Source organism: Escherichia sp. WS3063 (assembly GCF_046486595.1).
Classification (GTDB): Bacteria; Pseudomonadota; Gammaproteobacteria; order Enterobacterales; family Enterobacteriaceae; genus Escherichia; species Escherichia coli.
This window is the reverse complement of sequence record NZ_JBJQKY010000007.1, coordinates 1-230,686: the sequence shown is the minus strand read 5'-3', so window position 1 is coordinate 230,686 and position 230,686 is coordinate 1. Positions and strand designations below refer to the sequence as shown.

Annotated in this window: 215 protein-coding genes, 5 tRNA genes and 1 pseudogene (1 of these 221 cut by a window edge); 141 read left to right on the top strand and 80 right to left on the bottom strand. The window is 52.0% G+C overall.

Going from position 1 to position 230,686, the window contains the following annotated elements:
- The 10 genes from rseB to shoB form a co-directional block, all read left to right on the top strand.
- Positions 1-42, top strand: the end of a protein-coding gene (rseB, locus tag ACJHYW_RS10005) for a sigma-E factor regulatory protein RseB (protein WP_000812044.1). 915 nt of this gene lie to the left of the window's left edge; only the last 42 of its 957 coding nucleotides appear in the window; its start codon lies beyond the left edge, outside the window; its stop codon occupies positions 40-42.
- Complete coding sequence (rseC, locus tag ACJHYW_RS10000) at positions 39-518, top strand: SoxR-reducing system protein RseC (RefSeq protein ID WP_000589054.1); 480 nt, start codon at positions 39-41, stop codon at positions 516-518. Before rseB ends, rseC begins: the two co-directional genes overlap by 4 nt.
- 197 nt (positions 519-715) lie before the next feature.
- Positions 716-2,515, top strand: coding sequence for a translation elongation factor 4 (lepA, locus tag ACJHYW_RS09995; RefSeq protein ID WP_000790168.1), 1,800 nt, complete (start codon positions 716-718; stop codon positions 2,513-2,515).
- 15 nt (positions 2,516-2,530) lie between these two features.
- The gene (gene lepB, locus ACJHYW_RS09990; RefSeq protein ID WP_000002529.1) at positions 2,531-3,505 is read left to right on the top strand and encodes a signal peptidase I; all 975 of its coding nucleotides are present in this window, start codon (positions 2,531-2,533) and stop codon (positions 3,503-3,505) included.
- A 272-nt stretch (positions 3,506-3,777) separates the two neighbouring features.
- A complete protein-coding gene (rnc, locus tag ACJHYW_RS09985; RefSeq protein WP_001068343.1) occupies positions 3,778-4,458 on the top strand; it encodes a ribonuclease III in 681 nt (226 codons plus the stop codon).
- On the top strand, positions 4,455-5,360 hold the full coding sequence (gene era / locus ACJHYW_RS09980; RefSeq protein ID WP_000020737.1) for a GTPase Era: 906 nt from the start codon (positions 4,455-4,457) through the stop codon (positions 5,358-5,360). Before rnc ends, era begins: the two co-directional genes overlap by 4 nt.
- Positions 5,361-5,371: 11 nt before the next feature.
- Complete coding sequence (recO, locus tag ACJHYW_RS09975; protein ID WP_000399393.1) at positions 5,372-6,100, top strand: DNA repair protein RecO; 729 nt, start codon at positions 5,372-5,374, stop codon at positions 6,098-6,100.
- 11 nt (positions 6,101-6,111) lie between these two features.
- Positions 6,112-6,843: a pyridoxine 5'-phosphate synthase gene (gene pdxJ, locus ACJHYW_RS09970; RefSeq protein ID WP_001309669.1), complete on the top strand. Its 732-nt coding sequence runs from the start codon at positions 6,112-6,114 to the stop codon at positions 6,841-6,843.
- Entirely contained in the window at positions 6,843-7,223 is a 381-nt protein-coding gene (gene acpS, locus ACJHYW_RS09965) for a holo-ACP synthase (RefSeq protein ID WP_000986048.1), read from the top strand. The genes pdxJ and acpS overlap by 1 nt, the downstream gene beginning before the upstream one ends.
- A 420-nt stretch (positions 7,224-7,643) precedes the next feature.
- Complete coding sequence (gene shoB / locus ACJHYW_RS09960) at positions 7,644-7,724, top strand: type I toxin-antitoxin system toxin ShoB (RefSeq protein ID WP_000128776.1); 81 nt, start codon at positions 7,644-7,646, stop codon at positions 7,722-7,724.
- Positions 7,725-7,917: 193 nt separating this feature from the next.
- Here shoB and yfhL read toward each other — a convergent pair whose 3' ends face one another.
- Positions 7,918-8,178, bottom strand: a complete 261-nt coding sequence (gene yfhL / locus ACJHYW_RS09955; protein WP_001196294.1) for a 4Fe-4S dicluster ferredoxin YfhL — start codon at positions 8,176-8,178, stop codon at positions 7,918-7,920.
- 55 nt (positions 8,179-8,233) lie between these two features.
- Positions 8,234-9,082, bottom strand: a complete 849-nt coding sequence (locus ACJHYW_RS09950; protein ID WP_001296301.1) for a MurR/RpiR family transcriptional regulator — start codon at positions 9,080-9,082, stop codon at positions 8,234-8,236.
- A 208-nt stretch (positions 9,083-9,290) separates the two neighbouring features.
- Between ACJHYW_RS09950 and yfhb the strand changes: the two genes are divergently transcribed.
- Positions 9,291-9,926, top strand: a complete 636-nt coding sequence (gene yfhb, locus ACJHYW_RS09945; protein WP_000190644.1) for a phosphatidylglycerophosphatase C — start codon at positions 9,291-9,293, stop codon at positions 9,924-9,926.
- 57 nt (positions 9,927-9,983) lie between these two features.
- The gene (gene tadA, locus ACJHYW_RS09940; RefSeq protein WP_001301544.1) at positions 9,984-10,487 is read left to right on the top strand and encodes a tRNA adenosine(34) deaminase TadA; all 504 of its coding nucleotides are present in this window, start codon (positions 9,984-9,986) and stop codon (positions 10,485-10,487) included.
- Here tadA and mltF read toward each other — a convergent pair.
- The gene (gene mltF, locus ACJHYW_RS09935) at positions 10,484-12,040 is read right to left on the bottom strand and encodes a membrane-bound lytic murein transglycosylase MltF (RefSeq protein WP_410233358.1); all 1,557 of its coding nucleotides are present in this window, start codon (positions 12,038-12,040) and stop codon (positions 10,484-10,486) included. The two genes, tadA and mltF, sit on opposite strands and share 4 nt — an antisense overlap.
- 256 nt (positions 12,041-12,296) lie before the next feature.
- Between mltF and purL the strand changes: the two genes are divergently transcribed.
- The 5 genes from purL to glnB all read left to right on the top strand — a co-directional run bounded on the left by purL (position 12,297) and on the right by glnB (position 20,787).
- A complete protein-coding gene (gene purL / locus ACJHYW_RS09930; protein ID WP_000970176.1) occupies positions 12,297-16,184 on the top strand; it encodes a phosphoribosylformylglycinamidine synthase in 3,888 nt (1,295 codons plus the stop codon).
- 574 nt (positions 16,185-16,758) lie between these two features.
- The gene (qseE, locus tag ACJHYW_RS09925; protein ID WP_024179492.1) at positions 16,759-18,186 is read left to right on the top strand and encodes a two component system sensor histidine kinase QseE/GlrK; all 1,428 of its coding nucleotides are present in this window, start codon (positions 16,759-16,761) and stop codon (positions 18,184-18,186) included.
- Positions 18,187-18,350: 164 nt separating this feature from the next.
- On the top strand, positions 18,351-19,064 hold the full coding sequence (qseG, locus tag ACJHYW_RS09920; RefSeq protein ID WP_001215892.1) for a two-component system QseEF-associated lipoprotein QseG: 714 nt from the start codon (positions 18,351-18,353) through the stop codon (positions 19,062-19,064).
- Positions 19,054-20,388, top strand: a complete 1,335-nt coding sequence (glrR, locus tag ACJHYW_RS09915; protein WP_001298983.1) for a two-component system response regulator GlrR — start codon at positions 19,054-19,056, stop codon at positions 20,386-20,388. Before qseG ends, glrR begins: the two co-directional genes overlap by 11 nt.
- Positions 20,389-20,448: 60 nt before the next feature.
- Complete coding sequence (glnB, locus tag ACJHYW_RS09910) at positions 20,449-20,787, top strand: nitrogen regulatory protein P-II (RefSeq protein ID WP_000717694.1); 339 nt, start codon at positions 20,449-20,451, stop codon at positions 20,785-20,787.
- 44 nt (positions 20,788-20,831) lie between these two features.
- On the opposite strand, the gene hmpA is transcribed toward glnB, so the two are convergent.
- Complete coding sequence (hmpA, locus tag ACJHYW_RS09905; protein ID WP_000883114.1) at positions 20,832-22,022, bottom strand: NO-inducible flavohemoprotein; 1,191 nt, start codon at positions 22,020-22,022, stop codon at positions 20,832-20,834.
- Positions 22,023-22,349: 327 nt separating this feature from the next.
- On the opposite strand from hmpA, the gene glyA reads away from it, so the two are divergent.
- Positions 22,350-23,603, top strand: coding sequence for a serine hydroxymethyltransferase (gene glyA / locus ACJHYW_RS09900; protein ID WP_000919159.1), 1,254 nt, complete (start codon positions 22,350-22,352; stop codon positions 23,601-23,603).
- A 63-nt stretch (positions 23,604-23,666) separates the two neighbouring features.
- On the opposite strand, the gene ACJHYW_RS09895 is transcribed toward glyA, so the two are convergent.
- Positions 23,667-24,860, bottom strand: coding sequence for an ROK family protein (locus tag ACJHYW_RS09895; RefSeq protein WP_001299519.1), 1,194 nt, complete (start codon positions 24,858-24,860; stop codon positions 23,667-23,669).
- 117 nt (positions 24,861-24,977) lie between these two features.
- Between ACJHYW_RS09895 and ACJHYW_RS09890 the strand changes: the two genes are divergently transcribed.
- The 6 genes from ACJHYW_RS09890 to ACJHYW_RS09865 all read left to right on the top strand — a co-directional run bounded on the left by ACJHYW_RS09890 (position 24,978) and on the right by ACJHYW_RS09865 (position 33,907).
- Positions 24,978-28,259 (top strand): DUF5107 domain-containing protein, encoded by a 3,282-nt coding sequence (locus tag ACJHYW_RS09890; RefSeq protein WP_001361602.1) that lies wholly within the window; start codon positions 24,978-24,980, stop codon positions 28,257-28,259.
- Between the two features lie 96 nt (positions 28,260-28,355).
- Positions 28,356-29,339, top strand: coding sequence for a substrate-binding domain-containing protein (locus ACJHYW_RS09885; protein WP_001124875.1), 984 nt, complete (start codon positions 28,356-28,358; stop codon positions 29,337-29,339).
- A gap of 22 nt (positions 29,340-29,361) precedes the next feature.
- Complete coding sequence (locus ACJHYW_RS09880) at positions 29,362-30,873, top strand: sugar ABC transporter ATP-binding protein (RefSeq protein ID WP_000493451.1); 1,512 nt, start codon at positions 29,362-29,364, stop codon at positions 30,871-30,873.
- 24 nt (positions 30,874-30,897) lie between these two features.
- Positions 30,898-31,896, top strand: coding sequence for an ABC transporter permease (locus ACJHYW_RS09875; RefSeq protein WP_001276657.1), 999 nt, complete (start codon positions 30,898-30,900; stop codon positions 31,894-31,896).
- Positions 31,897-31,928: 32 nt separating this feature from the next.
- Positions 31,929-33,023: a zinc-dependent alcohol dehydrogenase family protein gene (locus ACJHYW_RS09870; protein ID WP_000700792.1), complete on the top strand. Its 1,095-nt coding sequence runs from the start codon at positions 31,929-31,931 to the stop codon at positions 33,021-33,023.
- 11 nt (positions 33,024-33,034) lie between these two features.
- The gene (locus ACJHYW_RS09865) at positions 33,035-33,907 is read left to right on the top strand and encodes an aldose 1-epimerase (protein WP_000158508.1); all 873 of its coding nucleotides are present in this window, start codon (positions 33,035-33,037) and stop codon (positions 33,905-33,907) included.
- Positions 33,908-33,954: 47 nt separating this feature from the next.
- On the opposite strand, the gene ACJHYW_RS09860 is transcribed toward ACJHYW_RS09865, so the two are convergent.
- The 6 genes from ACJHYW_RS09860 to hcaE form a co-directional block, all read right to left on the bottom strand.
- A complete protein-coding gene (locus tag ACJHYW_RS09860; protein ID WP_001087250.1) occupies positions 33,955-34,377 on the bottom strand; it encodes a DoxX family protein in 423 nt (140 codons plus the stop codon).
- A gap of 96 nt (positions 34,378-34,473) precedes the next feature.
- A complete protein-coding gene (gene hcaD, locus ACJHYW_RS09855; RefSeq protein WP_000660776.1) occupies positions 34,474-35,676 on the bottom strand; it encodes a phenylpropionate dioxygenase ferredoxin reductase subunit in 1,203 nt (400 codons plus the stop codon).
- A 9-nt stretch (positions 35,677-35,685) separates the two neighbouring features.
- Positions 35,686-36,498, bottom strand: coding sequence for a 3-phenylpropionate-dihydrodiol/cinnamic acid-dihydrodiol dehydrogenase (gene hcaB / locus ACJHYW_RS09850; protein ID WP_001281377.1), 813 nt, complete (start codon positions 36,496-36,498; stop codon positions 35,686-35,688).
- Complete coding sequence (locus tag ACJHYW_RS09845; RefSeq protein WP_001080102.1) at positions 36,495-36,815, bottom strand: bifunctional 3-phenylpropionate/cinnamic acid dioxygenase ferredoxin subunit; 321 nt, start codon at positions 36,813-36,815, stop codon at positions 36,495-36,497. Before ACJHYW_RS09845 ends, hcaB begins: the two co-directional genes overlap by 4 nt.
- Positions 36,815-37,333, bottom strand: a complete 519-nt coding sequence (hcaF, locus tag ACJHYW_RS09840; protein WP_001276075.1) for a 3-phenylpropionate/cinnamic acid dioxygenase subunit beta — start codon at positions 37,331-37,333, stop codon at positions 36,815-36,817. Before hcaF ends, ACJHYW_RS09845 begins: the two co-directional genes overlap by 1 nt.
- Positions 37,330-38,691 carry a 3-phenylpropionate/cinnamic acid dioxygenase subunit alpha gene (gene hcaE / locus ACJHYW_RS09835; RefSeq protein ID WP_000211190.1) on the bottom strand — a complete coding sequence of 454 codons (1,362 nt, stop codon included), beginning with the start codon at positions 38,689-38,691 and terminating at the stop codon, positions 37,330-37,332. Before hcaE ends, hcaF begins: the two co-directional genes overlap by 4 nt.
- 135 nt (positions 38,692-38,826) lie before the next feature.
- Here hcaE and hcaR point away from each other — a divergent pair, with 135 nt between their 5' ends.
- Complete coding sequence (hcaR, locus tag ACJHYW_RS09830) at positions 38,827-39,717, top strand: DNA-binding transcriptional regulator HcaR (RefSeq protein WP_000423249.1); 891 nt, start codon at positions 38,827-38,829, stop codon at positions 39,715-39,717.
- 159 nt (positions 39,718-39,876) lie between these two features.
- A complete protein-coding gene (locus tag ACJHYW_RS09825; protein ID WP_000244185.1) occupies positions 39,877-41,016 on the top strand; it encodes a 3-phenylpropionate MFS transporter in 1,140 nt (379 codons plus the stop codon).
- Here ACJHYW_RS09825 and csiE read toward each other — a convergent pair.
- The 3 genes from csiE to suhB form a co-directional block, all read right to left on the bottom strand.
- Positions 41,008-42,288, bottom strand: coding sequence for a stationary phase inducible protein CsiE (csiE, locus tag ACJHYW_RS09820; protein WP_000983021.1), 1,281 nt, complete (start codon positions 42,286-42,288; stop codon positions 41,008-41,010). The two genes, ACJHYW_RS09825 and csiE, sit on opposite strands and share 9 nt — an antisense overlap.
- 190 nt (positions 42,289-42,478) lie before the next feature.
- On the bottom strand, positions 42,479-43,333 hold the full coding sequence (locus ACJHYW_RS09815; RefSeq protein WP_001357291.1) for an alpha/beta hydrolase: 855 nt from the start codon (positions 43,331-43,333) through the stop codon (positions 42,479-42,481).
- A gap of 144 nt (positions 43,334-43,477) precedes the next feature.
- Positions 43,478-44,281, bottom strand: coding sequence for an inositol-1-monophosphatase (suhB, locus tag ACJHYW_RS09810; protein WP_000553451.1), 804 nt, complete (start codon positions 44,279-44,281; stop codon positions 43,478-43,480).
- 118 nt (positions 44,282-44,399) lie between these two features.
- On the opposite strand from suhB, the gene trmJ reads away from it, so the two are divergent.
- From trmJ to sseB, 11 genes are all read left to right on the top strand, one after another.
- Complete coding sequence (gene trmJ / locus ACJHYW_RS09805) at positions 44,400-45,140, top strand: tRNA (cytosine(32)/uridine(32)-2'-O)-methyltransferase TrmJ (protein ID WP_000940019.1); 741 nt, start codon at positions 44,400-44,402, stop codon at positions 45,138-45,140.
- Positions 45,141-45,410: 270 nt separating this feature from the next.
- Positions 45,411-45,899 carry a Fe-S cluster assembly transcriptional regulator IscR gene (gene iscR, locus ACJHYW_RS09800; protein ID WP_001241357.1) on the top strand — a complete coding sequence of 163 codons (489 nt, stop codon included), beginning with the start codon at positions 45,411-45,413 and terminating at the stop codon, positions 45,897-45,899.
- Between the two features lie 111 nt (positions 45,900-46,010).
- Entirely contained in the window at positions 46,011-47,225 is a 1,215-nt protein-coding gene (iscS, locus tag ACJHYW_RS09795) for a cysteine desulfurase (protein ID WP_001295373.1), read from the top strand.
- 27 nt (positions 47,226-47,252) lie between these two features.
- Positions 47,253-47,639, top strand: coding sequence for a Fe-S cluster assembly scaffold IscU (gene iscU / locus ACJHYW_RS09790; RefSeq protein ID WP_000331707.1), 387 nt, complete (start codon positions 47,253-47,255; stop codon positions 47,637-47,639).
- Between the two features lie 16 nt (positions 47,640-47,655).
- On the top strand, positions 47,656-47,979 hold the full coding sequence (gene iscA, locus ACJHYW_RS09785) for an iron-sulfur cluster assembly protein IscA (protein WP_000028953.1): 324 nt from the start codon (positions 47,656-47,658) through the stop codon (positions 47,977-47,979).
- A gap of 95 nt (positions 47,980-48,074) precedes the next feature.
- Positions 48,075-48,590, top strand: coding sequence for a co-chaperone HscB (gene hscB, locus ACJHYW_RS09780; protein ID WP_000384413.1), 516 nt, complete (start codon positions 48,075-48,077; stop codon positions 48,588-48,590).
- 16 nt (positions 48,591-48,606) lie between these two features.
- Positions 48,607-50,457: a Fe-S protein assembly chaperone HscA gene (gene hscA / locus ACJHYW_RS09775; protein ID WP_001196628.1), complete on the top strand. Its 1,851-nt coding sequence runs from the start codon at positions 48,607-48,609 to the stop codon at positions 50,455-50,457.
- A gap of 1 nt (position 50,458) precedes the next feature.
- Positions 50,459-50,794 carry an ISC system 2Fe-2S type ferredoxin gene (fdx, locus tag ACJHYW_RS09770; protein WP_001124469.1) on the top strand — a complete coding sequence of 112 codons (336 nt, stop codon included), beginning with the start codon at positions 50,459-50,461 and terminating at the stop codon, positions 50,792-50,794.
- A gap of 11 nt (positions 50,795-50,805) precedes the next feature.
- On the top strand, positions 50,806-51,006 hold the full coding sequence (gene iscX / locus ACJHYW_RS09765; protein WP_000523616.1) for a Fe-S cluster assembly protein IscX: 201 nt from the start codon (positions 50,806-50,808) through the stop codon (positions 51,004-51,006).
- A gap of 58 nt (positions 51,007-51,064) precedes the next feature.
- The gene (pepB, locus tag ACJHYW_RS09760; RefSeq protein ID WP_000133570.1) at positions 51,065-52,348 is read left to right on the top strand and encodes an aminopeptidase PepB; all 1,284 of its coding nucleotides are present in this window, start codon (positions 51,065-51,067) and stop codon (positions 52,346-52,348) included.
- Between the two features lie 159 nt (positions 52,349-52,507).
- On the top strand, positions 52,508-53,284 hold the full coding sequence (sseB, locus tag ACJHYW_RS09755; RefSeq protein ID WP_001361597.1) for an enhanced serine sensitivity protein SseB: 777 nt from the start codon (positions 52,508-52,510) through the stop codon (positions 53,282-53,284).
- A gap of 31 nt (positions 53,285-53,315) precedes the next feature.
- Here sseB and timP read toward each other — a convergent pair whose 3' ends face one another.
- Both timP and sseA read right to left on the bottom strand, forming a co-directional pair.
- A complete protein-coding gene (timP, locus tag ACJHYW_RS09750; protein ID WP_004974226.1) occupies positions 53,316-53,441 on the bottom strand; it encodes a small toxic inner membrane protein TimP in 126 nt (41 codons plus the stop codon).
- 339 nt (positions 53,442-53,780) lie between these two features.
- Positions 53,781-54,626, bottom strand: a complete 846-nt coding sequence (sseA, locus tag ACJHYW_RS09745) for a 3-mercaptopyruvate sulfurtransferase (protein WP_000108610.1) — start codon at positions 54,624-54,626, stop codon at positions 53,781-53,783.
- A gap of 206 nt (positions 54,627-54,832) precedes the next feature.
- Here sseA and yfhM point away from each other — a divergent pair, with 206 nt between their 5' ends.
- The 14 genes from yfhM (at position 54,833) to ACJHYW_RS09675 (ending at position 83,140) form a co-directional block, all read left to right on the top strand.
- Positions 54,833-59,791, top strand: coding sequence for an alpha2-macroglobulin (gene yfhM, locus ACJHYW_RS09740; protein ID WP_000736357.1), 4,959 nt, complete (start codon positions 54,833-54,835; stop codon positions 59,789-59,791).
- Positions 59,792-62,104, top strand: coding sequence for a peptidoglycan glycosyltransferase PbpC (pbpC, locus tag ACJHYW_RS09735; RefSeq protein WP_001137704.1), 2,313 nt, complete (start codon positions 59,792-59,794; stop codon positions 62,102-62,104).
- Between the two features lie 148 nt (positions 62,105-62,252).
- Positions 62,253-62,684, top strand: coding sequence for a nucleoside-diphosphate kinase (gene ndk / locus ACJHYW_RS09730; protein WP_000963841.1), 432 nt, complete (start codon positions 62,253-62,255; stop codon positions 62,682-62,684).
- Positions 62,685-62,833: 149 nt separating this feature from the next.
- A complete protein-coding gene (locus ACJHYW_RS09725; RefSeq protein WP_000003317.1) occupies positions 62,834-63,988 on the top strand; it encodes a bifunctional tRNA (adenosine(37)-C2)-methyltransferase TrmG/ribosomal RNA large subunit methyltransferase RlmN in 1,155 nt (384 codons plus the stop codon).
- Positions 63,989-64,272: 284 nt separating this feature from the next.
- Positions 64,273-65,283 (top strand): cytoskeleton protein RodZ, encoded by a 1,011-nt coding sequence (rodZ, locus tag ACJHYW_RS09720; protein WP_001090831.1) that lies wholly within the window; start codon positions 64,273-64,275, stop codon positions 65,281-65,283.
- Between the two features lie 26 nt (positions 65,284-65,309).
- Complete coding sequence (gene ispG / locus ACJHYW_RS09715) at positions 65,310-66,428, top strand: flavodoxin-dependent (E)-4-hydroxy-3-methylbut-2-enyl-diphosphate synthase (RefSeq protein ID WP_000551807.1); 1,119 nt, start codon at positions 65,310-65,312, stop codon at positions 66,426-66,428.
- 110 nt (positions 66,429-66,538) lie between these two features.
- Positions 66,539-67,828: a histidine--tRNA ligase gene (gene hisS / locus ACJHYW_RS09710; RefSeq protein ID WP_000037894.1), complete on the top strand. Its 1,290-nt coding sequence runs from the start codon at positions 66,539-66,541 to the stop codon at positions 67,826-67,828.
- A gap of 17 nt (positions 67,829-67,845) precedes the next feature.
- Positions 67,846-68,466: an ancillary SecYEG translocon subunit YfgM gene (yfgM, locus tag ACJHYW_RS09705; RefSeq protein ID WP_000409205.1), complete on the top strand. Its 621-nt coding sequence runs from the start codon at positions 67,846-67,848 to the stop codon at positions 68,464-68,466.
- A gap of 10 nt (positions 68,467-68,476) precedes the next feature.
- Positions 68,477-69,655, top strand: a complete 1,179-nt coding sequence (bamB, locus tag ACJHYW_RS09700; RefSeq protein WP_001177032.1) for an outer membrane protein assembly factor BamB — start codon at positions 68,477-68,479, stop codon at positions 69,653-69,655.
- A 117-nt stretch (positions 69,656-69,772) separates the two neighbouring features.
- A complete protein-coding gene (der, locus tag ACJHYW_RS09695; RefSeq protein ID WP_001309661.1) occupies positions 69,773-71,245 on the top strand; it encodes a ribosome biogenesis GTPase Der in 1,473 nt (490 codons plus the stop codon).
- A 62-nt stretch (positions 71,246-71,307) separates the two neighbouring features.
- On the top strand, positions 71,308-71,523 hold the full coding sequence (locus ACJHYW_RS09690; RefSeq protein WP_001196900.1) for a zinc ribbon domain-containing protein: 216 nt from the start codon (positions 71,308-71,310) through the stop codon (positions 71,521-71,523).
- A 209-nt stretch (positions 71,524-71,732) separates the two neighbouring features.
- On the top strand, positions 71,733-73,907 hold the full coding sequence (gene sinH / locus ACJHYW_RS09685) for an intimin-like inverse autotransporter SinH (RefSeq protein WP_001361596.1): 2,175 nt from the start codon (positions 71,733-71,735) through the stop codon (positions 73,905-73,907).
- 55 nt (positions 73,908-73,962) lie between these two features.
- Entirely contained in the window at positions 73,963-74,955 is a 993-nt protein-coding gene (locus ACJHYW_RS09680) for a SinI family autotransporter-associated protein (protein WP_000802334.1), read from the top strand.
- A 109-nt stretch (positions 74,956-75,064) separates the two neighbouring features.
- Entirely contained in the window at positions 75,065-83,140 is an 8,076-nt protein-coding gene (locus tag ACJHYW_RS09675) for an adhesion domain-containing protein (RefSeq protein ID WP_000109692.1), read from the top strand.
- 53 nt (positions 83,141-83,193) lie between these two features.
- Here ACJHYW_RS09675 and xseA read toward each other — a convergent pair whose 3' ends face one another.
- Positions 83,194-84,561: an exodeoxyribonuclease VII large subunit gene (gene xseA / locus ACJHYW_RS09670; RefSeq protein WP_000937903.1), complete on the bottom strand. Its 1,368-nt coding sequence runs from the start codon at positions 84,559-84,561 to the stop codon at positions 83,194-83,196.
- Between the two features lie 161 nt (positions 84,562-84,722).
- Between xseA and guaB the strand changes: the two genes are divergently transcribed.
- From guaB to ACJHYW_RS09655, 3 genes are all read left to right on the top strand, one after another.
- Entirely contained in the window at positions 84,723-86,189 is a 1,467-nt protein-coding gene (gene guaB, locus ACJHYW_RS09665; RefSeq protein WP_001299507.1) for an IMP dehydrogenase, read from the top strand.
- A 68-nt stretch (positions 86,190-86,257) separates the two neighbouring features.
- Positions 86,258-87,835 (top strand): glutamine-hydrolyzing GMP synthase, encoded by a 1,578-nt coding sequence (guaA, locus tag ACJHYW_RS09660; RefSeq protein ID WP_000138270.1) that lies wholly within the window; start codon positions 86,258-86,260, stop codon positions 87,833-87,835.
- Between the two features lie 192 nt (positions 87,836-88,027).
- The gene (locus tag ACJHYW_RS09655) at positions 88,028-89,284 is read left to right on the top strand and encodes a tyrosine-type recombinase/integrase (RefSeq protein WP_410233357.1); all 1,257 of its coding nucleotides are present in this window, start codon (positions 88,028-88,030) and stop codon (positions 89,282-89,284) included.
- 2 nt (positions 89,285-89,286) lie between these two features.
- On the opposite strand, the gene ACJHYW_RS09650 is transcribed toward ACJHYW_RS09655, so the two are convergent.
- The 9 genes from ACJHYW_RS09650 to ACJHYW_RS09610 all read right to left on the bottom strand — a co-directional run bounded on the left by ACJHYW_RS09650 (position 89,287) and on the right by ACJHYW_RS09610 (position 94,181).
- The gene (locus ACJHYW_RS09650) at positions 89,287-89,946 is read right to left on the bottom strand and encodes a serine/threonine protein phosphatase (protein ID WP_001055436.1); all 660 of its coding nucleotides are present in this window, start codon (positions 89,944-89,946) and stop codon (positions 89,287-89,289) included.
- Positions 89,943-90,593 carry an MT-A70 family methyltransferase gene (locus ACJHYW_RS09645; protein ID WP_023152120.1) on the bottom strand — a complete coding sequence of 217 codons (651 nt, stop codon included), beginning with the start codon at positions 90,591-90,593 and terminating at the stop codon, positions 89,943-89,945. Before ACJHYW_RS09645 ends, ACJHYW_RS09650 begins: the two co-directional genes overlap by 4 nt.
- Entirely contained in the window at positions 90,586-90,885 is a 300-nt protein-coding gene (locus ACJHYW_RS09640; protein WP_001228937.1) for a PerC family transcriptional regulator, read from the bottom strand. Before ACJHYW_RS09640 ends, ACJHYW_RS09645 begins: the two co-directional genes overlap by 8 nt.
- A gap of 109 nt (positions 90,886-90,994) precedes the next feature.
- On the bottom strand, positions 90,995-91,243 hold the full coding sequence (locus tag ACJHYW_RS09635) for a helix-turn-helix transcriptional regulator (RefSeq protein WP_087598114.1): 249 nt from the start codon (positions 91,241-91,243) through the stop codon (positions 90,995-90,997).
- A gap of 49 nt (positions 91,244-91,292) precedes the next feature.
- Positions 91,293-92,174, bottom strand: coding sequence for a RecT family recombinase (locus ACJHYW_RS09630; RefSeq protein ID WP_047629882.1), 882 nt, complete (start codon positions 92,172-92,174; stop codon positions 91,293-91,295).
- The gene (locus tag ACJHYW_RS09625) at positions 92,171-92,992 is read right to left on the bottom strand and encodes a PD-(D/E)XK nuclease-like domain-containing protein (protein WP_089696447.1); all 822 of its coding nucleotides are present in this window, start codon (positions 92,990-92,992) and stop codon (positions 92,171-92,173) included. The genes ACJHYW_RS09630 and ACJHYW_RS09625 overlap by 4 nt, the downstream gene beginning before the upstream one ends.
- Positions 92,989-93,288, bottom strand: a complete 300-nt coding sequence (locus ACJHYW_RS09620) for a hypothetical protein (protein ID WP_001102253.1) — start codon at positions 93,286-93,288, stop codon at positions 92,989-92,991. Before ACJHYW_RS09620 ends, ACJHYW_RS09625 begins: the two co-directional genes overlap by 4 nt.
- 2 nt (positions 93,289-93,290) lie before the next feature.
- Positions 93,291-93,443 carry a hypothetical protein gene (locus ACJHYW_RS09615; RefSeq protein ID WP_001198620.1) on the bottom strand — a complete coding sequence of 51 codons (153 nt, stop codon included), beginning with the start codon at positions 93,441-93,443 and terminating at the stop codon, positions 93,291-93,293.
- 153 nt (positions 93,444-93,596) lie between these two features.
- On the bottom strand, positions 93,597-94,181 hold the full coding sequence (locus ACJHYW_RS09610) for a helix-turn-helix domain-containing protein (protein ID WP_000836290.1): 585 nt from the start codon (positions 94,179-94,181) through the stop codon (positions 93,597-93,599).
- A gap of 154 nt (positions 94,182-94,335) precedes the next feature.
- Here ACJHYW_RS09610 and ACJHYW_RS09605 point away from each other — a divergent pair, with 154 nt between their 5' ends.
- The 11 genes from ACJHYW_RS09605 to ACJHYW_RS09555 all read left to right on the top strand — a co-directional run bounded on the left by ACJHYW_RS09605 (position 94,336) and on the right by ACJHYW_RS09555 (position 101,707).
- Positions 94,336-94,566, top strand: coding sequence for a hypothetical protein (locus tag ACJHYW_RS09605; RefSeq protein WP_001282457.1), 231 nt, complete (start codon positions 94,336-94,338; stop codon positions 94,564-94,566).
- 150 nt (positions 94,567-94,716) lie between these two features.
- Positions 94,717-94,917: a hypothetical protein gene (locus ACJHYW_RS09600; RefSeq protein ID WP_000402896.1), complete on the top strand. Its 201-nt coding sequence runs from the start codon at positions 94,717-94,719 to the stop codon at positions 94,915-94,917.
- Positions 94,918-94,932: 15 nt separating this feature from the next.
- Entirely contained in the window at positions 94,933-95,748 is an 816-nt protein-coding gene (locus ACJHYW_RS09595; protein WP_001559621.1) for a DnaT-like ssDNA-binding domain-containing protein, read from the top strand.
- On the top strand, positions 95,745-96,530 hold the full coding sequence (locus tag ACJHYW_RS09590) for a replication protein P (protein ID WP_112917497.1): 786 nt from the start codon (positions 95,745-95,747) through the stop codon (positions 96,528-96,530). Before ACJHYW_RS09595 ends, ACJHYW_RS09590 begins: the two co-directional genes overlap by 4 nt.
- Before the next feature lie 117 nt (positions 96,531-96,647).
- Positions 96,648-96,992 (top strand): DUF1064 domain-containing protein, encoded by a 345-nt coding sequence (locus ACJHYW_RS09585; protein WP_001231252.1) that lies wholly within the window; start codon positions 96,648-96,650, stop codon positions 96,990-96,992.
- Positions 96,993-97,053: 61 nt separating this feature from the next.
- Entirely contained in the window at positions 97,054-97,527 is a 474-nt protein-coding gene (locus ACJHYW_RS09580) for an eae-like domain protein (protein WP_112917498.1), read from the top strand.
- On the top strand, positions 97,524-98,123 hold the full coding sequence (locus ACJHYW_RS09575; RefSeq protein ID WP_001609235.1) for an ead/Ea22-like family protein: 600 nt from the start codon (positions 97,524-97,526) through the stop codon (positions 98,121-98,123). Before ACJHYW_RS09580 ends, ACJHYW_RS09575 begins: the two co-directional genes overlap by 4 nt.
- Position 98,124: 1 nt before the next feature.
- Positions 98,125-99,060 (top strand): DUF551 domain-containing protein, encoded by a 936-nt coding sequence (locus ACJHYW_RS09570; protein WP_410233356.1) that lies wholly within the window; start codon positions 98,125-98,127, stop codon positions 99,058-99,060.
- An 85-nt stretch (positions 99,061-99,145) separates the two neighbouring features.
- Positions 99,146-99,484: a hypothetical protein gene (locus tag ACJHYW_RS09565; RefSeq protein ID WP_101918773.1), complete on the top strand. Its 339-nt coding sequence runs from the start codon at positions 99,146-99,148 to the stop codon at positions 99,482-99,484.
- 40 nt (positions 99,485-99,524) lie between these two features.
- Entirely contained in the window at positions 99,525-100,235 is a 711-nt protein-coding gene (locus ACJHYW_RS09560; RefSeq protein WP_101918774.1) for a terminase small subunit, read from the top strand.
- Complete coding sequence (locus tag ACJHYW_RS09555; RefSeq protein ID WP_000132535.1) at positions 100,232-101,707, top strand: hypothetical protein; 1,476 nt, start codon at positions 100,232-100,234, stop codon at positions 101,705-101,707. The genes ACJHYW_RS09560 and ACJHYW_RS09555 overlap by 4 nt, the downstream gene beginning before the upstream one ends.
- On the opposite strand, the gene ACJHYW_RS09550 is transcribed toward ACJHYW_RS09555, so the two are convergent.
- Together ACJHYW_RS09550 and ACJHYW_RS09545 are read right to left on the bottom strand one after the other, a co-directional pair.
- Positions 101,704-102,522, bottom strand: a complete 819-nt coding sequence (locus ACJHYW_RS09550; RefSeq protein WP_000787773.1) for a hypothetical protein — start codon at positions 102,520-102,522, stop codon at positions 101,704-101,706. The genes ACJHYW_RS09555 and ACJHYW_RS09550 overlap by 4 nt on opposite strands.
- Positions 102,523-102,744: 222 nt before the next feature.
- Positions 102,745-102,821 (bottom strand) — tRNA-Arg (locus ACJHYW_RS09545).
- Between the two features lie 427 nt (positions 102,822-103,248).
- Here ACJHYW_RS09545 and ACJHYW_RS09540 point away from each other — a divergent pair.
- The 16 genes from ACJHYW_RS09540 (at position 103,249) to ACJHYW_RS09465 (ending at position 119,720) form a co-directional block, all read left to right on the top strand.
- On the top strand, positions 103,249-103,455 hold the full coding sequence (locus ACJHYW_RS09540; protein WP_000335899.1) for a hypothetical protein: 207 nt from the start codon (positions 103,249-103,251) through the stop codon (positions 103,453-103,455).
- Positions 103,456-103,469: 14 nt separating this feature from the next.
- Positions 103,470-105,149, top strand: coding sequence for a portal protein (locus tag ACJHYW_RS09535; protein ID WP_000852414.1), 1,680 nt, complete (start codon positions 103,470-103,472; stop codon positions 105,147-105,149).
- Positions 105,146-105,442: a hypothetical protein gene (locus ACJHYW_RS09530; protein ID WP_000133160.1), complete on the top strand. Its 297-nt coding sequence runs from the start codon at positions 105,146-105,148 to the stop codon at positions 105,440-105,442. The genes ACJHYW_RS09535 and ACJHYW_RS09530 overlap by 4 nt, the downstream gene beginning before the upstream one ends.
- Before the next feature lie 2 nt (positions 105,443-105,444).
- On the top strand, positions 105,445-106,140 hold the full coding sequence (locus ACJHYW_RS09525; protein WP_343460923.1) for a peptidase: 696 nt from the start codon (positions 105,445-105,447) through the stop codon (positions 106,138-106,140).
- Positions 106,141-106,154: 14 nt separating this feature from the next.
- Complete coding sequence (locus ACJHYW_RS09520) at positions 106,155-107,141, top strand: major capsid protein (RefSeq protein WP_000111619.1); 987 nt, start codon at positions 106,155-106,157, stop codon at positions 107,139-107,141.
- A 51-nt stretch (positions 107,142-107,192) separates the two neighbouring features.
- Positions 107,193-107,630 carry a Bbp16 family capsid cement protein gene (locus ACJHYW_RS09515; RefSeq protein WP_001550151.1) on the top strand — a complete coding sequence of 146 codons (438 nt, stop codon included), beginning with the start codon at positions 107,193-107,195 and terminating at the stop codon, positions 107,628-107,630.
- A gap of 10 nt (positions 107,631-107,640) precedes the next feature.
- Positions 107,641-107,976, top strand: a complete 336-nt coding sequence (locus tag ACJHYW_RS09510; RefSeq protein WP_000012377.1) for a hypothetical protein — start codon at positions 107,641-107,643, stop codon at positions 107,974-107,976.
- Positions 107,977-108,026: 50 nt separating this feature from the next.
- On the top strand, positions 108,027-108,350 hold the full coding sequence (gp10, locus tag ACJHYW_RS09505) for a capsid staple protein (protein WP_052905322.1): 324 nt from the start codon (positions 108,027-108,029) through the stop codon (positions 108,348-108,350).
- Positions 108,350-108,955, top strand: a complete 606-nt coding sequence (locus ACJHYW_RS09500) for a hypothetical protein (protein ID WP_089588954.1) — start codon at positions 108,350-108,352, stop codon at positions 108,953-108,955. Before gp10 ends, ACJHYW_RS09500 begins: the two co-directional genes overlap by 1 nt.
- The gene (locus ACJHYW_RS09495; protein WP_101918775.1) at positions 108,955-111,426 is read left to right on the top strand and encodes a hypothetical protein; all 2,472 of its coding nucleotides are present in this window, start codon (positions 108,955-108,957) and stop codon (positions 111,424-111,426) included. Before ACJHYW_RS09500 ends, ACJHYW_RS09495 begins: the two co-directional genes overlap by 1 nt.
- On the top strand, positions 111,426-111,890 hold the full coding sequence (locus tag ACJHYW_RS09490) for a hypothetical protein (protein ID WP_101918776.1): 465 nt from the start codon (positions 111,426-111,428) through the stop codon (positions 111,888-111,890). The genes ACJHYW_RS09495 and ACJHYW_RS09490 overlap by 1 nt, the downstream gene beginning before the upstream one ends.
- Complete coding sequence (locus ACJHYW_RS09485; RefSeq protein WP_000332878.1) at positions 111,890-112,435, top strand: hypothetical protein; 546 nt, start codon at positions 111,890-111,892, stop codon at positions 112,433-112,435. The genes ACJHYW_RS09490 and ACJHYW_RS09485 overlap by 1 nt, the downstream gene beginning before the upstream one ends.
- Positions 112,435-114,948 carry a hypothetical protein gene (locus tag ACJHYW_RS09480; RefSeq protein ID WP_262191344.1) on the top strand — a complete coding sequence of 838 codons (2,514 nt, stop codon included), beginning with the start codon at positions 112,435-112,437 and terminating at the stop codon, positions 114,946-114,948. The genes ACJHYW_RS09485 and ACJHYW_RS09480 overlap by 1 nt, the downstream gene beginning before the upstream one ends.
- Entirely contained in the window at positions 114,945-116,747 is a 1,803-nt protein-coding gene (locus ACJHYW_RS09475) for a hypothetical protein (protein ID WP_101918778.1), read from the top strand. The genes ACJHYW_RS09480 and ACJHYW_RS09475 overlap by 4 nt, the downstream gene beginning before the upstream one ends.
- Positions 116,748-116,752: 5 nt before the next feature.
- Positions 116,753-119,227 (top strand): hypothetical protein, encoded by a 2,475-nt coding sequence (locus ACJHYW_RS09470; RefSeq protein WP_343460925.1) that lies wholly within the window; start codon positions 116,753-116,755, stop codon positions 119,225-119,227.
- Positions 119,228-119,423: 196 nt separating this feature from the next.
- Positions 119,424-119,720: a hypothetical protein gene (locus ACJHYW_RS09465; protein WP_001147904.1), complete on the top strand. Its 297-nt coding sequence runs from the start codon at positions 119,424-119,426 to the stop codon at positions 119,718-119,720.
- A 31-nt stretch (positions 119,721-119,751) separates the two neighbouring features.
- Here the strand turns inward: ACJHYW_RS09465 and ACJHYW_RS09460 are convergent, their stop codons facing one another.
- The 4 genes from ACJHYW_RS09460 to ACJHYW_RS09445 all read right to left on the bottom strand — a co-directional run bounded on the left by ACJHYW_RS09460 (position 119,752) and on the right by ACJHYW_RS09445 (position 121,987).
- Positions 119,752-119,913: a transmembrane anchored protein gene (locus tag ACJHYW_RS09460; protein ID WP_343460926.1), complete on the bottom strand. Its 162-nt coding sequence runs from the start codon at positions 119,911-119,913 to the stop codon at positions 119,752-119,754.
- 93 nt (positions 119,914-120,006) lie between these two features.
- Positions 120,007-120,546, bottom strand: coding sequence for a DUF4760 domain-containing protein (locus ACJHYW_RS09455; RefSeq protein WP_000947646.1), 540 nt, complete (start codon positions 120,544-120,546; stop codon positions 120,007-120,009).
- A 209-nt stretch (positions 120,547-120,755) separates the two neighbouring features.
- Positions 120,756-121,412 carry an antA/AntB antirepressor family protein gene (locus tag ACJHYW_RS09450; RefSeq protein ID WP_101918780.1) on the bottom strand — a complete coding sequence of 219 codons (657 nt, stop codon included), beginning with the start codon at positions 121,410-121,412 and terminating at the stop codon, positions 120,756-120,758.
- A gap of 317 nt (positions 121,413-121,729) precedes the next feature.
- The gene (locus ACJHYW_RS09445) at positions 121,730-121,987 is read right to left on the bottom strand and encodes a hypothetical protein (protein ID WP_001188252.1); all 258 of its coding nucleotides are present in this window, start codon (positions 121,985-121,987) and stop codon (positions 121,730-121,732) included.
- A gap of 195 nt (positions 121,988-122,182) precedes the next feature.
- Here ACJHYW_RS09445 and ACJHYW_RS09440 point away from each other — a divergent pair.
- The 5 genes and pseudogenes from ACJHYW_RS09440 to ACJHYW_RS09420 all read left to right on the top strand — a co-directional run.
- Positions 122,183-124,657, top strand: a pseudogene (locus ACJHYW_RS09440) (tail fiber domain-containing protein); the annotation flags it as partial.
- Positions 124,658-125,168: 511 nt separating this feature from the next.
- A complete protein-coding gene (locus tag ACJHYW_RS09435) occupies positions 125,169-125,573 on the top strand; it encodes a putative holin (protein WP_001531863.1) in 405 nt (134 codons plus the stop codon).
- Positions 125,560-125,868 (top strand): phage holin family protein, encoded by a 309-nt coding sequence (locus ACJHYW_RS09430; RefSeq protein ID WP_001546697.1) that lies wholly within the window; start codon positions 125,560-125,562, stop codon positions 125,866-125,868. Before ACJHYW_RS09435 ends, ACJHYW_RS09430 begins: the two co-directional genes overlap by 14 nt.
- Complete coding sequence (locus ACJHYW_RS09425) at positions 125,858-126,487, top strand: glycoside hydrolase family 19 protein (protein ID WP_001531861.1); 630 nt, start codon at positions 125,858-125,860, stop codon at positions 126,485-126,487. Before ACJHYW_RS09430 ends, ACJHYW_RS09425 begins: the two co-directional genes overlap by 11 nt.
- Complete coding sequence (locus ACJHYW_RS09420) at positions 126,484-126,966, top strand: DUF2514 domain-containing protein (protein WP_021573208.1); 483 nt, start codon at positions 126,484-126,486, stop codon at positions 126,964-126,966. Before ACJHYW_RS09425 ends, ACJHYW_RS09420 begins: the two co-directional genes overlap by 4 nt.
- 219 nt (positions 126,967-127,185) lie before the next feature.
- Here ACJHYW_RS09420 and ACJHYW_RS09415 read toward each other — a convergent pair whose 3' ends face one another.
- The 3 genes from ACJHYW_RS09415 to ACJHYW_RS09405 form a co-directional block, all read right to left on the bottom strand.
- Positions 127,186-127,725 carry a DUF5384 family protein gene (locus ACJHYW_RS09415; protein WP_000755178.1) on the bottom strand — a complete coding sequence of 180 codons (540 nt, stop codon included), beginning with the start codon at positions 127,723-127,725 and terminating at the stop codon, positions 127,186-127,188.
- Positions 127,726-127,740: 15 nt separating this feature from the next.
- Positions 127,741-128,259, bottom strand: a complete 519-nt coding sequence (locus ACJHYW_RS09410; protein WP_001295476.1) for a glycine zipper 2TM domain-containing protein — start codon at positions 128,257-128,259, stop codon at positions 127,741-127,743.
- Positions 128,260-128,569: 310 nt separating this feature from the next.
- Positions 128,570-128,761 (bottom strand): YfgG family protein, encoded by a 192-nt coding sequence (locus tag ACJHYW_RS09405; protein ID WP_000075991.1) that lies wholly within the window; start codon positions 128,759-128,761, stop codon positions 128,570-128,572.
- Between the two features lie 17 nt (positions 128,762-128,778).
- Here ACJHYW_RS09405 and ACJHYW_RS09400 point away from each other — a divergent pair, with 17 nt between their 5' ends.
- Positions 128,779-128,931 carry a hypothetical protein gene (locus ACJHYW_RS09400; RefSeq protein ID WP_000017552.1) on the top strand — a complete coding sequence of 51 codons (153 nt, stop codon included), beginning with the start codon at positions 128,779-128,781 and terminating at the stop codon, positions 128,929-128,931.
- Positions 128,932-129,112: 181 nt separating this feature from the next.
- Positions 129,113-131,356, top strand: a complete 2,244-nt coding sequence (pdeF, locus tag ACJHYW_RS09395; RefSeq protein ID WP_000772782.1) for a cyclic-guanylate-specific phosphodiesterase PdeF — start codon at positions 129,113-129,115, stop codon at positions 131,354-131,356.
- A gap of 38 nt (positions 131,357-131,394) precedes the next feature.
- Here the strand turns inward: pdeF and ppx are convergent, their stop codons facing one another.
- The 4 genes from ppx to purM all read right to left on the bottom strand — a co-directional run bounded on the left by ppx (position 131,395) and on the right by purM (position 136,854).
- A complete protein-coding gene (gene ppx / locus ACJHYW_RS09390; RefSeq protein ID WP_001121363.1) occupies positions 131,395-132,936 on the bottom strand; it encodes an exopolyphosphatase in 1,542 nt (513 codons plus the stop codon).
- Positions 132,937-132,940: 4 nt separating this feature from the next.
- Positions 132,941-135,007 carry a polyphosphate kinase 1 gene (ppk1, locus tag ACJHYW_RS09385; RefSeq protein WP_000529576.1) on the bottom strand — a complete coding sequence of 689 codons (2,067 nt, stop codon included), beginning with the start codon at positions 135,005-135,007 and terminating at the stop codon, positions 132,941-132,943.
- A 171-nt stretch (positions 135,008-135,178) separates the two neighbouring features.
- Positions 135,179-135,817 carry a phosphoribosylglycinamide formyltransferase gene (purN, locus tag ACJHYW_RS09380; RefSeq protein WP_001028623.1) on the bottom strand — a complete coding sequence of 213 codons (639 nt, stop codon included), beginning with the start codon at positions 135,815-135,817 and terminating at the stop codon, positions 135,179-135,181.
- A complete protein-coding gene (purM, locus tag ACJHYW_RS09375) occupies positions 135,817-136,854 on the bottom strand; it encodes a phosphoribosylformylglycinamidine cyclo-ligase (protein ID WP_001296287.1) in 1,038 nt (345 codons plus the stop codon). The genes purN and purM overlap by 1 nt, the downstream gene beginning before the upstream one ends.
- 324 nt (positions 136,855-137,178) lie before the next feature.
- Between purM and upp the strand changes: the two genes are divergently transcribed.
- The 3 genes from upp to ACJHYW_RS09360 all read left to right on the top strand — a co-directional run bounded on the left by upp (position 137,179) and on the right by ACJHYW_RS09360 (position 139,976).
- Entirely contained in the window at positions 137,179-137,805 is a 627-nt protein-coding gene (gene upp, locus ACJHYW_RS09370) for a uracil phosphoribosyltransferase (RefSeq protein ID WP_001295473.1), read from the top strand.
- Between the two features lie 85 nt (positions 137,806-137,890).
- Positions 137,891-139,180 (top strand): uracil permease, encoded by a 1,290-nt coding sequence (gene uraA / locus ACJHYW_RS09365; protein ID WP_000198327.1) that lies wholly within the window; start codon positions 137,891-137,893, stop codon positions 139,178-139,180.
- Between the two features lie 94 nt (positions 139,181-139,274).
- Positions 139,275-139,976 carry a DnaA inactivator Hda gene (locus ACJHYW_RS09360; RefSeq protein WP_001307333.1) on the top strand — a complete coding sequence of 234 codons (702 nt, stop codon included), beginning with the start codon at positions 139,275-139,277 and terminating at the stop codon, positions 139,974-139,976.
- A gap of 105 nt (positions 139,977-140,081) precedes the next feature.
- Here the strand turns inward: ACJHYW_RS09360 and arsC are convergent, their stop codons facing one another.
- Both arsC and bepA read right to left on the bottom strand, forming a co-directional pair.
- Positions 140,082-140,441 (bottom strand): arsenate reductase (glutaredoxin), encoded by a 360-nt coding sequence (gene arsC, locus ACJHYW_RS09355; RefSeq protein ID WP_000166449.1) that lies wholly within the window; start codon positions 140,439-140,441, stop codon positions 140,082-140,084.
- Between the two features lie 20 nt (positions 140,442-140,461).
- A complete protein-coding gene (gene bepA / locus ACJHYW_RS09350) occupies positions 140,462-141,925 on the bottom strand; it encodes a beta-barrel assembly-enhancing protease (RefSeq protein ID WP_000489677.1) in 1,464 nt (487 codons plus the stop codon).
- A gap of 212 nt (positions 141,926-142,137) precedes the next feature.
- On the opposite strand from bepA, the gene ACJHYW_RS09345 reads away from it, so the two are divergent.
- Positions 142,138-143,199 (top strand): AI-2E family transporter, encoded by a 1,062-nt coding sequence (locus tag ACJHYW_RS09345; protein WP_000892044.1) that lies wholly within the window; start codon positions 142,138-142,140, stop codon positions 143,197-143,199.
- 36 nt (positions 143,200-143,235) lie between these two features.
- Here the strand turns inward: ACJHYW_RS09345 and focB are convergent, their stop codons facing one another.
- The 14 genes from focB to ACJHYW_RS09275 form a co-directional block, all read right to left on the bottom strand.
- Positions 143,236-144,084: a formate transporter FocB gene (focB, locus tag ACJHYW_RS09340; protein WP_061092814.1), complete on the bottom strand. Its 849-nt coding sequence runs from the start codon at positions 144,082-144,084 to the stop codon at positions 143,236-143,238.
- Positions 144,085-144,105: 21 nt separating this feature from the next.
- Positions 144,106-146,118: a DNA-binding transcriptional regulator HyfR gene (hyfR, locus tag ACJHYW_RS09335; protein ID WP_001251524.1), complete on the bottom strand. Its 2,013-nt coding sequence runs from the start codon at positions 146,116-146,118 to the stop codon at positions 144,106-144,108.
- Positions 146,119-146,147: 29 nt separating this feature from the next.
- The gene (gene hyfJ / locus ACJHYW_RS09330; protein WP_001361595.1) at positions 146,148-146,561 is read right to left on the bottom strand and encodes a hydrogenase 4 assembly chaperone HyfJ; all 414 of its coding nucleotides are present in this window, start codon (positions 146,559-146,561) and stop codon (positions 146,148-146,150) included.
- Entirely contained in the window at positions 146,554-147,312 is a 759-nt protein-coding gene (hyfI, locus tag ACJHYW_RS09325; RefSeq protein ID WP_000075546.1) for a hydrogenase 4 catalytic subunit HyfI, read from the bottom strand. Before hyfI ends, hyfJ begins: the two co-directional genes overlap by 8 nt.
- On the bottom strand, positions 147,309-147,854 hold the full coding sequence (hyfH, locus tag ACJHYW_RS09320; protein ID WP_000916073.1) for a hydrogenase 4 subunit H: 546 nt from the start codon (positions 147,852-147,854) through the stop codon (positions 147,309-147,311). The genes hyfI and hyfH overlap by 4 nt, the downstream gene beginning before the upstream one ends.
- A 9-nt stretch (positions 147,855-147,863) precedes the next feature.
- A complete protein-coding gene (hyfG, locus tag ACJHYW_RS09315; protein WP_001102312.1) occupies positions 147,864-149,579 on the bottom strand; it encodes a hydrogenase 4 catalytic subunit HyfG in 1,716 nt (571 codons plus the stop codon).
- Positions 149,569-151,149: a hydrogenase 4 subunit F gene (gene hyfF / locus ACJHYW_RS09310; protein WP_000122512.1), complete on the bottom strand. Its 1,581-nt coding sequence runs from the start codon at positions 151,147-151,149 to the stop codon at positions 149,569-149,571. Before hyfF ends, hyfG begins: the two co-directional genes overlap by 11 nt.
- A 4-nt stretch (positions 151,150-151,153) precedes the next feature.
- Complete coding sequence (hyfE, locus tag ACJHYW_RS09305; RefSeq protein ID WP_000148001.1) at positions 151,154-151,804, bottom strand: hydrogenase 4 membrane subunit; 651 nt, start codon at positions 151,802-151,804, stop codon at positions 151,154-151,156.
- Between the two features lie 11 nt (positions 151,805-151,815).
- Complete coding sequence (gene hyfD, locus ACJHYW_RS09300; protein WP_000429085.1) at positions 151,816-153,255, bottom strand: hydrogenase 4 subunit HyfD; 1,440 nt, start codon at positions 153,253-153,255, stop codon at positions 151,816-151,818.
- A 16-nt stretch (positions 153,256-153,271) separates the two neighbouring features.
- Entirely contained in the window at positions 153,272-154,219 is a 948-nt protein-coding gene (hyfC, locus tag ACJHYW_RS09295; protein ID WP_001361594.1) for a hydrogenase 4 subunit HyfC, read from the bottom strand.
- A gap of 10 nt (positions 154,220-154,229) precedes the next feature.
- The gene (gene hyfB / locus ACJHYW_RS09290) at positions 154,230-156,248 is read right to left on the bottom strand and encodes a hydrogenase 4 subunit B (RefSeq protein WP_061092813.1); all 2,019 of its coding nucleotides are present in this window, start codon (positions 156,246-156,248) and stop codon (positions 154,230-154,232) included.
- Positions 156,248-156,865 carry a hydrogenase 4 subunit HyfA gene (gene hyfA / locus ACJHYW_RS09285; protein ID WP_001351419.1) on the bottom strand — a complete coding sequence of 206 codons (618 nt, stop codon included), beginning with the start codon at positions 156,863-156,865 and terminating at the stop codon, positions 156,248-156,250. Before hyfA ends, hyfB begins: the two co-directional genes overlap by 1 nt.
- A 252-nt stretch (positions 156,866-157,117) precedes the next feature.
- Entirely contained in the window at positions 157,118-157,588 is a 471-nt protein-coding gene (gene bcp, locus ACJHYW_RS09280; RefSeq protein WP_001068682.1) for a thioredoxin-dependent thiol peroxidase, read from the bottom strand.
- Positions 157,588-158,160, bottom strand: coding sequence for a glycine cleavage system transcriptional repressor (locus tag ACJHYW_RS09275; RefSeq protein WP_000176187.1), 573 nt, complete (start codon positions 158,158-158,160; stop codon positions 157,588-157,590). Before ACJHYW_RS09275 ends, bcp begins: the two co-directional genes overlap by 1 nt.
- 145 nt (positions 158,161-158,305) lie before the next feature.
- On the opposite strand from ACJHYW_RS09275, the gene dapA reads away from it, so the two are divergent.
- The 6 genes from dapA (at position 158,306) to ypfH (ending at position 164,994) form a co-directional block, all read left to right on the top strand.
- Complete coding sequence (gene dapA, locus ACJHYW_RS09270; protein WP_001295469.1) at positions 158,306-159,184, top strand: 4-hydroxy-tetrahydrodipicolinate synthase; 879 nt, start codon at positions 158,306-158,308, stop codon at positions 159,182-159,184.
- A gap of 16 nt (positions 159,185-159,200) precedes the next feature.
- Positions 159,201-160,235: an outer membrane protein assembly factor BamC gene (bamC, locus tag ACJHYW_RS09265; RefSeq protein WP_001297320.1), complete on the top strand. Its 1,035-nt coding sequence runs from the start codon at positions 159,201-159,203 to the stop codon at positions 160,233-160,235.
- A gap of 212 nt (positions 160,236-160,447) precedes the next feature.
- Positions 160,448-161,161: a phosphoribosylaminoimidazolesuccinocarboxamide synthase gene (purC, locus tag ACJHYW_RS09260; protein WP_001295467.1), complete on the top strand. Its 714-nt coding sequence runs from the start codon at positions 160,448-160,450 to the stop codon at positions 161,159-161,161.
- A 167-nt stretch (positions 161,162-161,328) separates the two neighbouring features.
- Positions 161,329-162,192, top strand: coding sequence for a neutral zinc metallopeptidase (locus ACJHYW_RS09255; protein ID WP_001267498.1), 864 nt, complete (start codon positions 161,329-161,331; stop codon positions 162,190-162,192).
- A 14-nt stretch (positions 162,193-162,206) separates the two neighbouring features.
- Positions 162,207-164,222, top strand: coding sequence for a tRNA cytosine(34) acetyltransferase TmcA (gene tmcA, locus ACJHYW_RS09250; RefSeq protein WP_061092812.1), 2,016 nt, complete (start codon positions 162,207-162,209; stop codon positions 164,220-164,222).
- Positions 164,223-164,295: 73 nt separating this feature from the next.
- Positions 164,296-164,994, top strand: a complete 699-nt coding sequence (gene ypfH / locus ACJHYW_RS09245; RefSeq protein WP_000679812.1) for an esterase — start codon at positions 164,296-164,298, stop codon at positions 164,992-164,994.
- 80 nt (positions 164,995-165,074) lie between these two features.
- Here ypfH and ACJHYW_RS09240 read toward each other — a convergent pair whose 3' ends face one another.
- Genes ACJHYW_RS09240 through ACJHYW_RS09230 form a run of 3 tightly spaced genes read right to left on the bottom strand, consistent with a single transcriptional unit; the run spans position 165,075 to position 166,790 of the window.
- Entirely contained in the window at positions 165,075-165,275 is a 201-nt protein-coding gene (locus ACJHYW_RS09240; RefSeq protein ID WP_000383836.1) for a YpfN family protein, read from the bottom strand.
- Positions 165,276-165,302: 27 nt separating this feature from the next.
- Entirely contained in the window at positions 165,303-166,430 is a 1,128-nt protein-coding gene (dapE, locus tag ACJHYW_RS09235; RefSeq protein WP_001277801.1) for a succinyl-diaminopimelate desuccinylase, read from the bottom strand.
- Between the two features lie 3 nt (positions 166,431-166,433).
- Entirely contained in the window at positions 166,434-166,790 is a 357-nt protein-coding gene (locus ACJHYW_RS09230; protein WP_000258253.1) for an ArsC family reductase, read from the bottom strand.
- Positions 166,791-167,170: 380 nt separating this feature from the next.
- Between ACJHYW_RS09230 and ypfM the strand changes: the two genes are divergently transcribed.
- Positions 167,171-167,230, top strand: a complete 60-nt coding sequence (gene ypfM, locus ACJHYW_RS09225) for a protein YpfM (protein ID WP_001386977.1) — start codon at positions 167,171-167,173, stop codon at positions 167,228-167,230.
- A gap of 98 nt (positions 167,231-167,328) precedes the next feature.
- Here ypfM and acrD read toward each other — a convergent pair whose 3' ends face one another.
- Together acrD and narQ are read right to left on the bottom strand one after the other, a co-directional pair.
- Positions 167,329-170,442, bottom strand: coding sequence for a multidrug efflux RND transporter permease AcrD (gene acrD, locus ACJHYW_RS09220; protein WP_001273119.1), 3,114 nt, complete (start codon positions 170,440-170,442; stop codon positions 167,329-167,331).
- Positions 170,443-170,605: 163 nt separating this feature from the next.
- Positions 170,606-172,306: a nitrate/nitrite two-component system sensor histidine kinase NarQ gene (narQ, locus tag ACJHYW_RS09215; protein WP_001296285.1), complete on the bottom strand. Its 1,701-nt coding sequence runs from the start codon at positions 172,304-172,306 to the stop codon at positions 170,606-170,608.
- 205 nt (positions 172,307-172,511) lie between these two features.
- Between narQ and aegA the strand changes: the two genes are divergently transcribed.
- From aegA to ACJHYW_RS09200, 3 genes are all read left to right on the top strand, one after another.
- Positions 172,512-174,491 (top strand): formate-dependent uric acid utilization protein AegA, encoded by a 1,980-nt coding sequence (gene aegA, locus ACJHYW_RS09210; RefSeq protein WP_001078909.1) that lies wholly within the window; start codon positions 172,512-172,514, stop codon positions 174,489-174,491.
- A gap of 67 nt (positions 174,492-174,558) precedes the next feature.
- A complete protein-coding gene (gene nudK / locus ACJHYW_RS09205; protein ID WP_001330582.1) occupies positions 174,559-175,134 on the top strand; it encodes a GDP-mannose pyrophosphatase NudK in 576 nt (191 codons plus the stop codon).
- Between the two features lie 125 nt (positions 175,135-175,259).
- Positions 175,260-176,303, top strand: a complete 1,044-nt coding sequence (locus ACJHYW_RS09200) for a DUF1176 domain-containing protein (protein ID WP_410233354.1) — start codon at positions 175,260-175,262, stop codon at positions 176,301-176,303.
- 102 nt (positions 176,304-176,405) lie between these two features.
- Here ACJHYW_RS09200 and tkt read toward each other — a convergent pair whose 3' ends face one another.
- Positions 176,406-178,409: a transketolase gene (gene tkt, locus ACJHYW_RS09195; RefSeq protein WP_000087284.1), complete on the bottom strand. Its 2,004-nt coding sequence runs from the start codon at positions 178,407-178,409 to the stop codon at positions 176,406-176,408.
- Positions 178,410-178,428: 19 nt separating this feature from the next.
- Positions 178,429-179,379 (bottom strand): transaldolase, encoded by a 951-nt coding sequence (gene tal / locus ACJHYW_RS09190; protein ID WP_022645961.1) that lies wholly within the window; start codon positions 179,377-179,379, stop codon positions 178,429-178,431.
- Between the two features lie 288 nt (positions 179,380-179,667).
- On the opposite strand from tal, the gene maeB reads away from it, so the two are divergent.
- From maeB to eutR, 18 genes are all read left to right on the top strand, one after another.
- Positions 179,668-181,947, top strand: a complete 2,280-nt coding sequence (gene maeB, locus ACJHYW_RS09185) for an NADP-dependent oxaloacetate-decarboxylating malate dehydrogenase (RefSeq protein WP_000342643.1) — start codon at positions 179,668-179,670, stop codon at positions 181,945-181,947.
- Between the two features lie 292 nt (positions 181,948-182,239).
- A complete protein-coding gene (gene eutS, locus ACJHYW_RS09180; protein ID WP_000356956.1) occupies positions 182,240-182,575 on the top strand; it encodes an ethanolamine utilization microcompartment protein EutS in 336 nt (111 codons plus the stop codon).
- A gap of 12 nt (positions 182,576-182,587) precedes the next feature.
- Positions 182,588-183,067 carry an ethanolamine utilization acetate kinase EutP gene (gene eutP, locus ACJHYW_RS09175; protein ID WP_000820782.1) on the top strand — a complete coding sequence of 160 codons (480 nt, stop codon included), beginning with the start codon at positions 182,588-182,590 and terminating at the stop codon, positions 183,065-183,067.
- The gene (gene eutQ / locus ACJHYW_RS09170; RefSeq protein WP_000733921.1) at positions 183,042-183,743 is read left to right on the top strand and encodes an ethanolamine utilization acetate kinase EutQ; all 702 of its coding nucleotides are present in this window, start codon (positions 183,042-183,044) and stop codon (positions 183,741-183,743) included. Before eutP ends, eutQ begins: the two co-directional genes overlap by 26 nt.
- Positions 183,740-184,543: an ethanolamine utilization cob(I)yrinic acid a,c-diamide adenosyltransferase EutT gene (eutT, locus tag ACJHYW_RS09165; RefSeq protein WP_000651281.1), complete on the top strand. Its 804-nt coding sequence runs from the start codon at positions 183,740-183,742 to the stop codon at positions 184,541-184,543. Before eutQ ends, eutT begins: the two co-directional genes overlap by 4 nt.
- Positions 184,540-185,556: a phosphate acetyltransferase gene (pta, locus tag ACJHYW_RS09160; RefSeq protein ID WP_000583006.1), complete on the top strand. Its 1,017-nt coding sequence runs from the start codon at positions 184,540-184,542 to the stop codon at positions 185,554-185,556. Before eutT ends, pta begins: the two co-directional genes overlap by 4 nt.
- Before the next feature lie 38 nt (positions 185,557-185,594).
- Positions 185,595-185,888: an ethanolamine utilization microcompartment protein EutM gene (gene eutM / locus ACJHYW_RS09155; RefSeq protein ID WP_000387713.1), complete on the top strand. Its 294-nt coding sequence runs from the start codon at positions 185,595-185,597 to the stop codon at positions 185,886-185,888.
- Between the two features lie 106 nt (positions 185,889-185,994).
- Positions 185,995-186,282, top strand: a complete 288-nt coding sequence (gene eutN / locus ACJHYW_RS09150) for an ethanolamine utilization microcompartment protein EutN (protein WP_000762196.1) — start codon at positions 185,995-185,997, stop codon at positions 186,280-186,282.
- 11 nt (positions 186,283-186,293) lie between these two features.
- A complete protein-coding gene (locus ACJHYW_RS09145; RefSeq protein WP_001075681.1) occupies positions 186,294-187,697 on the top strand; it encodes an aldehyde dehydrogenase family protein in 1,404 nt (467 codons plus the stop codon).
- A 10-nt stretch (positions 187,698-187,707) separates the two neighbouring features.
- Positions 187,708-188,544 (top strand): ethanolamine utilization protein EutJ, encoded by an 837-nt coding sequence (eutJ, locus tag ACJHYW_RS09140; RefSeq protein WP_000929728.1) that lies wholly within the window; start codon positions 187,708-187,710, stop codon positions 188,542-188,544.
- On the top strand, positions 188,534-189,721 hold the full coding sequence (gene eutG, locus ACJHYW_RS09135; protein ID WP_001178774.1) for an ethanolamine utilization ethanol dehydrogenase EutG: 1,188 nt from the start codon (positions 188,534-188,536) through the stop codon (positions 189,719-189,721). The genes eutJ and eutG overlap by 11 nt, the downstream gene beginning before the upstream one ends.
- A gap of 116 nt (positions 189,722-189,837) precedes the next feature.
- Positions 189,838-191,064 carry an ethanolamine utilization protein EutH gene (gene eutH / locus ACJHYW_RS09130; protein WP_000512389.1) on the top strand — a complete coding sequence of 409 codons (1,227 nt, stop codon included), beginning with the start codon at positions 189,838-189,840 and terminating at the stop codon, positions 191,062-191,064.
- Positions 191,061-192,464, top strand: a complete 1,404-nt coding sequence (gene eutA / locus ACJHYW_RS09125; protein ID WP_001097495.1) for an ethanolamine ammonia-lyase reactivating factor EutA — start codon at positions 191,061-191,063, stop codon at positions 192,462-192,464. The genes eutH and eutA overlap by 4 nt, the downstream gene beginning before the upstream one ends.
- Positions 192,465-192,475: 11 nt before the next feature.
- Positions 192,476-193,837 carry an ethanolamine ammonia-lyase subunit alpha gene (eutB, locus tag ACJHYW_RS09120; protein ID WP_000769961.1) on the top strand — a complete coding sequence of 454 codons (1,362 nt, stop codon included), beginning with the start codon at positions 192,476-192,478 and terminating at the stop codon, positions 193,835-193,837.
- 20 nt (positions 193,838-193,857) lie between these two features.
- The gene (gene eutC / locus ACJHYW_RS09115) at positions 193,858-194,745 is read left to right on the top strand and encodes an ethanolamine ammonia-lyase subunit beta (RefSeq protein ID WP_000372321.1); all 888 of its coding nucleotides are present in this window, start codon (positions 193,858-193,860) and stop codon (positions 194,743-194,745) included.
- A gap of 9 nt (positions 194,746-194,754) precedes the next feature.
- A complete protein-coding gene (eutL, locus tag ACJHYW_RS09110; protein ID WP_001111038.1) occupies positions 194,755-195,414 on the top strand; it encodes an ethanolamine utilization microcompartment protein EutL in 660 nt (219 codons plus the stop codon).
- Positions 195,415-195,426: 12 nt separating this feature from the next.
- Positions 195,427-195,927, top strand: a complete 501-nt coding sequence (gene eutK, locus ACJHYW_RS09105; protein WP_001314924.1) for an ethanolamine utilization microcompartment protein EutK — start codon at positions 195,427-195,429, stop codon at positions 195,925-195,927.
- 45 nt (positions 195,928-195,972) lie between these two features.
- Positions 195,973-197,025, top strand: a complete 1,053-nt coding sequence (gene eutR, locus ACJHYW_RS09100) for an HTH-type transcriptional regulator EutR (protein WP_000753708.1) — start codon at positions 195,973-195,975, stop codon at positions 197,023-197,025.
- Between the two features lie 5 nt (positions 197,026-197,030).
- Here the strand turns inward: eutR and hemF are convergent, their stop codons facing one another.
- Positions 197,031-197,930, bottom strand: a complete 900-nt coding sequence (gene hemF / locus ACJHYW_RS09095; RefSeq protein WP_024179507.1) for an oxygen-dependent coproporphyrinogen oxidase — start codon at positions 197,928-197,930, stop codon at positions 197,031-197,033.
- A 3-nt stretch (positions 197,931-197,933) separates the two neighbouring features.
- Complete coding sequence (gene amiA, locus ACJHYW_RS09090; RefSeq protein ID WP_000102892.1) at positions 197,934-198,803, bottom strand: N-acetylmuramoyl-L-alanine amidase AmiA; 870 nt, start codon at positions 198,801-198,803, stop codon at positions 197,934-197,936.
- A 213-nt stretch (positions 198,804-199,016) separates the two neighbouring features.
- Here amiA and ACJHYW_RS09085 point away from each other — a divergent pair, with 213 nt between their 5' ends.
- The 4 genes from ACJHYW_RS09085 (at position 199,017) to yfeX (ending at position 201,509) form a co-directional block, all read left to right on the top strand.
- Positions 199,017-199,442, top strand: a complete 426-nt coding sequence (locus ACJHYW_RS09085; RefSeq protein WP_000406000.1) for a GNAT family acetyltransferase — start codon at positions 199,017-199,019, stop codon at positions 199,440-199,442.
- Positions 199,429-199,878, top strand: a complete 450-nt coding sequence (locus tag ACJHYW_RS09080; protein WP_001361766.1) for a DUF2919 domain-containing protein — start codon at positions 199,429-199,431, stop codon at positions 199,876-199,878. Before ACJHYW_RS09085 ends, ACJHYW_RS09080 begins: the two co-directional genes overlap by 14 nt.
- A 60-nt stretch (positions 199,879-199,938) precedes the next feature.
- The gene (locus tag ACJHYW_RS09075; RefSeq protein WP_000838948.1) at positions 199,939-200,514 is read left to right on the top strand and encodes an RpoE-regulated lipoprotein; all 576 of its coding nucleotides are present in this window, start codon (positions 199,939-199,941) and stop codon (positions 200,512-200,514) included.
- Between the two features lie 95 nt (positions 200,515-200,609).
- Positions 200,610-201,509 (top strand): porphyrinogen peroxidase, encoded by a 900-nt coding sequence (gene yfeX / locus ACJHYW_RS09070; protein ID WP_000084590.1) that lies wholly within the window; start codon positions 200,610-200,612, stop codon positions 201,507-201,509.
- A gap of 57 nt (positions 201,510-201,566) precedes the next feature.
- Here yfeX and pbp4b read toward each other — a convergent pair whose 3' ends face one another.
- Genes pbp4b through murQ form a run of 3 tightly spaced genes read right to left on the bottom strand, consistent with a single transcriptional unit; the run spans position 201,567 to position 205,197 of the window.
- Entirely contained in the window at positions 201,567-202,868 is a 1,302-nt protein-coding gene (gene pbp4b / locus ACJHYW_RS09065; RefSeq protein WP_061092810.1) for a penicillin binding protein PBP4B, read from the bottom strand.
- Between the two features lie 4 nt (positions 202,869-202,872).
- Positions 202,873-204,297: a PTS N-acetylmuramic acid transporter subunit IIBC gene (gene murP, locus ACJHYW_RS09060; protein WP_001040452.1), complete on the bottom strand. Its 1,425-nt coding sequence runs from the start codon at positions 204,295-204,297 to the stop codon at positions 202,873-202,875.
- A 3-nt stretch (positions 204,298-204,300) separates the two neighbouring features.
- On the bottom strand, positions 204,301-205,197 hold the full coding sequence (gene murQ, locus ACJHYW_RS09055) for an N-acetylmuramic acid 6-phosphate etherase (protein ID WP_001175617.1): 897 nt from the start codon (positions 205,195-205,197) through the stop codon (positions 204,301-204,303).
- A gap of 163 nt (positions 205,198-205,360) precedes the next feature.
- Here murQ and murR point away from each other — a divergent pair, with 163 nt between their 5' ends.
- The 7 genes from murR to cysM all read left to right on the top strand — a co-directional run bounded on the left by murR (position 205,361) and on the right by cysM (position 212,152).
- Positions 205,361-206,218: an HTH-type transcriptional regulator MurR gene (murR, locus tag ACJHYW_RS09050; RefSeq protein WP_000966455.1), complete on the top strand. Its 858-nt coding sequence runs from the start codon at positions 205,361-205,363 to the stop codon at positions 206,216-206,218.
- A gap of 128 nt (positions 206,219-206,346) precedes the next feature.
- The gene (ucpA, locus tag ACJHYW_RS09045) at positions 206,347-207,138 is read left to right on the top strand and encodes an SDR family oxidoreductase UcpA (protein ID WP_000517443.1); all 792 of its coding nucleotides are present in this window, start codon (positions 206,347-206,349) and stop codon (positions 207,136-207,138) included.
- A gap of 157 nt (positions 207,139-207,295) precedes the next feature.
- Positions 207,296-208,312 carry a thiosulfate/sulfate ABC transporter substrate-binding protein CysP gene (gene cysP / locus ACJHYW_RS09040; RefSeq protein WP_000290224.1) on the top strand — a complete coding sequence of 339 codons (1,017 nt, stop codon included), beginning with the start codon at positions 207,296-207,298 and terminating at the stop codon, positions 208,310-208,312.
- On the top strand, positions 208,312-209,145 hold the full coding sequence (gene cysT / locus ACJHYW_RS09035; RefSeq protein ID WP_000458420.1) for a sulfate/thiosulfate ABC transporter permease CysT: 834 nt from the start codon (positions 208,312-208,314) through the stop codon (positions 209,143-209,145). The genes cysP and cysT overlap by 1 nt, the downstream gene beginning before the upstream one ends.
- Positions 209,145-210,020 (top strand): sulfate/thiosulfate ABC transporter permease CysW, encoded by an 876-nt coding sequence (gene cysW, locus ACJHYW_RS09030; RefSeq protein WP_000852686.1) that lies wholly within the window; start codon positions 209,145-209,147, stop codon positions 210,018-210,020. The genes cysT and cysW overlap by 1 nt, the downstream gene beginning before the upstream one ends.
- The gene (cysA, locus tag ACJHYW_RS09025; RefSeq protein WP_000021031.1) at positions 210,010-211,107 is read left to right on the top strand and encodes a sulfate/thiosulfate ABC transporter ATP-binding protein CysA; all 1,098 of its coding nucleotides are present in this window, start codon (positions 210,010-210,012) and stop codon (positions 211,105-211,107) included. The genes cysW and cysA overlap by 11 nt, the downstream gene beginning before the upstream one ends.
- A gap of 133 nt (positions 211,108-211,240) precedes the next feature.
- Positions 211,241-212,152, top strand: a complete 912-nt coding sequence (gene cysM / locus ACJHYW_RS09020; RefSeq protein ID WP_001361768.1) for a cysteine synthase B — start codon at positions 211,241-211,243, stop codon at positions 212,150-212,152.
- A gap of 2 nt (positions 212,153-212,154) precedes the next feature.
- Here the strand turns inward: cysM and ACJHYW_RS09015 are convergent, their stop codons facing one another.
- Positions 212,155-212,523, bottom strand: a complete 369-nt coding sequence (locus ACJHYW_RS09015) for a YfeK family protein (protein WP_000719965.1) — start codon at positions 212,521-212,523, stop codon at positions 212,155-212,157.
- Positions 212,524-212,627: 104 nt separating this feature from the next.
- Between ACJHYW_RS09015 and pdxK the strand changes: the two genes are divergently transcribed.
- A complete protein-coding gene (gene pdxK, locus ACJHYW_RS09010) occupies positions 212,628-213,479 on the top strand; it encodes a pyridoxine/pyridoxal/pyridoxamine kinase (RefSeq protein ID WP_000096643.1) in 852 nt (283 codons plus the stop codon).
- Between the two features lie 42 nt (positions 213,480-213,521).
- Here pdxK and crr read toward each other — a convergent pair whose 3' ends face one another.
- The 5 genes from crr to cysZ all read right to left on the bottom strand — a co-directional run bounded on the left by crr (position 213,522) and on the right by cysZ (position 218,402).
- Positions 213,522-214,031, bottom strand: a complete 510-nt coding sequence (gene crr, locus ACJHYW_RS09005; RefSeq protein WP_000522247.1) for a PTS glucose transporter subunit IIA — start codon at positions 214,029-214,031, stop codon at positions 213,522-213,524.
- Between the two features lie 40 nt (positions 214,032-214,071).
- Positions 214,072-215,799, bottom strand: a complete 1,728-nt coding sequence (gene ptsI / locus ACJHYW_RS09000; RefSeq protein ID WP_000623136.1) for a phosphoenolpyruvate-protein phosphotransferase PtsI — start codon at positions 215,797-215,799, stop codon at positions 214,072-214,074.
- 44 nt (positions 215,800-215,843) lie between these two features.
- Entirely contained in the window at positions 215,844-216,101 is a 258-nt protein-coding gene (gene ptsH / locus ACJHYW_RS08995) for a phosphocarrier protein Hpr (RefSeq protein WP_000487600.1), read from the bottom strand.
- 383 nt (positions 216,102-216,484) lie between these two features.
- Positions 216,485-217,456, bottom strand: coding sequence for a cysteine synthase A (gene cysK / locus ACJHYW_RS08990; protein ID WP_000034402.1), 972 nt, complete (start codon positions 217,454-217,456; stop codon positions 216,485-216,487).
- Between the two features lie 184 nt (positions 217,457-217,640).
- A complete protein-coding gene (gene cysZ, locus ACJHYW_RS08985; RefSeq protein WP_000254839.1) occupies positions 217,641-218,402 on the bottom strand; it encodes a sulfate transporter CysZ in 762 nt (253 codons plus the stop codon).
- A 229-nt stretch (positions 218,403-218,631) separates the two neighbouring features.
- Here cysZ and zipA point away from each other — a divergent pair, with 229 nt between their 5' ends.
- From zipA to ACJHYW_RS08970, 3 genes are all read left to right on the top strand, one after another.
- Positions 218,632-219,630: a cell division protein ZipA gene (gene zipA / locus ACJHYW_RS08980; RefSeq protein ID WP_001317975.1), complete on the top strand. Its 999-nt coding sequence runs from the start codon at positions 218,632-218,634 to the stop codon at positions 219,628-219,630.
- Positions 219,631-219,700: 70 nt separating this feature from the next.
- Positions 219,701-221,716 (top strand): NAD-dependent DNA ligase LigA, encoded by a 2,016-nt coding sequence (gene ligA / locus ACJHYW_RS08975; protein WP_000443682.1) that lies wholly within the window; start codon positions 219,701-219,703, stop codon positions 221,714-221,716.
- A gap of 1 nt (position 221,717) precedes the next feature.
- A complete protein-coding gene (locus tag ACJHYW_RS08970; RefSeq protein WP_000410202.1) occupies positions 221,718-221,936 on the top strand; it encodes a DUF3820 family protein in 219 nt (72 codons plus the stop codon).
- Here ACJHYW_RS08970 and ACJHYW_RS08965 read toward each other — a convergent pair.
- A complete protein-coding gene (locus ACJHYW_RS08965) occupies positions 221,933-222,931 on the bottom strand; it encodes a bile acid:sodium symporter family protein (protein ID WP_000765604.1) in 999 nt (332 codons plus the stop codon). The genes ACJHYW_RS08970 and ACJHYW_RS08965 overlap by 4 nt on opposite strands.
- An 89-nt stretch (positions 222,932-223,020) precedes the next feature.
- Here ACJHYW_RS08965 and ACJHYW_RS08960 point away from each other — a divergent pair, with 89 nt between their 5' ends.
- Positions 223,021-223,947 carry a LysR family transcriptional regulator gene (locus ACJHYW_RS08960; protein ID WP_001109797.1) on the top strand — a complete coding sequence of 309 codons (927 nt, stop codon included), beginning with the start codon at positions 223,021-223,023 and terminating at the stop codon, positions 223,945-223,947.
- Between the two features lie 37 nt (positions 223,948-223,984).
- Here ACJHYW_RS08960 and ACJHYW_RS08955 read toward each other — a convergent pair whose 3' ends face one another.
- The gene (locus ACJHYW_RS08955; RefSeq protein WP_000716368.1) at positions 223,985-224,749 is read right to left on the bottom strand and encodes an outer membrane protein OmpK; all 765 of its coding nucleotides are present in this window, start codon (positions 224,747-224,749) and stop codon (positions 223,985-223,987) included.
- A 248-nt stretch (positions 224,750-224,997) separates the two neighbouring features.
- Between ACJHYW_RS08955 and xapA the strand changes: the two genes are divergently transcribed.
- From xapA to xapR, 4 genes are read left to right on the top strand one after another with little or no spacing between them, the layout of a single operon-like run.
- Entirely contained in the window at positions 224,998-225,831 is an 834-nt protein-coding gene (gene xapA, locus ACJHYW_RS08950) for a xanthosine phosphorylase (protein WP_000283878.1), read from the top strand.
- A 60-nt stretch (positions 225,832-225,891) separates the two neighbouring features.
- Entirely contained in the window at positions 225,892-227,148 is a 1,257-nt protein-coding gene (gene xapB / locus ACJHYW_RS08945) for a xanthosine/proton symporter XapB (protein WP_000020390.1), read from the top strand.
- Positions 227,149-227,200: 52 nt separating this feature from the next.
- Complete coding sequence (locus ACJHYW_RS08940; RefSeq protein WP_000651752.1) at positions 227,201-227,359, top strand: DUF1427 family protein; 159 nt, start codon at positions 227,201-227,203, stop codon at positions 227,357-227,359.
- A 41-nt stretch (positions 227,360-227,400) separates the two neighbouring features.
- On the top strand, positions 227,401-228,285 hold the full coding sequence (gene xapR, locus ACJHYW_RS08935) for a DNA-binding transcriptional regulator XapR (RefSeq protein ID WP_000442954.1): 885 nt from the start codon (positions 227,401-227,403) through the stop codon (positions 228,283-228,285).
- Positions 228,286-228,395: 110 nt separating this feature from the next.
- On the opposite strand, the gene ACJHYW_RS08930 is transcribed toward xapR, so the two are convergent.
- The 4 genes from ACJHYW_RS08930 to ACJHYW_RS08915 form a co-directional block, all read right to left on the bottom strand.
- Positions 228,396-228,471, bottom strand: a tRNA-Lys gene (locus ACJHYW_RS08930).
- Positions 228,472-228,475: 4 nt separating this feature from the next.
- Positions 228,476-228,551, bottom strand: a tRNA-Val gene (locus tag ACJHYW_RS08925).
- Positions 228,552-228,597: 46 nt separating this feature from the next.
- Positions 228,598-228,673, bottom strand: a tRNA-Val gene (locus tag ACJHYW_RS08920).
- A 44-nt stretch (positions 228,674-228,717) separates the two neighbouring features.
- A tRNA-Val gene (locus ACJHYW_RS08915) sits at positions 228,718-228,793 on the bottom strand.
- A gap of 258 nt (positions 228,794-229,051) precedes the next feature.
- On the opposite strand from ACJHYW_RS08915, the gene gltX reads away from it, so the two are divergent.
- Positions 229,052-230,467: a glutamate--tRNA ligase gene (gltX, locus tag ACJHYW_RS08910; protein ID WP_000695653.1), complete on the top strand. Its 1,416-nt coding sequence runs from the start codon at positions 229,052-229,054 to the stop codon at positions 230,465-230,467.
- On the opposite strand, the gene ACJHYW_RS08905 is transcribed toward gltX, so the two are convergent.
- On the bottom strand, positions 230,468-230,686 hold a 219-nt coding region (locus ACJHYW_RS08905; protein ID WP_001458536.1), incomplete at its 5' end, for a transposase.

Sequence of the window (230,686 nt, the reverse complement as noted above, 5' to 3'; positions counted from 1 at the left end):
AAACGCATTGCCGAGAATATTAAGTTCGGGGCAGCGCAATGATCAAAGAGTGGGCTACCGTCGTCTCCTGGGAAAACGGGCAGGCGCTGGTTAGTTGTGATGTTAAAGCCTCATGCAGCAGCTGCGCTTCACGCGCCGGTTGCGGTAGCCGCGTGTTGAATAAACTTGGCCCGCAAACCACGCATACCATTGTCGTACCCTGTGATGAACCGTTAGTGCCGGGGCAAAAAGTAGAATTAGGAATCGCCGAAGGCAGCCTGCTTAGCTCCGCATTACTGGTTTATATGTCGCCGTTGGTGGGACTATTCCTCATCGCTTCACTATTTCAGCTACTCTTTGCTTCAGATATTGCAGCATTATGCGGTGCGATTCTCGGTGGCGTTGGTGGATTCCTGATTGCACGTGGCTGCTCTCGAAAGTTTGCTGCCCGGTCTGAATGGCAACCGATCATCTTAAGCGTGGCATTGCCGCCTGGCCTTGTGCGATTTGAAACATCTTCGGAAGACGCGAGCCAGTGATTTCACTGGCTTTGTTGCATTTTGCATAACAAATGCGAGGACGTTTCCAGATACCACAATCCATACGGTATGAACATTTCCTCGCCTCAATGTTGTAGTGTAGAATGCGGCGTTTCTATTAATACAGACGTTAAGCTCAGAACAGCGACTTCTAAAAGCCTGGTTAACCGGGCATTAAGGCACAATAATCATACTTTATGAAGAATATACGTAACTTTTCGATCATAGCTCACATTGACCACGGTAAATCGACGCTGTCTGACCGTATTATCCAGATCTGCGGTGGCCTGTCTGACCGTGAAATGGAGGCGCAGGTTCTCGATTCCATGGATCTTGAGCGTGAGCGTGGCATTACCATCAAAGCGCAAAGCGTGACGCTGGACTACAAAGCGTCTGACGGCGAAACCTATCAGCTTAACTTTATCGACACCCCGGGCCACGTAGACTTCTCCTATGAAGTTTCTCGTTCGCTGGCTGCCTGTGAAGGTGCATTGCTGGTGGTCGACGCCGGGCAGGGCGTAGAAGCGCAAACCCTGGCAAACTGCTACACCGCCATGGAAATGGATCTCGAAGTGGTGCCGGTACTGAACAAGATTGACCTGCCGGCAGCCGATCCTGAACGCGTGGCGGAAGAAATTGAAGATATCGTCGGCATCGACGCCACCGACGCGGTGCGCTGTTCAGCGAAAACCGGCGTTGGCGTGCAGGACGTTCTCGAACGTCTGGTGCGCGACATTCCGCCGCCGGAAGGCGATCCGGAAGGCCCGTTGCAGGCACTCATTATCGACTCCTGGTTCGACAACTACCTGGGCGTTGTTTCACTTATCCGTATTAAAAACGGCACCCTTCGTAAGGGCGATAAAGTGAAAGTCATGAGTACCGGGCAGACCTATAACGCCGACCGTCTGGGCATCTTCACGCCGAAGCAGGTTGACCGCACTGAACTGAAATGTGGCGAAGTAGGCTGGCTGGTATGTGCTATTAAAGATATCCACGGCGCTCCAGTAGGCGATACCTTAACGTTGGCGCGTAATCCGGCAGAAAAGGCGCTGCCTGGCTTTAAGAAAGTCAAACCGCAGGTATACGCCGGTCTGTTCCCGGTAAGTTCCGACGACTATGAAGCCTTCCGTGACGCGCTGGGCAAACTCAGCCTGAACGATGCTTCACTGTTCTATGAGCCGGAAAGCTCCAGCGCGCTGGGCTTTGGTTTCCGCTGCGGCTTCCTCGGCCTGCTGCACATGGAGATCATCCAGGAACGTCTGGAACGTGAATACGATCTGGATCTGATTACCACTGCGCCGACCGTAGTGTATGAAGTTGAAACCACGTCAAGAGAAGTTATCTACGTTGACAGCCCATCCAAGCTGCCTGCGGTAAATAACATTTACGAACTGCGCGAGCCGATTGCAGAGTGTCACATGCTGCTGCCGCAGGCATATCTCGGCAACGTTATTACGCTGTGCGTAGAAAAACGCGGCGTGCAGACCAATATGGTTTACCACGGTAATCAGGTGGCGCTGACGTACGAGATCCCGATGGCGGAAGTGGTGCTCGACTTCTTCGATCGCCTGAAATCTACCTCGCGTGGTTATGCGTCTCTGGATTACAACTTCAAACGCTTCCAGGCGTCCGACATGGTACGTGTAGACGTATTAATCAACGGTGAACGTGTTGATGCGCTGGCGTTGATCACCCACCGTGATAATTCGCAAAACCGCGGTCGCGAGCTGGTGGAGAAGATGAAAGATCTGATCCCACGCCAGCAGTTTGATATCGCCATTCAGGCAGCGATTGGTACGCACATTATTGCGCGATCCACCGTGAAACAGCTGCGTAAAAACGTACTGGCTAAATGTTATGGCGGCGATATCAGCCGTAAGAAAAAGCTGCTGCAGAAGCAGAAAGAAGGTAAGAAACGCATGAAGCAGATCGGTAACGTCGAGCTGCCGCAGGAAGCGTTCCTCGCCATTCTGCACGTCGGCAAAGACAACAAATAACCCTTAGGAGTTGGCATGGCGAATATGTTTGCCCTGATTCTGGTGATTGCCACACTAGTGACGGGCATTTTATGGTGCGTGGATAAATTCTTTTTCGCACCTAAACGGCGGGAACGTCAGGCAGCGGCGCAGGCGGCTGCCGGTGACTCACTGGATAAAGCAACGTTGAAAAAGGTTGCGCCGAAGCCTGGCTGGCTGGAAACCGGTGCTTCTGTTTTTCCGGTACTGGCTATCGTATTGATTGTGCGTTCGTTTATTTATGAACCGTTCCAGATCCCGTCAGGTTCGATGATGCCGACTCTGTTAATCGGTGATTTTATTCTGGTAGAGAAGTTTGCTTATGGCATTAAAGATCCTATCTACCAGAAAACGCTGATCGAAACCGGTCATCCGAAACGCGGCGATATCGTGGTCTTTAAATATCCGGAAGATCCAAAGCTTGATTACATCAAGCGCGCGGTGGGTTTACCGGGCGATAAAGTCACTTATGATCCGATCTCGAAAGAGCTGACGATTCAACCGGGATGCAGTTCCGGCCAGGCATGTGAAAACGCGCTGCCGGTCACCTACTCCAACGTGGAACCGAGCGATTTCGTTCAGACCTTCTCACGCCGTAATGGTGGGGAAGCGACCAGCGGATTCTTTGAAGTGCCGAAAAACGAAACCAAAGAAAATGGAATTCGTCTTTCCGAGCGTAAAGAGACACTGGGTGATGTGACGCACCGCATTCTGACAGTGCCGATTGCGCAGGACCAGGTGGGGATGTATTACCAGCAGCCAGGGCAACAACTGGCAACCTGGATTGTTCCGCCGGGACAATACTTCATGATGGGTGACAACCGCGACAACAGCGCGGACAGCCGTTACTGGGGCTTTGTGCCGGAAGCGAATCTGGTCGGTCGGGCAACGGCTATCTGGATGAGCTTCGATAAGCAAGAAGGCGAATGGCCGACAGGTGTGCGCTTAAGCCGCATTGGCGGCATCCATTAATAGCCCATCTTCGTTCACGTTGTCGCCGTTATGGCGACAACGTGAATTATTTATGAGATAAATCTCCCGTGGCTAACGACATCCCCCGTCGTTGTGTATAGAATATTCCCCCGAAGTTTAAGGTTGGCACCTCCAGGTTGCCACGGCACACGAAACAGCGTTGGTCCCCATATACCGGTAAACTGAAACTGCAGCGAAGCAGTTAGCAGAACCATGTATATCAGGTCTGTTTCGTGTGCTGAATTGTTGACGCATTTATTTATTGGTATCGCATGAACCCCATCGTAATTAATCGGCTTCAACGGAAGCTGGGCTACACTTTTAATCATCAGGAACTGTTGCAGCAGGCATTAACCCATCGTAGTGCCAGCAGCAAACATAACGAGCGTTTAGAATTTTTAGGCGACTCTATTCTGAGCTACGTTATCGCCAATGCGCTTTATCACCGTTTCCCTCGTGTGGATGAAGGCGATATGAGCCGGATGCGCGCCACGCTGGTCCGTGGCAATACGCTGGCGGAACTGGCGCGCGAATTTGAGTTAGGCGAGTGCTTACGTTTAGGGCCAGGTGAACTTAAAAGCGGTGGATTTCGTCGTGAGTCAATTCTCGCCGACACCGTCGAAGCATTAATTGGTGGCGTATTCCTCGACAGTGATATTCAAACCGTCGAGAAATTAATCCTCAACTGGTATCAAACCCGTCTGGACGAAATTAGCCCAGGCGATAAACAAAAAGATCCGAAAACGCGCTTGCAAGAATATTTGCAGGGTCGCCATCTGCCGCTGCCGACTTATCTGGTAGTCCAGGTACGTGGCGAAGCGCACGATCAGGAATTTACTATCCACTGCCAGGTCAGCGGCCTGAGTGAACCGGTGGTTGGCACAGGTTCAAGCCGTCGTAAGGCTGAGCAGGCTGCCGCCGAACAGGCGTTGAAAAAACTGGAGCTGGAATGAGCATCGATAAAAGTTACTGCGGATTTATTGCTATCGTCGGACGTCCGAACGTTGGCAAATCCACATTGTTGAATAAACTGCTGGGGCAGAAGATCTCCATCACCTCCCGCAAGGCGCAAACAACTCGTCACCGCATTGTGGGGATCCATACTGAAGGCGCGTATCAGGCGATCTACGTTGATACCCCTGGCCTGCATATGGAAGAAAAACGCGCCATTAACCGCCTGATGAACAAAGCGGCGAGCAGCTCTATCGGCGACGTTGAGCTGGTGATTTTTGTCGTAGAAGGCACCCGCTGGACGCCGGACGATGAAATGGTGCTCAACAAACTGCGCGATGGCAAAGCGCCGGTAATCCTCGCGGTGAACAAAGTGGATAACGTGCAGGAAAAAGCCGATCTGCTGCCACACTTACAGTTCCTGGCAAGCCAGATGAACTTCCTCGATATCGTGCCGATCTCTGCCGAAACCGGGTTGAATGTTGATACTATTGCGGCAATTGTGCGTAAGCATCTGCCTGAAGCGACTCATCACTTCCCGGAAGATTACATCACCGATCGCTCACAGCGTTTTATGGCGTCTGAAATCATCCGCGAAAAACTGATGCGTTTCCTCGGCGCTGAACTGCCGTACTCCGTGACCGTGGAGATCGAACGTTTCGTCTCTAACGAACGCGGCGGTTATGACATCAACGGTTTGATTCTCGTTGAGCGTGAAGGGCAGAAGAAGATGGTTATTGGCAACAAAGGGGCCAAGATCAAAACCATCGGGATTGAAGCGCGTAAAGACATGCAGGAAATGTTCGAAGCGCCTGTTCACCTTGAGCTGTGGGTAAAAGTGAAATCCGGTTGGGCCGACGACGAACGCGCACTGCGCAGTCTCGGTTACGTTGACGATCTTTAAGAGTAACTCCGATGGAAGGCTGGCAGCGCGCATTTGTCCTGCATAGTCGCCCGTGGAGCGAAACCAGCTTGATGCTGGACGTCTTCACGGAGGAATCGGGTCGCGTGCGTCTGGTTGCCAAAGGCGCACGCTCTAAACGCTCTACTCTGAAAGGTGCATTACAGCCTTTCACCCCTCTCTTGCTACGTTTCGGCGGGCGTGGCGAAGTAAAAACGCTGCGCAGTGCTGAAGCCGTCTCGCTGGCGCTGCCATTAAGCGGTATCACGCTTTACAGCGGTCTGTACATCAACGAACTTCTCTCCCGCGTACTGGAATACGAGACGCGCTTCTCTGAACTCTTTTTCGATTACTTGCACTGCATTCAGTCACTTGCAGGTGCCACTGGTACGCCAGAACCCGCGCTGCGCCGCTTTGAACTGGCACTGCTCGGGCATCTGGGCTATGGCGTCAATTTTACCCATTGTGCGGGTAGCGGCGAGCCGGTAGATGACACCATGACGTATCGTTATCGCGAAGAAAAAGGGTTTATCGCAAGCGTCGTTATCGACAATAAAACGTTCACCGGAAGGCAGTTAAAAGCGTTAAACGCGCGGGAATTTCCTGACGCAGACACACTGCGCGCCGCGAAACGCTTTACCCGCATGGCGCTTAAGCCGTATCTTGGCGGTAAACCATTAAAGAGCAGGGAACTGTTCCGGCAGTTTATGCCTAAGCGAACGGTGAAAACACATTATGAATGATGAGGATTGTCATGGCTGAATTACTGTTAGGCGTCAACATTGACCATATTGCAACGCTGCGTAACGCACGCGGTACTGCTTACCCGGATCCGGTGCAGGCGGCGTTTATTGCCGAGCAGGCGGGAGCAGACGGCATTACCGTGCATTTACGTGAAGATCGCCGCCACATTACCGACCGCGATGTGCGCATCCTGCGTCAGACGCTGGATACCCGCATGAATCTGGAGATGGCGGTGACCGAAGAGATGCTGGCGATCGCCGTTGAGACGAAGCCACATTTTTGCTGTCTGGTACCGGAAAAGCGTCAGGAAGTAACAACCGAAGGCGGCCTGGACGTCGCAGGGCAGCGTGACAAAATGCGCGATGCCTGTAAACGTCTGGCGGAGGCCGGGATCCAGGTTTCTCTGTTTATCGACGCCGATGAAGAGCAGATCAAAGCTGCGGCAGAGGTTGGCGCACCGTTTATCGAGATCCACACAGGTTGCTATGCTGATGCCAAAACTGACGCCGAACAGGCGCAAGAGCTGGCGCGTATCGCCAAAGCCGCGACCTTTGCCGCTAGTCTCGGTCTGAAAGTTAACGCTGGTCACGGTCTGACCTATCACAACGTGAAAGCCATTGCCGCCATCCCTGAGATGCATGAACTGAATATCGGTCATGCCATTATTGGTCGTGCAGTGATGACCGGACTGAAAGATGCGGTGGCAGAAATGAAGCGTTTGATGCTGGAAGCGCGTGGCTAATGGCAATATTAGGTTTAGGTACGGATATTGTGGAGATCGCTCGCATTGAATCGGTGATCGCCCGATCCGGTGAGCGCCTGGCACGCCGCGTATTAAGCGATAACGAATGGGAAATCTGGAAAACGCACCACCAGCCAGTGCGTTTTCTGGCGAAGCGTTTTGCTGTGAAAGAAGCGGCGGCAAAAGCGTTTGGCACAGGGATCCGCAATGGTCTGGCGTTTAATCAGTTTGAAGTATTCAACGATGAGCTCGGCAAACCACGGCTACGTCTATGGGGTGAGGCATTAAAACTGGCGGAAAAGCTCGGCGTTGTAAATATGCATGTAACGCTTGCCGATGAGCGCCACTATGCTTGTGCCACGGTAATTATTGAAAGTTAAAAAAATACCGTTCTCTTTATAAAGTAAAACCCCCGAACTGGTAAGGAACGGGGGTTTTACTTTTTAACTTTAATTTTGTGCAGCACACGATTCCAACGAAAATGATTATGGATCAATTTAGTTGACCTGTACAAGCAACTTGCAATCTCTGACATAAAAAACGCGAGCCTTTACGAAGAAATCGACATTGATGAAAAGATTAACGTGACCGCTTTTTGATAAGTACATTAAAATCGGTTTCGTTATTGGCAATTTTGCTGTGCTTTACACCATGCCACTGAATTCCCCCATTGAAACGAGTGGTGTCGTCAAAGCTCTGGTGTGGAGTGCAGCACTCGATTCCAATAACTCGCACGTTCAGTTTTGGGGTGATGTAAGGACTAATCTGAACGGCTGCATTCCTTGTTTAAGGAAAAACGAATGACTGATTGCCGATACCTGATTAAACGGGTCATCAAAATCATCATTGCTGTTTTACAGCTGATCCTTCTGTTCTTATAACATAAGGAAACGTACTTAAGGCGCGTCAGGTTAACCAGCCAGGCGCGCCTTTAATAATTAAACGTAAGTGTCGGCGTATATATTATCGGAATTCATTTAATGAATATATTCATTAATGATATCATGGAAATTAATATATAACTTTCGCTTTTATACGAGCAAATAAGTAATATCCTGCTCATAGATCAAAATATTAAATCTTATCCGCGTGGTGCATCAGCACAAATTTATCCCACAACTGCTCTTCTGTCTCGACATGCGCCGGATCTTTCACAATGGTATTGGGGATCGGGCACACCTTCTGGCAGGTGGGCGTCTCGTAGTGACCTACGCATTCGGTACACTTATCGCTGTTAATCTCGTAGATATGTTCACCCATCGAAATCGCCTCATTCGGGCATTCGGGTTCACACATATCACAATTGATGCATTTTTTAGTGATTAACAGCGCCATAAGGAAACTCTCAAAACAACACAAACCGGGCGGGCATTATACGCGCATTCTTTACTCAGACCAGTTTTTTCACCAGCGCTTCGCTATGACGAATACGTTCTGGTGCCAGTTCCAGATCCTGCTGAATCAGCGCAATGAACAGCAAATCCGTTAACATTCCCTGCGCGTGACAAGCAGAGATTGAAGCACTGTTTGTCGCTTGTTCTTCGGCAATGGTATACAGGCAATGAGAAGCACGCTGTTGCAGGGCATTGGGAGTAAAGCCGGTAATCGCCAGCACTTTTCCGCCCACTCGCAGCATCTCATCTGCCGCCAGGTTTAACTCGCGCCGTACACCGGTGTAGGAAATGGCTAATAACAGATCGTCAGGGGACGACGCCTGTACTGTAGCGAGTAGCGCATGCATATCGCGCACTGCGGCAGCATTGAAGCCAATCTTCATCAGCTTCCAGGCAAAGTTTTGCGCCACCAGACCCGAAGCGCCAATACCGGTCAGAATTATCCGCCGCGCAGAGCGCAACATTGCTACGCATTCATGCAGTTTCTCTTCACTATTAACGTTTAACGTTGCGTACATTGCGGCAGTATTTTCTTTAATCAGTTTTTCGCCGACCAGCCGTAACGGATCATCACCGCGGATTTGGTTATGAATGGGCACGGAGGGAGATTCCGGCTGGCTTGCCAGCGCTTCACTCAACGCCAACTTTAGTGCCGGAAAACCTTTATAGCCGAGTTTTTGCGCGAACTTCACGACGCTGGACTGACTGACTCCGGCTTCGTTGGCCAGTTGCTGAGAGCTTAAATGGCGCGCCGTATCAGGTTGTAGCAGCAGATAATCCGCCAGTTTTTTATCACTCTGGGCAAGCCCCTGGTAACGCTGACGGATACGAAGTAAGCCGTTCATATCTTTCCTCGCGATGAAATAGTGGCGACAACAGGCAATATGAGACACACGCGAGTGAATTTTATATTCCATTGCCGCTAATTGCCATGAATTAAAAATTCCAGTTAGCCATGATGCGGTCGATTGTTGCCGGAAAAGTGATGATCTATCTGTTAGGCTATGTAGTAGCGAAAATTAATCAGGATGTTTCAGTCCAGAGGAGTATGGTTTGGCAACTCACGAGCGTCGTGTGGTGTTTTTTGACTTAGATGGAACATTGCATCAGCAGGATATGTTCGGTAGTTTTTTACGTTATTTACTGCGTCGCCAACCGCTGAATGCGTTACTTGTTCTGCCGTTGTTGCCGATCATAGCCATTGCGTTATTGATAAAAGGTCGTGCGGCACGCTGGCCGATGAGTCTGCTTCTGTGGGGATGCACTTTTGGTCACAATGAAGCACGTTTACAGGCGTTGCAGGCCGATTTCGTACGCTGGTTTCGTGACAATGTTACCGCCTTTCCGCTGGTTCAGGAGCGATTAACCACCTACCTGTTAAGTTCCGATGCTGATATCTGGTTGATTACCGGCTCTCCGCAGCCGCTGGTTGAAGCGGTTTATTTCGATACGCCCTGGCTGCCGCGGGTTAATCTTATCGCCAGTCAGATTCAGCGTGGCTATGGTGGTTGGGTATTGACGATGCGTTGCCTCGGGCATGAGAAGGTCGCGCAACTGGAGCGCAAAATCGGCACGCCGCTGCGGCTGTACAGTGGCTATAGCGACAGTAATCAGGACAACCCGCTGCTTTATTTCTGTCAGCATCGTTGGCGAGTAACCCCGCGCGGTGAACTCCAGCAACTGGAATAGAGTAAAGCATAGCGTCCGTGTATAATGCGCCGCGCTTTTATAACCGGAGTTTTCTTTTTGTCTGAAGTCGAATTTAGCCACGAATACTGGATGCGTCATGCAATGACGCTGGCGAAGCGTGCCTGGGATGAGCGGGAAGTACCGGTCGGCGCGGTATTAGTGCATAACAATCGTGTTATTGGCGAAGGCTGGAACCGTCCGATTGGTCGACATGATCCCACCGCACATGCAGAAATCATGGCCCTGCGGCAGGGCGGTCTGGTGATGCAAAATTATCGACTGATCGACGCCACGTTGTATGTCACGCTTGAACCCTGTGTAATGTGTGCCGGAGCGATGATCCACAGTCGCATTGGTCGCGTGGTCTTTGGTGCGCGTGACGCGAAAACTGGCGCTGCGGGATCTTTAATGGATGTGCTGCATCATCCGGGTATGAATCACCGGGTGGAAATTACCGAAGGAATACTGGCGGATGAGTGCGCGGCGTTGCTCAGTGACTTCTTTCGCATGCGCCGCCAGGAAATTAAAGCGCAGAAAAAAGCGCAATCCTCGACGGATTAATTTTGTTTCTCTTCACTCCCTTTCCTGGAAAACAGCAGAGAGGGAGAGTGGGTCAAATAGTTTGATGACGACTGGGAAAGAAACGAGAGAAAAGGAAATTTCTCTTTGCCCAACTCCGTAGGCGATACCGCCGGATAATCCTGCGCCAGTTGCATCGCCGCTTCTGTAGCCTGCTTCTCTTTCTCTTGCAGATAACCCACCAGGCTAATCTGATACTTACGAATATTTTCGACATAAGCGTAGGCTTCATGCCCACGAGCGTAGCCGTAAGTCAGCTTGCTGTAATAGGGTTTCTGGCTAAGTAAAGGCAGACGCTGTTTTACGTCAGCCCAACTGTCAGGATTCCCTTTGGTTTTTGCCGTCAGAGCGCGGGCATCCAGCATATGCGCATAGCCCATATTGTACGCGGCGAGGGCAAACCAAATCCGTTCGTTCTCCGGCACACTTTCCGGCACTTTACTCATCATATCCTGCAAATAACGCACGCCGCCGCTGATGCTCTGTTCGGCATCGGTACGATCCGTAATGCCGAGGCTTTGCGCGGTGTTTTTGGTTAACATCATCATGCCGCGCACACCCGTCGGTGAAGTGGCCTGCGCATCCCAGTGCGATTCCTGATAAGCAATAGCGGCCAGCAAACGCCAGTCAATTTCTTCGGCGTATTTCTCAAACAGGGGCTTTAACTGCGGCAGTACCGCATCGACGGCGCGTAAAAATGTGCGCGTATCGACGTAATCAAAATCATCGCCATGCCCCAGGTATTTCTCTTCAATGCGTGCCAGTGTACCGTCTTCATTCATTTCGTTGAAGAAGTCGAGCAGGGCGGCGGAAAGGGTATTATCGCCATCTAACGGGCTAAACCAGGTCATCGGTTGTTCATCGGTGATATCGAGCGCTACGGCGAGTTCCGGGTGAACGCGCTGAAACAGGCTGATGGCGACAGAATCAGCAATGGTGTAATCGAGTTTTCCTTCGATGACATCTTCCATTAATTCCGCAGAGCCTTTTTTGTCGTCTACCTTCCAGCTTAATTCCGGGAATTTTGTGTCTTTCAGGGTCTGGAGATCGTTAACCACCACGTGACCCGGTGCAACGGTGAGTTGCTCCGCCGTCAGGTTGCCCAGCGTACGTGGGCGATACTGACCCACTTTATAAACCAGTTGTTGTGACACGGAATAATAGGTAGGACCAGGCTGATAATTTTTTACCCGCTCACTGTTATAGACCAGTCCTGCCGCCAGCAGGTCGGCGTTACCATTATCGAGGTCGTCAAACAGCTGGCTGATATTCTGCCGCACGGTCACTTTCAGTTTTACACCGAGGTAATCGGCAAACTGTTTCGCCAGTTCGTAATCCAGGCCAAAAGGTTTCCCGTTGATTTCGTTATAAGTCAGGGGAGTATGAATGGTGCTCACACGCAACTCTCCCCGCGCTTGAATGGCGGCGATACGGTTGTCGGCTTTACCAAACCAGGGAATGGATGGCCAGAGAGCGACCGCGAGCAGCAGTGCCAGAATGCCGATGAACAGATAATTAATCTTTAATTTTTTCAATTAGTTAATTCTCTGTGTCGTGCGCGTCCCAGCTTGAAAAAACGTAATAATAGTGAAAGGTTTACTCATAAATGAGCGGCATTTTGCGTAAACCTGCGCCAGATGGCAACTTATTACAGCCATTGGCGGCACGCGTTGCTAATTCACGATGGTGATTTTATTTCCACGCAAACGGTTTCGTCAGCGCATCAGATTCTTTATAATGACGCCCGTTTCCCCCCTTGGGTACACCGAAAGCTTAGAAGACGAGAGACTTATGATGGAAATTCTGCGTGGTTCGCCTGCATTGTCGGCATTCCGAATCAACAAACTGCTGGCACGTTTTCAGGCTGCCAGGCTCCCGGTTCACACTATTTACGCCGAGTATGTCCATTTTGCTGACCTCAATGCGCCGTTAAACGATGATGAGCACGCACAACTTGAACGCCTGCTGAAATATGGCCCGGCACTCCCCAGCCACGCCCCGCAAGGCAAACTCCTGCTGGTGACCCCGCGTCCTGGCACCATCTCTCCCTGGTCTTCGAAAGCGACCGATATCGCCCATAATTGCGGTCTACAACAGGTAAACCGCCTTGAGCGCGGCGTGGCTTACTATATAGAAGCCGGTACGCTGACCAATGAACAATGGCAGCAGGTGACCGCTGAACTGCACGACCGCATGATGGAAACGGTCTTTTTTGCTTTAGATGATGCAGAGCAGTTGTTTGCTCATCATCAGCCAACCCCGGTCACCAGCATTGATTTGCTGGGGCAGGGCCGTCAGGCGCTAATCGACGCTAACCTGCGTCTTGGTCTGGCGCTGGCGGAAGATGAGATTGACTATCTGCAGGATGCGTTCACAAAGCTTGGTCGTAACCCGAACGACATCGAGCTGTATATGTTCGCGCAGGCGAACTCCGAGCACTGCCGTCACAAAATTTTTAACGCCGACTGGATTATCGACGGTGAACAGCAGCCGAAATCGCTGTTCAAGATGATCAAAAACACCTTCGAAACCACGCCAGACCACGTTCTCTCTGCTTATAAAGATAACGCCGCCGTCATGGAAGGGTCTGAAGTGGGCCGCTACTTTGCTGACCACGAAACGGGCCGCTACGATTTCCATCAGGAACCGGCGCATATTCTGATGAAAGTCGAAACTCACAACCACCCGACGGCGATTTCTCCGTGGCCGGGCGCAGCTACCGGTTCCGGCGGTGAAATCCGCGATGAAGGTGCCACCGGCCGCGGCGCGAAGCCGAAAGCTGGCCTGGTCGGTTTCTCCGTATCCAACCTGCGAATTCCTGGCTTCGAACAGCCGTGGGAAGAAGATTTCGGTAAACCTGAGCGCATTGTTACCGCGCTGGACATCATGACCGAAGGCCCGCTGGGCGGTGCGGCGTTTAACAACGAATTTGGTCGTCCGGCACTGAATGGCTACTTCCGTACTTATGAAGAAAAAGTGAACAGCCACAATGGCGAAGAGCTGCGCGGTTATCACAAACCGATCATGCTGGCGGGCGGGATCGGCAACATTCGTGCCGATCACGTACAAAAAGGCGAGATCAACGTTGGTGCGAAGCTGGTCGTTCTCGGCGGCCCGGCAATGAACATCGGCCTTGGCGGCGGCGCGGCGTCTTCTATGGCATCTGGTCAGTCTGATGCGGACCTCGACTTTGCTTCCGTACAGCGCGACAACCCGGAGATGGAGCGTCGCTGCCAGGAAGTGATCGATCGCTGCTGGCAGCTTGGCGACGCGAACCCGATTCTGTTTATCCACGACGTCGGCGCGGGTGGTCTTTCTAATGCTATGCCGGAGCTGGTGAGCGACGGCGGGCGAGGCGGTAAATTTGAACTGCGCGATATCCTGAGCGACGAACCGGGCATGAGCCCGCTGGAAATCTGGTGTAACGAATCCCAGGAACGCTACGTGCTGGCGGTTGCTGCCGATCAGTTACCGCTGTTTGACGAACTGTGTAAGCGTGAGCGCGCGCCATACGCGGTGATTGGTGAAGCGACCGAAGAACTGCATCTTTCTCTGCACGATCGTCATTTTGATAATCAGCCGATTGATCTACCGCTGGACGTACTGCTTGGCAAAACGCCGAAGATGACCCGCGATGTGCAAACGCTGAAAGCGAAGGGTGATGCGCTGGTTCGTGAAGGGATTACCATTGCTGACGCGGTGAAACGTGTGTTACATCTGCCGACTGTGGCGGAGAAAACCTTTCTGGTGACCATCGGCGATCGCAGCGTAACCGGCATGGTGGCGCGCGATCAGATGGTGGGTCCGTGGCAGGTGCCGGTCGCTAACTGCGCGGTCACTACCGCCAGCCTCGATAGCTACTACGGCGAAGCGATGGCGATTGGCGAGCGTGCGCCGGTTGCGCTGCTGGATTTCGCCGCCTCTGCCCGTCTGGCGGTCGGTGAAGCGTTAACCAATATTGCCGCAACACAGATTGGCGATATCAAACGCATTAAACTTTCCGCCAACTGGATGGCGGCGGCAGGCCACCCTGGTGAAGATGCGGGCCTGTATGAAGCCGTTAAAGCTGTGGGCGAAGAACTTTGTCCGGCGCTGGGCCTGACGATCCCGGTGGGTAAAGACTCTATGTCGATGAAAACCCGCTGGCAGGAAGGTAACGAAGAGCGCGAAATGACGTCGCCGCTGTCGCTGGTGATTTCTGCATTTGCCCGTGTGGAAGATGTGCGTCACACCATCACGCCGCAGCTTTCTACCGAAGATAACGCATTACTGCTGATTGATCTGGGCAAAGGCAATAACGCGCTGGGCGCAACGGCGCTGGCGCAGGTTTATCGTCAGCTTGGCGACAAACCGGCAGATGTACGTGACGTTGCCCAACTGAAAGGCTTCTATGACGCGATTCAGGCGCTGGTTGCACAACGTAAGCTGCTGGCATATCACGACCGCTCTGATGGCGGCCTGCTGGTAACGCTGGCGGAAATGGCCTTTGCTGGTCATTGTGGCATTGACGCAGATATCGCCTCTCTGGGTGACGATCGCCTGGCGGCGTTGTTTAACGAAGAACTGGGTGCGGTGATTCAGGTTCGTGCCGCTGATCGTGAAGCGGTCGAGTCCGTACTGGCGCAGCATGGGCTTGCGGATTGCGTCCATTATGTAGGGCAGGCGGTTTCCGGTGACCATTTTGTGATTACTGCCAACGGGCAGACTGTATTTAGCGAAAGCCGCACCACGTTGCGTGTCTGGTGGGCAGAAACTACCTGGCAGATGCAGCGTCTGCGTGACAACCCGGAGTGTGCTGACCAGGAGCACCAGGCGAAATCAAACGACGCCGATCCGGGCCTGAATGTGAAACTGTCGTTCGATATCAACGAAGATGTGGCAGCACCGTATATTGCCACTGGCGCACGTCCGAAAGTTGCCGTACTGCGTGAGCAGGGCGTGAACTCGCATGTTGAAATGGCGGCAGCTTTCCACCGTGCAGGCTTCGATGCAATCGATGTGCATATGAGCGACCTGCTGGCTGGACGCACGGGCCTGGAGGATTTCCACGCCCTGGTCGCGTGCGGTGGTTTCTCCTACGGTGATGTGCTGGGTGCCGGTGAAGGTTGGGCGAAGTCTATCCTGTTCAATGACCGTGTACGCGATGAGTTTGCAACCTTCTTCCACCGTCCGCAAACGCTGGCGCTGGGGGTATGTAACGGTTGCCAGATGATGTCTAATCTGCGCGAACTGATCCCAGGTAGTGAGTTGTGGCCACGTTTTGTGCGCAATACCTCCGATCGCTTTGAAGCGCGTTTCAGCCTGGTTGAAGTAACCCAAAGCCCGTCTCTGCTGTTGCAGGGGATGGTGGGCTCGCAAATGCCGATTGCTGTCTCTCACGGTGAAGGGCGCGTGGAAGTGCGTGATGCGGCGCATCTGGCGGCACTGGAAAGCAAAGGGCTGGTGGCACTGCGCTATGTCGATAACTTCGGCAAAGTCACTGAAACCTACCCGGCTAACCCGAACGGTTCTCCGAATGGTATTACGGCGGTCACGACTGAAAGTGGTCGAGTCACTATTATGATGCCGCACCCGGAACGTGTTTTCCGTACTGTCAGCAACTCCTGGCATCCGGAAAACTGGGGCGAGGATGGGCCGTGGATGCGTATTTTCCGCAATGCACGTAAGCAATTGGGATAAGCCGTCAACCCATTGGTTTTGCAGCCGGATGAGGCATTCACGCCGCATCCGGCATTAAGCACCAACCGCTATTATAAGCTCCCAACTTCGGGAGCTTTTTTGTGTCTGTAAATCACGACAATGGGTGGTTTACCGTGTCGCTTTCTGGCGACACTTAACTGATTGATTTTAATATTATCTAATAAGTTTATCTTAAGTTGTCTCTTTTTAGCGACACGGTGGCTGATTTACAGCCAAATAGCGGAGAAGCCATAAACCCCTCAAAGCAGCGTATAATCAGTACGTTACCAAACTATTTTCTTTATTGGCACAGTTACTGCATAATAGTAACCAGTGGCTCATTCACCGACTTATGTCAGCCCCTTCGGGACGTGCTACATAAAATTCGAATGACGCACAACAAGGTGCCTGCCGTCCAACTTCTGATATCAGCGTAGCTATATCAACCCTCGGGCGAAACGTCGAGTTAGGCACCGCCTTATTCCATAACAAAGCCGGGTCATTCCCGGCTTTGTTGTATCTGAACTTCCCCTCGGTTAGCATCAGGCTATTCGCGTCTGACGAGAGTAACACCTTGAAACGCTGGCCCGTTTTTCCCCGCTCATTACGACAACTGGTAATGCTGGCATTTTTGCTGATTCTGCTACCCCTGTTGGTGCTGGCATGGCAAGCCTGGCAAAGCCTGAATGCGCTTAGCGATCAGGCGGCGCTGGTTAACCGCACTACGCTTATTGATGCCCGGCGTAGTGAAGCGATGACCAACGCGGCGCTGGAGATGGAGCGTAGCTACCGTCAGTATTGCGTGCTGGACGACCCTACGCTTGCGAAGGTTTATCAAAGCCAGCGCAAGCGTTACAGCGAAATGCTCGATGCCCACGCAGGCGTGCTGCCGGACGATAAACTCTACCAGGCATTACGTCAGGATTTGAATAATCTGGCTCAACTTCAGTGTAACAACAGCGGTCCCGATGCTGCCGCCGCCGCGCGTCTGGAAGCCTTTGCCAGTGCCAATACCGAAATGGTGCAGGCCACGCGCACAGTGGTGTTCTCTCGTGGGCAGCAACTTCAGCGTGAAATCGCCGAACGTGGGCAATATTTTGGTTGGCAATCGCTGGTGCTATTTCTGGTGAGTCTGGTGATGGTACTGCTTTTCACGAGGATGATTATCGGTCCGGTGAAAAATATCGAGCGCATGATCAACCGGCTGGGGGAAGGGCGTTCTCTGGGCAATAGCGTTTCGTTCAGTGGACCGAGCGAGTTACGCTCGGTTGGGCAACGTATTCTTTGGTTAAGTGAGCGCCTGTCATGGCTGGAATCCCAACGCCATCAATTTTTAAGACATTTATCTCATGAATTAAAAACGCCACTGGCGAGTATGCGCGAGGGCACTGAATTACTGGCTGACCAGGTTGTCGGGCCGCTTACGCCAGAGCAAAAAGAGGTGGTGAGCATTCTTGATAGCAGCAGCCGCAATTTGCAAAAACTGATCGAACAACTGCTTGATTACAACCGTAAACAGGCGGACAGTGCGGTGGAACTGGAGAATGTTGAATTAGCACCGCTGGTGGAGACAGTAGTTTCTGCTCATAGCCTGCCCGCACGGGCTAAAATGATGCATACCGACGTCGATCTCAAAGCAACAGCTTGCCTGGCGGAGCCAATGCTGCTGATGAGCGTACTGGATAATCTTTACTCCAATGCGGTGCACTACGGGGCTGAATCCGGTAACATTTGCCTTCGCAGCAGCTTACATGGTGCGCGGGTTTATATTGATGTCATCAATACAGGCATACCCATTCCGCAAGAGGAACGCGCCATGATCTTCGAACCCTTTTTTCAAGGAAGCCACCAGCGAAAAGGGGCGGTGAAGGGCAGCGGTCTGGGATTAAGCATTGCCAGGGATTGTATTCGCCGTATGCAAGGGGAACTGTATCTGGTCGACGAGAGCGGGCAAGATGTTTGTTTCCGCATTGAATTACCGTCGTCGAAAAACACGAAATAATGCTAACAGCCTATCCCATCAGGCTATTTTATTTGCCAGTTTGGCCCCGGGCAGTGCTCGAAATCTTCACGTACGACATGTACGCTCCGGTTTCTCCGCGCTGTCCATGTCCAAACTGCCTGCAACAATTACGCCCACTGGGATAGGCTTTAAGTCTGGTGAATATGCGACACATTTTTCAACGATTATTGCCCCGACGGCTGTGGCTGGCAGGGCTGCCATGTCTGGCATTGCTGGGTTGCGTGCAGAGTCACAATAAGCCAGCCATTGATACGCCAGCAGAAGAAAAAATTCCGGTTTATCAACTGGCTGACTATCTTTCTACTGAATGTAGCGACATCTGGGCGCTGCAAGGTAAATCAACCGAAACCAATCCGCTTTACTGGCTGCGGGCGATGGATTGTGCTGATCGTTTAATGCCTGCGCAGTCGCGTCAGCAAGCCCGCCAATATGACGACGGCAGCTGGCAAAATACCTTTAAACAAGGGATTTTGCTCGCCGACGCCAAAATTACGCCGTATGAGCGCCGCCAGCTGGTCGCGCGCATTGATGCGCTAAGTACCGAGATCCCGGCACAGGTTCGCCCTCTGTATCAACTTTGGCGCGACGGTCAGGCGCTGCAACTGCAACTGGCGGAAGAGCGCCAACGCTACAGTAAACTCCAGCAGTCCAGCGACAGCGAGCTGGATACTTTGCGCCAGCAATATCACGTTCTACAGCAGCAACTGGAACTCACCACCCGCAAGCTGGAAAACCTGACCGATATTGAACGCCAGCTCTCGACCCGCAAACCGGCTGGAAATTTCTCGCCGGATACGCCACACGAGAGTGAAAAGCCCGCGCCATCCACCGATGAGGTCACTCCTGATGAGCCATAAACCTGCGCATTTATTATTGGTCGATGACGATCCGGGATTGCTGAAACTGCTTGGCCTGCGTCTGACCAGCGAAGGCTACAGCGTGGTCACAGCGGAAAGTGGCGCTGAAGGATTACGGGTACTGAATCGCGAAAAAGTAGATTTAGTCATCAGCGACCTGCGAATGGATGAAATGGATGGTATGCAGCTATTTGCTGAAATCCAGAAAGTGCAGCCTGGAATGCCGGTAATTATTCTTACCGCGCATGGTTCTATTCCCGATGCCGTTGCAGCAACACAGCAGGGCGTTTTTAGTTTCCTCACCAAGCCTGTCGATAAAGACGCGCTATATCAGGCAATTGACGATGCGCTGGAACAATCCGCGCCAGCCACCGACGAACGCTGGCGCGAGGCGATTGTCACCCGCAGCCCGCTGATGCTGCGCTTGCTGGAACAGGCGCGGCTGGTGGCACAATCAGACGTTAGCGTTTTGATTAACGGCCAGAGCGGCACCGGGAAAGAGATTTTCGCCCAGGCTATCCACAACGCCAGCCCGCGCAACAGCAAACCATTTATTGCTATTAACTGTGGCGCATTGCCCGAGCAGTTGCTGGAGTCGGAGCTGTTTGGTCATGCACGTGGCGCGTTTACTGGCGCTGTCAGCAATCGCGAAGGTTTATTCCAGGCGGCGGAAGGCGGTACGCTATTTCTTGATGAGATTGGCGATATGCCTGCACCGTTGCAGGTCAAACTGCTGCGTGTGTTGCAGGAGCGTAAAGTGCGCCCGCTGGGCAGTAACCGCGATATTGATATTGACGTGCGGATTATTTCCGCCACTCACCGCGACCTGCCAAAAGCGATGGCGCGTGGGGAATTCCGCGAAGATCTCTATTACCGCCTCAACGTTGTCAGCCTGAAAATTCCGGCACTGGCGGAGCGCACAGAAGACATTCCGCTACTGGCAAATCACCTGTTGCGCCAGGCGGCAGAGCGACATAAACCGTTTGTCCGCGCGTTCTCCACCGATGCGATGAAACGCCTGATGACCGCGAGCTGGCCGGGTAATGTGCGCCAGTTGGTCAACGTGATTGAACAGTGCGTGGCGCTGACATCATCTCCGGTGATTAGCGATGCATTAGTAGAGCAGGCGCTGGAGGGTGAAAATACGGCGCTGCCAACCTTTGTTGAGGCACGTAATCAGTTTGAACTCAACTATTTGCGTAAGCTGCTGCAAATTACCAAAGGCAACGTCACCCACGCGGCGAGAATGGCGGGGCGCAACCGGACAGAATTTTATAAACTGCTATCCCGACACGAGCTGGATGCAAACGATTTCAAGGAATGAATTGGCGTTATGTGTTACGTTTAGCAGATCAAAAGACAGGCGACCTTTTCAAGGAATAGCATGAAAAAGATTGATGCGATTATTAAACCCTTCAAGCTGGACGATGTTCGCGAAGCACTGGCTGAAGTCGGCATTACCGGCATGACGGTCACTGAGGTGAAAGGTTTTGGCCGCCAGAAAGGCCATACCGAGCTGTACCGCGGCGCGGAGTATATGGTGGATTTTCTGCCGAAAGTGAAAATTGAGATTGTCGTACCGGACGACATTGTCGATACCTGTGTTGATACCATTATTCGCACGGCGCAAACCGGCAAAATCGGTGACGGTAAAATCTTCGTCTTCGACGTGGCACGGGTCATTCGCATCCGTACCGGTGAAGAGGACGACGCGGCAATTTAAACCGCGTCAAGGGTTGCCGGATGTTTCCATCCGGCAACATCAAATCACAGCACCTTATGCGGACCAAAGCATTCGTAATGAATGTTTTCCTGTTTCACGCCCAGGTCCACTAATTGTTTCGCGGCAAACTGCATGAAGCCAACCGGGCCGCAGAGATAGAACTGCATTGTCGGATCGCTGAACGCACCTTCCAGTTTGCTCAAATCCATCAGACCTTCGCTATCAAACTGACATTTAGCGCGATCGGCTTCGCTTGGCTGACGATACCAGGTGTGCGCGGTAAAGCGCGGCAGTGCTTGCCCCAGTTCCTTAACTTCATCGGCAAAGGCGTGAACATCGCCATTTTCTGCCGCATGGAACCAGTTCACTTGTGCTGTGTGGCCAGCTTTTGCCAGCGTGTCGAGCATTGCCAGCATTGGCGTTTGACCGACACCGGCAGAGATTAGCGTCACTGGTGTGTCATCTGCGACAGCCATAAAGAAATCACCTGCCGGAGCGACCAGTTTCACGACATCGCCAACATTGGCGTGATTGTGCAGCCAGTTGGATACCTGCCCACCCTCTTCGCGTTTCACCGCAATACGATAGCCTTTGCCATCCGGTTTGCGAGTCAAAGAGTACTGACGAATTTCCTGATGCGGGAAACCTTCCGGCTTCAGCCAGACGCCGAGATATTGCCCCGGACGGTATTCTGCCACTGCGCCACCGTCGACCGGCTCCAGTTCGAAGCTGGTGATAAGCGCGCTGCGCGGTGTTTTAGCCACAATGCGGAAATCGCGAGTACCTTCCCAGCCACCGGCTTTGCTGGCGTTTTCGTTATAGATTTCCGCCTCGCGATTGATAAATACATTAGCCAGTACGCCATAGGCTTTACCCCACGCGTCCAGCACTTCCTGGCCCGGGCTGAACATTTCGTCCAGCGTCGCCAACAGGTGTTCACCGACAATGTTGTACTGTTCCGGTTTGATCTGGAAACTGGTGTGCTTCTGCGCGATTTTTTCTACCGCTGGCAGCAGCGCAGGCAGGTTTTCAATATTACTGGCGTAGGCGGCAATAGCGTTAAACAGGGCTTCACGTTGATCGCCATTGCGCTGGTTACTCATGTTAAAAATTTCTTTGAGTTCTGGGTTATGAGTAAACATACGGTCGTAGAAATGGGCGGTTAACTTTGGCCCCGTTTCCACCAGTAAAGGGATGGTGGCTTTTACTGTAGCGATGGTTTGAGCGTCAAGCATATGGTCTTCCTTTTTTTGCATCTTAATTGATGTATCTCAAATGCATCTTATAAAAAATAGCCCTGCAATGTAAATGGTTCTTTGGTGTTTTTCAGAAAGAATGTGATGAAGTGAAAAATTTGCATCACAAACCTGAAAAGAAATCCGTTTCCGGTTGCAAGCTCTTTATTCTCCAAAGCCTTGCGCAGCCTGAAGGTAATCGTTTGCGTAAATTCCTTTGTCAAGACCTGTTATCGCACAATGATTCGGTTATACTGTTCGCCGTTGTCCAACAGGACCGCCTATAAAGGCCAAAAATTTTATTGTTAGCTGAGTCAGGAGATGCGGATGTTAAAGCGTGAAATGAACATTGCCGATTATGATGCCGAACTGTGGCAGGCTATGGAGCAGGAAAAAGTACGTCAGGAAGAGCACATCGAACTGATCGCCTCCGAAAACTACACCAGCCCTCGCGTAATGCAGGCGCAGGGTTCTCAGCTGACCAACAAATATGCTGAAGGTTATCCGGGCAAACGCTACTACGGCGGTTGCGAGTATGTTGATATCGTTGAACAACTGGCGATCGATCGTGCGAAAGAACTGTTCGGCGCTGACTACGCTAACGTCCAGCCGCACTCCGGCTCCCAGGCTAACTTTGCGGTCTACACCGCGCTGCTGGAACCAGGCGATACCGTTCTGGGTATGAACCTGGCGCATGGCGGTCACCTGACTCACGGTTCTCCGGTTAACTTCTCCGGTAAACTGTACAACATCGTTCCTTACGGTATCGATGCTACCGGTCATATCGACTACGCCGATCTGGAAAAACAAGCCAAAGAACACAAGCCGAAAATGATTATCGGTGGTTTCTCTGCATATTCCGGCGTGGTTGACTGGGCGAAAATGCGTGAAATCGCTGACAGCATCGGTGCTTACCTGTTCGTTGATATGGCGCACGTTGCGGGCCTGGTTGCTGCTGGCGTCTACCCGAACCCGGTTCCTCATGCTCACGTTGTTACTACCACCACTCACAAAACCCTGGCGGGTCCGCGCGGCGGCCTGATCCTGGCGAAAGGTGGTAGCGAAGAGCTGTATAAAAAACTGAACTCTGCCGTTTTCCCTGGTGGTCAGGGCGGTCCGTTGATGCACGTAATCGCCGGTAAAGCGGTTGCTCTGAAAGAAGCGATGGAACCTGAGTTCAAAACTTACCAGCAGCAGGTCGCGAAAAACGCCAAAGCGATGGTAGAAGTGTTCCTCGAACGCGGCTACAAAGTGGTTTCCGGCGGTACTGATAACCACCTGTTCCTGGTTGATCTGGTTGATAAAAACCTGACCGGTAAAGAAGCAGACGCCGCTCTGGGCCGTGCTAACATCACTGTCAACAAAAACAGCGTACCGAACGATCCGAAGAGCCCATTTGTGACTTCCGGTATTCGTGTAGGTACTCCGGCGATTACCCGTCGTGGCTTTAAAGAAGCCGAAGCGAAAGAACTGGCTGGCTGGATGTGTGACGTGCTGGACAGCATCAATGATGAAGCTGTTATCGAGCGCATCAAAGGTAAAGTTCTCGACATCTGCGCACGTTATCCGGTTTACGCATAAGCGAAACGGTTAATCTGTTGAAAAAAGGCTTCCTTCGGGAAGCCTTTCTACGTTATTGCGCCATCAAATCTGCCGTAACTGCGCCTCAACATACAAATAGCCAATTCCCAGCACCTGTTGGGCGCGGCTTAATTGCCCAAAGCCAATTTGCGTCGCTTTCACGCTCGGTCCTTCGTCGCGGTCGAACGGGTTAAATCCCGTCTGGCGAATAATGGTATTAAGCCAGTTCTCACCAAAGGCACAACTGCGACCGTACAACCAAATCTGATTAATATTGAGGATGTTGAGGAAGTTATACAGACTCAAACCAATGGCGTTGGCAGAGCGATCAACCCAACTGGTGATCCACGGTTCTCCACTCTGCCAGGCAGCGATTAACTGCGCTGTTGTCAGTTTTTCAGGATCAAGCTGAGTATTAACCGGTTGTGATTTTAGCCATACCCGCGCCTGTTTTTTTAATGCGCTTAACGAGGCGACGGTTTCCAGGCAGCCGTAACGTCCGCAGTCGCAGACGACACCATCCGGATTAACGATGGTGTGACCAATCTGTCCGCTACCATACAAACTGCCGCGATAAATTTGCTCGTTAATCACGAACGACGAGCCAATACCGTAATCAACGTTGATCACGCAGAAATCCCGTTCCTGCGAATTATTTTGCCATTTCTCCGCCAGCGCCAGCATCACGCAGTCATTATCGACCATCACCCGAATGCCGAGCTTCTCTTCCAGCAGATACTTTACCTCAACCGGCGTTGTCCACGGCGCTTGCGGCATGGTTTGCGACACGCCAGTCACCGGATCAACCTGACCGTGGATTGCCAGCGCCAGGTTGATGGTACGGTCCGGCCACAATTTACGGTGGCGATGCCAGCATTTTTCGATTTCGGACAGCAGCGCCTGCGGCGTCGGTGCATCAATCTGTAAATACTCAAATTCGCCTTTCGGACTTAAACAGGCATTAGCGACCTGACACTCAATGCTGGTGGGCGTCACGTTCAGACACAGCGTCCAGTCACCTTCCGGCGCAATCAGCCATGTACCGCTACTATGTCCGCGCGTCTGACTTTCATCGTCGATATTCACCACCCGTTTTTCGCTTTCCAGTTCCTGCAAAATATTACTGACCGCCGGAATCGAAATTTGCGCCAGCCGGGCCAGCGTTGATTTATTGGCGCGCTTTTGCCGGTACAGCAGTTCCAGAATCACGCATTTGTTATGGTGGCGAATCTGTTGATTGTTAATGCAGGCTCTCATCTTCACTAAACCTTGTTTAGTTAATTGCGTGATTATTCCGCGAAAACATTGCCAGATTGTTCAATACACTGCCACAAATCTTTTAATTCAGTATGTCTTGTTAATATTGAGGGCACCATGACTCCAGTAAAAGTGTGGCAAGAGCGCGTTGAGATCCCGACCTATGAAACCGGGCCGCAGGATATACATCCCATGTTCCTGGAAAATCGCGTTTATCAGGGATCGTCCGGCGCGGTTTATCCCTACGGCGTGACCGATACGCTGAGCGAGCAGAAAACCCTGAAATCCTGGCAGACGGTGTGGCTGGAAAACGACTACATCAAAGTGATGATCCTGCCGGAACTGGGCGGTCGGGTGCATCGCGCATGGGATAAAGTGAAACAGCGCGATTTTGTCTATCACAATGAAGTCATTAAACCTGCGCTGGTGGGGCTGCTGGGACCGTGGATCTCCGGCGGGATTGAGTTTAACTGGCCGCAACACCATCGCCCGACCACCTTTATGCCCGTTGATTTCACCCTCGAAGCCCATGAAGACGGCGCACAGACGGTGTGGGTAGGCGAAACGGAGCCGATGCATGGTTTACAGGTGATGACAGGTTTCACCCTGCGCCCTGACCGGGCGGCGCTGGAAATCGCCAGCCGCGTCTATAACGGCAACGCCACGCCGCGTCATTTCTTGTGGTGGGCCAACCCGGCAGTGAAAGGGGGTGAAGGGCATCAGAGCGTCTTCCCGCCGGATGTAACGGCGGTGTTTGATCACGGCAAACGGGCCGTCTCTGCTTTCCCCATCGCCACCGGCACTTACTACAAAGTGGACTACTCCGCTGGAGTGGATATTTCTCGCTATAAAAATGTGCCAGTGCCGACTTCGTATATGGCCGAAAAATCGCAGTACGATTTTGTTGGCGCATGGTGTCACGATGAAGATGGCGGTTTGCTACACGTTGCCAACCACCACATCGCGCCAGGTAAAAAACAGTGGAGCTGGGGACACAGTGAATTCGGCCAGGCGTGGGATAAGAGCCTGACCGACAATAACGGCCCGTATATCGAACTGATGACCGGTATTTTTGCCGATAACCAGCCCGATTTTACCTGGCTTGATGCTTACGAAGAGAAGCGTTTCGAGCAGTATTTCCTGCCTTATCATTCTCTGGGCATGGTGCAAAACGCCTCCCGCGATGCGGTGATTAAACTCCAGCGTAGCGAGCGGGGGATTGAGTGGGGGCTGTATGCCATCTCTCCGTTGAACGGATACCGCCTGGCGATCCGCGAAATCGGCAAATGCAACGCGTTACTTGATGATGCCGTGGCACTGATGCCAGCGACCGCCATCCAGGGCGTGTTGCACGTTATCAATCCTGAAAGACTGACCATTGAGCTCTCTGATGCCGACGGCAATATTGTACTGAGTTATCAGGAACATCAGCCGCAAGAGTTGCCGTTGCCGGACGTCGCCAAAGCGCCACTGTCAGCACAAGACATTACCAGTACAGATGAAGCCTGGTTTATCGGTCAGCATCTGGAGCAATATCATCACGCCAGCCGTTCACCGTTCGATTACTACCTGCGCGGCGTGGCGCTGGATCCGCTGGATTATCGCTGTAACCTGGCGCTGGCGATGCTGGAATATAACCGCGCCGATTTCCCGCAAGCGGTGGCGTATGCCACTCAGGCGCTGAAACGCGCACATGCGCTGAACAAAAATCCGCAGTGCGGACAGGCCAGTTTGATTCGCGCCAGTGCTTACGAACGTCAGGGACAATATCAACAAGCCGAAGAGGATTTCTGGCGTGCGGTCTGGAGCGGCAATAGTAAAGCAGGCGGCTATTATGGTCTGGCACGGCTGGCGGCGCGTAATGGTCACTTCGATGCTGGTCTGGATTTTTGCCAACAAAGTCTTCGCGCCTGCCCAACCAATCAGGAAGTGCTTTGCCTGCATAATCTGCTGCTGGTGTTAAGTGGTCGTCAGGACAACGCGCGTTTGCAGCGCGAGAAACTGCTGCGCGATTATCCGCTGAACGCCACTCTGTGGTGGCTGAACTGGTTCGATGGTCGTAGCGAATCAGCCCTCGCGCAGTGGCGCGGTCTGTGTCAGGGACGCGACGTTAACGCCCTGATGACCGCCGGGCAACTGATTAACTGGGGCATGCCCGCCCTGGCGGCAGAGATGCTGAACGCACTGGACTGCCAGCGCACGCTGCCGCTTTATCTGCAGGCGAGTTTATTGCCGAAAGCTGAACGCGGCGAACTGGTCGCAAAAGCCATTGATGTCTTCCCACAGTTTGTCCGTTTCCCGAATACGCTGGAAGAAGTGGCGGCGCTGGAGAGTATTGAAGAGTGCTGGTTTGCCCGTCATTTACTGGCCTGCTTCTACTACAACAAGCGCAGCTACAACAAAGCCATTACTTTATGGCAACGTTGCGTAGAGATGTCGCCGGAGTTTGCCGACGGCTGGCGCGGGTTAGCGATCCATGCGTGGAATAAGCAGCACGATTATGAGCTGGCCGCGCGTTATCTTGATAATGCTTATCAGCTTGCGCCGCAGGATGCACGTCTGCTTTTCGAACGGGATTTGCTGGATAAGTTAAGTGGAGCCACACCGGAGAAACGACTGGCGCGTCTGGAAAATAATCTGGAAATTGCGCTGAAACGCGACGACATGACCGCAGAACTGCTCAATTTGTGGCATCTCACGGGGCAGGCAGACAAAGCGGCGGACATTCTCGCCACGCGCAAATTCCACCCGTGGGAAGGCGGGGAAGGGAAGATCACCAGTCAGTTTATCCTCAACCAGTTATTACGCGCCTGGCAGCATCTTGATGCCAGAGAGCCGCAGCAGGCCAGCGAGCTGCTTCATGCCGCGCTGCATTATCCGGAGAATTTAAGCGAAGGCCGTTTACCGGGGCAAACTGATAACGACATCTGGTTCTGGCAGGCGATATGCGCCAACGCGCAGGGCGATCAAACTGAAGCGATGCGTTGTTTACGTCTGGCGGCGACTGGCGATCGCACCATTAACATTCACAGTTATTACAATGATCAGCCGGTTGATTATCTCTTCTGGCAAGGAATGGCGCTGCGACTGCTGGGTGAACAGCAAACCGCACAGCAACTGTTTAGTGAAATGAAACAGTGGGCGCAAGAGATGGCGAAAACCAGTATTGAGGCGGATTTCTTTGCTGTTTCACAACCTGACCTGTTGTCGCTGTATGGCGATTTACAACAGCAGCATAAAGAAAAATGCCTGATGGTGGCGATGCTGGCGTCCGCGGGACTCGGGGAGGTTGCGCACTATGAATCTGCTCGCGCTGAATTGACGGCGATTAATCCGGCCTGGCCGAAAGCGGCATTATTCACCACTGTGATGCCTTTTATTTTTAACTACGTTCACTAAACCCTATTAACTGTAATATTTGAGCGGCACGCGCTGCCGCTCACGCTCAAATAATTAAAATGAGCCGTTGTAAATAAAAACCCTACAGGAGGCACTATGCCTAAAAAAATGAGAATAACCCGTAATCTATTATTAATGGCTACGCTATTAGGTAGCGCACTATTTGCCAGGGCTGCGGATAAAGAAATGACCATTGGCGCAATATACCTTGATACCCAGGGATATTACGCTGGCGTGCGTCAGGGTGTTCAGGATGCGGCAAAAGATTCTTCAGTACAGGTACAGTTAATTGAAACTAACGCCCAGGGTGATATTTCGAAAGAAAGTACCTTTGTTGATACCCTCGTGGCGCGTAATGTCGATGCCATTATTTTATCGGCAGTGTCTGAAAATGGCAGTAGCCGTACCGTTCGTCGCGCCAGTGAAGCGGGTATTCCGGTGATTTGCTACAACACCTGTATTAATCAAAAAGGCGTCGATAAATATGTCTCGGCGTATCTGGTCGGCGATCCGCTGGAATTTGGTAAAAAACTGGGTAATGCTGCCGCCGATTATTTTATTGCCAACAAAATTGACCAGCCGAAAATTGCCGTCATCAATTGCGAAGCCTTTGAAGTTTGTGTGCAGCGACGTAAAGGATTTGAAGAAGTATTAAAATCCCGCGTTCCCGGCGCGCAAATAGTCGCTAATCAGGAAGGGACTGTTTTAGATAAAGCGATTTCCGTTGGTGAAAAACTGATTATCTCCACGCCGGATCTCAACGCCATTATGGGGGAATCGGGCGGAGCGACACTCGGCGCGGTAAAAGCGGTACGTAATCAAAATCAGGCCGGAAAAATTGCTGTTTTCGGTTCGGATATGACCACTGAAATTGCTCAGGAGCTGGAAAACAATCAGGTGTTGAAAGCGGTGGTGGATATTTCCGGTAAGAAAATGGGCAATGCTGTTTTCGCGCAAACTTTGAAGGTTATCAATAAACAAGCCGACGGTGAAAAAGTGATTCAGGTGCCTATCGATCTCTATACCAAAACGGAAGACGGTAAACAGTGGCTGGCAACGCACGTTGATGGTCTGCCCTAATCGCTGATTCGCAGAGGTCCCTATGTTCACGGCAACAGAAGCAGTCCCGGTAGCAAAAGTGGTGGCAGGAAATAAGCGTTATCCCGGCGTCGTTGCGTTGGATAACGTTAACTTCACGCTCAATAAAGGCGAAGTTCGTGCGCTGTTAGGCAAAAACGGCGCGGGCAAATCGACCCTCATTCGAATGCTTACCGGCAGTGAACGTCCGGATAGCGGTGATATCTGGATTGGCGAGACGCGACTGGAAGGTGACGAAGCTACGCTGACTCGCCGTGCCGCTGAACTGGGGGTTCGTGCGGTTTATCAGGAGTTAAGTCTGGTGGAAGGGCTGACAGTGGCGGAAAACCTCTGCCTTGGTCAGTGGCCCCGCCGCAACGGCATGATTGATTACCTGCAAATGGCGCAGGATGCCCAACGTTGCTTACAGGCGCTGGGCGTTGACGTTAGCCCTGAACAATTTGTTTCAACGCTAAGCCCGGCGCAAAAGCAACTGGTGGAAATTGCGCGGGTGATGAAGGGCGAGCCGCGCGTGGTCATTCTTGATGAACCCACCAGCTCGCTTGCCAGTGCGGAAGTTGAACTGGTGATCAGCGCGGTGAAAAAGATGTCGGCACTGGGCGTGGCGGTGATTTATGTCAGCCACCGGATGGAAGAAATTCGCCGCATTGCCTCCTGTGCCACCGTTATGCGCGATGGTCAGGTGGCGGGCGATGTGATGCTCGAAAACACCTCTACGCATCATATTGTGTCGCTAATGCTCGGGCGCGATCACGTTGATATTGCGCCGGTTGCCCCTCAGGAAATTATGGATCAAACCGTGCTGGAAGTCCGTGCGTTACGCCATAAGCCCAAGCTGGAGGATATCAGTTTTACGCTCCGTCGTGGCGAAGTGCTCGGCATTGCTGGCCTGCTGGGGGCAGGGCGCAGTGAATTGTTGAAAGCCATAGTTGGGCTGGAGACGTATGAACAGGGCGAAATTGTTATCAACGGCGAGAAAATCACGCGCCCCGATTACGGCGACATGCTGAAACGCGGCATTGGCTATACGCCAGAAAACCGCAAAGAAGCGGGGATCATTCCCTGGCTGGGCGTTGACGAAAATACAGTGCTGACCAATCGGCAAAAAATCAGCGCCAACGGTGTGCTGCAATGGTCCACCATCCGCCGCCTGACCGAAGAGGTGATGCAGCGGATGACGGTCAAGGCCGCCAGTAGCGAAACGCCCATCGGCACGCTTTCTGGCGGCAATCAGCAAAAAGTGGTGATCGGTCGTTGGGTCTATGCCGCCAGCCAGATTTTGTTGCTCGACGAGCCAACGCGTGGCGTCGATATCGAAGCCAAACAGCAGATTTACCGTATTGTCCGCGAGCTGGCTGCCGAAGGAAAAAGCGTGGTGTTTATCTCCAGTGAAGTGGAGGAGTTGCCGCTGGTGTGTGACCGCATCCTGTTATTACAGCACGGTACGTTCTCGCAGGAGTTTCACTCGCCGGTCAATGTGGATGAGCTGATGTCCGCCATTCTGTCTGTGCACTGATGAATTTTACCGAGGAACCTGAAGATGTCTGCTTCGTCATTACCATTGCCGCAGGGCAAGAGCGTCTCGCTCAAACAATTTGTCAGTCGCCATATTAATGAGATCGGTTTGCTGGTGGTGATTGCCATTTTGTATCTGGTCTTCTCCCTGAACGCGCCGGGTTTTATCTCATTGAATAACCAGATGAACGTGCTGCGTGATGCCGCCACCATTGGGATCGCCGCCTGGGCGATGACGCTGATTATTATCTCCGGGGAAATTGATGTCAGCGTTGGGCCGATGGTGGCTTTTGTCTCGGTGTGCCTGGCATTTTTGCTGCAATTTGACGTTCCGCTGGCGATTGCTTGTCTGCTGGTGTTGCTGTTAGGTGCGCTGATGGGAACGCTCGCCGGGGTGCTGCGCGGCGTGTTTAACGTGCCAAGTTTTGTTGCCACGCTGGGTTTATGGAGCGCCCTGCGCGGAATGGGGCTGTTTATGACGAACGCCTTGCCAGTGCCAATTAACGAAAACGAAGTGCTGGACTGGCTGGGCGGACAATTTCTCGGTGTGCCGGTATCCGCGCTGATCATGATGGTGTTATTTGCGCTGTTTGTGTTCATTAGCCGCAAAACCGCTTTCGGGCGCTCGGTTTTTGCTGTTGGCGGTAATGCCACTGCAGCGCAGTTGTGCGGTATTAACGTTCGTCGGGTACGCATTCTTATTTTTACCCTTTCGGGATTATTAGCGGCGGTGACCGGCATTTTGTTGGCGGCGCGCCTCGGTTCCGGTAACGCAGGTGCCGCAAACGGTCTGGAGTTTGACGTCATCGCCGCGGTCGTGGTCGGCGGTACGGCGCTTTCCGGCGGTCGCGGCTCGTTGTTCGGTACGCTGCTTGGCGTACTGGTGATTACGCTAATCGGTAACGGTCTGGTGCTGCTAGGGATTAACTCCTTTTTCCAGCAGGTGGTGCGCGGCGTCATCATCGTGGTGGCGGTGCTGGCGAATATCTTGCTGACTCAGCGAAGCAGTAAAGCGAAACGCTAAACCTAAACGCCCCTGGCGCGGGTGCGGCAGGGATGAAAATTAATCGTATTGTTAATGAGGGATTTATGAAAACGATGCTGGCAGCTTATTTACCAGGAAATTCGACCGTCGATCTGCGGGAAGTTGCGGTGCCGACGCCGGGTATTAACCAGGTACTGATCAAAATGAAATCCTCCGGAATTTGCGGAAGCGATGTCCACTATATCTACCACCAGCACCGCGCTACGGCGGCGGCACCCGATAAACCGTTATACCAGGGATTTATCAACGGTCATGAACCGTGCGGGCAAATTGTGGCGATGGGGCAAGGCTGCCGCCATTTTAAAGAGGGCGACCGTGTGCTGGTGTATCACATTTCTGGCTGTGGTTTTTGCCCGAACTGCCGTCGTGGTTTTCCTATCTCTTGTACTGGCGAAGGAAAAGCGGCTTACGGCTGGCAGCGTGACGGCGGCCATGCTGAATACCTGCTGGCGGAAGAAAAAGATCTGATCCTCCTGCCGGATGCACTGAGTTACGAAGATGGTGCGTTTATCAGTTGCGGCGTTGGTACAGCGTATGAAGGGATTTTGCGCGGCGAAGTTTCCGGCAGTGATAACGTGCTGGTGGTCGGTCTGGGGCCGGTCGGCATGATGGCGATGATGCTGGCAAAAGGTCGCGGTGCAAAAAGGATCATCGGCGTTGATATGCTGCCGGAACGTCTGGCGATGGCGAAACAGTTAGGGGTGATGGATCACGGCTATTTAGCAACGACCGAAGGTCTGTCGCAGATTATCGCCGAACTCACCCACGGCGGCGCGGATGTTGCGCTCGATTGTTCCGGTAATGCCGCAGGTCGCTTGCTGGCACTGCAATCCACTGCTGACTGGGGACGCGTGGTTTACATTGGTGAAACCGGAAAAGTCGAGTTCGAGGTTAGCGCCGACCTGATGCACCATCAACGGCGGATTATCGGCTCCTGGGTGACCAGTCTGTTCCATATGGAAAAATGCGCCCACGATTTAACGGACTGGAAACTGTGGCCGCGTAACGCCATTACCCACCGTTTCTCGCTGGAACAGGCGGGAGATGCTTATGCACTGATGGCAAGTGGCAAATGTGGGAAAGTTGTGATTAATTTCCCGGATTAAGGAGTCTGCGGATGACCATCTATACCTTATCTCACGGGCCGCTAAAGCTGGACGTTTCTGATCAGGGCGGCGTAATCGAAGGCTTCTGGCGCGATACGACGCCGCTGCTACGTCCTGGTAAAAAAAGCGGTGTGGCAACCGATGCCTCTTGTTTTCCGCTGGTACCATTTGCAAACCGGGTGAGCGGCAACCGTTTTGTCTGGCAGGGGCGTGAGTATCAACTGCAACCGAATGTTGAGTGGGATGCGCATTATCTACACGGCGATGGCTGGTTGGGCGAGTGGCAATGTGTCTCGCGCAGCGATGATAGATTGTGTCTGGTGTATGAACATCTCAGCGGTGTTTATCACTATCGGGTAAGTCAGGCGTTTCATTTAACGGCGGATACGCTGACGGTGACGCTCGCTGTTACCAATCAAGGGGCAGAGACGCTGCCATTTGGTACCGGCTGGCATCCTTATTTTCCGTTGTCGCCGCAAACGCGGATTCAGGCACAGGCGAGCGGTTACTGGCTGGAGCGGGAGCAGTGGCTGGCGGGTGAGTTTTGCGAGCAGCTACCGCAGGAACTGGATTTTAACCAGCTCACGCCGTTGCCGCGCCAGTGGGTAAACAATGGTTTTGCCGGATGGAATGGTAAGGCCCGCATCGAGCAGCCGCAGGAGGGTTATGCCATCATCATGGAAACGACGACACCTGCACCGTGTTATTTCATCTTTGTTTCAGACCCGGCGTTTGATAAAGGATATGCGTTTGATTTCTTCTGTCTGGAACCGATGAGCCATGCGCCGGATGACCATCATCGCCCGGAAGGTGGTGACCTCATTGCGCTTGCACCAGGGGAATCAACAACTTCAGAGATGTCGTTGCGGGTTGCGTTACTGTAATTTATAAAATGCCGGATAAGGCGTTCACGCCGCATCCGGCATCTTTCCTAACGCCGATCGAGAGAAATCGCTCCCGGCCCGGTAATTGCCAACAGCAGGAATGCGCCAGCGATACTGACATTCTTCCAGAAATTAATCATATTTGGCCCAACCGCATCGCCGGTCATATCCCAGTAATGGTGACCAATTACCGCTGTACCCAGCGTGTAGAAAATAAACAGCACCGCCAGCGGACGGGTGAAAAAGCCAAGCACGATTAATATCGCGGCGGGCACTTCCATAACTACCGCAATAATCGCTGCCAGCATCGGCATTGGCGCGCCCAGCGAGGCCATATATTGGACCGTACCGTCAAAGCCCATCATTTTGGGAAAACCAAAAATAATGAAAATTAAGACCACGGCGATACGGGCAATTAATAACAAAACGGGGCGTGCAGCACCAAAATCAAAATAACGTAGTGAGTTCATAACCAATCCCTTTGCAAGATAATGTGATTTAAACGTAATACACACTCTGGCACCTCGCCACGCCCCAGGAGTTGAGATATTCGCTAATTATCCTGGTTACAGTGATTTAAGCGCGATGTCCTCATCTGTCAGCAGTTTCGCATCAAACGTTTTGTCGCTCTGGATCCATTTGCGGATTGGGCGAATCTCACGGCCCTGATTCAGCGTGACTGCACCGATAAGCACGCCGTTTTGCAGATTAAACCAAATCGCCTTCTGAGTTTCCGGGTTGCCACGACAAAGCCAGTCATCGCCATGCATATCGCCAATAAACTGTAAGTTATCACTGTACTGATCGCTCCAGAACCACGGCGGCGGCAGTCGCGGAAGCGGTAGCCCCAACATTGCGGAAGCGGCAATTTGCGCCTGGTTATTGGCGTTTTCCCAGCTTTCGCAGCGGTGTAGTGCACCATTATCAAGACGGGTGATTGCCACATCGCCACCGGCAAAGATCGCGGGATCGCAGGTGCGGCAAGCCTCATCAATGACAATGCCATTGGCAGTATCAAGGTTGGCCTCGCGAGCCAGTTGGTCGTTGGCGCTGATACCAATACCGTAAATCACCACATCGGCCTGAAGCGTTTCGCCACTTTGCAGCGTCAGTTCTACGTTTTCACCATCGACCACATGTTCAATGGCATTATTGAGCAGAATGTGCACACCAGCCTGCTGATGGCGCTGTAAAAGATAGCGTTGCACGGGCGGTGGTGCATTACGGCCCATGACGGTTGCCGCCAGTTCAATCACTGTCACCTTACATCCGCGCTGCGTGGCGCTGGCAGCCAGTTCCAGACCAATAGTTCCGGCACCGACAATCACGACTGACCGTTCGGGCTGCAGAACTTCTCGCAGTCTGGCGGCATCGCCGGCATGGCGCAGAGTAAAGCAGCGTTCTCCCAGTGCATCAAGCAACGGCAGCGGTCGGGCTGCCGCGCCGGTTGCTATAAAAAGCTGATCCCAGTGCCAGCTTTCGCCGTTGGTTAACACTAACTCTCGTGTGTCGCGGCCCAATGTTTTGATGGTTACACCGGAATGCAGATGAACATTGTTTTCCTGCCACCAGTGAGCGGGTAACACAGACTGCAACTGTGGGGAATCTTCCTGCAACATGGATTTCGAGAGCGGGGGGCGTTCATAAGGAAGATGTTGCTCATCGGAAAACAGATGCAGCTCACCGGTGAACCCTTGCTGGCGTAGCGAGGCCGCAGCCATTGCCGCCGCTTGCCCGCCACCGACAATAATGATCGTTTTTTCTTTCATCGTGCTTCCTTAAAGATCCAGCCCAGCCGCTACGTGGCGAATGCCGCGAATCGCTAAACCCGCATCAGCGTTGATCATCACACCGCTTAATGCGCGATTATTGCGCCGCGATGCCAACATCACATACGGACCCGTAAAATCCGCCGGTTGCGGGAAAAATTGCAGCGGTAATATGGCGGCAATTTTCTCCGGCGTCAGAGACTGCATTATCGAGGTTTCACTTTGCCCGAGCGCCTGTGGGCCGCGCAGGTCGCTGGCCATACCACACGGGCCGACGCCATTCACCCGCACTTTCGGTGCCAGTTCATAAGCCAGTTGGCGAATAAGTCCGGTTGCGGCATGTTTACTGGCGGTGTACAGCGGGCCACCGCCGCCAGGATACCAGGCGGCATTTGACAGTGTGAAAATCATGCTGCCTTCACTGGCGATTAACGCCGGAGCGCAGGCTTTTGCGCCCAGCAGGTAACCGAGTACGTTGACATTAAACAGCTCGTGGAAGCCGGTTTCGAGCGTCTCTGCGGGAGTATTAACCAGTGAGGCATTGTGATCCCAGATGCCCGCATTGCCGATAAAACAATCCAGTTTGCCAGAACGAGTCAGGATCTGATCGACCGCGCGTTGATAATCGGCATAGCAGGTCACGTTACCTTCCACCGCCAGAATATGTTCGCCAAATCGCTGACGCAGACTGGCGACTTTTGCCGCCGACAGTTCCAGCGTGGCAACCTGCGCGCCTTCTTCGATAAATCTCTCGACCAGCGCCAGGCCTAATCCCGATCCGCCGCCGGTAATAAAGATGGACTCGTTATGCAGATCGCTCATGGCTGCGCCTCCGGTAAGTCGATGAAGATGTCACCACCTTCAACGTGTACTGGATAAGTGGTTAGCGGATCGGTGGCGGGCAGGCATAATGCTTTCCCCGTTTTCAGGCAAAAACTGGCGGCGTGCAGCGGGCACTCCACCGTGGCGTCATCTTCCAGATACCCTTCTGACATCGACGCATTACCATGGCTGCAACGATCGTTAATGGCATAAAACTCGCCGCCTACGTTGAACAGGGCGATGACGGGCGAGGTATCGATCCGGAGAGCCTCACCCTCCGGCACATCCGCAACGGGACACGCATAAATTCGATTCATCAGAACAGTACACTCAGGTTATGGGAAGTGATCACCGCTTGATCCAGGACGATATCCCGTTCCAGCAAGCGCCAGTTGTCATCTTCCAGACGGCGAACTTTGTCAAAACGAGTCCCGACATAGAACGCTTCATCGCGCTCTTTTTGTGCCCGATAAAGCAGATAATTTACCCGCACAGCAAATACGTTTGGGATGTCGGTTTCACTTACCTGGCAGTTGCTGATTAAGTGACGGGTGCGTGACGGCGGTTCTTCTGCCCAGGCCATACCCGTTTCCAGACGGGCGATTCGCCGTTCCAGCTGGTCTTTGGTGTCATTGAAAATCCAGGTCGTCGGCGGCTGGACGCCTTTGCGGCGGTCGCGTGTTTGCGCGTTAACTGTGGTGCGCATGGTGTAACGAATCTCTTCGTCGAGCTGTGCCAGCCAGTCACGAAATTTCCAGTCATCCAGCAGACTGGCTTCGTGAAAGAGAAACTGGCTAATGCGGTGATGTAACTCCAGTGAAACTTGCGCACTCATTTCATCACCTCCTGCTGGTAAGCGGCGGTTTTATCGAGCACTTCCTGCCAGCTTTCGCTACTCAGAAGATCGGCCCAGCGTTGGTACATTCCACGAGCGGCCGTTTCTGAAAAGATATAGTTAGTAATGCCAGGAATGCCGTCGTCGCGGTGCTTTTCCTGACCAAGCCCCATTTCCAGACACAGTTTGCTGTTGCGGGCGCGGTGGCCTTTAAGCAATTTCTGGATTTCACACCAGTTCTCCGAGTCATCCTGCTCGAGAAAACCAGCAGGACCAAAAGCACGAGTGGCGCTGTTTTCAAAAGCGGCTTTAACTTCATCGGAGGCAGCTTTGTCAGTAATACAGAACGCCCACACTTCGACTTGATCAGGGCCGCGCGGATGCCAGACGCGGAGCGTGGCAGTGCCGTTGAGCCATGAAAGCGTGGGGAAAATATTGTTATGACCCGCCAGGCGCAGGGCGCGAACTTCACCTAAACGTTGTTCTGCTTCGGCATAGGTTTCGCGGTAATAGCTGGAAACTGCGCCATCGACCCAGACATTAGCATCCGGTTTTTCAGTAAAGAAGAAACCGCTGCCGTGACCGTCCTGACCAAACTGCAGCGCATCTTTGGCGGTTTCCCACACCGGGCGGGCAGTTTGTCCATCACCGAGACGCTTATCGCTGCCATCATCTTTCGCCCCTAATACCTGAACGGCAGAAGCATGGCTGAACAGAGCATGATACTGGTCACTGGCGAACTGCTCTGCCGGGAATTTCCAGTTGCAGTTGATCACCCACTTTTGTACGCCGCCGACAATTTCGGTGCCGCCTTCGCGACGATCCAGCATGCCATCCAGATACCAGGCAATGTCACCAAGGTAATCACGCAGGCCCGGTGCGCTGGTATCCCAGTTGCCAAAAATCAGCCCTTTATAACTCTCCACACAAGGAACTTCGTTTAGTCCCCAGTGGGATTTACACAACCCTTGTGGGTAGGCGCGAGGTTCCAGCGGTACATCGATCAACTCGCCGTTAATGCCATAAGACCAGCCGTGATACGGGCAGGTAAAGGCGCGCGTGTTGCCGCAATCTGCATAACTCACACGCATGGCCCGGTGGCGGCATTGGTTGAGAAACGCCTTGATGCTGCCGTCTTTCTGGCGCACCACGACAACCGCATCTTCTCCCATGTAGGTGTTAAAGAAATCACCGGTTTTTGGGATCTGGCTTTCGTGGGCGAGAAATAGCCAGCAACGACCGAAAATGCGCTCAAGCTCCAGTTGGTAAATGTCCGGGTCGGTATAAATACGCGGAGTGACCCGACCGTTTTGGGTGTCAATCAGTTGGTAAATGTTCAAATCTGAGGGTGTGGTCATATTTTTTAATCCTGAAAGATAAGATGTATTGACCTTCTATTTTTGTGCCATAAGGATGTTGCTGGTTGGTTGCTAATATGTGAAATAGTTAATTTCTACCAGCTGAGACGTTTTTTCGATAACAAGGGGAAGGTGATGGAACTACGGCATTTACGCTATTTCGTCGCAGTGGCGCAGGCACTGAACTTTACCCGTGCGGCGGAAAAACTGCATACCTCACAGCCTTCGTTAAGCAGCCAGATCCGCGATCTTGAAAACTGTGTCGGTGTTCCGTTACTGGTGAGGGATAAGCGCAAAGTCGCGTTGACGGCGGCGGGAGAATGTTTTCTCCAGGACGCGCTGGCAATCCTCGAACAAGCGGAAAATGCCAAATTACGGGCGCGGAAAATTGTTCAGGAAGACAGACAATTAACCATTGGCTTTGTGCCATCGGCGGAAGTGAATTTACTGCCAAAAGTATTACCGATGTTTCGTCTCAGACAGCCAGACACCTTAATTGAGCTGGTGAGTTTAATCACCACGGAACAGGAAGAAAAAATTCGCCGTGGTGAACTCGACGTCGGCTTAATGCGCCATCCCGTTTATAGCCCGGAGATTGATTATCTGGAGCTTTTTGACGAACCATTAGTGGTGGTGTTACCGGTTGATCACCCTTTAGCACATGAAAAAGAGATCACTGCCGCGCAACTGGATGGCGTGAATTTCGTCAGTACTGATCCAGCGTATTCCGGTTCGCTTGCGCCGATCGTTAAAGCGTGGTTTGCGCAAGAAAACAGCCAGCCAAATATCGTCCAGGTGGCAACGAATATTCTGGTGACCATGAATCTGGTGGGGATGGGGCTGGGCGTCACTTTGATACCCGGTTATATGAATAATTTTAATACCGGCCAGGTGGTATTTCGACCCATTGCCGGAAATGTGCCTGCCATTGCTTTACTGATGGCGTGGAAGAAAGGGGAGATGAAGCCGGCATTACGCGATTTCATCGCCATTGTGCAGGAACGTTTGGCATGCGTAACGGCATAATTACGCATTATTTTTGCAACATGCGTCGCGGCTCGCAGTTTTTTAGTGCTTGTGAACTGGCGTTACAGACATCAGGAAGCAGGCTCGAATATTCTTATTTTTCAACTTGCACCAACATTCGATTAACCCCAGACTAACGCCTCCTGACGGGAGGGACTCATGGTTTTGCAATCCACGCGCTGGTTGGCGCTCGGCTATTTCACATACTTTTTTAGTTACGGCATTTTTCTACCTTTCTGGAGCGTCTGGCTTAAAGGGATTGGTTTAACGCCAGAAACCATCGGCCTGTTATTGGGGGCGGGTCTGGTTGCCCGTTTCCTCGGGAGTTTGCTCATCGCGCCCCGCGTCAGCGATCCTTCCCGCCTGATTTCCGCCTTGCGCGTGCTGGCACTGCTGACACTTCTCTTTGCTGTCGCCTTCTGGGCGGGGGCGCACGTAGCGTGGCTGATGCTGGTGATGATTGGCTTTAACCTCTTTTTCTCACCGCTGGTACCGTTGACCGATGCACTGGCGAATACGTGGCAAAAGCAGTTCCCGCTTGATTACGGCAAAGTGAGACTGTGGGGCTCGGTGGCGTTTGTCATTGGCTCGGCGCTGACGGGCAAACTGGTCAGTATGTTTGATTATCGGGTGATCCTCGCGCTGTTAACGTTGGGCGTGGCATCCATGCTGCTCGGCTTTCTCATCCGTCCGACGATTCAGCCACAAGGGGCAAGCCGCCAGCAGGAGAGCACCGGTTGGTCTGCGTGGTTGGCGCTGGTTCGCCAGAACTGGCGCTTTCTGGCCTGCGTTTGTTTATTGCAGGGGGCGCATGCGGCCTATTACGGTTTTAGCGCCATTTACTGGCAGGCTGCTGGCTACTCGGCCTCGGCGGTGGGCTATTTGTGGTCGCTGGGCGTGGTGGCGGAAGTCATTATCTTTGCGCTGAGTAATAAACTTTTCCGCCGTTGTAGTGCACGCGATATGCTGTTGATCTCGGCGATTTGCGGCGTAGTGCGCTGGGGCATTATGGGAGCAACTACGGCGTTGCCGTGGTTGATAGTGGTGCAAATTCTGCATTGCGGCACCTTCACGGTCTGCCACCTGGCCGCCATGCGCTATATTGCCGCTCGCCAGGGTAGCGAAGTCATCCGTTTACAGGCGGTTTACTCTGCCGTCGCGATGGGCGGCAGTATTGCGATCATGACCGTTTTCGCCGGTTTCCTGTATCAATATCTGGGGCACGGCGTGTTCTGGGTGATGGCGCTGGTGGCGTTTCCGGCAATATTTTTGCGCCCGAAAGTTGTTCCCTCATGCTGATTCGAGCATTTTGCGGATCTGCTCCTGTTGATGTGTTGTCAACGTCAGGTCCGTATAGATCAGCGGTGGTGAAAAGAGCGGTAACGGCATGGTATAAGGCGCAATAATCAGTGCCGCACCGCGCGGAGCGCCTGTCTGCAAAAATGCCTTTACCGACATATGTTTAATGTTGAGCGGCAGTAACGTTAGTTCGCGTAGCTGTTGCTCAATCTGCGCTTCTCGCTCGCTATCATTACCGGTCAGTAGAATAATCTGTTTCTCATGCAGGTCGTTTTCCTGCATTAGCCAGGCACCGAAAATCACCGCGACCAGACCGCTTTCCTCATCAGAAAGATGGACGCCGTATTCACTTTCAAATCCGACCAGCGCCGCGCGGGTGGTACGCACCAGGCGTGGATACAGGCGGGCGAACTCTTCCGGCAGGGTGTTATCAATACCGATGGCAAACAAACTGCGATTTAACGCCTGGGCGAGGTGGGTATAAAGCTGATCGCATAACCCCTGTTCATCATAAAAACGAACATTTCCCAGCTCACGAAAATGGTTAACCAGACGTTTGATAGACTTACGCAGTTGTCTGTCCCGCTGATGCGCATCCCGCAGTGGATCGGGAACCCGCAACATGGAAAAAAGTAATGCCATGAACAGTGGCTCATCAGGCGGTACAGGCTGGAGCGCCCGACGCTGCCAGTGGCGTCCAATTTCCTGCGCTACCTGAAATTCAAGGCAGGATTCCGCCCAGCGACGTTGGAGCGGATTAAACTGAGGCGTAATTCCAGCGTGGTGTTGCAGCAAACAATATTGCAGATACAGACACAGGAAATGAATATCGCGCGTTTCAAAGCGTTTTTGCAGCCGTCGGGAGCAGAGATTCACTAACGCTTGTAGATTGGTATCGTCGTAAAAGTTACGCGCAATTCCGCGCCGCTTCAGTTCACTCTTCAGGGCGGGGGTGAAATGGCTGGTAATAAATGACGGACACAGACGGAAACCACGTCGTAGCCAGTGAAATAAACACAAACGTTGGTTAAGCACTGTACCTTCAACCCGGTAGCTACCGTCATAACCAGTAGTCAGTGTGAGTTGATGATAGCGCAGGATCTCCCGTCCTGTTTCGCTGATATCAAGACTGGCAATATCATCATCCACACCATTAAGCTCGCTGAAAGTTGCCGTGGTGGCGGTCAACCCCGGCTGAAAGAGTGTCAGCAAGATCTGGCAGCGGCGCTGGGGAGCCGAAAGGACAGATGGTGGAGCAAGCGTAGGCATCATCTGTAGATCTCCCATAAGCATAATTGATAAGAATAGCTAAAGTTTGCTCAGGGAAATGGCGAAGGGAATGCTAATCATCAGAAATGTTGGCAAGCGTCACAGAATTTTTCTCATCTTAAACTGTTCTGACCAGTGGATTAGCATGTCTTAAGGTGGTTTTGTGAATGATTATCGTGCTAGCGATCATGGGTTAGTTCTGCGGATTCAACGCGCTAAGGATAAAATCCACCATCTGTTCGCGATAAACATCGCCGTGACGATCGGAAAAAGCATCAATGTGTTCGCCATCCGGGATTAGGATCAACCGTTTTGGCTCTTTTGCCAGGCTATACAACTTTTCGCTGTGCTGCCATGGGATAACGTGATCAGCTTTACCGTGAATGAGTAAAAGCGGGATCGGGCTGACGCTGGCGATGTAATTTTCGCCGCTGTAACTCTCATCAAGTAAGTAGCCACTGCCGGGGATCATCTGGTTGGCGATGGTCGCATAAGAGGCAAATGTGGAGTCGAGGATCACCGCACGTATGCCTTCACGATCACCCTGACCAATAACATCAAGAATATTCGCCCCGCCAATACTCTGCCCGAACAGCACCAGCCGTTGTGGGTTTACATCACTGCGATGGCGCACCACATTGATGGCACTTTGCGTATCGTCCAGCAATCCGGCCTGGGACGGCGTACCTTTTGATTTACCAAACCCGCGATAATCAAACATAAAAACGTTGAAATTACGCTCGGGTAACCAACTGACCAGCGGCCAGTGGGCGGACATATTTCCGGCATTGCCGTGAGCATGAATAATGGTAGCAATGGCGTTATCAGCAGGGCCCGTCGAAGAAGGGATAAACCAGCCTTGCAGATGAGTACCGTCCTTAGCCGTAAATTCGACGGATTCCGCCGACCAGGGTTCGGGACCGTAGATTTTGTCGTCAGGGTAATAGAAAAAATTGATGGCGATGCGCGGTATTAAATAAATGCAGAAGGCAACAACAAAGAGAATAAACAGAATTTTGAGAACGCGTTTGTTCACTGGCAGCGCCATAACCTTTCCTTGCGACTTCTTTATCATCCATTAATCGGGGAAAGATGGTGGGAGAGTGACGAAAGAAAGTAAAGCGGTGAGGAAGTATTTCGGAATAGCGCCTGAAAGGCGAGGGCGGGTGAGTGACATCACCCGCCTGAGTCATTAACGCTTCAGAGCGTCGCTTAACTCGTCACGCATGTTCGCCAGCATGGCTTTCACAACGCGCGGGTTACCAGCAACGATGTTACCGGTCAGCATGTAGTTATGACCACCGGTGAAGTCGCTGACGATGCCGCCCGCTTCACGAACCAGCAGCTCGCCTGCGGCGAAATCCCACGGACGCAGACCGATTTCAAAGAAACCGTCAACACGACCCGCAGCGACGTAAGCCAGATCCAGCGCCGCAGAACCGGTACGACGGAAGTCTGCACATTCGTTGAACAGTTTGCCGACGATGTTTATGTAGGTGGTGGCGTACTGTTTTGCTTTGAACGGGAAGCCGGTCGCCAGAATAGTACCGTCGAGATCGCGAGCGGTGCTGCCGCGCAGACGGTAGCCGTTCAGCTGTGCGCCCTGACCGCGAGTGGCGGTGAACAGTTCGTTACGCATAGGATCGTATACCACAGCAACTTCGGTGCGGCCTTTGATACGAACGGCGATAGATACCGCGAAGTGCGGCAGACGTTTGATAAAGTTGGTAGTGCCATCCAGTGGATCGATAACCCATTGAACATCCTGATCGGTACCTTCAAGTTCACCGCTTTCTTCGGTGATGATGGTGTGCTGTGGGTAAGATTTACGAATCGTGTCGATAATCACCGCTTCGGCAGCTTTATCTACGTTGGTCACGAAATCGTTACTGCCTTTCTGGCTCGCTTCTACAGCGTCCGGGGTTTCATAGTTTTTGGCAATTAAATTACCCGCCTTGCGCGCTGCGCGCACGGCGATGTTCAGCATCGGATGCATCGGTCTCTCTCACTGGATGTTAAAGAACGGGAAAACGGCGCAGAGTATAGCAGCGAGATCGGCATCTGTCTTCGTTTTATGATAAGATGCGTGAATAATCTTTAGATGAAGAAAGACAATGCTGCAAAATATTCGAATTGTGCTGGTGGAGACGTCACACACCGGCAATATGGGTTCTGTTGCCCGTGCCATGAAAACAATGGGATTAACCAATCTGTGGCTGGTTAATCCACTGGTGAAACCCGACTCCCAGGCGATTGCCCTGGCAGCAGGGGCCAGCGATGTGATTGGTAATGCGCACATCGTCGATACGCTCGACGAAGCGTTGGCTGGTTGTAGCCTGGTGGTGGGCACCAGCGCACGTTCCCGCACGCTGCCGTGGCCGATGCTCGACCCGCGCGAATGCGGTCTGAAAAGCGTCGCTGAAGCGGCAAATACCCCGGTGGCGCTGGTGTTTGGTCGCGAGCGCGTCGGCTTGACCAATGAAGAGCTGCAGAAATGCCATTATCATGTCGCGATTGCGGCTAACCCGGAATACAGTTCGCTGAACCTGGCGATGGCGGTTCAGGTTATTGCCTATGAAGTGCGCATGGCCTGGCTGGCAACTCAGGAAAATGGCGAGCAGGTCGAGCATGAAGAGACGCCGTATCCGCTGGTCGATGATCTGGAGCGTTTTTATGGTCATCTGGAGCAAACGCTGCTGGCAACCGGTTTTATCCGTGAAAACCATCCGGGGCAGGTGATGAATAAATTGCGCCGTCTGTTTACCCGTGCACGCCCGGAAAGCCAGGAATTGAATATCCTGCGCGGGATTCTGGCTTCTATTGAGCAGCAGAATAAAGGTAACAAGGCCGAATAACAGTGGTTGCCTGATGCGATGCTTAACGCGTCTTATCAGGCCTGTAAGTGCACGGAATCTCAGGTTGGATAAGGTGTTCACACCGCATCCGACAACAGGTACAAACGCCACGATAAAAAAATGGCACTGAAGGTTAAATACCCGACTAAATCAGTCAAGTAAATAGTTGACCAATTTACTCGGGAATGTCAGACTTGACCCTGCTATGCAATACCCCCACTTTTACAATAAAAAACCCCGGGCAGGGGCGAGTTTGAGGTGAAGTAAGACATGAGACTGACATCTAAAGGGCGCTATGCCGTGACCGCAATGCTTGACGTTGCGCTCAACTCTGAAGCGGGCCCGGTACCGTTGGCTGATATTTCCGAACGTCAGGGAATTTCCCTTTCTTATCTGGAACAACTGTTTTCCCGTCTGCGTAAAAATGGTCTGGTTTCCAGCGTACGTGGACCAGGCGGTGGTTATCTGTTAGGCAAAGATGCCAGCAGCATCGCCGTTGGCGAAGTGATTAGCGCCGTTGACGAATCTGTAGATGCCACCCGTTGTCAGGGTAAAGGCGGCTGCCAGGGCGGCGATAAATGCCTGACCCACGCGCTGTGGCGTGATTTGAGCGACCGTCTTACCGGTTTTCTCAATAACATTACTTTAGGCGAACTGGTTAATAACCAGGAAGTGCTGGATGTGTCTGGTCGTCAGCATACTCACGACGCGCCACGCACCCGCACACAAGACGCGATCGACGTTAAGTTACGCGCTTAATAAAAAGAATTCAGAATCAGGCCGGAGTGCTAAACACTCCGTAAACACGGTCGTACATCCAGCCGGTAGCCTGGTTCCTTGCATTGAGTGATGTACGGAGTTTATAGAGCAATGAAATTACCGATTTATCTCGACTACTCCGCAACCACGCCGGTGGACCCGCGTGTTGCCGAGAAAATGATGCAGTTTATGACGATGGACGGAACCTTTGGTAACCCGGCCTCCCGTTCTCACCGTTTCGGCTGGCAGGCTGAAGAAGCGGTAGATATCGCCCGTAATCAGATTGCCGATCTGGTCGGCGCTGACCCGCGTGAAATCGTCTTTACCTCTGGTGCAACCGAATCTGACAACCTGGCGATCAAAGGTGCAGCCAACTTTTATCAGAAAAAAGGCAAGCACATCATCACCAGCAAAACCGAACATAAAGCGGTACTGGATACCTGCCGTCAGCTGGAGCGCGAAGGTTTCGAAGTCACCTACCTGGCACCGCAGCGTAACGGCATTATCGACCTGAAAGAACTTGAAGCAGCGATGCGTGACGACACCATCCTCGTTTCTATCATGCACGTGAATAACGAAATCGGCGTGGTGCAGGATATCGCGGCTATCGGCGAAATGTGCCGTGCTCGCGGCATTATCTATCACGTTGATGCAACCCAGAGCGTGGGCAAACTGCCTATCGATCTGAGCCAGTTGAAAGTTGACCTGATGTCTTTCTCCGGCCACAAGATTTATGGCCCGAAAGGTATCGGTGCGCTGTATGTGCGTCGTAAACCGCGCGTACGCATCGAAGCGCAAATGCACGGCGGCGGTCACGAGCGCGGTATGCGTTCCGGCACTCTGCCTGTTCACCAGATCGTCGGTATGGGCGAAGCCTATCGCATCGCAAAAGAAGAGATGGCGACCGAGATGGAACGTCTGCGCGGCCTGCGTAACCGTCTGTGGAACGGCATCAAAGATATCGAAGAAGTTTACCTGAACGGTGACCTGGAACACGGTGCGCCGAACATTCTCAACGTCAGCTTCAACTACGTTGAAGGTGAGTCGCTGATTATGGCGCTGAAAGACCTCGCGGTTTCTTCCGGTTCCGCCTGTACGTCAGCAAGCCTCGAACCGTCCTACGTGCTGCGCGCGCTGGGGCTGAACGACGAGCTGGCACATAGCTCTATCCGTTTCTCTTTAGGTCGTTTTACTACTGAAGAAGAGATCGACTACACCATCGAGTTAGTTCGTAAATCCATCGGTCGTCTGCGTGACCTTTCTCCGCTGTGGGAAATGTACAAGCAGGGCGTGGATCTGAACAGCATCGAATGGGCTCATCATTAATCGGTATCGGAATCAGGAGAATTTATAATGGCTTACAGCGAAAAAGTTATCGACCATTACGAGAATCCGCGTAACGTGGGTTCCTTTGACAACAACGACGAGAACGTCGGCAGCGGCATGGTGGGTGCACCGGCCTGTGGCGACGTGATGAAGTTGCAGATTAAAGTCAACGATGAAGGTATCATTGAAGACGCGCGTTTTAAAACTTACGGCTGCGGTTCTGCTATCGCTTCCAGCTCCCTGGTCACCGAATGGGTGAAAGGGAAGTCTCTCGACGAAGCGCAGGCGATCAAAAACACCGATATTGCTGAAGAACTTGAACTGCCGCCGGTGAAAATTCACTGTTCTATTCTGGCAGAAGACGCGATCAAAGCCGCCATTGCGGACTATAAAAGCAAACGTGAAGCAAAATAAGAGTTGAGGTTTGGTTATGTCGATTACACTGAGCGACAGTGCAGCAGCGCGAGTAAATACCTTTCTGGCTAACCGCGGCAAAGGGTTTGGCCTGCGTCTGGGCGTGAGAACCTCCGGATGTTCAGGTATGGCTTATGTACTGGAATTTGTTGACGAACCGACGCCGGAAGACATCGTGTTTGAAGACAAAGGCGTGAAAGTCGTGGTCGATGGCAAAAGCCTGCAATTTCTGGACGGTACGCAACTGGATTTCGTAAAAGAAGGCCTAAACGAAGGGTTTAAATTTACCAACCCGAACGTCAAAGATGAGTGTGGTTGCGGCGAAAGCTTCCACGTTTGATGCGCATACCGATAACCCCACCGTGGTCGCCTGCGCGTGGGGTTTGTTTTACCTGATTCGCCGTTATCGCGGCGGATCGCAGCCCTGAGAATGTTATGGATTACTTCACCCTCTTTGGCTTGCCTGCCCGTTATCAACTCGATACCCAGGCACTGAGCCTGCGTTTTCAGGATCTACAACGTCAGTATCATCCTGATAAATTCGCCAGCGGAAGCCAGGCGGAACAACTCGCCGCCGTACAGCAATCTGCAACCATTAACCAGGCCTGGCAAACGCTGCGTCATCCGTTAATGCGCGCGGAATATTTGCTTTCTTTGCACGGCTTTGATCTCGCCAGCGAGCAGCATACTGTGCGCGACACCGCGTTCCTGATGGAACAGCTGGAGCTGCGCGAAGAACTGGACGAGATCGAACAGGCGAAAGATGAAGCGCGGCTGGAAAGCTTTATCAAACGTGTGAAAAAGATGTTTGATACCCGCCATCAGTTGATGGTTGAACAGTTAGATAACGAGACGTGGGACGCGGCGGCGGATACCGTGCGTAAGCTGCGTTTTCTCGATAAACTGCGAAGCAGTGCCGAACAACTCGAAGAAAAACTGCTCGATTTTTAATTTCTGGAAGCTAAACATGGCCTTATTACAAATTAGTGAACCTGGTTTGAGTGCTGCGCCGCATCAGCGTCGTCTGGCGGCCGGTATCGACCTGGGCACAACCAACTCGCTGGTGGCGACGGTGCGCAGCGGTCAGGCCGAAACGTTAGCCGACCATGAAGGCCGTCACCTGCTGCCATCTGTTGTTCACTATCAACAGCAAGGGCATTCGGTGGGTTATGACGCGCGTACTAACGCAGCGCTTGACACCGCCAACACCATTAGTTCTGTTAAACGTCTGATGGGGCGCTCGCTGGCTGATATCCAGCAACGCTATCCGCATCTGCCTTATCAATTCCAGGCCAGCGAAAATGGCCTGCCGATGATTGAAACGGCGGCGGGGCTGCTGAACCCGGTGCGCGTTTCTGCGGACATCCTCAAAGCACTGGCGGCGCGGGCAACTGAAGCCCTGGCAGGCGAGCTGGATGGTGTCGTTATCACCGTTCCGGCGTACTTTGACGATGCCCAGCGTCAGGGCACCAAAGACGCGGCGCGTCTGGCGGGCCTTCACGTCCTGCGCTTACTTAACGAACCGACCGCTGCGGCTATCGCCTACGGGCTGGATTCCGGTCAGGAAGGCGTGATCGCTGTTTATGACCTCGGCGGCGGGACGTTTGATATTTCCATTCTGCGCTTAAGTCGCGGCGTGTTTGAAGTGCTGGCAACCGGCGGTGATTCCGCGCTCGGCGGCGATGATTTCGACCATCTGCTTGCGGATTACATTCGCGAGCAGGCGGGCATTCCTGATCGTAGCGATAACCGCGTTCAGCGTGAACTGCTGGATGCTGCCATTGCGGCCAAAATCGCGCTGAGCGATGCGGTCTCCGTGACCGTTAACGTTGCGGGCTGGCAGGGCGAAATCAGCCGTGAACAATTCAATGAACTGATCGCGCCACTGGTAAAACGAACCTTACTGGCTTGTCGTCGCGCGCTGAAAGATGCGGGCGTAGAAGCTGATGAAGTGCTGGAAGTGGTGATGGTGGGCGGTTCTACTCGCGTGCCGCTGGTGCGTGAACGAGTAGGCGAATTTTTCGGTCGTCCACCGCTGACTTCTATCGACCCGGATAAAGTCGTCGCTATTGGCGCGGCGATTCAGGCGGATATTCTGGTGGGTAACAAGCCAGACAGCGAAATGCTGCTGCTTGATGTGATCCCACTGTCGCTGGGCCTCGAAACGATGGGCGGCCTGGTGGAGAAAGTGATTCCGCGTAATACCACGATTCCGGTGGCTCGCGCCCAGGATTTCACCACCTTTAAAGATGGTCAGACGGCGATGTCTATCCATGTAATGCAGGGTGAGCGTGAACTGGTGCAGGACTGCCGCTCGCTGGCGCGTTTTGCGCTGCGTGGTATCCCGGCGCTACCGGCTGGCGGCGCGCATATTCGCGTGACGTTCCAGGTCGATGCTGACGGTCTTTTGAGCGTGACGGCGATGGAAAAATCCACCGGCGTTGAGGCGTCTATCCAGGTCAAACCGTCTTACGGCCTGACCGACAGCGAAATCGCCTCGATGATTAAAGACTCAATGAGCTATGCCGAGCAGGACGTAAAAGCCCGTATGCTGGCAGAACAAAAAGTAGAAGCGGCGCGTGTGCTGGAAAGTCTGCACGGCGCGCTGGCTGCTGATGCCGCGCTGTTAAGCGCCGCAGAGCGTCAGGTCATTGACAATGCTGCCGCTCACCTGAGTGAAGTGGCGCAGGGCGATGATGTTGACGCCATCGAACAAGCGATTAAAAACGTAGACAAACAAACCCAGGATTTCGCCGCTCGCCGCATGGACCAGTCGGTTCGTCGTGCGCTGAAAGGCCATTCCGTGGACGAGGTTTAATATGCCAAAGATTGTTATTTTGCCTCATCAGGATCTCTGTCCTGATGGCGCTGTTCTGGAAGCTAATAGCGGTGAAACCATTCTCGACGCAGCTCTGCGTAACGGTATCGAGATTGAACACGCCTGTGAAAAATCCTGTGCTTGTACCACCTGCCACTGCATCGTTCGTGAAGGTTTTGACTCACTGCCGGAAAGCTCAGAGCAGGAAGACGACATGCTGGACAAAGCCTGGGGACTGGAGCCGGAAAGCCGTTTAAGCTGCCAGGCGCGCGTCACCGACGAAGATTTAGTGGTCGAAATCCCGCGTTACACTATCAACCATGCGCGTGAGCATTAACAGAGGTTACTATGGGACTTAAGTGGACCGATAGCCGCGAAATTGGCGAAGCACTGTACGATGCGTATCCCGATCTTGATCCGAAAACGGTTCGATTCACCGATATGCATCAGTGGATTTGCGATCTGGAAGATTTCGACGACGACCCGCAGGCATCCAACGAAAAAATCCTCGAAGCGATTTTGTTGGTCTGGCTGGACGAAGCCGAGTAAATGAACGGGCTGCCTGGGGGTAGCCCGTTTTGCTGTTAAACGAATAAGGATAACTAAAATGACAGAAGCGATGAAAATTACCCTCTCTACCCAACCTGCCGATGCGCGCTGGGGAGAAAAAGCAACTTACAGCATTAATAATGATGGCATTACCCTGCATTTGAACGGGGCAGACGATCTGGGGCTGATCCAGCGTGCGGCGCGCAAGATTGATGGTCTGGGCATCAAACATGTTCAGCTAAGCGGTGAAGGCTGGGATGCGGATCGTTGCTGGGCATTCTGGCAAGGTTACAAAGCTCCGAAAGGCACACGTAAAGTGGAGTGGCCGGATCTGGACGATGCCCAGCGTCAGGAACTGGATAACCGCCTGATGATCATCGACTGGGTGCGTGACACCATTAACGCACCGGCGGAAGAGCTGGGGCCATCGCAACTGGCACAGCGTGCTGTTGATCTGATCAGCAACGTCGCAGGCGATCGTGTGACTTATCGGATCACCAAAGGTGAAGATCTGCGTGATCAAGGTTATATGGGGCTGCACACGGTCGGGCGCGGTTCAGAACGTTCCCCGGTATTGCTGGCGCTGGATTACAACCCAACTGGCGATAAAGAAGCGCCAGTGTACGCGTGCCTGGTAGGTAAAGGTATCACTTTTGACTCCGGCGGCTACAGCATCAAACAGACTGCGTTTATGGACTCGATGAAGTCGGACATGGGCGGCGCGGCAACGGTTACCGGAGCGCTGGCGTTTGCCATTACGCGCGGACTGAATAAGCGCGTGAAGCTGTTCCTCTGCTGTGCGGATAACCTGATCAGCGGCAACGCGTTCAAACTGGGCGATATTATTACCTATCGCAACGGTAAAAAAGTTGAAGTGATGAACACTGATGCGGAAGGGCGTCTGGTGCTGGCCGATGGCCTGATTGATGCCAGTGCGCAGAAACCGGAACTGATCATTGATGCGGCGACCCTCACCGGGGCGGCGAAAACCGCGCTGGGTAATGATTATCACGCGCTGTTCAGTTTTGACGATGCGCTTGCCGGTCGCTTGCTGGCGAGTGCCGCGCAGGAGAATGAACCGTTCTGGCGTCTGCCGCTGGCGGAGTTCCACCGCAGCCAGCTGCCGTCTAACTTTGCCGAACTGAACAATACCGGAAGCGCGGCGTATCCGGCAGGTGCAAGTACGGCTGCGGGCTTCCTGTCGCACTTTGTTGAGAACTATCAGCAAGGCTGGCTGCATATCGACTGCTCGGCGACTTACCGTAAAGCGCCGGTTGAACAGTGGTCTGCGGGTGCTACGGGACTTGGTGTGCGCACGATTGCTAATCTGTTAACGGCGTAAACTAATATGCCGGATGCGGCGTAAACGCCTTATCCGGCCTACAAATTGCGAAAATCCAATAGATTGCGACTCCCTTGTAGATTGCGACTCCCTTGTAGGCCTGATAAGCGTGGCGCATCAGGCACTTGCTCCCCGAACGTTGAATGAATTGTGGTTCTTATGTCCGAAACAAAAAACGAACTTGAAGACCTGCTGGAAAAAGCAGCAACCGAACCGGCTCACCGCCCGGCCTTTTTCCGTACTCTACTGGAATCCACCGTCTGGGTGCCTGGTACGGCGGCGCAGGGCGAGGCAGTAGTTGAAGATAGCGCGCTTGATTTACAGCACTGGGAAAAAGAAGACGGCACCAGCGTCATTCCTTTTTTTACCTCGTTAGAAGCACTTCAACAGGCGGTTGAAGACGAACAGGCATTTGTCGTAATGCCCGTTCGCACATTGTTTGAGATGACCCTTGGCGAAACGCTCTTCCTTAATGCCAAACTGCCAACCGGTAAAGAGTTTATGCCGCGTGAAATCAGTTTGTTGATTGGTGAAGAAGGGAATCCGCTGAGTAGCCAGGAAGTACTGGAAGGCGGTGAATCGCTGATATTATCGGAAGTCGCAGAGCCGCCAGTACAAATGATTGATTCACTCACCACCTTATTTAAAACCATTAAGCCAGTGAAGCGTGCTTTTATTTGTTTAATTAAAGAGAGCGAAGAGGCACAGCCTAATTTACTTATTGGCATTGAAGCCGATGGTGATATCGAAGAAATTATTCAGGCGGCGGGAAGTGTAGCGACCGATACATTACCTGGCGATGAACCCATCGATATTTGTCAGGTGAAAAAAGGGGAAAAAGGAATTAGCCACTTTATTACCGAACATATTGCGCCATTCTATGAACGTCGCTGGGGTGGTTTTTTGCGTGACTTTAAACAGAACCGGATAATCTAAAATATGCCGCCCCAAAGGGCGGCATTCGGGCTTACCTGCTGTTCTGAAGGTTGTTAACCACCAATAAATTGTTACCGGAGAGACTCCGGTTATTATTTACCTCGGTTAACAGCGCACCAGAAACAATAAGTACGATACAAAAGCACCGTATCTTCATTGTGCGGTCCATGCGAAGACCGCATCACGACAGCACCACTGGCGATATTGCCGCGATAGCAAGCGCTGTGAAACACCTGCATTTACGGCCATGGAACATCCTTTCCTTAAGCCAGCGCCCGTTTGCGAGACGGCGGAAAGGGCCGGTGTCGATAATACGCTAAATAAACAATGATTACTCTCTTTCGCTTGACAAAAAGAGAGTTACTGGCGAGTATTGCTTTGCTGTGAAGCACCTGCGTTGCTCATGCAACACAAGCCAATCTGCTGGAAAGGCCGCGAACCAGACCAGCAATAAAAAACCGCCAAATTCGGCGGTTTTTTATTGCCTGTTAAAAGCTTATTTCTCTGGCTCAACCGGTAAATCTGCTCGTGCGCCCCATTCACTCCATGCGCCGTCGTACAGTTTCACGTTTGGCACATCAAGTGTCGCGAGTGCCAACAAAACCACGGCTGCCGTTACACCAGAGCCGCAGCTGACGATAATCGGTTTGTCATAGCTGACGCCGCGACCAAAAAATATCGCATCCAGTTCATCGGTCGTTTTTAGTTCGCCTTCGCGCACCAGTTCCGTCCACGGAACGTTCAATGCACCGGGAATATGTCCGCGACGTAAACCTGGGCGAGGTTCATCAACTTCTGCGTTAAAACGTGCAGCCGGGCGGGCATCAATAATTTGCGCCGTATTTTCATGGCTTGCCAATAACACATCGGTGACTTTCACCACGGCTTCAGGATTAAACGTGGCGTTAAACTCTCCTTCCGGCAGCTCTACTGCACCTTCTTCTAACAGCAGATCATCGCGCTGCCAGCCTGCAAGTCCACCCCCCAGAATCGACACTTTCTCTACACCAAAGGTGCGCAGCATCCACCATGCTCGTGGGGCTGAGAAAAGATTACCTTCGTCATAGATAATCAGGTGCTTATCCTGGTTAACGCCTAATTCACGCATCGCCACGGCGAACGTTTCCGGGCGCGGCAGCATGTGCGGAAGCGGGGAAGTGTGATCAGAAAGCGCTTCGATATCAAAAAACACTGCGCCGGGAATATGTCCATTCAGATACTCCTGAGCAACGTTACGATCTTCCTGTCCAGGCGACGCCATGCGGGCATCGATAATCTGAATTTCCGGGTCATCAATATGTTCGGCGAGCCAGTCGGCTCCTACAAACCATGTCGTGGACATAGGCATCTCCATTTTTGCCGGGGTTAGGCTAAATTGTCGGATGTTTAGTGAAAAGCGACAAGCAAAAGAGGCTGATTTGGCTGTCTGAGCCACAATTCTCACTAAAATTCGGATTGTATGGGCGTGATACTGAATTACATAACGTAAATTCTCACGCATAATAATTATTCGACGTTGCTAACGGGCCATTGTGGCAGGGATGAAAAATGAAAAAGTTACGCGTAGCCGCCTGCATGCTAATGCTGGCGCTGGCAGGGTGCGACAACAACGATAACGCGCCAACAGCGGTGAAAAAAGATGCGCCTTCTGAAGTTACTAAAGCGGCCTCTTCAGAAAACGTGAGTTCAGCAAAACTTTCCGCGCCGGAGCGACAAAAACTGGCCCAACAGAGTGCCGGTAAGGCGCTGACATTGCTGGATCTCTCTGAAGTTCAACTTGATGGCGCAGCCACGCTGGTGCTGACGTTCTCCATTCCTCTCGACCCGGATCAGGATTTCTCACGCGTTATCCATGTCGTCGATAAGAAAAGCGGCAAAGTGGATGGTGCCTGGGAGCTGTCAGATAATCTTAAAGAGTTGCGTTTACGCCACCTCGAACCGAAACGTGATTTGATCGTCACTATTGGCAAGGAGGTCAAAGCACTCAACAACGCAACCTTCAGTAAAGATTACGAAAAAACTATAACTACCCGTGATATCCAACCCAGCGTCGGTTTTGCCAGCCGTGGTTCGTTGTTACCTGGTAAAGTTATTGAAGGGCTGCCGGTAATGGCGCTCAACGTTAACAATGTCGATGTTAACTTCTTCCGTGTGAAACCAGAATCACTGCCCGCTTTCATTAGCCAATGGGAATACCGCAATTCGCTGGCGAACTGGCAGTCAGACAAACTGCTGCAGATGGCGGATCTGGTCTACACCGGACGGTTTGATCTCAATCCTGCGCGTAACACCCGTGAAAAATTATTGCTGCCGCTGGGCGATATCAAACCGCTTCAGCAGGCGGGCGTGTATCTGGCTGTGATGAATCAGGCTGGACGTTACGATTACAGTAATCCCGCGACGCTGTTTACGTTAAGTGATATTGGCGTTTCAGCTCACCGTTATCACAATCGTCTGGATATCTTTACCCAAAGTCTGGAAAACGGCGCGGCCCAGCAAGGAATAGAAGTCTCTTTATTAAATGAGAAAGGGCAGACTCTGACTCAGGCAACCAGTGATGCTCAGGGGTATGTGCAGCTGGAAAATGATAAAAACGCGGCATTACTGCTGGCGCGTAAAGACGGTCAGACAACGCTACTCGATTTAAAACTTCCGGCGCTGGACTTAGCAGAATTTAACATTGCTGGCGCACCGGGCTATAGCAAACAGTTTTTCATGTTTGGCCCGCGCGATCTTTATCGCCCGGGTGAAACAGTCATCCTCAATGGTTTATTGCGTGATGCAGATGGTAAAGCATTGCCCGATCAACCCATCAAGTTAGACGTGATTAAACCCGACGGGCAGGTACTCAGGAGCGTCGTTAGTCAGCCGGAGAATGGCCTCTACCACTTTACCTGGTCACTCGATAGCAATGCGGCAACCGGTATGTGGCATATTCGCGCTAACACGGGCGATAACCAGTATCGGATGTGGGATTTCCACGTCGAAGATTTTATGCCAGAGCGTATGGCGCTGAATCTGACCGGTGAGAAAACCCCGCTAACGCCGAAAGATGACGTGAAATTCTCCGTGGTGGGGTACTACCTGTATGGTGCACCTGCTAATGGTAATACTTTGCAAGGGCAACTTTTCCTGCGCCCACTGCGTGAAGCTGTGTCAGCCTTACCTGGTTTTGAATTCGGCGATATAGCTGCCGAAAATCTTTCCCGCACGCTGGATGAAGTTCAGTTGACGCTGGATGATAAAGGGCGTGGCGAAGTTTCTACAGAAAGCCAGTGGAAGGAAACGCATTCCCCATTACAGGTTATTTTCCAGGGTAGTTTGTTGGAATCGGGCGGTCGCCCGGTGACGCGCCGCGCTGAGCAGGCTATCTGGCCTGCCGATGCATTGCCGGGGATCCGTCCGCAGTTCGCCTCGAAATCGGTTTACGATTATCGCACTGACAGCACGGTGAAACAGCCCATTGTTGATGAAGGCAGTAACGCCGCTTTTGACATCGTTTATAGCGATGCGCAAGGCGTAAAAAAAGCCGTGTCGGGCTTGCAGGTGCGCCTGATTCGCGAACGCCGCGATTACTACTGGAACTGGTCAGAAGATGAAGGCTGGCAGTCACAGTTTGATCAAAAAGATCTGATTGAAAATGAACAAACTCTGGATCTTCAGGCGGATGAAACCGGTAAGGTCAGTTTCCCGGTTGAGTGGGGCGCTTATCGTCTGGAAGTCAAAGCGCCGAATGAAGCGGTCAGTAGTGTGCGTTTCTGGGCTGGCTATAGCTGGCAGGACAACAGCGACGGGGGTGGTGCAGTGCGACCCGACCGTGTCACGCTGAAACTGGATAAAGCCAGTTATCGCCCTGGCGATACCATTAAGTTGCATATTGCCGCGCCAACGGCGGGTAAAGGTTATGCGATGGTCGAGTCCAGTGAAGGGCCGCTGTGGTGGCAAGAGATTGATGTTCCGGCTCAAGGGCTGGATCTGACGATTCCGGTCAATAAAACCTGGAATCGTCATGATCTTTATTTGAGTACGCTGGTGGTGCGTCCTGGCGATAAATCTCGCTCTGCGACGCCAAAACGCGCGGTTGGTGTGTTGCATCTGCCGCTTGGTGATGAAAACCGTCGCCTCGATCTGGCGCTGGAAACCCCCACCAAAATGCGCCCCAATCAGCCATTAACCGTGAAAATTAAAGCCAGCACTAAAAATGGTGAGATGCCAAAACAGGTGAATGTGCTGGTGTCTGCCGTTGATAGCGGTGTGCTGAATATTACTGACTACGTTACGCCAGATCCGTGGCAGGCGTTCTTTGGTCAGAAACGCTATGGCGCAGACATTTACGATATTTACGGTCAGGTTATTGAAGGTCAGGGGCGTCTGGCAGCCCTGCGTTTCGGTGGCGATGGTGATGAGCTGAAACGTGGTGGTAAACCGCCGGTCAATCACGTCAATATTGTCGCGCAGCAGGCGCTGCCGGTAACGCTCAACGAACAGGGCGAAGGCTCGGTTACACTGCCGATTGGCGATTTTAACGGTGAATTGCGCGTCATGGCGCAAGCCTGGACGGCAGATGACTTCGGAAGCAACGAAAGCAAAGTGATAGTTGCCGCACCGGTGATTGCTGAACTGAACATGCCGCGCTTTATGGCGAGTGGCGATACCTCGCGTCTGACGCTGGATATCACTAATCTTACCGATAAACCGCAAAAACTGAACGTTGCCCTGACCGCCAGTGGTTTGCTTGAACTGGTCAGCGATTCACCCGCAGCCGTTGAATTAGCGCCAGGTGTGCGTACTACGCTGTTTATCCCGGTGCGAGCATTGCCGGGTTATGGCGATGGAGAAATTCAGGCCACCATTAGCGGGTTAGCATTACCGGGTGAAACCGTTGCCGATCAGCATAAGCAGTGGAAAATCGGCGTCCGTCCGGCGTTCCCGGCACAAACGGTTAATTACGGTACGGCGTTACAGCCTGGTGAGACATGGGCGATTCCGGCGGATGGATTGCAAAACTTCTCGCCTGTTACGCTGGAAGGGCAATTGTTGTTGAGCGGCAAACCACCGCTGAACATCGCACGTTATATCAAAGAGTTAAAAGCGTATCCGTACGGCTGTCTTGAGCAAACCGCCAGCGGCCTGTTCCCGTCACTTTATACCAACGCAGCCCAACTGCAGGCGTTGGGCATCAAAGGCGACAGTGATGAGAAACGCCGTGCATCGGTCGATATCGGCATTTCCCGTTTGCTGCAAATGCAACGTGATAACGGCGGCTTTGCGCTGTGGGATAAAAACGGTGATGAAGAGTACTGGCTGACGGCTTACGTGATGGATTTCCTGGTCCGCGCAGGTGAGCAGGGTTACAGCGTGCCGACAGACGCCATTAACCGGGGGAATGAGCGTCTACTGCGCTATTTACAAGATCCGGGCATGATGTCGATTCCGTATGCGGATAATCTCAAAGCCAGTAAATTCGCCGTACAGTCTTACGCTGCGCTGGTGCTGGCCCGTCAGCAAAAAGCTCCACTGGGTGCGCTGCGTGAAATCTGGGAGCATCGTGCAGATGCCGCTTCTGGTTTACCGCTGCTGCAACTTGGCGTTGCGCAGAAAACCATGGGTGATGCGACGCGTGGTGAAGAAGCAATTGCGCTGGCGCTGAAAACGCCGCGTAATGATGAGCGGAAATGGCTGGGTGATTACGGTAGCCCACTGCGCGACAACGCGTTAATGCTCTCCTTGCTGGAAGAAAATAAACTGCTACCCGATGAGCAGAACACTTTGCTGAATACGCTTTCGCAGCAGGCGTTTGGTGAACGCTGGCTATCGACGCAGGAAAGTAACGCGTTGTTCCTGGCTGCCCGTACGGTTCAGGATTTACCGGGTAAATGGCAGGCGCAAACCTCTTTCTCAGCTGAGCCGCTGACAGGCGAGAAAACGCTAAACAGCAATCTGAATAGTGATCAACTTGCCACCTTGCAGGTGACCAACAGTGGCGATCAGCCGTTATGGCTGCGTGTGGATGCCAGCGGTTATCCGCAATCCGCACCTTTACCGGCGAACAATGTGCTGCAAATCGAGCGTCATATTCTTGGTACTGATGGTAAGAGCAAATCGCTGGACTCGTTACGTAGCGGCGATCTGGTGCTGGTCTGGTTGCAGGTAAAAGCCAGTAACAGCGTGCCGGATGCGTTAGTCGTGGATCTGCTGCCTGCGGGTCTGGAACTGGAAAACCAGAATCTGGCGAACGGTAGCGCCAGCCTGGAGCAAAGTGGTGGCGAAGTGCAAAACTTACTGAACCAGATGCAGCAGGCGAGCATTAAGCACATTGAGTTCCGTGACGATCGCTTTGTGGCGGCGGTTGCCGTTGATGAATACCAACCGGTAACGCTGGTGTATCTGGCGCGGGCGGTGACGCCGGGAACGTATCAGGTACCGCAACCGATGGTGGAATCAATGTATGTTCCCCAATGGCGGGCGACCGGCGCGGCTGAAGATTTGCTGATTGTCAGACCGTAAATGCCTCGCTTGTTAACCAAACGCGGCTGCTGGATAACGCTGGCAGCTGCGCCATTTCTCCTTTTTCTTGCAGCGTGGGGAGCAGATAAACTCTGGCCTCTACCGCTGCATGAAGTCAATCCCGCACGAGTGGTTGTGGCGCAGGATGGGACGCCGCTCTGGCGCTTTGCCGATGCGGAAGGCATCTGGCGTTATCCGGTAACAATCGAAGATGTTTCTCCACGTTACCTTGAAGCGCTGATCAATTATGAAGATCGCTGGTTCTGGAAGCATCCGGGGGTGAATCCATTCTCGGTGGCGCGCGCAGCATGGCAAGATCTCACTTCGGGAAGGGTTATTTCCGGTGGCAGCACGCTCACTATGCAGGTTGCTCGTCTGCTTGATCCTCACCCCAAAACATTTGGCGGCAAAATTCGCCAGCTCTGGCGCGCGTTGCAACTGGAGTGGCATCTGTCTAAGCGTGAAATTCTGACCTTGTATCTTAACCGCGCTCCATTTGGCGGTACGTTGCAGGGGATCGGTGCGGCAAGTTGGGCTTATCTCGGAAAATCGCCTGCGAATTTAAGCTATTCCGAGGCGGCAATGCTGGCGGTGTTGCCGCAAGCGCCCAGCCGACTGCGCCCGGATCGCTGGCCGGAACGTGCCGAAGCCGCGCGTAATAAAGTGCTCGAACGGATGGCTGCGCAAGGTGTGTGGTCCCGTGAGCAGGTAAAAGAATCAAGGGAAGAACCCATCTGGCTGGCACCCCGACAAATGCCGCAACTGGCACCGCTGTTTTCGCGCATGATGCTCGGTAAAAGCAAAAGCGACAAAATCGTTACTACGCTGGATGCCGGTCTTCAACGACGTCTGGAAGAACTGGCGCAAAACTGGAAAGGACGATTACCACCGCGCAGCTCACTGGCGATGATCGTGGTTGATCATACCGATATGCGTGTTCGCGGCTGGGTGGGTTCGGTTGATCTCAACGATGATTCACGCTTTGGTCATGTTGATATGGTCAATGCGATCCGATCGCCAGGATCGGTGCTCAAACCGTTTGTTTACGGTCTGGCGCTGGATGAAGGATTGATCCACCCGGCATCACTGCTGCAAGACGTCCCCCGGCGTACCGGTGACTACCGACCTGGCAACTTTGACAGCGGTTTTCATGGCCCGATCAGCATGAGTGAGGCGCTGGTGCGATCGCTGAACTTACCTGCTGTGCAGGTGCTGGAAGCCTATGGACCGAAACGGTTTGCGGCAAAGTTACGCAATGTTGGATTGCCGTTATATTTGCCCAACGGTGCTGCACCGAATCTTTCGCTCATTCTCGGCGGCGCTGGCGCAAAACTGGAAGATATGGTGGCAGCGTATACCGCGTTTGCTCGCCACGGCAAGGCAGGCAAATTGCGCTTACAGCCTGACGATCCGCTGCTTGAACGGCCTTTAATGTCGTCGGGGGCTGCGTGGATCATTCGCCGGATTATGGCTGATGAAGCGCAACCCTTGCCGGATGGTGCCTTGCCGCGCGTCGCCCCACTGGCATGGAAAACGGGCACCAGCTATGGCTATCGTGATGCCTGGGCGATTGGGGTTAACGCTCGCTATGTCATTGGGATCTGGACTGGCAGACCGGACGGCACGCCCGTTGTTGGTCAGTTTGGCTTTGCCAGCGCCGTACCATTGTTGAATCAGGTCAATAATATCTTACTGTCGCGCAGTGCGAATCTGCCGGAAGACCCACGTCCTGACTCTGTAAGTCGTGGCGTTATCTGCTGGCCGGGCGGACAGTCTTTGCCGGAAGGTGACGGTAACTGTCGCCGCCGCCTGGCAACCTGGCTGCTGGACGGGAGTCAGCCGCCAACTCTATTACTGCCGGAGCAGGAAGGCATTAATGGCATTCGTTTCCCCATCTGGCTGGATGAAAACGGCAAACGTGTTGCCGCTGATTGCCCTCAGGCGCGACAAGAAATGATAAATGTCTGGCCGCTACCGCTGGAACCCTGGTTGCCCGCATCAGAACGCCGCGCTGTGCGCTTACCACCGGCCTCGACAATTTGCCCGCCATACGGTCACGATGCACAACTCCCACTGCAGCTGACAGGTGTTCGCGATGGCGCGATTATTAAACGTTTACCGGGCGCAGCGGAAGCGACTTTGCCGTTGCAATCAAGTGGAGGGGCAGGTGAACGCTGGTGGTTTCTGAATGGCGAACCGTTAACTGAACGCGGGCACAACGTGACCCTGCATTTGATGGATAAAGGCGATTATCAATTGCTGGTGATGGATGAGGTGGGGCAAATCGCGACAGTGAAATTTGTCATGCAATAGTCTGTTTTGTCCCTGATTGTTGCTTAAACTAGGTTTATTTTAAAAAAATGTTACCTTCATCAATAGTCAACGGCTCTGTTGCTCATTATAATCCGCGCCATCTCGTACGCTGGTACAGACAACAACAGAACAATTTACAGAGGTAAAAATGGCTATTGAACGTACTTTTTCCATCATCAAACCGAACGCGGTAGCAAAAAACGTGATTGGTAGTATCTTTGCGCGCTTTGAAGCTGCAGGGTTCAAAATTGTCGGCACCAAAATGCTGCACCTGACCGTTGAACAGGCTCGTGGCTTTTATGCTGAACACGATGGAAAACCGTTCTTTGATGGTCTGGTTGAATTCATGACTTCTGGCCCGATCGTTGTTTCCGTGCTGGAAGGTGAAAATGCTGTTCAGCGTCACCGCGATCTGCTGGGCGCGACCAATCCGGCAAACGCACTGGCCGGTACTCTGCGTGCTGATTACGCTGACAGCCTGACCGAAAATGGTACCCACGGTTCTGATTCCGTCGAATCTGCCGCTCGCGAAATCGCTTATTTCTTCGGCGAAGGCGAAGTGTGCCCGCGCACCCGTTAATAATTTCGTAAATGCTACGTGCAAACGTGGCATCCGTGCGCCAGAATTTGTACAATGCAGCGCCCCCGGACGAGCAGCCGCTCACCGGGGCGTTTCTTTTTTCAACCCTCCAGGGGCCATAACGTGTAATAACGAGGCCGGAATAGCATATGTCTGAACAATTAGTCACACCTGAAAACGTCACCACTAAAGATGGAAAAATCAACCTGCTGGATCTCAACCGTCAGCAGATGCGGGAGTTTTTTAAAGATTTAGGTGAAAAACCCTTCCGCGCCGATCAGGTGATGAAGTGGATGTATCACTATTGCTGCGACAACTTTGATGAGATGACCGACATCAATAAAGTGTTGCGCGGCAAACTGAAAGAGGTGGCGGAAATCCGTGCACCGGAAGTGGTTGAAGAACAGCGTTCATCTGACGGCACCATTAAATGGGCAATTGCCGTTGGCGATCAGCGCGTTGAAACGGTGTATATCCCGGAAGACGACCGTGCCACGCTCTGCGTCTCTTCGCAGGTGGGGTGTGCGCTGGAGTGTAAATTCTGTTCCACCGCCCAGCAGGGCTTTAACCGCAACCTGCGGGTATCGGAAATTATCGGCCAGGTGTGGCGTGCGGCGAAAATTGTCGGCGCAGCAAAAGTCACCGGTCAGCGCCCAATCACTAACGTAGTGATGATGGGTATGGGCGAGCCGCTGCTCAACCTGAACAACGTCGTTCCGGCGATGGAAATCATGCTTGATGATTTCGGTTTTGGCCTGTCAAAACGTCGCGTCACGCTTTCCACTTCCGGTGTGGTTCCGGCGCTGGATAAACTTGGCGATATGATCGACGTTGCGCTGGCTATCTCCCTGCACGCGCCGAACGACGAAATTCGTGACGAAATTGTGCCGATCAACAAAAAGTACAATATCGAAACGTTCCTTGCTGCGGTGCGCCGTTATCTGGAGAAATCCAACGCCAATCAGGGCCGAGTCACTATTGAATACGTGATGCTTGACCACGTTAACGACGGCACTGAACACGCGCACCAACTGGCGGAGCTACTGAAAGATACGCCGTGTAAGATCAACCTGATCCCGTGGAACCCGTTCCCTGGCGCGCCGTATGGACGCAGTTCGAACAGCCGTATCGACCGTTTCTCAAAAGTGCTGATGAGCTACGGTTTCACCACTATTGTGCGTAAAACTCGTGGTGATGATATCGATGCTGCCTGTGGTCAGTTGGCGGGCGATGTTATCGACCGTACGAAACGTACCCTGCGTAAACGGATGCAGGGTGAAGCCATCGACATTAAAGCGGTCTGATAGCCATTACGCCACGGTTACTTTATGTACCGTGGCGTAATCTTTTATGAATGAAGTATTAAGTTGCAATTGTCTGGTCAATATTAACGGTGCGTTTTTGCTGACTTTAAGGCAGTATGTAACGATGCAACAGTAAGTTAGCCTTAGTGAATGTGGGCTTTGTCACGAGCACACAGACGGTCTTATACTGTATGATAACGGTTAACTTAACGGATGTTTCGCGGTGTGGGTGAGCATGATGGTTCACCGGCATCTCAATTCTCATTTAAACGTACCTGCAGCGAATGAATACTGAAGCCACGCACGACCAAAATGAAGCACTTACTACCGGCGCTCGCCTGCGTAATGCTCGCGAACAACTAGGACTTAGTCAGCAGGCCGTTGCTGAGCGACTTTGCCTGAAGGTTTCCACGGTACGCGACATTGAAGAAGATAAGGCACCCGCCGATCTTGCTTCAACATTCCTGCGCGGATATATCCGCTCTTATGCGCGTCTGGTACATATTCCAGAAGAAGAACTGCTGCCAGGGCTGGAAAAGCAGGCTCCACTACGGGCTGCAAAAGTTGCGCCGATGCAGAGTTTTTCCCTCGGTAAACGCCGTAAAAAACGCGACGGCTGGCTGATGACCTTCACCTGGCTGGTGTTGTTTGTGGTTATCGGCCTGAGCGGTGCCTGGTGGTGGCAAGACCACAAAGCTCAGCAGGAAGAGATCACCACTATGGCCGATCAATCTTCTGCGGAACTGAATAATAATCAAAGCCAGAGTGTACCGTTAGATACGTCGACAACCACAGATCAGGCTATGGCGACCACGCCGACATCACCTGTGGATACCACCGCAACTAACACGCAAACACCTGCCGCGACGACGGCTCCATCGCCAACCGTCGATTCACAACAGAATGCGGTTGTTCCACCTTCGCAGGCAAATGTTGATACCGCTGCGACTCCGGCACCAGCGGCAACAACAACACCAGATGGCGCTGCGCTGTTGCCAACCGATCAGGCTGGCGTGACCACGCCGGCGGTTGACCCGAATGCGCTGGTGATGAACTTTACTGCCGATTGCTGGCTGGAAGTCACCGATGCTACCGGTAAAAAACTGTTTAGCGGTATGCAGCGTAAAGACGGTAATTTGAACTTAACCGGCCAGGCACCGTACAAACTGAAAATTGGTGCGCCAGCCGCAGTACAGATCCAGTATCAAGGGAAACCTGTCGATCTGAGTCGTTTTATCAGAACTAACCAGGTTGCGCGTCTGACCCTCAATGCCGAACAATCACCGGCGCAGTAACAGACGGGTAACGCGGGAGATTTTTCATGCATAACCAGGCTCCAATTCAACGTAGAAAATCAACACGTATTTACGTTGGGAATGTGCCGATTGGCGATGGTGCTCCCATCGCCGTACAGTCCATGACCAATACGCGCACGACAGACGTCGAAGCAACGGTCAATCAAATCAAGGCGCTGGAACGTGTTGGCGCTGATATCGTCCGTGTCTCCGTACCGACGATGGACGCGGCAGAAGCGTTCAAACTCATCAAACAGCAGGTTAACGTGCCGCTGGTGGCTGACATCCACTTCGACTATCGCATTGCGCTGAAAGTAGCGGAATACGGCGTCGATTGTCTGCGTATTAACCCTGGCAATATCGGTAATGAAGAGCGTATTCGCATGGTGGTTGACTGTGCGCGCGATAAAAACATTCCGATCCGTATTGGCGTTAACGCCGGATCGCTGGAAAAAGATCTGCAAGAAAAGTATGGCGAACCGACGCCGCAGGCGTTGCTGGAATCCGCCATGCGTCATGTTGATCATCTCGATCGCCTGAACTTCGATCAGTTCAAAGTCAGCGTGAAAGCGTCAGACGTCTTCCTCGCTGTTGAGTCTTATCGTTTGCTGGCAAAACAGATCGATCAGCCGCTGCATCTGGGGATCACCGAAGCCGGTGGTGCGCGCAGCGGGGCAGTAAAATCCGCCATTGGTTTAGGTCTGCTGCTGTCTGAAGGCATCGGCGACACGCTGCGCGTATCGCTGGCGGCCGATCCGGTCGAAGAGATCAAAGTCGGTTTCGATATTTTGAAATCGCTGCGTATCCGTTCGCGCGGGATCAACTTCATCGCCTGCCCGACCTGTTCGCGTCAGGAATTTGATGTTATCGGTACGGTTAACGCGCTGGAGCAACGCCTGGAAGATATCATCACTCCGATGGACGTTTCGATTATCGGCTGTGTGGTGAATGGCCCAGGTGAGGCGCTGGTTTCTACACTCGGCGTCACCGGCGGCAACAAGAAAAGCGGCCTCTATGAAGACGGCGTGCGCAAAGACCGTCTGGACAACAACGATATGATCGACCAGCTGGAAGCACGCATTCGTGCGAAAGCCAGTCAGCTGGACGAAGCGCGTCGAATTGACGTTCAGCAGGTTGAAAAATAATAACGTGATGGGAAGCACCTCGCTTCCCGTGTATGATTGAACCCGCATGGCTCCCGAAACATTGAGGGAAGCGTTGAGGGTTCATTTTTATATTCAGAAAGAGAATAAACGTGTCGAAGAAAATTCAGTCTGTACGCGGTATGAATGATTATTTGCCAGTGGAAACCGCTGTATGGCAACGCGTTGAGCGCATAATTAAAAGCGTCGTTGAGTCTTACGGATACAGTGAGATTCGCACACCTATTCTTGAGCAAACGCCACTGTTTAAGCGCGCTATCGGTGAAGTTACTGATGTTGTTGAAAAGGAGATGTACACCTTCAACGATCGTGAGCGTGATGCGAAAGAGGTTGTTTCGTTAACTCTTCGCCCTGAAGGTACAGCAGGATGTGTACGCGCCGGCATCGAGCATGGCCTTCTGTACAATCAGGAACAGCGTTTGTGGTATATGGGACCGATGTTCCGCCACGAGCGCCCGCAAAAAGGTCGTTATCGTCAGTTCCACCAAATCGGTCTGGAAGTTTTCGGTCTGCAAGGTCCGGATATCGACGCTGAATTGATTATGCTCACCGCCCGCTGGTGGCGCGCGCTGGGTATCTCCGAGCACGTAACTCTTGAGCTGAACTCTATCGGTTCGCTGGAAGCACGCGCCAATTACCGCGATGCGCTGGTGGCATTCCTTGAGCAGCATAAAGAAAAGCTGGACGAAGACTGCAAACGCCGCATGTACACTAACCCGCTGCGCGTGCTGGATTCAAAAAATCCGGAAGTGCAGGCGCTTCTCAACGACGCTCCGGCATTAGGCGATTATCTGGACGAGGAATCTCGTGAGCATTTTGCCGGTCTGTGCAAACTGCTTGAGAGCGCGGGGATCGCTTACACCGTCAACCAGCGTCTGGTGCGTGGTCTGGATTACTATAACCGTACCGTTTTCGAGTGGGTGACTAACAGCCTCGGTTCCCAGGGCACCGTGTGTGCAGGCGGTCGTTATGACGGTCTGGTGGAACAACTGGGCGGTCGTGCAACACCGGCTGTCGGTTTTGCGATGGGCCTCGAACGTCTTGTATTGTTAGTACAGGCCGTTAATCCGGAATTTAAAGCCGATCCTGTTGTCGATATATACCTGGTGGCTTCAGGTGCTGATACACAATCTGCGGCTATGGCATTAGCTGAGCGTCTGCGTGATGAATTACCGGGCGTGAAATTGATGACCAACCACGGCGGCGGCAACTTTAAGAAACAGTTTGCCCGTGCTGATAAATGGGGTGCCCGCGTTGCTGTGGTGCTGGGTGAGTCTGAAGTGGCTAACGGCACAGCAGTAGTGAAGGATTTGCGCTCTGGTGAGCAAACGGCAGTTGCGCAGGATAGCGTAGCCGCGCATTTGCGCACGTTACTGGGTTAAGGAAGGAGAAGGACAGCGTGGAAATTTACGAGAACGAAAACGACCAGGTTGAAGCGGTTAAACGCTTTTTTGCTGAAAATGGCAAAGCACTGGCTGTTGGGGTGATTTTGGGCGTTGGCGCACTGATTGGCTGGCGCTACTGGAACAGCCATCAGGTTGATTCTGCACGCTCCGCTTCTCTTGCCTATCAAAATGCGGTTACCGCAGTGAGCGAAGGCAAACCGGATAGCATCCCGGCGGCGGAAAAATTTGCTGCTGAAAATAAAAATACTTATGGTGCGCTGGCTTCTTTGGAACTTGCGCAGCAATTTGTTGACAAAAATGAACTAGAGAAAGCTGCCGCCCAGTTACAACAGGGGCTGGCAGACACGAGCGATGAAAATCTCAAAGCCGTGATAAATCTGCGTCTTGCTCGCGTTCAGGTACAGCTCAAGCAGGCTGATGCCGCGCTGAAAACCCTTGATACCATCAAAGGTGAAGGGTGGGCTGCCATTGTTGCCGACCTGCGTGGTGAAGCATTGCTGAGCAAAGGTGATAAGCAAGGTGCGCGTAGTGCATGGGAAGCAGGCGTGAAAAGCGATGTTACCCCGGCACTGAGCGAAATGATGCAGATGAAAATTAATAATTTGTCCATCTGAGAGGGACCCGATGCAATTGCGTAAATTACTGCTGCCAGGACTGCTTTCCGTTACCCTTTTAAGCGGCTGTTCGCTGTTTAACAGCGAAGAAGATGTGGTAAAGATGTCCCCATTGCCAACCGTTGAAAACCAGTTTACGCCGTCTACTGCGTGGAGCACTTCCGTTGGTAGCGGCATTGGCAACTTCTATTCCAATCTTCATCCGGCACTGGCGGACAACGTTGTCTATGCTGCGGACCGCGCTGGTTTAGTAAAAGCGCTGAATGCGGATGACGGCAAAGAAATCTGGTCTGTCAACCTGGCCGAGAAAGATGGCTGGTTCTCTAAAGATCCTGCATTACTTTCTGGCGGCGTGACCGTGTCTGGTGGGCATGTCTACATTGGCACCGAAAAGGCGCAGGTTTACGCGCTGAATACCAGCGATGGTACTGTGGCATGGCAAACTAAAGTCGCGGGTGAAGCACTTTCGCGCCCGGTGGTCAGCGACGGTCTGGTGTTAATCCACACCAGTAACGGTCAGTTACAAGCGCTGAACGAAGCTGACGGCGCTGTCAAATGGACAGTTAACCTCGATATGCCTTCGCTCTCTTTGCGTGGCGAGTCTGCGCCGGCAACGGCTTTTGGTGCGGCCGTCGTGGGTGGCGATAATGGTCGCGTCAGCGCAGTGCTGATGGAACAGGGCCAGATGATTTGGCAGCAGCGTATTTCCCAGGCGACCGGTTCTACCGAAATTGACCGTCTGAGCGATGTTGACACGACTCCCGTCGTTGTTAACGGCGTTGTTTTCGCGCTGGCCTATAATGGTAACCTGACGGCGCTTGATCTGCGCAGTGGTCAGATTATGTGGAAACGCGAACTGGGTTCGGTGAATGATTTCATCGTCGACGGCAACCGCATCTATCTGGTCGATCAAAATGACCGGGTGATGGCGTTGACCATTGATGGCGGCGTTACGCTGTGGACACAAAGCGATCTGTTGCATCGCCTGCTGACTTCTCCGGTGCTATATAATGGCAACCTGGTGGTAGGTGACAGTGAAGGTTATCTGCACTGGATTAACGTCGAAGATGGTCGTTTCGTTGCCCAGCAAAAAGTTGATAGTTCCGGTTTCCAGACTGAACCGGTTGCCGCTGACGGCAAACTGCTGATCCAGGCAAAAGACGGAACCGTGTACTCTATTACACGTTAATCGTCTCTGTCGTTCACTTTGAAAACGGCTCCTGGACAGGGGCCGTTTTCCTGTTTTTAACAACGACACGAATATAGCGTGCGTTGTCTGATGATTTATAAAAATGAGGCTTTAAACATGGTACCTGTGGTCGCGCTTGTCGGGCGCCCTAACGTAGGAAAATCCACGTTATTTAACCGTCTAACTCGCACCCGAGATGCGCTGGTTGCGGATTTCCCGGGTCTGACTCGTGACCGTAAGTACGGTCGTGCGGAAATTGAAGGCCGTGAGTTTATCTGCATTGATACCGGCGGGATTGATGGCACAGAAGACGGTGTAGAGACACGTATGGCGGAACAATCGCTGCTGGCGATTGAAGAAGCGGACGTCGTACTGTTTATGGTGGATGCGCGCGCGGGCCTGATGCCGGCGGATGAAGCGATTGCTAAACATCTGCGCTCCCGTGAAAAACCGACCTTCCTGGTGGCAAACAAAACTGACGGTCTGGATCCCGATCAGGCAGTGGTTGATTTCTACTCGCTTGGTTTAGGTGAAATCTACCCGATCGCCGCGTCTCACGGTCGTGGCGTATTAAGTCTGCTGGAGCACGTGCTGCTGCCGTGGATGGAAGATCTCGCACCGCAAGAAGAAGTCGACGAAGACGCCGAATACTGGGCGCAATTTGAAGCGGAAGAGAACGGCGAAGAAGAAGAGGAAGACGACTTCGACCCGCAAAGTCTGCCGATCAAACTGGCGATTGTGGGTCGTCCGAACGTCGGTAAGTCTACGCTCACTAACCGTATTCTCGGTGAAGAACGCGTTGTTGTTTACGACATGCCTGGCACGACGCGTGACAGTATCTACATTCCAATGGAACGCGACGGACGTGAGTATGTGCTCATTGACACCGCTGGCGTACGTAAACGCGGCAAAATCACCGATGCGGTAGAGAAGTTCTCGGTAATCAAAACGTTGCAGGCCATTGAAGATGCCAACGTGGTGATGTTGGTGATTGATGCGCGTGAAGGTATTTCCGATCAGGATCTCTCCTTGCTGGGCTTTATTCTCAATAGTGGGCGCTCACTTGTGATTGTAGTGAACAAGTGGGACGGCCTGAGCCAGGAAGTGAAAGAGCAGGTGAAAGAGACGCTGGACTTCCGTCTGGGCTTTATCGATTTTGCTCGTGTGCACTTTATCTCTGCCTTGCACGGCAGTGGTGTTGGTAACTTGTTTGAATCAGTACGTGAAGCGTATGACAGCTCCACCCGTCGTGTGGGGACCTCTATGCTGACGCGCATCATGACGATGGCTGTTGAAGATCACCAACCGCCGCTGGTACGCGGTCGTCGAGTGAAGCTGAAATATGCCCACGCCGGGGGTTATAACCCGCCGATTGTGGTGATTCACGGTAATCAGGTGAAAGACCTGCCTGATTCCTACAAGCGTTACCTGATGAACTACTTCCGCAAATCGCTGGACGTAATGGGATCGCCGATTCGTATTCAGTTCAAAGAAGGGGAAAACCCGTATGCGAACAAGCGTAATACCCTGACGCCGACTCAGATGCGCAAGCGTAAGCGTCTGATGAAGCACATCAAGAAAAGTAAGTAATCACTTATCTGGTTTCCCTTTCCACACGGAGAGGGAAACCGAATAACACGCGAGGAGTATTTATGGCACTCAACTGTCCAACCTGCAAAACCCCTCTCGAACGCAATGGCGGGACTGCTCACTGTGCAACTTGTGCCAAAGATTTCACCATTCAGGCTCTTTGTCCTGACTGCCACCAGCCATTGCAGGTATTAAAAGCATGCGGTGCGGTGGATTATTTCTGCCAATATGGGCACGGTTTAATTTCTAAAACACGCGTTGAATTTGTTATTGTGTAATATCATTTAAATATATGATTTTATCATTCATATTTATAATATGGATGATTATGCCATTTTTGTATTAGTTGAATTACTAATATGAGTGGAAAAAATCACTTATTTAAAAAATAATGATATATTTATCCTTTCTGGCATGCCTTTCTGAATAATCAGGGATACAATATTAAAGCTTATTTTTGACTTTATCATTGTCACAGGAAAAGTGCATGCTGCGATGGACACGCTGTATTATGCTAACATTTATCTCTGGGGCTGCTTTTGCGGCTCCAGAGATAAATGTTGAGCATAAAGAATCATTACCTGATTTAGGTAGTCAGGCCGCACAACAAGAAGAACAAACCAACAAGGGGAAATCGCTAAAAGAGCGTGGTGCCGATTACGTCATTAACTCCGCTACGCAAGGGTTTGAAAACCTGACACCCGAGGCGCTGGAGTCCCAGGCCAGAAGCTATCTGCAAAGTCAAATTACCTCTACGACACAATCTTATATTGAGGATACACTCTCCCCCTACGGTAAGGTTCGAACGAATCTTTCTCTTGGCCAGGGCGGCGATCTGGATGGCAGTTCCATCGACTATTTTGTTCCCTGGTATGATAATCAAACTACTGTTTATTTCAGCCAATTTTCTGCACAACGAAAAGAAGATCGTACGATCGGGAATATTGGGCTTGGTGTAAGACATAATTTTGATAAATGGTTGTTGGGTGGAAATATATTTTATGATTATGATTTTACCCGTGGGCATCGCCGTTTAGGTTTAGGTGCCGAAGCGTGGACTGATTATTTAAAATTCTCTGGCAACTATTATCACCCGCTTTCTGACTGGAAAGACTCCGAAGATTTCGATTTTTATGAGGAGCGTCCTGCGCGCGGCTGGGATATTCGCGCCGAAGCCTGGCTTCCCGCTTATCCGCAGCTTGGTGGTAAAATTGTTTTCGAACAGTATTACGGTAATGAAGTCGCGCTTTTTGGCACTGATAATCTGGAGAAAGATCCCTTCGCTGTCACGCTGGGTGTGAAATACCAGCCCGTTCCGCTCATTGCTGTCGGTACAGATTTCAAAGCTGGCACTGGCGATAATACCGATCTTTCTGTTAACGCAACGCTTAATTATCAGTTTGGCGTCCCGCTCAAAGACCAGCTTGATCCTGACAAAGTGAGCGCTGCTCACTCGCTTATGGGCAGCCGTCATGACTTTGTTGAACGTAACAACTTTATTGTTCTGGAATACAAAGAAAAAGATCCCCTCGACGTCACTTTGTGGCTGAAAGCCGACGCCACGAATGAACATCCCGAGTGCGTGATTAAAGATACGCCTGAAGAAGCTATCGGGCTGGAAAAATGTAAATGGACCATTAACGCGCTCATTAACCATCACTACAAAATCGTCGCTGCCTCCTGGCAGGCGAAAAACAATGCTGCACGTACGCTGGTGATGCCGGTTATCAAAGAAAACACGCTTACCGAAGGTAACAACAACCACTGGAATCTGGTGCTGCCTGCCTGGCAGTACAGTTCTGATAAAGCCGAACAAGAAAAACTCAATACCTGGCGGGTTCGTCTGGCGCTGGAAGATGAAAAAGGTAATCGACAGAATTCCGGCGTGGTGGAAATCACCGTTCAGCAGGATCGCAAAATTGAGCTCATCGTTAACAACATCGCCGATGTACCAGATGAGAACAATCACAGTCATGAAGCCAGCGCACAGGCCGATGGTGTAGATGGTGTGGTGATGGATCTCGATATTACTGATAGCTTTGGCGACAACACTGACCGCAACGGTAATGTCTTGCCGCAGGATAATCTCAACCCGCAGTTGTTTGACGCCAACGATAAAAAAGTGACGCTGACGAATAAACCCTGCACTACCGAGACTCCCTGTGTCTTTATCGCCAAACAAGATAAAGAAAAGGGGACCGTTACGCTCTCCAGTACATTGCCTGGCACCTTCCGTTGGAAGGCGAAAGCCGCTCCCTATGATGACAGTAACTATGTTGACGTAACGTTCCTGGGTTCTGACATCGGCGGGCTGAATGCCTTTATCTATCGTGTTGGTGCGGCTAAGCCCGTGAATCTTATCGGCAATAAAGAGCCGTTGCCTCTCAATAGCAGCTATCGCTTTGTGTTGTGGCGTGACGCTAACAAAGACGGCGTGTTCCAGCTATCAGAGAAACTCACTGAAGAGGAGATGAAACAGTATGACTATCAGTGGGAATTCACGGGACATAGCGTGAATGGCAATACCGGTGCGCAAGCCAATACCACTAACGCCGATATAGAGATCCCGGCAACGAACAAGGAAGCGGCAACGAAGTTTAGTGCCCAGGTAACCGATGGCGTGCAGGGATACGGTTTGCAGGTCAATTACAGCAAGAAATAGGATCAGCGCCATGGCTGATCGGGCCACCGCTGAATGTTAACCAAGGAGAGTGTTTATGAAACCTCATATGAAACGTGGCCTGACAAGAGTCGCGCTGGCACTGATGCTGGCTGGATACTGTGCCGTGCCAGCCGCTATGGCGGAAGATGCCGCCTGGGTAGCCAGTGGGACGACCGCTGAATTCGAAGGGACCATACCCTGGCTTTATCGCGAGGGTGGGAATGCCACGATTAACTCGGATGATGCGGATCACATCAAAGTAACGTCTGATGGTAAAGGTACTCGTCCTTCAGGTAGCGAGACGGATAAACGCCTTTACTCAGGAGATACCATCACGTTGGGGTGGGATATCGGCGATACCGAAGGGGATATCGACGATGGTCCAGACGGTATTGATGCGAAAACGACGGCGACTATCAAATGGTACAGCTACAGCGATAATGCGGGTGGCGGTAAAACGGAGCTGACCGCAGCGGCGGGCAAGACCAGTTATAAACTCACCAATGACGAACGTGGGCGTTATATCGGTGTTGAAATCCAGCCCATCACCCAGACCGGTAATCCCTTCCAGGGAACGTCGCTGACTCTGCTGGATATTTCTACGGCCAGCGGTGGCGGCAGCGATACGGATAATGTCGATCCTGGTCCAGTTGTAAACCAGAATCTGAAAGTGGCTATCTTTGAGAAAGGCACGAACACCAACCTTATCGGTGGTAATACAGCCATTGCGCTTAACAAAACGTATGTGGCCAAACTGTACTCGGATGAAAACCAGAATGGTAAGTACGATGCGGGTACGGATGTGGACGTTACCGCTAACTACGACTTTGCGTGGGTCTTTAACGGTAACAGTAAACAACTTGCGGCGGCGGGCGGTATTGCCAACGCCAGCTTCGATAACAATGACATTGTTATTCCGCAAACTAACGAACAAGCAAGAACCAGCCTTAACGGTAGTGACCGTAATGGTAAGACCGGCCTTGCAATCCCGGCAAACGGCGACGGCGTTCAGGGCTATACGCTGTCTATCATTTACAAACACCACTAATGCGCACAACAGCATTCCCGTATGGGAATGCTGTTTTCCGCCTGTTTTGCTTAGCGACGCGTTAAGCAAAACGGGTTGACGTTTTGTTTATCATGCTGGAGTTTTCTACATGTCGGTATGTCTGAAACCAGGAAAAATCATTGTGCTTCTGGGCATGTTGGCAGCCTTTATGCTGTCTGACTTTGCACGGGCAGGAGTGGAATGGCAGACATATCCTGGTTCTACAGGCGAGTTTAACGGTACAGTTCCTATTGCCGATAGCGCTAGCGTACCCGTTTATCAGGGAAGCGTTCAGCTTGATCCTGCTGCATCTCATGATGTGGCGTTTTCTGCTAAACCGAATGAATTTAGCGTTGACGATGACGCTGCTAACCTGATAGTCGCTAATCCTCAGGACAGTGAAGGCGACCAGTTTTCCACACCACCTGCGCTGCGCTGGGAAAACCAGACGCCGCCGACCGTCAGTCTGGTGTGGGCCGATGCCGCTACGCCGGATACGCCGCTCAACCCGCAGCCCATCGCCAACCGCAGCTTTTGTGCTCAAGGGCTGGCCGGGCGTTCGCTGGTGGCCTGGCCGCAGATAGATACACAGCAGACCATTCCACTGCTTTATCTGCTGACCTCGACCGGTTATCCCTATGAGGGGACGGTGGCGCTGGCTGACCAGAAAGTGACGCTGAATATCGCGCCCGCGCAGGGCGATTTAATCTCGGTGAGCGCCAGTGGTTATAACGAAACGATCGCGGCGGCAAAAACCACCGTTGGCGGGACTATCACGCTGACCGTCACCACCAAAGATTGTCAGGGTAACGTCGCGGGTAATATTCCGTTTATTATCAAGCGTAAAGATGCCCAAAACCGTCAGGGCGCGGTGAATAATACCGCGCCGGTGGTGCTGGGGAGTACCGAGTTAACGACGACGGCAACCGAGTATCGTGGCACATCGGATGCCAACGGTACGGCAACCATCACGGTGACCCAACCTAACGGCCCCGGCGTCAAAACGCCGCTGGTGGCGAGTATTTCCGGCATTGCGCAAACCAGCGAAACGGCGGTGATTTTTACCGTACTTACCAGCCCGGACGTGGCGCAGGCCACGATGTGGGGCCATATGGCGGAAACGGTTGAGGCACACGGCTACACGTTCAGCAGGCCAAAACTGGCGGCGGAAGTCAGCAATGAAAATGCCACGGTCGTCGATCACAACGAAACCTGGTCCACTTTCACCTGGAGCGGGGCAGACAGCCATTGCACCGTGCTGCCGGGCATGCGCCATTTCGGCGCACTGGCGACCGTTATTCCCACCACGGTACAGACTGTCCTTGGCTGGCCGATGCAGGATGATTATTACTGGACATCGCTGGTGGGCACTACCGGGCAGCACCATGCAGCGGATGTCTCTAACCGTGCTGAAGCGCAAAAGCCGGATAGCACCACGTTTCTTGTAAGCTGCGTGGACAAACCCGCGCCTGACGTCGAACCGAAAATCGTCCTTACGCCAGAAAACTATGATGATACGGCACAGGCGATGAAAGCGAAGGTGGGTGAGGACGCCACGATGCGTCTGACGATCACCGACAATAAAAACAACGATCAACCGCTGGCGTATTACTACTTCTCGCTGCATCTGGATGACGGCGTTAACCGCAAAAATCAAACCGATCCTGCCTGGGAAACCCATCCGGTACAGATTGCTGGTGGCTCGAATTTACAACAGGTTGATGCTCACACCTATGAAGGCATGACCGATGTCAACGGTCAGGCTTCGCTAACCCTGAGCCAGCCCGGCGGCGCGGGCGTTAAAACCCATATCACGGCAAGAATGCGCAGCGATTTTAACGCCACAGATGCCAAAGATGTGATTTTTACCGTGATCACTAGCCCGGACAGCGACAAAGCGCGGATGTGGGGCCATATGCGCGGCATTATTGAGTCCGGCAGTCTGTATAAACGCCCATTACTGGCGGATGAAACCGAGCATGAACTGGGATCGGTGCGGGAAAATAACGAAGACTGGGCGCTGTACGATCAAAACACCAGTATGCAGGCGGAATGCGGAGTGGGTCATATACCGCGCCAGAGCTCACTGGAAAGCCTGTTCTCCGCCCATCCCGGTAACGCGATTGGCACTGAGTATGGCTGGCCCACCGCACAACAGAGCTACCTAAGCGCGGTGGAGCAAGAAACGCATTCATCGGTGAATCTGGCGAACGGGAGCGTCGACAGCTACTCCGGCTTTAAGCAGAATTATCTCTCCTGTTCGGGCAATGAGATGGTAGCGAAGGTTGAAGTGAGCACCGATCACGATGTCACCCCTGGCACCAAAGCGCAGGCCAAAGTGGGGGACACCATCGTGATGACCGTGCGTACGATTAACGCGCTCAATAATACCCCCGTTCCCTTTACTGCCTTCACCATCACTAAAGGCATGGGGTATAACCGAGCGGGGCTGGTGAGCGGGTTTGATGACCCGAGCAGCGGCGCAATCACGATGAATGGCACGCAATACGGCACATCGCAGCCGTCGATGGTTTATACGGGTACGACAGATGCACAAGGCGTGGCGACGGTAGAGATTGAGCAACCGCAGGGCGTCGGGCTAAGAACGGTGCTGGGCGTAACGCCGGTAAATTCCTACCTGCCGAATACCGTTAATTACAGCGTTATTTTCACCACCCCAACCAGCCCGGACGTTATTGGCGCGCAGATGTGGGGCCATATGGATGAAACGATTACTGTTGATTCATTAACCTTTACCCGGCCTAAGCTGGCAGCAGAAATTGCCAGTCCGGATGGCACACTAACGGAAAAAAACGAAGTCTGGGCGCGCGTTAGCCAGGCCAGTACGGCCATTACCAGTAAAGGCGGTTGCGGAACCAATATGCTGCCGCGCCGCTCCCAGCTCAGTGCGCTCTATGACGCTAATAACGGTAATGCGGTGCAAACCACACACGGCTGGCCGACGCAGCGTCAGCCCTACTGGAGCAGTTCCCCCGCGGATGTAACGCCGCACAATTACACCATTGCCCTGGATAACGGCGCACAAGCTATCGGCGGCAATACGCCGGTTTACGTCAGTTGCCTGACGACGGCGAACAAGCCTGCCAGCAGCATTACGCTGGAGGTGGTTGATAAAGCGCAATGGAATGCCGGGAATAACGCGGCAACGCTGAAAAAAGGCGAAACGCTACAGGTTAAGGTGACGGTAAAAGATGCACAGGGCAACGCGTTAGCGGATATGCCATTTACCCTCAGTCGCGGTGATGGCTATACCCGTAGCGGCGAAAAACATATTGCCGGTAGCGGCGATGCGCTGGTGGCGCCGGTGGTGGTCAATGGCGGGCTGGCCGATGAAACAACGTTGAATGACACCGCAACGGTGTATACCGCCATGACCGGCAGTGACGGCAGCAAAATCCTTAATATTACCCGCCCGGATACCCACGGCACCAAAACGGCGCTGACGGCAACGCTTTACTCTGATGCGACGAAAAAATCCAGCATCGACACAATCTTTACGGTGGTCACCAGCCCGGATAGCAGCCAGGCGAAAATGTGGGGGCATATGCCGGAAACGGTGACGGCTGAGGACGGTACGGTCTTTAAACGCCCGCGGTTGATGAAGGAACTGGCCAGTCAGACTGGGCGAACATCAACGCTTGAAGACAACGAAAACTGGGCGTTGTTTAACATTAATTATGCGAGTTCTTCCACGACGTATAGTGGCTGTGGAACCAACTATATTCCGACTCAGGCCGGTCTGACGTCGCTGTTTGCTAATAATGCGGGCAACACCATGAAAACCGTGCAGGGCTGGCCGGTGGCAACGCGCTATTTGTCCAACACGTCCGACAATGGCAGCATGGAGCAGCGTAACTACAAGGCGGTCGATCTCAGCAATGGCACGAGTGCGGCAGTGTCATCAACGGCGCTGCAACTGCTGACCTGCCAGACCACGCCGGTAACCACGGTGAGCCAAATTCTGCTGGAAGCGGCAGATCCGGCGACGCTGGATACCACCTATAACGTGGTAAAAGCGAAAAAAGGCGAAGAATCCGTGGTGCGCGTCACCACCAAAGATGCGCAAGGCAACCTGGTGGGCAATACGGCATTTATCCTGACGCGTGCCAACAGCGTGAGTCGGGCTAATGCATCAGCGACGATGAGCGTGGGCTCGTTGACGGTGACGGATGCCTGGGGCAATACGCGAAATAATTTCCAGTCGACAAGTGAAACCATTTACGGCGTGACCGGTGCTGATGGGTCAACGACATTGACCCTGAAACAGGATAACAGTACCGGGTTAAGAACCGATCTCACGGCAAAACTGGATACGTCCAGCAGCGTCAAGGCAACGCTACCGGTGGTCTTTACCGTCGTGACCAGCCCGGATTCGCCAAAAGCGAATTTTTGGGGACATATGGCTGAAACGGTGGCGGCCTCCGATGGTTCAGTCTATAAACGCCCACTGTTGCTGGCAGAGCTGGCCAACACTGGCGGGCGACAAATCAGTTCAGAGAACGGGGAAAGCTGGGTACGATTCACCTGGAATCAGTCGACAGATCCTTCTGTAAGCGGCTGCGGCGTTGCGTATATGCCAACGTTGGCAGGCCTGCAAGCGTTGTATGACGCTAATAGTGGTAATGCAATGAGTACGGTACAGGGATGGCCGGTAAAAGCGACCTATCTCACCAATACCCCAAGTGACACGCAAACGGGGAGCCGTTACTACAATGTGGTGCAACTGGACTCTGGCGCAGCCTCGCAAATCACGACGAACACGGGTGTACTGCAAACCTGCCGCACAACGCCGTTGACGGCTGCCAGCCAGATTACGCTGGAGGCCGCGGAGCCTGCGCAATTTGTCAGCATTGACAGCACGCTTAGCGCTGTCAAAGTGCAGAAAGGCGATAGCGTGCCGATCCGCATTTCGACTAAAGATGCGCAGGGAAATTTCGTCGGCAATACGCCGTTTGCCCTGAAACACGCGAACTCGATCAATCGTCAAAATGTGTCGTCATCGCAGAAAGTGTCGGTCACGACGGAGGCGGGTACGACGGTGGATACCAGTGCAACGACCACCCTGTATGGCGTAACCGGGCCAGACGGAACCACCACGATGACGCTCCGACAGGATGCGTCCACCGGGTTAAGAACCGACTTTTATGCCCTGTTGAACGATACCGGCGTGTCGTCGGACACCTTGCCGGTGATCTTTACCGTCATCACCAGCCCGGATACACCGCTGGCGGCCAACTGGGGCCATATGGCGGAAACCTTTACCAGCAGCGAAGGCGTTACCTTCAAGCGGCCTTTCCTCAAAGCCGAACTCTCTGGCGGTACGGCCATAACGGTCAATAATGAAGTCTGGTCGCGCCTGACAGCGACTGAGAAAGCGGATGCCAGCAAGGCCGGGTGTGATGTGGCGTATCAACCGCTGGTGAATGACATGCAGGGGTTGTATGCAGATTACCCTAACGGCCAGTTAGGATCGGTGCTCGGCTTGCCGACGTCTGCCGGGTATTGGTGGGCCTACGACATGATGATGGTTTCTGGCAACTGGTCTAATCAGGCATTTTCACCTGTTAATGGTCAGTTGATGCAGGCATCGTCCAGCTATACAGCGGTAGTGATGTGTCTGGTAAAACCACATACGGAAGCGGCCACAATAACGCTCACCTCAACGGCGCAGGACGCAGCAAAATCAGCCAGCAATGGTGGTCGACCGAGCGCCGTAGCGAAGAAAGGCGAGACGATTCCGCTGACGGTAACCGTGCGTGATAGTACCGGGAATCCGGTGCCATACGCTGAGTTTACCCTCACGCGTGAAACGACGCTGGATCGCTCGAAAGCACCTGCTAACTCGAGTGCGGGCGACCTTTCCGTGACGGCATTGGTACCGGCAAATACAAATGGTGTGTTGACGACAAGTGGAGCAAAACTGATCGGCACGACGGATAGCGATGGCAAAGCGACTTTTGAGGTGAGTCAGAATACGACGACCGGACTGGCGACGCCGTTAACCGTAACGCTGGCGCGTGATACGACGAAAGCCGCCACGCTGGATGTTATCTATACGGTGATTACCAGCCCGGACTCACCGAGTGCGAAATTCTGGGGGCACATGCCGGACACCTTTACCAGTTCGGCGGGCGTCACCTTCAAACGACCACTGCTGAAAGCCGAAACCAGCTCAGGCTCATCGATCAGCTCTAACGGCGAAGTTTGGTCATATATGAGCAACGCGCAAAATTTAACATCGACAGATTGCCCGCTTGAAAATCAACCGCGTAGTAATGAGCTGTTGGATTTGTATAGCGATCACCCGAACGGCACGCTAATGACCGACCTGGGGTTACCCGTATATGCAGGTAACTGGTGGGCCTATGATATGGTCATGCTGAGTGGAACGTCGTGGACTTATCAACTCATCAGCCTGAAAGACGGAACCATTACGCAGAAGGGGACAACCAGTGCGTTGATGCTTTGCCTGGCACAGCCGCATCCGGCCGGCGTCAGCGTAACATTGACGTCATCCGCACAGGATGACGCCAGAACCACCAGCAATGGCGGCCGTCCCAGCGCGTCAGCGAAAAAAGGTAACTCAATACCGATTGTGGTAACGGTAAAAGATCGTGATGGCAACCCGTTGGCGGGCGAAGCGGTGACGCTCAAACGTGATTCAGCGTTGAGCCGTTCAGGAACAATCGTGGGGACGCCAGCGAATGAAATAAAGTTAACGGAACTGACGCCCGTGTCGGCGACATTCCCGCTGGTTTCAAATGGTACACAATGGCTTGGTTTCACCGGTAGCGATGGTACGGCGACATTCAATGTTGAACAGCCTGATACTGTCGGCCTGGCAATCCCCTTTAACGCCATCCTGGCCCGTGACACGGCAAAGGTATCTACTCTGGATCTGATTTTTACCGTCCTCACCAGCCCGGATGCCGCATTAGCAACTTACTGGGGCCATATGCCGGATACCGTCACGGCGGAAAACGGTGCTGTCTTTGAGCGCCCTAAACTGTGGAAAGAGCTGCCGTCGACATCCGGGGTAAGTCAGATAACGAATAGCAATGAAGCCTGGCCCGTGTTTAACCCAACGCAGAGAGCAGACAGCAGTTACAGCCCTTGTGAGGAAGCGCGCCGGCCATTGAGCGGTGATTTAGAGGCGCTCTATACACGTTATCCAGGAAACACGATTACCGCGCAAATTGGCTGGCCTACGCAGTATGCATGGTGGGCGGTGGATAACTGGGAAGGGGGCAGTAATCCGCAGGCCGTCAGCCTGGTAAATGGTTCGAGAGGCCAATATAATCCCGCTCATCAGGCCTGCCTGGTTAACCCGCGTGCGAGCGTTTCCAGCGTCACGCTGACATCAACGGCGCTGGATGACGCCACACAGGCGGCGACGGTGAAAAAAGGCGACGCCGCGCCCATTGTCGTTACCGTAAAAGACAGCGCCGGGAAGCCGGTGCCGAATATCGCTTTTATCCTAAAACGCGGTGAGGCCGTGCCGCGTAACAGCGGGGCGACGCTGTATGGCGATGTGGATGCGATGGACGATTTGACTGTGCAACCTTCATCCGGTGCGGCAGTCACGTTGGCTGACAGTGGAAATACCATCGACGGAGTCACGGGAGCGGACGGTACGGCAAGCTTTACCGTTCGTCAGGATAATACGCCAGGATATAAAACGCCGTTGACGGTGACGCTGACGGATAACGCCACCATAACGGCGACGCTGGACACGATTTTCACCGTGCCGACCAGCCCGAATGTCGCTACGGCGTATTTCTGGGGTCATATGGCGGATACCGCCACGGTAAGCGGCAAGACGTTGCATCGCCCGCTATTAAAATCGGAGTTGCCGTCAGGCGCTACCGCAGCAGCCTCGCCTGATGTGAATAATGAAACCTGGGCGCTGGCGCATGTTATGGATTCCTCTAAATGGGATGTCGCGCAGCAGTGCGGCAGTATGAATAACGTGCCGAGCAGTGCCGAATTACAAACATTACACTCCGGCTTTAGCACATTGGGATGGCCGTCCTCGATAAGCTTCCCGTATTTATCTACTGATAAGGCTGGGTCGTTCTATTGTGGTGTTGATGAAGGCTCTGGCAGTCTCAACTGTGGCATTCAGCCTGCGAAAACGCCGGGGTTTGCAACCTGTTTCCAATAACCTTATCCACCTTGTCAATATGAGGTTCTGAAAGCCTGATACGCAACGCGCTATCAGGCTTTTTTACGTGGCTTGCGGCTTTTCGTCACCGCACTCACTTCACTGATCACTACGCCATCGCCCAGGCGAGTGGTCAGTGTCTCACCCACTTTCACCTGCTTAACCTGTTTTAACACCGCGCCATCAGCGGCGCTGGTAACGCTATAACCGCGAGCGAGTGTGGACAGCGGACTCACCGCTTCGAGATGCGTTACTGCATTACCGAAACGTTCACGCGTGGCGCTAAGCTGTGCGCGCAGGGTTTCTGCTAAACGATATTCCAGTTGCTGAATGCGCGTTTGCGCGCGATGAATCTTCGGCTGTGGATTTTGCTGATTCAGCCGCTGTGTTAATCGCTGCTGCTGTTGCCCGGCACGCTTAAGCTGATTTTCCAGCGCAAAGCTCATCCGTTTTTGCAGGCGTTCAAGCATGGTTTGTTGGCGTGCCAGCCGGAGCTGTGGATGCTGCTGCTGCAAGCGATGATGGATCTGCGTAAAACGACGCGTGCGGTTGGCGAGATAATAATCCATCGCCATCTCCAGCCGTTGACGGGCCGATTGCACCTGGCGCAGTAATTCTTGCTGATTGCGGCTCACTACTTCAGCGGCGGCAGACGGCGTTGGCGCACGCAGATCAGCAACAAAGTCGGCAATCGTCACATCCGTCTCATGCCCGACGGCGCTGACCACCGGAATGCGACTGGCAAAGATCGCCCGCGCTACACGTTCGTCGTTAAAACTCCACAAATCTTCCAGCGAACCGCCGCCGCGCCCGACGATCAGCACATCACATTCGTTACGCTGATTCGCCAGTTCAATGGCGCGAACAATTTGCCCTGGCGCGTCATCCCCCTGTACGGCGGTGGGATAAATAATCACTGGCAGAGAAGGATCGCGACGTTTTAACACATGCAAAATATCATGTAGCGCAGCACCGGTTTTTGAGGTGATCACACCAACGCAATGCGCAGGGGAGGGGAGTGAATTTTTGTATTGCAGATCGAACAAACCTTCAGCCTGCAACTTCGCTTTAAGCTGTTCGTACTTCTGTTGCAGCAACCCTTCACCGGCAGGCTGCATACTCTCGACGATAATCTGATAATCGCCGCGCGGTTCATAGAGTGTAATATTGGCGCGCACTAAAACTTGTTGTCCGTGCTGCGGGCGAAAGGTCACCCGACGGTTGCTGTTGCGGAACATCGCACAGCGCACCTGGGCGGTGTCGTCTTTGAGCGTAAAATACCAGTGACCGGAAGCTGGTTGTGTGAAATTAGAGATTTCGCCGCTGATCCACACCTGTCCCATCTCATGCTCAAGCAGCAGACGAACCGTTTGATTCAGGCGACTAACGGTAAAAATTGCAGGGGATTGAGAAGGTAACATGTGAGCGAGATCAAATTCTAAATCAGCAGGTTATTCAGTCGATAGTAACCCGCCCTCCGGGGATAGCAAGCATTTTTTGCAAAAAGGGGTAGATGCAATCGGTTACGCTCTGTATAATGCCGCGGCAATATTTATTAACCACTCTGGTCGAGATATTGCCCATGCTACGTATCGCTAAAGAAGCTCTGACGTTTGACGACGTTCTCCTCGTTCCTGCTCATTCTACCGTTCTGCCGAATACTGCTGACCTCAGCACCCAGCTGACGAAAACTATTCGTCTGAATATCCCTATGCTTTCCGCAGCAATGGATACCGTAACGGAAGCGCGCCTGGCTATTGCTCTGGCTCAGGAAGGCGGTATCGGCTTTATCCACAAAAACATGTCCATTGAACGCCAGGCAGAAGAAGTTCGCCGTGTGAAAAAACACGAATCTGGCGTGGTAACTGATCCGCAGACCGTGCTGCCGACAACCACCCTGCGTGAAGTGAAAGAACTGACCGAGCGTAACGGCTTTGCGGGCTACCCGGTGGTTACCGAAGAAAACGAACTGGTCGGCATCATCACCGGTCGTGACGTGCGTTTTGTGACCGATCTGAATCAACCGGTTAGCGTTTACATGACGCCGAAAGAGCGTCTGGTAACCGTGCGTGAAGGCGAAGCCCGTGAAGTGGTGCTGGCAAAAATGCACGAAAAACGCGTTGAAAAGGCGCTGGTGGTTGATGACGAATTCCACCTGATCGGCATGATCACCGTGAAAGACTTCCAGAAAGCGGAACGTAAACCGAACGCCTGTAAAGACGAGCAAGGCCGTCTGCGTGTTGGTGCAGCGGTTGGCGCTGGCGCTGGTAACGAAGAGCGTGTCGACGCGCTGGTTGCCGCAGGCGTTGACGTTCTGCTGATCGACTCCTCTCACGGTCACTCTGAAGGCGTTCTGCAGCGTATCCGTGAAACTCGTGCTAAATATCCGGATCTGCAAATCATCGGCGGCAACGTGGCAACAGCTGCGGGGGCACGCGCTCTGGCAGAAGCTGGTTGCAGCGCGGTTAAAGTCGGTATCGGCCCTGGCTCTATCTGTACGACGCGTATCGTGACTGGCGTAGGTGTTCCGCAGATCACCGCCGTTGCTGACGCAGTAGAAGCCCTGGAAGGCACCGGGATTCCGGTTATCGCTGACGGTGGTATTCGTTTCTCTGGCGATATCGCCAAAGCTATCGCTGCTGGTGCAAGCGCGGTGATGGTAGGTTCCATGCTGGCGGGTACTGAAGAATCCCCTGGTGAAATCGAGCTCTACCAGGGCCGTTCTTACAAGTCTTACCGTGGGATGGGCTCTCTGGGCGCGATGTCCAAAGGTTCTTCTGACCGTTACTTCCAGAGCGACAACGCTGCCGACAAACTGGTGCCGGAAGGTATCGAAGGTCGCGTGGCCTATAAAGGTCGCCTGAAAGAGATCATTCACCAGCAGATGGGCGGCCTGCGCTCCTGTATGGGCCTGACCGGCTGTGGTACTATCGACGAACTGCGTACTAAAGCGGAGTTTGTACGTATCAGCGGTGCGGGCATTCAGGAAAGCCACGTTCACGACGTGACCATTACTAAAGAGTCCCCGAACTACCGTCTGGGCTCCTGATTCTCTTCGCCCGACTTCATGTCGGGCGATTTATATTATCTGTTTCACTTGCCTCGGAATAAGCGTCAATGACGGAAAACATTCATAAGCATCGCATCCTCATTCTGGACTTCGGTTCTCAGTACACCCAACTGGTTGCGCGCCGCGTGCGTGAACTGGGTGTTTACTGCGAACTGTGGGCGTGGGATGTGACAGAAGCACAAATTCGTGACTTCAATCCAAGCGGCATTATTCTTTCCGGCGGCCCGGAAAGCACCACCGAAGAAAACAGCCCGCGTGCGCCGCAGTATGTCTTTGAAGCAGGCGTACCGGTATTCGGCGTTTGCTATGGTATGCAGACCATGGCAATGCAGTTGGGTGGTCATGTTGAAGCCTCTAACGAACGTGAATTTGGCTATGCGCAGGTTGAAGTCGTAAACGACAGCGCACTGGTTCGCGGTATCGAAGATGCTCTGACAGCAGACGGTAAACCTCTGCTCGATGTCTGGATGAGCCACGGCGATAAAGTTACCGCTATCCCGTCCGACTTCATCACCGTAGCCAGCACCGAAAGCTGCCCGTTTGCCATTATGGCTAACGAAGAAAAACGCTTCTATGGCGTACAGTTCCACCCGGAAGTGACTCACACCCGCCAGGGTATGCGCATGCTGGAGCGCTTTGTGCGAGATATCTGCCAGTGTGAAGCCCTGTGGACGCCGGCGAAAATTATCGACGATGCTGTAGCCCGTATCCGTGAGCAGGTAGGCGACGATAAAGTGATCCTCGGCCTCTCTGGTGGCGTGGATTCCTCCGTGACTGCAATGCTGCTGCACCGCGCTATCGGTAAAAACCTGACTTGCGTATTCGTCGACAACGGCCTGCTGCGTCTCAACGAAGCAGAGCAGGTTCTGGATATGTTTGGCGATCACTTTGGTCTGAACATTGTTCACGTACCGGCAGAAGATCGCTTCCTGTCAGCGCTGGCTGGCGAAAACGATCCGGAAGCAAAACGTAAAATCATCGGTCGCGTTTTCGTTGAAGTATTCGATGAAGAAGCGCTGAAACTGGAAGACGTGAAGTGGCTGGCACAGGGTACTATCTACCCTGACGTTATCGAATCTGCTGCTTCTGCAACCGGTAAAGCACATGTCATCAAATCTCACCACAACGTGGGCGGCCTGCCGAAAGAGATGAAGATGGGCCTGGTTGAACCGCTGAAAGAGCTGTTCAAAGACGAAGTGCGTAAGATTGGTCTGGAGCTGGGCCTGCCGTACGACATGCTGTACCGTCACCCGTTCCCGGGACCAGGCCTTGGCGTTCGTGTTCTGGGTGAAGTGAAGAAAGAGTATTGTGACCTGCTGCGCCGTGCTGACGCCATCTTCATTGAAGAACTGCGTAAAGCGGACCTGTACGACAAAGTCAGCCAGGCGTTCACCGTCTTCCTGCCGGTACGTTCCGTTGGCGTAATGGGCGATGGTCGTAAGTATGACTGGGTTGTCTCTCTGCGTGCTGTCGAAACCATCGACTTTATGACCGCACACTGGGCGCATCTGCCGTACGATTTCCTCGGTCGCGTTTCCAACCGCATTATCAATGAAGTGAACGGTATTTCCCGCGTGGTGTATGACATCAGCGGCAAGCCGCCAGCTACCATTGAGTGGGAATGATTAACAGCTAACTCATAGCAAATCATTCCTATTCATATACTAACTCAACCCTCTGTTTTTACAGAGGGTTTTTGTTTTTATGTATTCATTTCTATTCACTCTACACCATATTTTTCGGCGGTACAGGTGACGGTATTACCTTAAAGGTATACTCTCATACCGTCATGAAAATGGTTTCTATACGGGTGAATTGTGCTTACCGATACAAAATTAAAAAACCTCAAGCCGCAGGAAAAACTGTACAAGGTCTCCGATCGTGACGGGCTGTATGTAGCTGTGCTTACGTCAGGCACGGTCTCGTTTCGTTATGACTACCGTATCAACGGTCGCCGCGAAACACTGGTAATCGGGCAGTATGGGCGTGACGGTATCAGCCTGGCAGAAGCGCGAGAAGAACTGATTGCTGCAAAGAAGCTGCTTAAAGCAGGCCAGTCGCCGGCTGCGGCTAAACGTGACGGTATCAAAAAGATTCGTGGTGCCGAGACGTTTGCGGTACATACCGACAGTTATATGAAACACGTCATCCTGGCTGACAGTACCCGCGCAATGAAGCAGGCGGTGATCGACCGTGACATACTTCCGGTTCTTGGCAACAAAATGATGGCTGAAATTACCACATCGATGGTTCGTGATTTGTGTGACCGCATTGTCGAACGCGGTGGTCGGGCAACAGCAGTGCAGGCCAGGGAGATCATCAGCAGCGTATACCGTCACGCCAATGACCGTGGTCATGGTTTGTTTAATCCTGCGGCTGACATTAAACCTTCGTCTATCGCCATATTTAAACCACGAGAGCGAACACTGACGCCAGAAGAAATTGGCCTGTTCTTCCGCACGCTGGATGCCATTGGTGCTATGGGCACTATGAAAATGGCCTTAAAGTTGGTGCTTATCACTATGGTTCGTAAAGGCGAATTCACCAATGCAACGTGGGATGAAATAGATTTTAAAAAATGGACATGGACAATTCCTTCAGACCGCATGAAAGGAAGCCGGGCGCACGTTATTTACCTGCCTAAACAGGCACAGGATATATTGGTCGGGTTGCAGATGTGCGCTGGTGGAAGTGAATACCTGGTTCCTGGTCGTTACAATTTCCGTAAGCCATTATCTAATGCCGCGTTGAACTCTCTGATCGACAGAACGGTGAAAATAATAAATGAAGATGGTGAGCATATTCAGGACTTCACCGTACACGATATGCGCCGTACAGCCAGTACGTTGTTGCATGAGGCTGGTTATCCTTCAGACTGGATTGAAAAGGCTCTGGCACATGATCAGAAAGGTGTGCGCGCCGTATATAACAAAGCGGAATACGCCAGACAGCGCGCCTACATGTTGCAGCAGTGGGCAGATATGATTGATTCCTGGATTGACGGGGAGCATACGGATCTGATTCCGTTCTCCCCGTCGAAGTTTGAGAAGTGGATGGAAGACAGTAATAAATAATTCTATCCTTCCTGGACTTTGGTAAGCGTCAGATTTCCGCAGAACACTGCGCCGGTGTCGATGTACATTTGGTTTGCATACACCAGTGGGTGATGTGCTGGCGTATGACCGAAGATGAACAAATCGGCACCGGTTATCTCCGAGACAATACCGTCCTGCGCGTCGCTAACCCGCTCACGATTCCATATCACCATTTCTTCCGGTACTGGCTTATCGAATGCGTATTCGTTGTGCGGGTAGTCTGCGTGGCAGATGACGACCTTCTTATTGCCGGTAACCAGTTCGATAATCATCGGGAGGTTGGTAACCTTTGGCAGAAGGTATTTGAGTTGCACATCCTGCTCAGAATCAAGTTGGTGCCACCATCCACCGCCGTTTGACATCCAATGTCCGAAACTTCCGCCGTTGACCAGTGCATCCAGCATCATCTGCTCATGGTTGCCACGAACAGCTCGGAACCACGGCATAGTAATCAAATCCAGGCATTCGACGTTTTCAGCGCCGCGGTCAACAAGGTCACCAACGGAAATAAGCAAATCGCGCGCCGGGTCGAATGAAACTTTGTCGAGTTCGTTCATCAGCAGCGTGTAGCACCCATGCAGATCGCCGACGACGAAGATATTGCACCAGTCAGCGCCATTGATGCGTTGATATAGGTTCATGCTGCACGCTCCCGCCCCTGGTTGTCTGTTGGTGACAGCGGAGCATTGCTGAATGCATTTGTTAATCCGCCAATATCCAACGCGTATCCAGGGTGTAGTTGCACTGCCGGGTCTTCGCACTGATTACCCCAAACATCGAAGCCATGAGACGTCTGGCGGGCGAACAGTTCAATGCGAGAAACATCGCCTAACAATTGCACAAGTTTTTCACGAACGACATCTGGTTTTCTTGAATGCTCAAGCCGCGGTGCGGTAAATGACTGAACGATCCCTGCATTAATGCGTGGAGGTAGTTTTCCCTTTACTGCAAACAGGCAATCTTCACTATTGGCGCGAGTCATGTGTCCCATACCCATAACCAGTTTATCTGGTTGTCGACTACCACATTTTATCCACGTGAAGCCCTTCATGGTCATCAGACGGAATCCCCAGGCTTCAACAACTTTTAGTGCTTCGAGTGGTTGTGTTGGCACCCACCACATGGCCAACAGACAGTTTTCATCGGCCAAATCCCACACAGGAAGGCGGCAGATATCCAGCACACTCATAACCGGATATTTAAAACCGGCACCGCGATTACCATCTGCTGCTTTGTCCCGGTATACCCAGGGTGGATCTGCATAGATTAGTGTGTATTTCTTAGTCATAAACCACCCCACAACATCCTATGCCGCTATAGTCGCCACGGCGAAGGCCGTTACCTTTTGTGATACATTGGTCCCTGCGAACCGCGATCCTTGCACGCTCAACATCACCAGAAGCAACATCCATACACTGAAGCCAAAGGTGGGCGGCAATGCGGAACTGCCCTTTTTTCTCTCTTTCAATTGCGCGTTTTTCGATCTCTATCGCTGCAGGAGTAACGGCAACAACCTTTGAAGGGCTGCGCATTGAAACCTTGTTCATGTGATATTTTTCAAGTCGGCTTAACTTTCTCACTTAATCCAACCCTCTCTGAAAATTAATGCCAGCAGATAAAGCCATGCTGAAACAGAGGCCAGGAATAAGTACCATCCTGACCATTTGCTCCAGTGCCTTAGCAGCGCACTCATGCAGCGTTGCTCACAGGACGATATACACGTTGCTGAACAGGAGGTTTTTTACCCTGGAACTCTGCCGTGCTTGCTGCCTGACGTTCATCAAGCCAACGCTCAACTTCATCACGGTTCCATGCGCAGCGTTTATCGGTGATATACCAGCGTTTAGGAAATTCCCCTGCGCGCTCCATACGGTCGATAGTGCTCCATGACAGTGGCACCACCGCCAGGAGTTCCTTCTTACCTAATGCACCTTTCATAAATACCTCTCTTGGTTGCAGTGCGGCGCGTATGGCGCCGCGGTGGTGGTTACATAGATGTTTCGTTTAATTCTTCCCGACGAACGCTGTAAACGTCGGTGGCTTTTGCCAGCAGTTCGTCATCATCTGAAAGTTTTTGTGCAATGTATTTGTAAGCCTTATCCAGTTCGGAGACAGTGCTGTAATTCATCGCTGCGCTGGTAAAGGCCATCAGCATTTCTTCTGGATCACGGCTATCCGCTTTACGCGTTTGCTCATCAGGCTTTTTCGCTGGTTTAGCGTTGATCAGACTGTTCATTCCCGCAGCAGTGGTCGTTTGCGGAGTAATGTCTCGCTCAACGCGCGGTGCCGTTTCCTGTAATTCGTCTGGGGTGTAAACACCGAGAAGTACATCAGGAGCGTGCAGGCGAGCCCATCGTTTCGTGCAAAGATAGGCAAGTTGCTGGCGCGGATCCTGTTCCCACAATGGAGAGTTACGCACTCCTGCTTGCGCCATACTGATGGTAAGCTCACGGGGTTCTGCTTCTCCTTTAAGAACTGCTGACACAGTTACCGTCAGATTCGGTGATTTATCTGTTTTGCCGTTAACATTCGACCAGTCACCGCTCCAGCGATAATTCAGGCGTGTCGCCAGCAGGCTGGAAGAGGATACGACCGCGTTTACCAACTGTGCTTCGTAGCCTAACGTTCCGTTTACCACATGCGTTTTCTGCGCCACGGCGAAAGGGTTCATTCCCCACTGTGCCGCCTGCATGGTCACCGCCAGGCAATCGGCAGTTTTGCCTTCAAGATGTTTCGGTACAGTCGCTTTGCTTTGTGACATCAACTCCGCGAAACGCACCAGTTGATTCATGCCCTCGGGGCTGAAGATTGCCGCAGCAGTGCCTACAGTTGCGCCTGGTTGTGATGTGATTGCGATATCATTGCTCATACGTACATATCCTGTTTACGTGCCCAGTCAGGGCGTTTAATAATTTCCACTCCGCCCCATTCATCGTTGATGCGGCATTCGTGATAGGTATTCAGATCCCGGCGGAACAGAGCGTGCCCAGCATCGACATCTGGCGCATCCAGCTCGAACACGCGTACCGGATACCGACCACAATCAATGCTTTCGCTCACGGCAAGAAAGAAAAAACCATGCGGCTGACCAGTAACCCTCATTGCGCCTTCGCGGTACATTGCGTCCTGCACGTGGTAGCGGAATTCCTCGATGTGGCGTGCAAAACGGTCCATATCTGCAACCTTTTTCACGTCGACGATCACGTTGTGCTCGTTCAGCCATTTGTCTGGACGAATTCGGCACAACTCACCCGTCTCTTCATCGTTCCAGTACATTGATGCTTCGCAGTAACCAGGTGCTTCCAACATCCAGCGTGCCGCCGGGTGAGCCATTGCGCTATCACGCATCAGCTCCAGTTTTCGCCACTGCTCTGCATCAAGTACCGAAATCCCCATATCCGCTACATCACGAATAAATGCCTCTTCGTCAGCTTTACCTTGTTTTGTCCGACGATCGAATTTCGGTGAAACGATGAAGCGTTTGTCAAACTCTCCAGGTTCCAGAAGCAGACAGTGCAGAGCAGTACCCATGTCCAGTGCAGACTTCTTCTCTTCGTCTTCCGGAGCAGCCTTCACCCATTTCAGAAGGGCAGGATTCTTAGCCACCATATCTAGCTGCGACTTACTCACGCCGTCACCGGCGTGGTAGTCCTCGTTGCTGATATCGAAATAAATTCCCGGATTCATGCCGCGTCCCTCTGCCCATCAATCTGATCAGCCAGATCCCAGCGGGCGATAATTGCCATTGCCTCGCGCCGGTAGGCATCCATTAGTTCTTCGAACTCAGGGCTGTCTTTAGCGGCCTCCAGTACTTCCTGGCGAACGCCTTTAACTGTTACAACGTCAAAAGTTGATGCCAGTTGATGAAGCCGGATACTCTCAATCAGTTCAACTTGTCGGTCATATAGCTGTTCTGACAGGCGGTAGTCCTTGTCGAATGCCAGCATGATTTTTTGAAGATTTTTCTGCTGATTAACGTTCATTATCAGCCCTCCCATATCTCGTTATCGTTGGCCACATCGCGAGCTTCTTTGCTGACGAAAGCCCACTTAATGCCTTCCTGTAATGTGCGGAACTTCCAGCTCATGAATCCGCATGCAGTAACGCAGTACCAACCGTTGATGATTTTCCACTGCATAACTTGTTACCTCGGTCTGTTACCGTTGAGGTAATAATTATGCGTATCTGGTTTGATGTCAATAGATATGAGTTAAAAAAATTACCCGTTAGGTAATCGAGTAGGCAATAAAAAAGCCGCCAGAAGGCGGCTTACTTACTGAAAAATATGATTTTATTGTTTGTTTTTTTCGTTCTGGTTGATGACAAATTCAATGTAACTTTCGATCTTTGCTTTCTCGGTTTCGGGTAACAATGCGTAGCGCGAGCGGTCATAGTTGATAGTCGCAGGGTCGTGCGGGTGAATCAGTAATTCATAGCCATGACGCCCGAATGCGGATGCAACATTCTCCAGGGTGGAAATGGAAACGCTGACCTCATTGTTTAACAGGCGGCTGATTGTCACCTGGGCGACGCCGGATGCGCGGTGTAGTTTTCCCTGCGTTGAAAGGTCGCGGCTTTCGCTCATCCAGCGTTCCAGGTTGTGAGCAGCCAGCTGACCTATATCACTCGGGCCGACAGGCTGAAAACCTTCCTGAGAAAGCGAGCGATCGATATCAAGCCAGTTACGGGGTTTATTGGCGGCAGCTTCAATTTTTCGCGCAACCTGGTCGCCGATAACCTTCTTGCCAAGAGCCCAGCGGTTTACCAGATTTGCCTGAGTTCCAAGTTTTTCAGCCATCCGCGTCTGAACACCATTGAATTCACGGTCGATCAAGTCGTTGAGATTTTGCCTGCGGACGTCCTGGATACTTTTCATTTTCTGGAAAATCGCCTCATATCTGAATCAGAAGATGATTCAATTTAAAGCAATATTACCCAACAGGTAAATGCACCTCATAGGTAACTATCCTTGATTTTTGTTACCTTATAGGTGAATATTTATTATCTGAAATAAATATCAGGCAATAGCTATGAGCGATAACGGACATTTCGATTTCAAAAAGCACTGGCTTGCACTTACTCCGGATGAGCGTGAAGCCTTCGCACAGGAAGCCGGAACGACGAGTCACTATATCCAGACTCACTTAACAGGTAAGCGCAAAATGCCAGGTAAGGTATTGATGGATGGGCTTTTTAAAGCCTGTAAATCAAGACAATGGCTGCGCTCAAAAGCAGAACTGGCATACTTCTTCTACTCATGATATCCAGCCACAACCCTCTGTAGACCGCCATCCGGCGGTCTTTTCATATCTATTCGTACCTCAAAGGTAATAAAAAACCAAATGTGGTTGATCTTTTTTTTGTGTCAGCACAAAATAACCGTAATCCCAATACTAATAACAGGGCTTACCATGGAAATCATTACACGTATTGATGCCGCAAAGCGCGGACTTAAACGCTACTACACCGGAAAAACATGTAAGCACGGACATGACAGTGAACGCTGGGTTTACAACGGACACTGTGTTGAGTGCACCATGGAATCAAACCGTCGTATCAGGGCAGAGATTAAGCAGATCATGATTAATTCCTCCCCACAACATTCAAGCTGATAGCGGAGATTAATCATGAGCAGACATGCAACAGATTGGGCCTGGGAGACAGATCCAGGTAGCTCGTCATTAAAGCTCATACTGCTCTCGATGGCTGACAGAGCCGATGAATATAACCTCTGCTACCCCAGCATAGAACGCCTCGTTAAAGACACTTGCCTGAATAAAAAAACCGTGCAGGCCGGACTTATATCGCTCATGAAAATGGGGCTTATTTCAGATACCGGGGAGAGAAAGGGAGCGACAAAAAGAGTGCGGGTTTTCTCTCTTAATATAACCAAAAACGGGAACATTAAAGGCAACCGAGAGGGGGGCAATGAACCCGAAAACGGTAATGTTACCGAAAACGGGAATATACCCAAAAACGGGATGTTGAATGATCCCAAAAACGGGATGTTGAATGATCCCAAAAACGGGATCCAGAACCAGTCATATAACCAGTCATTTAACCAAGAGAGGGAGAGCAGGACAAAAAACGGGGATTCTGTGCATCATGACCCCGGCGCAAACAACGCCGTGATGAATAACTTTGTTCCTCCTGGTGGGCCAGGGCAATTAGGCAAATTTGTCATGCATGAACAATGGCAGCCATCAGATGACTTTCTTCGGAAAAGCTCATTGCAGGGGATCTACCTGGACAGTCTGCCAACGGCACAGGAACTTGCAGAGTTCAGAATTTACTGGATGGCTGAGGGTAAGGCATACCATCAGGCACAGTGGGAGCAGAAGCTGGCAAGGCGGCTGCAGATTAGCAGACAGAAGCAATCAACATTACCTGATAACAACGTTCCGCACTGGAACAGCCCTGAAGCGTGGGAGGATTTCTTGTGAACAACGTTTTTACCGCAATACAAAACCGTGACGGAGAAGCCCTTTCTCGCATGTCAGGTTATGAGCATCAGTACACCAACAATGACAACGTAGTGAACATGTCAGCAGAGAGGCTTGTTGATGCCCTTTTCAAACAGCTGAAACAACTGTTTCCGGCGGCAGTGGTAACCAACCTGAAGACGCCAGAGCAGGAAGTTGCTGCAAAACAGCAGTGGATTGCTGCGTTTGCCGAAGGGGGGATCCGAACCCGTGAACAGGTTTCTGCTGGTATGCGCCACGCCCGCGCCAGTGATTCTCCGTTCTGGCCGTCGCCAGGGCAATTCATCAAGTGGTGTAAAGACAGCAAGATGGTTCTTGGCGTCACCATTGACGATGTGATGGCGGAGTTTCACCGGTACAGCAAGGAAAAAAGTTTATATCCTGGTGGTCCCGAAAGATTCCCGTGGCGACATCAGGTTATGTACTGGGTCGTATGTGATACCCGCCGTGCAATGTATCAGCGCCAGCTTAGCGAGATTGAGGTTGAGAAACACGCGCGCAGGCTGCTCGATGATTGGGCGAAAAAGGTGGCTTCCGGACAGCAGATACCCGATCCGGTGATCAGCATACAGGCAAAGCCAGAGCCCATGAGTACACCTCCGGACACAGGGAGAGACGTTTACCATCCACCAGGGCGAAGTTTCGGGTGCATGCCTAACGCCGCCACCCTTGGGGGAATAACACCGGCGCAGTGGCTGATGGAGGAATACAGGCGGGGAAAGGCGGCAGGATTTATCAAGTAATACCAGCGCGATAGCGCATTTTTTTACGCCTCGATAATTACCTGTTAGGTAACAAAATATTATAAACTCTATTGATTTCATGTCTTATGTGGTTTTTAATTACCTCAGAGGTAAATCATGAGAAAACAGATACAGGCTCTTGGTCGACTCAAAACAGGCCAGATGAACAAAACTGAATCTGCGTATTGCCAGCACCTTGAGCTGCGTAAACGTGCAGGGGAAATCGCCTGGTATCGATTCGAGGGTATCAAGCTGCGGTTAGCTGACAACACGTTCTATACGCCAGATTTCGCTGTGATGCTCGCCACCGGAGAGATGGAACTGCACGAAGTGAAAGGTTTCTGGACCGACGACGCCAGGGTGAAAACCAAAGTCGCCGCAGATCAGTATCCGTTCCGAATCATCGGGGTAACGGTTAAACCAAAGAAAGCAGGTGGTGGCTGGAACATCGAAGAGTTCTGAATCGACGATCTTTTTAGTTATCAATGTAATCAATAAGTTATGTGGATAAGCGAGGGTAAAGATGGAAAGTAATATCAAAGGGTTAGTTGCCGCCGGGCATGAGATGGCTTCGGAACTGAAAGCAGAATGTGGTGCCGTTGATATGCGCAGTGTGGCAAAGCTGCTCAGCGATTTGGCAACGCAACTGGAAGTGCAACTGGTGCGTGCTAATGCGCTGGCAGCGGAGAGTGCGGCGCTTAAACAGTCGGAGAAGGAATTTAATAACTTCTGTCGTCAGGAGTACTACGGTTGGGAGGACAACTTCACGGAAACCCCAGCCACCGATGCTTTCCTGGCTGAAGTACGGGCGCAGGGGGTGGATGCTGCTATAGAAGCTGCAAAAAATCTGGTGGTCCAAGAATATGAGTATAAGGATTTCAAAGCGGCGCAGAGTGATTGCTGTATGCACCCTGGTTCAGACCTGGTAGGGAAGGTTGAAATGACTGAGTGGTTAGTTGACTTTGCTGCCCAGCTTCGCAAAGGAGGCAACCAGTGAGCAAGATTGACTATCAGACGCTACGGGAACGTTATTCACCTAAGCCAGTACCTGAATGCTCTGTTTGTGGCGAGGAAATGTCAATACAGCGTATATCTGGAGCACATGTCGTTTATGCCTGCTCCGGTTATGGTGGTGATGGAGATTTCAAAATTGGTCGAACACTTGCCGACGAACATTATGAAAAATCACGCGTAACAGTAGTTGATGACAGTGACCCTGATGTGATTGCACTACTGGACGAACTGGAGGCAGCAAAATCAAAACTCAACGAGCAGCGTGAATATTACGAAGGTGTTATCTCTGATGGGAGTAAGCGTATTGCTGAACTGGAAGCACGGGAAATAAAACCAGCCAAAGGTGAAGTTCTTGTCGTTGTATCTGGTTTTACTGGTTGCGGAAAAAGCGCCATTGCCGGGGAAATAGAAATCGCGATGAAAGCTATTGGTGTACCGGTTAAGTGGACTAATGGCGATGCGGAAAAGCGCATGACAGGAGCTGACTGGCTGACAGCGATTGAGATGTACAAACCAACAGTGCGCATCGTGGAAGTTAATGTGCCACGCGCCGCTGGCATTCGCATCAAAGGAGAGTGATATGACTACTATTACCAGAGAACAGGCACAGAAAATTATTGAAGCAGCCGATGAGGTTATTAGTGCGCTGGCCGGAACTAACGAGGATGTTAACCCTGATAGCGATAACATGCTACGGCTGTGGGATGACCTGAATGACCGTCACGCGCCCCCTGAAGTTGTGCGTGAGCTGGCACGAATTGTGCTGGCATCGCTGGAATCAGAGCCTGTTCTGTTTCAGTCCTGCACTCGCCCCACCTGGAATAGCGGTGTTCCGTGGACGGAATGGAAAGAACGAAGTCGTGAGTGCTACGAAGACGATTTGCGCTTTACAGACACGCCTGACCATGCCGGTTGGATATACAAATGTCGAAAACTATATACCACTCCGCCAGCGCCGGTAGTGCCGGAAGAAGCAACTCCGGAAAACGTAGAAATGCTCTCTGGCTATGTTTCCACGTACAAATTAACCGATAGCGAGCGCGATATTGCTGCCGAAATATGGAACGCCTGCCGCACCGCCATGCTTCATAGTGCCGAACCTGCAAGTAATCATGAAGAGTTGCCGCTTGATTATCTCCAAGGTCAAAAAGATGGTCTTGAATGGGCTGCGCAGCTTGCAGAAGCAAATCACCCACAAACTGGCGACTGGCTTTACGATGACCCGCTGGAGCTGGCTAAAGCTATCAGAAAAGGTCCTGACATGCCCGAATTCGATGGACCAACTCCGGTAACTCCGGATGGTTGGATAAGCTGTAGTGAGCGAATGCCTGAGAACATTCCCGGAAGTTGTAAAGAGTATCTGGTGTTTGATGGGCTTAATAATAAAGTTCATCACGATTACTGGGTTGTCCCTGATGGAGACAGTGCGCCAGTTGCGTCGTTCTGGAATCATTACGGGGCACATGTAACTCACTGGATGCCACTACCAGAACCGCCGGAGCAGGATGGTGAATAATGCCGCCAGTTAAAGTTGTGATTATCACTTTGGTGATGATAGTGATTGCGAGAATCATGTCTGGTGAAATTGGGTGGATATGGTAATGGCTAAATCAGCAGCAGAGCGCAAAGCCGATCAGAGAGCCAGACAAGCTGCATCCGGTGTACGTAAGCTGGAGATTGTGCTTGATGCTCAGGAAATTGAAATGCTGGAGCGGAACTGCGCCACGCGTCGCCCCGGGCGTGCGCCTTACGAATTTGGTGAGTATATAGCGTTACTGATCCTCCAGGATGATGCACGCGTGCGCGGGCGTATAAAATCGATCAGCAGAAAACGTTGCGGTAAGTGCGGCGAGAGAGTTCCAGTTAATTCATGCCCGTGCAATGGTGACTCGCAATGCTGGGTGACTAAAGGATGGCATGAAACGAAATTAATAGTGTGACATGTCACGAGTAGATTATGCATGATGAATTTGATGTGTTTTGAATACTGCCGCCAACTATGGCGGCTTTATTTTGCATGGTACTATTACCACAACGGTAACAATTACCACGGTGGTTATGATGCCTGCTGAACCTAAAACCTATAAACGCAAATCAACGCAATTTAAGCCACTAACAGCAATGCAGGAGGCTTATTGCCAGTCATACATCCAAACGCCTGAAAACCAGACTCAGGCAGCGATTAACGCAGGATTCTCCCCAAATACAGCGGCAGTTAAAGCCAGTGTCATGATGCGCGATGAACGCATTCAAAAACGGATTGCCGAGTTGATGGAGGAGCGCAACAAACGAATGCGCGTCAGTGCTGATTACGTTCTCATGCGCCTGGTGGAGATCGACCAGATGGACGTGCTGGATATACTGAACGATGACGGCGGGATGAAGCCGATCGCTGAATGGCCGAAGGTCTGGCGTACCTCTCTCAGTGCTATGGATATCGCTACCATCAAGACAACCCAGGCTTCCCTGCAAAAAGAGAATGGCGAGGCGGATCTCTCTGTTGAGGATGTCGAGCATATCCTGAAGAAGGTGAAATGGCCCGACAAGGTGAAAAACCTCGAGCTCATCGGTAAGCACGTCGACGTTAACGCGTTCAAAGAACGTCTGGATGTTAATGTGAATGTGACAATTGCTGATCGCATAGCAGCAGCCAGGAAGCGACTCAAAGAACGTCAGGATGGTAATCAGTGACAGATACAGCGTTATCTCCTGAAGAGCAGTTGATCGAGGATATTGCAGGGTTCACTCACGATCCGCTTGGCTATGCCCTCTATGCGTTCCCGTGGGGGGAAGAGGGGACTGAACTGGCACATGCCACCGGCCCACGTCAGTGGCAGGCTGATGCGTTCCGAGAGATACGTGATCACCTGCAGAATCCAGAGACGCGCTATCAGCCGCTTATGCTGGCACGCGCTTCTGGTCACGGTATTGGTAAATCCGCATTCATCTCAATGCTGATCAACTGGGGCATGTCCACTTGCGAGGATTGTAAGGTCGTGGTGACCGCCAACACCGACAACCAGCTACGAACTAAGACCTGGCCGGAAATTATCAAGTGGTCGAACCTTGCTATCACGAAAGACTGGTTTACCTGTACCGCTACCGCGATGTACAGCAATGATCCTGGGCACGACAAGCGGTGGCGAGCTGACGCAATCCCTTGGTCTGAGCACAACACTGAGGCATTCGCCGGACTACACAACGAGCGTAAACGCATCATCGTGGTATTTGATGAAGCGTCGAACATTGCGGATCTGGTGTGGGAAGTTGCCGAGGGTGCGCTAACGGACGAAGACACTGAGATTATCTGGGTGGCGTTCGGAAACCCTACACGTAACACCGGACGTTTCCGCGAATGTTTCCGCAAATATAAACACCGCTGGAAAACTGCGCAGATTGACAGCCGAACGGTGGAAGGCACTAACAAACAGCAGTTGCAGAAATGGGTTGATGACTACGGGGAAGACAGCGACTTCGTTAAAATCCGTGTGCGCGGCATATTCCCTGATGCATCTGAATTGCAGTTTATCCCTACCGGTCTTACTGATGAGGCAATGAAACGGGTGGTGACCGCTGCGCAGGTGGCGCATGCTCCGGTGATAATCGGTGTTGACCCGGCATATTCAGGCGTTGATGACGCGGTGATATACCTGCGGCAGGGGCTACACAGTAAGGTGCTGTGGACTGGCAACAAGACTACCGACGATCTGATTATGGCGAAGCGTATCGCTGACTTTGAAGACCAGTATCAGGCTGACGCGGTGTTCATCGACTTCGGTTACGGAACCGGTTTGAAGTCAATCGGTGACGGCTGGGGTCGTACATGGCAACTTGTTCCGTTCGGTGGCGCGTCTACTGACCCGCAGATGCTCAACAAGCGTGGGGAGATGTTCAACTCATGCAAGACATGGCTGAGGCTCGGCGGCATGCTGGATGACCAGGAAACTGCAGACGACCTGTCGGCGGCAGAGTACAAAGTTCGTGTGGACGGTAAAATCGTTATCGAACCGAAGGAAGATATCAAAGAGCGGCTTGGGCGTTCGCCTGGTAAAGGCGATGCGCTACTGCTGACGTTTGCTTTCCCGGTGTCAAAGCGCCTGCGACTTCCCGGGCAGCAGAACCAGCAAGGCAAGGCGCTTACCGAGTACGATCCATATGCTTAGTCTTTATTTTTATCCTCGAAACCTGATAATCCAGATAGAACACCAAAGTTATTAAAAACGTTTGGCTTACCAGATTTTAATCCGGATAAGTTGTGTTGCTCCAAAAAGTTGCTAATTGTTTGGCCGTTGCCAAGTGCAAGGCTTTTTATTTGAGATTTTTCAGGGTATTTGAGTTTGTATTCGTCGAAATCATTTTGGAGGGTCTTATATGCCTCATTCATTCTTCCAAGAGTTTCCGATATCTCTTTTAATGAATGATTTAGAGCTGCTAACTGAGCACTGGCGGATCTCAATTCGTCATCTTTAGCTTTCAACTCAGCAGTCAATTCCCCCATACTATTCTTTGATCGAATAATCTCTTCTTTCATCTCTTGGATGTCTTTTTCCGCGCCAGTCTTAACTTTGTCGTATGTAACATCTTTTTTAGCCAATAACCTCTGCAGTCTGGTTTCACGCTGGATTTTTCTTGCCTTCAGGTGATTTTCGATTGAGTCATTATTATCAAGAGGCTTTGCTTGCCATACGTTAATGATATTGTTTACCCATGGTAATAGGCAGCAGATAGCAATTACAGATAAGCATGGATAAAACATAACAGTTTTCCATGTGCTGTTATCTGAGATATATGAAATTTTATCTATTATGTTTGATTTGCTAAAAAATAGATAAAGAATTGATTTCCAGTTGAAGGCGCACCAGGACATAACAAAAGCACCAAGCACAGGGTTTTTGGCTCGATTCACGGCAGTATTGGCAGTAGATAAAAACAGCTCTTTAAACGATTCAAACATGCTAATTACCTTGAAGTTTTTCATGATTATACCTTTAAGGTAATTTGCGGTCATCAAGCAAAAAAATGCCCGGCGAACCGGGCGAACTGGAAGCAATGAGTTATGCCTTCCGTGGCTGTACGGGTTTACAGCATGAAGTCATCGCAATGGCGTCCTGCTGTAAAAAGGGCGGTGATAGTCCTTCAAGGGAAACCATCACCGCCAAGCACCTGGAACTTCTGGCATCACGGTCCTTAGGCGTGATTCTGGCGTGGCATGCAGGATTCGAACCTGCGACCAACCGCTTAGAAGGCGGTTGCTCTGTCCAACTGAGCTAATGCCACAACGCTGAGAGCACTTAGCCTGTTAAGGCGCCACACTTTGTCGCGGCTCCATAAATGCTCTCATCGTTGTACCCTCGTCTCTTCCGAGGCGTCACACCGAATCGCCGGGATGGTGAATCCCCGTGCGCGGAATAAAACCGCTCGACTTGCACATTCCGGCTACCTGGTTCGTTTGCCCGAGCAAGGGAGGGTGCCCCTTAAACGTATCCAGACCGCTATCGGCGCATGTGCCATACGCCGTACTGCTCAAAATAAAAGCTCACTCCACCTGTTTAATTTAACGACAAGCCAGTCAGGTTAGTAACCAGAATGAGCTCTTTGGTTACCTGAAAGGTAATAATTCACGCGTCAAATGTCAACCTTCTACGATAAATAAATCATATGTGGTTAAATTGGTAATAATTTAATTGCGTACGGAGTCATTGATATGTGCATGGGTAGCTCACCATCAGTGCCTGCAACACCAGAAGTTCAGGCAGCACCACAGGAGCAGGATGCCGCCGTTGTTGATGCCCGCGACGAAGAAACACGTCGCCGTCGCGCTGCTGCTGGTCGTAGTTCTACGCTGCTTACCGGTTCTCAGGGCGACACATCAACCGCTAATACCAGCGGTAAAACGCTGCTTGGTCAGTAACCGGAGTCATTGAAATGGCGGAAACAACTAAAGAGCGATTGAACAAACAGTTCGCACAACTTGAAAGCGAGCGTCAGTCGTTCGAGCCGCACTGGCGCGAGTTGAGTGATTACATCAACCCGCGTGGTTCCCGCTTTCTGACTTCTGAAGTCAACCGTAACGATCGACGCAATACACGCATTATTGATTCGACCGGGACTATGGCGGCGCGCACTCTCGCCAGCGGCATGATGTCAGGCATCACAAGCCCTGCGCGTCCGTGGTTTCGCCTGGCTACGCCAGATCCTGAAATGATGGATTATGGTCCTGTTAAGTTGTGGCTCGAGGCGGTGCAGAACCGCATGAACGATATGTTCAATAAGTCGAATCTCTACCAGTCTCTTCCGCAGTTATACGGAAGCCTCGGCACATACAGCACTGGTGCAATGGCGGTGCTGGAGGATGACGAGGACATCATTCGCACAATGCCATTCCCGATAGGCAGTTACTACCTGGCTAACTCACCTCGTGGCAGTGTGGACACCTGTTTTCGCAAGTTCTCTATGACTGTTCGTCAGCTTGTTCAGGAGTTCGGGCTAAATAACGTCAGCGAATCCGTAAAAAGCATGTGGGAAAGCGGCACCTACGAGAAGTGGATTGACGTGATGCATTCGGTTTACCCGAACATTGACCGCGATACATCGAAGCTGGATAGCAAGAACAAGCCATTCAAATCGGTTTATTACGAGGTTGGTGGCGATAACGACAAGTTGTTGCGTGAGTCCGGATTTGATGAGTTTCCAATTATGGCTCCGCGCTGGGAAGTTAATGGCGAAGATGTTTATGGATCATCATGCCCGGGTATGCTGGCGCTTGGACCTGTTAAGGCATTGCAGCTTCTCCAGAAGCGCAAGTCGCAGTTGATTGATAAAGCCACCAATCCGCCGATGGTTGCTCCGACTTCCCTCAAGAATCAGCGCGCCTCCCTTCTTCCTGGCGACATCACGTATATCGATCAGATTACTGGTCAGGATGGTTTCAGGCCTGCTTATCTGGTTAACCCCAGTACAGCAGATCTGGTAGCAGACATTCAGGACACTCGTCAAATCATTAACAGCGCCTACTTTGTCGATCTGTTCATGATGTTGCAGAACATCAATACCCGCTCGATGCCTGTTGAAGCGGTGATCGAAATGAAAGAAGAAAAACTTCTGATGTTGGGGCCGGTTCTGGAGCGTCTGAACGACGAATGTCTTAACCCTCTCATTGACCGCGCTTTCTCGATGATGGTGCGTAAAAACATGCTGCCGCCACCGCCTGACGCGATGGAAGGTATGCCCCTGAAGGTCGAATACATTTCCGTCATGGCTCAGGCGCAGAAGTCTATCGGCCTGTCCAGTCTGGCGTCCACGGTTAACTTCATTGGTCAACTTGCGCAAGCGAAACCAGAAGCTCTCGACAAACTCAACGTTGATCAGGCGATCGATGCATTCGCTGATATGTCCGGAGTGTCTCCAACCGTCATTGTTCCGCAGGAACAGGTTGAGCAGGCTCGCCAGCAACGGGCACAGCAACAACAGCAGCAACAAATGATGGCGATGGGGATGGCGGCGGCACAGGGTGCCAAGACGCTAAGCGAAGCTAAAACTTCGGATCCGAGTGTTTTGTCAGCTATGGCGAATGCAGTTAGTGGTCAGGGTGGGCAATCACAATGACAGATTACGAAGATGATCAACTGAAAGAAGAAAACGCTCGTAAGCAACGTGACATGGCACAGCGTGAAATTGATGACATTCGCTTTGTCATGAGCAGTGAACAGGGGCGTCGCGTTGTCTGGTCGGTGCTGGAGAAAGGCCGTGTGTTTTCCGCTATCTCACCGATGGACGCTATGGCAATGGCATTTAATGAGGGGCAACGCAATCTGGCGCTGGAACTGTTTCAGCGCGTTATGGCGCATTGCCCTGAACAGTATTTGAAGATGGCCAAAGAGGCCAGTGAACAGGAGTGATCATGAATTTATTTGAGCGTTTGCTGTATCGCCGTCTTTGCAATGAGCAACCAGTCGATGGTGGAGCAGCTCCGGCTGCGTCAGAACCGTCAGCGCCTGCAGGTGATAACCCTGCTCCAGTTGGTGATCCATCACAACAAGAAGGTGATAAGCCGCAACCTGTTGCTGATGGCGATAAACCTGCTGATGACAAAAAGCCTGAAAGCGATAAGCAGGGTGAAAAAAAGGACTGCGATAAACCGGATGGTGCGCCGGAGAAGTACGAGTTTCAGGCTGCCGAAGGCGTAGAACTGGATACAGAAGCGTTAAAGGAATTCGAGCCGGTGGCGCGAGAACTAAACCTGACCAACGAGCAAGCGCAAAAGCTGGTTGATGCTTATCCGAAGATTCTGGCAGGTGTTCAGCAGCGCCAGGCAGAAGCCTGGCAGAAAACAACCGAGCAGTGGGCTGCGGATGTAAAAGCTGACAAAGAAATCGGTGGCGACAAGTTGATTTCTAACCTTAGCTCCGCACAGCGTGCGCTTGACCAGTTCGGGACACCTGAACTCAAAGAATATCTGAACACCACCGGGCTGGGTAATCACCCTGATCTGGTCAAAACGTTCGTGAAAATCGGAAAGGCGATGTCTGAAGATGGCATGGTCACCGGTGGTAATGAAGGCCAGCGTAGTGCGGCCGAAGTGCTCTATGGCAAATAAGAGAGGAAATGACAATGTCTGTTAAAGGCTTAACTGCGCTAACGCTGGCTGACTGGGGTAAGCGCGTCGATCCAAACGGGAAAGTCGATAAGATTATCGAGCTTCTCGGTCAAACTAACCCGATCCTTCAGGATATGCCTTTTGTCGAAGGGAACCTTCCTACCGGACACCGAACCACCATTCGTTCTGGTTTACCTTCAGCTACCTGGCGTTTGCTGAACTATGGCGTACAGCCAAGCAAATCAACCACAGTGCAGGTAACCGATTCCGTTGGCATGCTGGAAACCTATGCTGAAGTCGATAAGTCACTGGCTGATCTGAACGGCAATACCGCCGAATTCCGCCTGTCTGAAGACCGCGCATTTATTGAAGCGATGAATCAGCAGATGGCGCAGACGCTGTTTTATGGTGATTCCAGCGTTAACCCTCAGCAGTTTATGGGACTGTCCTCCCGCTATTCCAGCCTGTCTGCAGGTAATGCTCAGAACATCATTGATGCTGGTGGCACGGGCACAGATAACACCTCAATCTGGTTAGTGGTGTGGGGCGAAAACACCGTGCATGGCATCTTCCCGAAAGGGCAGAAGGCTGGCATTCAGATGGAAGATAAAGGCCAGGTGACACTGGAAGATGCTAATGGCGGCAAGTACGAAGGCTACCGTACCCATTACAAATGGGACAACGGACTTGCTCTGCGTGACTGGCGTTATGTTGTTCGCATTGCAAACATCGACGTCAGCAATCTTTCAGAACCTTCCTCTGCCGCAAATATTGCGAAGTTGATGGTTAAAGCACTGCATCGCATTCCAAACCGTGGCATGGGTCGCCCGGTGTTCTACATGAACCGCACTGTAGGCCAGGCTCTTGATCTGCAGTCTCTGGAGAAAACATCTCTGGCGATTAGCGTAAAAGAGACTGAAGGCGAGTGGTGGACGTCATTCCGTGGTGTACCAATCCGTGAAACTGATGCGCTTCTGGAAACAGAAGCCCGCGTGGTGTAACGCCTGTTATTAACCTGTGGGTCGTAACAGACCCACTAATGGAGAAAGAAGATGATCACCGACAAACTGTTGATGTTCTCCGAAGCACAGGCGGTAACTGATACCGCGGCTTCTACTGACGTAATCGATCTCGGTCCAATTGATGGAAACCGTCGCGATATCGGTGTGGGTTACCCGCTTGAGTTTTGGGGGCTGGTTAACGAAGCCGCCACGGCAAGTGGTGAGGCAACTGTAAACATCCAGTTGCAGACGAGTGAGAATAACAGCTCTTGGACCACTATTTATGATAGTGGTGCGTTGGCAAAGGCCACCCTGACAGCAGGTAAGCGAGTTGTTTCTGCAAAGGTGCCAGCCGGTGTTCAGCGATATCTGCGTGTTAACTACTCCGTCGCAACTGGCCCACTAACGGCCGGCAAATTCACTGCGGGTATCAGTCTGGATGTTGATGCCAATACGCCGTACCCGATCCGCTCAAAAGTAACTGGTTAAGGTGATATCGATGTCAGGTGAGAAACCAAGATACCGCGTTCTGCGCCTCTCTCATATCCATAACACTCTGTGGCCGGAGGGGGCAGAAATCGAATACGAAGGTGAGCCTGGTAGCGCACTGGAACCTGTTAACGATGCAGCCAGACAGGCAAAAGCAAAGGTAGCGGGAAAGGTGTCAATGGCAGCAACCAGCACCAAAATCATCAACGATGTGTCAGATGATGGTGAACTGGATAAGCTCCGTGAAGAGTACGAATTGCTCTTTAACGAGAAGCCACACCATAACGCCAAAGCAGAAACGCTTCGCGAGAAGATCGCAGATAAGCGTAAAGAACTGGGCGTGTAAGCCTCGCGAATCAGACAAGGGGCTTCGGCCCCTTTATTGCAGGAGTGTATATGGAACTCGTAAACCTCAAAACAGGCACTGACAGCTACCAGGATGAGAGCGGAGAAACCAGAACTCGCGATGAATACCCGTGGGGGCTGTGCATCACGCTGAATAACGACACATTGAATAAGCTGAAGGCGCAACCTCAGGGCGTCGGAACAGAAGTGATGATAACTGCAAAGGCTGTTATTCGAGGGCTGTCTGCCAGAGAAACTGACGATGGTGTTAATCGCAGCGCCGATCTGCAGATCACTGATATGGCTATCGCTCCTGTTTCCGGTGATGTAGGAAAATCAGCGGCTGAAACTCTGTACGGCAATGGGGGGGAGTAATGGCCTCTGTAGTAGAGATCTGCAATCGCGCGCTGTCCAATATTGGCAATAGCCGCAGCATTAACAGCCTGACGGAAGCTAGCAAGGAAGCGGGGGAATGTTCGCTGCACTTTGAGGCCTGCCGTGATGCTGTGCTTTCTGATTTTGACTGGAACTTTGCTACCAAACGCGAGGCGCTTGCAGATACGAGCAATCCACCGCCTGACTGGGAATATGCGTACCAGTACCCGTCCGATTGTCTGCGCATTACTGAAATTATGCTTCCTGGTGTACGCAATCCAACAGCAGCAATGCGCGTTCAGTACGAAGTTGGTGCAGACACCAACGGAACAGGAAAGTTGATCTACACAGACCAGCCGCAGGCATGGCTCAAGTATGTCTCTCGCGTTTCAGATGTGAACATGTTTGATGCCATTTTTATGGAGGCGTTGGCCTGGCGTCTTGCGGCAGCTATTAACATGGCGCTGACTGGGAATGCAGACCTCGGTACGTTTGCCCTCAATATGTACAATCGCGTGATTCTTAGTGCTGGCTCGCATAGCCAGAATGAATCACAGGAACCACAGCCACCGGTTGACGAGTTTACCATTGCGAGGTTGTCCTGATGGCTATCAGTTGGATCCAGCCCAGCTTTGCCGGTGGTGAGATTGGACCGTCGTTGTACGGTCGTATTGACATGGCGAAGTACCAGGTGGCATTGCGCAAGTGCGATAACTTTATCGTGCGGCAGTATGGTGGCGTTGAGAATCGACCTGGTACGCGTTTTGTCGGTGCCGCCAAATACCCAAATCGGAAATGCCGCCTGATCCCGTTCCAGTTCTCGACGGTTCAGACTTATGCTCTGGAATTCGGACACCAGTACATGCGCGTTATCAAAGATGGTGCGTTGGTGCTGAACAGCAGCAATGTTATTTATGAAATTGCCACGCCATATACTGAAGCCGATCTGTTCCGAATTAAATTCACGCAAAGCGCCGACGTGCTTACGTTGGTTCACCCGGCATACCCGCCGAAAGAGCTGCGCCGCTATGCGCATGACAACTGGCAACTGGTTGATGTGGTAACGAAGAACGGGCCATTTGAAGATATCAATATTGACGAGTCAGTGACGGTTTATGCCAGCGCCAGCACCGGGACAATTACGTTAACGGCAAGCGCCTCTATTTTTGGCGCGGAGCAGGTAGGCAAATTGTTCTATCTGGAACAGCCTGCAGTGGATTCTGTGCCGGTATGGGAAACCAGTAAGAGTACGTCGATTGGCGATATTCGCCGTGCAGACAGTAACTACTATCGCGCCGTTACAGCAGGCAAAACAGGCACTTTGCGCCCTTCGCATACAGAAGGCACATCATGGGATGGCTGGGGCGGATCCGGTGATGATGATACTGGCATTGAGTGGGAGTATCTGCACAGTGGTTTTGGCATTGCCCGTATAACTGCTGTAAATGGCACTACTGCAACTGCTGAGGTGATTTCCTATATCCCTTCGCAGGTCGTTGGCGAGGATAATGCCAGCTATAAATGGGCTAAATATGCCTGGAACAGTGTTAATGGTTATCCTGGCACTGTTGTTTATTATCAACAACGTCTTTACTTCGCCGCATCGACTGCGTTCCCTCAGACTATCTGGGCCAGCCGTACTGGGGATTATAAGGATTTTGGCAAAAGCAATCCTACGCAGGATGACGACAGAATTATCTACACCTATGCCGGGCGTCAGGTTAATGAGATCCGCCACCTGATTGATGTTGGTTCGCTGGTGGCGCTGACTTCCGGAGGTGAGTACGTCATCACCGGCGACCAGAACAAAGTGTTAACCCCATCATCATTTGCATTCAGCTCTCAGGGATCAAATGGCTCAAGCAACGTCCCACCAATTGCCGTGGCGAATATTGCTCTGTTCGTCCAGGAGAAAGGCAGTGTTGTCCGTGATCTGGCCTACTCATTCGATGTTGACGGCTATCAGGGGAACGACCTGACCATCCTTGCCAATCATCTTTTTCAGAAGCACAGCATTGTTGACTGGTGCTTCTCTATTGTCCCTTACTCCAGCGCCTTCTGCATTCGTGATGACGGTAAATTACTGGTGATGACCTATTTGCGTGATCAGCAGGTTTTTGCATGGGCACCACAATCCAGTACCGGAAAATATGAAAGCACATGCAGTATCAGCGAAGGCAATGAAGATGCGGTGTATTTCGTCGTTAACCGAACCGTTAACGGGCAAACAGTGAGATACATCGAGCGGCTGTCCAGCCGTTTATTTACCAGCGATGAAGATGCTTTCTTTGTTGATTCTGGCCTTAGCTATGATGGAAGAAATACGTCTGACAGAACGATGACCATCACTGGTGGTTCTGGCGAATGGGATTACCGCGCGGAATATACAATCAGTATTTCTGGTGGTGCGTACTTCACCAGTAGTGATGTCGGTGCTCAACTACAGTTCCCTTATACCGGAACTGATCCTGATACTGGCGATGAAGTGTCAAAAGAATTACGTTGCGACATTATTTCTGTAACCAGCAATACCGCTGTAGTGGTTCGTGCTAACAGGAACGTCCCGCCATCCCTCAGGAATGTGGCCACCACGAACTGGCAGATGGCGCGCCGGACATTTGGAGGCCTGTCTCATCTTGAAGGCCAGACCGTAAACATTCTCTCTGATGCGAATGTGGAACCACAGAAAGTGGTTTCCGGAGGTGCCGTCACGCTGGAATCTCCGGGGGCTGTAGTGCACATCGGCCTGCCAATAACTGCTGAATTCGAAACACTGGATATCAACATTAACGGACAGGAAACGCTGCTGGACAAAAAACAGGTGATCCCCTCCGTTACTCTGGTTGTGAATGCCAGTCGCGGCATCTGGGCGACTACGCCCGGCGGTAAATGGTACGAATATCCACAGCGTGAATTCGAGTTCTACGATGATCCTGTTGATGATGCTACCGGAAAAGTAGAAGTGAAACTGGACAGTAACTGGGGCAAAAACGGACGTGTAAAAATCCGTCAGCTTGATCCGTTGCCGCTGTCTGTTCTTGCCGTTATTCCTCGCCTTACTGTTGGGGGATTCTGATGATCGATGTTCAAGTTACTCCCGCTACCGAAGAGCATCTTCAGATGATTTTGCCGGATGTTCGTCAGGCTGATATTGACGAACTGTATGCGGTATCGCTGATGACTACCGAAGATGCGCTGCGCGTTGGTCTTCGCACTGCGACTATGGCCTGGTCAGGGTTCGCGAACGGAGAACTGGTAACCATGTTTGGTGTATCTCCGGCGTCAATGATCGGTGGCAATGGTACGCCCTGGCTGGTAGGAACCAGCCGTATTGAAAAATATCAGAAGACATTTCTGCGCCACTGCCGCCCTGTATTGCAGCAGATGCTGGCAGTTTATCCGCGCCTGGAAAACTACGTCGACGAGCGAAACCATGTTGCCAAAGCATGGCTGCACTGGCTTGGATTCAGGCTTGAAGAAGCCGCGCCTTATGGTGCTCTTGGTCTTAATTTCCACAGATTTCACATGGAGAGAAAATAATGTGCGATCCGGTTATTGCTGGTGGCGCAATGCTCGCCATGAGTGGCATTCAGGCATACACCCAGTACCAACAGGGAAAGTATGCCTCGAAGGTTGCAGAAGCGAACGCAGATATAGCCACAGCTCAGGCAAATGATGCAATAAACAGAGGTAACGCTGAAGCTGAGCAACGACGCAGAGAGACCCGACAGCGGCTTGGTACACAGGCGGCGACAATGGGGGCTACCGGCGCTGATTTATCTACAGGTAACGCGCTGGATATATTTGGCGACACTGCCCAGTTTGGCGCTCTTGATTCGCTGACGACGGTGAATAACGCGCAACGCGAGGCTTACGGTTATCAGGTTCAGGCTGCCAACTATAAAGCAGAAGCCAGTTCAGCCCGTAAACAGGGGAATGTGGGAGCAGCAACAACATTGCTCACTGCGCCTCTGAAGGCATACGGTGCGTACCAGATGTTTGGTGGGACGTGGAGTCCGTTTACTCAAAGCACTCCTGCGCCAATCGGGGCAGCAGCAGGAACCAGATTACCCGGAGGATTATAATGCCAGTCGTACCAACAGTATCCGGACGTCAGGTTGAGAGTCGTGGAGTTCAGTCAGCAGGCTTGCAGACGTTTTCTCAGCAAGGTATTGGTGATGCTTTTGTTCGGGCAGGGACAGAGGCAATTGATGTTTTGGGGCAGGCAAAACAGCGTGCCAATATCGCTCTGGCTCAGGAGGCATCTCTTAACCTCAGTCAGATAAGCAGCGATCTGCTGAATAATCCTGAAACAGGATTGCTTAACCTGAAAGGGAAAAATGCTATTGGAAAAGGCCATGAGTATACGCAGCAGTTTGATGCTCAGGTCGAACAACTGGCTATGTCGCTGCCGGATGAACAGGCTCGTAATGCTTTCATGCAGCAGGCGCAGCAGCAGCGCATTCAGTTCACTACGCAGGCCGGGCGACACGAGATAGGGCAAATTAATGCCTACGAAGAAGGCCAGTTTCAGGCGACACTGCTGAACAATGGTAAAAATGCCGCAGCATTGTATGGCGACAACGCCGCATACGTATTGGCTAACAAACAAACTTTCCAGCAAATTGAGGAGTACGGTGTTGCACATGGCTGGAGCAACGAGCAAATCCAGGCCAAGAAAATCGAGTTTAAAGAGAAGGTTGCTGATGCTGCATTGTCCCAGTGGTCGGCAAACAATGCGACCGCATTCATCCAAAGTAATGGCGAGTTAAGTGATACTGCTGCTGGAGCTCGCCGTGCTGTAGCAGATAGTGACTCTTCCGAGCGTGCCCGTGGCATACGCAACAATAACCCAGGAAATCTCGAATACAGCAAAACTAATCCGTGGGTAGGCCAGACCGGTGATGATGGTCGATTTGCTAAATTCGAAACACCTGAACACGGGATTCGTGCATTAGGGCGGAACCTGATGTCGTATCAGAGGCAGGGTATTGATACCGTCAGCGAGATAATTAATCGCTGGGCACCGCCTGCTGATAAAAATGACACTATGTCGTATATCAAAGCAGTGTGCGAACAACTTGGCGTTTCTGCTGATGAGCCTCTCGATGCATCTAATCCTGATACCCTGAAGGCGCTTTGTGCAGCCATTATCCATCATGAGAACGGTAGCCAGCCATACAGTGATCAGCAGTTAACTGCTGGTGTCAGTGCAGCACTTGGTTTATTAACAATTCCAACCAACACTAAACGCTATACCGGTAATGCAGCATTCGATGCGGCATCTCCTGAGGCGCAGGCAAGTTTTATGCGACAGGCGGATCAACTTCGTCGGCAGCAGCAGGCTGAATATAAAACGATGATTGACAGCCAGGTTCGCGATGCGACGGCTGCGTATATGCGTGGCGTTGAATTTCCTAACCCACCTGGTGAGGCTGATTTTATTGCAGCTTATGGCGTCAGAGAAGGAAACCTGCGATATACCGAGTTCAGAAATACGCAGATCGCCGGACAGTATATAGGCTCTTTCCGCAATATGCCGACAAGCAGCATTACAGCATATGTTGAGCAATTACGCCCGGATACTGGTGAGACAGGGGAGGGGTATGCGGCACGCGCAGCTCTTTATGACAACGTTGTTTCGGCTGCAAATCAGGTGATAAAGCAGCGGCAATCGGATCCTGTGCAGTTCTCTCTTGCCGCCGGACAGGCAAAGCCTATCGACATGAGCAATAAGGATAACTTTGGACAGAGCGTTGCCTTGCGTGCCGCTCAGGTCAGTGACCTTGCTAAGTCATATGGCACTCCACTGACGTTCTTTTCCAAAGACGAGGCCAATCAGATCGGTGTTTTCTTTCGTGATGCGCCAGTTTCCCAACAGGCAGCATATCTCGATACCATCAGGCAGAGCACTGGTGGTGGGCAGGTGTATATGTCAGCACTACAGCAGATCAGTGCCAACGCTCCATCTGCTGCCGTTGCCGGGATACTGATGGATAAGCCTGGTGGTATTTTGGCAGAAAAAAACTGGTTTAATCCTGATGTTTCCGTGTCTCCTGAAACCGCAGCGCAGACAATTCTTGCTGGTGCGGCGGCTCGTAAGGGTACTGATGACGCGAAAGGTATTCCGATGCCTAAAGATGCTGATCTTCGCCTTGAGTTTTCTGACATGGTGAAGGATGCATTTGCTGGTGATGCTCAGGGGGCATCAATGGCATACGAGATCGCAAAGGACTATTACGCTGGTGTGATGGCGAAAAAAGGCGTGGTATCAGGCGAAATTGACAATGATATCTGGAAACAGGCTGTTAACGTAGCTACAGGTGGCTTGCATGACTATAACGGAATGGGGAATGTTCTTTTGCCGTGGGGAATGTCTGCAGAGCAATTCGATAAGCAGGTTAATCAGGCTTGGAATGAACAAGTTGTCGGCACAGGGATAAAAACACCGCCTGGTCAGTATGGTTTGCAAAGTTACGGCGATAGTCAGTACCTGGTAAAACTTGGGACTGGATATCTGCTGAAGGATGATGGTTCTCCTGTTGTTCTTGATCTGACACAGAAGCGTCAGAGATTCTCCGGAGATATTCCGCAATGAGTTACTTTGGCCTTAATCCAGTAAACCAGAATCAGCAGCTTGACGAAGCAGCATCAAATCCAGCTGGCTTTAACAGCGATGTTGGTTTTTTCGACAATGCTGTAGGGGCGGCATTGTCTGGTTTGTACTCCGGGCTGGTGGCAAAGCCAGATCAGTTGCTATGGGCAGGGATGGATAAAATCGTATCCCCGATTGCCCAGTTTGTTAACGAAAACACCTCGCTCAATGACACTTCAGTTTCATACATTGCCGAGCAGAGAAAACTAGCAGAGCAGCAGGTTAAGCGTCTGACGCCTGATGCCGCGACAACCGGAACCGCAGGGCAGGTTCTTTATGGGTTGTTCGATATGGGCGGGCAGGCTGTTGTAGGTACAACGCTCGGTGGTCCGGTCGGAGGTGCTGCGGCGGTAACTTCGCTACAGGGTTTTTCTGAGTTTGAACGACTGACAGCGCAGGGGGTTGATTTCAGGACGGCGCAGGAAGCGGGATTAGTGCAGGGTATTACTGCTGGTGCCGGAACACTGATCCCTATGAGTCTCGGGTTACGTGCTGGTGGTGCGCTAGCGGAAGGTGTGGCGGCTCAGCTTGCGCGGACGGGTGAAAGTTCAGTGCGACGCGCCGCGGCAACAGCAGTACGTGCAACGCCAGATATTGCCTATGCCGCAGGTACAAATATTGCGTTCGGTATGGCACAGCGCGGGCTTACTGCAAAAACGCTTCGTGATGGTGGCTATAGCGAAATGGCTAACCAGTATGATGTGTTGGATCGACAGGCAATTGCTATTGATGCTGTTCTTGGGGTGGCTTTTGGTGGAGTCGGCAGATTTATTAACTCTCGCGGCGAGTCTACAAGCGCACCAAATTTTTCACCAGTTGATGTTGATGCTGCACTGGCGGCGAATGCCGCTCATCATGCTGAAATTGATATTGCGCCCGGCGTGCCGATCAACGTGCTTTCGCGCAATTCTCACATTCAGGCTCTGCGAAAAGCTATGTCTGATGTTAGCCAGGGGAGACCTGTAGACGTTGCCAGCATTGTTGAGTCTGCATCTTTCAGTGAAATTCCTGGGCGCAAGAGTCTGCTGTCTCAGGCAGTTAATGAGGCTCTGTCATCTGTAGATGATGGAGTAACGGCGCGCGCTATAGAAAATCGGTTGCTTGAAGAACAGGCCGCGCAGCTTTTGCCGCGTGGCGATAGACAGGTTTACCAGTCTGAAATCGCTAATAGCCAACGAATTATTGAAAATCTCACTGAACAGCGCGCACAAATTCTTGCAGAAGAGCCAACCGGTAGCGGTAAATCTTTGTCTCGTGCTCGATCAGATAAACAGGTCAGACTTCGCGATATTGACCAACGAATCCGGCAGGCACAAGAACGCCTGGAATTTTCCCGTAACGCGTTGGCGCCGCACGAGCCTGGAGGTCAGTTTTTTGAAGCTCGAGCAGAACTGGCACGGCGACAGCAGGCAGAAAGTGAACTTAATGCTCAGGCTGTTTCATTCTATAAAACAGCAGAGGTCAGGACGCCAGACGAAGTAGCTCCTTTTGAGCCCGGTAATATATTGCAACAGACAGAACAAAAAATGATGGCAGATCCGGCAGGAGATATTGATCTGCGTATAGCTGAAGACTCGCTGCTTGAATCTCCGGACATGATAATCACCGTGCTGGATGATGATGGTAATCCACAATCGCGCAGTGCGCGTGAAGTACTGGATGAAGCGAACAGGGAAAGTGAGCAGGCAATACAGGATTCCAGCCTGTTTGATGTTGCTGTGGCGTGTTTCTTGAGAGGTTAAATTAAATGAGACAGGAATGTATACAAGCGGTCCAGCAGGCGGCGCAGCGCACGTTAACGGCGCGAGAAATACAGAACATTGAAGACCGCATTTATCGAAATATGCGCTCCATTGCTCGTGATGACCCGATGTCGTGGCGACAACTTTCCGAATCAGAACGGTTGTATCGTGCAGCACAATTGGCATCTGAAGAATTACAGCGAGAAGCGGCATTAAAGAAACGTCGTGTGGCCCTCACTATAGCCGCACGTCAGAGATTGGATAAATTTATCAATAACTATCAAGGGGCTGATGGGAAACTTGGCGCTCTTAACCGTACTATTGCTTTTAATGCAGACGGTAAATCGAATTTCCTCTCTGTTGAATCCAGAACAAAAGCCACTCGTGATTATGCATTGAGTCAATTGCAGGAGGCATTTGAAGCAGTTGATCCTCGCTTTTTTGGCCTGTTTGAAGATGAAGCGGGCGTGCGTGACCTGGTATATGAAATGCGAGGGCAAAATACTGGCAATGCTAAAGCAAGAAAAGGTGCTAAGGCGTGGAGAGAAGTGACAGATCTACTTCGCCGCCGGTTTAATGATGCTGGTGGGGACATTGGCTATCTCGAAAACTGGGGGATCCCTCAACATCATTCTATGGAAAAGGTTGGGGCGGTATCAAAAGATAAATGGGTTAGCGATGTTATAGGTAAGCTGGATCGCAAATATTATACCCGAGCCGATGGACAACTGATGAACGATGCCGAGTTGTCTGCATTTCTTGGAGAGGCTTATAACACGATCGCTACTGGTGGGCTGAATAAGCTTACTGACACCGGAATGCGAATTTCCGGAGCACGTGCTAACCGTGGTAATGCATCACGACAGATACATTTCAAAGATGCAGATTCCTATCTGCAATATCAGCAACTTTATGGCGATCGCTCTCTATGGGAAATCATGGTCGGTCACCTGGAAGGTATCAGTAAAGATATTGCACTGGTGGAAACATATGGCCCAAACCCCGATCATGTTTTCCGCTCTCTTCTTGATCAGGTGAAGGCAGAAACGGCAACAGCTAACCCGAGTAAAACCGGTAAAGTCGAGCGGCTGGCGAACAACACAGAGAATCTGTACAACTTTATTTCCGGAAAGACACAGCCTGTAGCGAATCCGCACATCGCGCGATGGTCTGACAATATCCGCAACTGGCTGGTTGCCAGCAGACTCGGATCCGCGTTGCTGTCATCGTTCTCTGATCTTGGAACCATGTATCTGTCTGCGAAGGTTACCAACCTTCCAATGAACCAGTTATTCCGCAACCAGCTTGAAGCTATGGACCCAACGAACCGTACTGAGCTTGCGCGGGCGCGCCGCGCTGGTCTGGCGATGGAATCTCTACTTGGCAGTGTTAACCGCTGGGCGATGGATAATATGGGGCCGTCTGTGCCTCGTTGGGCGGCAACGGCGGTAATGCGTGCCAGTGGGCTTACAGCATGGTCAGATGCGCACAAGCGCGCCTATGGCGTAACCATGATGGGAAGCCTGGGAGAAGTAGTGTCACGGACACCAGACCTTCGTAGCCTCGATGACTCTGATTTTCGTATCCTGAAAAGCAAAGGGATTACTGACACAGACTGGAGCGTATGGAAGCTGGCGCAACAGGAGGACTGGGGGAACGGTAATAATACGATGCTGACACCGGAAAGCATTATGCGTATCCCTGATTCAGCAGTTAAACATCTTGGTGAGCCTGAACGCGTGAAATTTGAGGCAATGCGTAAACTGCTCGGTGCCGTAACTGAAGAAGTTGATATGGCTGTTATTACACCGGGTGCACGTGAGCAACTGATAACCGGTTCTGGTATTCAGCGTGGAACATGGAAAGGTGAATTAACGAGAAGTGTTTTCCTGTTTAAATCGTTCCCTATCTCGGTGGTTATGCGTCACTGGTCACGCGCTATGGGTATGCCGTCGGCTGGCGGGCGTGCGGCATATATTGCGACGTTTATTGCCAGTACGACCATTCTTGGCGCTTTGTCGCAGCAACTTAACGACCTTGCGTCTGGTCGTAATCCTCGCGAGATGACAGGAGAAGATGCTGCTAAATTTTGGCTTGGTGCTCTACTGAAAGGTGGTGGTCTTGGCCTTTACGGTGACTTTTTATTGTCAGATCACACTAGGTACGGAAGCGGCGCGCTGGCGTCGATGCTTGGACCGGTAGCTGGTCTGGTTGATGACGTAGTGAAGATTGCTCAGGGCATACCGTTAAATGCTGTGGAAGGGAAGAATGAGCAGACTGGTGGTGATCTGGTTAAGCTGGGGAAAGGTCTGATGCCAGGTGCGAATCTCTGGTACTTAAAGGCGGCTCTCGATCACATGATCTTTAACCAGATGCAGGAGTATTTTTCACCAGGTTATTTGCGTAAAATGGAGCAACGTTCGAAGAAAGAGTTTAACCAGACATACTGGTGGCGACCACAGGATGTCACTCCGCAATAAGGAAGTGTTGTGTTTTTAATTATTTTGAGTGTGATAATTTCTGGTGGATTGTTATTTATTGACCGCTACAAATATTTTCTTAACCCTCAGACTCAAGCTATTTGCTGGTTCATCTTTGTTGTGCAGGGAGTAGTTCTTGTTGCAAGCCTTATTGAGGGGAGGCCTCTTATTTTTACTGGGTAAATTAGGTGACTACATGCAAGCTATAGGATTCATTGTTTATATCGTCGTTGGTCTTTTTCAGTTGGCAGCAATTATGGCTGGGCTTGAATCATGGTGGGGATTGCACTGGATAATTGCAGCCCCCATTGCTTTCATCGTGAGCTATATTCCATTTGTTGGAGCGATTGTTGGTATGGTTGGCGCTGTGGATGTATGGCGGTGGGAGTGGTGGCAGGCTGGCCTTCTCTTCTTTGGTGGGATCATCTTTGCTATTGTCTGCGGTGGAATGTCATCATTTTTCGAATGGCTATCATTCAGAAAAGGGACGTGACATGTCACAGGCCGCTTTCGCGGCCTTGTTTTTAACGAATGCCACCGCCACCCGGGCGGGAATCCGCAGAACGCCCACCGCAGCGGGAGCCGTCAGCGGCAGTATCGCTGTCGTGCTGACAACGACCGGCAAAGGCCTGAGTTGAAGCTACCAGAGACAACAAAATGAACAGTGCAGCAAATGCTTTTTTCATTGTGAAATTTCCATCTATAAGCCACCTCAATGTGGCGTCAATGAGTGTAGCACTGACTTTTGTTTCGTCCACAAAAAAGCCCGCGCTGCGGGCTTACCAAAACTTGTACCACGGGGATTTATCCTTCAATGGACAATCCTTCCATCGTGTGGCCAACCATTCATATTCTTTAAAATATGTGTTTATGTTTTCTTTTTCTCTAATGGCTTGTATAAGAGGTAGCGCAATCTGATAGTTATTTACAACGGAGCTGTAAAATACTTCCTTAATCATGGTCTCATCATAAGTTTTCCGCTTCACGCTCACAGCCATGCGTTCGTAGAAACCTAGACAGTAAATTATTTCTCTCTTCTCTGTCTTTTCTTCATCCGTAAGATCAGCCTGTCCATTGCTTGGATACATATAAGAGCGGAATGATTTGTTCGATTCGTGAATGCGGCGCATAGTAGATAGGCCTTTCTTATAATCTACATCAAACCTGCTTTCACCAAGGAATACTGAAGTGTGTACTTTTCTCGCTGTATTTACATTATAAATAATAGTAGCGATAGCTATGAACAAGCCAAGCGAAACCGCGACTGCACTTACGATTTGAGCCACAGCCATGGCAAATTGCATTTCTTCACTTAACACAAACTGTCTCCAGACATGAAAACGGGGCCTAATGGCCCCGTCATTAAACTATCCGAATGTTAAACGCCTTCGTACTCGTCAAATTTTCTCATGTGGGCTCCTCCTGTATCGGTGCCTAATCGCTATGGATCACCCGTGAGGTAATAGTAAGCTATTCACCTGCAATCTGTACAGAATTATTTAAAGGCACATCCCTGTGCCGCCGCCCGTCAGAAGAACCCTGCTTTGTCGTTGATGTACTCCGCGTGCGTCTGGATATCACGCAGGCATTTGCTCACACCGACGATGTAGCAGAACATGGTGGTCAGCTCCGCTGCCGCGCTCGATACATCGTGCCCGTCGTCCTGTAACTGGTTCAGCAGATTCATCAGCAGTGAGTTCTCCGTCAGGCCGAGAACACCAGACGGCGAATGAATCAGGCTGCGGTAGCCGGGCTTCAGTGGGGCGCTGTATTCTTTTTTGTCTTCCAGCTTGATCGCCTCCATTATGGCGGGCATGAAGCCTGACAAGACCTTCTCCACTTTTGTTTCTTGTTGTCTTAAACGTTTCTCGCATTCAATGAAGTAGCGTCGCACCTGGCGACCTTTTTCGTTACGCTCGACCATCGCCAGCTCTTTGGCTGTATCAAGGGTGAGGTGGTACTCTTTGCGGTTGTGGCCGCCTCTACCAGATGTTTGCTTTCCCAAATTGGAAAGCAAAATATAGTCTTGATTTTCAATGAATTCGTATTCTGATATGCGATTTGTAATCCATGCTGCAAACACCTTTTTAACACCTAAAAAAGCGTGCAGATCGCGGGCATTACAAAGTAGGGCTGTTTCGTTAGATATAGTGCCGTTGAATACGGGGATGAGTTGAGCGTTCATGATGGTGTCTCCACTTAGCGAATTACATCACCACCGCTGAGACCAATCAGATGGTGGTGAACTGAACGGAGTTGGTCTTACCGGCCTAAGTGGTACCGGCGTCCTTTCGGACCCCCATTCAGCCCACCATAATTCTGGCATGACTGTGCTATACGCATAAAAAAACCACGTCTGGCGTGGTATGCGCCACTTAGTAATCCGGGAGACCAATCCCGGCACTGGATTTTGCCAGTGCCCGATTACTATGGCACAAGAGGAGTGCGATGTAAATTTACCTCAAAGGTAAACATAAGCACTCCACTTGGTAATTGCAAACCTTATCTGGTTTGTTTTCGTAATTGTTCGGCACAATAGTCGAGATGTGTTTGCAGATCCTGCATAGACATCTGTGAGCTGGTGACGTAGTTAATCAGTGCAGTCAGTTCGGCAAGTGGGCCATCGACATTAAATCCATCCTTATCGAGATCCCGGAGTAATTTCATCAAGTGCGATCCCTCCACCAGTGACCTGACGCCTCCCGGCGTGTGAATCCTTTCGGTAAATCCGTCTTCCAGTGGATAGTGATACTGCTGCATCTTATCTTCTCCATGCAATAACTGTATATTTATACAGTATCAAATAATTTGTTTGCTATCCAGCACGTTTTGCAAATTACCCGAAAGGTAATATCTATTGGTATTTATAGTCTTTCTATCCATATGTGGTTTTTAAGGTAATAGAATAACCAGATATGCGGCGCAACGGGTGCTGCGACTATCTGGAGATTTAACATGACGGTCTCAACCGAAGTTGACCACAACGAATACACCGGTAACGGAGCTACGACATCATTTCCGTATACCTTCCGTATTTTCAAAAAATCCGACCTGGTTGTTCAGGTGTCTGACCTGAACGGGAACGTAACAGAATTGGTTCTGGATACCGGTTATACGGTAACAGGGGCGGGCACTTATAGTGGCGGTTATGTGGTTCTTCCGTCGCCGCTTGCTGCTGGCTGGAGAATCACGATAGAGCGTGTGCTTGATGTGGTGCAGGAGACTGATCTTCGCAATCAGGGAAATTTTTTCCCCGAAGTTCATGAGGATGCATTTGACTACCTGACGATGCTGATCCAGCGATGTTTTGGGTGGTTCAGACGTGCATTGATGAAGCCCTCTCTGCTTGCAAAATATTACGATGCAAAGCAAAACAAAATTTCTAACCTTGCAGATCCATCACTTGAGCAGGATGCTGTAAATAATCGATCAATGCGCAATTATGTTGATGCTGCAATCGCCGGAGTTGTTGGTGGTTTTGGTTGGTTTATTCAGTATGGTTCTGGAGCAGTATACCGAACGTTCCAGGATAAGATGCGGGATAACGTTAACGCTCTTGATTTTGTTCCGTTTGAGCAAAGATATGCTGCATTAAATTTTGAAGTTGATGCGTCTGAATGGTTAATTAATGCGATAAATTCTGGTGCAAGTGTCGTTAGAATACCTGCAGGTAAATGGATGATTTCTAAGAACATAGATGTGCCTCCTGGAGTGTCATTAATTGGTGATGGCATTGATTATTGGGACACATATAGACCAGCGCCTGAAAGATTATTAAAAAGTTGGAGTAAAGGAACCCATCTTGTATTTACTGGTGATGGAGAAAAAAACAAATATTTTTTTAACATCTCTAATGAAAGGCCAGTTAAAATTGTTGAAGGGATATCTTGTAAGTTCACTGAGTTTACGAATGAAGATTCTGTAGGTGTTACTCCTGCTACACCAAAAGCCATGAGCGTAGCTGTTAGTATCAACAGGGCATCACAGTTACGCAATCTGAGAATAATGGTAAGTAAAAATGGTATTGAAGGATACAATAACCCTGATTCTTATTCATTGGGTGATAACTGGGATATAGGGTTGCATGTATACGATAGCTGTGATTCAGTTATTGATAACGTACAGATTGTCGGCTATTGGAGGGTAAAAGGACTACTACTGACAGAAAATGACGGGAGCCTTTCAATGAAGGGAAATCCTGAAAAAACGCACTTTAATAACGTTTATGTCCAGTCAGGAATCGCGATAAGGAATAGCCCTCAGATTGATCTTGTAAGTAATACTGAAAGCTCAGTGACATTTAAACATAAAAAGTCGATGAGAATAACTTCAGTTAAACAGTTTAAAATTGCTGGCAGTGAATCAGTATATACGTATTCAGATGCATCATTTGATGGAACTAACATCACACTATCTGGTATTTCTCCTGAAATACAAGGTACAATAAGTGTAATCAGGTTTCCGTCAATTGGTAATAATTTTAGCGGGACTGTTTTTGAGAATACAGTAGCCACTACTCTTGATCATACATCAGGTAAGCCATCAGAATACTTTGGCCTTCCTGCATCCTTTGCATTAGAGGTTGATGGTTTCCCTGTTCGTAATTTAAGGTTTGATAAATTCAAAGCTCAAACAACATTTGATAAAGGAAATTGCATTTTTGGTGATTGCCGTGATGTTAAAATAACATCATCTGAGTTTGAAAATGGAATTATGATTGCGTATAACCTGACCGAGACTCAGGGTTATACAGGAAATCTTAGATTTTTTGCTTCTGATCTTCAGAGCAGAGTTAACACAAGTGAGTTTAAACCAAGAGACGCATTTGTAGACAATAGACAAATAAAAACGGAGTTTACTGATGGTTCGTTCATTATAAAGAACTGGAGGCCTACAGATACAAAAATACAATGGTCGTCTGGAGCAGATGCTATTGTTCTTAGAGAGTCACCTGACGAACAATCAGACGGAAATATTTACGGGTATCACATTGATGGTAAAAGATGGATTAGTGTTAGTGGATATAACAAAGATATAAATATTTCATCAAGAAACTTAAGCGTAAAAAACCATGGTGATGACTCTGCAGTTATTAATATATTCGGCGACTCTGGAAATATTGCCATTAAAGGTAATTTTTCACCAATTATTGATAACAGCAAATCTCTTGGTGCACCATCATTTAGATGGGCACAGGTTTATTCTGCGAACGGTTCGATAAACACATCAGATGGTAGAGAAAAAAGTGAACCGATTAGTACAAGTGAGCTCAGCTTGTATATGTCTCGTGGTTATGAAGGTGATGCAATTCTGGATGCATGGGGAGATATCAGGATTGTAGCTTTTCGCTGGCTTGATGCCGTCAGGGAAAAGGGAGATGGTGCCCGCTGGCATTTTGGTGTTATAGCACAACAAGTGAGAGACACTTTCCTCGCGCATGGGATTGATGGAACCAGATTTGGCCTTCTCTGTTACGATGAATGGGATGATAAATACGCGCCAGTGATGGCGGTAAGGATGATCACTAAAGTTGTGGATGGCGTCGAAATTGAGATGGAAGAAGAATACGAAACAGAAGAGCTAACTCTGGTTTGCAAGGCTGGAAATAGGTGGGGTATCCGTACTGACCAGTGTTTATGGCTTGAGTCAGCTTATTTGCGTAGAAGAATCGAAAAAATAGAATCACGTCTTGCAATGCTTGAAAGTAGCTAAATATTGAGGATTAATCTTAGTAGCCGGCTTGCTTATTACGAAGTAAGTTCGGCTTCTTTCTTCTTTAATTGTGACTGAGAGGTACACTAGACCATTTTCTGAACGAAATTTTCATTGCCGTAGAAGGTAGAAATACAGCGTTTTGAGGTAACTATTATCCTTAAATGGTTTATTATGTGTGAATCTTCAATAGTAAGGAGATTGTTATGCGTAATAAACGGTGTTCATTATGTCAGCCCATCTAACTACTGATTCTTTAAATCAATGGCTTAGTGTGAGCTCTCTTGCTGCAGTTATCGTAGGCGTTCCGCCAGAGGTGGCGCTCGGTGCTCTTGCTGGTGCGGTAATTTTTGTTACCTCTGCGGTAGAGTACCCAATTCATCGTCGCGTACTCTTATCGATGCTTAGCTTTCTCTGTGGACTTCTTTTCTACAAACCAGCAGCATCAATTCTTATCGGCATAGCCAGCCTGATCCCTACCATCACGCAGGACTCTTTTGAAAAAGGGATTGTTTTCTCTGCTGGCGCATTCGTGTCAGCAATTGTCGCTGTGCGTATTGGTATATGGCTCTACCACCGTTCAGACAATCCACGCGATTTAATTCCGGGGAGAAAAGACGATGGTAACGCATGAGTTTTTTTTGCTTATCACCAATGCAGTTATTTGTACTGGCATAGCAATTCGCGTTGTCACATTCCGGCGTAACGGCTCTCAACATCGAAGATGGGGAGGGTGGCTTGCTTATTTCCTTATTGTTGCTGCGGCCAGTATTCCTGTTCGTGTCGTCTATGCAATCTGGTTACGCACGCCAATGGCTGTGGATTTATCTGAGGTCATTATCAACGCTGTCATGCTTGCCGCGGTTATTAAAACACGCGGTAACGTTGTTCAGATTTTCAAAATATCGAGGTCTAAACATGGAGATTAAACAATTCCAGCGAGCTGCTGGTATTAGCGAGGCGCTGGCCGCACGCTGGTTCTCGCATATAACTTCTGCGATGAAAGAGTTTGGTATCAGCAAAGCAGAAGATCAGGCAATGTTTATTGCTCAAGTCGGGCATGAGTCTGGGGGCTTCACCAGGTTGCAGGAGAATTTCAACTACAGTGTCAGCGGACTGGCTAACTTCGTTCGGGCTGGGCGTCTCACTCAGGGGCAGGCTAATGCGCTGGGTCGCCATGCTGGTGAACCACCATTGCCACTCGAGCGCCAGCGAGCGATTGCCAATCTGGTGTACAGCAAACGCATGGGGAACAATGCCCCAGGCGATGGCTGGAATTACCGTGGCCGCGGACTTATCCAGATTACCGGTTTGAATAACTATCGTGATTGCGGAAACGGCCTGAAAGTGGACCTGCTGGAGAATCCTGAACTGTTGGCGCAGGACGAATACGCGGCTCGTAGCGCGGCGTGGTTCTTCTCCAGCAAAGGTTGCATGAAGTATACCGGCGATATTGCACGTGTAACTCTGATTATCAATGGTGGCAGGAATGGCATCGACGACCGGCGCGCGCGGTACGTCACTGCCAGTAAGGTGCTGGCTGTATGATCTGGTCATTCGTAAAAGCATACCGTAAACAGTTGATTATCATGGCGGTGCTTGCTGTTCTGGTCATATCAGGAGTTGTTGCCTGGAATGTGCACGGCAGTCGTCAGTACGACGCTGGGTATGCACAGGCGAAAGAAGACCGCAAAACCGAAGATGAGAGAATTCGTCAGCACTACGAACAGGAGAAATCGATCAATGAACGTGAAGCGCAGCAGAGGATCGACCAGGCGCGCAATGATGCTCTTGATGCTGCCGCTCGCGCTGGCCGGTTGCAGCAACAGCTCGTTGCCATCCGTGAGCAGCTCAGGCACTATAACGCCATTGTCGGCGCTGGGTCGTCAGCCGCAGACACCGGAGTTTTGCTTGCCGACGTGTTCAGCAAATCTCTCGAGAGAAATAGACAACTGGCAGAGTATGCTGACCGGGCAGCCGAAGCCGGAAGAGTCTGCGAAAAACAGTACGACACCCTGACCAGATAGCATGGCATTTTTCATGGTACTGATTTCCGGTGACGGTATATAAAACGGTACGAGAAAAATTCATCTTTGGAAAAATGTTATCACTCAATTGGTTATGGTATCCGTAAATAATTGAGTGGGAATGATTTTGAACCCTGCACTATGAATGAACAAAACCCTCTGTTACTACAGAGGGTTTTTTATCTTCAAGAATTATAGGCTTGAAGTTACTTACATCGATTAATTAAACCAGCTGTCCGATTTGTTCTCTTCTGCTTTGCCCACGCTTTTCATCAGATCGCGACCGCCTTCAGTCATATTTCTGTTTGCGTCAGCTTCAGATTGCACCACATCGGTTTGCGCAGCTTTGTGCTTCAGTTCCTGATCGATAAATTCGTTTTCTCGCTTAACGCGGGCTTCTTCTTTCGCCAGCGCCAGTTTTTGTTTCTGAATCTCTAAGCTGCGTAGCTCATCTTCATAACTTTGATCGCGTTTTTTGTCCGCAGTGGCTTCGGCGTCCAGTTTATCCTGACGAGCTTTCTTATTCGCTGCTGCCGTTGCCGCTCTTTTATTAGCCGCGGCCTGGGCGTTTGCGCGACGTTGCTTCTCTTGCTGGATTTCCCTGTTGCGCTCCGCGACCCATTCGTCATGCTGCCTTTGCTCTTCATTTTTACCTTGCTGTTCCGCTTCTGCGACAGCAGAGAGTTGATCCTGCAATGATGAGGCGATAGCCGGATAGCTTAAGGAGGCTAAGATGGCGCAAAGAAAAACTTTCTTCATGACTCCTCCTGATTATTAGCTCTTTTCAGGACATTTGGTATTTGGCTGAATACGCGTTTCGTTATACGTCGTGGTAATAACAACGGCTAAACCTGTCGTAAACTGGCACTCTTTACCCACCTGGGTGGAGGTATACACTTTGGTGCCTTCCTTATACGTTAGAGAAACACCTTCCACTAAGGTTTTATCATTCACCATAGAACCCGCTGCCGCGCCAACAGCTCCGCCGCCAACTGCACCTGCCGTCGTTCCGGAATTGCTGCCAGACCCCACGTTGTGGCCGATTACACCGCCAGCGACTGCACCAATAAGCGCGCCGAAGGCTTGTGCGTTTCGTTTATTTTGGGAGTTGTCTACGGCAACTTTTGCGGGAAGAATGGAAATAATATTAACGGTTTTAGTTTCTTGTTTGGTATTCAGTTGATCGGTTTGATAAACATCGGCGGCATGATCATCAGCATTTGACTGGCATCCTGCCAGAGTGAATGACGCTAACATTGCCACAGGCAGAAGACATTTTTTAAATTTCATCACTATTCCTTGTTATACACATTACGAAAAATAAGACATTTAAGATCATCAAAAGAGGAAAGTAAATGTATTGCGTATAAAGGAATAGATTAAATTTATTAAAATTCACGTGGAAAATAATTTATAAAAATACATCATTAAAACATATGTATTAATTTTATATTTATTTCGCAGCCAAACAGGATAAACATCAGTCAGGACAAAGACGTAAAATTTAAGATGAAAGAATATCTGCCGCTTTGATAATCCCAAAGAGCAAAAGCATCCGACAGCGAGGTGCCGTTATGTTCTGTGAAAGTGGAGAAGGTAACCGCTAACGTTGTACCGGTGATTCGACGGAGAGTGTGGATTGCTGAGCTTCTTTTTTGCTCTGATGGTGCTGCCATGCACCGACGGACGAGTAGATAAAACGGCCAAAGAAGAAGATAAAGCTGATGAGCAGTACGATACGGGTCATGCGACTGTTAAATCGGTGTCGTTTTCGCATACAGGTTGCCTGACTCACAAAAGGTTCCTTGAAGTATGTCCCACGCTGTGGACGGTACTTACATTAAGGCACAACAGGACAAAATGGTCAATTCTTCGTTATGTAAAAAAGCGTCAGTGGATACATATTTTAATGTTATGGAAGTTAATTTAATTATTTACAATGATGATGTAATAATGATGAATTAACATGATAAACGTAATAATTCATTAATCAGGGTTATTTTGTTTGATATATATCAATTGGAACTTTCATATGACACTTAGAATCAATGCTCTCTATAGTGATGAATAATCATCATTCGAAGTCAGGTGGGATGCCTGTCTGAATACACCTCCTTCAGGATGTGGGGGATTCTGCTGAGCATCTATGAAACTGAATGCAACTTATATAAAAATACGTGATAAATGGTGGGGGCTTCCGCTGTTCCTGCCTTCTTTAATCTTGCCCATTTTCGGCCACATCAATACTTTCGCGCATATTTCTTCCGGTGAGGTTTTTCTCTTTTATCTGCCTCTGGCACTGATGATCAGCATGATGATGTTTTTCAGCTGGGCGGCATTGCCAGGGATCGCCTTAGGGATTTTTGTCCGCAAATATGCAGAGCTGGGTTTCTACGAAACGCTCTCATTAACGGCTAATTTTATTATCATTATCATTCTCTGTTGGGGCGGTTACAGGGTCTTTACTCCCCGGCGTAACAACGTTTCACATGGTGATACCCGTTTAATTTCCCAGCGTATATTCTGGCAGATTGTGTTTCCTGCAACGCTGTTTCTGATACTTTTCCAGTTTGCTGCGTTTGTAGGATTACTGGCGAGTAGAGAAAATCTGGTCGGCGTCATGCCTTTTAACCTCGGGACATTAATCAATTATCAGGCCTTACTGGTGGGTAATCTGATCGGTGTCCCGCTGTGCTACTTCATCATTCGAGTGGTGCGAAATCCGTGTTATTTACGCAGCTATTATTCGCAATTAAAACAGCAGGTTGATGTCAAAGTCACCAAAAAAGAGTTCGCGCTCTGGCTACTGGCATTAGGTGCGTTGTTGTTGCTGTTATGCATGCCGTTAAATGAAAAAAGCACAATTTTTAGCACCAACTATACCTTGTCATTATTGCTGCCCCTGATGATGTGGGGAGCGATGCGCTATGGTTATAAGCTGATTTCATTGCTCTGGGCGGTCGTGTTGATGATCAGCATCCACAGCTATCAAAATTACATTCCCATTTATCCTGGCTATACCACGCAGCTGACCATAACCTCCTCCAGTTATCTGGTATTCTCTTTTATTGTCAATTATATGGCTGTACTGGCAACCCGTCAGCGAGCGGTAGTCAGACGCATTCAGCGGCTTGCGTATGTGGACCCGGTGGTTCATCTGCCAAATGTTCGCGCCCTGAATCGCGCGTTGCGTGATGCCCCCTGGTCTGCGCTTTGTTATTTACGCATCCCTGGCATGGAAATGCTGGTTAAGAACTATGGCATCATGCTACGGATTCAATACAAGCAAAAACTTTCTCACTGGCTGTCACCCTTGCTGGAACCGGGTGAAGATGTTTATCAGCTTTCGGGTAACGATCTCGCGCTGCGACTGAATACAGAATCGCACCAGGAGCGCATTACCGAACTGGATAGCCATCTCAAGCAATTTCGTTTCTTTTGGGATGGAATGCCGATGCAACCGCAGATTGGCGTCAGTTACTGCTATGTGCGCTCGCCAGTGAATCATATCTACCTGCTGCTGGGAGAGCTAAATACGGTCGCCGAGCTTTCCATCGTGACCAACGCCCCGGAAAATATGCAGCGTCGCGGGGCAATGTATTTGCAACGCGAATTGAAAGATAAAGTCGCGATGATGAATCGGCTACAGCAGGCGCTGGAACACAACCATTTTTTCCTGATGGCCCAGCCGATTACCGGTATGCGTGGTGATGTCTACCATGAAATTCTTCTGCGCATGAAAGGTGAGAATGATGAACTGATCAGCCCCGACAGCTTCTTGCCGGTCGCGCACGAATTTGGTTTATCGTCGAGTATCGACATGTGGGTCATTGAGCATACGCTGCAATTTATGGCTGAAAACAGAGCGAAGATGCCCGCTCACCGTTTTGCGATTAATCTGTCGCCAACCTCGGTATGTCAGGCGCGTTTTCCCGTTGAAGTCAGTCAGCTGCTGGCTAAATATCAAATTGAAGCGTGGCAACTTATTTTTGAAGTCACCGAAAGTAATGCTCTGACCAATGTTAAGCAGGCGCAAATCACCTTGCAGCATCTTCAGGAATTAGGCTGCCAGATTGCGATTGATGATTTCGGCACCGGCTACGCCAGCTATGCGCGGCTTAAAAATGTGAATGCCGATTTGCTTAAAATTGACGGCAGTTTTATCCGCAATATTGTGTCAAATAGTCTGGATTATCAGATAGTGGCGTCGATTTGCCACCTGGCGCGAATGAAGAAAATGCGGGTAGTGGCAGAGTACGTTGAAAACGAAGAGATCCGCGAGGCGGTGTTCTCTTTGGGGATCGATTATATGCAGGGTTATCTTATTGGTAAGCCGCAACCGTTAATTGATACGCTGAATGAAATCGAACCCATTCGCGAAAGTGCCTGAATAATGCGGGCCGACATTTCTCGTCGGCCCGCAAAGCATTAAGCGGCGATTTCTGGGGTACTTTCTTCTTCAATTTTCAACCGCCAGCCAGCCACGCCTTCCCAGTATTCTTGCTCCTTTTCCAGATCAAGCAGTACCAGCGCATTCTGACTAAACCAGTCATGCGGGAAACGCAGTGTCCAGTGACTGTCATCGGTAATCAGCGTCAATGTTGGCGGTGTGGTGGTTGCCTGACGTTGATTATTGAGTAATACGCCAAGGCGCAATAGCTGAATCAGTGGCAGAAACTGTTTCTTCTTAAACAAGGTAAAGCGCGGCAGATCGTCGAGCTTAATCGCTTTACGGTGATAGCGCACCAGCGTCGCCATCATCAACTGCTGTTCCTGATTAAAACCCGGCAAGTCGCTGTTTTGCAGAATATAAGCGGAGTGGCGATGCAAACCGCTGTGGTTGATATTCAACCCGACCTCATGCAGCATGGCGGCCCATCGCAGTAGCGCCTCCAGTTGCGGATGCGCCAGCTTCGGTTGCTGTTCCCGCCACTGTTCGTACATTTGCATAGTGGTATCCAGCACCCGTCGGGCCTGTTCGCTGTCGATGTGATACTGGTTGGCGAGGCTGCTGGCGGTGCGACTACGCACATCCTGATGACGGAAACGTCCTTCCATTTCATACAGTACGCCTTCGCGTAACGCCCCGTCAGAAAGGCGCAGTTCACGGATGGCTAAAGCATCAAACACACCGCATAAAATCGCCAGTCCAGGAACGAAGACTGTTTTCCGCTCTTCGGAAAGACCCGGTAAACTCAGCGATGCGAAATTACGGTGACGTAAAACTTCTTTTACCAGTTTTTCCAGACGTTCCGGGGTAATTATCCCGTCTTTCTCGCCCATTTCCATTAACACTTCATGGGCGGCTTTTATGGTACCGGAAGCGCCCATTGCCACGTTCCAGCCCTGAATACGGAATTGCCAGGTTAACGTTTCCAGTTTTTGTGCTGCCGCCATACGAGCGCGCTGGAAATTCTCTTTATTGATGACCCCGCCAGGGAAATAAAGCTGGGCAAAGCTGACACAACCCATCCGGCGGCTTTCAACGAGAATAGGTTCGAAATTTTCACCAATCACCAGTTCCGTAGATCCGCCGCCAATATCAATAACCAGTTTGCGACCTTTCTCCGGTTGGGTATGTTCCACGCCCATAAAAATCAGACGGGCTTCTTCATTACCGGAAATAATTTCAATCGGGTAGGGAATGACCTTTTCCGCGCGTTTCAGAAAGTCAGTGGCGTTCAGCGCCTGACGCAGTGTATGGGTGCCAACTATACAGACGCTGGCAGGAGAAAACCCTTGTAGCCGTTCGGCAAACAGCGACAGACAGTTTAAACCGCGCGTCATTGCTTCTTCACTCAACATATTATCTGGCCCCAGGCCGTCCGCCAGATGCACCCGCTGTTTCAGGCGGCCAATAATCTGCATGGCACCATCTACCACACGGGCTATGACCATGTGAAAACTGTTTGAACCAAGATCGACCGCAGCAAACTCCTGCGGACGAGGGGATTTATCGTGTATTGGCATAGGGTTATTCAGGTTGTTCGAGTGATTTGATGTAGTCGTAAATCGCCAACTGCGCCCGTACTTTGCGGCGATTGCCGCGGGGAACGTAGCGATTACTGAGTTCTTTATCGATATAACGTGCTTTGACTGTATCGCTGAATAATATGTCGATGATGTCCAGCACCCGCTGCTTCAGGCGCGGATCGAGCAGCGGTGTCGCCACTTCAATACGATAATCAATATTGCGCGTCATCCAGTCGGCGGAAGAAAGGTAGACCTTTTTATCGCCGCCATTTTCAAAAATATAAACCCGGTCATGTTCAAGGTAACGGTCAACAATACTGATGGCACGAATGTTGTCGCTAATGCCTTCCAGATTGGGGATCAGCGAACACATGCCGCGAACCAGCAGATTAACCGGTACGCCGGAGCTGGAGGCCGCATACAGACGATCAACCAGGCCTTTATCGACAAGGTTATTTAGCTTCAGGGTGATACCGCTGGGCAGCCCTTGCTGCGCGTTGGCGATTTCGCGGTCCACCATTTCATACAACAGGCGGCGGGAGTTTTGCGGCGACACCATTAAATAATCAAATGTCACCGGACGGTATGGGTTTTCAATAAAGTTGAACACCCGCCGTACTTCGTTGGTGATGCGCGCATCGGCGGTCAGCAACGAATAGTCAGTATAAAGACGCGCGGTTTTTTCGTTAAAATTTCCGGTCCCGATGTGTGCGTAACGCACCACTTCACCGTTTTCTTTACGTGAAATCAGGAACAGTTTGGCGTGAATTTTCAGCCCCGGCGCAGAGAAGATAACGTGCACGCCTGCTTCGGTCAGGCGCTTCGCCCAGTGAATGTTGGCTTCTTCGTCGAAACGCGCCTGTAACTCAACCACCACGGTGACTTTCTTACCGTTGTGTGCGGCGTGGATCATCGAGTCGATGATGCGTGAATCTTTCGCCACGCGGTAAATGTTAATTTTAATCGCCAGTACGCTCGGGTCGAACGAAGCCTGACGCAGCAGTTCCAGCACATGCTCAAAGGTATGATAAGGATAATAGAGCAACACATCGCGTTCGCGAATGGCATCAAAACCATTGCGGAACTGGGCTTTATCAAACCAAATGTGGCGTAAACGCGGCAGTGGTTTGTTCACCAGATTGGCTTTGCCGACATTGGGGAAATTAATAAAGTCTTTAAAATTATGATAACGACCGCCGGGGACGATGGAGTCGTAGCGGGAAATAGTCAGTTTTTCGCGTAACACTTCAACCAGCGCATTGGGCATATCGCGCTGATAAACAAAACGCACCGGCTCAGCAGTTAAACGCTGCTTGAGACTGGAAGACATCAACTCCATCAGGCTGGCTTCCATCTCATGCACTAAATCGTATTCGGCATCGCGGGTCATCTTCATTGAATAGGCATTCAGCGCGTCATAATCAAAGAAGCCTTTGAAAATATCATCAAGGCAGTAACGCAGAATGTTATCCAGAAGAATCATCGGCTTGCGTCGACGCGGCGCTTCTGGCGGTAAATTCACAAAGCGCGGCACTTTATCTGATGGGATCTCCAGCAGCGCGTAACGGATGGTATCGCCACGGATAATTTCCACCGCCAGATAGGTGTAATCATCTTTCAGGAACTGCACTAAATCAGTGTCAGGATTGATTAAAATCGGCGTAATGTGCTGACGCAGATACTGCTTAAAATAATGACGCAGCCAGTTTTGTTGATTGACGGAGAGCTGGCGTTCATTAATCAGGAAGATCTGGTTGCGCGCCATCTCCAGCAACAACTCGTTGTAGAGGCCGTCGAATTCCTGATCGGCTTTCAGCACCCGGGACTGAATTTTGCCCAGTAAATGGCGGGAATGAGAGTTGGAACCTTGTTCTTCGCTAATAATGATGCGTCGCTTCAGTTCAGCGAAGCGGACTTTATAGAACTCATCAAGGTTATTGGAATAGATCCCCAGGAAACGCATCCTTTCAATCAGCGGGTTAGATTTGTCCGCCGCTTCCTGAAGCACGCGTTCATTGAACGATAACCAACTGAGCTCTTTTTCGATGTATAGCTTTTCCTGACCCATTACCACTTTTACTCCGTTTTATTCACGGGACACTGCCTGGATATTATGGCGAGCAATATTGGCAGATGTCCAACTATGCCAGAAAAGGGGGAAAAAAACTGCTGGAGCTTGCGATTTACAGGTGAATTGAAAAACGCCAGCGGCAGAGCTGGCGCTTTAACTACGGGGGCATTACTCGTCGGCAGCGTAGCCCTGCGGCGGCAGACGTTGACCATCCAGCCACGCGGCGTTTTCGTGCATTTTCAGACGACCATCGGCAAACCAGCTAATCACCAGTGGATAAATAGCGTGTTCCTGGGTTTGCACGCGGGCGGTGATGTCATCTTCCGTATCACCAGCAAATACCGGGACTTTCGCCTGTAAAATAACCGGGCCACCGTCCAGTTCATCGGTGACGAAATGCACCGATGTACCGTGCTCTTCATCGCCATTTTCCAGCGCCTGACGATGGGTGTGTAATCCGGGATATTTCGGCAGCAGAGAAGGGTGAATGTTCAGCAAACGCCCGGCATAGTGGGAGACAAACGCCGGGCTGAGAATGCGCATAAAACCAGCCAGCACGACCACATCGGGTGCGTACATGTTGATTTCATGAATCAACTCCCGGTCATAGGCTTCACGACTGTCAAACGCGCTGGCGATGAGCGTATGCGTTGCAATACCCGCCTGGCGGGCGCGTTCAAGGCCGAACGCGTCGGCCTTATTGCTGAAAACTGCCCGTACGGTGCCTTTAATTTTGTTGGTTTTGCAGGCGTCAATAATTGCCTGCAAATTACTTCCGTTGCCGGAAATAAGCACCACAATATTCATTATTCGATAACCACGCGTTGTTCGGAATCAGAGGCTTTGATGATACCGATTTTCCACGCGTTTTCACCGTTGGCATTGAGCAGGGCGAGGGCTTTGTCCACTTCCGGAGCAGGCAGGGCAATAATCATCCCGACGCCGCAGTTGAAGGTGCGATACATTTCATGGCGCTCAACGTTACCTGCCGTTTGCAGCCAGTTGAACACTTCCGGCCACTGCCAGGAAGATTCATCAATCACTGCCTGGGTATTATCTGGCAATACGCGCGGAATGTTTTCCCAGAAGCCGCCGCCGGTCAGGTGCGCAATGGCATGCACATCGACCTTTTCAATCAATTTCAGCACTGACTTCACGTAAATGCGGGTCGGTGCCAGCAGATGATCGGCTAATGGCTTACCATCAAGTTCGGTGGTTTGCGGATCACAACCGCTGACTTCAAGAATTTTGCGCACCAGCGAATAGCCGTTCGAGTGCGGACCGCTGGAGCCGAGTGCAATCAGCACATCGCCGTCGCTGACTTTAGATCCGTCAATGATTTCTGATTTTTCTACCACGCCAACGCAGAAACCAGCGACATCGTAATCTTCACCGTGATACATCCCCGGCATTTCTGCCGTTTCGCCACCCACCAGTGAACAGCCCGATTGCAGACAACCTTCCGCGATGCCGCTGATCACCGCTGAAGCGGTATCAACATCCAGTTTTCCGGTTGCGTAATAGTCGAGGAAAAACAGCGGTTCCGCACCTTGCACCACCAGGTCATTAACGCACATGGCGACCAGATCAATACCAATGGTGTCGTGACGTTTTAAGTCCATCGCCAGACGCAGCTTGGTACCTACGCCGTCAGTGCCGGAAACCAGCACGGGTTCACGATATTTTTGCGGCAATGCACACAGCGCACCGAAGCCGCCCAGACCGCCCATCACTTCCGGACGACGCGTTTTCTTCACTACGCCTTTGATTCTTCCAACCAGAGCATTACCCGCGTCAATATCAACACCGGCATCTTTGTAGCTAAGAGAGGTTTTATCGGTCACTGCTTGGGTCCCCACGCGTTACTTGCGGTAGAAAAATAAAATTCGGCGCAATTCTAACAGGGAAAGCAAACGTTTGCGAGACTGCTTTACACAACCTTTTTGCACGTCTTTTCCCCAGGCGCGCGGCGAAAGAATACTTGTACCAGGGCAAAGGATCGTTTTCGGATGGAATAATCTTCTTCCATAACCATTTGAATACAAAATAACTTTATCTCAAACCGTTATCATTTTGACTAAAGTCAACGAAAATAATATTGCCGCCTTGAAGAAAGGAGGTATAATCCGTCGATTTTTTTTGTGGCTGCCCCTCAAAGGAGAAAGAGTATGAAGATCGTGGAAGTCAAACACCCACTCGTCAAACACAAGCTGGGACTGATGCGTGAGCAAGATATCAGCACCAAGCGCTTTCGCGAACTCGCTTCCGAAGTGGGTAGCCTGCTGACTTACGAAGCGACCGCCGACCTCGAAACGGAAAAAGTCACTATCGAAGGCTGGAACGGCCCGGTAGAAATCGACCAGATCAAAGGTAAGAAAATTACCGTTGTGCCAATTCTGCGTGCGGGTCTGGGGATGATGGACGGTGTGCTGGAAAACGTTCCGAGCGCGCGCATCAGCGTCGTCGGTATGTACCGTAATGAAGAAACGCTGGAGCCGGTACCGTACTTCCAGAAACTGGTTTCTAACATCGATGAGCGTATGGCGCTGATCGTTGACCCAATGCTGGCAACCGGTGGTTCCGTTATCGCGACCATCGACCTGCTGAAAAAAGCGGGCTGCAGCAGCATCAAAGTTCTGGTGCTGGTAGCTGCGCCAGAAGGTATCGCTGCGCTGGAAAAAGCGCACCCGGACGTCGAACTGTATACTGCATCGATTGACCAGGGACTGAACGAGCACGGATACATTATTCCGGGCCTCGGCGATGCCGGTGACAAAATCTTTGGTACGAAATAAAGAATAAAAATAATTAAAGCCGACTTTAAGAGTCGGCTTTTTTTTGAGTAAAGCGCCTATAACACATAATACAGAGGATAATACTATGACGCGCCGTGCTATCGGGGTGAGTGAAAGACCGCCACTTTTACAGACAATCCCGCTTAGTTTGCAACATTTGTTCGCTATGTTTGGTGCAACCGTCCTGGTGCCCGTCTTATTTCATATTAACCCGGCGACTGTACTGTTATTTAACGGTATAGGAACGCTGCTGTATCTCTTCATCTGTAAAGGGAAAATCCCGGCTTATCTTGGTTCCAGCTTTGCCTTTATTTCACCGGTATTGTTACTGTTGCCGTTAGGGTATGAAGTCGCGCTGGGCGGCTTTATTATGTGCGGCGTGCTGTTCTGCCTGGTTTCTTTTATCGTGAAGAAAGCGGGGACCGGCTGGCTGGACGTGCTGTTTCCACCTGCGGCAATGGGCGCAATCGTTGCCGTCATCGGTCTGGAGCTGGCGGGCGTAGCTGCCGGTATGGCGGGTTTACTCCCGGCTGAAGGGCAAACGCCAGACTCCAAAACCATCATCATCTCTATTACCACCCTGGCGGTCACGGTTTTAGGTTCCGTGCTGTTTCGTGGTTTCCTGGCAATTATCCCGATTTTAATTGGCGTGCTGGTGGGCTACGCGCTCTCTTTCGCAATGGGAATTGTCGATACCACGCCGATTATTAATGCTCACTGGTTTGCGCTGCCAACTCTCTATACGCCGCGCTTCGAGTGGTTTGCCATTCTGACTATTCTGCCAGCGGCGTTAGTGGTTATTGCCGAACACGTAGGGCACCTGGTAGTAACGGCTAATATCGTCAAAAAAGATCTGCTGCGCGATCCAGGTCTGCACCGTTCGATGTTTGCTAACGGCTTGTCGACCGTGATCTCCGGCTTCTTTGGCTCCACGCCAAATACTACCTACGGGGAAAACATTGGCGTGATGGCGATCACCCGTGTTTACAGTACCTGGGTTATCGGCGGTGCGGCGATTTTCGCTATCCTGCTTTCCTGCGTCGGTAAACTGGCTGCTGCTATCCAGATGATTCCATTGCCGGTGATGGGCGGCGTTTCGCTGCTGCTTTACGGTGTCATCGGTGCTTCCGGTATTCGTGTGTTGATCGAATCGAAAGTGGATTACAACAAAGCACAGAACCTGATCCTGACTTCCGTTATTTTGATCATCGGCGTCAGTGGCGCGAAGGTAAACATTGGCGCGGCGGAGCTGAAAGGTATGGCGCTGGCGACCATCGTCGGTATCGGCTTAAGTTTGATCTTCAAACTGATTAGTATGCTGCGCCCTGAAGAAGTGGTGCTGGACGCAGAAGACGCGGATATAACAGACAAATAATGTACCGACCGGGCAGTGTTGCTGCCCGGTTCAAACATCATGGGATTCTGTGGTAAACTTCTCGCGATTTTGTGAAATCCTGGTTGAGGTATCTCTGAACACACCGGCACAGCTCTCTTTGCCACTTTATCTTCCTGACGACGAAACCTTTGCAAGTTTCTGGCCGGGGGATAACTCCTCTTTACTGGCCGCGCTGCAAAACGTGCTGCGTCAGGAACATAGCGGTTACATCTATCTCTGGGCACGCGAAGGCGCGGGGCGCAGCCATCTGCTGCACGCGGCTTGCGCGGAATTGTCGCAGCGTGGCGATGCGGTGGGCTATGTCCCGCTGGATAAACGCACTTGGTTTGTTCCGGAAGTGCTCGACGGTATGGAGCATTTGTCGCTGGTCTGTATTGACAACATTGAGTGTATTGCAGGCGATGAGTTGTGGGAGATGGCGATTTTCGATCTCTACAATCGAATTCTGGAATCGGGCAAAACACGGTTGTTGATCACCGGCGATCGTCCACCGCGGCAGTTGAATCTGGGATTACCGGATCTCGCGTCGCGACTCGACTGGGGGCAGATCTACAAATTGCAGCCACTTTCTGATGAAGATAAGTTGCAGGCGCTACAGTTACGCGCGCGTTTGCGTGGTTTTGAACTGCCGGAAGATGTGGGGCGTTTCTTGCTGAAGCGGCTCGACAGAGAAATGCGCACGTTGTTTATGACGCTGGATCAGCTGGATCGTGCGTCGATTACCGCGCAACGCAAGCTGACCATTCCTTTTGTGAAAGAAATTCTGAAGTTGTAGATAAGGTGTTTATTGTCGGATGCGCACCCATAGTATTCGTAGGCCGGATAAGACGCGGCAAGCGTCGCATCCGGCAATGTGCTTCAACTAGCGATGGAGCACTTCTTAACCCACGATTTCCAGTACCTGCTCCGGTGGACGACCAATCCGCGCTTTGCCATTCGCGACCACAATCGGGCGCTCCATTAGCTTCGGATTATCCACCATTGCCTGAATCAGCGCCTCTTCGCTAAGCGAACTGTCAGCCAGGTTCAGTTCTTTATAAAGATCCTCTTTCTGGCGCATCAATTCACGAGCGCTATTCATTCCCAGCATTTTCAGCAAATCACGCAGCGTTGCCGCATCGGCGGGTGTCTCAAGGTAGAGCACCACTTCTGGCTCCACGCCGTTTTCTTTCAGCAGGTTCAGCGTTTCCCGGCTCTTTGAACAGCGTGGGTTATGGTAGATTTTTACCTGTTTGGTCATTGTTCTTCCTTTAATGCGAATTACATCTTGGTATAAGGCTTAAAGCGTTCCTGCAGCTGGCGCAACTGGTCGATGCGCGCATCGTAACGCGCTTGTTGCAGGCTGCCTAATTTCACCTGAGAACTGGCGCTACTCAACAAGGAAATGGCCTGATCGAGTCGCCCGGCGAGCGCATAACCTTCTGCTCGCGCAGCCAGTTCCTGATCGCGGTTATTTAGCGCGGCTTCCGCCTGTGCCAGTAAATCCCAGCCGTTGCTGTCATCTTTATTGTTAAAAGTGTAGCGATTCAGAATATTGGCCGCTTCTTGTGGTTGACCGCCTTGCAGATAAGCGTTCGCCAGGTTGAGCTGCAACACCGGATTGGTGCGCAAATCACGGGCATTTTTCAGGCGATTGATTGCCTCATTGGCTTTGTTTTGCCCAAGATCGATATCGGTAGCCAGATCGAGATACCATGCGTTGCCAGGTTCTGCCGCCAGTAACGGTTGCAGCGTTTTACGCGCCTCATCGTATTTATTGGCTTCCATCGCCTGTAGAGCACGACCATATTGCGCCGCTCGTTGCTGACGAACGTTTCCTTTCGCCCATTCATCCAGCAAATCACTGGTGAGCTGGTTACGTCCGGAATTATACATCCCCAGTGTGCGCACTTTTGCCAGATAGAAATCTTCTGACGATTGCACCACCATCGGGCGCATCTGATTGGCACGGTTACGGGCATCAGCCAGACGGCTTTCCGGTAGTGGGTGAGTGAGCAGAATTTCTGGTGGGCGCGAGGAGTAACGCGCCTGATCGAGTAATTTTTCGAGGAAGGTCGGCATCGCCTGCGGATCGAATCCCGAGCGTTGCAGCACCTGAATACCAATGCGGTCCGCTTCCTGTTCATTTTGCTGGGTGAAACTGATCATCCCCTGGCGCGTTCCCGCCAGTGTACCGGTCAGCGCCGCCATCCCCGCCTGCGGACTGGCCATCGCCAGTAAAATAGAACCTAACGCGCCGACCCAGGTCAGCGGCGCGCTGCGCTGCTGATCTTCCATCGCTCGCGCCAGGTGACGTTGGGTGACGTGGGAGATTTCGTGCGCCATAACTGAAGCCAGTTGACTTTCGTTATCGGAATAACGGAACAGGGCAGAGTGCAGCACCACGTTGCCGCCAAAGAAAGCAAAGGCGTTAATTTCGTCGTTGTTGATCAGAAAGAAATGAAACGGTGTCTTAACCGAATTGGCATGCGAAACCAGACGCATACCCAGCGAATTAATATATTGCGTTAACAGCGGGTCATTAATTAACGGCGCGCTGCCGCGTAGCTGGCGGACATAATAGTCGCCCATCTGCATTTCCTGACCAATGGAAAGCGTGCTTCCTGCGGAGGTTCCCATATCCGGCAAGGTGTCTGCGCTGTCGGCAAACGCCGGGGCTACCTGACCAATGGTCATAGCAGCAATGAGGGTTGCAACCAGGTTTTTTTTCAACTGCCTGAACATAACCTCTATCCTGTATTTCTGAAGATAGTCATTTGACCGATACTGTGAAATATCGTTCCCACCGCGCCGCCTTTGAGTGTAACGGCGAAGATTAGCCCACTCAAATGACTTTTCAGTTTCCTGAATCCGTCATAAAAAGCGAAGTCTTTTTTGTGACATTTCGATACAATTGCGGATCGCAATCCCGCTCTTGAGGTTCAGGGAAGGTCTTTATGCTCGAAATGTTGATGCAATGGTATCGCCGCCGTTTTAGCGACCCGGAAGCGATTGCCTTGCTGGTTATTTTAGTTGCCGGATTTGGCATTATCTTTTTCTTTAGTGGCCTGCTTGCTCCACTGTTGGTGGCTATTGTGCTGGCCTATTTGCTGGAATGGCCAACCGTGCGCCTGCAATCTATTGGCTGCTCCCGCCGCTGGGCGACGTCGATTGTATTGGTGGTTTTCGTCGGTATATTGCTACTGATGGCGTTCGTGGTATTGCCTATCGCCTGGCAGCAGGGCATCTACTTAATTCGCGATATGCCGGGGATGCTCAATAAGCTTTCTGACTTTGCCGCCACGTTGCCGCGCCGCTATCCGGCGTTGATGGATGCGGGCATTATTGATGCAATGGCCGAAAATATGCGCAGTCGGATGCTGACCATGGGCGATTCGGTGGTGAAAATTTCCCTCGCCTCGCTGGTCGGTTTGCTGACCATAGCCGTCTATCTGGTGCTGGTACCATTGATGGTCTTCTTCCTGCTGAAAGACAAAGAGCAGATGCTGAACGCCGTTCGTCGGGTGCTGCCGCGTAACCGTGGGCTGGCAGGACAGGTGTGGAAGGAGATGAATCAACAAATCACCAACTATATCCGCGGCAAAGTGCTGGAGATGATCGTGGTGGGGATCGCCACCTGGCTGGGGTTCTTACTCTTCGGGCTGAACTATTCGCTGCTGCTGGCGGTGCTGGTCGGCTTCTCGGTACTTATTCCGTACATTGGTGCATTTGTGGTGACCATTCCGGTGGTTGGCGTGGCGCTATTCCAGTTTGGTGCTGGCACGGAATTCTGGAGCTGCTTCGCGGTGTATCTGATTATTCAGGCGCTGGACGGCAACCTGTTAGTACCTGTGTTGTTCTCCGAAGCGGTTAACCTGCATCCGCTGGTCATTATTTTATCAGTAGTGATCTTCGGTGGTTTGTGGGGATTCTGGGGCGTATTCTTCGCCATTCCGTTGGCGACGTTGATCAAAGCCGTGATTCACGCCTGGCCCGATGGGCAAATCGCGCAAGAATAATCTTCAGCCCGACGAACTGTTTCGCCGGGCTGATTTTTAGGGTTCCTGACGTAAATAAATAGCCCGATAACAAATACTCACCAGCACTGCACCGCCGATAATATTACCCAGCATCACCGGGAGCAGATTGGCGGTAATAAAATGGCTGACCGTCAGTGCCGGAAAATGGTCTGCGCTACTGTGCGCCAGTTGCCAGAAGGAGGTAGGGGCGAAATGGCGAATGGCAATGGCGAACGGAATCACAAACAAATTGGCGATACAGTGCTCAAAACCACTGGCGACAAACAGGGTGATGGGCAAAATCATGGCGACGATTTTGTCGCATAACGAACGTCCGCAATAACTCATCCACAGCGCCAGGCAAACCATCTCATTGCACATAATGCCGAGGCTGACTGATTCAGTAAATGTATGATGCATTTTGCCCTCGGCGCAGTGTAAAACCGCGACTCCCCACATCGCGTTTTCACTCATCACCAGCCCGGAAAACCAGATTAACAAACTGAAACAGGCAATACCTGCCAGATTACCGCAGGCCACCAGAAGTGCATTAATCAGCCATGTTCGCCAGCTAATAACGCCCCGACTTTTTGCCATCACCGTCATTACCGACGAGGTGAACAGGCTGGTGCCGCAAACCGCCAGCAAAATAAAGCCGAGTGTAAAGCAAAGGCCGCCCACCAGATGTGTTAATGCTTGTGAAGACGGGGCATCGGCGATAACGGAAAGGTAAAAAGTAAATCCGATCGCCATAAACACGCCAGCGGACATCGCCATTAAAAAGACCGACACTTTGCTGCGGGCAATTTTATGGGCGGCAATCCGTTCAGCGATTGCCGCTTTTCTGGCGCTCAACTGCAAGTCGAAAGAGAGTTTGTTTCTCATGCATACTCCTGCAAAAACAGATTACAACACCTCGCGAACCGAGATCCCCAGCCGCTGCATTCGTGACAGCAGCGTGGTGCGCTTCATCCCTAATCGCGTCGCCGCGCCACGGGGCCCGGCAACAATGCCATTGGTTTCTCGCAATACCTGAACAATGCGCTGACGTTCTTCTTCGTCATTCTCTGGCGTCGTCGGGTGCAGCAACTGCGCCATTGAACTGCGAAGCGCTGAATCTTCATTTAGCGTCGGCAGTAAACGGCTTTGTCGGACATTAAGATGTAAATTCAGACTGTTACCGCGAGTCAGTAGTACCGCTCGCTCAATCACGTTTTCCAGCTCGCGCACGTTGCCCGGCCAGTCCCACGACATCAACTGGCGTAGCGCCTCGGTCGGGATGGCGTCAATTGCGCGATTCATATGGCGCGCCATTTTTTGCGTGAAATGCTTTGCTAAAAGAGGGATATCTTCCGGACGGTCGCGCAGTGGCGGCAGTTCCAGTGGGAAGACATTCAGGCGATAAAAGAGATCGCTGCGAAACTGGCGATCTTCAACCATTTGCCACAAATCACGGTTGGTGGCGGCAATGACTCTGACATTTACCGGGATCGTTCTACTCCCGCCGAGACGCTCAATCTCCCGTTCCTGCAATACGCGCAGCAGTTTAGGCTGAAGTTCTAACGGCAGATCGCCAATTTCATCGAGAAACAACGTACCGCCATCGGCAATTTCAAAACGACCACGATGGGTATTAATCGCACCAGTAAATGCCCCTTTGTCATGACCGAATAACTCACTTTCCAGAAGACTGGCGGGGATGGCAGCGCAGTTGATTTTGACCAGTGGCTTGTCGCGTCGTGGGCTAAGTTGATGGATCGCTCTGGCGATCACCTCTTTGCCGGTTCCGGTTTCACCACAAATCAACACCGTACTGTCGCTCTTCGCCACAATATCTACCTGCTGGAGCAGGTCTTCCATTGCCTGGCTTTGATAGATAATGTCACCGACGCCCAGATTCGAAAGGAGCTGCTCGCTAAGCTGGTGGTTTTCTTGCTGCAAGCTTTCCTGCAAATCGGTCATGCTGCGCCAGGCATCGGCATTGCCAACGGCAATAGCGATGCGATCGGCAATATGTTGTAGTAGCTGGCAGTTTTCCTCACTAAAGAGAGTGGAAGAGGTATGCGCCAGCAACAATGCGCCCGGTGTATGGTTGCCAAAGGTGAGCGGTATAAGGAGCGCAGATTCGCAGCCGTTAGATGCAAGTAAGTGTAATAACGGGTCGCGTTGCCAGAGAAACAGATCGTCTGCACGGTGCGTCAAGGTCGGTTGTCGGGTTTGTAGCGTTTGTGTCAGCAATACACTTTCGCCAGGCATACAGCGTGGCAGACACGCACAATGTGAGGCAGAAAGATCGCTGCACCACAGGCTGAACTTCTCGTTCTTTCGATGATCGCCCAGTACCATACTGACTGAAGCCAGACCGAAAAAATGATGGATCTCACGAGCGACGTCAGCGATCAGATCGTCGAGATCAAGATGTGACAACACTGCATTAGTGATATCCACCAGTACCCGATGATGATCGCGATCTTTCTTCAGCAAACGCAGCGCCACCTGCTGTTCTTCATCATTGAGCCATGATTGCAGAACCGGAGTGATTATGTGTGCCAGCCAGTTAAACAGTGTGCAATCCTGGGGAGTAAAACGACTGCCGTGGGTGCGAATAAAGCGTAGCTCCGCCATTCCACTACTGCCGAGAAGGACGGCGTGGCGCGAATAATCGACCATCTCACCCTGATACTCTGTTGTTGCCGTCACATCGCTGCCATCATCATGGTAGCGGTAATAGAAGTTGCTTTTGAGAACATGCAGTTCAATAAGTTGTACCGGGCTGAACGGCGGCGGCAGCGGGATGAAGGCGCGTAATAAAGACGCCTTGCCGTGTTTCTGCGCTAACCGCTCCGCGAGCATTCCGTTTACCGCTTCAATTGTTATTCCTTGCGGCGGGGCAAACATCGCCTCGTCTGACATAGCCATCAACAGTCCTTATTAATGAGAAATCCTTCTCACGCAATTTTTCTGGCCATCAGATAGATGGCCGGTTCCTGCACAATTTCATCCAACAGATGAATGAATTGAATGCTACGCGCCTGCCACGCCGACGTCGCGTCATCTGCCAGTGGCGCGAATGCCCGGGTCAACAGGGCGGTGTGGCTGGCGTCAATAACAATCTCACCAAAGGTCATCACCCCCAGCATCTTACGTCGGGCTTGCTCCTCTTCGACCTGTGCAAGCCAATCTTCGTATTCCGTCTGTGGGCAGCGGAAGGCGACATTCAGACAATCAATCACGCCAACGTGATGGCCGATAGCTAGCGAGTAATACATTACCTGAGAGCTGTGTTCCGGCATCTCGTCGCTACTGGCGACAAACTTTTTTCGCAGCGTCCAGAAAACAATTTCCCCGCACTCTTCAGTCATGTAACCCCCGGAGTACGCGAAAGAGTTGCTGAACGATACTATTGAGACGTGGATCGTCGGCATCGCGCAACCAGGTGTTAACCCGATTTCCTGTAGGATCGTCGCTTAAATGGCGCAGGAGTCGATCGCAAATTTCTCGCCCTTGACGATAGCCCGCCAGCCGCCTCGCTTCTCGCTCAATGGCGATACGCTGTGATGGCGGGATCTGCGGCCACAGCGGTTGCATGGTCACCCCGGTGGGATCGCGATAATCCACCGCGTGAATCTTCTGTTGCAGCAAACCGAGCGCCACGGCGAAACCGTGAATGGTGGCGGCCGGTGTTGGCGGGCAGCCGGGGATCCAAACATCAATGGGGACAATGGTGTCGCTGCCGCCCCAGACGCTGTAAAGATCGTGGAAAATACCGCCGCCGACACCGCACGCGCCGTAGGAAACACAAATTTTATGATCGGGGGCAGACTCATATGCCCGAAGTGCAGGCATACGCATCGCACGGGTGACTGCGCCAGTAAATAACAAAATATCGGCGTGACGCGGTGATGAAACAACCTTAATGCCAAAACGTTCTGCGTCGAATACGGGTGTGATGGCGGCAAAAATTTCGATTTCGCAGGCGTTACAGCCGCCGCAATCGACGCGATAAACGTAAGCCGAGCGACGGATATCCTGTAGCAAATGCTGCTTCATCTTTTGCGTTTGCTCGTCCAGCGTAATGGGCTGGCTGACATGTTGCGTAAGCACTGGACTCATAGCTGCTCCTTAGCCACCAGCGGTTCATTTGTGTCGTCGTTGATCAGCGTCGCGCGTTGTTTGCATTCCGGGCAGACGCTCGCTTGCGCCCGTAACATTTCGCGGTTTTGTGGTGCATTTTGTTGCTGTGCCAACAGTTCTGCAGCCAGTGCGACGGTTTTTTGCGGGGCAAATGGGCGTTCGCAACGACTGCAACGTTGTAGATGAAACGTCGCGCGGGTATAGAGATCGGCTTTATTGGTGACGGTCAGTTCAAAGTTATTGGTAAGCTGAATGGCTCTGGTCGGGCACACTTCTTCACAACGTCCGCAGTAAATACAACGCCCCAGATAGAGCTGCCAGGTGCGCGTATTTTGCTGGTCGTCGGTCTGGATAGTCAGCGCATTTGCCGGACAAGCACAGGCGCAGGCACCGCAGGCAATACATTGGCTGGGCATCAGGTCCGGTTTCCCGCGAAAGCCTGGGCTGACCTCCAGTGGCGCGAAGGGATATTTCACCGTCGCGGTTCCGGCGCGCATAATAGTTTTCAGTAACTTCAGCATCTTCTGTCCTTACTTCAGCGGCGAACGGTTACGATCAATGCCGTAGCGTTCGATCTCTTTATACGGCACGGTTTTTGACTGGCGCTTGCGCACATCAACCAGCGTCACACGGTCGGTACAGGAGTAGCAGGGATCAAGGCTACCGATAATCAGCGGTGCGTCAGAAACGGTATTGCCGCGCAGCATGTAACGTAGCACTGGCCAGTTGGCGTAGGTGGCGGCACGACAGCGCCAGCGGAACAATTTTTGGTTATCACCGAGCATGCTCCAGTGCACGTCTTCACCACGTGGCGCTTCAACAAAGCCCAGCGCGAATGCGTGAGGTTTATAGCTAAAGCCTTCGGTCAGCAGTGGGGTATCTGGCATGTTGTCGAGGGCAAATTCCAGCATTGCCAGCGAATCAAACGTCTCTTTGACACGGACCATCACGCGGGAGAAGACATCGCCGCCGGTAAAGGTAAACAGCGTTTTGGGAATATTGCCGTAGTCGGCGTAGGGGTGATCAAAGCGCAAATCACGGGCAAAGCCACTGCCGCGGATCAGCGGCCCTACGGGGCTATAATCACGGGCGATTTGTCGGTCGAGAATGCCAATGCCCTGAGTGCGTTGTTCCATATTCGGCGTGGCAAGCAGCATCTCTACCAGCTCCGACACGTCGGCGCGCATCTCGCGCACCAGTTTCAGCGTTTGCAGACGTTGCTCTTTGAGAATATCGCGGCGAACACCACCAATCAGATTCAGACCGTAGGTTTTACGCGACCCGGTCAGCAATTCCGCCATCGTCATCGACTTTTCCCGCACGCGGAAAAATTGCATAAAGCCGGTATCAAAACCAACAAAATGGCAGGAGAGGCCAAGGTTGAGCAAATGACTATGCAGCCGTTCGACTTCCAGCAGAATCGAGCGAATAGTATGCGCTCGTTGCGGCACCTCAATCCCCAGTGCATTTTCAACCGAGTTGGTATAGGCCACACTGTGGGCAAAACCGCAAATCCCACACACGCGGTCGGATAAGAAGGTCACTTCGTTGTAGCCCATCCGCGTTTCTGCCAGTTTCTCCATGCCGCGATGGACATAAAACAGGCGGTAATCAGCATCGACAATTTGCTCGCCATCCACAAACAAGCGGAAGTGACCTGGTTCATCGGAGGTGATATGCAGCGGGCCGACAGGGATCACCCGCGCATCGCTGTTGCCCTCGTTGATAAACGGATACGTTTCGGTATCAGTCGTCGGTTCTGGGCGCAGTCGATAATCCATCGCGTCTTTGCGCAGCGGATGCATATCTTCCGGCCAGTCATCGGGCAACACCAGCCGACGCTGATCCGGCAGGCCAACCGGAATCAGCCCGTACATATCGCGAATTTCTCGCTCGCCCCAGACCGCGGCAGGGACGCGCGGTGTGACTGACGGAAACTCCCGACTGTCGGCATCGACCAGTGCCTTCACCACGATCCAGCATTTTTCGGCCCCTTCCATTGAAAGGGCATAATAAACCGCGTAATGACCGTTAAGTGTCCGCTCGTCGTTGCCAAACAGGACCGGAAGCCAGCCATCATGTTGATAATAAAGATAATGTACAACGTCAGGCAGCAGATTTATTTTCACCGTAATGGTGACCTGTTCAGGCGTTTGTCGCTCTTCATCCAGCACCGCGCCGGGGAACTGCGTTTTCAGGGCGGCGAGAATCGCTTCGCCACGATTTGACGATGAATTAACGTTCACTGTGTTTCTCCGAAACAGATGCGGTGCCTGAAGGCAAAAAATCATGCCAGGTGCTACGTTGTGCAGGCAGGTCGTGCGTCCCTGAGAGGACTATAGTGGAAGCGCCCGCCAGGATCCTGATGACAGGTTGTGGAATATGCGTTCCCATCGCCAGCATCATGACCAGCAGAATCACCATTGGCGAGGTGGTCAACCAGCCAAGTTCACCCCGGTTAACGGCCTGCGGCGGTTTCGCCATTAACACCCGCGCAGCCATCCGTACCAGGCCCGCCAGCACCAGCGTTAACAGCAATAACAGCAGGACGATAATCAGCAGGTGATTACGCGCCAGTCCGGCGGTAACGGTCATAAATTCGCTAAGAAAAATGTTGAAGGGCGGCATCCCGGCCAGCGCCAGCGCACCGCCGCCAAACAGCACGGCGGTAAATGGCATGATTTTGAGCATTCCGCAGACGACGTTGAGATCGCGCGTGCCGTACTTGAGCAGTACATTGCCGGAACCGCAGAACAGCAGCGTTTTTGCCAGACTGTGGTTTAAGGTGTGCAGCAGCGCAGCAAAAATTCCCAGCGGCCCGCCAATGCCTAGCGCCACCGCGACCAGTCCCATGTTCTCCACGCTGGAGTACGCCAGCAGACGCTTAATGTCCCGCTGTACCAGAATGAAAAATGCCGCCACGGCAACCGACAACATGCCGAAGATGAGCAACAACCGGTTGGGGAAATCGCTGCCGATGGCCTGGCAAATAATGATGTAATAGCGAATCAGCACCAACTGCGCGCAGTTCAGCAATACGGCGGAGAGCAGGGCGCTGACCGGACTCGGCGCTTCACTGTGAGCATCTGGCAGCCAGGCGTGCATGGGGAATAGCCCGGTTTTAGTGCCAAAGCCAATTAGCACAAACACAAAGGCCAACAGCATTAATGTTGGGTCAAGCAAGGACGATTGCTTAAGAACCTCGCTCCAGAATATCGCCATTTCTGCCTGCGGCATAACGCTGGCGGCGTTGGCGTATACCAGCACGGTACCGAACAGACCAAAAGCGACACCAACAGTACAAATAATGATGTACTTCCATGCAGCTTCCAGCGATGAACGCTGACCGTAAATGCCTACCAGAAACGCCGAGCTTAAGGTGGTGGCTTCGATCGCCGCCCACATCACAATCAGGTTATTGCTGGTAACAACCAGCAGCATGGTGAACAAAAACAGATGGAAGAAACCGTAGTAATCGCACAGCGTAACGGGTGAAAGCTCGCCGTGCTCCACTTCATGACGCATGTAGCCAATCGAGTAAACACCGGTGAGAAAGCCAATCACACCAAGAATGGCGAGGAACAAACCGCCCAGACCATCAATATGAAGCCACAGTCCCGCAGTGAATATTTCTCCCGCATCAGCGGCAGTTTGGACCACCCAGAGTGCCAGAATCAGCAGCAGTGTGATCCCTAAGCTATGTAATACTGTCACCGCGCAAGTCGCAGAGTGCCCCCGTTTCCGGCAGGCAAAACAGAGCAGCGAAAAAAGCAGCGGCGTGAGCAGGAGTAAAGCGAACATCACAGAATAACTCATCTCATTATCCCTTCAGCGCGGTCAAGTTGTTCACGTCCAGCGTGCCGTGGGTACGCCATATTTTTCTTGCCAGTAACACCATCACAATGACGGCGAAGATGGCGTCGGTAGCGATACCAATTTCCACCAGTTCCGGTGCACGCCAGGCTAGAAGCGCCAGCACCAGATGGGAGCCGTTTTCCATCAGGCAGTAACCAAAAATTTGCCGCAGGATATTGCGCTGGCTGACAATGCACAGCAGGCCAAGCAGAAAATGACCTAACGCCACCGCCAGCGCCGGTTTCAGCCCGGTAGCCATCGGTAGCTTCACGGGCTGAACGACAAATGCGCAAAGCAGGACAATTAATGCCGCGAGCAATGCCATCATTGCCGGACCGAATAACGCTTTTTCCGGGATGTTCTGGGGAATATTTCGTGCAGCGTAAATCATGATTAACGGTACCAGCAGCACTTTGGTGATAAAGGCGCTGGCGGACCAGATCAGCAGTTGCTCTGCGACGAACAGGCACGAGAGAGTGGCGAAAATAGACACCAGCACCAGCGACTGGCAGGCGTAAAATCCGCATGACAGGCGATAGCTTTTGACGCTAATCACAAACAGCGATGTCAGCATCATCAGTCCCGCCAGATTATTTACGATCATAGAACCGGTCATTCATCATCTCCTTACTGCAACCAGGTCGCGGCGATTACGCTGGAAATCAGCGACATCACAATCAGTACAATCAACACCAGGCGCATTGATCCTGGCAGCGGTGCGGCATCGGCGACGGCTTCGCTCGGTTTGCCAGGCACGACGCGACCAAACCAGCGAATAAACCAGGCGAAACTGGCGACCGATTCAATCATCAGCAGAATCATGGCGGGCAGCAGGATCCAGTACTCCACTGACAACGAAAAACTGGCAGCAAACAGTGGGAATTTACTGAAGAAGCCGTTGAACGGCGGTACGCCAGTAATCGCCAGCGCGGCTACGCAGAAACCCACGCCTGGCAACGGCAGGGTGTGCAATACGCCACGCAGACGCGGCAACAAGCGCGTGCCGCAGCTGTAACTCAGCGCACCTGCTACAAGGAAAAATAGGCTTTTAGCGAACGCGTGGTTGACGATGTAGGCGATGCTGCCCTCCAGCGCCAGCCGCGAGCCGAAGATGGAGAGCGACAAGCCGAAAAACATCCAGCCAAGTTGAGTGATGGTCGACCAGGCCAGCAACCGCTTCATATCCTGCTGTGGCAAATACATCAGGAAGCCGTAAAGAATGGTGACCAGTGCCATGACCATGCCAATGCCGCCAATCACATGCGGGATATTGCCGCCGTCGATAATGGCACGGGCAAAAATGTAAACGCCCACTTTCACCATCGATGCGGCGTGGAGATAGGCGCTGATCGGTGTTGGCGCTTCCATTGCATCCGGTAGCCACGCTTGCATCGGTAGCTGGGCCGATTTTCCCCACGCGGCAATCAGGATGCCGCCATAAACCAGATAACGTGCGTCGCCGTGTAACTCGCTCATCGCGCTAAGCGCAAACGTTCCGGTCTGCAAAAACAGCGTGGCGGCGGCAAGATACAACCCCAGCGAACCGATATGAGTGATAAGTAACGCTTTTAGTGCTGAACGCTGCGCTTTATCGCTCTGGTAATAACTGATCAACGCCCAGGAGCAGCCGCCCGTAATTTCAAAAAACAACAACTGACCGAGCAGCGTCGAGGAGAGTACCAGTCCCGCCATCGCGCCGATAAACACCAGCAAAAATGCGTAATAACGATTCGTGCCGTTATGCGGGTGTTCGCGATTTTTATCCGTCAGATAACCCGTGGAGTAGATCGTGACCAGCAAACCGAGGAACACCACCACAAACAGAATCAGCGTACTCACGCGATCAATGACCAGGCCAAACAACGCCACATCCCCCACGTTGACCAACGTCAACGTGACGGCAACTTTATCGGCCTGATAAAACGCGGAGATCAGCGACAACATGCACAGCGTGGTCAGCGCGGCGAACAAAATCCCCCATTCGGCGGCCCGACGTTGTGGCGAAAACGAAACGACCAGTGCGCCGATAAAAGGCAGCAATAACGTCGTCAGAGCAAGATTTTCCATATTCCGTCAGTGCTCCTTACAGACCGGTTAACCAGAAGACCCAGGCAAGCGCAGCAAGGCTGAAGCCAAGCCAGGTCACATGGTGAATGAGTAAAAAACGCCCGCGTGCCAGCGTGTTTTCTGCGATAGAGGCCAGAACAAAAATCAGCAAAACCTTGAGCAGCGTAACGACAAGTGAAGTCAGCAGGCAGGTGAGAGAAAGCTCTTGCGCGCGCCCAAAGGGCAGAAACAGGGCCACAAACAGTGATGCCATCACGACCTGTTTCAGCCCCAGCCCCAACTTCGCCAGCGCCAGCCCGGCACCGGAATATTCGGTCAGCGGGCCTTCCTGTAATTCCTGTTCTGCTTCAGCAACATCAAAGGGAATTTTTCCCATCTCAATGAAGCAGGCAAAACCACAGGCCAGTAACGCCAGTACGGTGGTTAGCGGCGAGTTCCAGCCCGTCGCCAGCGTCTTGCTGATCATCTCGATATGCGTGGAATCCGCTATCAGCGCCAATACCAGCAGTGAGAGAATGAGCATGGGTTCGACCAGAATGCCGAGCGTTAACTCGCGACTGGCACCGATTCCCGCAAAGGGGCTTCCGGTATCCAGCCCGGAAAGAGCAAAGAAAAAACGAAATAGGGCAAGAAGATAGATAAGGGTGATCAGATCGCCGCCGCCCGCAAAAGGGGAAACAGTAATAAATAGTGGTAGGGCCATCGCCAGCACCAGCATGCTGCTGATTAATACCCACGGCATCAGGCGGAACATCAGACCTGAAGATGTCGGCGCAACTTCCTGGCGTTTAAACAGTTTGTGGATATCGCGATAATCCTGCCAGATCCCCGGTCCGCGACGGGAGTGCATACGCGCGCGTATCTGCCGGGAAATCCCCGTAAAAAGCGGGGTTAGCGCCAGCAGAATCACGGCCTGTGCTAACGCAAAAATGATCAGATATCCGTCGCAAAGAGTTTGTCTCATGGTGATTTCCTTAGACGGCAATAGCGATTAGCAGCACAACCAGTGCGGCGACCACATACAGGCAATAGAGACGAAAGTCGCCGCTTTGCAGATGCTGTATTTCTTTGGCCAGCCGTTGGGTGGCGCTCACGATGGGGCGGATCACCCGCTCATCCCAGAAGGGTTCTGTGCTCTGAGCCCTGGCGGTGACGTGCGCAAGACCTTTGTTCAGCCTCAGCGTAGGGTCGAGCTGTTGTCGTAGACGAAATAGCGCACAAAAGACCACACGCAGCGGCTGCATCACGCCATTGCCTGACGGGGCCATCGCATTATCCCAGCCGTAGCCGCATGCCCAGGCATCTCCTGTGCGACGAAACGCTGCGCGGCGCGAACGACACCACAGCCAGTAAAGGCCAGGCAGCAAAGGCATCGCCAGTAGTAACAGCAACAGTAATGAGGGAGTGACCCGTGTATGAAACGTGCCGGGTACAAGTGCTATTCCGCTGGCGACAGTGACGGGAGGGGTATTGGTAAACGCATGGGCAATGTGCATTATCTTCGGTGCCAGCCAACTGGCACTAAGCGCAATGAATACGCAGAGTGCCGCGAGCAGTAGCATGGCGACGATCATCGTATTTGGCACGTCCTGTGCCTCTTCAGCGTGTGTACTGCGCGGCGCACCACAGAAAGTAATGCCGTACATTTTGACGAAGCACATTACTGCCAGCCCACCAGTGACTGCCAGCATCACCATAGCAATAGGACCCGCAAGTTGTAGCGCTACGGCTTCCACACGACTTAGTGAGAACAGCGACTGCCAGGTGTACCATTCGCTGATAAAACCATTCAGCGGAGGAATGGCTGATATCGCGAGGCAACCAATCAGGCATGCTGCGGCTGTCCACGGCATCCGTTTTGCCAGTGCCCCCATTTTTTCCATGTCGTGGGTATGCAAACGCGAAATAATCGCACCCGCGCCGAGAAATAGCAGCCCTTTGAACAGCGCATGGTTGAGCAGATGAAACAGTGCGCCGAGCAGTCCAACCACGGTGAGCAGCGGGTCGTGCAGTGACAGACCGACCATGGACACACCGACCGCCAGCAAAATAATGCCGACGTTTTCGACGGTACTCCAGGCCAGCAGCCGTTTGATATCCTGTTCCGCCAGCGCATACAGCACGCCCAGGAGTGCGGAGATTGCGCCGATCGCCATCACCAGAATGCCCCACCACAGTGGCAAACCCGTTTGCGCCAGCAGATCCATCGCCACTTTCAGGATGCCGAAAATACCGATTTTGACCATTACGCCAGACATCAACGCCGAAGCGTGCGATGGTGCGGCAGGGTGAGCGCGCGGCAACCAGCTGTGCAACGGCATCATCCCGGCTTTCGCGCCAAAACCGAAAAAGGCCAGCAGGAACACCGCCGACGCCAGCCCCGGAGAAAGTGAATGCGTGCGGAAACTGGCAAAATCGAGGCTGCCGCTTTCGCGCCCCATCAGCAAGAAGGCGATCATAATCAGCACCGATCCGGCGTGGGCGATAAAAAAGTAGAGCATGCCAGCGTTGATCGACGTTTTATCCTGCCTGGCAATGACCAGAAACCAGGAAGACAGCGACATCATTTCAAACAGCACGATGAACCAAAAAGCGTTGTCCATCACCAGCAGGGCAACCATCGATGCGATGAAAAGATTCATAAAGAAGCCCATCGCCGCCGCGCCTTTACCCTCGTATTCGCGCATATAAGTCAATGAATAGAGCGAACAAACCACCACCAGCAAGGAGATAACCAGCACCATAAATGCCGAGAGGCTATCCATTCGCAGGGTTAAATCGGCAAATTCAAAAGGTGTGGCAAAACGGGCGGCTAAAGTTACGCCTGCATGTAATTGCGTAATTCCGCTGATGATGCCAATCACGCCGCCCACCAACGATGTGATGCCGGAAAGCTTAATAGCCAGTCTGTCCAGACCGAGTAAAAATAGCGAAGCCAGACTGGCAAACAGATAGAGGATCAGCGACCAGGTTAATAATTGCAGGGCATCCATTAGCGTTGCTCCTGAGTGAGGGAAAGGGGATCCTCCCCGCCATTGGCAAACCAGCTTGCGGCAAGGCGCTGTTTTTCTTTCATCTGACGTTGCAGGCTATCGTCGGTGATCAGCCGTAACGCCTGATTCGGACAAGCGCGAACGCAGGCCGGACCTTCTGGCAAGAAATCACACAGGTCGCATTTCACCGCGACTGTCTGGACACCCGGTTCCCAGCGCAGCAAAGCATGTTGGGTTGGCGCGTTTTCTTCGCCGTCTTTGAGTGAGCCCTCAGCCTGAAAAACATATTGCGCAGGGGCATTCACCGGACGGCTTCCTGAAGCGCTGATTGCGCCAAATGGGCAGACCACGGCGCAAAGCTTGCAGCCAATACAGAGGCTTTCGTTGAGTTGGATCGCATCGTCCCTCTGGGAGATGGCATTGACCGGGCAGACCTGCAGGCAAGGGGCTTCCTCACAGTGATGACACACGACAGGGGCAGTGAGTGTTGACGTCTTCGCCAGGGCCAGGCGCGGGTGTTGCTGTAAACCTTGCGTTTTATGCACGTCCGAACAGGCAGCGAGACAGGTATTACATCCTGTACACCACAGTGGTTCGGCCACCACAAAGCGGTTCATGTCGGCTCCTTGAAAATGATATGAAACATTGCATTTCATATTGCATAAAGGATGCCAGTCTGATTAATTTAATATATTCAATGAGTTATGAATTAACTGGATTCTGAACGGTACAAAAATGATGGTCATTAACGTTCAGCAAAAAATGAATTCGACACCCGTGTCGCAGGGGAAAGCGAGAATGTGATCTTGATCACGAGAAGTGAGGTGTGCTGACCGCAAGCGCAGCCAGCACGGAATGGAGCAAAGTAATCAGGCGTGTTCTTTCAGCCAGTTCAGCACAACGTCGTGGTGATTGCTGGTTTTGAAATCGTCAAAGACATGTTCGATTTTGCCATCAGCGTCAATCAGGAAGCTGATGCGATGAATACCATCGTAGGTTTTGCCCATGAAGGACTTTTCACCCCAGACGCCGAATTGTTCGCACACCTGGTGGTCCTCATCAGACAGGAGCGTAAAGTTAAGCAGCTCTTTTTCCGCAAAACGGGAGAGTTTTTCGGGTTTATCGGTGCTGATACCCAGCACATCAACGCCCGCTTTTTTCAACTCATCCATGTTATCGCGTAAGCCGCAGGCCTGTACGGTACAGCCGGGGGTCATGGCTTTCGGGTAGAAATAAACCAGAACACGCTGTCCCTGGAAGTCGGTCAAATTAACTTGTTCTCCGTCTTGATCCGGCAAGCTAAATTTCGGTGCGATATCACCGGCTTTCAGTGGATTCATTACTTAACTCCATCCTGTTCATCATGTTGGGAATAATTGACGACGTTAATACTGCCTTGTGCATTGAGTTCTGTACATAGGGCTTTGAACGCTTGCTCAATATTTGCTGCGTCCGCAGATGCGGGGCTGTGGGCAGTTATCTGAATATGCAACTGCGCAGCCCGTTCATTTTCAGCAGGTTGCGTGCGCGACACCAGCTCCGCAATGTTCATATGATGCGCGTCGAAAAGTGCTGTGAAGCGTTCAATTAAATGCGGGGAGTCTGCCACATCGACCTGAACCCAGACAGATGCTGGCATTGGCGGACGCGGACGCGCCGTCGTGCGCTTCATCACGATTAAAAGATCCAGTTCGGCACCTTTCAACGGTAACGTTGATTCAATCAGAGTAATGGCATTCCATGAACCGGAAAGCAGCATGATAAACGTGAACTCTTCTCCCAGCATCGCCAGGCGACTGTCTTCAATATTACAGCCGCAACTACTGACATGACGGGTGATGGTGTTCACTATTCCAGGGCGATCGGCACCCAACGCAGTGATCACCAGATAATGTTGCGATGACAGTGTCAAACTGGTTATTCCTTCAAGGGGTGAGTTGTTCTTAAGGAAAGCATAAAAAAAACATGCATACAACAATCAGAACGGTTCTGTCTGCTTGCTTTTAATGCCATACCAAACGTACCATTGAGACACTTGTTTGCACAGAGGATGGCCCATGTTCACGGGAAGTATTGTCGCGATTGTTACTCCGATGGATGAAAAAGGTAATGTCTGTCGGGCTAGCTTGAAAAAACTGATTGATTATCATGTCGCCAGCGGTACTTCGGCGATCGTTTCTGTTGGCACCACTGGCGAGTCCGCTACCTTAAATCATGACGAACATGCTGATGTGGTGATGATGACGCTGGAGCTGGCTGACGGGCGCATTCCGGTGATTGCCGGGACCGGTGCTAACGCTACTGCGGAAGCCATTAGCCTGACGCAGCGCTTCAATGACAGCGGTATCGTCGGCTGCCTGACGGTAACCCCTTACTACAATCGTCCGTCGCAAGAAGGTTTGTATCAGCATTTCAAAGCCATCGCTGAACATACTGACCTGCCGCAAATTCTGTATAATGTGCCGTCCCGTACTGGCTGCGATCTGCTCCCGGAAACGGTGGGCCGTCTGGCGAAAGTAAAAAATATTATCGGAATCAAAGAGGCAACAGGGAACTTAACGCGTGTAAACCAGATCAAAGAGCTGGTTTCAGATGATTTTGTTCTGCTGAGCGGCGATGATGCGAGCGCGCTGGACTTCATGCAATTAGGCGGTCATGGGGTTATTTCCGTTACGGCTAACGTCGCAGCGCGTGATATGGCCCAGATGTGCAAACTGGCAGCAGAAGGGCATTTTGCCGAGGCACGCGTTATTAATCAGCGTCTGATGCCATTACACAACAAACTATTTGTCGAACCCAATCCAATCCCGGTGAAATGGGCATGTAAGGAACTGGGTCTTGTGGCGACCGATACGCTGCGCCTGCCAATGACACCTATCACCGACAGTGGTCGTGAGACGGTCAGAGCGGCGCTTAAGCATGCCGGTTTGCTGTAAAGTTTAGGGAGATTTGATGGCTTACTCTGTTCAAAAGTCGCGCCTGGCAAAGGTTGCGGGTGTTTCGCTTGTTTTATTACTCGCTGCCTGTAGTTCTGACTCACGCTATAAGCGTCAGGTCAGTGGTGATGAAGCCTACCTGGAAGCGGCACCGCTTGCGGAGCTTCATGCCCCGGCTGGAATGATTTTGCCGGTGACCTCCGGTGATTATGCAATCCCGGTGACCAACGGTAGTGGTGCTGTCGGTAAGGCGCTGGACATTCGTCCACCAGCCCAGCCGCTGGCACTGGTTTCTGGCGCGCGTACCCAGTTCACGGGCGATACCGCTTCATTGCTGGTGGAAAATGGTCGTGGCAATACTCTGTGGCCGCAGGTGGTTAGCGTGCTGCAGGCGAAAAACTACACCATCACCCAACGTGATGATGCTGGTCAGACACTGACCACCGATTGGGTACAATGGAACCGTCTGGACGAAGACGAGCAGTATCGTGGTCGTTATCAAATCTCTGTTAAGCCGCAGGGTTATCAGCAGGCGGTTACGGTTAAACTGCTGAACCTGGAACAGGCGGGCAAACCGGTTGCAGACGCGGCTTCCATGCAGCGTTACAGCACGGAGATGATGAACGTTATTTCCGCCGGTCTGGATAAATCTGCCACTGACGCCGCGAACGCTGCGCAAAATCGTGCCTCCACCACTATGGACGTACAAAGTGCAGCTGATGACACCGGTTTACCGATGCTGGTCGTACGCGGGCCGTTCAATGTGGTTTGGCAACGTCTGCCAGCGGCGCTGGAAAAAGTGGGCATGAAAGTGACCGACAGCACCCGTTCGCAGGGTAACATGGCCGTAACTTACAAGCCGCTGTCTGACAGCGACTGGCAGGAACTGGGCGCGAGCGATCCAGGCCTGGCATCCGGTGACTATAAACTGCAGGTTGGCGATTTAGATAACCGCAGCAGCCTACAGTTCATCGATCCGAAAGGTCATACTCTGACTCAGAGTCAGAATGACGCGCTGGTAGCTGTCTTCCAGGCTGCGTTTAGCAAGTAAAAATACAGGGCTGGAGTCATCCGGCCCTTTTTTCTGATATGATACGCAAACGTGTGCGTCGGCAGAAAAATGCGATTTTAGCGGTAATTCGCACGAAATTTGTTTGTCGGACGTAGGTCGGATAAGGCGTTCTTGCCGCATCCGACAAAACATCCGGCACACCAGACAGCAATAGATTTTAAAACGTTAATTCACACCCAGGAGTGATAAAGATGCAAAAGCAAGCTGAGTTGTATCGTGGTAAAGCGAAAACCGTATACAGCACGGAAAACCCGGACCTGTTGGTGCTCGAATTCCGCAATGATACGTCAGCAGGGGATGGCGCGCGCATTGAGCAGTTTGATCGCAAAGGTATGGTGAACAACAAGTTCAACTACTTCATTATGAGCAAACTGGCTGAAGCGGGTATCCCGACTCAAATGGAGCGTCTGCTCTCCGATACCGAATGTCTGGTGAAAAAGCTGGATATGGTGCCGGTTGAGTGTGTCGTGCGTAACCGTGCTGCTGGCTCTCTGGTGAAACGTCTTGGAATCGAAGAAGGTATTGAGCTGAACCCGCCGCTGTTCGATCTGTTCCTGAAAAACGACGCCATGCACGATCCGATGGTCAACGAATCTTACTGCGAAACCTTTGGCTGGGTAAGCAAAGAGAACCTGGCACGCATGAAAGAGCTGACCTACAAAGCGAACGACGTGCTGAAAAAACTGTTCGATGATGCTGGTCTCATTCTGGTCGACTTCAAGCTGGAGTTTGGTCTGTACAAAGGTGAAGTGGTACTGGGCGATGAGTTCTCCCCGGACGGCAGCCGCTTGTGGGACAAAGAAACGCTGGAGAAAATGGACAAAGACCGTTTCCGCCAGAGCCTCGGTGGCCTGATCGAGGCCTATGAAGCCGTCGCCCGCCGCCTGGGTGTACAGCTGGACTGATTTTTCTGTTCATCATCTTGCCGTGCAGCTGGCACGGCAAGACAACCGCTCTCATAAGATGAGTATTGAACGCTCATTCCTCCGCCATTTCATCCCGCTTTCCTGTGGTAATCTTCCTCTGAACCACCTACGATCATTTCTATAATGAATATATTGTTGAGGTATCTATGCGTTGGCAAGGGCGACGTGAAAGTGACAATGTTGAAGACAGGCGCAACAGCTCTGGTGGTCCGTCAATGGGCGGTCCAGGTTTTCGCCTGCCAAGCGGTAAAGGCGGGCTGATTTTACTGATAGTCGTGCTGGTTGCAGGCTACTATGGTGTTGATTTAACCGGGTTGATGACCGGGCAGCCCGTTTCCCAACAGCAATCAACGCGTTCAATTAGCCCAAATGAAGACGAAGCGGCAAAATTCACTTCGGTGATTCTGGCAACCACGGAAGACACCTGGGGACAACAGTTCGAGAAGATGGGTAAGACCTATCAGCAACCGAAGCTGGTCATGTACCGTGGAATGACGCGTACCGGATGCGGGGCGGGCCAGTCCATAATGGGGCCGTTCTATTGCCCGGCGGATGGCACGGTTTATATCGATCTCTCCTTCTATGATGACATGAAAGACAAACTTGGCGCGGACGGCGATTTTGCCCAGGGGTACGTTATTGCCCATGAAGTCGGTCATCATGTGCAGAAATTGTTAGGCATCGAGCCGAAAGTTCGTCAACTGCAACAAAACGCGACGCAGGCGGAAGTGAACCGCTTATCTGTGCGTATGGAACTCCAGGCCGACTGTTTTGCCGGTGTCTGGGGGCATAGTATGCAGCAGCAAGGTGTTCTGGAAACTGGCGATCTGGAAGAGGCGCTGAACGCGGCGCAGGCCATCGGCGATGACCGTTTACAACAGCAAAGTCAGGGGCGAGTAGTACCAGACAGTTTCACTCATGGCACTTCTCAGCAACGCTACAGCTGGTTTAAACGTGGTTTCGACAGCGGCGATCCGGCACAATGCAATACTTTTGGTAAAAGCATTTAACTTCCGGGGCAGGGATGGCTGAACTGACTGCGCTTCACACATTAACAGCGCAAATGAAACGTGAAGGGATCCGCCGCTTGCTGGTGTTGAGCGGGGAAGAGGGGTGGTGTTTTGATCATGCGCTTAAGTTGCGTGATGCCTTACCTGGCGACTGGCTGTGGATTTCGCCGCAGCCAGATGCTGAAAACCACTGTTCTCCCTCGGCGCTACAAACTTTACTTGGGCGCGAGTTCCGGCATGCGGTATTCGACGCCCGCCACGGCTTTGATGCCGCTGCCTTTGCGGCACTTAGCGGAACGTTGAAAGCGGGAAGCTGGCTGGTGTTGTTACTCCCTGTATGGGATGAGTGGGAAAACCAACCTGATGCCGACTCGCTGCGCTGGAGTGATTGCCCTGACCCTATTGCGACGCCGCATTTTGTCCAGCATTTCAAACGCGTACTTACGGCGAATAACGACGCTATCCTCTGGCGGCAGAACCAGCCGTTCACGTTGGCGCATTTTACTCCCCGTACTGACTGGCACCCCGCGACCGGCGCACCACAGCCAGAACAACAGCAACTCTTACAGCAGCTACTGACCATGCCATTGGGCGTGGCGGTGGTAACGGCTGCGCGTGGGCGCGGTAAATCGGCGCTGGCAGGGCAACTCATTTCTCGTATTGCGGGTAGTGCGATTGTCACCGCGCCCGCAAAAGCGGCAACGTATGTACTGGCACAATTTGCGGGCGAGAAGTTTCGCTTTATTGCGCCGGATGCCTTGTTAGCCAGCGATGAGCAAGCCGACTGGCTGGTGGTCGATGAAGCCGCAGCCATACCTGCGCCGTTGTTGCATCAACTGGCATCGCGTTTTCCTCGAACGTTGTTAACCACTACGGTGCAGGGCTACGAAGGCACGGGACGTGGTTTTTTGCTGAAATTTTGCGCTCGCTTTCCGCATTTACACCGTTTTGAACTGCAACAGCCGATCCGCTGGGCACAGGGATGCCCGCTGGAAAAAATGGTCAGTGAGGCACTGGTTTTTGACGATGAAAACTTCACCCACACACCACAAGGCAATATCGTCATTTCCGCATTTGAACAGACGTTATGGCGAAGCGAGCCACAAACGCCGTTAAAGGTTTATCAGCTATTGTCTGGCGCGCACTACCGGACTTCGCCGCTGGATTTACGCCGGATGATGGATGCACCAGGGCAACATTTTTTACAGGCGGCTGGCGAAAACGAGATTGCCGGAGCGCTGTGGCTGGTGGATGAGGGCGGATTATCTCAAGAACTCAGTCAGGCGGTATGGGCGGGTTTTCGTCGCCCGCGGGGTAATCTGGTGGCCCAGTCGCTGGCGGCGCACGGCAGCAATCCACTGGCGGCGACATTGCGCGGAAGGCGGGTTAGCCGGATAGCAGTTCATCCGGCTCGTCAGCGGGAAGGCACAGGTCAGCAACTGATTGCTGGTGCTTTGCAATATACGCAGGACCTCGACTATCTTTCGGTGAGTTTTGGTTACACCGGGGAATTATGGCGTTTCTGGCAACGCTGCGGTTTTGTGCTGGTGCGAATGGGTAATCATCGTGAAGCCAGCAGCGGTTGCTATACGGCGATGGCACTGTTACCGATGAGTGATGCGGGTAAACAACTGGCTGAAGGTGAGCATTACCGTTTACGTCGCGATGCGCAAGCTCTCGCAAAGTGGAATGGCGAAACGCTTCCTGTTGATCCACTAAACGATGCCGTCCTTTCTGACGACGACTGGCTTGAACTGGCCGGTTTTGCTTTCGCTCATCGTCCGCTATTAACATCGTTAGGTTGCTTATTGCGTCTGCTACAAACCAGTGAACTGGCATTACCGGCGCTGCGTGGGCGTTTACAGAAAAACGTCAGCGACGCGCAGTTATGTACCACACTTAAACTTTCAGGCCGTAAGCTGTTACTGGTCCGTCAGCGGGAAGAAGCCGCGCAGGCGCTATACGCACTTGATGATGTTCGCACTGAGCGTTTGCGCGATCGCATAACGCAATGGCAATTTTTTCACTGACTCCTTCAATTTTCTCCCATGGTCATTGTGAGTCAGCGGCGTAAAATTAATGACATCAGTTAAGGAGTTCGCCATGAAACATGACCATTTTGTTGTTCAAAGCCCGGATAAACCTGCGCAACAGTTGTTACTGCTTTTCCACGGTGTCGGGGATAACCCGGTGGCAATGGGGGAAATAGGTAGCTGGTTTGCACCGCTATTTCCTGATGCGCTGGTGGTGAGTGTCGGAGGCGCGGAGCCGAGCGGTAATCCGGCGGGGCGTCAGTGGTTTTCGGTGCAGGGTATTACGGAAGATAATCGCCAGGCGCGTGTGGATGCCATCATGCCGACGTTTATTGAAACGGTGCGCTACTGGCAGAAACAGAGCGGAGTAGGGGCTAACGCCACGGCGCTAATCGGTTTCTCTCAAGGCGCGATTATGGCGCTGGAGAGCATTAAAGCCGAACCGGGCCTTGCCTCACGCGTCATTGCCTTTAACGGACGGTATGCGAGCCTGCCGGAAACTGCGTCTACAGCCACGACAATTCACCTGATTCATGGCGGTGAAGATCCGGTTATCGATCTGGCGCATGCGGTTGCGGCGCAGGAAGCGTTAATCAGTGCCGGTGGTGACGTGACGCTGGATATCGTGGAGGATTTAGGCCATGCGATCGACAATCGCAGTATGCAATTTGCTCTGGATCACTTGCGTTATACCATTCCGAAACATTATTTCGACGAAGCGCTAAGCGGCGGTAAGCCTGGCGATGATGATGTGATTGAAATGATGTAATAATAGCCGGGTAGGTCTGATAAGACTGTATCAGGCATCATGGCCGGATGCGGCGTTAACGCCTTATCCGGCCACTTAGCTTACTTCTTCGGTTGATCCTTTTTCGGCCAGTCGTCGTCATCGTCCCACTTATCGTTGAAATCACGATGCGGGGGAAGCTCCGGCTTGTTGGCGAGAAATTTCTTATGGTCGACGCGCTTGAGATCTTTAATCACGTTCAGCAGGACGCCTACCAAAAAGACAATCACCAGAATCCACCAATATTTAGCCAGCCAGTCCATGCTTATTTCCTCTTGCGGAACCACTCATCAGGCGACGAGCTGTTCCATGATACGTTGATACATACGGGCAAGTAGCTGCAGGTCGGCAGCGTTCACACATTCATTAATTTTATGAATAGTGGCATTGACCGGCCCGAGTTCCACCACCTGCGCCCCCATGCGGGCAATAAAGCGCCCGTCGGACGTTCCGCCTGTGGTCAGTAGCTGCGGTTTAATTTCATTATAGTGCTCAACCGCGTTAACGACCGCATCCACCAGTTTACCGCGTGCGGTCAAAAATGGCTGCCCGGAAAGCCACCAATCCACCGTATAGCGCAGTTGATGTTTTTCAAGCAGGGCAAGTACCTGCGCTTTGATCATCTCATCAGTCAGTTCGGTGCTGAAGCGGAAGTTAAACTGCACAAACAGTTCACCCGGAATAACGTTGTTACTGCCCGTTCCCGCCTGAATATTGGCAATCTGCATACTGGTCGCCGGGAAAAATTCATTGCCCTGATCCCACTCAATAGCCACTAATTCATTAAGGAAAGGTGCTGCGCGATGTACCGGATTGTCAGCCAGATGCGGGTAGGCAACATGCCCCTGAACGCCATGAATGGTAAGGTTGCAGGTTAATGATCCGCGACGACCATTTTTCACCACATCACCTACCACTTCGATACTCGACGGTTCGCCGACCAGGCAGTAATCGAGACGCTCATTACGTGCCATTAACGCCTCGACGACTTTTACCGTACCGTTGTGGGCACTGGCTTCTTCATCAGAGGTGATCAGAAATGCCAGTCGCCCCGTATGGTTGGGATGTTGTGCGACAAAACGTTCTGCCGCTACCACCATCGCCGCCAGCGAGCCTTTCATATCTGCCGCACCGCGCCCGAATAACATGCCGTCACGAATGGTGGGTTCAAACGGCGGATTGATCCAACGGTCGGCGTCGCCAGGCGGCACCACGTCGGTATGCCCGGCAAAGGCTAACGTTTCACCCTGCCCACGCCATGCCCAAAAATTCTGCGTATCGGCAAAGTCCATGCGTTCAACGGTAAAACCGATCGCCTGCAAACGTTCAATCAACAAAGCCTGGCATCCTGCGTCATCAGGACTCAGGGAAGGGCGGCGAATAAGCTGTTGTGTCAGCTCAATAACCGGGCACGACATAGACTACACCTCATGGAAAAATTGCTGATAACTGGATTCACTGAAACCCAGCAGCATAGGCTTACCAGGCGCGCAGAGCAATGGACGTTTGATAATTGCAGGCATTTCAGTCATTAATGTCGCCGCAGAGGCCGCATCGGTGATTTTATTGCGGGTGGTTTCGTCCAGTTTACGCCAGGTTGTACCACGGGTGTTGAGTAACGCTTCCCAGCCTAATTCGTTGATAAAACCGTTCAATAATTCGCTGTCCAATCCATCGACGCGGTAATCATGAAAACGATAGTCGATGTTATTGGCTTCCAGCCAACGGCGAGCCTTTTTAATGGTGTCACAATTTTTGATGCCGTAAAGTGTAACCATAATGAATCCTTTTTCGATTTATGAGAATAAATACTCATTTAAGGGTGAAAACATTTTGCCTGCAAATGATTATCAGGAAATATAACATTATCGAAGTATTCAAATTAACAACTATTAAATAATATTAAACATTTTTAACGTAAACATTAAAAATATTCATCTTGTTATCTGTCTGTATTTTAACCAGAATTAAATCAGTATTAGATGCCGTATGAATATCTCGAAATGTTGCTGTGTATCACATACAAATTATCACCGCAGGACCATAGTATTTACATAAGGTTTGTCCCCCGGAGGTAGTCATCGCAGCAATCGAGTAAATTAGCTTCACCACGGTATATTGTTTCCGTAGAATACCCATAATTATAAGAGAGGTTGTTATGATTGAACGTGAACTGGGGAACTGGAAAGACTTTATCGAAGTTATGCTTCGTAAGTAATTCCTGAGACAAAGTACAAACAGCAAGAACCCGCTGAGCAGGTTCTTAATCGGAAAATTGAAAAAGGCGACACATTAGCATGTCGCCTTTTTTATTGCTTATTCCGGGCGCGGCTTCAGCGGGAAGCGGCGGCGCACCAGCACAAAGAACAGCGGCACGAAGTAAATAGCCAGAATAGTGGCCGAAATCATCCCGCCCATTACGCCAGTACCCACCGCATGCTGACCACCGGAACCGGCACCCGTGCTGGTTGCCATTGGCAATACGCCGAAGATAAATGCCAGCGAAGTCATCAGAATCGGGCGTAAACGCTGACGGCAGGCGTGGAGCGTCGCTTCAAACAGGTCGTGGCCTTTTTGGTTCATCTCGTTAGCAAACTCGACGATCAGGATGGCGTTTTTCGCCGATAAACCAATGACCGTTAACAGGCCCACCTGGAAGTAAACGTCGTTTTCCAGCCCGCGCATCCAGGTTGCCAGCAGCGCGCCGATAACCCCCAGCGGCACGACCAGCATTACCGAGAACGGCACCGACCAGCTTTCATACAACGCCGCCAGACACAGGAATACCACCAGCAAGGAAATAGCGTACAGCGCCGGAGCCTGCGCGCCGGAAAGCCGCTCCTGATACGACATCGCCGTCCACTCCAGACCAAAGCCGTTTGGCAACTGCTTCACTAACGATTCCATAATATCCATCGCCGTACCGGTACTGACTCCTGGTGCGGCTTCCCCAACAATCTCAACCGCAGAATAACCGTTATAGCGTTCCAGACGCGGCGAGCCTGTCTCCCAGCGTGAGGTCGCGAAAGCAGAGAAGGGCACCATGCCGCCATCTTTATTTCGGACATACCAGAGATTGATGTCATCTGGCAGCATGCGATATGGCGCAGCTGCCTGCACATAGACTTTCTTCACGCGACCGCGATCCATAAAGTCATTCACATAGCTCGAACCCCAGGCGGTTTGCAGTGTGTCGTTAATATCGTCGATAGCAACGCCCAGCGCCTGAGCTTTACGCTGGTCGATATCAATCTGCAACTGCGGACTGTCGTCGAGGCCGTTATGGCGCACACGGGTTAGCTCCGGGTTTTCCGCCGCCAGCGCCAGCAACTGGTTACGTGCTGCCATCAGCGCATCGTGACCCGCTCCAGCGTGGTCCTGCAACTCCATATCAAAACCCGCAGAACTGCCAAGACCGCTAATTGCTGGCGGGCTGCTGGCAATAACGCGAGCTTCTTTAATCTTGTTAAACGCCTTCGTTGCACGTTCGATAATGGCAAACGAGGTGCCGGTCTTACTGTCGCGTTCGCTCCAGTCTTTCAGGCGGATAAACATTCGCGCCACGTTTTGCCCGTTACCCCCAGGGCCAGAACCCACGGTGGCAAACACCGACATGATGTTGTCTTTTTCATGGGTGAAGTAGTATTTCTCGATTTGCTCAACGACTTTCAGGGTCTGTTGTTGGGTTGAACCGCTGGGCAACTGTACCGAGGTAGTAAACATGCCACGGTCTTCAAGTGGCAAGAACGACGTCGGCAAACGCAGGAACAGGAACACCATGCCGCCAAGCAGCAGGACATAAATCACAATCCAGCGCAGGCTACGGTGGAGAATTTTCGCCACCCCTTTTTCGTAGCGTTCGGCGTTGCGGTTAAACATCTGGTTAAACCAGGCAAAAAAGCCTTTTTGCCCGTGATGCTCACCTTTTTTCAGTGGCTTAAGTAGCGTGGCACACAGAGCCGGAGTGAGGATCATCGCTACCAGTACTGACAGCACCATCGCTGCAACAATGGTAATAGAGAACTGGCGATAGATGGCACCGGTGGTGCCGCCGAAGAAGGCCATTGGTATAAATACCGCCGAAAGCACCATCGCAATCCCGACCAGTGCCCCCTGGATCTGCCCCATCGATTTACGTGTGGCTTCGCGAGGAGTGAGTCCTTCCTCACTCATAATACGTTCGACGTTTTCCACCACCACGATGGCATCATCCACCAGCAGACCGATCGCCAGCACCATCGCGAACATGGTTAAGGTGTTGACGCTGTAACCGAAGGCATAAAGTACGGAGAAGGTTCCCATCAACACCACCGGCACGGCGATAGTGGGTATCAGCGTGGCGCGGAAGTTTTGCAGGAACAGATACATAACGAGGAAAACCAGAGCGATAGCTTCCAGCAGCGTTTTCACCACGTCTTCAATGGAGGCTTTAACAAACGAGGTGGTTTCATACGCCACCTTGTATTCCAGTCCGTGCGGGAAATACTGCGCCAGCTCGTCGAGACGATTGAGCACCAGCTCCGCTGTCGCCATTTCGTTCGCGCCGGAGGCCAGTTTTACCCCCAGCCCGGAGGCTGGCTTACCATTGAAGCGGCTAAGATAATCGTATTTTTCCGCCCCCATTTCGACGGTGGCGACATCGCCCAGCCTTACCTCTGAGCCGTCCTGATTCACCCGCAAGGTGATATCGCGGAACTGTTCTGGTGTTTGCAGCAGTGACTGGGCGTTAATGGTGGCGTTGAGCGCCTGCTTATCGACGGAAGGCGTACCACCAAGTTGCCCAACCGCAATCTGCGCGTTCTGTGACTCAATGGCATCAGTGACATCTTTAGCCGTCATCTGGAAACTGTTGAGTTTCGCCGGGTCCAGCCAGATACGCATGGAATATTGCGAACCATAGGCATCGATATCCCCGACGCCATTCACGCGGCTTAACGGATCCTGAATATTACTGGCAACGTAATCGGCAATATCCTGTTTATCCATCGAACCATCGGTAGAGACGAAGGCAATGGTCAGAATATTGGTATCGCCGGTTTTACGCACCGTCACGCCCTGATTTTGCACCGCCTGCGGTAACTTTCGCATGGCTGATTGCAGCTGGTTTTGTACTTGCTGCACGGCTTCGTCCGGATCGGTGCCTGCTTTAAAACTTAACGTGACAGATGCCTGACCGGTGCCACTGCTCTGAGACGACATATACATGAGATTATCGAGGCCGGTCATATTTTGCTCGATAACCTGGGTCACGGTGTTTTCCAGCGTCTGGGCCGATGCGCCGGGATAGTTAGCGGTCACTCGCACATTCGGTGGCGCGAGATCGGGGTATTGTTCAACGGGCAATGAGAAAATCGCCAGGGTCCCTGTCAGACACAACAGGATTGCCAGCACCCAGGCAAAAATGGGGCGATCAATAAAGAAATTCGCCATTAAAAGAGGACCTCGTGTTTCTGCGTATCGTTGTAGGCTTGACTTGCTTCACTGTAGCGGCAAGGTACGAGCCAATCGTGGAGAAAAAAAGGAGTTAATGTAAATTATCATGCCCTTTTATACTGAACCTTAAGTGCCACTATTCTTTGGTCAATAAGAGGCATTACATCAGCTGACTTTCCTCACCCTCCGCAGAGCGAAAGCTAATACTCACTAACGTGCCGCCGCCGGAAGGTTGTGAAAAAGTCAGCGTCCCACCCAATCTTTCCGCGCGTTCGCGCATGATATTCAGACCATAATGGCCTTCGGGTTCTTTCGGTTCACCGATGCCAATCCCGTTGTCGCGAATATAGACTGTGTGATTGCCATCCGGCGCGGTGACGCAGCTAACGGCGATTTCGCTGGCGTTGGCGTGCTTCATCGCATTCAGCACCGCTTCTCGAATAATTTGCAACAAATGCACCTGCATTTGCGCATCCAGCGCCAGGGTTGGCAGACGGCAGTCGAGGGTCAGTTTGGCGCTGGTTTGATTTTGTAACGTATCCAGCATTTCCCTCAACGCGGAGGGGAGATCCGCCTGCTGCAGCGTCAGGCGGAAAGTAGTTAACAGCTCGCGTAACTGCCGATAAGCATCATTCAGCGCCTGGGAGAAATCGGCCATGATACTTTGTGCGGTGGCGTTATCTTCCGGTATCGAACGCTTCAGTAACGTCAACTGGATACGTAAGTAAGAAAGTACCTGAGCCAGCGAGTCGTGCAATTCGCGGGCGATGGTCGCACGTTCTTCCATCAACAATAACTGCTGAAAATGCTTCTGCGCCTGATTAAAGTACAAACCGCGTCCCAGCATCGACGAAACGCTGTTAAGCAGCGGTTCTGATGATGAAACGTGACTATTTTGCCAGTGCAGTTCGCCGTAAACCGTCTCTTGCATTGTCACCGGTAAAATCTGCATCGGCAATTCCGGGTTTGGCTGCCCTTCGCTAATCCGCCAGTTGTCACCGACATTTAACTCCAGATATTCAGCCGCTTCATTGTCGCGAACAATCTGCAAAATATGGCGGAAACAATGCACATCAATCTGGCTGGTGTTTAGCGCCTGCGAACACTGATACAACACCTCCAGACGACGCTTGGCCTCGTGGAGATCGCGGGTCTTTTCTTCTACTGACGCCTCCAGCGAACGGTACAATTTATGCAGCTCGCTCGACATCTGGTTAAAGGTTTTTGCAAGCAGGCCAAGCTCATTCGGCAGGCTGGTATCCAGCGGCGGCGAGTCGAACTGCCCGTGTTCAATACGCTGACTGGCGGTAACCAGCTGATTCAGCGGGGCAACCACCTGATGGCGTATGCGGCGCAAAGTAAAAAAGACCAGCGTGAAAATACCGATGCCGCCAGCCAGGGAAATCGCCACCACCAGCAGCATTTTGCGTTCAGCGTAGTGCTGTAAAGCCAGCACGAACAGGTCTATCTGATTAACATAATTATTAATATTGGCCTGATACCACGGCAAGTCGCCCTTGCTGAGCCGATTATTCATCTCCAGCCAGTTGGCATTCAGATGCGCATAGCGGGTTTTTACTGCCTCTGGCACATACCAGACGTTGAGATTGGTTAATACCGGTGAATGCAGTGCCTGCTGAAATAACTGGCGATGTGCATTGAGTTGTGGACTGCCACTTTGCAAGTCGTAGCCCAGGCGGTAACTCTGCATACGCAGCGATCCGGCAATATTGATAGCCTCAGCGTCGCGTAAACTGCTCGCCAGCGTTAGCAGAGCGATACCCGTGGAAAGAATCGACAGCAGCACAATGTAAAAAAAGGCCCGGGCCAGACTGGCCGAGACGGGTCGTTTAACAATCACACGCGTCTTCTCCACAAAAAATCATTAATGTTCCAGTTCGCTGAAACGCAATTTAGTCAGTGATGGGATTATTTGATCTGCCACAGTTTATAGCGAAATAGTTACTTATTCTGGGCACATGAACATTGCCGATTCCCCTGTAAGTCGGGTAATAACAACACTCATATAAAGAATAAGGTTTTTACAACCAAAAAAGAAGGTCGTTATGAATCGTTTTATTATGGCCAACAGTCAGCAATGTCTGGGTTGTCATGCTTGTGAAATCGCCTGTGTCATGGCTCACAATGACGAGCAACATGTCCTGAGCCAACGCCATTTTCATCCCCGAATTACGGTTATCAAACATCAGCAGCAACGTAGTGCAGTGACCTGTCACCATTGTGAAGATGCGCCCTGCGCCCGTAGCTGCCCTAATGGCGCAATCAGCCACGTTGATGACAGCATTCAGGTCAATCAGCAAAAGTGTATTGGCTGTAAATCCTGCGTGGTGGCCTGTCCATTTGGTACGATGCAAATCGTCCTGACACCCGTTGCGGCTGGCAAAGTTAAAGCCACGGCGCATAAATGCGACCTTTGTGCAGGGCGCGAAAACGGTCCTGCCTGTGTCGAGAATTGCCCGGCAGACGCGCTGCAACTGGTCACTGATGCCGCACTCTCCGGCATAGCGAAATCCCGCCGCTTGCGCACAGCACGTCAGGAACATCAACCGTGGCATGCCAGTACCGCGGCACAAGAAATGCCGGTAATGAGTAAAGTCGAGCAAATGCAGGCAACGCCCGCGCGTGGCGAGCCGGACAAACTGGCGATTGAAGCGCGCAAAACCGGTTTTGATGAAATTTATCTGCCATTCCGTGCCGATCAGGCACAACGGGAAGCCTCGCGTTGCCTTAAGTGTGGCGAGCACAGCGTTTGTGAATGGACCTGCCCGCTGCATAACCATATTCCGCAGTGGATTGAACTGGTGAAAGCCGGAAACATCAACGCCGCCGTCGAGCTTTCTCACCAGACCAACACCCTGCCGGAAATTACCGGACGCGTTTGCCCGCAAGACCGTTTGTGTGAAGGTGCCTGTACTATTCGCGATGAGCATGGCGCAGTAACTATCGGCAACATTGAACGCTACATTTCAGATCAGGCGTTGGCGAAAGGTTGGCGTCCTGACTTAAGTCATGTCACCAAAGTGGACAAGCGGGTGGCGATTATCGGTGCAGGTCCGGCAGGGCTGGCCTGTGCGGATGTTCTGACCCGCAATGGCGTAGAGGTGACGGTGTACGATCGCCATCCAGAAATCGGTGGCTTGCTCACTTTCGGCATTCCTTCTTTCAAACTGGATAAATCCCTGCTGGCACGCCGTCGGGAAATCTTCAGCGCGATGGGGATTCACTTCGAACTCAATTGTGAAGTGGGTAAAGATGTCTCTTTGGATTCGCTTTTGGAACAATACGACGCGGTCTTCGTTGGCGTAGGCACTTACCGTTCCATGAAAGCGGGTTTACCCAATGAAGATGCGCCGGGCGTTTATGACGCCCTGCCGTTCCTCATCGCCAACACTAAACAGGTGATGGGACTCGAAGAGCTACCGGAAGAGCCGTTTATCAATACCGCCGGACTCAACGTCGTGGTACTGGGCGGCGGCGACACCGCGATGGACTGTGTGCGTACCGCGCTGCGCCACGGCGCGAGTAACGTCACCTGCGCTTATCGTCGTGATGAAGCTAACATGCCAGGCTCGAAGAAAGAGGTGAAGAACGCCCGCGAAGAGGGGGCCAACTTTGAATTTAACGTCCAGCCGGTGGCGCTTGAGCTGAATGAGCAAGGTCACGTTTGCGGAATTCGTTTCCTGCGTACGCGTCTTGGCGAGCCGGATGCCCAGGGGCGTCGGCGTCCAGTGCCGGTGGAAGGCAGTGAATTTGTCATGCCAGCCGACGCGGTGATTATGGCGTTTGGCTTCAATCCGCACGGGATGCCGTGGCTGGAGTCGCACGGTGTAACGGTAGACAAATGGGGCCGCATCATCGCGGATGTGGAAAGCCAGTACCGTTATCAGACCACGAATCCGAAAATCTTCGCCGGTGGTGACGCCGTGCGTGGTGCGGATCTGGTGGTTACCGCAATGGCAGAAGGACGTCATGCGGCACAGGGGATTATTGACTGGCTGGGGGTAAAATCAGTCAAATCTCACTGATAGCCTGCGCAGACAAACCCGACTTCACAGCGTAAGATAATTGTTCATTTCGCGCTGTGGAGTCGGTATGACGCAACAAATCACCCTCATTAAAGACAAAATTCTCTCCGATAACTATTTCACCCTGCACAACATTACCTACGATCTCACGCGGAAAGATGGCGAAGTTATCCGCCATAAACGTGAAGTTTACGATCGCGGTAATGGTGCGACGATCCTCCTGTACAACGCGAAGAAAAAGACCGTGGTTCTGATTCGTCAGTTCCGCGTCGCTACCTGGGTTAATGGCAATGAAAGCGGGCAACTGATTGAAACCTGCGCCGGGCTGCTGGATAACGACGAACCGGAAGTGTGCATTCGCAAAGAAGCGATTGAAGAGACGGGCTATGAAGTTGGCGAAGTGCGCAAATTATTTGAACTGTATATGTCGCCTGGCGGTGTGACTGAGCTAATCCACTTTTTTATCGCCGAATACAGTGACAGCCAGCGCGCTAACGCCGGTGGTGGTGTCGAAGATGAAGATATTGAAGTGCTTGAGCTGCCGTTCAGCCAGGCGCTGGAGATGATTAAAACCGGCGAGATACGTGACGGTAAGACGGTGTTATTGCTTAACTATTTGCAAACGTCACATTTAATGGACTGAAAAATAACAATAATATTTCGTTGTTTATTATTGGCTCAATCCGACAAATCCGATTGAGCCGCGCTACCTGCGCAACGAAGATACGACTTGTGCTGTTTGTTTGAACTTCTGGGGTCGTACCGTCCATGCGCTATCGCATTTTCCTTCTCTTTTTTTTCGCTTTGTTGCCGACGTCTTTGGTGTGGGCGGCACCAGCGCAACGGGCGTTTTCCGACTGGCAGGTTACCTGTAATAACCAAAATTTCTGTGTAGCGCGCAATACGGGCGATCATAATGGACTGGTGATGACCCTGAGCCGCAGCGCCGGGGCGCATACCGATGCCGTTTTACGTATTGAGCGCGGCGGGTTGAAGTCGCCGGATGCGTCTGAAGGGGAGATAGCGCCACGGCTGCTGTTAGATGGTGAGCCGTTGGCGTTAAGTGGTGACAAGTGGCGGATTTCACCATGGTTACTAGTAACCGATGATACGGCAACCATCACCACGTTTTTGCAGCTGATTCAGGAAGGGAAGGCAATCACCTTACGCGATGGCAATCAGACCATTTCTCTGAATGGCTTAAAAGCGGCGTTGTTGTTTATTGATGCTCAGCAAAAGCGCGTTGGCAGTGAAACCGCGTGGATAAAGAAAGGGGACGAACCGCCGCTCAGCGTACCGCCTGCGCCTGCGCTGAAAGAGGTCGCGGTAGTTAACCCAACGCCGACGCCACTCTCACTCGAAGAACGCAACGATTTGCTGGATTATGGAAACTGGCGGATGAATGGTCTGCGCTGCTCGCTTGATCCGTTACGTCGTGAGGTGAATGTCACTGCGCTGACCGATGATAAAGCACTGATGATGATTAGCTGTGAGGCAGGGGCCTATAACACCATTGATTTGGCATGGATTGTGTCGCGTAAAAAGCCGCTAGCCTTGCGCCCGGTTCGGTTGCGTTTGCCGTTCAACAACGGTCAGGAGACGAATGAACTGGAACTGATGAACGCAACATTTGATGAGAAATCGCGTGAACTGGTGACCTTAGCGAAAGGGCGCGGATTAAGCGATTGTGGCATTCAGGCGCGTTGGCGCTTTGACGGTCAGCGTTTTCGCCTGGTGCGTTACGCCGCAGAACCCACCTGCGATAACTGGCATGGGCCAGACGCCTGGCCCACGTTGTGGATCACCCGTTAAACAAAATCCCAGATGCGCCCCTAAAAAGCGCACGGACCGTCCCCTCGCCCCTCTGGGGAGAGGGTTAGGGTGAGGGGAACATACAGCATCCGGCGATCACCATCAGGCACCTTTCACTCCCAGTACCTTATGCGCTTTTGCCACAATATTCTCGGCGGTAAAGCCAAAGAACGGGAACAGCTTATCCGCCGGAGCAGATTCCCCATAACCTGTCATCCCGACAATTGCCCCTTTCAGACCAACATATTTGTACCAGTAATCGGCAATACCCGCTTCTACTGCCACGCGGGCAGAAACATTTGAAGGCAGTACCGACTCCCGATATTCCTCATCCTGGGCATCGAAAATATCGGTCGAGGGCAGGGAAACTACGCGAACATTGCGACCTTCTCCCGCTAATTTTTCTGCCGCTTGCAGGGTGATTTCCATCTCTGAACCGGTGGCAATCAGAATAATATCTGGCTTACCGCCGCTGTCTTTCAGCACATAACCGCCACGAGCAATCTCTTTAACCTGATCCGGTGTTCGTTCTACCTGTGCCAGATTCTGCCTGGAGAGGATCAGTGCCGTCGGTCCGTTGTGGCGCTCAACCGCCAGCTTCCAGCCCACCGCTGCTTCCACCTGATCGCACGGTCGCCAGGTGCTGAAATTTGGCGTTAAGCGCAGACTGGCCAGTTGCTCAACAGCCTGGTGCGTAGGACCATCTTCGCCCAGGCCAATTGAGTCGTGGGTATAAACCATAATCTGCCGCGCTTTCATCAGTGCCGCCATCCGCGCGGCGTTACGGGCGTATTCAACAAACATCAGGAACGTCGCGGTATACGGCACAAAGCCGCCGTGGTGCGCAATGCCGTTGGCGATAGCGGTCATGCCAAATTCACGCACCCCGTAGTGAATGTAGTTGCCCGCCGGATCTTCCTTCAGCGAAACAGAACCTTTCCAGATGGTCAGGTTGCTGGGAGCCAGATCCGCCGAACCGCCGAGCAACTCAGGCAGCATAGGCCCGTAAGCGTTAAGCGTATTTTGCGAAGCCTTACGGGTAGCGATTTTCGCCGGATTCGCCTGCAACTCATTGATATATTTCTGAGTCGTTTTCTCCCAGTCCTTCGGTAAACCACCGCTCATCCGACGGGTAAACTCTTCTGCCAGTTGCGGATGAGCCTTTTTATAGGCGGCAAACTTCTCATTCCAGCTCTGCTGCGCTTTTTCGCCTTTTTCGCGGGCATCCCAGGCGTGATAAATCTCTTTAGGGATCTCAAATGGCGGATGGTGCCAGCCCAGTTTTTGCCGTGCCAATGCCACTTCTTCTTCCCCCAGTGGTGCGCCGTGCGCCTCTTCCTTACCTGCTTTATTCGGCGAACCAAAGCCAATCACCGTACGGCAGATAATCAGCGACGGCTTATCTTTCACGCTTTGCGCTTCAAGGATCGCTTCCTTCACCGCCTGCGGATCGTGACCGTCGATCTCGTGGATCACATGCCAGTGATAGGCTTCAAAACGTTTTGCTGTATCGTCGGTAAACCAGCCTTCGGTTTCACCGTCGATGGAAATACCGTTGTGATCGTAAAAACCAATCAGCTTGCCCAGTCCCAGCGTGCCCGCCAGCGAACAGACTTCGTGGGAAATACCTTCCATCAGGCAGCCGTCGCCCATAAACACATAGGTGAAGTGATCGACAATTTCATGATCTGGCTGGTTAAACTGCGCCGCCAGCGTACGCTCTGCTATCGCCAGCCCGACGGCGTTCGCCAAACCTTGTCCAAGTGGACCGGTGGTGGTTTCAACACCAGGCGTATAGCCGATTTCCGGGTGGCCTGGGGTTTTCGAATGCAACTGACGGAAGTTCTTCAGTTCTTCCAGCGGCAGGTCGTAACCGGTCAGATGCAGCAAACTGTAGAGCAGCATCGACGCGTGACCGTTGGAAAGAATAAAGCGGTCGCGATCATACCAGGTTGGGTCGGTAGGGTTATGTTTAAGAAAATCGTTCCACAGCACTTCGGCAATATCGGCCATGCCCATCGGCGCGCCGGGATGACCAGAATTGGCTTTTTGCACCGCATCCATACTGAGTGCGCGAATCGCATTGGCAAGGTCTTTTCGGGACATATAACACTCCGTGGCTGGTTTATAGTTTGGCGGCAAGAAGATCTTCCAGTTTGCGTTGATCAACGGCGAATAGACGAATGCCTTCAGACAGTTTTTCTACCGCCATCGCATCCTGATTGTGCTCCCAACGGAACTCCGCTTCGCTCATGGGAGCTGGGCGTGGGAACGTCTGAGAAGATGGGATTAATTTACGTACCACTGGCGAAACTTTTTCCTGTAGCTCCTTCAGCAAATTCGGTGCGATAGTCAGTCGGTCGCAGCCGGTTAAGGCGAGGATTTGTTCGGTGCGACGGAAGCTCGCGCCCATCACAATGGTTTCATAGTGGTGTTGCTTATAGTAGTCGTAGATATTGCGCACTGACTTAACGCCCGGATCTTCTTCCACCACATACGGGTCCATCGGCTTGCGTGCCTGATACCAGTCATAAATACGCCCGACAAACGGCGAAATCAGAAAAACGCCTGCTTCTGCACAGGCCCGCGCCTGGGCAAAAGAAAACAGCAGCGTCAGGTTGCAGTTAATACCTTCTTTTTCCAGCTCTTCTGCCGCGCGAATTCCTTCCCAGGTTGAAGCCAGCTTGATCAAAATGCGTGATTTCTCAACGCCTTGTTGCTGATACAAGTCCACCAGATGGCGCGCCTTCTCAATACTCTTTTCTTTATCAAAAGAGAGGCGTGCATCAACTTCTGTTGACACGCGACCGGGTACGATTTTGAGAATTTCAGTACCGAAATTGACCGCCAGTTTGTCACATGCAGCGACCACCTGTTGTTCCTGGGTCTTGCCATTTTTTTTACCCCAGGCGATAGCATCGTCTATTAAATGCTCATATTGTGATAATCCGGCAGCCTTGAGTAACAGCGAAGGATTGGTGGTGGCATCCTGGGGATGATAATGGCGAATGGACTCAATATCGCCGCTGTCTGCCACGACAGTGGTGAACTGTTTGATGCCGTCTAACTCGTTCATAGGAAATACTCCTTGAAAAGTAAAGTGTTAGATGAGTGCGTTAATTCACACTTCTGAGAAATTTCGCTAAACGCATCAAAAAAGCATAGCAGACAGGCATGGTATTGCTGGATTAAGCAGGTAACATCAGTGTTATAGGATTATTACCAAAACATTATATTAATGGTGAGAGTTTGGACTTGCTCAAAGTCTGTAGACTCCGGCAAGGTAATAATGTGCGCCACGTTGTGGGCAGGGGCTGTTGCCCACACACTTTATTTGTGAACGTTACGTGAAAGGAACAACCAAATGGATGACCAGTTAAAACAAAGTGCACTTGATTTCCATGAATTTCCAGTTCCAGGGAAAATCCAGGTTTCTCCAACCAAGCCTCTGGCAACGCAGCGCGATCTGGCGCTGGCCTACTCACCAGGCGTTGCCGCACCTTGTCTTGAAATCGAAAAAGACCCGTTAAAAGCCTACAAATATACCGCTCGTGGTAACCTGGTGGCGGTGATCTCTAACGGTACGGCGGTGCTGGGGTTAGGCAACATTGGCGCGCTGGCAGGCAAACCGGTGATGGAAGGCAAGGGTGTTCTGTTTAAGAAATTCGCCGGGATTGATGTATTTGACATTGAAGTTGATGAACTCGACCCGGACAAATTTATTGAAGTTGTCGCTGCGCTCGAACCGACCTTCGGCGGCATCAACCTCGAAGACATTAAAGCGCCAGAATGTTTCTATATTGAACAGAAACTGCGCGAGCGGATGAATATTCCGGTATTCCACGACGATCAGCACGGCACGGCAATTATCAGCACTGCCGCCATCCTCAACGGCTTGCGCGTGGTGGAGAAAAACATTTCCGACGTGCGGATGGTGGTTTCCGGCGCGGGTGCCGCAGCAATCGCCTGTATGAATCTGCTGGTGGCGCTGGGGCTGCAAAAACATAACATCGTGGTTTGTGATTCAAAAGGCGTTATCTATCAGGGCCGTGAGCCAAATATGGCGGAAACCAAAGCCGCATATGCGGTGGTGGATGACGGCAAACGTACCCTCGATGATGTGATTGAAGGCGCGGATATTTTCCTCGGCTGTTCCGGCCCGAAAGTGCTGACCCAGGAAATGGTGAAGAAAATGGCTCGTGCGCCGATGATCCTGGCGCTTGCGAACCCGGAACCAGAAATTCTGCCGCCGCTGGCGAAAGAAGTGCGTCCGGATGCCATCATCTGTACCGGCCGTTCCGACTACCCGAACCAGGTTAATAATGTGCTTTGCTTCCCGTTCATCTTCCGTGGCGCGTTGGACGTTGGTGCAACTGCCATCAACGAGGAAATGAAACTGGCGGCGGTACGCGCGATTGCAGAACTGGCCCATGCGGAACAGAGTGAAGTGGTGGCTTCAGCTTATGGCGATCAGGATCTGAGCTTTGGTCCGGAATACATCATTCCAAAACCGTTTGATCCGCGTTTGATCGTTAAGATCGCTCCTGCGGTCGCTAAAGCGGCGATGGAGTCGGGCGTGGCGACGCGTCCGATTGCTGATTTCGACGTCTACATCGACAAGCTGACTGAGTTCGTTTACAAAACCAACCTGTTTATGAAGCCGATTTTCTCCCAGGCTCGCAAAGCGCCGAAGCGCGTCGTTCTGCCGGAAGGGGAAGAGGCGCGCGTTCTGCATGCCACTCAGGAATTGGTAACGCTGGGGCTGGCGAAACCGATCCTTATCGGTCGTCCGAATGTGATCGAAATGCGCATTCAGAAACTGGGCTTGCAGATCAAAGCGGGTGTTGATTTTGAGATCGTCAATAACGAATCCGATCCGCGCTTTAAAGAGTACTGGACCGAATACTTCCAGATCATGAAGCGTCGCGGTGTCACTCAGGAACAGGCGCAGCGTGCATTGATCAGTAACCCGACAGTGATTGGCGCGATCATGGTTCAGCGTGGCGAAGCCGATGCAATGATTTGCGGTACGGTGGGCGATTATCATGAACACTTTAGCGTGGTGAAAAATGTCTTTGGTTATCGCGATGGCGTTCACACCGCAGGTGCCATGAACGCGCTGCTGTTGCCGAGTGGTAACACCTTTATTGCCGATACCTACGTCAATGATGAGCCTGATGCAGAAGAGCTGGCGGAGATCACCTTGATGGCGGCAGAAACTGTTCGTCGTTTTGGTATTGAACCGCGTGTGGCTCTGTTGTCGCACTCCAACTTTGGTTCTTCTGACTGCCCGTCGTCGAGCAAAATGCGTCAGGCGCTGGAACTGGTCAGGGAACGTGCGCCAGAACTGATGATTGATGGTGAAATGCATGGCGATGCAGCGCTGGTGGAAGCGATTCGCAACGACCGTATGCCGGACAGCCCTTTGAAAGGTTCCGCTAATATTCTGGTGATGCCGAACATGGAAGCTGCCCGCATTAGTTACAACTTACTGCGCGTTTCCAGCTCGGAAGGTGTGACTGTCGGTCCGGTGCTGATGGGCGTGGCGAAGCCGGTTCACGTGTTAACGCCGATCGCATCGGTACGTCGTATCGTCAACATGGTGGCGCTGGCCGTGGTTGAAGCGCAAACCCAACCGCTGTAATTCTTTTTTAACTCTCACGCTTACCCTGAATATTCAGGGTAAGCGGTTTAGCTGCAATATATTAGTAAAGTTTATTACTGAGTTTGCGAATAATAAAAAAAACAGTATATAAAATATCTCGATATTATTTTATTTATATTCATGCGTTGCATATGAAAGTTTATGCACCACAGCAAATATCTCTCCATTCTTAGTGATCTACCTCACCTTTTAAACGCGCTTGCCGAATTTTGTTATTTACTCTGACGAAAAATTGTCACGATACACGAAAGTTTTTCACAGGCGGCGACTCATGGATAAAGAACGCATCATTCAGGAATTTGTGCCCGGTAAACAGGTCACACTGGCGCATCTCATCGCGCATCCCGGCGAGGAACTGGCGAAGAAAATCGGCGTTCCGGATGCGGGCGCAATCGGCATTATGACGCTAACTCCCGGAGAAACGGCGATGATCGCCGGTGATTTAGCGTTGAAAGCCGCCGATGTGCATATCGGTTTTCTCGACCGTTTTAGCGGCGCGCTGGTGATTTATGGCTCGGTGGGCGCAGTAGAAGAAGCGTTATCACAAACCGTCAGTGGTTTAGGACGCTTATTAAATTATACGCTTTGTGAAATGACCAAAAGTTAATACGAGGCATTCATGAAACGAATTGCGTTTGTGGGTACCGTCGGGGCAGGAAAAACAACGTTATTTAATGCGTTGCAGGGGAATTATACCCTCGCCAGAAAAACACAGGCCGTGGAATTTAATGATAAGGGCGATATTGATACGCCGGGTGAATATTTCAGCCATCCCCGCTGGTATCACGCCTTAATTACCACGCTACAGGATGTGGACATGCTGATCTATGTCCACGGCGCGAATGACCCGGAAAGTCGGTTGCCTGCCGGGTTGCTGGATATTGGCGTCAGCAAACGGCAAATCGCCGTCATCAGTAAAACGGACATGCCGGATGCTGACGTCGCCGCAACGCGAAAGTTATTGCTTGAGACGGGCTTCGAAGAGCCGATTTTCGAGCTAAACAGCCACGACCCGCAAAGCGTGCAGCAACTGGTGGATTATCTGGCATCTCTCACCAAACAGGAGGAAGCAGGTGAAAAAACTCATCACAGCGAATGATATTCGTGAAGCACACGCGCGCGGCGAACAGGCAATGTCCGTGGTTCTGCGCGCCAGCATTATTACCCCGGAAGCCCGTGAAGTGGCGGATCTGTTGGGTTTTACCATCACCGAATGTGATGAATCGACTGCGGTAACGACGTCCGTTCCCGCCAGCGTGCCAGCCGATAAAACCGAAAGCCAGCGCATCCGCGAAACCATCATCGCCCAGCTACCGGAAGGCCAGTTTACCGAAAGCCTGGTCGCGCAGCTGATGGAAAAAGTGATGAAGGAAAAACAGTCACTGGAGCAGGGTGCAATGCAGCCGAGCTTCAAATCGGTGACCGGCAAAGGCGGCATCAAAGTGATTGATGGCAGCAGCGTCAAGTTTGGTCGTTTCGATGGCGCGGAACCGCACTGCGTAGGCTTGACTGATCTCGTGACCGGAGACGACGGCAGCAGTATGGCCGCTGGTTTCATGCAGTGGGAGAACGCCTTCTTTCCGTGGACCCTGAACTACGACGAAATCGACATGGTGCTGGAAGGGGAGCTGCACGTTCGCCACGAAGGCGAAACCATGATCGCCAAAGCGGGCGATGTGATGTTTATCCCGAAAGGCTCCAGCATCGAATTTGGTACGACATCCAGCGTGAAATTCCTGTATGTCGCCTGGCCGGCTAACTGGCAATCCCTATGAAAGATTTCATCACCGAAGCATGGCTAAGAGCGAACCATACGCTCAGCGAAGGCGCAGAGATCCATCTCCCTGCGGACAGTCGCCTGACGCCCTCTGCCCGGGAGTTACTGGAAAGCCGCCATCTGCGCATCAAGTTTATTGACGAGCAGGGCCGCCTGTTTGTTGACGATGAACAGCAGCAGCCGCAGCCCGTTCACGGGCTGACCAGTAGCGATGAACATCCGCAGGCGTGCTGCGAACTGTGCCGCCAGCCGGTGGCAAAAAAGCCGGATACGCTGACTCACCTGTCGGCGGAAAAAATGGTTGCCAAAAGCGATCCGCGCCTGGCTTTTCGCGCGGTTCTCGACAGCACCATTGCGCTGGCAGTGTGGCTGCAAATTGAACTGGCGGAACCGTGGCAGCCGTGGCTGGCGGACATCCGCTCGCGTCTTGGCAACATTATGCGTGCCGATGCGCTGGGGGAACCGCTGGCCTGCCAGGCGATTGTCGGGCTTTCTGACGAAGATCTGCATCGGCTTTCTCACCAGCCGCTGCGTTATCTCGACCACGATCATCTGGTGCCGGAAGCCAGCCACGGGCGCGATGCGGCGTTGCTAAATCTGCTACGCACCAAAGTGCGGGAAACCGAAACCGTAGCGGCGCAGGTCTTTATCACCCGCAGCTTTGAAGTATTACGCCCGGACATCTTGCAGGCGCTGAACCGCCTTTCGAGCACGGTCTACGTGATGATGATCCTGAGCGTAACGAAGCAGCCGCTAACGGTGAAGCAGATCCAACAACGACTGGGGGAAACGCAATGATTATTGAACGTTGTCGTGAACTGGCGTTGCGAGCGCCCGCCAGAGTGGTTTTTCCGGATGCGTTAGATCAACGTGTGCTGAAAGCTGCGCAATATTTACATCAACAAGGTCTGGCAACGTCCATTCTGGTCGCCAATCCGTTTGAACTTCGTCAGTTTGCGCTCAGTCATGGCGTGGCGATGGACGGGCTACAGGTGATTGATCCGCATGGCAACCTCGCAATGCGGGAAGAATTCGCTCATCGCTGGCTGGCCCGCGCGGGCGAAAAAACGCCGCCGGATGCGCTGGAAAAACTTACCGACCCGCTGATGTTCGCCGCAGCAATGGTCAGCGCCGGTAAAGCGGATGTCTGTATCGCGGGCAACCTCTCTTCCACGGCGAATGTGCTGCGTGCCGGATTACGCATTATCGGCTTGCAGCCAGGCTGTAAAACGCTCTCATCCATTTTCCTGATGCTGCCACAGTACAGCGGTCCGGCGTTGGGTTTTGCCGATTGCAGCGTGGTGCCACAGCCGACGGCGGCGCAGTTGGCGGATATCGCGCTTGCCAGCGCCGAAACCTGGCGCGCCATCACCGGAGAAGAGCCGCGCGTGGCGATGTTGTCGTTTTCCAGTAACGGCAGCGCCCGTCACCCCTGCGTTGCCAACGTCCAGCAGGCGACAGAAATCGTCCGTGAGCGCGCGCCGCAGTTGGTAGTCGATGGCGAGTTGCAGTTTGACGCCGCCTTCGTGCCGGAAGTGGCGGCGCAAAAAGCGCCTGCCAGCCCGCTACAAGGTAAGGCCAATGTGATGGTTTTTCCGTCGCTGGAAGCCGGAAATATTGGCTACAAAATCGCACAACGACTCGGCGGATATCGTGCCGTCGGGCCATTGATACAAGGGCTTGCCGCGCCGATGCACGATCTCTCTCGTGGTTGTAGCGTGCAGGAAATTATCGAACTGGCGCTGGTGGCAGCTGTGCCGCGTCAGACAGAAGTGAACCGCGAAAGCAGTTTACAAACACTGGTTGAATGAACGGTCCCGTTCTGGACCCTGATAAAGAGGAAAGCACAATGGAAGCATTAGGAATGATCGAAACCCGGGGCCTGGTTGCACTGATTGAGGCTTCTGACGCGATGGTGAAAGCTGCGCGCGTCAAGCTGGTTGGTGTTAAGCAGATTGGCGGCGGCCTGTGTACTGCCATGGTTCGTGGTGATGTTGCAGCCTGTAAAGCCGCGACCGATGCAGGTGCCGCAGCGGCACAGCGTATCGGCGAGCTGGTATCTGTACACGTTATCCCGCGTCCGCACGGCGACCTGGAAGAAGTGTTCCCGATCGGCCTGAAAGGCGATAGCAGCAACCTGTAATCACCCTGTGTGACGTCGATTCGGGCGTCACGCTCTCTCCTTTTTCATTTTACCTTCTGCGGAGGGTAGGGGGAGCTTTTACCTGAAATACGCCACGGAGGCGGGTATGAAACTGGCAGTCGTCACTGGACAAATTGTTTGTACCGTACGCCATCACGGACTGGCGCATGACAAATTGCTGATGGTGGAAATGATTGATCCACAAGGTAATCCTGACGGGCAATGCGCCGTCGCCATCGACAATATTGGCGCGGGAACCGGGGAGTGGGTGTTACTGGTGAGTGGCAGTTCCGCCCGCCAGGCGCATAAAAGCGAAACGTCACCGGTCGATCTGTGCGTGATTGGCATTGTCGATGAGGTGGTGTCTGGCGGTCAGGTCATTTTCCACAAATAAGGCAGAACATCATGAATCAACAGGATATTGAACAGGTGGTGAAAGCGGTACTGCTGAAAATGCAAAGCAGTGACACGCCGCCCGCCGCCGTTCATGAGATGGGCGTTTTCGCGTCCCTGGATGACGCCGTTGCGGCAGCCAAAGTCGCCCAGCAAGGGTTAAAAAGCGTGGCAATGCGCCAGTTAGCCATTGCTGCCATTCGTGAAGCAGGCGAAAAACACGCCAGAGATTTAGCGGAACTTGCCGTCAGTGAAACCGGCATGGGGCGCGTTGAAGATAAATTTGCCAAAAACGTCGCTCAGGCGCGCGGCACACCAGGCGTTGAGTGCCTCTCACCACAGGTGCTGACCGGTGACAACGGCCTGACTTTAATTGAAAACGCGCCCTGGGGCGTGGTGGCTTCGGTGACGCCTTCCACTAACCCGGCGGCAACCGTCATTAATAACGCCATCAGCCTGATTGCCGCGGGCAACAGCGTCATTTTTGCCCCGCATCCGGCGGCGAAAAAAGTCTCCCAGCGGGCGATTACGCTGCTCAACCAGGCGATTGTTGCCGCAGGCGGGCCGGAAAACTTACTGGTTACCGTAGCAAATCCGGATATCGAAACCGCGCAACGCTTGTTCAAGTTTCCGGGTATCGGCCTGCTGGTGGTGACCGGCGGCGAAGCGGTAGTGGAAGCGGCGCGCAAACACACCAATAAACGCCTGATTGCGGCAGGTGCCGGTAACCCGCCGGTAGTGGTGGATGAAACCGCCGACCTCGCCCGTGCTGCTCAGTCCATCGTCAAAGGCGCTTCTTTCGATAACAACATCATTTGTGCCGACGAAAAGGTACTGATTGTTGTTGATAGCGTAGCCGATGAACTGATGCGTCTGATGGAAGGCCAGCATGCGGTGAAACTGAACGCAGAGCAGGCGCAGCAACTGCAATCGGTGTTGCTGAAAAATATCGACGAGCGCGGAAAAGGCACCGTCAGCCGTGACTGGGTTGGTCGCGATGCGGCGAAAATCGCGGCGGCAATCGGCCTTAAAGTTCCGGAACAAACGCGACTGCTGTTTGTAGAAACCATCGCAGAACATCCGTTTGCTGTGACTGAACTGATGATGCCGGTGCTGCCCGTCGTGCGCGTCGCCAACGTGGCGGATGCCATTGCGCTGGCGGTGAAATTGGAAGGCGGTTGCCACCACACGGCGGCAATGCACTCGCGCAACATCGAAAACATGAACCAGATGGCGAACGCCATTGATACCAGCATTTTCGTTAAGAACGGACCGTGCATTGCCGGGCTGGGGCTGGGCGGGGAAGGCTGGACCACGATGACCATCACCACGCCAACCGGTGAAGGGGTAACCAGCGCGCGGACGTTTGTTCGTCTGCGTCGCTGTGTATTAGTCGATGCGTTTCGCATTGTTTAAGGAGTAACCGATGGCGCACGATGAACAATGGCTCACCCCACGTCTGCAAACGGCGGCAACGCTGTGTAACCAGACGCCTGCCGCGACGGAATCTCCGCTGTGGCTGGGGGTGGATCTGGGCACCTGCGATGTGGTGTCGATGGTTGTTGACCGCGACGGTCAGCCGGTGGCGGTATGCCTCGACTGGGCCGATGTGGTCCGCGACGGCATCGTCTGGGATTTCTTCGGTGCGGTCACCATTGTTCGTCGCCATCTCGACACCCTCGAGCAGCAATTCGGTCGCCGTTTTAGCCATGCGGCGACCTCTTTTCCTCCAGGTACGGACCCGCGTATTTCCATCAACGTGCTGGAATCTGCCGGACTGGAAGTGAGCCATGTACTGGATGAGCCAACCGCAGTCGCGGATCTGCTGCAACTGGACAACGCCGGTGTAGTGGATATCGGCGGTGGCACTACTGGTATTGCCATCGTGAAAAAGGGCAAGGTGACGTACTCGGCGGATGAAGCGACCGGCGGACATCACATCTCTCTGACTCTCGCCGGAAATCGTCGTATTTCGCTGGAAGAGGCAGAGCAGTACAAGCGCGGTCACGGTGAAGAGATTTGGCCCGCGGTGAAACCGGTGTACGAAAAAATGGCGGACATTGTCGCCCGGCATATTGAAGAGCAGGGCATTACTGATTTATGGCTGGCGGGCGGCTCTTGTATGCAACCGGGCGTGGCGGAACTGTTTCGCAAACAATTTCCGGCGTTACAGGTGCATTTACCGCAGCACAGTTTGTTTATGACCCCGCTGGCGATCGCCAGTAGCGGGCGAGAGAAAGCGGAGGGGCTATATGCAAAATGAATTGCAGACCGCGCTCTTTCAGGCGTTCGATACCCTGAATCTGCAACGGGTAAAAACATTTAGCGTTCCACCGGTGACGCTTTGCGGTCCGGGCGCGGTGAGCAGTTGTGGGCAGCAAGCGCAAACGCGTGGGCTGAAACATCTGTTCGTGATGGCAGACAGCTTTTTGCATCAGGCCGGGATGACCGCCGGGCTGACGCGTAGCCTGGCCGTTAAAGGTATCGCCATGACGCTCTGGCCATGTCCGGTGGGCGAACCATGCATCACCGACGTGTGTGCAGCCGTGGCGCAGTTGCGTGAATCAGGCTGTGACGGGGTGATTGCGTTTGGCGGCGGCTCGGTGCTGGATGCAGCAAAAGCCGTGGCGTTGCTGGTGACGAACCCGGATAGCACGCTGGCAGAGATGTCAGAAACCAGCGTTCTGCAACCGCGCCTGCCGTTGATTGCCATTCCAACGACCGCCGGAACCGGCTCTGAAACCACCAACGTAACGGTGATTATCGACGCGGTGAGCGGGCGCAAGCAGGTGTTAGCCCATGCCTCGCTGATGCCGGATGTGGCGATTCTCGACGCCGCGTTGACCGAAGGCGTGCCGTCGCATGTCACGGCGATGACTGGCATTGATGCGTTAACCCATGCCATTGAAGCGTACAGCGCGCTGAACGCCACACCGTTTACCGACAGTCTGGCGATTGGTGCCATTGCGATGATTGGCAAATCGCTGCCGAAAGCGGTGGGCTACGGTCACGACCTTGCCGCCCGCGAGAGCATGTTGCTGGCTTCATGTATGGCGGGAATGGCGTTTTCCAGTGCGGGGCTTGGGTTGTGCCACGCGATGGCGCATCAGCCAGGGGCGGCGCTGCATATTCCGCACGGTCTGGCGAACGCTATGTTGCTGCCAACGGTGATGGAATTTAACCGGATGGTTTGTCGTGATCGGTTTAGTCAGATTGGCCGGGCGCTGAGAACTAAAAAATCCGACGATCGTGACGCTATTAACGCGGTAAGTGAGCTGATTGCGGAAGTCGGGATTGGTAAACGACTGGGCGATGTTGGTGCAACATCTGCGCATTACGGTGCATGGGCGCAGGCCGCGCTGGAAGATATTTGTCTGCGCAGCAACCCGCGTACCGCCAGCCTGGAGCAGATTGTCGGCCTGTACGCAGCGGCGCAATAAATGCCGGATGCGACGCTTGCCGCGTCTTATCTGGCCTTCGGGATTGCACATGTAGGGCGGATAAGGCGTTCACGCCGCATCCGCCAATAAATAACAACTAACAGGGAGTAAAGGCGATGGGAATTAACGAAATCATCATGTACATCATGATGTTCTTTATGCTGATAGCTGCCGTAGACAGGATCCTGTCGCAGTTCGGCGGTTCTGCTCGTTTCCTCGGTAAGTTCGGTAAAAGTATCGAAGGATCCGGCGGTCAGTTCGAAGAAGGCTTTATGGCAATGGGCGCTCTGGGCCTGGCTATGGTCGGTATGACCGCGCTGGCACCGGTACTGGCCCACGTACTCGGGCCGGTGATTATCCCGGTTTACGAAATGCTCGGCGCAAACCCGTCAATGTTCGCCGGAACACTGCTGGCGTGCGATATGGGCGGCTTCTTCCTCGCCAAAGAGCTGGCGGGCGGCGACGTAGCAGCGTGGCTATACTCTGGATTAATTCTCGGGTCGATGATGGGGCCAACGATTGTGTTTTCCATTCCGGTGGCGCTCGGCATTATCGAACCTTCTGACCGTCGTTATCTGGCGCTCGGCGTGCTGGCGGGCATTGTGACCATTCCGATTGGCTGTATTGCCGGTGGTCTGGTGGCTATGTACTCCGGTGTGCAGATCAACGGTCAGCCAGTGGAATTCACCTTTGCGCTGATCCTGATGAACATGATCCCGGTACTTATCGTTGCGGTGCTGGTGGCGCTGGGGCTGAAATTCATCCCGGAAAAAATGATCAACGGCTTCCAGATCTTCGCCAAATTCCTCGTTGCATTGATCACCCTCGGTCTTGCCGCTGCGGTAGTGAAATTCCTGCTCGGTTGGGAACTGATCCCCGGTCTGGATCCTATCTTTATGGCCCCTGGCGATAAACCCGGTGAAGTGATGCGCGCCATTGAAGTTATCGGTTCTATCTCCTGTGTTCTGTTAGGGGCGTACCCGATGGTGCTGCTGCTGACTCGCTGGTTTGAAAAACCGCTGATGAGCGTCGGTAAGGTGCTGAATATGAACAACATAGCGGCAGCCGGCATGGTCGCAACCCTTGCCAACAACATCCCGATGTTTGGCATGATGAAGCAGATGGATACCCGCGGCAAAGTCATCAACTGTGCCTTCGCCGTTTCCGCTGCTTTCGCCCTGGGCGACCACTTAGGCTTCGCCGCTGCCAACATGAACGCCATGATCTTCCCGATGATTGTCGGCAAGTTGATCGGCGGCGTAACGGCGATTGGCGTGGCGATGATGCTGGTGCCAAAAGAAGACGCGACCACGGCTAAAACCGAAGCGGAGGCGCAATCGTGAACACTCGCCAGCTACTGAGCGTCGGTATCGATATCGGCACCACCACCACCCAGGTGATCTTCTCCCACCTGGAGCTGGTTAACCGTGCGGCGGTGTCGCAGGTGCCGCGCTACGAATTCATCAAACGCGAAATTAGCTGGCAAAGCCCGGTGTTCTTTACCCCTGTCGATAAACAGGGTGGTTTAAAAGAAGCGGAACTGAAAACCTTAATCCTGGAGCAATATCAGGCTGCGGGCATTGCGCCGGAAAGCGTTGATTCTGGTGCCATCATCATCACCGGTGAAAGCGCGAAAACCCGCAACGCTCGCCCGGCGGTGATGACGCTCTCCCAGTCGCTGGGCGATTTTGTCGTCGCCAGCGCCGGGCCGCATCTCGAATCCGTGATCGCCGGTCACGGTGCCGGGGCGCAAACCCTTTCTGAACAACGGCTGTGTCGGGTACTGAATATCGACATCGGCGGTGGCACTGCGAACTACGCCCTGTTCGATGCCGGAAAAATCAGCGGCACCGCCTGCCTCAATGTCGGCGGTCGCCTGCTGGAAACCGACAGCCAGGGGCGCGTGGTTTACGCTCATAAACCGGGGCAGATGATTGTGGATGAGTGCTTCGGCGCAGGCACCGACGCCCGTTCGCTGACCGGCGCGCAGCTGGTGCAGGTTACCCGGCGGATGGCAGAGCTGATTGTCGAAGTGATTGACGGAACGCTTTCGCCGCTCGCGCAGGCATTAATGCAAACCGGTTTGCTGCCCGCAGGTGTTACGCCCGAAATCATTACGCTTTCTGGCGGCGTGGGCGAATGTTATCGCCACCAGCCCGCCGACCCGTTCTGTTTTGCCGATATTGGCCCGCTTCTGGCAACGGCGCTGCATGACCATCCGCGCCTGCGTGAGATGAACGTGCAGTTTCCGGCGCAAACCGTGCGCGCCACGGTGATTGGCGCGGGTGCACATACCCTTTCGCTCTCTGGCAGCACAATCTGGCTGGAGGGCGTACAACTGCCGCTGCGCAACTTGCCGGTGGCGATCCCAATTGATGAAAAGGATCTGGTGAGTGCCTGGCAACAGGCGCTGATTCAGCTGGATCTTGATCCTAAAACTGACGCGTACGTGCTGGCGCTTCCCGCCTCGCTGCCTGTGCGTTACGCCGCGGTACTGACGGTCATCAACGCGTTGGTCGATTTCGTCGCGCGTTTTCCGAATCCGCATCCCCTGCTGGTGGTGGCCGGGCAGGACTTTGGTAAAGCTCTGGGCATGTTGTTGCGCCCACAGCTACAACAACTCCCGTTGGCAGTCATTGACGAAGTGATTGTCCGCGCGGGGGACTATATCGACATTGGTACGCCTCTTTTTGGCGGATCGGTTGTGCCGGTGACGGTGAAATCACTCGCATTTCCTTCCTGAGGGAACGACTTATGAAACTAAAGACCACATTGTTCGGCAATGTATATCAGTTTAAGGATGTAAAAGAGGTGCTGGCTAAAGCCAACGAACTGCGTTCGGGGGATGTGCTGGCGGGCGTTGCTGCGGCAAGCTCACAGGAGCGCGTGGCGGCAAAGCAGGTGTTGTCGGAAATGACCGTAGCGGACATCCGCAATAATCCGGTGATTGCCTATGAAGATGACTGCGTGACGCGGCTGATTCAGGACGATGTTAACGAAACGGCCTACAACCAGATTAAAAACTGGAGCATCAGCGAACTGCGTGAGTATGTGCTGAGCGATGAAACCAGCGTGGACGACATTGCCTTTACCCGCAAAGGGCTGACCTCGGAAGTGGTAGCGGCGGTAGCGAAGATTTGCTCCAACGCGGACCTGATCTACGGCGCGAAGAAAATGCCGGTGATCAAAAAGGCCAATACCACCATCGGTATTCCGGGCACCTTCAGCGCCCGCTTGCAGCCAAACGATACCCGTGACGATGTGCAAAGTATCGCCGCGCAAATCTACGAAGGGCTTTCCTTCGGGGTGGGCGATGCGGTGATCGGCGTTAACCCGGTGACTGACGACGTGGAAAACTTAAGCCGCGTGTTGGATACCATCTATGGCGTGATCGACAAATTCAACATCCCAACTCAGGGCTGCGTACTGGCGCACGTCACCACCCAGATCGAAGCGATTCGTCGCGGCGCACCGGGCGGGCTGATTTTCCAGAGTATTTGCGGCAGCGAAAAAGGGCTGAAAGAGTTTGGCGTGGAGCTGGCGATGCTCGACGAAGCGCGCGCAGTGGGTGCAGAGTTTAACCGTATCGCCGGGGAAAACTGCCTCTACTTCGAAACCGGACAAGGTTCGGCGCTGTCCGCTGGCGCTAACTTCGGCGCTGACCAGGTGACGATGGAAGCGCGTAACTATGGGCTGGCGCGTCATTACGATCCGTTTATCGTCAACACCGTGGTCGGTTTTATTGGGCCGGAGTATCTCTACAACGACCGCCAGATTATCCGCGCGGGCTTAGAAGATCACTTTATGGGTAAGCTGAGCGGCATCTCTATGGGCTGTGACTGCTGCTACACCAACCACGCTGACGCTGACCAGAACCTCAACGAAAACCTGATGATCCTGCTCGCCACCGCAGGCTGCAACTACATCATGGGGATGCCGCTGGGCGATGACATCATGCTCAACTATCAGACCACCGCATTCCACGACACTGCCACTGTGCGTCAGTTACTGAATCTGCGCCCGTCACCGGAGTTTGAACGCTGGCTGGAAAGCATGGGCATTATGGCAAACGGTCGCCTGACCAAACGGGCGGGCGATCCGTCACTGTTCTTCTGATGACGCGGAGATAACACATCATGGATCAAAAACAGATTGAAGAAATTGTACGCAGCGTGATGGCGTCAATGGGACAAGCGGCCCCCGCGCCGTCAGAAGCAAAGTGCGCCACCACCACCTGTGCGGCACCGGTGACCTCGGAAAGCTGCGCGCTGGATTTAGGCTCTGCGGAAGCAAAAGCGTGGATTGGTGTTGAAAACCCACATCGTGCGGATGTGTTAACAGAACTGCGTCGCAGCACCGTGGCCCGCGTTTGTACCGGTCGTGCCGGTCCGCGTCCGCGCACCCAGGCGTTGCTGCGTTTCCTGGCCGATCACTCTCGTTCGAAAGATACCGTTCTGAAAGAAGTACCGGAAGAGTGGGTGAAAGCGCAGGGCTTGCTGGAAGTCCGCTCCGAAATCAGCGACAAAAATCTCTACCTGACTCGTCCGGATATGGGCCGCCGCCTGTGTGCTGAAGCTGTTGAAGCGCTGAAAGCACAGTGTGTTGCTAATCCGGACGTGCAGGTCGTTATTTCTGATGGCCTGTCAACTGATGCGATCACCGTGAACTACGAAGAGATCCTGCCGCCGCTGATGGCGGGCCTGAAACAGGCCGGGCTGAAAGTCGGCACGCCATTCTTTGTTCGTTATGGTCGCGTGAAGATTGAAGATCAGATCGGTGAGATCCTCGGCGCGAAAGTGGTGATCCTGCTGGTGGGCGAACGTCCGGGGTTGGGGCAGTCAGAAAGCCTCTCCTGCTACGCCGTTTACTCGCCGCGTATGGCGACCACCGTTGAGGCCGATCGCACCTGTATCTCTAACATTCACCAGGGCGGCACGCCGCCGGTTGAAGCCGCAGCCGTCATTGTGGATTTGGCGAAACGTATGCTGGAGCAGAAAGCATCCGGCATCAACATGACCCGATAAGGAGGCATCATGCCAGCTTTAGATTTGATTCGACCGTCGGTAACCGCCATGCGGGTGATTGCCTCCGTTAACGCCGAATTTGCACGTGAACTGAAATTGCCGCCGCATATTCGTAGCCTCGGGCTGATTTCTGCTGATTCAGATGACGTCACCTACATTGCGGCTGACGAAGCGACCAAGCAGGCGATGGTGGAAGTGGTGTATGGCCGCTCGCTGTATGCGGGAGCCGCACACGGCCCGTCACCGACTGCCGGTGAAGTGCTGATTATGCTGGGTGGGCCAAACCCGGCGGAAGTGCGTGCTGGTCTGGATGCGATGGTTGCGCATATTGAAAATGGCGCTGCTTTCCAGTGGGCTAATGACGCAGAAAATACAGCCTTCCTGGCACATGTCGTTTCGCGTACCGGTTCTTATCTCTCATCAACCGCCGGGATCACGCTTGGCGATCCGATGGCGTATCTGGTGGCACCGCCGCTGGAAGCGACCTACGGCATTGATGCAGCGTTGAAATCTGCCGACGTGCAGCTGGTGACCTATGTCCCGCCACCGTCTGAAACCAACTACTCGGCAGCATTTTTAACCGGTAGCCAGGCCGCGTGTAAAGCAGCCTGTAACGCCTTTACCGATGCAGTGCTGGAAATCGCGCGTAATCCAATCCAGCGTGCGTAACGGAGGTTGCCGATGATCAATGCACTGGGATTGCTGGAAGTGGACGGCATGGTCGCCGCGATAGATGCAGCTGATGCCATGCTCAAAGCAGCTAACGTTCGTCTGCTCAGTCACGAAGTGCTTGACCCTGGTCGCCTAACGCTGGTGGTGGAAGGCGATCTGGCGGCGTGTCGTGCGGCGCTGGACGCAGGTTGTGCTGCCGCGATGCGTACCGGGCGTGTCATCAGCCGTAAGGAGATCGGTCGGCCAGACGATGACACCCAGTGGCTGGTTACTGGCTTTAACCGCCAGCCGAAGCAACCCGTAAAGGAACCCGACGCGCCAGTTATCGTCGTGGAATCTGCTGACGAGTTGTTGGCGCTGTTAACATCAGTACGTCAGGGAATGACGGCAGGAGAAGTGGCTGCCCACTTTGGCTGGCCGCTGGAAAAAGCCAGAAATGCGCTCGAACAGCTCTTTTCTGCCGGGACGTTACGTAAACGCAGTAGTCGTTACCGTCTCAAGCCCCATTAACCTGTCGGAGGTGCCGGGTGTCCTACAACACCCGGCATTAACATCATGAAAAAGACCCGTACAGCCAATTTGCACCATCTTTATCATGAACCCTTACCCGAAAACCTGAAGCTCACGCCGAAGGTCGAAGTGGATAATGTTCATCAACGACAGACAACGGATGTCTATGAACATGCTTTGACAATTACCGCCTGGCAGCAGATTTACGATCAGCTGCATCCGGGCAAGTTTCATGGTGAATTTACGGAAATTCTACTCGATGATATTCAGGTTTTTCGTGAATACACCGGTCTGGCGCTGCGTCAGTCGTGCCTGGTCTGGCCGAACTCGTTCTGGTTTGGCATTCCGGCGACGCGCGGTGAGCAGGGATTTATCGGTTCGCAATGTCTGGGAAGCGCAGAAATTGCGACGCGCCCGGGTGGAACCGAGTTTGAATTAAGTACGCCGGACGATTACACGATCCTGGGCGTAGTGCTTTCTGAAGATGTCATCACTCGTCAGGCTAACTTTTTGCATAATCCGGATCGGGTATTACATATGCTGCGTAGCCAGTCGGCGCTGGAAGTGAAAGAGCAGCATAAAGCCGCTCTGTGGGGCTTTGTCCAACAGGCGCTGGCGACATTTTGCGAGAACCCGGAAAATCTTCATCAGCCTGCTGTGCGTAAAGTGCTGGGGGATAATTTGCTCATGGCGATGGGGGCGATGCTGGAAGAAGCGCAGCCAATGGTGACGGCGGAAAGCATCAGTCATCAGAGTTACCGTCGATTGCTTTCCCGCGCCCGTGAATATGTGCTGGAAAACATGTCCGAACCAGTGACGGTGCTGGACTTGTGTAATCAACTGCATGTCAGCCGCCGCACGCTACAAAACGCTTTTCACGCTATTTTAGGCATTGGCCCAAACGCGTGGCTGAAACGCATTCGCCTGAACGCCGTGCGCCGCGAACTGATAAGTCCGTGGTCGCAAAGTATGACCGTAAAAGACGCCGCCATGCAGTGGGGATTCTGGCATCTGGGGCAATTCGCCACGGATTATCAGCAACTGTTTGCCGAGAAGCCGTCACTGACGCTGCATCAGCGGATGCGGGAATGGGGGTGAGGGAGTTACACCCAATCCCTGACCTTAATAAACCCACTTAACGCCGCTTCCGGGCTGCCTGCTTCTGGCTGATAATCATACTCCCAGCGTACCAGCGGCGGCATTGACATCAGGATAGACTCGGTGCGCCCGCCGGTTTGCAGGCCAAACAGTGTGCCACGATCCCAGACCAGATTGAACTCGACATAACGACCGCGACGATATAACTGGAAATTGCGCTCGCGCTCGCCGTAGGCCATCGTTTTACGTCGCTCTACAATTGGTAAATAAGCGTTGGTGTAGCCTTTGCCTACCGCCTGCATAAAGGCAAAACAGTGGTCAAAGTCTGGCGTGTTCAGGTCATCAAAGAACAGGCCGCCAATGCCGCGTTGTTCGTTACGATGTTTGAGGTAGAAGTATTCGTCGCACCACTTTTTGTAACGCGGATAAACGTCTTCGCCAAATGGCAGGCACAGGTCACGGGCGGTGCGGTGCCAGTGAATGGCGTCTTCTTCAAAACCATAGAAAGGGGTTAAATCGAAGCCGCCACCAAACCACCAGACGGGTTCGGCACCCGGTTTTTCGGCAATAAAAAAGCGCACATTCGCGTGGCTGGTGGGAACATACGGATTATGCGGATGCACTACCAGTGAAACGCCCATCGCCTCGAAACTGCGTCCGGCAAGTTCCGGGCGATGAGCGGTGGCGGAAGCGGGCATGGCGTCGCCGTGAACGTGAGAAAAGTTAACGCCCGCTTGTTCGAAAACACCACCATTACGCAACACCCGACTACGCCCACCGCCGCCAGCTTCACGTTGCCAGCTATCTTCGACAAACTCTGCGCCATCGACGGCGGTCAGTTGTTGACAAATTGTATCCTGAAGGTTGAGCAGGAACTGTTTAACCAGGTGTGCGTCGGGTTTCATCACTTACCGCTTTCTCGAGTGTGCTTTCTGGTTGTCAAACCAGTGGAAATAACTGATCACGCCTTCGGCAATCGCTGTGGCGATTTTCTGGCGAAACGCCGCCGTGCCTAACAGCCGCTCTTCTTCCGGGTTGGTGATAAACGAGGTTTCCACCAGCACCGACGGAACCGACGGCGATTTCAACACCACAAACGCGGCTTGTTCGGTGTTGCGGCTGTGCAGTTTATGCACCGGCTTAATCTTTTTCAGAATATGCGAGCCGAGCGTCAGGCTGTTTTTAATAGTATCGGTTTGCACCAGATCAAACAGCACTTGCTGCAATAGGTGATCCTTGTCAGTCGCCTTTTTACCGGCAACTTCATCAGCACGGTTTTCGCGTTCAGACAGGTATTTCGCCATTGCGCTACTAGCACCGCGGTTAGAGAGGGCAAATACCGAAGCACCGGCAGCTTTCGGGTTGGTAAAGCCATCGGCATGAATTGACATAAACAGATCTGCGCCATGTTTATGGGCGATTTCAACGCGATCGTATAGTGGGATAAACGTATCGCCAGAACGCGTTAAACGCGCATCAATGCCATGATTACGCAAAATGGAACGGACGTTTTTAGCAATCGCCAGCACCACATGTTTTTCTTTCGAACCGTTGCGTCCGATCGCTCCGGTATCAATCCCGCCGTGGCCTGGATCGAGAACAACGACACGTTTGCCGCCAGATTTTTTGGCTTTCGGCTTGCTGTGTCCGTTGCTGGTTTTTAAAGGTTCGTCTTTGGCGATGGCTTGCGACATTCCTGACAACGTCAGGGCAGCCAAACCGGCTTTCAGCACCTGGCGGCGCGAAGTGAGTGTTTTTAGTGGTTTAAAAGTGCTCATACGGCCTGAGTTGTAATAATAAAGTTCCAGATGTTATATCGTATCGCGTAATCCGTTACGACCGTTTGCTGTTGAGAATTGTTTTACTTTTCATTTCAATAGTTGACAACTCCCCATTATGCTACTTTTTCAACCGATTTTCGTCAGATATTGGCTAATTCGACCGTTCACGCCATAATCAGACTTTTAACCCGCAAAAAGGTAACGAATACCATGGAGATACGCGTATTTCGCCAGGAAGATTTCGAAGAGGTCATCACCCTTTGGGAGCGTTGCGACTTGCTGCGTCCGTGGAACGATCCGGAAATGGACATCGAGCGTAAGATGAACCATGACGTCAGTTTGTTTCTGGTCGCTGAGGTAAACGGTGAAGTGGTCGGAACGGTGATGGGCGGTTATGACGGGCATCGCGGGTCTGCTTATTATCTTGGCGTGCATCCAGAGTTTCGTGGGCGTGGGATTGCTAATGCGTTGCTTAATCGGTTGGAGAAAAAGCTGATTGCTCGCGGCTGTCCGAAAATTCAGATCAACGTGCCGGAAGATAACGACATGGTGCTCGGAATGTATGAACGCCTGGGATATGAACACGCCGACGTGCTGAGTCTGGGTAAGCGTTTGATTGAAGATGAAGAGTACTGAGTTTCATCCTGTCCATTATGATGCGCACGGTCGCCTGCGTTTACCCTTGCTCTACTGGCTTGTGCTATTGCTTCAGGCGCGAACCTGGGTGCTGTTTGTCATTGCCGGAGCGTCGCGCGAGCAGGGTACTGCGCTGCTAAATCTCTTTTATCCCGATCACGATAATTTCTGGCTGGGGTTGATTCCCGGTATTCCGGCGGTGCTGGCATTTTTGCTGAGTGGTCGGCGGGCTTCATTTCCCCGTATCTGGCATGTACTCTATTTTCTGTTGCTGTTGGCGCAAGTGGTTTTACTTTGTTGGCAACCGTGGCTGTGGCTGAACGGTGAATCCGTTAGCGGTATCGGTCTGGCGCTGGTAGTGGCGGATATCGTGGCGTTAATCTGGCTGCTGACCAATCGACGTTTACGCGCTTGTTTTAATGAAGAAAAAGAATAACGGCACTTTTTGGTGAATTTGCACTCCAAGCAACGTTATTGAATAACCAAAGGAAGTGACATGAAATCGCTGCGTTTAATGTTATGCGCTATGCCGTTGATGCTGACCGGCTGTTCCACGATGTCGTCAGTTAACTGGTCGGCCGCTAACCCGTGGAACTGGTTTGGATCATCCACCAAAGTGAGCGAGCAGGGCGTGGGTGAATTAACGGCGTCCACACCACTGCAAGAACAAGCCATTGCTGATGCGCTTGATGGCGATTATCGCCTGCGCAGCGGAATGAAAACCGCGAACGGCAACGTGGTGCGCTTTTTTGAAGTGATGAAAGGCGACAACGTGGCGATGGTGATTAACGGTGATCAAGGCACGATCAGCCGCATTGATGTGCTGGATAGCGATATTCCTGCTGACACCGGTGTTAAAATCGGTACACCGTTTAGTGACCTTTACAGCAAAGCATTTGGCAATTGCCAAAAGGCCGACAGTGATGATAATCGTGCCGTCGAATGTAAAGCCGAAGGCAGTCAACATATTAGCTACCAGTTCAGCGGGGAATGGAGTGGCCCTGAAGGGTTAATGCCTTCGGACGATACCCTGAAAAACTGGAAAGTCAGTAAAATTATCTGGCGGCGTTAATTTGCGTCTGAACAAACCGCCGCCGCGAAAAAACACGTAAAATAGCGCCCAACAATGCCACGGATTGCGTGGCATTATTATTTTCAGGAGGAACAATGTCTCAGGTTCAGAGTGGCATTTTGCCAGAACATTGCCGCGCGGCGATTTGGATCGAAGCCAACGTGAAAGGGGAAGTTGACGCCCTGCGTGCGGCCAGTAAAACATTTGCCGACAAACTGGCAACTTTTGAAGCGAAATTCCCGGACGCGCATCTTGGTGCGGTGGTTGCCTTTGGTAACAATACCTGGCGCGCTCTGAGCGGCGGCGTTGGGGCCGAAGAGCTGAAAGATTTTCCGGGCTACGGTAAAGGCCTTGCGCCGACGACCCAGTTCGATGTGTTGATCCACATTCTTTCTCTGCGTCACGACGTGAACTTCTCTGTCGCTCAGGCGGCGATGGAAGCCTTTGGTGACTGCATTGAAGTGAAAGAAGAGATCCACGGCTTCCGTTGGGTTGAAGAGCGTGACCTGAGCGGCTTTGTTGACGGTACAGAAAACCCGGCGGGTGAAGAGACGCGCCGCGAAGTGGCTGTTATCAAAGACGGCGTGGATGCGGGCGGCAGCTATGTGTTTGTGCAGCGTTGGGAGCACAACCTGAAACAGCTCAATCGGATGAGCGTTCACGATCAAGAGATGATGATCGGGCGCACCAAAGAGGCCAACGAAGAGATTGACGGCGACGAACGTCCGGAAACCTCTCACCTGACCCGCGTTGATCTGAAAGAAGATGGCAAAGGGCTGAAGATTGTTCGTCAGAGCCTGCCGTACGGCACCGCCAGTGGCACTCACGGTCTGTACTTCTGCGCCTACTGCGCGCGTCTGCATAACATTGAGCAGCAACTGCTGAGCATGTTTGGCGATACCGATGGTAAGCGTGATGCGATGTTGCGTTTCACCAAACCGGTAACCGGCGGCTATTACTTTGCGCCGTCGCTGGACAAGTTGATGGCGTTGTAAGCGTTTCTGATTCATTGATTAAAGGCCAGCCAGTAACACAACTGACTGGCCTTTTTATTACTGCTTTAACGCCGCATACACCTGATCAACTACCCAACCATAAGTTGCAATCGGTAGCTGACCGCTTTCGAACATATTGGGATTTTTTTGTGGATCGGCAACTGGCGAATGTGGCTTGTTGCTTAACATCACAATCGCCATATGATTCACCGGATCGATAACGGTCACCGTCCCGGTCCAACCTGTGTGACCGTAGGTTTGCGGGCTTGCCAGCGTGCCAAACGTCGGCGTCATGGTGGCATTACCATTCACGCGCCAGCCAAGGCCAAAAGTGGCATCTTCCTTAGAGCTGGTGGTGAACATCTTCACCGTTTCTGCATTGAACAGCTGCACATCACCATAGCCACCGCCGTTCAGCATCGTTTGCATTAACACCGCAATATCGCCGGTATTGGAAAACAAACCTGCGTGCCCGGAAACACCGCCCATCGAATAAAAGGCTTTTTCATCGTGCACCTGACCCCAGAGAGTGGAGGTGCGGATATTCGGGAAGTGAATCACGCCATCGCGGGTATTGCCGTTGAGTTCCGTGGCGGCAATTTGTTGCGGTTTAAAGCCTTTCAGTAGCGGATTAAACACCGTATGCGTCAGGCCGAGCGGGCGATAAATCGACTCTTCAACATAGCGGTCAAGTGGCTGACCGGTAACCGACTCGACGATAAATCCAAGCAGCATATAATCGACATCGCTGTAGATATGCTTGCTGCCGGGCTGATACTCCAGCGGCGTGCGCTTGATCATCTCCAGCGTCTGGTCTTTATCCTGGGAATATAACGCGCCCGCGACCGCTTTATTCGGGTATTGCGGATCTGCCGGGAAACCGCCGCTGTGATGCAGCAGATCAGAAATCCGCAACGTGTTTTTGCCTTTAATGGTGTCATTTGGGTTATCGGCAAACCCTGGAATATATTTCGCAATCCGATCGTCAGGATGCAGTTTGCCTTCGCTCATCAGCTTTTGCAGCGCGAAGTTAGTGGCGTACATCTTGGTGTTTGAGGCCAGATCATACAGCGTCCCGGTGGTGGCTTTTACAGGCTGCGCCATTAACGCGCTGCCATCGTACTTTTTCGCCGCGCCCCAGGCTTTGCGATAAACAATCTGATTATCTTTTATAATCAGCAGGTTTACGCCGGGATAACCGGCATCAACTTGCTGGCTTATCCAGCGATCCATCTGATTAAGCCGTTCGACGTTAAACCCTGCTTTCTCTGGCGAACTTTCTGTCAGAACAGGGTATTTTGCGGCGCTGACGCTACAGCTGACAGCCAGCAGAGAAAGATAGAGCATTGTCCGTTTCATATTATCAGTCCAGATTGACGTTACGGCAGCCAAAGAGCGTGGTGAAAATAAACCCGCAAACCCATGCTACCAGAATCCCGCCTGCATAAACCGCCATTGCAGGAAGGATACCTTGTGCTGAGGTCATCAGCGGCAGCGCCACCAGACCAGACGGCCCAAAGGCGCTGTTTAAGCCCATCGGCAGACCCCACCAGGCTATCAATCCGATAAACAAACCGCCCGCCGCGCCGCCTAAACAGGCGGTAATAAACGGTTTCATGCGGGGCAGGGTGACGCCGTAAATCAACGGTTCGCCAACGCCCAGCAGGCCGGGAATAATCGCCCCGCGTACCTGACTGCGTAATGCACTGTGCGGTTGCGCCCGCCAGTAGAGTGCCAGCGCCGCGCCCACCTGGCCCGCGCCTGCCATCGAAAGGATGGGAAATAAGCTGTTGAATCCCTGACTGTCCATTAACGCGAGGTAAACGGGAATAAAGCCCTGATGCACGCCAAATACCACGGCGATCAGGAATAGCCCGGCTAAAACCGCACAACCGAGCGGATTACTGTTCAGGTGCATAAACAGCCACGACATACCTTCGAATAACCAGCCGCCCAGCGGCATAATGATCAGGTACGCAAGCGTAGCGGTGATTAGCAGGGTGATTAACGAGGTCAACAGCATGTCGAGATCGTCCGGCATAAAGCGGCGCACCATGCCTTCGATGCGGGCGCAGGCCCACGCGGCAATCAACACGCCGATAATATTGCCGCGCGGATCGATGGGCAGACCAAAGAAATCGTGAAATCCGGCGTAGTAACCCGTGGTTGCAGCGGGGTTATAACCGAGCAAAAAGAGCGCGGCGATAATTGCGCCATTGACGCCCGTGCCGCCAAATGCCTGGGCGGCGTTATAGCCCACCAGAATCACCAGGAAGGTGAACAGGCCTTTGCTGAACACCTTCATAAAATTCAGCGCATCGGGTAGCGTGCCCTGAGCATCTGCCGAAACGTGCATCACCGTGGCAATTAACGTCGCTATTCCCAGCAGCAGACCAGCGGCAATAAAACCGGGGATCAGCGGCGTGAAGATGGTGGCAAATTTGGCGAGAAATTGTTGCACGCCGGAGGTTTGTTTGGCTTTTAACTGACGTTTATTCTGAGCGGCGATTTCTGCGGCATCCTGTACCGGTGCTTCGCCCAGCAACTCGCTCATCGCTTTTGCGGCGCGATGCGCTTTACCTGGCCCAAAAACGACCTGGACCTGGTCGCTGGTCAAAATGACGCCCTTCACGCCTTCCAGCGTTTTGATATCGGGATCAACCAGTGAACTGTCATGTACACCCAGACGCAGGCGCGTCATACAGTTACCACAACTGGCGATATTTCCCGGTCCACCGACCCGGGTAAGAATGGTGTTCAGAAGTTCACTGCTGATCTCTTTGGCCATGGGTTATTCCTTGTCTAAAACCTGACGAATAAAGCCGCCGTGTTGATCCAGGCGTTTTTTAGCTTCTGCGGCATCGAGATTTTTCAGCACCATCACAATGGCCGTTTTACAGTTGCGCTCGCAGGCAACCAATGCCGCTTCCGCTTGCTCTGCGCTACATCCGGTAGCGTTTTTGACGATATTGACCTGGCGTACATGCAGTTTTTCATTGGTGGCGACCACATCGACCATCAGGTTGCCGAACACTTTGCCTGACTTAATCATCAGCCCGGTGGAGAGCATATTGAGCACCAGTTTCTGCGCCGTGCCTGCTTTCATTCGCGAAGAACCGGTAACCACTTCAGCCCCGACGACTGGCGTAATGGCAAACTCAGCGGTGGTGGAAACCGCGCTCCCCGGATTACAGGAAATTCCCACTGTACGGCAGCCGAGTTGGCGCGCGTATTCCAGCCCGGCAATCACATACGGTGTGCGTCCGCTGGCCGCAATACCAACCACCACATCCTGCGCGGTTAAGCCGATATTTTTCAGATCATTAACACCACCTTCCCGGCTATCTTCCGCGCCTTCCACCGCGTGCTGAATGGCATATTCGCCGCCAGCAATTAATCCAACTACCAGACCTGGCTTCACGCCGTAGGTCGGCGGACATTCGCTGGCATCCAGAATCCCCAGACGACCGGATGTTCCCGCACCGAGATAAATCAGACGCCCGCCGCCGCTTACCTGGGCGTGGATAACATCGATCGCTGCGGCGATATCCGGCAGTACGCGCTCAACGGCGAGTGGTACGGTTTTATCTTCATCGTTGATAATCCGGCACATTTCCAGCGTTGATACGCGGTCAATTTCAGCCGAAGCGGCGTTCGAGCCTTCGGTAATCATCTTTTCAAGTTGCATCGGTGGTGACCTTACTATTTACGATCAAATAATTGCAGATGTATGGAATCATATATCCCGAATTGACAGACTTAAAGGAATCATTGAGTCTACACTCGCAGAGTGTGAAGAGCGTCATAAGAACTTAAGCGGAATTTTTGCTGCCAGCCCAGGAGAGTGGAAGATGTTGTACCTGACGAAAATACGCAATGCGGAAAGTGAATTTACCGGGAACGAGCAAAAAATTGCTGACTTTCTGCGGGCCAACGTGAGTGAGCTGAAATCCGTCTCTTCGCGCAAGATGGCGAAACAGCTCGGCATCAGCCAGTCGAGTATTGTGAAGTTTGCCCAGAAGCTCGGCGCGCAAGGATTTACTGAATTGCGTATGGCGTTAATTGGCGAATACAGTGCCAGCCGGGAGAAAACGAATGCCACGGCGCTGCACCTGCACAGTTCGATTACCAGTGATGATTCGCTGGAAGTTATAGCCCGCAAACTGAATCGCGAAAAAGAGTTGGCGCTGGAGCAAACCTGCGCGTTGTTCGACTACGCGCGGCTGCAAAAAATTATTGAGGTCATCAGTAAAGCACCGTTTATCCAGATAACGGGCCTGGGTGGGTCGGCGCTGGTGGGGCGCGATCTTTCATTCAAACTGATGAAAATTGGTTATCGTGTGACCTGTGAAGCTGACACGCATGTACAAGCCACCGTTTCCCAGGCGCTGAAAAAAGGTGATGTACAAATCGCTATCTCTTACAGCGGCAGTAAAAAAGAGATTGTCTTGTGCGCCGAGGCAGCGCGAAAGCAGGGGGCAACGGTGATTGCCATTACCTCATTAACCGATTCCCCGCTGCGGCGGCTGGCGCATTACACCCTCGATACCGTTTCTGGCGAAACCGAATGGCGCAGCTCGTCGATGTCCACCCGCACGGCGCAAAATTCTGTTACCGATTTACTGTTTGTTGGCCTTGTGCAACTCAATGATGTGGAGTCATTGAAAATGATTGAGCGCAGCAGTGAGCTAACGCAACGCCTGAAATGATGCATAAAGCAGCGACTGGATTGAGATTTTCCTGAATTAGTGAGCTGATCCGCAGCAATATTTTGTTTATCCTGTATTTTCAGAGGGAATGGAGTGTAACGCTCTGTATTAACAAGGAGAGCATTAAAATGGGTAAACTCACGGGCAAGACAGCACTGATTACGGGCGCATTGCAGGGAATTGGCGAAGGAATTGCCAGAACTTTTGCGCGTCATGGCGCAAACCTAATCTTGCTGGATATCTCCCCTGAGATCGAAAAGCTGGCGGACGAACTGTGTGGTCGTGGTCATCGCTGTACGGCGGTTGTCGCCGATGTGCGTGACCCGGCGTCGGTCGCCGCAGCTATCAAGCGCGCTAAGGAAAAAGAAGGGCGCATTGATATTCTGGTGAATAACGCAGGCGTTTGTCGTCTGGGCAGTTTCCTCGATATGAGCGATGAAGATCGCGATTTCCATATTGATATCAATATAAAAGGCGTATGGAACGTCACGAAGGCGGTGCTGCCGGAGATGATTGCCCGCAAAGATGGCCGCATTGTGATGATGTCTTCAGTCACTGGCGATATGGTGGCCGATCCGGGCGAAACGGCGTACGCCTTAACGAAAGCGGCGATTGTTGGCCTGACTAAATCGCTGGCGGTGGAGTACGCGCAGTCTGGTATTCGCGTTAACGCCATCTGCCCGGGATACGTACGCACGCCAATGGCGGAAAGCATTGCCCGCCAGTCGAACCCGGAAGATCCAGAATCGGTGCTGACTGAAATGGCAAAAGCAATCCCGATGCGTCGCCTCGCCGATCCGCTGGAAGTCGGCGAACTGGCAGCCTTCCTCGCATCGGATGAATCAAGTTATTTAACCGGTACACAGAATGTGATTGATGGCGGCAGCACACTGCCGGAGACGGTCAGCGTCGGCATCTGATTCACCTCTTTTTCCTCCCTGCATTTGTGGGGAGGATTTCGTCTTATTCCCTTTTCAACTTCCAAATCACCAAACGGTATATAAAACCGTTACTCCTTTCACGTCCGTTATAAATATGATGGCTATTAGAAAGTCATTAAATTTATAAGGGTGCGCAATGGCCGTTAACTTACTGAAAAAGAACTCACTCGCGCTGGTCGCTTCTCTGCTGCTGGCGGGCCATGTACAGGCAACGGAACTGCTGAACAGTTCTTATGACGTCTCCCGCGAGCTGTTTGCCGCCCTGAATCCGCCGTTTGAGCAACAATGGGCAAAAGATAACGGCGGCGACAAACTGACGATAAAACAATCTCATGCCGGGTCATCAAAACAGGCGCTGGCGATTTTGCAGGGCTTAAAAGCAGACGTTGTCACTTATAACCAGGTGACCGACGTACAAATCCTGCATGACAAAGGCAAGCTGATCCCGGCCGACTGGCAGTCGCGCCTGCCGAATAATAGCTCGCCGTTCTACTCCACCATGGGCTTCCTGGTGCGTAAGGGCAACCCGAAGAATATCCACGACTGGAACGATCTGGTGCGCTCCGACGTGAAGCTGATATTCCCGAACCCGAAAACGTCGGGTAACGCGCGTTATACCTATCTGGCGGCATGGGGCGCAGCGGATAAAGCTGACGGTGGCGACAAAGCCAAAACCGAACAGTTTATGACCCAGTTCCTGAAAAACGTTGAAGTGTTCGATACTGGCGGTCGTGGCGCGACCACCACTTTTGCCGAGCGCGGCCTGGGCGATGTGCTGATCAGCTTCGAGTCGGAAGTGAACAACATCCGCAAACAGTATGAAGCGCAGGGCTTTGAAGTGGTGATTCCGAAAACCAACATTCTGGCGGAATTCCCGGTGGCGTGGGTCGATAAAAACGTGCAGGCCAACGGTACGGAAAAAGCAGCAAAAGCCTACCTGAACTGGCTCTACAGCCCGCAGGCGCAGACCATCATCACCGACTATTACTACCGCGTAAATAACCCGGAAGTCATGGACAAACTGAAAAACAAATTCCCGCAGACCGAGCTGTTCCGCGTGGAAGACAAATTTGGCTCCTGGCCGGAAGTGATGAAAACCCACTTCACCAGCGGCGGCGAGTTAGACAAGCTGTTAGCGGCGGGGCGTAATTAATGTTTGCAGTTTCATCAAGACGCGTGCTGCCGGGCTTTACCTTAAGCCTCGGCACCAGTCTGCTGTTTGTTTGCCTGATTTTGCTGCTGCCGCTCTCCGCGCTGGTGATGCAGCTCTCTGAGATGAGCTGGGCGCAGTACTGGGAGGTGATCACCAACCCGCAGGTGGTCGCAGCCTATAAAGTGACGCTGCTGTCGGCGTTTGTCGCGTCGATTTTTAACGGCGTTTTCGGTCTGCTGATGGCGTGGATCTTAACCCGCTATCGCTTTCCGGGCCGCACGCTGCTTGATGCGCTGATGGATTTACCCTTTGCGCTGCCAACGGCAGTCGCCGGTTTAACGCTGGCCTCGCTCTTTTCCGTGAACGGTTTTTACGGTGAATGGCTGGCGAAGTTTGATATCAAAGTCACCTATACCTGGCTGGGGATCGCGGTGGCGATGGCCTTTACCAGCATTCCGTTTGTGGTGCGTACCGTGCAGCCGGTGCTGGAAGAGTTAGGCCCGGAATATGAAGAAGCGGCAGAAACGCTTGGCGCAACGCGCTGGCAGAGTTTCTGCAAAGTGGTGCTGCCGGAACTTTCTCCGGCGCTGGTGGCGGGCGTGGCGTTGTCGTTTACCCGTAGTCTTGGTGAGTTTGGCGCGGTGATTTTCATCGCCGGGAACATTGCCTGGAAGACGGAAGTGACGTCGCTGATGATTTTTGTTCGCTTACAGGAGTTTGATTACCCGGCGGCGAGCGCGATTGCTTCGGTGATCCTCGCGGCATCCCTGCTGCTGCTGTTCTCAATTAACACTCTGCAAAGTCGCTTTGGTCGGCGTGTGGTAGGTCATTAATGGCGGAAGTGACACAATTGAAGCGTTATGACGCGCGCCCGATTAACTGGGGCAAATGGTTTCTGATTGGCATCGGGATGCTGGTTTCGGCGTTCATCCTGCTGGTGCCGATGATTTACATCTTCGTGCAGGCATTCAGCAAAGGGCTGATGCCAGTTTTACAGAATCTGGCCGATCCGGACATGCTGCACGCCATCTGGCTGACGGTGATGATTGCGCTGATTGCCGTGCCGGTGAACCTGGTGTTCGGCATTCTGCTGGCCTGGCTGGTGACGCGCTTTAACTTCCCCGGACGCCAGTTGCTGCTGACGCTGCTGGACATTCCGTTTGCCGTGTCGCCGGTGGTTGCTGGTCTGGTGTATCTGCTGTTCTACGGCTCTAACGGCCCGCTCGGTGGCTGGCTGGATGAGCATAACCTGCAAATTATGTTCTCCTGGCCGGGAATGGTGCTGGTCACCATCTTCGTGACCTGTCCGTTTGTGGTGCGCGAGCTGGTGCCGGTAATGTTAAGCCAGGGCAGCCAGGAAGACGAAGCAGCGATTTTGCTGGGCGCATCTGGCTGGCAGATGTTCCGTCGCGTCACGCTGCCGAACATCCGCTGGGCGCTGCTTTATGGCGTGGTGCTGACCAACGCCCGCGCGATTGGCGAGTTTGGTGCGGTGTCGGTAGTTTCCGGCTCGATTCGTGGCGAAACACTTTCGCTGCCGTTACAGATTGAATTGCTGGAGCAGGACTACAACACCGTCGGCTCCTTTACCGCCGCCGCGTTGTTGACGCTGATGGCGATTATCACCCTGTTTTTAAAGAGTATGTTGCAGTGGCGCCTGGAGAACCAGGAAAAACGCGCGCAGCAGGAGGAACATCATGAGCATTGAGATTGCCAATATTAAGAAGTCGTTTGGTCGCACCCAGGTGCTGAACGATATCTCACTGGATATTCCTTCTGGTCAGATGGTCGCGTTGCTTGGGCCGTCCGGTTCCGGGAAAACTACGCTGCTGCGCATTATCGCCGGGCTGGAGCATCAAACCAGTGGGCATATTCGCTTTCACGGTACCGACGTGAGCCGTCTGCACGCGCGGGACCGTAAAGTCGGTTTCGTGTTCCAGCATTACGCGCTGTTTCGCCATATGACGGTGTTTGACAATATCGCTTTTGGCCTGACGGTGTTGCCACGGCGTGAACGCCCGAATGCGGCGGCGATCAAAGCGAAAGTGACAAAATTGCTGGAGATGGTGCAGCTCGCGCATCTGGCGGATCGTTATCCGGCGCAGCTTTCCGGCGGCCAGAAACAGCGTGTGGCGCTTGCACGCGCGCTGGCTGTGGAACCGCAAATTTTGCTGCTTGATGAACCGTTTGGCGCGCTGGATGCGCAGGTGCGTAAAGAGCTGCGTCGCTGGCTGCGTCAGTTGCATGAAGAGCTGAAATTCACCAGTGTGTTCGTGACCCATGACCAGGAAGAAGCGACCGAAGTAGCCGATCGTGTAGTGGTGATGAGCCAGGGCAATATCGAGCAGGCTGATGCACCGGACCAGGTATGGCGCGAACCAGCGACCCGTTTTGTACTCGAATTTATGGGCGAAGTTAACCGCCTGCAGGGAACCATTCGCGGCGGGCAGTTCCATGTTGGCGCACATCGCTGGCCGCTGGGCTATACACCTGCGTATCAGGGGCCAGTGGATCTCTTCCTGCGTCCGTGGGAAGTGGATATCAGCCGCCGTACCAGCCTCGATTCGCCGCTGCCGGTACAGGTACTGGAAGCCAGCCCGAAAGGCCACTACACCCAATTAGTCGTGCAGCCGCTGGGGTGGTACAACGAAGCGCTGACGGTCGTGATGCACGGCGACGACGCCCCGCAACGTGGCGAGCGTTTATTCGTTGGTCTGCAACATGCGCGGCTGTATAACGGCGACGAGCGTATTGAAACCCGCGATGAGGAACTTGCTCTCGCACAAAGCGCCTGATAGGTTGAGTGAATGTTAAACGCCCGGAGGCGCTTCCCGCGATCCGGGCTTTTTAATGGCAAGGTTTGTAACCTGTAGGTCTGATAAGACGCGTAAGCGTCGCATCAGGCAACACCACGTATGGACAGAGATCGTGAGTACATTAGAACAAACAATAGGCAATACGCCTCTGGTGAAGTTGCAGCGAATGGGGCCGGATAACGGCAGTGAAGTGTGGTTAAAACTGGAAGGCAATAACCCGGCGGGATCGGTAAAAGACCGTGCAGCGCTTTCGATGATTGTCGAGGCGGAAAAGCGCGGCGAGATTAAACCGGGTGATGTGTTGATCGAAGCCACCAGTGGTAACACCGGCATTGCGCTGGCAATGATTGCCGCGCTTAAAGGCTATCGCATGAAATTGCTGATGCCCGACAACATGAGCCAGGAACGCCGTGCGGCAATGCGTGCCTACGGTGCGGAACTGATTCTGGTCACCAAAGAGCAGGGCATGGAAGGTGCGCGCGATCTGGCGCTGGAGATGGCCAATCGTGGTGAAGGAAAGCTGCTCGATCAGTTCAATAATCCCGATAACCCTTACGCCCATTACACCACTACCGGACCGGAAATCTGGCAGCAAACCGGCGGGCGCATTACCCATTTTGTCTCCAGCATGGGAACAACCGGCACTATCACCGGCGTGTCACGCTTTATGCGCGAACAATCCAAACCGGTGACGATTGTTGGCCTGCAGCCGGAAGAAGGCAGCAGTATTCCAGGCATTCGCCGCTGGCCTGCGAAATATCTGCCGGGGATTTTCAACGCTTCTCTGGTGGATGAGGTGCTGGATATTCATCAGAGCGATGCGGAAAACACCATGCGCGAACTGGCAGTGCGGGAAGGGATTTTCTGTGGCGTCAGCTCCGGCGGCGCGGTTGCCGGAGCACTGCGGGTGGCAAAAGCTAACCCTGGCGCGGTGGTGGTGGCGATCATCTGCGATCGTGGCGATCGCTACCTTTCTACCGGGGTGTTTGGGGAAGAGCATTTTAGCCAGGGGGCGGGGATTTAAGATTATTGCGCAGGCACCGTTTTATCCGTCTGCGCAATTAACGCATGTAAAAAAGGCTGTGCGTTCTCATCGCTCTTACCGGGCATCTTCACGATATACGGCTTCCCGGTAATCGATGACGACGAGGCCACCTTGTCAATAAACTGCTCGGCTGTATCAATGCGATTACGGGTATTGCCCAGCTTCAGTCGCAGATGAGAAACCGCTTCATCGCAGGTATGTTCATCACCGTTACGCACAAATATTAAATCCTTTTTCTGTGCTAATCCCTCCAGCATAGCGTTGATACGGGCTTCTTCATGGGCAGTTAACTTCGCATAAGCGGGGAGTGTCATTAGCAGCGTAACGACCAGACAAATGATTTTCTTCACTGAATTACCTTATCCTTGTTTTGTAATAGCCGATTTGACTGCCAGAATCAGGTAAAGTTTCGGTTGGAATACGATGAGGATCATCGGCAAGGAGAAAAAATTAAATGAGTAGTTTGTTGTTGTTTAACGATAAGAGCAGGGCACTGCAGGCGGATATCGTTGCCGTGCAGTCGCAGGTAGTGTACGGCAGCGTAGGCAACAGCATTGCGGTGCCTGCTATCAAACAGAACGGCCTGAATGTCTTTGCCGTGCCGACGGTATTGCTGAGCAATACGCCGCATTATGACACTTTCTACGGTGGTGCGATTCCGGATGAATGGTTTAGCGGTTATTTGCGTGCGCTTCAGGAGCGTGATGCGCTGCGCCAACTTCGAGCTGTAACCACGGGCTATATGGGAACGGCATCGCAAATCAAAATCCTTGCCGAGTGGCTGACTGCGCTACGCAAAGACCATCCTGACCTATTGATCATGGTCGATCCGGTGATTGGCGATATTGATAGCGGAATTTATGTCAAACCTGACCTTCCCGAGGCGTATCGACAATATTTACTGCCGCTGGCGCAGGGAATTACCCCCAATATCTTTGAGCTGGAAATCCTGACCGGTAAAAATTGCCGCGATCTCGACAGTGCCATTGCTGCCGCAAAAAGTCTGCTTTTAGACACATTAAAATGGGTGGTGGTTACCAGCGCCTCCGGTAACGAAGAAAATCAGGAGATGCAGGTGGTGGTGGTGAGTGCCGACAGCGTGAATGTCATTTCCCATTCACGGGTAAAAACCGACCTGAAAGGGACTGGCGACCTGTTTTGTGCTCAGCTTATCAGTGGTTTGCTGAAAGGGAAGGCGTTAAACGATGCGGTGCACCGCGCGGGGTTGCGCGTACTGGAAGTGATGCGCTATACCCAGCAGCATGAGAGCGATGAATTGATTTTGCCGCCGCTGGCGGAAGCATAAAAAAATGGCGCCGATGGGCGCCATTTTTCACTGCGGCAAGAATTACTTCTTGATGCGGATAACCGGGGTTTCACCCACGGTTACGCTACCGGACAGTTTGATCAGTTCTTTGATTTCGTCCATGTTGGAGATAACAACCGGAGTCAGGGTAGACTTGGCTTTCTCTTCCAGCAGCGGCAGATCAAATTCAATGACAGTATCGCCAACTTTCACGCGCTGACCTTCTTCAGCAATACGCTTGAAGCCTTCGCCTTTCAGTTCAACGGTGTCGATACCGAAGTGGACGAACAGTTCAACGCCGCTATCAGATTCGATAGAGAACGCGTGGTTGGTTTCAAAGATTTTACCAATGGTGCCGTCTACAGGCGCGACCATTTTGTTTCCAGTTGGTTTGATAGCAATGCCATCACCAACGATTTTTTCCGCAAAAACGACATCCGGCACGTCTTCGATATTGACGATCTCGCCAGAGAGCGGAGCAATGATCTCAATAGTTCCGGTATCCTTCTTGTCGTCGGAAACCAGAGATTTCAGTTTATCGAACAAACCCATGATCTTCTCCTAAGCAGTAAATTGGGCCGCATCTCGTGGATTAGCAGATTGTTTTTTCTTCAATGAACTTGTTAACCAGCGTCATTAACTCGTCCGTTGTCGGTTGAGCAAGAGCCTGCTCTGCTAACACCTTCGCATCTTCGAAGTTCGTGTTACGGATAATCTTCTTAATGCGCGGGATAGAAATGGCGCTCATAGAGAATTCGTCCAGACCCATCCCCAGCAACAGAAGTGTAGCACGTTCATCGCCAGCAAGCTCACCACACATGCCAGTCCATTTGCCTTCAGCATGAGAAGCATCAATAACTTGCTTGATCAAGTTCAGCACGGACGGTGACATTGGCTGGTAAAGGTGTGAAATCATATCATTACCACGGTCAACTGCCAGAGTGTACTGCGTTAAATCATTGGTGCCGATACTAAAGAAATCAACTTCTTTGGCTAAATGACGTGCAATTGTTGCGGCAGCCGGTGTTTCCACCATTACGCCGATTTCAATTGACTCGTCAAACGCTTTACCTTCGTCGCGCAGTTCCTGTTTGTAGATTTCGATCTCTTTGCGCAGTGCACGCACTTCTTCAACAGAGATGATCATCGGGAACATAATGCGCAATTTACCGAAAGCCGAGGCACGCAGGATAGCGCGGAGCTGATCGCGCAGGATCTCTTTACGATCCATCGCGATACGGATAGCGCGCCAGCCGAGGAACGGGTTCTCTTCTTTCGGGAAGTTCATGTATGGCAGCTCTTTGTCGCCGCCGATGTCCATGGTACGAACGATAACCGCCTGCGAGCCACACGCTTCAGCCACTGCTTTGTAAGCAGCAAACTGTTCTTCTTCAGTGGGCAGCGCGTCGCGGTCCATGAACAGGAACTCAGTACGATACAGACCAACGCCTTCAGCGCCGTTACGCTCTGCACCTTCAACGTCACGAACCGTACCAATGTTAGCGCACACTTCTACCTGGTGACCGTCCAGCGTAATAGCTGGCAGATCTTTCAGTTTAGCAAGCTCTGCTTTTTCAGAAGCCACTTGCTCCTGAACAGCGCGCATTTTATCAATAACTTCGTTGGTTGGATTGACGTAAACCTGATTATTTACGGCATCCAGAATCAGATAGTCGTCATTTTTCACCTGAGAGGTGACGCTACCGGTACCCACGATAGCAGGCAGTTCCAGAGAACGCGCCATGATAGAGGTGTGGGAAGTACGGCCACCCGCGTCGGTGATGAAACCCAGCACCTTCTTCAGGTTCAGCTGTGCGGTTTCGGACGGCGTCAGGTCAGCGGCAACCAGAATGACTTCATCCTGAATGGCGCTCAGGTCGATAATCTTCAGGCCCAGGATGTTGCGCAGCAGGCGCTTACCGATATCACGTACGTCAGCCGCACGTTCTTTCAGGTATTCATCATCCAGCTCTTCCAGGGCAGAAGCCTGACCTTCGATAACTTCATGAGCAGCTGCGTCAGCTGTCATGTGCTTATCTTTAATCAGGGCTATGATTTCCTGCTCCAGCTCCTCATCTTCGAGCAGCATAATATGCCCTTCAAAGATGGCTTCTTTTTCTTCACCGAACGTTTCACCAGCTTTCGTTTTGATCGTTTCCAGCTGGGCTGATGCCTTGGCACGACCGCTCAGAAAACGTTCAACTTCCTGATCAACCTGGTCGGCAGAAATTTTTTTCCGGTCAATGACAATTTCGTCTTCTTTCAGAAGCAGAGCTTTACCGAAAGCGATACCCGGGGATGCTAAAATGCCTGAAATCATAACCCTACCTTACTTGTGACTGATTTTTAAAAGAACCCGGGAAATTACTCGAGTTCCGCCATCAGTTTAACCAGATGTTCAACCGCTTTCTGCTCGTCTTCGCCTTCTGCGGAGATAGTCACAACGGTACCTTGAGTCAGGCCCAGAGTCTGCAGTTTAAACAGGCTTTTCGCGCTGGCGCTTTTGCCGTTGGAAGTCACAGTAATTTCAGAAGTGAAGCCCTTAGCTTCTTTTACAAACTGGGCAGCAGGGCGGGTGTGCAGACCGTTCGGAGCGGTAATGGTAACTTCTTGCTGGAACATTGTATTTCCCCAACTTATAGGTTTAGTGTTGTGGAACTAAAGTCTAGCCTGGCGGTTCGACTTTAGCCTGTATTGTTAGCGCCAGTTTTTAACAGACGCGACGCACGAAGAGCGCAATACAGTCCATTGCTGGCGGGTGTTGACCGCTGACGTTTCGTACGTCATTAAACATTATGCCGCTAAAGGAAGAATTGAACCAAATCATAAAATCGATTCAGCTTTGGCTTTTCCTGTAACGATTAATTTCGCGCATCAAAATAATTAGTCTGGTTAAATACCAGTTCCGACAGGCTGAATCAATGCCAGGAGGGGCGAAAGTTTGAAGCAGGCCACAAAAAAGCACCTGAAAAGGTGCTTTTTTACGCATTTTTAACAAGCTGGCATTACTGTTGCAGTTCTTTCTCAGTGAAGAGATCGGCAAACAATGCGGTGCTTAAATAACGCTCACCCGATGATGGTAGAATAACCACAATATTCTTGTTGGTAAAGCTTTCATCTTCTTGTAGTTTCAACGCCGCGGCAACAGCTGCTCCAGAAGAGATACCAGCAAGAATACCTTCTTCTTCCATCAGACGACGTGCGGTAGAAATGGCTTCTTCATTGGTGATGCCAATGACTTTGTCGACCAGCTTGAGATCGAGGTTAGCCGGGATAAAACCAGCGCCAATACCCTGAATTTTATGCGGGCCAGGTTTAATCTCTTCACCTGCCAGCGCCTGGGCGATAACTGGAGAATCGGTTGGCTCAACGGCGACAGAGATAAGATCGGTCTTGCCTTTGGTGCCTTTAATGTAGCGGCTGACGCCAGTCAGCGTACCGCCAGTCCCAACGCCAGCAATAAATACATCAACCTGACCGTCGGTATCTTCCCAGATCTCCGGACCGGTGGTTTTTTCGTGAATTTCAGGGTTTGCCGGATTGCTGAATTGTTGCAGCAGCAGGTATTTCTCTGGATTGCTGGCGACAATTTCTTCTGCTTTTTGGATTGCGCCTTTCATGCCTTTAGCACCTTCGGTCAGCACCAGGTTTGCACCTAACGCTTTCAGCAGCTTGCGGCGTTCAATACTCATGGTTTCTGGCATGGTCAGGGTAAGTTTGTAACCGCGAGCGGCAGCGACATAGGCCAGTGCAATCCCGGTATTACCGCTGGTTGGTTCAACCAGTTCAACGCCTGGTTTCAGCACGCCGCGCTTTTCGGCATCCCAAATCATGTTGGCACCGATACGGCACTTAACGCTGAAGCTGGGGTTACGAGATTCCACCTTCGCCAGAATGCGTCCGTTACCGATGCGATTCAGGCGAACCAGCGGCGTGTGACCGATAGTCAGCGAGTTATCTTCAAAAATCTTACTCATGGCCTGTCCTTAACTGTATGAAATTGGGATACAACAGGTAGCATACCCGCTCAGAGAATATGCGGAAGTAAGGATTTAGCATATCTATATGCAGAAGGGAAATAATGACATGCAAGATGGAATAAGGGGCGGCATAAGCCACCCCTGTTTCACACAAGCGGTTTACAAAATAACCGGTAGATTGTTACCGCCACATGGCGTGTTTATCGCGATAGCAATCGACCCACATCGCCGTCGCACCACAAACGGCAACGGGCATGATGAACAGATTAAGCAACGGGATCATCGTAAACAGGCTGGTTAAAGCACCAAACTGCATATTGGTGATTTTGCGTGTGCGCAGGGCGGTGCGCATCTCTTTAAACGGCACTTTGTGGTTATCGAAGGGGTAATCGCAATACTGGATGGCTAACATCCAGGCGCTAAACAGGAACCATAGTACCGGCGCGACGGTTTGCCCAATACCAGGGATGAAGTAAAGAATTAGCAATACAATTGCGCGCGGCAGATACCAGGCAAATTTTTGCCATTCGCGTTTCATGATTCGCGGCACATCTTTCATGATACCGAAAATCCCGGTATCTGGCGGTGTAGCGCCAGTCAATCGTGCTTCCAGTTGTTCAGCCAATAAACCATTGAACGGAGCGGCAATCCAGTTAGCAATCGTTGAGAAGAAATAGCCAAACACTAACAGCACAGAGATGACAGCCAGAGGCCACAACAGATAGCTCAGCCATTGTAACCAGTCCGGAACATAACTCATGAGCGTCGGGATCCAGACATCGAGCTGCGTAAATAGCCACCAGAATGCGCCCCCCATCAACAAAATATTGACCAGCAGCGGTAAAATAACGAAACGCCGAATCCCAGGTTGCGAGACGAGCTTCCAGCCTTGCGCAAAATAGTAAAAACCGCTGCGTGGGGCAGATGTGAATGATGAAACCATAATCAGGATGAGCTCCTTTTGACCAATCCCAGGAAAATTCTGCGTATTTTACCGGGTAATTGCGCAATGGACAGTTAGGATATGTTCGAAAAAACAGCAAAAAGCACGATTTCATCTATCTTTGTGCTGTGAAAGTTAATAGTGCACTTGCACTTGAGGTAATCGGCAAATACTCTTAGTGAGTAAATGTTTGCCGTGGTGGCAAGGTGTTAGAACAACAGAGAATATAATGATGCAGGATTTGCGTCTGATATTAATCATTGTTGGCGCGATCGCCATAATCGCTTTACTGGTACATGGTTTCTGGACCAGCCGTAAAGAACGATCTTCTATGTTCCGCGATCGGCCATTAAAACGAATGAAGTCAAAACGTGACGACGATTCTTATGACGAGGATGTCGAAGATGATGAGGGCGTTGGTGAGGTTCGAGTTCACCGCGTGAATCATGCCCCGGCTAACGCCCAGGAGCATGAGGCTGCTCGTCCGTCGCCGCAACACCAGTACCAACCGCCTTATGCGTCTGCGCAGCCGCGTCAACCGGTCCAGCAGCCGCCTGAAGCTCAGGTACCGCCGCAACATGCTCCGCGTCCAGCGCAGCCGGTGCAGCAACCCGTGCAGCAGCCTGCCTATCAGCCGCAGCCTGAACAGCCGTTGCAGCAGCCAGTTTCGCCACAGGTCGCATCAGCGCCGCAGCCAGTGCATTCAGCACCGCAACCGGCACAACAGGCTTTCCAGCCTGCAGAGCCTGTAGCGGCACCACAGCCTGAGCCTGTAGCGGAACCGGCTCCAGTTATGGATAAACCGAAGCGCAAAGAAGCGGTGATTATCATGAACGTCGCGGCGCATCACGGTAGCGAGTTAAACGGTGAACTGCTTCTTAACAGCATTCAACAAGCGGGCTTCATTTTTGGCGATATGAATATTTACCATCGTCATCTTAGCCCGGATGGCAGCGGCCCGGCGTTATTTAGCCTGGCGAATATGGTGAAACCGGGAACCTTTGATCCTGAAATGAAGGATTTCACTACTCCGGGTGTCACTATCTTTATGCAGGTACCGTCTTACGGTGACGAGCTGCAGAACTTCAAGCTGATGCTGCAATCTGCGCAGCATATTGCCGATGAAGTGGGCGGTGTAGTGCTTGACGATCAGCGCCGTATGATGACTCCGCAGAAATTGCGCGAGTACCAGGACATCATCCGCGAAGTCAAAGACGCCAACGCCTGATACACTTAAGGCAAATTAACTCCTTTTCGAACCCCCGCTTGTCGGGGGTTTTTAGCATTGATGGTGCGATATGGAATCAATCGAACAACAACTGACAGAACTGCGAACGACGCTTCGCCATCATGAATATCTTTATCATGTGATGGATGCGCCGGAAATTCCCGACGCGGAATACGACAGGTTGATGCGCGAACTGCGCGAGCTGGAAACCAAACATCCAGAACTGATTACGCCTGATTCGCCTACCCAACGTGTAGGTGCTGCGCCGCTGGCGGCTTTCAGCCAGATCCGCCATGAAGTGCCAATGCTGTCGCTGGATAACGTTTTTGATGAAGAAAGCTTTCTTGCCTTCAACAAACGAGTGCAGGACCGTCTGAAAAGCAACGAGAAAGTCACCTGGTGCTGTGAGCTGAAGCTGGATGGTCTTGCCGTCAGTATTCTGTATGAAAATGGTGTTTTAGTCAGTGCCGCGACCCGTGGCGATGGCACCACCGGGGAAGATATCACGTCTAATGTGCGTACTATTCGCGCCATTCCGCTGAAGCTACACGGAGAGAATATCCCGGCGCGTCTGGAAGTGCGTGGTGAAGTGTTCCTGCCGCAGGCGGGGTTCGAAAAGATTAACGAAGATGCGCGACGCACGGGCGGGAAAGTGTTTGCTAACCCACGTAATGCGGCAGCTGGTTCACTGCGTCAGCTTGATCCGCGTATTACAGCGAAGCGACCGCTCACTTTTTTCTGCTACGGCGTTGGTGTTCTGGAAGGTGGCGAGCTGCCGGATACTCATCTTGGCCGCTTACTGCAATTTAAAAAGTGGGGGTTGCCGGTCAGCGATCGGGTAACGCTTTGTGAATCGGCGGAAGAAGTGCTGGCGTTCTATCACAAAGTGGAAGAAGACCGCCCGACGCTGGGCTTTGATATCGACGGCGTGGTGATTAAAGTCAACTCACTGGCACAGCAGGAGCAGCTTGGCTTTGTCGCGCGTGCCCCGCGCTGGGCGGTAGCGTTTAAATTCCCGGCGCAGGAACAGATGACCTTTGTGCGTGACGTCGAGTTTCAGGTTGGGCGTACTGGCGCGATTACGCCTGTTGCGCGTCTGGAACCTGTCCATGTTGCTGGCGTGCTGGTGAGTAACGCAACCTTACACAATGCGGATGAAATCGAACGTCTTGGTTTACGCATTGGCGATAAAGTGGTGATTCGCCGCGCTGGCGACGTGATCCCGCAGGTGGTTAACGTCGTGCTTTCTGAACGCCCGGAAGATACCCGTGAGGTTGTATTCCCGACGCATTGTCCGGTATGTGGTTCTGACGTTGAGCGTGTGGAAGGTGAAGCGGTTGCCCGCTGTACCGGTGGCCTGATTTGCGGTGCGCAGCGTAAAGAGTCGCTGAAACACTTTGTTTCCCGCCGTGCGATGGATGTTGACGGAATGGGCGACAAAATCATCGATCAGCTGGTTGAAAAAGAATATGTCCACACTCCGGCGGATCTGTTCAAACTCACCGCAGGCAAACTGACCGGACTGGAGCGTATGGGGCCAAAATCGGCACAAAACGTGGTTAACGCGCTGGAAAAAGCGAAAGAAACCACCTTTGCTCGCTTCCTCTATGCACTTGGCATCCGTGAAGTCGGCGAGGCCACCGCAGCAGGTCTGGCGGCATATTTCGGCACGCTGGAAGCGCTGGAAGCCGCTTCGATTGAAGAGCTGCAAAAGGTACCTGATGTTGGTATTGTCGTTGCCTCCCACGTTCACAACTTCTTTGCCGAAGAAAGCAACCGCAATGTCATCAGCGCGCTGTTGGCGGAAGGTGTTCACTGGCCTGAGCCGATCGTTATCAATGCGGAAGAGATTGACAGTCCGTTTGCTGGTAAAACCGTGGTGCTTACGGGCAGCTTAAGCCAGATGTCGCGTGATGACGCTAAAGCTCGACTGGTCGAACTGGGGGCGAAAGTCGCGGGCAGCGTGTCGAAGAAAACCGATCTGGTGATAGCGGGTGAAGCTGCAGGATCTAAACTGGCGAAGGCGCAGGAACTGGGCATTGAAGTCATCGACGAAGCGGAAATGCTGCGTTTGCTGGGTAGCTGAGATGGAAAAAGAGCAGCTGATTGAAATAGCCAATACGATAATGCCGTTTGGCAAATACAAAGGGCGTCGCTTAATCGACCTGCCGGAGGAGTATCTTCTGTGGTTTGCCCGCAAAGATGAGTTCCCGGCAGGGAAGCTCGGTGAGCTAATGCAAATCACGCTGCTGATTAAAACCGAGGGGCTGACGCAACTGGTCCAGCCCCTGAAACGCACACTTTAAGCTTTATCGGCGCTGCTTTCCTGCTGCGCCTGTAACTGTTCGGTCTGGCGTTTGTATCGACGCGCCAGCACCGCACAGACCATCAATTGGATCTGATGGAAAATCATCAGAGGCAGCACCATCATACCGATCACCGATGTGGGGAAAAGAATGTTTGCCATCGGGATGCCATTTGCCAGACTCTTTTTCGAACCACAAAAGACGATAGTAATTTCATCTGCCTTATTGAAGCCCAGTCGGCGTGCCATAAAGACGTTAACTACAATCACGATAGCCAGAAGAACGCAACTGACCACCACGATAAACAGCAATGATCCCCAGCCAACTTTGTGCCAGATACCGTTAACGACGGCTTCGCTGAATGCCGTATAAACCACCAACAGAATGGACGTCTGGTCAGTTTTCGCAATCCATTTTTTATTACGCGACACCCAGTCACCAATCCACGGCCGGGAAAGATGCCCCAACACAAATGGCAGCAACAGTTGCAGCATAATTTTACCGACCTGCTCAAGGCTCCCCCCTGCACCGTGAACATTCATCACCAGACCAACCAGCAATGGTGAAAGGAAAATCCCCAGCAGGCTGGATGCTGACGCAGAACAAACCGCCGCCGCGACGTTACCGCCCGCCATTGACGTGAAGGCGATTGCAGACTGCACGGTAGCAGGAAGAATGCACAAGTAGAGAAAACCGGAATAGAGCATCGGGTCGACATTTACCGGTTTCCACCAGGCAAACAGCACGCCCAAAATTGGGAACAGCACGAAGGTGCTACACATCACCCATAAATGCAGTCGCCAATGACCACCGCCTGCAATAATGGCTTCTCGCGATAACTTCGCGCCGTGCATAAAGAACAGCAGAGCAATGGCTGCGGTAGTCAGATTTTCAAAGAAGGGAACGAAATCGCCCCTGGCCGGAAAGAAAGAGGCCAGCAACACCACCGTGATCAGGGTTAAGGTGAAAGGATCGAGGATACGAAAAAGTTTCATAAAGACTCCAGATGATCGATGGTTCTATTGTGCTTCTTCCAGTTTGAGAAATAAAATTGATTTATTGCATCCATTCATGAAGAAAACAGATGAATTATTCTTTAAAACAATTAAAGGTTTTCGTCACAGTAGCGCAGGAGAAAAGTTTTAGTCGTGCAGGAGAGCGTATCGGCCTGAGCCAGTCGGCAGTGAGTCACAGTGTGAAGGAGCTGGAAAATCATACTGGTGTTCGCCTGCTGGACAGAACCACGCGTGAAGTGGTGCTTACAGATGCAGGGCAGCAGTTGGCTTTGCGTCTTGAGCGACTGCTGGATGAACTTAACAGCACGTTGCGCGATACCGGGCGTATGGGGCAACAACTGAGCGGAAAAGTTCGGGTCGCTGCCAGCCAGACCATTTCCGCGCATCTTATTCCGCAATGCATTGCTGAAAGCCATCGCCGCTATCCCGATATTCAGTTTGTCCTGCACGATCGTCCGCAGCAGTGGGTGATGGAAAGTATTCGCCAGGGAGATGTCGATTTTGGCATCGTCATCGATCCAGGCCCAGTGGGCGATCTGCAATGTGAAGCGATTCTTTCCGAGCCTTTCTTTCTGCTTTGCCATCGCGATAGCGCTTTGGCCGTGGAAGATTATGTACCCTGGCAGGCATTACAGGGAGCGAAATTGGTGTTGCAGGATTACGCGTCAGGCAGCCGACCGCTGATTGATGCAGCACTGGCGCGCAACGGTATTCAGGCGAATATTGTGCAGGAGATTGGACATCCGGCGACGCTGTTCCCGATGGTAGCCGCAGGCATCGGCATCAGTATTCTTCCCGCACTGGCGCTACCATTGCCTGAAGGTAGCCCACTGGTGGTAAAGCGCATTACGCCGGTGGTTGAACGCCAGTTGATGCTGGTGCGCAGGAAGAACCGTTCACTTTCCACCGCCGCACAAGCGTTATGGGACGTGGTACGAGGCCAGGGCCGTGCGCTAATGGCTGGGCGGGAAGGGGATCCGCTGTATCAGATATAGAGCTATTCATACTGCCGGGAGTTCCGGCAGTAATCAATCAGAAGTTAAATTTGATGGAGTAGATTATTGCATCCTGGTAAAAATCTTCGCCCAGTTTGTCATCCGCATAACGATACTGAATCCCTGTGGTGATGTGTGAAGTTACATTCCACCAAAGTGCGACGGCACCGTTCAGACCTTCTTTGCCGCCATTACCTGCCGCGTAGGTGGCATCACGATCAAACTCGTATTCGTTCCAGTTGGTGAGGGTGAATTTCTCACTGCCCAGCATAAAGCTGTAACCTGCAACCCAACCGGCGACATAACCGTTATCGCCGGTATAATAGGTTTGGTCTGTATAGCGTTTTGCAAAGAACGGTTTGAACCACCAACCGCTGCCGGTGAAATTGTAGCCGATCCCGTAAAGGAACATATCGTCATGGAAATTCACACGATTCGCAGAACCGTAGGTGCCATACGCATGCAAGTAGAGATTAAATCCGGTGTCACCCAGGTAAATACGGTTGGTATTTTTAAATGTATAACGCTGCTCGCTACCCGGTTTATCATGACGATCATTATAAAAGTTTTCCCAGTCGAAGAACCCGTACATTTCTCCCCAACTAAAGTTAGCGCCGCCTTCCAGTTCCAGATATCCAAAATCATCTTTGTGTGATTTGGTCGACGATTTCTCAGTGGTTCTGCTAGTCCAGTCAAGATAATGAATACCTATATCAGCAAAACCGCCTTTAAATTCTGCATGGGATACTGCTGGTATCGCCAATACAGAAGAGAGTGTCAGAGTAAAAAGATGTTTTTTCATAGCATAATTCCCTATGCCGATCGTTATTAGTTGATTGCTTAATAAAAAGGTTGATTAAAAGCGGCTTATTGTTAATGCAATGGAAAGGAGAGTACCAATACAGTTTTTTCCGCCTATTAATAGTGAAAAAATATAAATATATCGATATCGAATAACTATCGGATACATGAAAAAAGTGTATTGGTATGAGGTAGGGCAATCTCGTTATAAAAAGGCGTTAGATTCCACCCTACAAAAAAAGGATATATATGTATCAGGCTCAGTTTTCTCATAACCCACTGTATTGCGTAGATATTATCAAGACTTATAAACCTGATTTCACGCCACGAGTGGCCTTTATTTTAGGTTCCGGGCTGGGCGCGCTGGCCGATCAGATTGAGAACGCGGTCGCAATTTCCTACGAAAAGCTGCCTGGGTTCCCGGTAAGTACCGTACATGGCCATGCGGGTGAGCTGGTGCTGGGTTATCTCCAGGGGGTGCCAGTGGCGTGCATGAAAGGTCGCGGACATTTCTACGAAGGTCGTGGGATGACCATCATGACGGATGCAATCCGTACCTTTAAGTTGCTGGGCTGCGAGTTGCTGTTCTGCACTAATGCGGCTGGCTCACTGCGTCCTGAAGTGGGGGCCGGCAGTCTGGTCGCATTGAAAGATCACATCAACACCATGCCGGGAACGCCGATGGTGGGTCTTAATGATGAACGTTTTGGTGAGCGCTTCTTCTCGCTGGCGAATGCCTACGATGCGGAATACCGCGCACTGTTACAAAAAGTGGCGAAAGAAGAGGGGTTCCCTCTGACGGAGGGCGTGTTCGTCTCATATCCGGGGCCGAATTTCGAGACTGCGGCGGAAATTCGCATGATGCAAATTATTGGTGGGGATGTTGTTGGTATGTCTGTGGTGCCTGAGGTTATTTCAGCTCGCCATTGCGAACTTAAAGTCGTTGCGGTCTCTGCGATTACCAACATGGCGGAAGGTCTGAGTGACGTGAAGCTTTCTCATGCCCAAACGCTGGCAGCAGCGGAACTCTCAAAGCAAAACTTTATTAATCTTATTTGCGGCTTTCTGCGCAAAATTGCCTGAGTAAAACAACAATAAACGGCCTCACTGAGTGAGGCCATATGATGCGACAAGGAAACGATTATGAGCATCGCTTTGCGCTTAAAGGTAATGTCCTTTTTGCAATATTTTATCTGGGGGAGCTGGCTGGTTACCCTCGGTTCTTACATGATTAATACCCTTCATTTCACCGGCGCTAATGTTGGCATGGTTTACAGTTCCAAAGGGATCGCCGCGATTATTATGCCTGGTATAATGGGGATCATCGCAGACAAATGGCTGCGTGCAGAACGTGCATACATGCTGTGTCACCTGGTGTGTGCGGGCGTACTTTTTTATGCGGCATCCGTAACTGATCCGGATATGATGTTTTGGGTGATGTTAGTCAATGCGATGGCGTTTATGCCGACTATTGCGTTATCGAACAGCGTCTCTTATTCCTGTCTTGCCCAGGCAGGGCTTGACCCGGTGACCGCTTTCCCGCCCATTCGCGTTTTTGGTACGGTGGGGTTCATTGTCGCCATGTGGGCAGTAAGCCTGCTGCATCTGGAATTGAGTAGTCTGCAACTGTATATCGCGTCCGGTGCGTCATTGCTGCTGTCGGCTTATGCGCTGACTTTGCCGAAGATTCCGGTTGCGGAGAAAAAAGCGACTACATCGCTTGCCAGCAAGCTGGGCCTGGATGCCTTCGTGCTGTTTAAAAATCCACGCATGGCTATCTTTTTCCTCTTCGCCATGATGCTGGGTGCGGTGCTGCAAATTACCAACGTTTTTGGCAACCCGTTCCTGCATGATTTCGCCCGTAATCCTGAGTTTGCTGATAGCTTCGTGGTGAAATACCCGTCCATTTTACTGTCAGTTTCACAGATGGCTGAAGTCGGTTTCATTCTGACGATACCGTTCTTTTTGAAGCGTTTCGGTATTAAAACCGTCATGCTGATGAGTATGGTGGCGTGGACGCTGCGCTTTGGCTTCTTTGCCTATGGCGACCCATCACCAACCGGGTTTATTTTGTTGCTGCTGTCGATGATTGTTTACGGTTGTGCATTCGATTTCTTCAATATTTCTGGTTCGGTCTTTGTCGAACAGGAAGTTGATTCCAGCATTCGTGCCAGCGCCCAGGGCCTTTTTATGACGATGGTAAATGGCGTCGGCGCATGGGTTGGCTCGATTCTGAGCGGTATGGCAGTGGATTACTTCTCGGTGGATGGCGTAAAAGATTGGCATACCATTTGGCTGATGTTTGCAGGGTATGCTCTTTTCCTCGCAGTGATATTTTTCTTTGGGTTTAAATATAACCATGACCCTGAAAAGATAACGCATCGTTCAGTTACACATTAAAAGGATTCGCAGCTCTGTTCCTTGGGGCTGCTTTTATGATAAAGGTTAATTAGTGAAAGATATTTTATTTTCTTCTGGCGTTGGTTTTGGCATTGGTGCTTTGTTTACAATCGTGCGATTACCTATTCCTGTTCCAAATGTATTGCCGGGTATATTATCCATCGTGTTTATGTATGTCGGATATCTGGTGGTGAAATACTTTATGCCATGATAATTTAATACGATATATTTTTTTATATGGAGCACTTAATTATGGAACGCGTATATAGAACAGATCTTAAGTTGCTCCGTTATTTTCTTGCCGTAGCGGAAGAGTTGCATTTTGGTCGCGCAGCAGCGCGTTTAAATATGTCTCAGCCTCCGCTCAGTATTCATATTAAAGAGCTGGAAAATCAACTCGGCACGCAGCTTTTTATTCGCCATTCGCGCAGCGTCGTACTGACACACGCGGGCAAAATCTTGATGGAAGAATCGCGTCGATTGCTGGTGAATGCAAATAATGTATTGGCTCGGGTTGAACAAATAGGTCGGGGAGAAGCAGGGCGGATTGAACTCGGGGTTGTGGGAACGGCAATGTGGGGACGGATGCGCCCGGTTATGCGGCGATTCCTTAGAGAAAACCCTAACGTTGAAGTTCTGTTTCGCGAAAAGATGCCCGCGATGCAAATGGCCTTGCTGGAACGCCGCGAACTTGATGCCGGGATCTGGCGAATGGCGACAGAACCACCGACTGGTTTTACCAGCTTACGGTTGCATGAATCGGCGTTTCTGGTGGCGATGCCTGAAGAGCATCATCTCTCATCATTTTCCACCGTCCCGCTGGAAGCGCTACGTGACGAGTATTTCGTTACAATGCCGCCCGTGTACACTGACTGGGATTTTTTGCAGCGAGTTTGCCAGCAGGTGGGATTTTCACCGGTTGTTATTCGCGAAGTTAATGAACCGCAAACGGTACTCGCCATGGTCAGTATGGGTATTGGTATCACATTGATAGCGGACAGCTACGCGCAGATGAACTGGCCAGGTGTCATATTCCGTCCGCTCAAAGAACGCATCCCGGCAGACTTATATATTGTTTATGAAACGCAGCAGGTGACGCCCGCACTGGTTAAACTGCTGGCGGCGTTGGCGCAGTAGATGAGAGGCACGGGAACTGCCGGACATAGTTGGTCTGATAAGCGAAGCGCATCAGGCAATTTCGCAAATTGCAGATAGCAAAAAAGCGCCTTTAGGGCGCTTTTTTACATTGGTGGGTCGTGCAGGATTCGAACCTGCGACCAATTGATTAAAAGTCAACTGCTCTACCAACTGAGCTAACGACCCGAAGTGGTGGGTGATGACGGGATCGAACCGCCGACCCCCTCCTTGTAAGGGAGGTGCTCTCCCAGCTGAGCTAATCACCCACTTCGGTACTTCACATTTTTACAAGAAATCTAGCTGGCGAGAAAGTGGTGGGTGATGACGGGATCGAACCGCCGACCCCCTCCTTGTAAGGGAGGTGCTCTCCCAGCTGAGCTAATCACCCACTTCTCAATTTCTTGCTACACGGCGGAGACTACATAAAGTAGTTGGTGGGTGATGACGGGATCGAACCGCCGACCCCCTCCTTGTAAGGGAGGTGCTCTCCCAGCTGAGCTAATCACCCCCGCTGTGTGGAGTCGCATTATAGGGAGAGTTCAAAATGAGTCAACGCATTTTCTAAAGAAATTGTTCGTTCGTCGTAAATTTAAGCAAGATGATCGCAAAACAGACCGTGTTGCGCAATTTGTCAACGAAAACAATAATGCGTAAGGTTGCAACCCGAACTACATTGAGGAATCAGGCGGGAGTGATAGAATATCGCCCACTCAATTTTTCCAGGATTTGCCGGTTGTCGGCATCTTTCTAAACGTAAGGCCATTTCATGAAAATCAAAACTCGCTTCGCGCCAAGCCCAACAGGCTATCTGCACGTTGGCGGCGCGCGTACTGCTCTTTACTCCTGGCTTTTTGCACGTAACCACGGCGGTGAGTTCGTGCTGCGTATTGAAGACACCGATCTTGAGCGTTCCACGCCGGAAGCTATCGAAGCCATTATGGATGGCATGAACTGGCTGAGCCTGGAGTGGGATGAAGGTCCGTACTACCAGACCAAACGTTTTGATCGCTACAACGCGGTGATCGATCAGATGCTGGAAGAGGGCACAGCTTATAAATGCTATTGCTCTAAAGAGCGCCTGGAAGCGCTGCGCGAAGAGCAAATGGCGAAAGGTGAGAAGCCGCGTTATGACGGTCGCTGCCGCCACAGCCATGAGCATCATGCTGATGATGAACCGTGCGTTGTACGTTTTGCTAACCCGCAGGAAGGTTCTGTTGTTTTTGACGATCAGATCCGTGGCCCGATTGAGTTCAGCAACCAGGAGTTGGATGATCTGATCATTCGCCGTACCGATGGTTCCCCAACCTATAACTTCTGTGTGGTTGTTGATGACTGGGATATGGAAATCACCCATGTTATCCGTGGCGAAGACCATATCAACAACACGCCGCGCCAGATCAACATTCTTAAAGCCCTGAAAGCGCCGGTACCGGTTTACGCGCACGTTTCTATGATCAACGGCGATGACGGTAAAAAACTGTCCAAACGTCACGGGGCGGTCAGCGTAATGCAGTATCGTGATGATGGTTATCTGCCAGAAGCACTGCTGAACTATCTGGTGCGTCTGGGCTGGTCCCACGGCGATCAGGAAATCTTCACTCGTGAAGAGATGATTAAATACTTCACTCTGAATGCCGTCAGCAAATCTGCCAGTGCGTTCAACACCGACAAGCTGCTGTGGCTGAACCATCACTACATTAACGCGCTGCCGCCGGAGTATGTTGCTACTCACTTACAGTGGCACATTGAGCAGGAAAATATCGATACCCGTAACGGCCCGCAGCTGGCTGATCTGGTGAAACTACTGGGTGAACGCTGCAAGACGCTGAAAGAGATGGCACAGAGTTGCCGTTATTTCTACGAAGATTTTGCTGAGTTCGATGCCGACGCCGCGAAAAAACATCTGCGTCCAGTAGCGCGTCAGCCGCTGGAAGTAGTTCGTGACAAACTGGCCGCGATTACTGACTGGACCGCTGAAAACGTTCATCACGCTATTCAGGCGACGGCGGATGAGCTGGAAGTGGGTATGGGTAAAGTTGGTATGCCGCTGCGTGTCGCCGTAACCGGTGCGGGGCAGTCTCCGGCGCTGGATGTTACCGTTCACGCAATCGGTAAGACCCGCAGTATCGAGCGTATCAACAAAGCGCTGGCTTTTATTGCTGAACGCGAAAATCAGCAGTAATTAGCGCATAAAAGATAAACGGCAGGAGAGATACCCCTGCCGTTTTTTATTTATCCGGTGCGCCGTAAAACCCCGTCCTTCAGGGCGGGGATATAAGGCGCGGTTTTCCACCTGACCAGGTGTTTGCTGTTGTTCAATGTATTGGCGGATGACGGATATTGGCGCACCTCCGCAGCTACTGGCAAAATAGCCAGGACTCCACAAAACGCCTTTGTAGTA

Excerpts from the sequence above, each read along its gene's own strand:
- rseC (WP_000589054.1), top strand. The coding sequence starts at position 39 with ATGATCAAAGAGTGGGCTACCGTCGTCTCCTGGGAAAACGGGCAGGCG.
- lepA (WP_000790168.1), top strand. The coding sequence starts at position 716 with ATGAAGAATATACGTAACTTTTCGATCATAGCTCACATTGACCACGGT.
- lepB (WP_000002529.1), top strand. The coding sequence starts at position 2,531 with ATGGCGAATATGTTTGCCCTGATTCTGGTGATTGCCACACTAGTGACG.
- rnc (WP_001068343.1), top strand. The coding sequence starts at position 3,778 with ATGAACCCCATCGTAATTAATCGGCTTCAACGGAAGCTGGGCTACACT.
- era (WP_000020737.1), top strand. The coding sequence starts at position 4,455 with ATGAGCATCGATAAAAGTTACTGCGGATTTATTGCTATCGTCGGACGT.
- recO (WP_000399393.1), top strand. The coding sequence starts at position 5,372 with ATGGAAGGCTGGCAGCGCGCATTTGTCCTGCATAGTCGCCCGTGGAGC.
- pdxJ (WP_001309669.1), top strand. The coding sequence starts at position 6,112 with ATGGCTGAATTACTGTTAGGCGTCAACATTGACCATATTGCAACGCTG.
- acpS (WP_000986048.1), top strand. The coding sequence starts at position 6,843 with ATGGCAATATTAGGTTTAGGTACGGATATTGTGGAGATCGCTCGCATT.
- shoB (WP_000128776.1), top strand. The coding sequence starts at position 7,644 with ATGACTGATTGCCGATACCTGATTAAACGGGTCATCAAAATCATCATT.
- yfhL (WP_001196294.1), bottom strand. The coding sequence starts at position 8,178 with ATGGCGCTGTTAATCACTAAAAAATGCATCAATTGTGATATGTGTGAA.
- ACJHYW_RS09950 (WP_001296301.1), bottom strand. The coding sequence starts at position 9,082 with ATGAACGGCTTACTTCGTATCCGTCAGCGTTACCAGGGGCTTGCCCAG.
- purL (WP_000970176.1), top strand. The coding sequence starts at position 12,297 with ATGATGGAAATTCTGCGTGGTTCGCCTGCATTGTCGGCATTCCGAATC.
- qseG (WP_001215892.1), top strand. The coding sequence starts at position 18,351 with ATGCGACACATTTTTCAACGATTATTGCCCCGACGGCTGTGGCTGGCA.
- glrR (WP_001298983.1), top strand. The coding sequence starts at position 19,054 with ATGAGCCATAAACCTGCGCATTTATTATTGGTCGATGACGATCCGGGA.
- glnB (WP_000717694.1), top strand. The coding sequence starts at position 20,449 with ATGAAAAAGATTGATGCGATTATTAAACCCTTCAAGCTGGACGATGTT.
- hmpA (WP_000883114.1), bottom strand. The coding sequence starts at position 22,022 with ATGCTTGACGCTCAAACCATCGCTACAGTAAAAGCCACCATCCCTTTA.
- glyA (WP_000919159.1), top strand. The coding sequence starts at position 22,350 with ATGTTAAAGCGTGAAATGAACATTGCCGATTATGATGCCGAACTGTGG.
- ACJHYW_RS09895 (WP_001299519.1), bottom strand. The coding sequence starts at position 24,860 with ATGAGAGCCTGCATTAACAATCAACAGATTCGCCACCATAACAAATGC.
- ACJHYW_RS09890 (WP_001361602.1), top strand. The coding sequence starts at position 24,978 with ATGACTCCAGTAAAAGTGTGGCAAGAGCGCGTTGAGATCCCGACCTAT.
- ACJHYW_RS09885 (WP_001124875.1), top strand. The coding sequence starts at position 28,356 with ATGCCTAAAAAAATGAGAATAACCCGTAATCTATTATTAATGGCTACG.
- ACJHYW_RS09880 (WP_000493451.1), top strand. The coding sequence starts at position 29,362 with ATGTTCACGGCAACAGAAGCAGTCCCGGTAGCAAAAGTGGTGGCAGGA.
- ACJHYW_RS09875 (WP_001276657.1), top strand. The coding sequence starts at position 30,898 with ATGTCTGCTTCGTCATTACCATTGCCGCAGGGCAAGAGCGTCTCGCTC.
- ACJHYW_RS09870 (WP_000700792.1), top strand. The coding sequence starts at position 31,929 with ATGAAAATTAATCGTATTGTTAATGAGGGATTTATGAAAACGATGCTG.
- ACJHYW_RS09865 (WP_000158508.1), top strand. The coding sequence starts at position 33,035 with ATGACCATCTATACCTTATCTCACGGGCCGCTAAAGCTGGACGTTTCT.
- ACJHYW_RS09860 (WP_001087250.1), bottom strand. The coding sequence starts at position 34,377 with ATGAACTCACTACGTTATTTTGATTTTGGTGCTGCACGCCCCGTTTTG.
- hcaD (WP_000660776.1), bottom strand. The coding sequence starts at position 35,676 with ATGAAAGAAAAAACGATCATTATTGTCGGTGGCGGGCAAGCGGCGGCA.
- hcaB (WP_001281377.1), bottom strand. The coding sequence starts at position 36,498 with ATGAGCGATCTGCATAACGAGTCCATCTTTATTACCGGCGGCGGATCG.
- ACJHYW_RS09845 (WP_001080102.1), bottom strand. The coding sequence starts at position 36,815 with ATGAATCGAATTTATGCGTGTCCCGTTGCGGATGTGCCGGAGGGTGAG.
- hcaF (WP_001276075.1), bottom strand. The coding sequence starts at position 37,333 with ATGAGTGCGCAAGTTTCACTGGAGTTACATCACCGCATTAGCCAGTTT.
- hcaE (WP_000211190.1), bottom strand. The coding sequence starts at position 38,691 with ATGACCACACCCTCAGATTTGAACATTTACCAACTGATTGACACCCAA.
- hcaR (WP_000423249.1), top strand. The coding sequence starts at position 38,827 with ATGGAACTACGGCATTTACGCTATTTCGTCGCAGTGGCGCAGGCACTG.
- ACJHYW_RS09825 (WP_000244185.1), top strand. The coding sequence starts at position 39,877 with ATGGTTTTGCAATCCACGCGCTGGTTGGCGCTCGGCTATTTCACATAC.
- csiE (WP_000983021.1), bottom strand. The coding sequence starts at position 42,288 with ATGATGCCTACGCTTGCTCCACCATCTGTCCTTTCGGCTCCCCAGCGC.
- ACJHYW_RS09815 (WP_001357291.1), bottom strand. The coding sequence starts at position 43,333 with ATGGCGCTGCCAGTGAACAAACGCGTTCTCAAAATTCTGTTTATTCTC.
- suhB (WP_000553451.1), bottom strand. The coding sequence starts at position 44,281 with ATGCATCCGATGCTGAACATCGCCGTGCGCGCAGCGCGCAAGGCGGGT.
- trmJ (WP_000940019.1), top strand. The coding sequence starts at position 44,400 with ATGCTGCAAAATATTCGAATTGTGCTGGTGGAGACGTCACACACCGGC.
- iscR (WP_001241357.1), top strand. The coding sequence starts at position 45,411 with ATGAGACTGACATCTAAAGGGCGCTATGCCGTGACCGCAATGCTTGAC.
- iscS (WP_001295373.1), top strand. The coding sequence starts at position 46,011 with ATGAAATTACCGATTTATCTCGACTACTCCGCAACCACGCCGGTGGAC.
- iscU (WP_000331707.1), top strand. The coding sequence starts at position 47,253 with ATGGCTTACAGCGAAAAAGTTATCGACCATTACGAGAATCCGCGTAAC.
- iscA (WP_000028953.1), top strand. The coding sequence starts at position 47,656 with ATGTCGATTACACTGAGCGACAGTGCAGCAGCGCGAGTAAATACCTTT.
- hscB (WP_000384413.1), top strand. The coding sequence starts at position 48,075 with ATGGATTACTTCACCCTCTTTGGCTTGCCTGCCCGTTATCAACTCGAT.
- hscA (WP_001196628.1), top strand. The coding sequence starts at position 48,607 with ATGGCCTTATTACAAATTAGTGAACCTGGTTTGAGTGCTGCGCCGCAT.
- fdx (WP_001124469.1), top strand. The coding sequence starts at position 50,459 with ATGCCAAAGATTGTTATTTTGCCTCATCAGGATCTCTGTCCTGATGGC.
- iscX (WP_000523616.1), top strand. The coding sequence starts at position 50,806 with ATGGGACTTAAGTGGACCGATAGCCGCGAAATTGGCGAAGCACTGTAC.
- pepB (WP_000133570.1), top strand. The coding sequence starts at position 51,065 with ATGACAGAAGCGATGAAAATTACCCTCTCTACCCAACCTGCCGATGCG.
- sseB (WP_001361597.1), top strand. The coding sequence starts at position 52,508 with ATGTCCGAAACAAAAAACGAACTTGAAGACCTGCTGGAAAAAGCAGCA.
- timP (WP_004974226.1), bottom strand. The coding sequence starts at position 53,441 with ATGAAGATACGGTGCTTTTGTATCGTACTTATTGTTTCTGGTGCGCTG.
- sseA (WP_000108610.1), bottom strand. The coding sequence starts at position 54,626 with ATGTCCACGACATGGTTTGTAGGAGCCGACTGGCTCGCCGAACATATT.
- yfhM (WP_000736357.1), top strand. The coding sequence starts at position 54,833 with ATGAAAAAGTTACGCGTAGCCGCCTGCATGCTAATGCTGGCGCTGGCA.
- pbpC (WP_001137704.1), top strand. The coding sequence starts at position 59,792 with ATGCCTCGCTTGTTAACCAAACGCGGCTGCTGGATAACGCTGGCAGCT.
- ndk (WP_000963841.1), top strand. The coding sequence starts at position 62,253 with ATGGCTATTGAACGTACTTTTTCCATCATCAAACCGAACGCGGTAGCA.
- ACJHYW_RS09725 (WP_000003317.1), top strand. The coding sequence starts at position 62,834 with ATGTCTGAACAATTAGTCACACCTGAAAACGTCACCACTAAAGATGGA.
- rodZ (WP_001090831.1), top strand. The coding sequence starts at position 64,273 with ATGAATACTGAAGCCACGCACGACCAAAATGAAGCACTTACTACCGGC.
- ispG (WP_000551807.1), top strand. The coding sequence starts at position 65,310 with ATGCATAACCAGGCTCCAATTCAACGTAGAAAATCAACACGTATTTAC.
- bamB (WP_001177032.1), top strand. The coding sequence starts at position 68,477 with ATGCAATTGCGTAAATTACTGCTGCCAGGACTGCTTTCCGTTACCCTT.
- der (WP_001309661.1), top strand. The coding sequence starts at position 69,773 with ATGGTACCTGTGGTCGCGCTTGTCGGGCGCCCTAACGTAGGAAAATCC.
- ACJHYW_RS09690 (WP_001196900.1), top strand. The coding sequence starts at position 71,308 with ATGGCACTCAACTGTCCAACCTGCAAAACCCCTCTCGAACGCAATGGC.
- sinH (WP_001361596.1), top strand. The coding sequence starts at position 71,733 with ATGCTGCGATGGACACGCTGTATTATGCTAACATTTATCTCTGGGGCT.
- ACJHYW_RS09680 (WP_000802334.1), top strand. The coding sequence starts at position 73,963 with ATGAAACCTCATATGAAACGTGGCCTGACAAGAGTCGCGCTGGCACTG.
- ACJHYW_RS09675 (WP_000109692.1), top strand. The coding sequence starts at position 75,065 with ATGTCGGTATGTCTGAAACCAGGAAAAATCATTGTGCTTCTGGGCATG.
- xseA (WP_000937903.1), bottom strand. The coding sequence starts at position 84,561 with ATGTTACCTTCTCAATCCCCTGCAATTTTTACCGTTAGTCGCCTGAAT.
- guaB (WP_001299507.1), top strand. The coding sequence starts at position 84,723 with ATGCTACGTATCGCTAAAGAAGCTCTGACGTTTGACGACGTTCTCCTC.
- guaA (WP_000138270.1), top strand. The coding sequence starts at position 86,258 with ATGACGGAAAACATTCATAAGCATCGCATCCTCATTCTGGACTTCGGT.
- ACJHYW_RS09650 (WP_001055436.1), bottom strand. The coding sequence starts at position 89,946 with ATGAACCTATATCAACGCATCAATGGCGCTGACTGGTGCAATATCTTC.
- ACJHYW_RS09645 (WP_023152120.1), bottom strand. The coding sequence starts at position 90,593 with ATGACTAAGAAATACACACTAATCTATGCAGATCCACCCTGGGTATAC.
- ACJHYW_RS09635 (WP_087598114.1), bottom strand. The coding sequence starts at position 91,243 with ATGAAAGGTGCATTAGGTAAGAAGGAACTCCTGGCGGTGGTGCCACTG.
- ACJHYW_RS09630 (WP_047629882.1), bottom strand. The coding sequence starts at position 92,174 with ATGAGCAATGATATCGCAATCACATCACAACCAGGCGCAACTGTAGGC.
- ACJHYW_RS09625 (WP_089696447.1), bottom strand. The coding sequence starts at position 92,992 with ATGAATCCGGGAATTTATTTCGATATCAGCAACGAGGACTACCACGCC.
- ACJHYW_RS09620 (WP_001102253.1), bottom strand. The coding sequence starts at position 93,288 with ATGAACGTTAATCAGCAGAAAAATCTTCAAAAAATCATGCTGGCATTC.
- ACJHYW_RS09615 (WP_001198620.1), bottom strand. The coding sequence starts at position 93,443 with ATGCAGTGGAAAATCATCAACGGTTGGTACTGCGTTACTGCATGCGGA.
- ACJHYW_RS09610 (WP_000836290.1), bottom strand. The coding sequence starts at position 94,181 with ATGAAAAGTATCCAGGACGTCCGCAGGCAAAATCTCAACGACTTGATC.
- ACJHYW_RS09605 (WP_001282457.1), top strand. The coding sequence starts at position 94,336 with ATGAGCGATAACGGACATTTCGATTTCAAAAAGCACTGGCTTGCACTT.
- ACJHYW_RS09600 (WP_000402896.1), top strand. The coding sequence starts at position 94,717 with ATGGAAATCATTACACGTATTGATGCCGCAAAGCGCGGACTTAAACGC.
- ACJHYW_RS09595 (WP_001559621.1), top strand. The coding sequence starts at position 94,933 with ATGAGCAGACATGCAACAGATTGGGCCTGGGAGACAGATCCAGGTAGC.
- ACJHYW_RS09585 (WP_001231252.1), top strand. The coding sequence starts at position 96,648 with ATGAGAAAACAGATACAGGCTCTTGGTCGACTCAAAACAGGCCAGATG.
- ACJHYW_RS09580 (WP_112917498.1), top strand. The coding sequence starts at position 97,054 with ATGGAAAGTAATATCAAAGGGTTAGTTGCCGCCGGGCATGAGATGGCT.
- ACJHYW_RS09570 (WP_410233356.1), top strand. The coding sequence starts at position 98,125 with ATGACTACTATTACCAGAGAACAGGCACAGAAAATTATTGAAGCAGCC.
- ACJHYW_RS09565 (WP_101918773.1), top strand. The coding sequence starts at position 99,146 with ATGGCTAAATCAGCAGCAGAGCGCAAAGCCGATCAGAGAGCCAGACAA.
- ACJHYW_RS09550 (WP_000787773.1), bottom strand. The coding sequence starts at position 102,522 with ATGAAAAACTTCAAGGTAATTAGCATGTTTGAATCGTTTAAAGAGCTG.
- ACJHYW_RS09540 (WP_000335899.1), top strand. The coding sequence starts at position 103,249 with ATGTGCATGGGTAGCTCACCATCAGTGCCTGCAACACCAGAAGTTCAG.
- ACJHYW_RS09535 (WP_000852414.1), top strand. The coding sequence starts at position 103,470 with ATGGCGGAAACAACTAAAGAGCGATTGAACAAACAGTTCGCACAACTT.
- ACJHYW_RS09530 (WP_000133160.1), top strand. The coding sequence starts at position 105,146 with ATGACAGATTACGAAGATGATCAACTGAAAGAAGAAAACGCTCGTAAG.
- ACJHYW_RS09525 (WP_343460923.1), top strand. The coding sequence starts at position 105,445 with ATGAATTTATTTGAGCGTTTGCTGTATCGCCGTCTTTGCAATGAGCAA.
- ACJHYW_RS09520 (WP_000111619.1), top strand. The coding sequence starts at position 106,155 with ATGTCTGTTAAAGGCTTAACTGCGCTAACGCTGGCTGACTGGGGTAAG.
- ACJHYW_RS09515 (WP_001550151.1), top strand. The coding sequence starts at position 107,193 with ATGATCACCGACAAACTGTTGATGTTCTCCGAAGCACAGGCGGTAACT.
- ACJHYW_RS09510 (WP_000012377.1), top strand. The coding sequence starts at position 107,641 with ATGTCAGGTGAGAAACCAAGATACCGCGTTCTGCGCCTCTCTCATATC.
- gp10 (WP_052905322.1), top strand. The coding sequence starts at position 108,027 with ATGGAACTCGTAAACCTCAAAACAGGCACTGACAGCTACCAGGATGAG.
- ACJHYW_RS09500 (WP_089588954.1), top strand. The coding sequence starts at position 108,350 with ATGGCCTCTGTAGTAGAGATCTGCAATCGCGCGCTGTCCAATATTGGC.
- ACJHYW_RS09495 (WP_101918775.1), top strand. The coding sequence starts at position 108,955 with ATGGCTATCAGTTGGATCCAGCCCAGCTTTGCCGGTGGTGAGATTGGA.
- ACJHYW_RS09490 (WP_101918776.1), top strand. The coding sequence starts at position 111,426 with ATGATCGATGTTCAAGTTACTCCCGCTACCGAAGAGCATCTTCAGATG.
- ACJHYW_RS09485 (WP_000332878.1), top strand. The coding sequence starts at position 111,890 with ATGTGCGATCCGGTTATTGCTGGTGGCGCAATGCTCGCCATGAGTGGC.
- ACJHYW_RS09480 (WP_262191344.1), top strand. The coding sequence starts at position 112,435 with ATGCCAGTCGTACCAACAGTATCCGGACGTCAGGTTGAGAGTCGTGGA.
- ACJHYW_RS09475 (WP_101918778.1), top strand. The coding sequence starts at position 114,945 with ATGAGTTACTTTGGCCTTAATCCAGTAAACCAGAATCAGCAGCTTGAC.
- ACJHYW_RS09470 (WP_343460925.1), top strand. The coding sequence starts at position 116,753 with ATGAGACAGGAATGTATACAAGCGGTCCAGCAGGCGGCGCAGCGCACG.
- ACJHYW_RS09465 (WP_001147904.1), top strand. The coding sequence starts at position 119,424 with ATGCAAGCTATAGGATTCATTGTTTATATCGTCGTTGGTCTTTTTCAG.
- ACJHYW_RS09460 (WP_343460926.1), bottom strand. The coding sequence starts at position 119,913 with ATGAAAAAAGCATTTGCTGCACTGTTCATTTTGTTGTCTCTGGTAGCT.
- ACJHYW_RS09450 (WP_101918780.1), bottom strand. The coding sequence starts at position 121,412 with ATGAACGCTCAACTCATCCCCGTATTCAACGGCACTATATCTAACGAA.
- ACJHYW_RS09445 (WP_001188252.1), bottom strand. The coding sequence starts at position 121,987 with ATGCAGCAGTATCACTATCCACTGGAAGACGGATTTACCGAAAGGATT.
- ACJHYW_RS09435 (WP_001531863.1), top strand. The coding sequence starts at position 125,169 with ATGTCAGCCCATCTAACTACTGATTCTTTAAATCAATGGCTTAGTGTG.
- ACJHYW_RS09430 (WP_001546697.1), top strand. The coding sequence starts at position 125,560 with ATGGTAACGCATGAGTTTTTTTTGCTTATCACCAATGCAGTTATTTGT.
- ACJHYW_RS09425 (WP_001531861.1), top strand. The coding sequence starts at position 125,858 with ATGGAGATTAAACAATTCCAGCGAGCTGCTGGTATTAGCGAGGCGCTG.
- ACJHYW_RS09420 (WP_021573208.1), top strand. The coding sequence starts at position 126,484 with ATGATCTGGTCATTCGTAAAAGCATACCGTAAACAGTTGATTATCATG.
- ACJHYW_RS09415 (WP_000755178.1), bottom strand. The coding sequence starts at position 127,725 with ATGAAGAAAGTTTTTCTTTGCGCCATCTTAGCCTCCTTAAGCTATCCG.
- ACJHYW_RS09400 (WP_000017552.1), top strand. The coding sequence starts at position 128,779 with ATGTCCCACGCTGTGGACGGTACTTACATTAAGGCACAACAGGACAAA.
- pdeF (WP_000772782.1), top strand. The coding sequence starts at position 129,113 with ATGAAACTGAATGCAACTTATATAAAAATACGTGATAAATGGTGGGGG.
- ppx (WP_001121363.1), bottom strand. The coding sequence starts at position 132,936 with ATGCCAATACACGATAAATCCCCTCGTCCGCAGGAGTTTGCTGCGGTC.
- ppk1 (WP_000529576.1), bottom strand. The coding sequence starts at position 135,007 with ATGGGTCAGGAAAAGCTATACATCGAAAAAGAGCTCAGTTGGTTATCG.
- purN (WP_001028623.1), bottom strand. The coding sequence starts at position 135,817 with ATGAATATTGTGGTGCTTATTTCCGGCAACGGAAGTAATTTGCAGGCA.
- upp (WP_001295473.1), top strand. The coding sequence starts at position 137,179 with ATGAAGATCGTGGAAGTCAAACACCCACTCGTCAAACACAAGCTGGGA.
- uraA (WP_000198327.1), top strand. The coding sequence starts at position 137,891 with ATGACGCGCCGTGCTATCGGGGTGAGTGAAAGACCGCCACTTTTACAG.
- arsC (WP_000166449.1), bottom strand. The coding sequence starts at position 140,441 with ATGACCAAACAGGTAAAAATCTACCATAACCCACGCTGTTCAAAGAGC.
- bepA (WP_000489677.1), bottom strand. The coding sequence starts at position 141,925 with ATGTTCAGGCAGTTGAAAAAAAACCTGGTTGCAACCCTCATTGCTGCT.
- ACJHYW_RS09345 (WP_000892044.1), top strand. The coding sequence starts at position 142,138 with ATGCTCGAAATGTTGATGCAATGGTATCGCCGCCGTTTTAGCGACCCG.
- focB (WP_061092814.1), bottom strand. The coding sequence starts at position 144,084 with ATGAGAAACAAACTCTCTTTCGACTTGCAGTTGAGCGCCAGAAAAGCG.
- hyfR (WP_001251524.1), bottom strand. The coding sequence starts at position 146,118 with ATGGCTATGTCAGACGAGGCGATGTTTGCCCCGCCGCAAGGAATAACA.
- hyfJ (WP_001361595.1), bottom strand. The coding sequence starts at position 146,561 with ATGACTGAAGAGTGCGGGGAAATTGTTTTCTGGACGCTGCGAAAAAAG.
- hyfI (WP_000075546.1), bottom strand. The coding sequence starts at position 147,312 with ATGAGTCCAGTGCTTACGCAACATGTCAGCCAGCCCATTACGCTGGAC.
- hyfH (WP_000916073.1), bottom strand. The coding sequence starts at position 147,854 with ATGCTGAAGTTACTGAAAACTATTATGCGCGCCGGAACCGCGACGGTG.
- hyfF (WP_000122512.1), bottom strand. The coding sequence starts at position 151,149 with ATGAGTTATTCTGTGATGTTCGCTTTACTCCTGCTCACGCCGCTGCTT.
- hyfE (WP_000148001.1), bottom strand. The coding sequence starts at position 151,804 with ATGACCGGTTCTATGATCGTAAATAATCTGGCGGGACTGATGATGCTG.
- hyfD (WP_000429085.1), bottom strand. The coding sequence starts at position 153,255 with ATGGAAAATCTTGCTCTGACGACGTTATTGCTGCCTTTTATCGGCGCA.
- hyfC (WP_001361594.1), bottom strand. The coding sequence starts at position 154,219 with ATGAGACAAACTCTTTGCGACGGATATCTGATCATTTTTGCGTTAGCA.
- hyfB (WP_061092813.1), bottom strand. The coding sequence starts at position 156,248 with ATGGATGCCCTGCAATTATTAACCTGGTCGCTGATCCTCTATCTGTTT.
- hyfA (WP_001351419.1), bottom strand. The coding sequence starts at position 156,865 with ATGAACCGCTTTGTGGTGGCCGAACCACTGTGGTGTACAGGATGTAAT.
- bcp (WP_001068682.1), bottom strand. The coding sequence starts at position 157,588 with ATGAATCCACTGAAAGCCGGTGATATCGCACCGAAATTTAGCTTGCCG.
- dapA (WP_001295469.1), top strand. The coding sequence starts at position 158,306 with ATGTTCACGGGAAGTATTGTCGCGATTGTTACTCCGATGGATGAAAAA.
- bamC (WP_001297320.1), top strand. The coding sequence starts at position 159,201 with ATGGCTTACTCTGTTCAAAAGTCGCGCCTGGCAAAGGTTGCGGGTGTT.
- purC (WP_001295467.1), top strand. The coding sequence starts at position 160,448 with ATGCAAAAGCAAGCTGAGTTGTATCGTGGTAAAGCGAAAACCGTATAC.
- ACJHYW_RS09255 (WP_001267498.1), top strand. The coding sequence starts at position 161,329 with ATGCGTTGGCAAGGGCGACGTGAAAGTGACAATGTTGAAGACAGGCGC.
- tmcA (WP_061092812.1), top strand. The coding sequence starts at position 162,207 with ATGGCTGAACTGACTGCGCTTCACACATTAACAGCGCAAATGAAACGT.
- ypfH (WP_000679812.1), top strand. The coding sequence starts at position 164,296 with ATGAAACATGACCATTTTGTTGTTCAAAGCCCGGATAAACCTGCGCAA.
- ACJHYW_RS09240 (WP_000383836.1), bottom strand. The coding sequence starts at position 165,275 with ATGGACTGGCTGGCTAAATATTGGTGGATTCTGGTGATTGTCTTTTTG.
- dapE (WP_001277801.1), bottom strand. The coding sequence starts at position 166,430 with ATGTCGTGCCCGGTTATTGAGCTGACACAACAGCTTATTCGCCGCCCT.
- ACJHYW_RS09230 (WP_000258253.1), bottom strand. The coding sequence starts at position 166,790 with ATGGTTACACTTTACGGCATCAAAAATTGTGACACCATTAAAAAGGCT.
- acrD (WP_001273119.1), bottom strand. The coding sequence starts at position 170,442 with ATGGCGAATTTCTTTATTGATCGCCCCATTTTTGCCTGGGTGCTGGCA.
- aegA (WP_001078909.1), top strand. The coding sequence starts at position 172,512 with ATGAATCGTTTTATTATGGCCAACAGTCAGCAATGTCTGGGTTGTCAT.
- nudK (WP_001330582.1), top strand. The coding sequence starts at position 174,559 with ATGACGCAACAAATCACCCTCATTAAAGACAAAATTCTCTCCGATAAC.
- ACJHYW_RS09200 (WP_410233354.1), top strand. The coding sequence starts at position 175,260 with ATGCGCTATCGCATTTTCCTTCTCTTTTTTTTCGCTTTGTTGCCGACG.
- tkt (WP_000087284.1), bottom strand. The coding sequence starts at position 178,409 with ATGTCCCGAAAAGACCTTGCCAATGCGATTCGCGCACTCAGTATGGAT.
- tal (WP_022645961.1), bottom strand. The coding sequence starts at position 179,379 with ATGAACGAGTTAGACGGCATCAAACAGTTCACCACTGTCGTGGCAGAC.
- maeB (WP_000342643.1), top strand. The coding sequence starts at position 179,668 with ATGGATGACCAGTTAAAACAAAGTGCACTTGATTTCCATGAATTTCCA.
- eutS (WP_000356956.1), top strand. The coding sequence starts at position 182,240 with ATGGATAAAGAACGCATCATTCAGGAATTTGTGCCCGGTAAACAGGTC.
- eutP (WP_000820782.1), top strand. The coding sequence starts at position 182,588 with ATGAAACGAATTGCGTTTGTGGGTACCGTCGGGGCAGGAAAAACAACG.
- eutT (WP_000651281.1), top strand. The coding sequence starts at position 183,740 with ATGAAAGATTTCATCACCGAAGCATGGCTAAGAGCGAACCATACGCTC.
- pta (WP_000583006.1), top strand. The coding sequence starts at position 184,540 with ATGATTATTGAACGTTGTCGTGAACTGGCGTTGCGAGCGCCCGCCAGA.
- eutM (WP_000387713.1), top strand. The coding sequence starts at position 185,595 with ATGGAAGCATTAGGAATGATCGAAACCCGGGGCCTGGTTGCACTGATT.
- eutN (WP_000762196.1), top strand. The coding sequence starts at position 185,995 with ATGAAACTGGCAGTCGTCACTGGACAAATTGTTTGTACCGTACGCCAT.
- ACJHYW_RS09145 (WP_001075681.1), top strand. The coding sequence starts at position 186,294 with ATGAATCAACAGGATATTGAACAGGTGGTGAAAGCGGTACTGCTGAAA.
- eutJ (WP_000929728.1), top strand. The coding sequence starts at position 187,708 with ATGGCGCACGATGAACAATGGCTCACCCCACGTCTGCAAACGGCGGCA.
- eutG (WP_001178774.1), top strand. The coding sequence starts at position 188,534 with ATGCAAAATGAATTGCAGACCGCGCTCTTTCAGGCGTTCGATACCCTG.
- eutH (WP_000512389.1), top strand. The coding sequence starts at position 189,838 with ATGGGAATTAACGAAATCATCATGTACATCATGATGTTCTTTATGCTG.
- eutB (WP_000769961.1), top strand. The coding sequence starts at position 192,476 with ATGAAACTAAAGACCACATTGTTCGGCAATGTATATCAGTTTAAGGAT.
- eutC (WP_000372321.1), top strand. The coding sequence starts at position 193,858 with ATGGATCAAAAACAGATTGAAGAAATTGTACGCAGCGTGATGGCGTCA.
- eutL (WP_001111038.1), top strand. The coding sequence starts at position 194,755 with ATGCCAGCTTTAGATTTGATTCGACCGTCGGTAACCGCCATGCGGGTG.
- eutK (WP_001314924.1), top strand. The coding sequence starts at position 195,427 with ATGATCAATGCACTGGGATTGCTGGAAGTGGACGGCATGGTCGCCGCG.
- eutR (WP_000753708.1), top strand. The coding sequence starts at position 195,973 with ATGAAAAAGACCCGTACAGCCAATTTGCACCATCTTTATCATGAACCC.
- hemF (WP_024179507.1), bottom strand. The coding sequence starts at position 197,930 with ATGAAACCCGACGCACACCTGGTTAAACAGTTCCTGCTCAACCTTCAG.
- amiA (WP_000102892.1), bottom strand. The coding sequence starts at position 198,803 with ATGAGCACTTTTAAACCACTAAAAACACTCACTTCGCGCCGCCAGGTG.
- ACJHYW_RS09085 (WP_000406000.1), top strand. The coding sequence starts at position 199,017 with ATGGAGATACGCGTATTTCGCCAGGAAGATTTCGAAGAGGTCATCACC.
- ACJHYW_RS09080 (WP_001361766.1), top strand. The coding sequence starts at position 199,429 with ATGAAGAGTACTGAGTTTCATCCTGTCCATTATGATGCGCACGGTCGC.
- ACJHYW_RS09075 (WP_000838948.1), top strand. The coding sequence starts at position 199,939 with ATGAAATCGCTGCGTTTAATGTTATGCGCTATGCCGTTGATGCTGACC.
- yfeX (WP_000084590.1), top strand. The coding sequence starts at position 200,610 with ATGTCTCAGGTTCAGAGTGGCATTTTGCCAGAACATTGCCGCGCGGCG.
- pbp4b (WP_061092810.1), bottom strand. The coding sequence starts at position 202,868 with ATGAAACGGACAATGCTCTATCTTTCTCTGCTGGCTGTCAGCTGTAGC.
- murP (WP_001040452.1), bottom strand. The coding sequence starts at position 204,297 with ATGGCCAAAGAGATCAGCAGTGAACTTCTGAACACCATTCTTACCCGG.
- murQ (WP_001175617.1), bottom strand. The coding sequence starts at position 205,197 with ATGCAACTTGAAAAGATGATTACCGAAGGCTCGAACGCCGCTTCGGCT.
- murR (WP_000966455.1), top strand. The coding sequence starts at position 205,361 with ATGTTGTACCTGACGAAAATACGCAATGCGGAAAGTGAATTTACCGGG.
- ucpA (WP_000517443.1), top strand. The coding sequence starts at position 206,347 with ATGGGTAAACTCACGGGCAAGACAGCACTGATTACGGGCGCATTGCAG.
- cysP (WP_000290224.1), top strand. The coding sequence starts at position 207,296 with ATGGCCGTTAACTTACTGAAAAAGAACTCACTCGCGCTGGTCGCTTCT.
- cysT (WP_000458420.1), top strand. The coding sequence starts at position 208,312 with ATGTTTGCAGTTTCATCAAGACGCGTGCTGCCGGGCTTTACCTTAAGC.
- cysW (WP_000852686.1), top strand. The coding sequence starts at position 209,145 with ATGGCGGAAGTGACACAATTGAAGCGTTATGACGCGCGCCCGATTAAC.
- cysA (WP_000021031.1), top strand. The coding sequence starts at position 210,010 with ATGAGCATTGAGATTGCCAATATTAAGAAGTCGTTTGGTCGCACCCAG.
- pdxK (WP_000096643.1), top strand. The coding sequence starts at position 212,628 with ATGAGTAGTTTGTTGTTGTTTAACGATAAGAGCAGGGCACTGCAGGCG.
- crr (WP_000522247.1), bottom strand. The coding sequence starts at position 214,031 with ATGGGTTTGTTCGATAAACTGAAATCTCTGGTTTCCGACGACAAGAAG.
- ptsI (WP_000623136.1), bottom strand. The coding sequence starts at position 215,799 with ATGATTTCAGGCATTTTAGCATCCCCGGGTATCGCTTTCGGTAAAGCT.
- ptsH (WP_000487600.1), bottom strand. The coding sequence starts at position 216,101 with ATGTTCCAGCAAGAAGTTACCATTACCGCTCCGAACGGTCTGCACACC.
- cysK (WP_000034402.1), bottom strand. The coding sequence starts at position 217,456 with ATGAGTAAGATTTTTGAAGATAACTCGCTGACTATCGGTCACACGCCG.
- cysZ (WP_000254839.1), bottom strand. The coding sequence starts at position 218,402 with ATGGTTTCATCATTCACATCTGCCCCACGCAGCGGTTTTTACTATTTT.
- zipA (WP_001317975.1), top strand. The coding sequence starts at position 218,632 with ATGATGCAGGATTTGCGTCTGATATTAATCATTGTTGGCGCGATCGCC.
- ligA (WP_000443682.1), top strand. The coding sequence starts at position 219,701 with ATGGAATCAATCGAACAACAACTGACAGAACTGCGAACGACGCTTCGC.
- ACJHYW_RS08970 (WP_000410202.1), top strand. The coding sequence starts at position 221,718 with ATGGAAAAAGAGCAGCTGATTGAAATAGCCAATACGATAATGCCGTTT.
- ACJHYW_RS08965 (WP_000765604.1), bottom strand. The coding sequence starts at position 222,931 with ATGAAACTTTTTCGTATCCTCGATCCTTTCACCTTAACCCTGATCACG.
- ACJHYW_RS08960 (WP_001109797.1), top strand. The coding sequence starts at position 223,021 with ATGAATTATTCTTTAAAACAATTAAAGGTTTTCGTCACAGTAGCGCAG.
- ACJHYW_RS08955 (WP_000716368.1), bottom strand. The coding sequence starts at position 224,749 with ATGAAAAAACATCTTTTTACTCTGACACTCTCTTCTGTATTGGCGATA.
- xapA (WP_000283878.1), top strand. The coding sequence starts at position 224,998 with ATGTATCAGGCTCAGTTTTCTCATAACCCACTGTATTGCGTAGATATT.
- xapB (WP_000020390.1), top strand. The coding sequence starts at position 225,892 with ATGAGCATCGCTTTGCGCTTAAAGGTAATGTCCTTTTTGCAATATTTT.
- xapR (WP_000442954.1), top strand. The coding sequence starts at position 227,401 with ATGGAACGCGTATATAGAACAGATCTTAAGTTGCTCCGTTATTTTCTT.
- gltX (WP_000695653.1), top strand. The coding sequence starts at position 229,052 with ATGAAAATCAAAACTCGCTTCGCGCCAAGCCCAACAGGCTATCTGCAC.